Origin of the sequence: Paenibacillus sp. FSL F4-0122, from assembly GCF_038002845.1 — a bacterium.
GTDB lineage: Bacteria > Bacillota > Bacilli > Paenibacillales > Paenibacillaceae > Paenibacillus_AQ > Paenibacillus_AQ odorifer.
In genome coordinates this window covers 4,036,521-4,267,206 of record NZ_JBBODI010000001.1, presented here as the reverse complement: position 1 = coordinate 4,267,206, position 230,686 = coordinate 4,036,521, and the positions used below count along the sequence as shown (strand labels likewise).

The window sequence follows — 230,686 nt, the reverse complement described above, 5'->3', positions numbered from 1 at the left end:
GCACTTAACTCCGGTGTTCTGTCCGGTGTAATCTGGTTGCTTGGATACAAAGCGAACAAATGAGCCAAGTGTCGATGCTCAGGTTGTGCTTCCTCATAATCTTCAAGCCACTCCTGCAGCTGACCTCTTTTGCCAATCTGTAGCGGGGGTAACTTAGCGATAGCTTCCTCTAGCTTCAGCTGAAGCTCAACATCTGTATCAAGTAACACCGCAGACTTCAGGCAGAACTCGAAAAGATCCTGCACGAGCACTTGATCCATGGTCGAGCCCATAGACAGCTGCTGTGCACCCTCGCTGCTATCTGCGGGATAGAAGCTGTTCTCTGGCGAGTTCGAAGGCCCCGTCACCAGCCAGCCATATTTCGGATGAATCGTCATATAGTCGAGGAAGAATTCTGCGGCTTCTTTTAGAACAGGATATGCCTGGCGCTCTAGAAATACACGATCCTGACTATATTCATAATGCTCCATCAAATGGGTTGCAATCCATAATCCGCCTGTGACATTGAGCCCCCATGAGGTTTCCCAGCCCGGAGCTGTAAAACCCCAGACGTTAGAGAATACATGCGCCACCCATCCTTTGCTGCCATATAAATCGCGTGCAGTTGATCTTCCCGCCTGAGATAAATCTTCAATATATCGCATCAATGGAAGGTGGCTGTCCCCAAGGTTCACGACTTCTGTCGGATAATAATTCATCTGTGTATTAATATCGAGATGATAGTCGCAGCTCCAGCCCATACGACAAGCCTCACCGTCATTCCAGATTCCCTGCAAGTGCAGTGGAAGAGGTGAATCTTCCCGTGATCCGGCAATGGTCAGGTAGCGGCCATACTGGAGGAACAATGCGAACAAATGAGGGTCCTCCACCTGATCCTGTGCCAGCAACCTAATCCGCTGATCGGTAGGCAGACTTTCTTTCCCGGAGCTTCCCAATTGAATATCCACCTTTTCATATTCCTGACGGTAATCTTGAATATGATCTTCTTTTAACTGTGCATAACCTTTGGTTAAAGCCTGCCGTAGGTTGCTGTAGCTCTCCGTCTCCCAATCCTGGTTGCTCCGGCGATAATCGGTACTGACCCCAAAATAAATCCGGGCCTCATTAGCTCCGGAAACTCTTAATCGGCCATCCCCCCTGTAGATCGTACCGCCGGATAGACTTACTTTGAGCTGCCCTTTTGCCCATACCCCGCATTTACCATTACTATGCACCTTTTCTGTAGCTTGCCCCTTGAATTCAATGGTGTCGCCATCCACAACCTCAGTCGTAAACGATTCTGTCCCACCTTCGATGGCAAGCGTAAAGGATACACCTCCAGGCTTATCGCTCCAAATTCTTGAAACTAACAGATCATCGGCATGTGAAGCGAAGACCTCTCGATGGATGGTTGTTTCGCCGCTCTCATAGACCGCCCCAGCCACTGCACTTGTCAATTCCAGCTCCCGCCGAAACACACCGCCTGATTTAACATCCGCATCCTGGGCAAAATCAATAACAACCTCGCATAATCCCAGGTTCGTACCGAAATTTTGTTTTTTAGGCTGTAAATACTGTTTGGCTAAACGATCACCGCTGTCATAATCGCCGGCAAAAAAGTGACTTCGCGCCTCTTCAAGCGCAGTTCTACCTCCGGCAGGAGCAGGGTCGGGATCCTTTTGCCCAGACCAATAGGTCACCTCGCTCATGCTCCAAACCTCACGATGCGGCGCCGCCATTATAACAGCACCTATTCTTCCGTTGCCCAATGGCAAACCTTGCGACCAGCTTGTTGCAGGGGTTGAATACCACAATTTAAAACCGCTCATTAGATCGTCTCCTGTCTGTAATAGACCTCAAAGTGTTGTTAATTAATTCGCTTATTTCTTTATTAGCATTGTCTATTTATCGCATTTATCGTAACATTGTCGGTATTAATAGTCTTTGTTGACTCGTTCATTCATTTGACAATTTATCCGTTATCCCAAACATTTAACTACAGGCCAGAATTAAGAAATGCTGCTAGAAAAGGGGTATAGTATGAACAAACTATCTGAAATCACACCGTATGTTGGAGCAATCATGCCTTATCTGTACGACGGCAGTAGCAATGAGCATCTGCGCGTCGGCAATGCCTACGCTTTTCATCTATTTACCGATGGCCCCGGTGAGATGGAAATCGACGGAATTCGTTATCCGATTGAGCGTAGAACACTGGTGTTTCTCCGTCCCGGCCAGCCACATGCCTTTCATATTTCCCCTTCTCATCCACTCTCGTCCTACAATTTCTATTTTGATTTGTGGGACAAGCAGTCGCCTATATCTACTAATCTTTCTTTTATCCATGCGCCTGAACCCTTAAGGCTTGAGAAAAAGGCCACCGAAGTCCCCTGCGCCGAGCTGAACGAATTGCCTTGCGTCTTCCCGCTAGCTAAATATCCACAGCTATACGATAGTCTTGTGATGATTGCCAAAATATACAATGAAGCGATATTCTACCGGAATGAAGCGGTTCATAGCTTGTTATACGGTTGGATATTAAGCTGGTATAATGCCCTCCATCAGCATCAGCCAAGCGATTATCGGATTGTCCGCCTGTTGGAGTATTTGAACACTCATCCCGAACGTGGTAAATCTATCGAAGACTGGGCACAGCTCTGCGGACTCAAGCGAACCTATTTTCATGAGCTGTTTCTGCGAGAAACCGGAATGACGCCACGCGCTTATCATCATAATCTCGTTATGCGGCGGGCGGCAGGTCTGCTTCTGGAGAGCGAGCTAAGTGTTACTGCCATTGCTGAGAAATTAGGCTATCCTTCGATCCATCCCTTTTCCAGACATTTCAGTGCCTGCTACGGCATAAATCCCACACAATACCGCCTTAATCCGCAAAGCCGAATACAAATATAGGTTGTAAAAAAGAATACGCGCTATCCGCAAGAAGCAGAGGGCGCGTATTCTTTTGTTATTTTGCCGTCAATTTGAAGATTTTAGATTCTGCGGGTTCAAGCGTAACTTCCAGCTTTCCTGAGGTTTCCCCTTCTACACCTTCCCATAGGTCCAGCAGCTGGTAAGCAGCTTGAGCATTCAACCCTGCCCGTTCTAATGAGAGAGATTTAGGAGCAGATTTCGTGGCATCGTAATTGAAGACAGCTATATAAAAGGCATTTTCTTCTGCAGATTTGAGCACAAAAGTATCACAGGATTGCTTGCCGAGGTCCCCTTCTATCGGTCTGAAGGTTTTGCCAAGACGAGCAACATCCATAATATCCTTATTGCTCAGCCAAGCTTTAGCCCGGGCGGCGGCTTCCTCTTTTCGGAAGTCATCCCCTAACAGCAGCACCGTTCCCGCGATCACCGAAGCGGTTAGCCGGCTCCGGCCTTCATGCCAGCCCGTGGCTTCCTGGTTATGGCTTTTGTACAGTACGGAATGGTCGGGATCATTGTAACGGTACAATGAATCGCTCATCCACCAGCCATGGGTCAAAGAGTTGAGCATATATTCTGTATCCTGCAGCGTGCCAAAAACATCACAAGAGACACGTCGGCTATGTGCAAATGCATAAGGGAACAACGGTGCGATGGACAGATTAATAAAGAACGGTCGACCAATTACCTCTGGAGACAGCTTGTTCTGCAAGTAGGACATACCGTAGTGATACGCCGCAATGCCCGTCGTAATCTCCGGATTGTGATGCTGCCCTTCCAGTGCGCCATGTGCCAGGAAATCCAGTTTGATATACTCGAATCCTTCCGAGATGAATTTATTTGTATACCAATCCATTCTTTGCAGGTTCCCCGGATGTGTGGGGTCAATGGCTAGCCCTCCATCAACATCCGGCAGAATCTCTCCTTCGCTGTCCCGAAGCAGGATATCGCCATAGGTGTATTTACCGTTCGTACCTTCCACGACATCTCCGAACTGAGTAGGACTTCCCCAGAAAGCGAAAGGGGTCCAGTAAGTTCCCGGTCTATGACCATTCTTCCGCACTAGCTCAAGTGCATTTTTCATCTCTTCTGCTGTGAAATTATCCCAAAAAGCGTCAAAGTTGATGTACAGCGTATCCTCATTCTGGAATCCTAACGGCTGTACTTCTTTTTTCAAAAACTCACTGGTCGACGTATACAAATCATAATCCAGATCAGCCATTGCAGCAGACCAGCTATTCCAGCCAACTGGAACGCCACCCTCCCAAGCCAGCGGAGCTTCAATCCATGTATTGGCCCGGCCGTAAGCTTCAAGACCTTCTCTGTAATCATCATAAAAACCTACGAATACGAGCGGTGACTCCACTCTTTTGCCTTTTACATAACCGTGCGGCTGAAAGTCGCGGGTTAATTCACTCACAGCCCCACCGTAAAGATCCAGCTCCTCGATCTGGCCGCTTCGCTCGCTTTTGATACGAATACCCGTTTTCCACACCTTGTGAGTTATGGAACCCATGATAATTCCTCGCCGGCTATCCGGTGCGAACACTGCCGTTACCTCGTAGCTCTCTGTATCCATAGGTGGCTTCACCACTGTATATCTGACCCATTTATCGTTGTCGTAAGGCACACGCAGGATGCTTGGTTCATCCGGTTGACCTGACTCGCCGCCGAGGGATACCGATTTGCTCTGAATGACCGCCATGCGGTTCGCTTTGATATCCTCATCGCTTGCGATCACACTTTGCATCAACACATATGATGATGACTCATAAATATAAAAATGCTGCTCCAGCTGAGGCAGCAGGGATGTTTCATGCACAATCACTAGATGAACACCTTTGCCAAAGCCTTCACGAACAACCTCTTCCTGCAACTTCAGCACGTGGCTCTGATAGTGTTCAGTATTATATTCCCGGCCCTGCCAGCGAAAGGCGCTGCGAATCCCCTTCACATGTGCAGAAGTCCCGCCGACAACGGATGACTCACCTGTTCCGAGATCAATCTCCAGATTCACCAGGCCATTGGTTACACGGATAAGAGACGTTGTATCTGTATTCACGTTTACGGTTGTATTACTGTCAGTTAGCATAATTTGCCTCCTTGTTGCTGCATTTTGGACCTTGAAGGCCGCAGTCTCAGTAGCTGTATCCCCCAAGTATGACCTCATTATAAAGAGCGGATAAAGCGTTTTCTATACAACGATCTTCCGATCCATACCGCGATCTAACACATCTTACCTAAACTCTGCTGGTCCTGAAGCTTCATGCTACAAATGCAAAAAACAGCAGCTGGACCAAACGTTCAGGTCCTACTGCTGTTCATACGCTTATAAAACGGATTATTGCTGATCACCAATGATAAGCTTGTAGGATTGTCCCGCGGTTGTAGCGAAACTTACCCTTCCTTCGGCGGAACGTTCACATTGTATATCGTGGCTGCCACAGGTCACCTTAAGTGGAGTATCCATGCGGATCACACATTCTGTGTCCAGCAGGGAAGTGATCTGCGCTTCCACTAACTTGCCGTTGTCCCACTGAATGCTGACTTCAAAGCCACCGCGGGCACGTAAACCTGCAACGCTTCCCTCCTGCCATTCATTCGGCAATGCAGGCAGTAGTTCGAGATAGCCGCGGTGAGATTGAAGCAGCATTTCGGCAATCCCGGCGGAGGCTGCAAAGTTGCCATCAATCTGGAACGGCGGATGTGCGCCGAGCAGATTGGCATAAACTCCGCCGTGATTATACTGCTCCGACTCCCCGTCCTTCACCAGCCGCAACATGTTGGAGAGCAGACGCAAGGAACGGTTTCCATCCCGGAAGCGGCTCCATAAAGCGACTCTCCAGCCCAGACTCCAGCCTGTGCTTTCATCCCCGCGCCGCTCCAGCGAAGTTCTTGCCGCAGCAAATAGCTCAGGGGTCTCTTCTTCTGACAACTGGCGGCCCGGATAAATTCCAACCAGATGCGAGGTATGTCTGTGATACATGTCCTCATCCTCAAAATCAGAGGACCATTCCTGCAGTTGCCCGTACTTGCCAACCTGCAGTGGCAATAGACGCTCACGGGTACTTTTCAGCTCTTCACGCAAAGCTTCATCCGTTCCAAGAATCACTGATGCCTCGATACAGTTCGTGAACAACTCCCAGATCAGTGATATATCCATTGTGGCACCCGGGCTGACCGCAGCCACACCCTCCGCTGTCCGGAATTTATGCTCTGGTGAAGTGGACGGGGAGGTCACAAGATTACCCTTGCCGTCGTCAATCAGCCAATCCAATGCAAACAGAGCCGCCTCCTTCATGACAGGATAAGCCGAAGTCCGCAAGTATTCAGTATCTCCGCCAAAAGCAAAATGTTCCCAAAGATGCTGGGTCAGCCAGATGCCGCCCATTGGCCAATAGGCCCAGCTTGGATCTCCATCGCCATAATCACCTACCGGTGCAGTGTGTGCCCAAAGATCCGAGTTATGATGAGCTACCCAGCCCCGGGTGCCATAGTTGGTCCGAGCGGTATCCGCCCCTCTCTTCGCCAGATTGCCGACGAAATCCAAAAGTGGCTCATGACATTCTGCCAGATTGCAAATCTCAGCGGGCCAATAGTTCATTTCTGTATTGATATTCAGTGTATAGTTACTGCTCCAAGGCGGACGAGTAGAGGCATTCCATATTCCCTGAAGATTGGCAGCCTGCGTTCCGGGGCGCGAGCTTGCGATCAGCAAATAACGTCCGAAATGGAACAGCAGCTCAACTAGACCCGGATCTTGCGTGGAGTAAGTCGTAATCCGCTGCTCGGTTGACATTCCTTCCGGCGCCAGCGGCTTGCCCAGCCGAAGCTTCACCCGATCGAAAAGTGCCCGGTAATCGGTGATATGCGCTTGAAGCAGGCTGGTGTAAGACTTGCCTTGAGCACTTGCCAAGAAAGAGGCTGCAATGGTGGAGGCATCTTTTCCTTCAATTCCCGGGATTAGGTCATACCCGTTAAAGCCTGTAGCCGCACTGAAATAAAAGGTTGCCGCTGTCGCACCCAGCAAATGAATCCCACTGCCATCAACCGTTACTTGGCCGTCATCCGCCGTCACGGAGAGTTGTCCTTCGAAAGCCATTCCCTTGCTGCTGCCTGATTCACCGTATCGGATGGGATTGTCGCTCCCGAAATAGCTTGGATCTACATGCTCCGGTGCCGTTCCCGATAGAACATAGCTCTCACCTTGCAAATAAAGGTTGTGACGAAGTGGACTTTCCAGCGTGGCATGCACATTCAATGCGCCTGGCACACTCGCGGTCAAACGAAGTACAAGCAACTGATCAGGATGAGAAGCGAACATCTCACGGGTATAAGTAACATTGCCAATCTGATATTCAATGCGATGCAGCGCATTTTCCACATCCAGTGTACGCTGATAAGAATGATAGACGTTGCCATGCTCAAAACGAAGCAATAGATCACCAAAAGGTAAATAAGATTGAGTATACGGCCCCATCATTTCTCTGGTCAGCGTGTCCGCCTCAACATAGCGGCCTTCTTGAATCAGCTGTCGCACCTTTGGCAGAACATTCTTAGCACCGGGATTGTCACCGTCCTTTGGGTATCCTGACCAAAGCGTATCCTCGTTCAGACTAATTTTCTCCTGCTCCACACCACCGAAGATCATACCGCCCAGACGTCCATTCCCAATTGGAAGACCTTCCGTCCATACATATGCTGGCTTGTCATATTGAAGTTTCATACGCGCTCTCCTCACCATCTGTCATTTAATAAATTATCAGCAATTTCAACCTCATTGCAGGCATTTAATTCAATCGCATCATCAAGATTCGAAAGACTCGCCTCACCACTGCCTGCCGGAATTCCATTGCACTTAAAGACCAGTCCGCAGGTGCTCTTGGTACTAAGGGCCAACGCATCAATACTCTCAAACTTGGATTAGTGACATCCCGGTTCTCTTCCTCGCTGGCAGTATTCGAGATAAAATAAGGTTTCCGGATGGCCTCGTCCGGATAGAAATGATAGCAGCCCTTCGGCAATCCAGTAGTCCCGGGCCGGGAATTTCAGCGACAATCTGAATAGCCCGAACCATGGCTGGCTGCGCGTCTAAACCAGAATCCGGCAGTACTCCATAATCCGTCAGGCGGATTACACTAGGAGTAATTAAGGCATTATTCTCGGCAGAAGTGATCATCGGCACCGCCTTTCTTTTTTGTAAACGCTTAATATTTGGCAGTATAATATCTCCGCTTAAAATAATCAATTGTGCAGCAGTTTCAGAATACGCAGGCTGGTACCTTTACTCTGTTCGTCCTTCAGCCCCGTAATGCGTACTGTAACCCGCAGTTCTTGACGTTGTTCCTGGATCGGAAACATGGCGATAATAGGCCGAAAGGCAAGCGGACACCATTCATCGAATAAGTTCACAGCTTTATAAGAACTGCCATTAAGCGAATATTCAAAAATCCCGCTGTCCGGTCCGTAGAGCAGCATCAAGCCTGCGCTTTGCCCGGTTACGGTAAAAGAAAACATAGCCTCCTTGCTATGGGTATACAGATGCTCTGTTCCAAAACGCCAGTTCATCAGCGGATCTCCTGCAGACAGTTCGCGAAGTTCGTAACCGTTCACATGATCAGCCGCGCGGAAATCAAGCAAACTGCCATATTCATAATTTTGCACCGCCAAGGGTGGAATATCTAAAGAGCTTTCGCTGCTCAAATTCGTCTTGCCAGGAACAAGCGCTGTCTCCAGATACTCTCGCAAAAAAGAAGCATACAGCGCATGACCGTCATCATTGGGATGATATCCATCCGGTGCCAGCTTAGTCCACTCCATTTGTCCCGCCTCTAGCTGCGCATAGACTCTAGCTGCAAAATTAACAGAGGGAAGCTTATAATGCTCAGCTACTTCTTCATGGACAGCGATATTAAAGGGATTGCTCCCGGAGAGATTCTTCTCTGCTGCCGTATACAAAAAGCAAATATCAGTGCCCGGTGACAACCGTCTGCATTGGCGGACAATGCCCTCCATCCCTCTAATGGATTCTTCCCGGTCACTGCCGTCATTGACGCTAAATTCAACGAATAACAAATCAATTGTGCCCTGCTGCAGGACATGCTCCTGTAATCGATGAGCACCTAAAGTTGAGTTCGTTCCCCCCACTCCTGCGTTGATGAAGCGGAACTCCTGATCCGCAAACCGTTCCTGAAGATACTTACCGGTGAGCGCTCTCCAGCTATATGTGTCTGCTTCGGATGCACCTGCCCCCTCCGTAATTGAGCCGCCTAAAAAGGCAACGGTCACAGTCCCTTTTTCCGTAAGCCTGCCGCTAATTTGAGGTAGTCCACGGCGCGGAACTACAAATGAATGATTGCAATGTTTCTCGTCTGTCATAACTCAACCTCCATCCATAAAAAACCATATTTCTCCTTGAAATCAAGAAATCAGGTGCGGGGTCTATCATACAGCACCTGATTCTGATTTCAATATTTATTTTTTTGAAGTATCATAAGCCTTTTGTAAAATTTCGAGATAACGGTCAAGCTTCAAGTTCTGCAATCCCTTTACATAAGCGTCCCAGTCCTTGTTCAGATCCTTGTTGCCTGTGATGAATTGCAGCTCATTTTGTTCGATGTAATTTTTCAAATTTGTCTGCAGCAAGCTGGCTTCATCAATCTCACTTGGATCAATCCAGATCGACCAGATAGGGAACAACTCTTTAGGCTCATGACCTTCGTATAGCAGAGTCGCATCATACAATCTACGTTCGTAACCATCAGAAGCAAAGATGTCGGTACCTTGAACGTAAGTATCACGGTATTCTTTAGGCTCATAGAAGTGAGCCATACCACTCCAGCCCGCATTACGTGGTGCTGCGCCTTCTTCACCTGGAATTAATTTGATCATCGGTTTAACATCTTTACCCAACGCCACATCGCCTTCAACCGGATCGGTCCAATCGGTTCCCTTCAGGCCAGCTGCGCCATTCGTTTGGCCTTCTGGTGTGAACATATAATCCACCATCTTGATCAGTGTAATTTGCGCTTCTTCACTTGCTTTGTTTGTGATCACGAATTTTGCACCCGGGACTACGCCGCCTCCATCATGAGTCGCATAAGAAATTCCTGAAGGTCCCGAAATCGGAGGAAGCGGGTTGTAATGTGTTGAGCGGGTATTCCCCGGGTCGATGTTTACGAAGATCGCTGGGTGCATACCCGCACCGGCACCTAGAATTTCTGCATCAGCATTTTCACCGATTTTCTTAAAAGCTTCCGCGTTTTGTGTAAAGGCACCCGGATCAATCAAACCTTCGTCAAACAGAGATTTAATATAGGTCAATCCTTCTTTCCACTCCGGGGTAATGGCAGCAGATTGGACCTTTCCATCCTTCATGTTCAGGTAATTGCGATCATCATCATAAACAAATGCGTTCATCAAGAAAGGAACGATGCGTACGCCGAACTCCTCGATGGAACCGCTTAGCGGCACTTCATCCGCTTTGCCATTGCCGTTCGGGTCTTGCGTTTTAAAGGCTTTCAATACATTTTTGAATTCCTCAGTGGTCTTCGGCATCTCCAAGTTAAGCTTTTTCATCCACTCAGTATTCAGCCACATTTTGCTAGGATAGGAACAGTGGAAACATTCTGTATAAGCTACAAGTCCGTAAATGTTGCCATCAGGTGCAGTATTAAACGTTCTTAGGTCAGAGTTCTTTTCCATGGCTGCTTTAATATTAGGAGCATATTTATCAATCAGATCATTTAGCGGAATGAGTACACCTTGCTTGCCGTATTTCAGTAGATCGGCCTGTGAGAATTGATCAATATAGTGAGTAAGCAGGTAGGCATCTGGATAGTCGCCACTCGCCAGTGAGATCTGGCGTTTTTCCTGAGCACCATCCGATGGATTGATCTGCCAGTTGAATTTGAAATTAAATTTCTCTTCTACATGTTTTGTGAATTTATTGGTCGAAAGGTCGATGCCGGATTCCTGAACTGAGAACACGCTGATCTCAACCGGCTTGCCAGACGACCCCGAACCAGAGCCCTGCTGCGTGCTGGATGCGTTACCTGTATTTTTATTTGCACATCCGCTAATTACAACCGTAAATGCCATGACCAGAATTAGTAAAGTTATCAAGCTTTGCTTCTTCAAATATTATCACTCCCTTTTGTAATTTAGCAGGTGATACGATGATACCTTAAGTGTGTACTCCGGGCATACCTCCTTTCCAAAAAAAGAGATTCCTAAGATCAACCCTTGACGGAACCAACAAGCATCCCCTGTACAAAATAACGCTGTACGAAAGGATAGATAACAAGTACCGGCAAGGTGGCAATCACAATTAAGGAATACTTCAGCAGCTCGGAAAGCTGTTGTTTCTCGACCAGTTTCCCCACGTCCATAGCCCCACCAGCGCTGTTGTTCTGAATGATGATGCTTCGCAAGACAAGCTGTAAGGGGAACAAATCTGCTGATTTCAGATAAATCAACGCATCGAAATAGGCATTCCATTGACCTACCGCGTACATAAGCACCAACACTGCGAGAATCGGCTTGGATAACGGGAGCACCACGCTCCAGATGAATCTCATATCACTACAGCCGTCGATTTCACTAGCTTCCAAAAGCTCCTCCGGAATCGAGGATTGAAAGAAGGAGCGGGCAATAATGACCTGCCAGACCCAAATGGCGTTCGGAATCAGCAGCGCCCACCGAGTGTCGATCAGATGCATCTCCTTCACTACCAAATAGGTGGGAATTAGCCCCCCACTGAAGATCATGGTGAAGGTAATGATCATCATCAGTGTATTTCGTCCGAAAAAACCTTTTCGAGACAGTGGATAAGCAATCATAACCGTTAAAGTTATACTAATCAGCGTTCCCGCTGCGGTGTAGAAAATTGAGTTTCCATAACCGGTGATAATCTCAGGCGTATTCAGCAACACTTTAAAACCTTTGAAGGATATATCTACAGGCCAGAGCCAGACACGACCAGAGGTTACGGCTGCCGGACTACTGATTGAGCTGCTGATGATAAAAATAAGCGGATAAAGTACAGCGATTACCACAAGAGTGAGCACAATATAGATTGTGATCAGGAACGCTTTGTCGCCGACGGATTCTTTAATCTTTTTTTGAACTGCTGCTGCCATAGATGAGCTCCTTTCCTACCAGATGCTGTTCTTCGTGATTCTTTTCGCCAGACCGTTTACTGTAAATAAGAGAACCAGGTTGATGATGGAGTTGAACAGGCCCACCGCAGTTGCAAAGCTGTAATTGGCATTCAACAGACCGACCCGGTAGACATAAGTGGCAATGATCTCAGAATTAACGAGGTTAAGCGGGTTCTGTAGCAGGTAGACTTTTTCAAAGCCGATCGCCATTACATTCCCTACATTCAGAATCAAAATGATAACAATAGTTGGCACAATCCCTGGCAAATCGACGTGACGGATTTTTTGAAACCGCGAGGCTCCATCAACTTTGGCAGCTTCATAAAGTGTTGGATCTATCCCTGCAAGCGCTGCCAAATATACGACTGCACTGTAGCCCGCTGTCTGCCAAATATCAGACCACACATAAATCGAACGGAACATGCCGGGTTCACCTAGGAAGTTAATAGAATCCAGTCCGAAGAAGTTGAGTGCAATGTTGGCAAAACCGAGCCGTGGGGCCAGAAATAGCATAACGATTGACACCATGACAACCGTCGAGATGAAATAAGGAGCAAACGATACAAGCTGAACGAATTTCTTAAACCTTCCTCCCCGTACCTCATTAATCATGAGCGCAAGAATAATCGGGATTGGAAAACCCGCCAGCAACTGATAGCCACTAAGCATAATAGTATTCTTGAGCAGCGTCCAAAACTGCGGATTCTCAAAGAAGAGCTGGAAGTTTTTAAATCCGACCCATGGACTTCCCCATATCCCTTTTATGACGTTATAGTCCTTAAAGGCTAGGACAGTGTTCAGCATCGGATAATACTTGAAGATGATAAAAAACAGCAAAGGCGGAATCACAAGCAGATGTAACTGCCAGTGCTTTTTTATGCTTTTGCGAGCATTTTGTAAGAATGCGGGGCCTTTGCTTTTCGGCAACGACTTGCGATGTAATACTATTTCTTTCTCCAGAACAATTCCCCCTAAGCAGATGTCTGTGATTTTTGATAGCGCTTTCTACGGATTGATCATAGATGACTTTTATCTCCAAAAGAAAGGTACACTTGGGGACTTCAGCGTACAAATCGCCTTATCTGAGGAGCACAAAATAGCAGTAGAACAGCCATTTTTCCGAATTGCAGGGTTGAAATCAGAAAAAAGACTGCATCGTCCAAAGTGGACAGTGCAGCCGTATGTTATGGCATATTTTTTTATTCATCCACAGATTGTCTATAGGTACTCGGGGAGACATCCATCAACCTTTTAAATGCGCGTCTGAAGGAATGTGAACTGTTGTAGCCCACCCGCACGGCAATCTCATCCACCGTTAATCCATTCTCTTTGAGCAGGATAATGGCTTGATCCATTCTGACTTTTATCAAATGGTCGGAGAAGTTGACACCCGTTACCTCTTTAAACAGCTGGGAAATGTATTTTTCCGGCCGCTCCACCTGTTCCGCCACCCGGTAGAGGGTCAGTTCCGTATCCGAATAGTTTTTTGCTGTGTAGTCCTTAATCTGCTTGATGATTTGAATATGAATATCTTTCTTTTTATTCGCAATGAGTCCGCACAGCTCTTCCATAATGTCAAAAAATTCGTTCTGGATCGTCTCAAGCGACTCTGATGAGCCAATGTCTATGACCCGCCGTTTGACACTCTCGATATCTGAATATTCGGTAAATGCCTTTTGATCCAATAGCTTGAGAAAAGTCCCCTTCATTTCCCCGACAAGCTGGTGCTTCATTTCGATGGATAATTCTCGCTGCTCCATATTCTGGGCGATAATCGCACGCACAATCCGTTCGGCTTCTTCTAGCTCTCCGGCTCGAATCGTGCTGATTAACCGTTGCTCCGAATCCAGCGGATAATAATAAGTTGTATTCTCGATCTGAGCTTCGCTACTCCAGATAATTCCTTTCTTATTCATGTAAACTGCATATTCCAGCGCCTGCTTCGCTTGATCATACGAAAGGCTAACCTCCGTTACCTCTGTGAATAGATCCCCGAAGCCCGCCAGAATGGTAATGCGGTACTCATTAAAGACATTTTGAGCGAGCTCCTCCATCGTCTGGGTGATATTCGCTGCTTCCTGTTCCTTGTCAGCTCCTTTTTCCCTAGAAAAGAACAGCGTTACAACTTTATCAGAGCCCATATCCGTCATCAAGACATCCACGCCAAGATCAGCCAAGGTCTGTTTCAGCAGCAGCCGGGAAGCGCTCAACTCGTTCAGAATTTCAACACTGTCCATACCCGCATATCCGTTAATTTGAACAATTCCTACGTAGCCAGTATCCTGATTCATGCTGATATCCGCCTGCTTGGCTGCAGAGATAATTTCATCCCGCGTCTTGAATTCACCGGCAATCAGCCGTTTCAGGAAGGCATCTCGGACCAGAGGAAGCTGGCGGTTAAGCTCGGACTCGAGCAGCTTATTTTTGGTAATCATATCGGCAATATTTCCGCTCAAAAAGTCAAATTCATTCCTCTCCGAGGCTTCTTCTTTACCGAATTGCTCCTTCATGACGCTGAGCATACGATTGATTGGCGCGCTGTTACGGTAAGCTAATATCAGTCCGGCAATCAAACCGATAATTAGAGTGCCTCCTGTAATTTGTATGGAGATTCTTTTGATCTTGTTAGCATTCTCCATCAAAATATCTTGAGGAATCCCGGTCTGATACACCCAGCCATTGGAATCGGAACGGGTAGTAATCACCAGATCATCCTTGTAGAACTGACTGACCTTATTCTTATCAAAAGCTGGATCGTCGAGCATTTTGACCATTTTCTGCTCATCGCTTCCTTGCAAAACAATCGTATTCCCTTTAGCGTCACTAATATGCACCCAGCCCCCGTATCGCTCGGTCAGGCCTGAGAGCAAGCTGGAAATATTTTTTTCATCAATAATCACGACTGCGACAGCCGGCGAGGAATCATTAAAGCTATCCAAGGGGAGTGACTGCATATAGGTAATAACCGAGGTTTGCATCCCCCTGCTGACAAAATCACTAAGTGGCTTGATCTCGCTGCGGTGGGTTGTCTCAAGCACTTCTTTTCTCCAATCCTGTAACGAAAGATCCTTATAGTTGAAATTAGAGTAGTAATGCTCCGGACGATAGGTCGAACCTGGGGTTAGGATAAGATTATAGTTGGCGAGGTAAATATAATAGTTTTGCAAAAAATCATTAGTCTGACCGAAAGTCAAAACATTCCGCATCGTTTTCCAAATCCCATACACATTCGTCTCATTTTCACTTTCATTCATAAGAACATTTAGCTCCTGGTTGACCGCCAATTGCCTGGTAAAGCCTTCAACCTCCGCCATACGGCGCTCCAATATCTCCTGACTTTTCTGAAGCTGAGTGACTCCATTCTCAATCGAGATGGACTGTGTCACGGAGATTGAGGTTAGATAGGACATGTACCCGCCAATGCTGGGTATGACCAAAATGACCACATAAGAGATTAGAAATTTACGAAAGATATTGGAATATTTCAGCGTAGTTAGCCTCCCTCAATATGACATTTCGATAGCGCTATCATTACCATAGATTAAAACATTTTGCTTCATAGTCAAGGGTTCGAACTCTCTTCACCCTCCTGCACCTCTTCAGAAATGGAAAAAAAACAGCGATCTACGCCGTTATCACTGCCTTTTATCGGCAATTCCGATATTTTATCTATAGTGCGTTAGCTGTTTCGATGTGTGACCCTTACATGGCCCTCCTGTCATTTAGAAAAAAGGGGCCAGTAACGGCCCCCTTCATCATTGCTTTGGCTAGACAATCAGTTCTTCTTCTGATCTCTGGCCTCTGATCCAGATGTAAAGACATGATCCGTCGAAGCTTCTTCAATGTCGCCGAAGGCCCAATGTGTTGCCGGAACATCTGCCCACTGTGGATTCGTTACATTGATTAGGGGACCTCTTCCTAAAGCTCTATTCATAGCCACAACAGCTTCGGCACGAGTAAGCTTGGCATTAGGACGGAAAGTCCCGTCATTATAACCAGTGAAAATGCCAGTACCTTGGGCTTGCAAAATCGCCGCCTGTGCCCAATGTCCATTGATGTCAGAGAAACCGGAACCCTTCTGCGTCGAATCCGTTCTAAGCAGGGTCACCAGAGTGGCCATTTCTGCACGCGTCAACGTTTGATTAGGTTTAAAGGTGCCATCGCTGTAACCCTTTATTAGTCCCATCTTCGCTACTTTAGTTATGGCATCAGCACCCCAGTAACCAGAAGGCACATCACTGAACACGACACCTGCTCCAGTAGCCCCCTTCTCAGAAACATTGGCAAGAATCGTTGCCATCTCAGCACGCGTAATTTCGTGCTCCGGCTGGAAGAACCCACCCGGATAACCTTTGATATATGCGGTATGACGGATCGTATTAGACTCGCCATTCCCTGCAGATCCATCCTCGTTTCCAGTTGCCGGAGTTGGCGTCGGAGTCAAGGCAGGTGTGGAAGAAGGCTGAGCTGGAATGTACGAGCCACCCGAATCCGTTGATGTTGGTGTTGATGTTGATGTTGGTGTTGATGTTGGTGTCGGTGTAGAAGTTGATGTTGGTGTCGGACTTGGCGTTGGTGTCGGAGATACAACAGGAATCGTTGAAACTGTGAATTTCAATTGATCCGTCAGCATGAAATCACCAGATTTCTTCACAGCTTTAAGCGTGTGTATCCCGCCTTCCAATCCCGAAATACTATAAATTTCCTGACGGCTCACGCGGCTCTGACTATACGCATTCACGGTTTGGACCCGTTGTCCATCCACATAAATATCCATATCACCTTGCTCTGGACCAATAGGTGTAATCAGGCTGATTCCGGTACCCTTGAAGGTATATTCAAAGGAATCACCGTCCACTGATGTAGAGTGAACATCATTAAGATAATCTCCCCCTACAGTAAACTTAAGGTTCAGCGTGCCCACTGGCTGTGCAGCAAGATAAGATTTATTCAGTGTAACACGGTTACCTGCTACTGAATAATCAGTCCCCAGAACCAAATCATATGATCCGTTAGTAATGCCGGCAAAGCTTTCCGCTTGCTGCAATAATGTCACCTCAATATCTTCCTGAGCGGAAGCAGCTTTATCAAAGCTGGCAGCGATCGGATTAATCATATTCGGAATTTCTACCTTGAGCATATCAAGAAGCATAAATCTGCCTGATTTCTTCACAACCTTGAGCGTGTGCATACCATCCGGTAAGCCAGAAATGCTGTAAAGGTTCTGAAGTGACATTTGTCCATGATGATAGGCACTGACTGTTTCCTTAAATTGATCGTCAACATAAATATCCATATCACCCTGTGACTCATCTACCTCTGTGAACAGCTGAATCCCCGTTCCTCTGAAGGTATATTCAAAAGAATCACCATTCTGCTCCGTATATTGCACATCGTCTTTATAGTCGCCCAATCCTCTGCCACTGCTGCGGTTCCAAGTGCCATTGTACTTAACTGTCGAATCATCGTTATTAATCATCACATAACGAATGCCTGTAGAATCGCTAATTTGTATCGACAGGGTCTGTGGATCACCAGCGTTAAAAATGAAAATCAAGTCGGTTGTGCCTGCCGGCTGCTGCGCAAGGTATTGCTTATGGATGGTCAACTTGTCATTCGTCACCGTAAAATCGTCTTCCGAAAGTGCCTCGCCATTATTTTCAATACTGCTCAGTGTATTACCATTCAAATTCAGGGTGACAGTAACATCCTCTTGTTGTTCTGTTGCTTGGTCGAATCTAGCAGATGTCGGAGTAATGGTACTATTCTGTCCTCCTGCTGGAGTTTCTGTAGTCACCTTAAATGCGTCAAGCAGCATAAAATCACCTGAGCTTTTGGCCACTTTAAGCGTGTGAGAGCCGTTAGCCAGTCCCGAGACACTGTACAGATTTTGCTGTACCTCTCTTGATCCCGTTTTATAAGCACTAACGGTCTGTGCAGCCTCATGGTCCAGCGTAATAATCATATCTCCCTGAGATTCATGCTTTTCGGTCAGCAGGTCAATGCCAGTGCCCGTAAAGGTGTACTCAAAGGAATCACCGTTCTTCTCGGCATAATGCACATCGTCTTTATAATCACCCAATCCTCTAGATGAGCTTACCTGCCATGCGCCATTATATTTAATGCCGCTGTCATTATCATTAATGTATACTACATTAGTGACCGTTGCCTTGTTCGCAGCAGACGAATTCTCAGACGGGTCAGTCCCATAGTTCGTAACATCCGATTGTGAAGCCATCGACGGAGCAGACGAGGAATCCTTGATCGTAATGCTCAAATCTTGCTTTCCTTCTAGCAGCTCTTTGCCACCATTTCGCTTCCAATCCCCGCTGTAGCGCATACCTGTATCATCATCATTGACTGTAGAGGTGCCACCTAATGCTGTAACTTTAAGCATCCTCGACGCATGAGGTTCAAGTATCCCTCCGCTAAATTCCTTCTCAAAGTCTCCCAGCTCAGTGTGACTCCATAAATCGCGAACGGAAGCCGGGCCCTCAAGGCCGAGATCACTCCATTTGACTTTCACCTCCGCACTCCGACTGCCCAAATTGAACAGAGCTACGCTGTAAGTGCCATCTCCATTATTGGCATACCAAACCTGCTGCTGGGTATCCATAGATACCGGATGGCCTGGACGTCCTGCCTGATTTACGGCAATTACCTCATCATTGGTAAGCAGTTCTAGACCATAGCTGTCCAGCCTAGTCATGTCATTACCTGTATACAATGGCACGGAAGAGATTGACCAGAATGTCATCGCGGATTTCCGCTCGTCTTTGGTCAGACCATCCATTGATCCGTTGCCAACGTTCAGAGAATCAAAGTCATTCCAGCCACCAGGACCTGCATCCCTCCACCAAAGTGCTGCTTTGGGGAACAAGCGGGAAATACTCGGCCAGGCTGTCAGCCCACTGCCGTCGTAAGCTTCCACATCCCAGTCAATACGCCAACCGTTGGCATACTTTTTCCAGAAATCCACGTAATTGTGATCGAGCGCCCAGGACAGCTCAAACCAGATGTTATTTCTGTCAAAAGCCTTAGACCATGCCTCTACATCGCCGCGCGCATCACGGCTTAAGTTGTCAATCCCCGAGCCAGGAGTCACGCTGTCAAATTTGACGAAATCAATGCCCCACTCGCCAATCATATCCGCAATGGAATCCACATACTTCTGGGCACATGGATTTGTGAAATCAATTTTATAAGTGTAAGAATTCCAGTAATCCATAATGGTAAGCGGTTTGGCTGTAATGTCCTGTATACGGCATTGGCCACCCGTTCCGTAAATCTCTAGATTCTGATTATAGGCATCGATGGATACCCCCGGAATCATATAGATTCCAATTTTCTGTCCATTATTATGAACATAGTCGATGACCTCTTGAAATCCGTTAGGATATAAGGTCTCACTTGGAATCGGTCTGCCGTATTCATCCATGCTGCCATTCCAGCCCGCATCAATATTGATGTATTCATACCCATGGGCTTGCAACTTCTCATGCATAACATCCGATTGTTTTTTGATGCTTTCGGCCGAGGTCCAGTTACCTGCACCGTCATACACCTGCATGCTGTAACTGCTCCAGCCCATATAGGGCTTTTGCGCCATACTCTTCTCAGCTGCTAGTGCCACATTGCCCTGTGTTCCTGTGAAACCGAACTGCGCTGCTGCAATTATAAATACCAACAGACTCATTCCCAGCTTTTTTCCCATTCGCTTCAAATCATCCTTCCCCCTCATAAAATGTGGTTAAAATTTCTTTGATAGCGCTTTCTTTACGGGATGATCATAAAGGAAGAACGAGTTCCACGATAGGTACATTTCCGCATTTTACGTACAAATAACCCAAAAACAAGGGGACAAATGAACAACAGAACAAACATTATTCCTCCAACAATAGAAACTTAAGGAAGATAATATGGGCTGGATCTATTTTGAAAATATTAATAAAGACCCTTTTGACCTTATGTAACGTGATGGAAATCACATGATTTAATGTAAAATAAATGAATAATTTAGAAATGAAATACAATTATCTAAATCGATGCATGATATGCTCTAGAAAGGGAGATAGGATTGAAGTTGGATTTGGAAGGGTTGAATGTGGATTCCTTGATTCAGATGCTTAAGGCATCATTTTCATTTGAGAATTGGGATGCCATGATTGAAATTGCAGACAAGCTACATGAACAAATTTCCGTCATATATGAAAACAATAGTAACCTCATAAGAGGTCCTAAACTGAAACGGAGTATCCCCTATTATTTTGGATATAGCTCATGCGCAAAAGGTATAGCACTACAAAAATCCGGTAAGTTTGACGAGGCAAAAATATGTATTCAGAAGTATGCTGACCTAGGCTGGATAGTAGGTTTAGATGAAGAGGGTATTAATGAAGTCGAATATTACCGCAATATAGCAAAAGCCAATTCATACGTTATCGATCTGCTGGAAGGCAAAATGGGAGTCCTACATAAATACGTTGAGTTTATTAGAAAAAGTGATGATGAAGAATTATTGCCGGGACTCATTACAATCTTAGAATCTTCGATAATACATGATTATTCCGTTGATTGGATTCTGAAGGAATTCAAAATCAATGTTGATGACATAGGAGAACATGAGACTATTGTGAATATCAGATACCATGAGGATTACATTTATCTGCTGGCGATGTATTACTATAAACAAGAGAATATGTACGATACAATCAACACTATTCTAGAAATCTTGTTATTAAGCATCAAGCTAGACGATGATACCGGCTTCAAAAAATCAGCAGCGCTCTTTGAACTCCTTAGAGACCACGCCGATCAATCACAACTCAAAGTGCATCACAACATCATGAAAACAATAATCGAAAAAGAGTTTACTAGGTCCTTCAGCTCGCGAATCGAGTTCAGCAATTTACACAGTTAACGATCACGGAGGTCGTCGTTGATTGGATTATAAAGTTGGCTATAAAAAAGGAGTGGTTCTCCGGTTAATGGGCGGAATCACTCCTTTAAGGTGTATTGATCCGGACCGGTCCGCTCGATCCTTTGCTTTCTGCGGGATTTATGCCGTTTATTTCGCCACATTCGCTCGATCCGCTGCATTCTGCGGGATTTATCCCGTTCATTTCTCTGTATCCGCCCGATCGACTGCATTCTACGGGATTTATACCGTTCTTTTCGCCACATCCGCTCGATCGACTGCATTCTACGGGATTTATACCGCTCATTTCGCCACATCCGCTCGATCGACTGCATTCTGCGGGATTTATCCCGTTCATTTCCCCGTATTCGCCCGATCCGCTGCATTCTGCGGGATTTATACCGTTCCTTTCCCCGCATCCGCTCCATACGCTGCTTTCTGCGGGATTTATCCCGTTCATTTCGCCACATTCGCTCGATCCGCTGCATTCTGCGGGATTTATACCGTTCTTTTCGCCACATCCGCTCGATCGACTGCATTCTGCGGGATTTATCCCGTTCATTTCCCCGTATTCGCCCGATCCGTTGCATTCTACGGGATTTATACCGCTCATTTCGCCACATTCGCTCGATCAGCCGCATTCTGCGGGATTTATCCCGTTCATTTCCCCGTATTCGCTCGATCCGGTACATTCTGCGGGATTTATACCGTAGATTTCTCCGTATTCGCTCGATCCGATATATTCTGCGGGATTTATACCGCTCATTTCCCCGTATTCGCCCGATCCGGTACATTCTGCGGGATTTATCCCGTAGAATTCTCCGTATATGCTCGATCCGGTACATTCTGCGGGATTTATACCGTAGATTTCTCCGTATTCGCTCGATCCGGTACATTCTGCGGGATTTATACCGTTCTTTTCGCCACATCCGCTCGATCAGCTGCATTCTGCGGGATTTATCCTGTTCATTTCTCCACATCTGCTCCATCCGCTGCATTCTAAAGCAATTATCCCGTAGATTTCTCCGTATTCGCCCGATCAGCTGCATTCTACGGGATTTATCCCGTTCCTTTCGCCACATCCGCTCGATCCGCAACATTTTAGGGCATTAATGCCTCTATTGTCTCCGCAACCACTCCATCCGCCTCATTCTACGGTATAAATCCCGCTTCCTTTTCGCCGCTTCTACTCCAGCCGGCCTTTCTGCCCGCTCCACAACATGGTGTTGAACCCCCTCAAAATTCGTCGCTCAGTTGACGAACACCGGTTATTCGCCATGTTTTTAGTTTAACTTTCGTTCTTCTCATTTTACATAAGATTCTTTTCACACTTTGTTTGGATTTTTTAAAATCATACAAAAAAAGCCCCGATTGATTGCCTAGGGACTTTTTTTGCTTTATTTTACCCTATATTAAATCAAATCTACTTAACTGCCTAGCTTTCACTTCAAATAGTTCTCTAATGTTCTCCGTACCGCTCCTGGGCCTGCCATCATTTCCTGGAACATAACCTCAATCTTATCGCCTAGACCAATTGCGTACAACGGAACCCCAAAAAGTCGCTCATCTTCAAGAATGGGGCGCACACTTGCGGTTTGGTCTCCAAGCGAAACTCCTTGCAGGTAACCTTGCAGTGTTTCTAGTAACGGATCTGAACTCAATGTGAAGACCTCTCCAGCATCATTCACTCCTAGTAAGTAACGACACCACACCGCGATAGCCAGTGGAATCGCTGTTAGCTGCGCTGGATCGAGCTCCTCCCGTCGAATATAGGATTTAATAGTTTCACCGAACCGTATACCCACCTTCTGCGAAGTGTCTGTAGCAATCCGCTGTGGAGTATCGGGGATAAATGGATTGGCAAAACGCTCCTTAAGGACTTCGTCCAGGAACTGCTTTGGACTGAGAATCCCCGGGTCCACTACGACGGGCAGACCTTCTTTGTAACCGATTATCTCCACAAACCTCCGCAAAGTATCGTCCTTCATCTCATCCGCGATCAAGGTGTAGCCAAGCAGACAACCGGAAACAGCAAGCGCCGTATGCAGCGGATTAAGGCAGGTCGTTACTTTCATCGTCTCCACCTTGTTGACTGTCTCCCGGTCCGTAAAAATAATTCCGGCTTCCTCTAGTGGTGGACGTCCGTTCGTAAAGTTGTCCTCCACTACAAGGTATTCGCTAATCTCGGCATTTACGAAAGGAGCGGTATATGTGTTTTTGGAGGTAATGATTACATCCATATCGCCAATTCCCTGTTCCAGAAGCGCGGCCTGTACACTCTCCGAAGGACGTGGTGTGATTTTATCGATCATGGACAATGGAAAGGTTATTAATCGTTCATCTTCCAGATAGCGCACAAAGTCTTCCACAACAAGTCCTCTTTGGGCCCATTCCTTAGCGATGGACACAACACCGTTCTTCAACTTGTCGCCATTGTGTGAGCAGTTGTCCATGCTGACAAAGGTCATCGGATATTGGCCTTTCAGATATCTTCGATAAGCAAGCGAAGCTACAATGCTCATGACATGAACAGGATGCTCCGGTCCGCTCTCGATATCCTTTTTCACAATGCCAAGATATTTATCATGCGGATCCGTCAACGAGTATCCCTTCTCCGTGATGGTGAAGCTGGCCATTTGCAGGCTCGGATTCTCGAACACCTCGATCAATCGGCGGTACTCCGCTTCACGGTTTTTGTCCGCTGCGATTCCCTCCACAATACTGCTGACTACTCTTTTCTGAAAATCACCACGAGCATTCATCAGCACTAAAAGGGTCAGATTGTCGTAGGGCTTGTAGACTTTATCAATCATTTCGAAATCAAAGGTCTCCACCGCAATAATACCTGTATCCGACTTCCTGCTATCCAGCAGCTTCTGATGAGCATTTGCCACGAATCCCCTGAAAATATTACCTGCACCGAAATGAATCCATTCCGGTTTAAGCTGTGTATTGTTTGCTACCTGCTCATAGTCGAACTGTGGAAGCTCCACTCCAGCAGCTTTCCAAGCTGCTTTTTCCCCTTGGATACTGCTTCTGGTCAGATGCAGCATTTATTTTGCCTCCTTGACGTTGTCCAAGCTATCCCAGACACCAAGCAAATACATGATGCCCATAGCTCTATCATACAAACCATAACCCGGGCGGCAGTTCTTCTCTTCCCCCCACAGATGACGCCCGTGATCCGGACGTACATAACCAATGTATCCGTTCTCATGATAGGCTTTGACCACCTCGGCCACATCAACGCTTCCGTCACGCCCACGGTGCGACACCTCAATGAAATCACCGTTCTCAAATACCTTCACATTGCGGATATGTGCAAAATGAATACGGTCATGGAACTCGCGGATCATCGCTGGCAGATCGTTATCCGGATTCGTGCCGAGTGACCCTGTGCAGAACGTCAAACCGTTGTACGGGCTGTCCACCAAATCCAGAAAGCGGCGGATCATATCCCGATTGCGGATAATACGCGGCAGTCCAAAGATCGGCCAAGCCGGATCATCCGGATGAATAGCCATCTTGATGTCCACTTCCTCGCATACTGGAATAATGCGTTCCAGGAAATACTGGAGGTTGTCGAACAGTTTATCTTCCGTCACATCCGCATAAGCCGCAAACAGCTCATCTAGCTTCGCCAGCCGCTCCGGCTCCCAGCCCGGCATCGTGAACTGTCCAGCTCCCTTCAAAATCCGGTCCACCATCTCACGCGGATTATCGGTAATGGCAGCCTTTTCATAAAAGAGGGCATTCGAGCCATCAGGCAACTCTTTATACAGCTCTGTGCGGGTCCAATCGAAAACAGGCATAAAATTATAGCAGATCACCTTAACGCCAACCTTGGCGAGTTTACGAATGGTGTCGATATAAATATCGATATATTTATCACGGGTCGGCAAGCCGATTTTGATATCATCATGAACGTTGACGCTTTCTACTACAGCCGTGCTGAAACCCTTACTGGTGATTTGATCCGCCACTTCTTGGATCCGTTCCATTTCCCACACTTCTCCAGCTACTTTCTCGTGCAAAGACCAGACAATCCCCATTACACCCGGAATCTGCCGAATATGATCCAGCGTGATATTGTCATTGCCCTCGCCGTACCATCTCCACGTCATGTTCATTGATAAACCCTCCTGTGAATTCGTTTTCATCTATCTTGTATACAAGATTTACTTGATCATAGAATAAGAACAATTCTTTGTCAATCACAAATTCATCAGGAATTTTATCATAAAAACAAGGAATTTCCACCCTATTTTCATCTCGATAATTTTAATGAACGAACTTATCATGTATACTAGTACTGTATCTGTCATCAACAATTGAAAGCAGGAACAGAAATGTCAATCAAAGCTGAAATTCTAAACACATTGAAGCAAGAAATCCTCACGCTGGCGTTAAAGCCAGGTACCATTCTAAGTGAAACAGCCTTGTCTGAGCGGTTTCAGATTTCACGTACGCCGTTGCGTGATGTTCTCAAGCAGCTTGCACTGGAATCTTATACCGATATCTACCCGAAAAAAGGTAATATTGTGTCCTTTATTGATCTAGAATCTGTTGAACAAATCACATACTTGCGTTGCACACTGGAAAAGGAGATCCTCAAGGATCTTTCTGCACAGCTTTTACTACCCGGGGTGCACGAACTGAAGGAGATTCTTAAGAAACAAAAAGAGGTCATCGGGCAGGAGAATGCTGTAGATTCTTTCCTTAATTTAGACGACGAGTTTCACCGGGCCTTGTACAGGCTTGCTGGACGTGAGTATCTGTGGACTCTGATCCAGCAGTCGAATGTACATTATCTCAGGTACCGCAGACTGCACATGCTCAAGACCGACAAGCTGGAAGAAATCTGGAGCGAACACCAATCCATTCTTGAGCTTATGGTGCAAAAGGAAACCACCAATATCGGTCCGCTAATCCACCACCATCTTCGGGAAGATATTCATTCACTGGACTTTCAGGAGAACTTCTCGGAATACCTAAAAAAATAGTCGGCCAAAAAGCGGCTTGCCCATAAGTTAAGTGCCTTCCCGGATAAAACTTCGTTATAAGAAGAAACTCACAAGATTCCTATTCCTTATTAAAAAAACAAAAAAACCTTGATTTCTCAAGGTTTTCATAAAAAATGAACAAGGACTATAACACCACACTAATATCTTAAATCTGCACCGTTAGAGGTTATGACCTTTTTGTACCAGTAAAAGCTGTCCTTACGCAGACGCAGCAGCGTTCCATTGCCTGCATCATCCTGATCAACATAAATGAAGCCGTACCGCTTGCGCATCTCCGAGGTGGAAGCCGAGATCAGATCAATACAGCCCCAGCTGGTGTAGCCCATTAGCTCCACGCCATCGGCAATGGCTTCCGCCATCTGCTCAATATGCTGTGCCAGATACTCTATCCGGTATGGATCACGGATAGTGCCATCCAGTTCGAGTACATCTGCAGCACCCAGACCATTCTCTACTACGAACAAAGGAAGCTGGTAGCGGTCATGCATCTCCTTGAGCACAAACCGCAGCCCCTTTGGATCGATCTGCCAGCCCCAATCGGAAGTTTTCAGGAAGGGATTCTTCAGCCCTGAGGACAGGTTACCTTCCGTGGTGGCCGTGATGCTCTCATCCACACTGACTACTGAGGACATGTAGTAACTAAAGGAAAGAAAATCTACAAGATTGTCCCGCAGCAAAGCTTCGTCCCCCGGCAACATGGTTATTGTCACTCCATGCTGCTCCAAATGCCGGCGGATATAAGAAGGATAATAACCTCTAACCTGAACATCGGAGCAGAACATTGCCATTTGGTTCTCCGCTTGCGCTTTCAGTACATCACCGGGATGACAGGAATATGGGTAGAGCAGCTTGCGGGCCAGCATGCAGCCGATCTGGAACTGCGGATTGATCTCCCGGCCCCGCTTAATCGCAAGCGCACTGGCTACGAACTGGTGATGCAAAGCCTGAAAAGCAACCTGCTTCTCATTTGACTTGCCATCCAGAATAATCCCTGCGCCCAGAAACGGCGCTTTGAGCGTACAGTTGATTTCGTTGAAAGTCAGCCAATACTTCACCTTATCCCGGTAACGGGTGAACACAGTTTCCGCATAACGGACGAACAGTTCAACCAGTTCTCTGGATTCCCAGCCGTTGTATTTGGTGACCAAATGCACAGGCATTTCATAATGGGAAATGGTAACCAGCGGCTCGATATTATATTTGCGCAACTCATCAAAAACATCGTCGTAGAAACGCAATCCTGCCTCGTTAGGTACCTGCTCATCGCCATTCGGATAAATACGTGGCCAGGAGATGGACATACGGAATACCTTAAAACCCATCTCAGCGAACAAGGCGATATCTTCTTTGTAGCGGTGGTAGAAATCAATCCCTCTGCGTTTGGGGTAATTCCCCTGATTATCATCCTGTATGGCCTCTTCTAGCTGTGGGCCGGACATGGACAATAACAGTTCCAGGCTCTGCCGTTCCTTAGGAGGACAATATTTGACTACATCAGCAGTAGACAAACCCTTCCCGCCCTCATTATACGCGCCTTCGACCTGATTGGCGGCTACCGCACCGCCCCACAGGAAGTTTTCCGGAAATGGATAAGTCATCGGTTGAGTCTCCTTTTATTAATTGGTGGCAGCGGTTGCTGCCGCTTTAGCTTCAGCCTGCTGCTCTTGCTCCAGCGCTTCGGCATCGGCTTTTTTAAAGAATGGATAGTAGATCATGAAGCTTGCACCAATCATAACCAGCTGGAACGCACTTACGCGCCAGCCCCCGTTCATCCAGCCATTAACCAGCACCGGAATGCCCAGCGGCACCTGAATCCCGTGCAGCACAGGAAGGATACCCAGCGTCGTCAGAAGAATCGCCAGACCACTACTCACCAGCGGAGTCAGGATAAACGGAATCATAAACCGAACATTCAGCACCAATGGCATCCCGAAAATCACCGGCTCATTGACACCGATCAGACTTGGGATAATTGCCAGTTTACCAAGTGTCTTATAACGTGTAGATTTGGCGAACAACATCGCAATAATGAGACCTAACGTTGCCCCCGCACCACCGATCAGTACATAAACCGGGAAGAACGGTGAACCAATGATATGCGTACCTTCCACACCTCTTTGGTAAGCGTCCAGATTCTCTAGTCCCAAAGCCACCCAAATCGGGCCGACAACGGAATAGACTACCAAGGTGCCGTGAACTCCAAAGAACCACAGCAGGTGAATTACGAAGATGCAGATCAGCATCGCCCACCAGGTACCCCCCAGACTAGTCAGTGGCAGCTGGATAATCGAGAAGACAAACTCGTGCATATTGCCATATTTCGTTGCGGCGAAAATCGCCGTCAGCACTAGCATCAGAACCGCTACGATAAAACCAGGCGTAAGTGCGGCAAAAGATTTCTCGACCGTGGGCGGAACACCCTTCGGCATTTTGATATAGAATTTCTTTTCCAATACAAAGGTATAGATCTTACCTACCAGCAGTGCCAGGATGATTGCCACAAACAATCCCTTGGCGCCTAACCAGGAGTAACCAAATGCTTTGGTCACACCGTCATCCAGCAGACCTTTTGGTGTAACTAGCAAGAAACTCATCAGCGCCAAAATCCCTGCCGAGAAGCCTTGCTGCTTATGTTGGGTAGCGAAATTATAAGCGATGGAGAACACCGCGTAGAGTGCGATCAAATCAGTGGTTACGGTTGCCGGAATCGAAGTATAAGTTTTGAGTCCAGTGCTTTCCAGGAAATTCTGATAAGGATCAAGCTTGAGTGCATTAATCAGGGAAAAAATAGCGCCCAGAATCAATATTGGCATCAAGGCCATCAGACCGTTGGAAATAGCGCTGATATAGGTGTTTTTTTGGATTTTCGTGCTGACTTTCTGGATCTTGGCTCTCCATTCTGCGCCGCCTGCCATGACTTAAGCCCCCTTCTCCATCAGTTCAAGTGCTGTAGCCAGCACCTTGTCCCCATCCATCATGCCATAGTCCATCATATCGATCGTAGTTACTGGAATGTTCGGATATTCTGCGGCCAGATCGCCTTCGGCGTGTCCCATTTGTGGTCCAAGCATAATGATGTCAAAAGGCTTTTGATCGGCGATATCACTCTCCGCCACCGCATCAATAACCACTTCAACCCCTTGTGTCCGTGCCGATTCTTTCATCCGTTCCACCAGCATACTTGTCGAGAATCCGCCTGCACAGGCGAGCAATATTTTTTTCATCTTAGTTCACCGATCCTTTCAATTCTAGTTCGAGTGCTTTGCGTTCTTTGATTTCTTCGATCAATTCCACAGCCAGTTCTCTAACCGTCAGGGCATTCATCAAATGATCCTGCGCGTGAATCATCAGCAGCGTAATTTCTGTCTTTTCGCCCCGGCCTTCAGCCTGGATCAGCCCCGTTTGCACTTTGTGTGCTTTGGTCAGGCTGGTCTTGGCGTTCTTAATCATCTCGCCCGCTTCTTCCAGGTTTCCGGCGCGCGCGGTTCTTACCGCTTTTAGGCTAAGGCTTCTTGCCTCTCCGCTGCTGGCAATAATCTGCATAATCGTTTGTTCATAATCCATGGGTTCTCCACTCCGTATCGTCATTTTTTATAGTAGGTTCTCTATCTCATTCATAAATTGCTCATAACTATTCGTGTTTAGCAGCCGGTTACGGCTGTCTTCCTTCTCCATTAGAACCAGTAGCAGCTTGCTGATCTCTTTGTGCAGGAACAACTGCCCCGGACCCAGATTGATCAGAAAAATCAATTGGACCGGCTTCCCCTCATAGATCAGCGGTTTTTTCAACACGGTTACACTGATACAGTCGCGGATCGCGCTCATCCGCATCGGATGCGGGCCGGCCACCCCATTTTTGTAAATGGTGGTGAATTTCTGCTCTCTGAGCAGCACTTGTTCAGGGAAATCGTCAGCTGCATAATGATTGCCCACGATCTCCCGGCAGCGCTGCTTTAACAGCTCCATGTAATCTTCGTCCGAACCAGACAGATGGAACAGCTCCCTACGGAACAAATCCTTGAAATCCATCAGCTTGTAGGACGGTTCTGTACGATTAATCTGCAAAGACAATATTTCTTTGATCCGCTGAATCTCTTGATCATCCAGCAGCTGTTTGATATGGATCACCGGTTTTTCCTTAATCTCTGTTGCCAGCGGTACAGTAGAGAGAATCAGATCCACAGGCTTGCTGCTGATCTCCTCCACCTCCGTAATGGAGGCTGTGATCACCGACGCTTTGGGGAATACCGCTTCCAGCTTTAGCCGGATTAACTGGGCACTGCCCCCTCCCGTCGAGCAGATCACGGCAATCCGCTTGAACTTCTCCAGATTGCGCTGCTGCATCCGTTCCAGATGGGTGGCAAAATGCAACGCGACATACCCTGCCTCATCGCGCGACATCCGAAACCCGTACTGCTCCTCTACAATCTCAGCGAAGCGGAAGGAAATGACGAACACATTGGCATACTGGCTGTAAACATCCTCCACCAATGGGTTGCCGAGCTGAAGATTGTAATACAACCGGTTCAGCAGCGGGAACATATGCAATAGAAGCGCTTCGCGCAGCTCGTGATCTTGAGTGAATCCAGTGAGGAACTCGCGGTCCAAGCGCTCCAGAATAGCCGTAATTCCCTCCCGCAGATGCGATTTGGTCTCTTCCGACATCCGCTCCATAATGGTCTTGCCAGAAATGTGCAGCGCCAAATAATCAATTTCATCCGCCGGAAGCTTAATCCGGTAGTGAGAGGAGATAAAATCTGCGATGCTCCTAGCAATATCCTGATACAGCAGCTCAGGTGTTCCCTGCAAGGCTTGACCAGCCACAATGAAATTGTGCTTGGAAACCCGGTATAGAAGAATGAACAGATGGGTCAAGATATTATCCAGAAACACATCTGAGATCTTCAGTTCTTTTTCCTTGAGGATTTGCAGTAGAAATCCCTTAAGCTGCTCAGCATCAAAGTCCTGACTAAAAGCATGAAAATCCTCCGTATGCTGCAGCGTATGACCCGATTGCAAGATAAAGTAAGAAAAGGCTTTGCGGAAGTCTTGCTCTTCCCCCTCGATTTTCATGCCATAATGAGCCCGGCGTTTCAAGCTAAGCCGGAAAGCGGCCAGTCGCTGCTCTACCTCCTTCAGATCAGAAATAATGGTAGAACGGCTGACGCCGATTTCTTCCGCCATGTTATCCATAGACTGATAGCCATCATTCTGTAAGAGATAAAATAGCAAATACTGCTGGCGTGACTGCTTATTATCGAGATCCACCTGATCCAGCTGCAGCATTCCTTTTTCCTGGTAGCTACTGAATTTGGCTTCATCACCAATCTCCAGCAGATAACCCTGGCCGCGGATCATGCGGATACCAAAACCATTCGCCTCTCCTGTTTTGTCGAGTGCACGGATTACGTCACGGAGAGTCCGTTCAGACAACCCCACTTCGGCAATCAGCTCACTCATGCGCACAGGACTCTTGCGGGTATATAAAATATTAACAATCGTATATTCTCTCACCTTAAATTCCCTCATTTGTGATACTAGTATCGGATGAAGCACTCAGCTGGTTATGAATACATCATACGTGGAAGCGTTATCTTCTGAACAGTTTGTATTCTGCTGTTTGGAACGGCAGAAACTGACGGATAGGTAAATAACGGATTAAATTCTTAGCATACATTATTTGTGGCCACAAATCAGGAGGAAATATACAACAAAGAGGAGAGTGCCGATTAATTGTTAAAATAAACAAAAATAAATTAGTTAGGAGGACGATTCATTTTCTACAGATGGGATGTGAGGGGAATAGGATTAATATATAGAGTCAAAAATCCCAAGGTCAGTATGACCTTGGGATTTTGATTATCTTCTGCGGGAAATCCCGCATGGCTTTGCAATATTTTTTATCCACTACATGCCTACAGCTGAGGAAACTGCGGCAAAGATTGCCGCCACCAGCCAAAGAATCGGAAACAGCTTGAGAATTACCTTTAACCATTGTCCAAAATTGATCCGGGCGATGGCCAAACCTGCCAGCAGCACACCGCCTGTTGGCGAAATGAGATTCGTTAATCCATTTCCAAATTGGTATGCGGTTACTACTGCTTCGCGGTTAACACCCACAAGATCGCCTAATGGTGCAAGCACAGGCATCGTCAAGGCCGCCTCTCCTGATGAAGAAGGAACCAAGAACGTAATAATATTATGCACGACCAGCATGATGGTGGTGAACAAGTAATTCGGCAAGCCCTCAAGCATAGTAGCCAGCCCATTCAAAATGGTATCGATAATCATCCCGTTCTCTGCAACGACGAGGATCCCCCGGGCCAAACCGATAATCACGGCAGCGTAGATAAATTCTCCGCAACCTTTAACAAAATTCTCGGCAATTTCCTTCTGACTCATCCGGGTGACAATCCCCGAAAAAATCCCAAGTGCAAAGAAAAGCGCTCCGATCTCGGTCATATACCAGCCTTTGCTCAGTATTCCCCAGACAATTAGCCCCAAGGTAAAGATGAAGCCTCCAATAATTAATTTATCCCGGTTCGAGAAACTTACATCTATCCCATCGTTCTCCTTGATGAAGTGTTGGCGGTTTAGAATATCATTTTGGAATACCGCTGATTTCTCCGGATTCTTCTTCACCCGCTGCGCATACCACATCGTAAAACCAATCGATATCGCAGTAAAAACAACCCATTCAATAAATCTGAGCCATAGCTGTGGATTTCCCTGCACCCCTGCTACGCCTTGCGCAATCAATACAGAGAAAGGATTAACAGTTGATCCGACATAGCCGATCTGTGTTCCGAGAAATAGAATGAGAATCGCCGTCATGGAGTCAAAGCCCAAGGCAAACATTAACGGTATAAAAATGGCATAAAGCGGAATGATTTCTTCACTCATTCCAAAGGTTGAACCCCCCAGGCTGAAAATCACCATGGCTATCGGAATCAGTAATATCCCTTTACTTTTGAGTCTTCCGGCTAGAGCCATCAGTGCCCGGTCAATCGCCCCAGTCTGCAGAATAATTCCAAAAGCTCCCCCTACAATCAGGACGAAGGCGACGACATCAGCAGCATTGATGATTCCTTCTAACGGCGCACTGGCAATTTGGGCAAATCCTTGTCTCAAATCCCCTTGCTCACTGATTTTGGGAACGGTATGATAGGTTCCCGGGATGATGGCTGTTCTGGAGGAACCATCCACCAGCACTTCCTGACGGTCAAATTGGCCGCTCGGGACAATCCAGGTTAATCCGGCAATAGCCACGATAATCAGAAAAATCAATGTATAACTATGAGGAAGGGACCATTTTATTTTACGTTTAACCGTTTCCATTTCTACCCCTCGTTCCTGGCAGCATCATAGGTGATTTGACCGGCGGTAATTGTCAAAATCACACGTGCATCTCTAATCTCGGTTGCAGCTGTATCCAGAAGATTACGGTCAAATACAGCAATATCAGCAGCTTTTCCAACTTCCAAGGTTCCTGTACTTTCCATACCGCAATGTCTGGCCCCGTTAATCGTCCAGGCCTTTAGGACTTCTGATGCCGGCATCCCCTGCTCGGAATTCCAGCCTCCCGGAGGGGATCCATCAGGGAACAACCGAAAAGAAGCCGCATACAGCGAATCAGGAACACTGGTGAGGAAAAGCGGCAAATCTGTACCTATCGTAATCGGTACATTGGCCTCAAGCATGGACTTGTAATTATAAAACCGGCTTTCATTCTCTTTTCCGGCCACAGCAGCCATATAAGCATCCTCATAAGAAGGATTTAAGAGCAAGATCTGGGCATATACCTCGGCAAAAATCCCGTTCTCCCCCATCCTCTGAATGTCTTCGGGATGTGGATATTCCAAATCGCTGATTGAATGCCTAATCCGCTGTGCTCCCCGGTTACGATTGCAATCTTCGATCATGTCTACTGCCTTACGAATTGCTGCATCTCCCTCAGCCGTTAGACAACATTTAATTCCATGGCTGTCTGCTGCCCGAAATGCCTCTTCTAACCCTTCGTAGTCAACTGACTGCAAGTTTGTAACACCTGGCATATCCGCATAAGGCTCCAGCATATCTCCCGTATGATCAGCTACCACACCATCCAACATCAGCTTATATCCCTGAAACCGAAGAAATTCTCCTTGATAACGCTCTTTGTACTGCAAACCCGTGGAAATATCAAGCGGCTGCAATACAGGTTCAAGCGCAAAATGGACCCGCAACGGCAGCTCTCCCGTTGCTTCCAGCTCTTCAAGGACCGGCAACAAACCGCTATGCCTGTCAAAGCCTATATCTTTTATCGAAGTGACACCCCGTTTAGCAAGCATTCGGGCAAAGTCCAAAAACTCTTGTCTGACTAATTCCTGATCCTGCATCATGTCATGAAGGAGGAGGGCGCGTGATTCCGCGCTGCATTGGTCAGGGAGAAACTGATACTTATCCTGAGCAAGCTTGTTCATCCAACAATAGCTTTTCGTCAGATTAATGGCGATTACAGCCCTTTCAGTAAAAGCTTCGTCTAATAAGCTTTGCCCCGGAATCTCGCCCCAACAACCTTCACTCCACCCGTAAGCGTATACATTTTGCTTTGAGGGTATTTTTTCTGCTTCTTGTTTAAGCAACTCTAAAGCCTCTTGAATTGTAGCGACATTCGTCAGATCCACTCCACGGTGCATGGACATGTAACCGGTAAAAAAAACATGGTTATCATGTATACCAGGCATAATGAACGCATCCTTCAGATGATGAACAAATGTTGCCGGTCCTATCCATTCCTCTGCTTCTGCCGGGATTCCAACCGCGACGATTCGCTCCCCTTGCAGGGCAATAAATGCCGGTGAAGCGCCATCTTCTATTCCTGTAAATACTGCATTAGACAACAGTACCCGATCTGCAAAACCATGTTTAACTGCTTCCATGATTTCAACGCCTTTCTGCCGATTAATAATACGACTTATAACGTTATATCGAAGCTTCTGCTTCCCGCTTACCGCAAGAAGCAGAATGAATTATAAAGTAAATTGATAACGGTCACCGATAATGTACTGCTTGCCTACATGAACCGGCTGACTGTCCTGATCATAAATAATAGTGTTCATATAGAACAAAGGATCACCAATGGGAATCTCCAGTAATTTTGCTTGCTGTTCATCAGCCAAGGTGATTTGCAACACCGTTTCTCCCGGCTGATTGGGATCAATATGATAACGTTTCCGCAGCAGCTCATATACCGATCCTTCAAGCTTTTCATCCATTAAGAAAGAAAAACGGTCATACGGATAATAGTTATTTTCCAGCATTAGGGGTCTTTCGCCAGCATATCTTTTACGTTGAATATATAACACCGGTTCACCCTGCTGTATTTGCAGCCGCTCCGCGGTTTCCTGATCGGCTTTAAGTTTAGTTCTCTCCGTAACGACGCTGTGTGATGAAACACCATTGGCTTTGCAGGCCGCCGTAAAACTGATGACATGCTCAATCTTGCGGCCGATCTTTTGTGCGTTGACAAAAGTGCCCTTGCCCTGGCGTTTCGTCAGATATCCCTCATTCACCAATTCCTCTATAGCTTTCCTAACAGTAATTCGGCTGACATTATATGTTTCACTAAGCTCAATTTCAGTAGGAATTTTATCTCCTGAATTAAAGGTACCGTTCGCAATGGCGGATTGGACCGCTTTTTTCAATTGAATATATAATGGCTCTGCCTGCTCTGAATTTAACATGATTTACCCTCACTTGTTATATAACGTTATATTACTCTATTGTTAGAGTAACAAACGATCCTCTTTTTCACAAGCAAAGATAAGTACACATCCGTTGTTAATAAGAAGCCCCGAATCCAAAGGAACCTTCCACCATACAGCTCTTGGCAGCTAATCTGGAGCCTTCCCGCATAGCAGCTTGAATATCACCATCCTTAATCATACTCATTAAAAAGGCAGTAATATAAGAGTCGCCTGCTCCCATCGTATCAACAGCCTCAATAAGCTCAGGGGTCTGATAATAAAAGCTTGCTCCATCATAGGCAATGGATCTGTCTCCCCCGCGTGTTGCCACCAATACTTGGCCTTCTCTTCTGCGTTTAGTCTCAATAAAATTCTGCGTCTCTTCATCCGTCATATGGCTGCAGGAAAAGAAAGCAAAATCCGCATTGCCAATATACCGTTCTACCTGCGCATCCTCGAAGTCATCGGAGAAATCAAAAGAGAGGGGAATTCCCAGTGCATTCAGCTCCGCAAGCAAATGTCCGGTGTGACTATAAAGCCCTGTATGGATGATATCAAACCCACGGATATATTCTCTGTCGGCTTCACTCAACGCTATTGGATTCAGTCTGGTAACCCCGCCTTCGTTGCTGCCCAGAAATACCCGTTCCCCATTCTCTAAGGTTACCCGTGCACATCCATTCTCTCCGCTATGATGTCTGCAATGTGAGATATCGATTTCCAGCTGCTGCAGCGTATTTTCCACAAGACGTGCCTCGTCATCATCGCCGAAAACACCGAGGAAAGCCGCGACAGCTCCTTCACCTTTGGCGAAAACACTAAAGTTGAGTGCATTGCCGCCGGGATACATCGTACGCTGATGAACATACTTGTCTACCACATTATCGCCAATACCTAGAGCTTTCATGGTTTTATCCTCCCGATTAGTAGGCTACTTTCCCCATATAACGGCGGGTTTCTAGCGGATGATTTCTCACCTCGGCAAGAGCCTCGCGATAGACACAAATGATACTGTAGAATAATACCGGATTAAAGAATTCCACAACTTCATCAGCAATTGTACCAATTCCCAGCTCTTTAGCATCAATCACTTCGACTTTCTCTGCATACTGATTCAGGAAAGTCCGTGCTCGTTCATCCAGCTCACGGGTGCGCCCTTCATTAATCATTAGGATGAATGGGGTTTCTTTATCCGTCACTTCAAAAGGACCATGGAAGAATTCACCGGAGTGAATCGCCGCAGCATGCAGCCATTGCATTTCCATCAAAGAACAGATTGCAAATCCATAAGCATGTCCGTACGAAGCTCCACTCGTCAAGATATAATAAAGCTCCTCATTACGGTATTTGTTGGCAAACACACGGGCACGTGGAGCGACCTGCTTTTTACCCTGGTTAATAATGCCATCGATAGCTTCCAATCCTTTTTGAAAAGCTTCAACATGCGCATACCCTTCAGCCGCATCTAACAATTGAGTAGCGAGATCCAGAATGATAGCCATCGGGTTATTTTTCACATTGCTATCATCTCCCCATTCATACAAGAAAGAATAATCAGAGTAATTCAGCAGCGCAGCTTCCTTGTTATGGGTTAGGCCAATGGTGTGCGCTCCATGCTGTTTGGCTACTTGCGCCGCAGCTACCGATTCCGGTGTATTTCCGCCATGGGAACAAACGATTACTACCGATTGTGTGCCCAGACGTTTAGGCAATGCATGAACAAACTCATTCGCCGTATAGAGCCCTGCTACCAGTTTCTTCGCTTCACTATCCAAAAAATATTTCGCGGGATACATATCAACCAGTGAACCCCCACAAGCTACAAAATATACCTCTGAAATCCCCTCTGCCACTTTTTCACGGATACTTTGAACAACCTGATTTGCATTCATTTGATTCTCTCCTTTGATATAACGTTATATAACGTATTGTTTACGAGATAAATATAACCGCTTTCAAAAATGCTGTCAACTATTAATTTATTCAGGTATATTTGAGAAATCAAAGAAACCAGAAGACAAGGATAAGCCATAAGCTAAATGCCGGAGGGTAAATGTTTGTAGGGTTAGAGATCACCAAACCCAATAGATAAGAAGGATTGAGAAGCTGAGTTAGAAGACAAGGAGAAAAACCGCAATAGAGAATCCATGCAATCGCTATGTGCCTAACCTTAGAGGTGAAGATGCACGTGCACAGTTCGTAGTGTACTCACTGCAGACGGAGGGGAAAACGAAGAAGCTACAATTGCGTTTGATAGTCTCGTTCATATCAGCGATTGGAGCAACAGTCCGTTCGCGGAGCGTCTGTCAAATCAACAACTTCAACCCTACTATGAAACAAAGGGTGTCCCAGCCACCATTTGCATGGCTTTTGGGACACCCACTTTCACTTATTACTACTTATTACTACTTATGATTGTTATTCTTTTGAGGATGGTGGTGTTGGCACTGATGTATATTCATTTACTTCAAAAGTAATGATTTTATCGTAAATAATATAGTCTTTACGACTTTTAAAAGGACCTTTGTTATTGGACTGTTTGTCGATTGCAAAGGTTACAGGACCCACGCCTTTACCACGATTCTCATACCATTCCACGAAAGCATTAACTACTGCGATGGACACATCATATTCTTTCTGCTCTCCGGTATTAAGCATAATGAACAGGAGAGCTCTGTCACCATTGTCTTCACCCACATCACCCACGTTAGGCTTAGCGGAAGCTTCATTTGAATTGGCACTCTCCGTTTGTCCGTACAAAGCAGTCACTACATAATAATAGGTTGTTTCGTTCACTACATTGGTATCCAAATAGGTTAGTGTGGTTGAAGGAACAGTAACTAATTTCAAAGAATACGGCCCTCCTGCTGCTGTTCCACGTTTCACAATGTATCCAGTAGCACCATTTACAGCTTCCCACTTTAACGTTACCTGTTTGTTTCCACCTACCGCAGTGAGATTCGTCGGTACTTTCATTTCAAAATTAGGTGTAGCAGAAACCTCATTGGAGAGGCCGCTTTCGCCTGTACCTATTTTCCCTATAACAGTATAATAGTAGGTTTCACCATTTATAACATTACTATCCAAGTAGGTGTAAGTAGTGCCTGTAACGGTTTGGATATCAATGTAAGGACCACCCGCTGTGTCACTTCGTTTTACAATGTAACCTGTAGCATTAGCCACGGCAGCATCCCAATTCAAAGTAACTTTAGCATTCCCAGCAGTCGCAGTAAGATGCGGAATTGGGCTTGCCTCTCCGAAAACGTTGAATTCACGTACATACAAGTTGGCTGTAGTCGTTGATTTGATTACAACGGTATACACACCTGTTAAACGACTCGGAAGTGTTTCAATTACATCATTCGCAGCAGGAGTGTATTCACCGATTTTGATATTATTTTTGTCGTAGAATTGTACGAGTGATTTATAACTACTCGACGCGTTATTTATAATAACCGCTTCAATATCCAGTGGTGCAGAGAACGTATACCAAGCAATGTTGGTACCCATATTTTTTAATGTAGCTGCATTGTTATCTGTTAATTCTCGCACTGTATTAGCTGTCGTACCTACCGATGCGCCTACATTGATTGGCAATCTATCTAATAATCCTCCGGTATATTTCGTTGCATTGGGTTGCGCACTCATCACATTTGAATTTCCGCTTTCACCTGCTTCATTGTTACTAGTGACGACATAGTAATATGTTGTTCCATTTGTAATCGTGGAATCGCTGTAGCTTGTTCCCTTTACATCGGTAGCGATTGTTGCGAATGGTCCAGTAGCTGATGTAGACCGTTTGACGTTATACCATTTTGCTCCAGTCGAAGTCCAAACAATTTCAGTTAATTTATCCCATCCTGCAGAAAAACTAATTGTCGGTGCATAAGGTGCAGCCGTTGGATTTGAGAATAGGTTGAATTCACGTACATATAAGTTGGCAGCAGACGTTGATTTAAGCACAACCGCATATACACCTGTTACAGGACTCGAGAGTGTTTCTACTCCATCATTCGTAACAGGAGTGTACTCACCGATTTTAGTATTATTGTTATCGTAGAATTCTATCTTTGAACTATAGCTGCTCGACGCGTTATTTATAATAACTGCTTCAATATCTTGTGGTGTAGAGAACGTATACCAAGCAATGTTTGTACCCATGTTTTTAACTGTAGCGGCATTGTTATCTGTTAATTCTCGCACTGTATAAGCTGTCGTGCCTACCGATGCGCCTACATTGATTGGCAATTTATCTAATAATCCTCCGGTATATTTCGTTGCATTGGGTTGTACGGCAGCCGATACAGTGGAGTTAACACTTTCACCTGCTTCATTACTAGAGGCGACGACATAATAATATGTTGTACCATTTGCAACTGTAGTATCGCTGTAGCTTGTTCCCTTTACATCGGTAGCAATAGTAGCGAATGGTCCAGTAGCTGATGTAGAGCGTTTGACGTTGTACGCTTTCGCTCCGGTCGAAGTCCAATTAATTTCAGTTACTTTGTCCCATCCTGCAGAAAAACTAATTGTCGGGACATTAGGTACAGCTGTTGGAGTTGTGTATACGTTGAATTCACGTACATATAAGTTGGTAGCAGACGTTGATTTAAGCACAACCGTATACACACCTGTTATGGGATTCGAAAGTGTTTCTACTCCATCATTCGTAACAGGAATGTACTCACCGATTTTAGTATTATTGTTATCGTAGAATTCTATCTTTGAACTATAGCTGCTCGACACGTTATTTATAATAACTGCTTCAATATCTTGTGGTGCAGAGAAAGTATACCAAGCAATACTTGTACCCATGTTTTTAACTGTAGCGGCATTGTTATCTGTTAATTCTGAGACAGTATAGAAAGCACTACCTACACTGACTCCCACATTCATAGGAAGACCATCCAATACTCCCCCTTTGTATGTAGTTACCGCTGCCGAAGCTGATAGCGGTGGAATCAATTGAAACAGCATTGCAAAGACTACAAATAAATAACTAATTTTTTTCAAGCTTGTTTCCCCCTGTATAGTTAAATTTTGGTTATTGCGATCAACTTATATTATAATACTGCAAGGTGGAATAATTGTGAATACTTACACAAACAGTTTATCCCTTCCAAGGAATACTTTGTGAACGTTTATATCCAGTTAGATCCATTAAAGGAAATACATGATTTTATAATTGCCAAAGACTATGGGACCAACATCAATGTGCATTACTTACAAGTAGATAATTGAACCAAAATCATGTTCCATATATGATAGCTTTATCATTTTTTTCAAGAGAGGCTTCAGTTTTGTGACAATATAAATCAATGAACAGATAAGAGCATTGGAGGTGGTGTTGACTGGACTTAGTGGCGAGAAGCTCGGGGTCGCCTCCAGAGAGGAGGCGCTGGCAATGGCCCGTTCGCAAGGAGCATATTTGGTGTGCACCTCGCCGATGAGTAGCCTGCCGCCGTGCAGCCTGATGGCGAAAGACAAGGAAAAGCGGCGGCGTTCAAGGCGGATACCGGACGAATGTCCAGGTGAAACAGTAAAGAGAAGGTCAAGGAACTGCGCTTCACCGCGCATATCGAAGAACATAATGATGACACGAAGCTTTGCCAGGCAGACAAACATCTCCGCTCTGGCAAGCCGGTACAGTTGGTCGTTAGAGCATCGGGCGCAAAGGAAGCCACTGCCTCGAAGGCAGTACTGGAGCGTCTAGTGGCCGATGCGATGTACCTTAATTGAAAGAAAATGTGCGCAAAGAACAGTTAACTAAACCCCAAACTTATGATTTTCATCCCTAGCCGCGAAATATATGTTGGGTTTGTCTACTTATTTGAACCCTCAAATTTCGGAGCGTCACTGCCGGTTTCACGAATATCAACACTGGTGCGGATGTGGGTTGTGCAAATAATTTACCGCAAGGTGGAAAACAATATCTTACTAAACCGAATTCCAGCACCGCATATGGGGCTCAGGCGAGTACTTTCAGCACAATTGAATATGCGCAGATGAGTGTGGTTGACGGATAACTCCTCAAAACCCACCTACTAAGGCGGATTCTTCTAACTGCTCATATGATTCTGTTGAATCAGGGAAATGTTCACAAAGCATTGACGTGCTTGGTGTAATCAAAGATTGTATGTTCATTGAGGTTATTCGCTTTCTTCTAATTGATAAACTGTTTAATGCTCTTCCATTGTTGATAGTGCTGCCTTTAACTTTTGTTAAACGTATAACCATTAAAAAGTCTCCTTTACTGTTTAATCAGATACAGCAAAGGAGACTTATATACTTCTACGCAAATTCTGTATTCCTAAGGTTTTCACTATGATGCCGGGGACGTGGCAAGTACCGCATATTTCGAGCCATTGTTTCAAACATCAGCGACCATCGTCCGGTTTCTTCCCCTGCTCTTGGCCAGGTATAACGCTTGATCCGCCTTCTCCAGCAGCCCCTCCCGCTCCAATGCATGAATAGGATAATGGGCGATTCCTAGAGAGATCGTAACCTGTGTCGGGATTGGCCCCCTGCTTTGTTCCATTGCCCGCCGGACTCTTTCAGCTATGGTGAAGGCTTCCTCGGGTCTAGTGTGGGCTAGCAAGATGATGAACTCTTCACCGCCGTAGCGGTGGCAAACATCGTCTGGACGAAACGAGGTAACTATAACATTGGCTACATGTTTCAGCACTTCGTCGCCGATGAGATGGCCGTAGGTGTCGTTCACGAGTTTGAATTTGTCTACATCCAGCACAATGAGCGAAAACGGTTGTCCTGAGTCAATCCACTGACTCATCGTATACTCTAAGGATCTTCGGTTCATTAAACCGGTCAGAGCATCCGTCGTAGCCTCTTGGGTCAGTTGATCCGTCTGCTTCTGAATATCCGTCACGGCAAGCAACACAGCCTTGGTCAGCAGATCTGCCTCTCGGCTCCATTGCGGCTTCGCTTCTGGCAATTCAATCTTCTCCTTACCCATCCTGCTCACCAGATTTGCCAGGTACACAAAAGGCCGGGCCAGCTTGCGTGCTACGAGAATGACGCCCATCAGGAGTATAATGAACGGAAACAACGAATACCAGAGAATGGTCCGAAGGTGCCCCATCAGTTGATGATGGATGACACTAATCGGCGAAACGACCACAATTCCCCATCCGTTGGCTGGAACGCTGGAGTATCCGGCAAGCATTTCAACGTCACGGGTGTTACGCACTTGCTGTTCCCCACTCTCCCCATTCATGAGTTTCTGCACAACCTTGTTATTGCTAACATCCTCCCCAATGAGCTGCTTATCCGGGTGGTACAACAGATGCCCGCTTGAATCCACAATATAATAATAGGAGCCAGAATCGTCCACGTTATTATCGCCAAAAATCATAGACAAAATATTGTTCTCCTGCAGATAAAATGTGCCGCTCAAAATACCGCGATATATACCATTCTTGCTAAAAATCGGCTGACTCATAAAAACGATTAGTCTATTGGTGGTTTGGGTCATGTAGGGGGAGGATATGTAAGGTTTTTTTAGCGCCAAAGCTTCCAAACCGACCTTAGAAGTTATATGATTTCCTGCTGACCCCAAACTAGTCGGTACTACATTGCGGATCAGACCGTCGGCATTGAGCACGGCGATAGAATTGAAGTAATTGCTACTATTGCGCATCAGTTCCAAATTATCATTCACTTGCTTGGGCGTTAAGGTTTCGTCATCGGAGAGTGTCTCAGCACTGTATTCCAAACTGCTGCGCATGGACTGAAATAAGGAATCCATTGTTTTGGTCATTCGGTCAGCGTTGTAGTAATTCAGATGGAGCGTAGTCTCCATCAATGATTGTTTTTTGGACTCGTAAGAGCCAATCAGAAGAATGCTTGAAGTTAGTAGAACCACCAGCGTAACCAAGCCCGTAAGCAGCGATGTGAGACTGAGCTTTTTACTTTGACGCGGCTCGGCTCTTCTCAGTGTAAGCAAACTTTAACCCTCCTTGGTTCTTGAAAACTAGCTTAATCAATAATACAACAAATTAAGATGTTATTCGACAGTAATCAAAAGGCTCGGATCTCTCATACCACTGTGCTTACCGTTTGATATACGGCGGTTCATGAAATCTTCCATATTAAAAAACTCCTCTCCAGAGCTTGTGATTAGACAAGCACTGAAAAGGAGTGTTATCACCCTGATTCTGTGAGCTCGGATGTGATTCCAAGACACACAGAACCTTTAGTTTTTGACGGAAGCATTACTCAAGAAAAACAAAAAAACCTTGATTTCTCAAGGTTTTCACTGTGATGCCGAGGACGGGGGTCGAACCCGTACGGTACTCACGTACCGCAGGATTTTAAGACATGAGTTTTTATTGATATGATATGGAACTAAACTCAATAACCTAGTCATATCAAGGTCTCAACCCGTTCTTATATTGTTCTCATTTGGACTGGTTTCTACTGATTGACCTAGAGTCTGTCCCCAGTTCGTCCCCTGCGATTATTTAGAAAAACCTAGTTTTATAAAGATAAAAACACCGCTTATACTATAACCAGAGTTTTGATCCCTTGCAACAGAAATTAAAATCTGTGCAAGGGTTTTTATTAGTTTTTTTGGGATTAGTGCCTGGCCTGGTTAATATCTATCTGGTGTAATTTCTGCCGTACTTACTTTGCTCTCATTAATTTGCATATCTAATAAAATCCTAAATGTAATCTATCAATTACTTGAAACATGCTAAAATATCATTGGTTACCAGTGAAACGCAAAACCCCACCAGTATAATCACTGATGAGGCACATTTTTACAATCGTATCGGTTGGGTGTCTTATGTCTATATTGAGCTAACGTTTCCCGTTAGCGCAACGACTTACTCTGTTGGATTTCGTGTTCCTCAACATAAAGCGGTATCAGAGAAGGCGGATCGTACCTTATCGCGGCCTTTAAACGACAAAATGGTGCCGATAGCCATAGCCCCATAGCCGCAACGAAATAATGAGCCTAATCCGACAGTGCCCGCATGATGTTGGATTTCGCCTCTGCCGCAATTGCTTCATTCCCGTCATCGACCGCTTGCATTAAGATCAGTATGGGGATGTATACCGCGATTAGCCGCGCCAGCAGCTTCGTTTCCTCGTCCGCTCCTCCGTACGTTTCGAAAAACACGCCGCGAGCGTAAGGTGGTAAAAAGCTATAAGCAACGCTCAAATCGCAAGCCGGATGGCCTACGCTCAGATCGCCCCAATCAATGATGCCGGAAACGATCCCGTTCTCATTCACAAGCATATTTTTGAAATGAAGATCGCCATGTAGCAGTGCATTCACCGCCTCGACACGGTCCTTTTGCAGCCTGCTAATATACGCTTCGATCACACCGGACTCCTCCGGCGACAAGTGTTCAACCACCTTCGATAGAAATCCCTCCAATTTCACTTTGCGCGATGCTATGTCCGTCAAGTTTCGATGATCTTGCTGAACTTCGCACTTCAGCGCCGCCTGCACCGGAAACTCATGCAATCTCCGCAAAAATTTCGCCAGCGTCTCTGCCGATAAAGCCCGCCGTTCTTCCGTCAAACCGATTGGGAAATCTCCTAGCACGTAGGCATAGCCAAGAAATGGTGCCGGGTATTCGTCACTTGCTTCGCCATAAAACAACGGTTTCGGATAGGGGATGGTTATATATGCCTCCAGCTTTGGCAGCAGCTTCCCTTCCATACGAATCGAGCCAACTGCAATCTTTCTTCTTGGAAACCGGAACACGTACTCGTTACCGATGAGAAAAACCGTATTGTCCCAGCCCCAGCCCAGTCGCTTCACTTGCTTCGATGACAGCTGAGGGAATTGTCTGCCGATCAGCGTCCGCGCCTGCTCTTCGTTAACCTCCCACTCCGCATCCCATACATTCGTTCCTCCCATGAATTGTCGCCTCCTCGTTCCTTACGTTATTTAGATGTTTACATTCCCTAAAAGTTACGCATAACTGCCCGTTAGCTTAAATGAAAAAGCAGCCGGTTGTTTGAGCGGCTGCTTACATGTTTTTATTAAATTAACGTTTCCCATTAGCTTAATGATCATTTACTGATTCAGTACACAAGGGGCATTTGAAATTCCCCATATATTAGTTATCAAGTATTTTTTCCATTATCGCATTTCCATCATTGTTCTCAACTTCTTTATATTTTAGTTTTTTATATAGATTGTAGGCTGGTTCATTGAAATTAAATACACTAAGTCTGAGTTTTCTAATTCCTTTATCTTTGGCATCCTGCTCTATCAATTTCATAGTTTCAAATCCATATCCCTTATTTCTGTAATTTTGCTTAACCAAAAAATCACAAATGAATCCTGATGTATTCTCTTTTTCATACCAAATAAAACCAATTTTTTCTAAACTATGATTTATCATTACATATAAATAATTATTTTTTGTTGATAAACCCATCGGAAGTAGTTCATTGAATTCTTTTTCAGCACATTTATAAGCATCTTTATCGCTACTCATTTTAGATTTGATTAAATCTTTTGCATAGTCATTAACAGACCACTCTTTAAATTTTTCAAATTCATTTTCTGTCATATTTCGAATCTTTATCATTTATTAACCCCTATTCATTTAAATATCTCGTCCGTATTTTTTCACAAACACGAGTTGTATAAAAAGAAATTCCACTAAATAATCTTTTGCATAAGGCAACAAAATGTTGCGAATGAATTACTTTAAAAGTTTTTTGGGGCCGCTCTTTCAGATAATGTCATATTTACGAACTTCGTAAATAATTCCATATGTAGAGTATTCGCGAATTTATTGAGCCATCCTGCCCGAATCTAATTAGCTTTTCGTTCATCCTCAATTCCAAACAGTACAACAGATGCTTGCCCCACTGGATTTAACTCTATTTTTCACACTTCTTCTGTAAGGCTATTCCAAGCTATTTAACTTATTGATTACATTCTGAAGTCCCTATTTTGTTGACTTCTTGAAACAGAAAATTTCAAATTACTACTCCTAGTTTTGAGAGAATCCGATCCATTTCATCAAAATGTTCTTTGTCGCTTGAAGCAAAAATCAAATTAAAACTATCGTCATTATTCATCACCGTTATTATGCTGTCATCGTAATTCCCATAAAATTCGATGCCAATCCAATGCCGAAAGGAAATATCTTTGTTTTTAAAATTTTCACGAATAAAATCCAAGTCGGTTTGTTCAATGGAATAAAACGATTCACAGCCGTATTCAAGAGCGAATACGGTTTGCAAATAGGCCATCGCATGAAAAAAATCGGTCAATGCTTCAAATTCCATTTTCCATACCTTTTCATCGCAACTCATATAGACAGGGGGATTGGACCTGGATAAATCGTTCCTATGGATTCCCCAGACACAGGCACGCTGATTCTCGCAATAAAAAATTAAATATTCGCTATGCTTGAAGTATTGGAATTGCTCGGGTTTGATCAAACTATCTTGCGTATGATTCAGCCGCTCGTCTTTACCGAGTTCCAAATAATAATCTATAAACACCTGGGGCAATTCACCGAAATTATTTTTAATGGTTTGTATCTCATCATGACTAAACCCGTTTCGTTTCGTAATATGAAACAGCTTTTTAATCATTGTAAAATCAGTCATCCGCATCACACCTTATCCTTGTATAATTTGCTATCGATTGACTTAATTTGTCCAATATTATCATCCTTTGTTAAGGAATTTTTTCCGAAACCAATAAAAAACAAAAAAACCTTGATTTCTCAAGGTTTTCACTGTGATGCCGAGGACGGGGGTCGAACCCGTACGGTACTCACGTACCGCAGGATTTTAAGTCCCAGAAGTCATTTGGACTTTAACCCCCTGCAGAGGAATATAAGGGAACCTACAATCCGCAAAAAGCCTTGTAGAATCAAGGATTTTTACGGTTTTTCGTGTTTTCCTTAGAGCCACAAGGGTTTCCGGCAACAAGTAACAGAAAGAGCAAATTTAGCCTTTGGAGAGAACTGCGAGAGAACTCGGAGAGAAAAATGAGAGAACCAGCCCGCTCCCTACCATTGACAATATGTTCGGAGCAAACCTCCGGGGAGGTTTTTACAATGACACAAACAACCGTTATCACCATTGCCAATCAGAAAGGTGGCACAGGTAAGACTACCACCGCCTACAATCTGGCGTGCGCCTTGTCCTATGAAGATAAAAAAGTGCTGCTGGTTGATTTCGACCCACAAGGCAATCTGAGCATGTGCTTTGGAATCGAGAATCCAGATCAGCTTAAGTTTTCAATGTTCAATATTATGAACGCCCTCATGAGCGACGAACCACTGCCGGCTCCTGAAGAATACATTCATAATCATGGCAATATAGACCTCATCCCAAGCAACATAGAACTATCCGTTGCTGAGATTAATTTAAGAGATGAAATGGGTGGTGAAAAGACTCTCACCACATTATTGGAATCCATGAAGCAAAGATATGACTATATCATTATAGACACAAATCCCTCTCTTGGTCTACTAACGATAAACGCCCTTGCTGCCAGTGACAGTGTGTTAATTCCGGTAAACCCTCAACTGTGGTCAGCAACAGGCCTAACTCAGCTTCTGAAAATTATCATTAAGGTGAAGAAACGAATTAATCCGCGAATCACCATTGAGGGCATTCTAATGACTATGTGTGATCCTCGCACCAATTTATACAAGGAAGCTTACAAATTGGTTCAAGACTACTACGGAGAAATCATCCGCATCTTTACATCACAAATCCCTCTCTCAGTTAAAGTCGGAGAAGCCAACTTTTATAGTCAAGGCTTAATGACTTATTTGCCTAAATCAAAGGTAACAGCAGCTTATCAAAATCTGGCAAAGGAGCTGATGCAACATGAATATGCCCAAGCCACGAATCACTCCTAAGCTAGGAAGTATTGATGAACTCCTGAAACTCTCAGAGAAGACACCTCACGAATCAGAATCTCCTTCTTCGAAGGGAATTATTCAATCTATTCCTATCTATAAAATCAGATTTTTTAAAGACCATCCCTTCCATTTATATGAAGGTGAGCGACTGGCCGATATGGTTGACAGCATTTCAACTAACGGCCTACTTGTCCCGGTTATCATTCGAAGAATTGAACCAGATGAGTCCGGCCATGAGTACGAGATGTTGTCAGGACATAATCGTATGAACGCTGCACTCCTTGTTGGCTTAGAGCAGCTTCCTTCTATTATTAAAGAGCATTTATCTGATGAAGAAGCACTGCTATATGTTGTGGAGACTAATGTGCTTCAGCGTTCCTTTAGCGAAATGCTGCCTTCCGAAAAAGCAAAAGTATTATCTTTACGGCATTCAGAAATGTTCTCACAAGGAAAACGAAACGATATCATCGATGAGCTAAAAAGATTAGAAGACCCACAATACAACAAGGAAAATGAAACTTCTGCCCCAATGGGGCAGAGGCCAACCAGCCGGGATAAGGTTGCTCAAGAATATGGATTATCCAAAAACTCTGTCTCCAGGCTACTGCGAATTGATAAACTGATTCCCGGATTAAAACAGCGTGTCGATGCCAATGAGCTACCGTTACGCTGTGCCGTTCACCTGTCTTATTTATCAGAAGGTGAGCAATCCATAATCGAACAATCTATTGCCGACAATGGTTTTAAGTTGGATATGAAAAAGTCAGAGCTTTTGCAGGGTTACTCCGGCAGGCTCAGCACAGAGCAAACCTACAAAATATTATCAGGTGAGGCAACTCGAAAGCCGCGTAACCAAACACCACCGCCATTCAAATTGAAGCATAAAGTCTTTGCCAAATATTTTACCAGCCAAAGCAAAGCTTCTGAGATCGAGCAGATTATCGACAAGGCCCTTGAAATGTATTTTTCCCATCAACAACAATACGCTTCAGCCCAAAATGATAAGGAGGCCGATGAACATGAGCCCGAACTTTAAAGATATAGAGCATGAGCAATTCTATGAAGGCAATCTGCGAATGGTCAATATACCGCAAGATTCGTACCATAAATCTTTGTTCTACACATTGGGCCTATCACCACAAACGCGCCAGCATATTAAAGATCTTTACGACCATCAAGATAACTGTATCCGACTGGAAGGATTGCAAGAGGGCTGGCAAACCGGCACAACCTTGAAAATCACCCGACTGGCCTTTAATTTGTTCAACGGCTTTACCGGTGATAGCGAATTGAATCCTGACCGTCCTCGGAATTACAGCCCATACTTTTTGTTTGATACAAACCTGATGCCTTACTTTTTTGAATCCATTAAGTTGCGGTATTCAGAGTATACTCACTCCTTTGATCAGTCATCCCTCCCGTTCTCCCTGCTGGATGCTAAAGACATGCTGGGCTTTTATGAACAGGAAATCTAACTCTACTCCTCCCTATCCCAGTTCCAAAGAAAGGAGAGCCAGTCATGAGCCGTATGGATCAACTGCGAGATCTTTACTCATCTGCTATTGCAAACATTACTCACAGCGCAGAAGCTTGGCGTGACTACTTAGAATTTGCAGCATCAATCTACAAGTATTCCTTTGATAACACTTTGCTTATCTATACGCAACGCCCGGACGCCTCCATGCTGGCTCCCTTATCTCTGTGGAATCAACTGGGGAGGTACGTTCGCAAAGGTGAAAAGAGTGTCGCAGTTTGCGACTTCACATCGGAAAATAGCCCTTCTTTGACCTACCTGTTTGACGTATCACAGACGACAGGTAAGAACACTCCACAGCTTTGGAATTTGAATCAGGTGGACACAGATGAGCTTGCCGGAAGACTTACTTCTTACGATTCACTGAATTTACCTGAGGCTATTTCTCAGATGACGCATTCAGCTGTTCTTACTTCGTTAGACGATTGGCTACAGGATATCGAACTTGATATCAAGGATCATTTCTTAGGAACAGTCCCACTTCAAGGTCTGGAACAACACATCGGAGATTTAGTTAAGGACAGTCTTCGCTATCTTATTCATCAGCGCTGCCAGTTATCTGAACCCGACAATGTAGACTTTACCACCATAACTCATTTTCATACGCTCCCATTGGCGGCGAGGTTAGGCAACCAAATCAATGTTCTAGCCCGCAGCCTGCTAGGAGATATTGCTCGATACATTAAAATTATGGAAGCAGAAAGGAGTTTGCAAAATGAACAATCCGAACAGCCCGAACCTGACGTATCGCGAAATCGACGGTCTGCTGTATCCCAACTTGAACATTTCGAACGAAGCCAAGGTAGACCAGCAGCCTTTGGGCAGGTACGGCCGGATGGCAATGAGTTATCTTCGGGACAATCATCCACAGCGTTTCCAGATTCTCATGATGCAAGGCATCCTCATGGAGACGATACACAACGTCGAGCAGGAAGCGCTGGAACGGATGGAGCAACTGACCGAGCAGCTACTCCACCTTCGACCGATGCCAAAGACCGACGATACGCTGGAACGGACACGACACCTCAATCAGATCAAATCGACAGCAGAAGAATTGGTCTTGAACGACATCTTGCTGAAACCGAGATAACCGAATCCATCGTCACTTCCACCAGATCAGAACCGCCACATAGCGGTTCTTTTTTTATGCCCAGTACTTCTTCTGATTTGTCTCACGGCCAAACTGGAGAAGAAATGCTCATCTTTCTGTTATCCAGCGGAAAAGGTGTTGAATCCAGAAAGCAGCACATCTATCAGTTTGTGGTTGAGCATCATCCAGTAAAGTCTGCCGATCTGATTGCATATCTAAAACCGTTATATGGCATAAGTGGTGCTAGAGGCGAATTCGAGTATGGATTGATCGGTTATATGTACGATGGAAAAGGCGTTACGATTGATTGGAATGACTCAAGAGGATCTCATAACGAGCACTTTAAATGGAAGAAAATCAGTGACACTCTTCTTCAGTTAATTGCTGAAGGAAATTACGATGCAGTGTTGCCTCCCCTTCCTTCAACTGAGCCTGAATTGACATTATTTGATTTTGCCGAACAATCTTCTATGGAAGATGCAACTCCAAACGATGAAATACCAAACAGCCCTCTAGCCTTAAATAAGGATAGCAGTATTCCTCTGGATGAAGAATCAAAGAGTGAAGCTCAGCCTATCTCCTTGCCAATCCCTGCAATAAATTATCGTTTTTATGCTGATCACTCCCCTTATGTATCAGGCCCTAAGAGCAAATATAAGCGCAACGTAGAAGCCATACAGTTACTTAAGCAGTTGGAAAGTGAACAGCAGCAGGCAAACCCGAAACAACAACATATTTTAGCCGGTTACGTGGGCTGGGGTGGCCTAGCGAATGCTTTCCACCCTTCAGCCAAAGGCTGGGAAAATGAATATGCTGAGCTGAAGCAATTACTGGATGAAGAAGAGTATGCAGCTGCCCGCAATTCAACAATTACCGCCTTCTATACAGAACAAGCGATTATCCAAACTATCCATGCTACCTTTCAGCGTTTCGGTTTATCGGAAGGAACAGGGCGACGCATATTGGATCCTGCGATGGGCAGCGGTAACTTTTTCTCCGTACTCCCCACGGATTGGGAGAACGCGGAGTTGCACGGCGTGGAATTAGACTCAGTTACCGGCCGAATTGCTCGTCAGCTTTACCCTACTGCATCTATACACCTACAAGGCTTCGAGAGCGTAGATTGGCGCGAAATGCGCTTTGATGCTATGTTTTCGAACATTCCGTTTCATAATATCCGTATTCATGATCGCCGCTTTACCAGTAGTCATCTTATCCATGATTACTTTTTTCTCCGCTCTTTGGAATTACTCAAGCCAGGTGGCATGCTAGCCTATATCGTTAGTAAGGGAACCATGGATAAACAGGATTCAACAGTTCGCCAGCTCATTGCTCAACAAGCCGAATTGATTGGTATGGTGCGATTGCCAAACACCACCTTTCAATCCCTTGCGGGTACTACAGTTACAACGGATATCGTGTTTCTGCAGAAACGTGAAGCCTCCCTTCTCTTCTCCCAAGAAGAACTGCCTGAATGGGTTAATATTGGTGAGACCTCCGACGGTATTCCTGTTAATCGCTATTATCTTTCCCATCCCGATATGATGCTCGGAAAGATGCAGTGGGATCGAGGTATGTACGGCGCAGAAAAATCTAGCGCATGTATCCCAGATGAAGAACAAATTCTGCTTCCTACTCTACAGCAAGCGCTTGGATCCCTGCAGGCTAACTTCCCTAAATTGGTTGGTCATTCAACTGAACAGTCTCTAAACAGGCTCTCTCCTCTTTGGGAAGAGGACGAAGAACCAGCCAGCAGAAAAGTTCCACCGGGAACCAAAAATTACACGTTCATCGAAGACCAAGGTCAGCTCTTCTACTGCGAGAATGGATTACTTCTGCCGCAAAATATTCAGGGAAAAAAGGCAGACCGTATAAAAGGATTATGCAGTATACGCCAAGCTCTGATTGATGTTATTAATATTCAATCCCGAGAGTATGGATATGAACTCCCAGAACTACAACAAGCCCAATCTCATCTTAATAATGTTTATGACCGCTTCGTTCAGCAACACGGTTATATTAATGATCGGGCGAATACCTCTGCTTTTGCCGATGATGATCAACTGCCACTTCTTCGATCCATTGAGGATCTTACACCAGAGAAAACCTGGAGCAAAGCCGCGATATTCACCCGGCCAACCATTAGAATTAATGCACTGCCTGAGCATACTGACAATCCATTGGAAGCAATGCAAATATGCTTGAATCACCGTTTACGAATCGACCTCGCCTACATTGCCCATCTGTGTAACCAGAGTATTACTGAAGTAAAAGAAGCCCTTGGGGAACGAATTTATCTGAATCCTCAAAAGTATAGTGGCGATGAAGAAGAAGGTTGGGAACTTGATGAGGAATACTTATCCGGTAATGTCCGGGATAAGTTGTCTTATGCAACACTAAAGGCACAAGAGCATCCCGACTTGTTTCAACGAAATGTAGAGGCTCTAGCCCGTGTGCAGCCGGCCCCCTTGTTGCCCGGCGACATTGATTTTCGTATCGGTAGTCCATGGATTCCAGTTCGTTACTACCGGGAATTCATATATGAGACTTTTGAGACCTCCCAAGTGCTGCGAAATTCGCAGACTGTAGATGTAAATTATTTAGAATTCACTAACACATGGCGTGTCTCCGGGAAAAACATCGAACCGGGCTCCATCAAGATCAATCAAACCTTTGGTACGAGACGAGCAAATGCTTATGAGATTTATGAAAGCAGCTTGAATCTTCAAAGCATTACAATACGCGACCCCGTTACCTATTTAGATGCAAGCGGTAACGAGCAAGTTAAGTATGTTGTTAATGCCAAAGAAACGATGATTGCCCGTGCCAAACAGCAGCAGATGAAAGAGGCCTTTGCTTCCTGGCTATTTCGAGATAAGACTAGAGCAGATACTCTACTCTCGATCTATAACGAAAAGTTTAATACAATTCGCCCGCGAGCTTATAGTGGTGATCATCTCGTTTTCCAGGCGATGAATGAAGAAATGAGTCTACGAAAACACCAAAAGGATGTAGCAGCTCGAATTATTTATTCAGGGACTGCACTCATGGCGCATGAAGTTGGTGCTGGAAAAACAGCTGCAATGATTGCCTCCGGGATGTATCTCAAACGAATGGGAGCGATTCACAAGCCGCTATATTGTGTTCCTAACCACCTTACCGAACAATGGGCAAACGAATTCTTACGCTTTTTCCCCAGCGCTAACATTCTGGTAACTACCAAAAAGGATTTTGCGCTATCCAATCGCCAGCGTTTTGTATCCCGCATTGCTATGGGCGAGTACGATGCAATTATCATTGGTCACAGCCAATTTGAGAAGATCCCGATCTCCCGGGAGCGACAGGAAAAGCTCTTACAGAACGAAATCAGCAATGTTTCCCAAACGATTAACCAAATCAAAAAAGAAAAAGGCGACAACTGGAGTATCAAGCAAATGGTTGTTTTTGAGAACAACCTCAAATCTCGATTAGAACGCTTAACCAACGAAAGTAAAAAAGATGATCTACTTACCTTCGAACAGCTTGGTGTAGATATGCTTTTTGTCGATGAAGCTCATGCTTACAAAAACTGCTTCACTTTTACGAAGATGCGTAACGTTGCCGGCATTGGTAAATCTAGTAGTCAACGGGCAACCGATATGCTGCTCAAATGCCAGTATCTGCAGGAAATGAACCAAGGCCGGGGCGTTGTGTTCGCCACCGGTACACCAATAAGCAACAGTATGTCCGAGATGTACGTTATGCAGCGTTATCTTCAGCCCCGCCTTTTGCAAAGGCTAGGTTTGGACTTTTTTGACAACTGGGCAGCAACATTTGGTGAGGTTGTCTCCTCTCTCGAAATCACCCCAGAAGGCAGCGGTTATCGGATGAAGTCTCGGTTTGCCAAGTTTCACAATTTACCGGAACTCATGAGCATATTTCGACTCGTTGCTGACATTCAAACTGCTGATATGCTCAGTCTGCCCACACCAAAATTAGTCGGTGATAAGGCAACCATCTTCGTCAGTGAATGCTCTCCTTTTCAGCAGAAAATGATGGATGAATTCGTAGAGCGTGCCGAGAAAATCCGCAATAACGATGTGGATGCTAGCGAAGACAATATGCTAAAGCTTACACATGAAGCAAAGCTGATGTCTATCGACCCTCGTTTAGTCCATGAAGATGCTCCGACCGAAATTGAATCTAAGCTGAACCGATGCATCGAGAATGTCTTTGATATCTGGAATGAAACACAAGCTGAGCAATCAACTCAAGTCATTTTTAGTGATAGTGGTACACCAAAGCCCGGACGATTTAACGTTTATGATGAAATCAAAACACAATTGCTCCAGCGTGGCATACCGAAACATGAAATAGCGTTTATCCATGATGCTAATACCGATGCGGCAAGGGAAGCCTTATTTGAACAGGTCCGCCGCGGCGAAGTACGTGTGTTGCTAGGCTCTACGCAAAAAATGGGTACTGGCACCAATGTACAAAGTCGGCTTGTCGCTGCACATCATTTGGATTGCCCTTGGCGTCCTTCGGACATTACCCAACGCGACGGCCGAATCTTACGGCAAGGCAATATGAACGAGGTAGTACAGATTTTCCGCTATGTTACCAAGGGCACATTCGACTCTTATCTGTGGCAAATTCAAGAGCAAAAACTGAGCTACATCTCCCAGGTAATGACCGGCAAGAGCATTTCCCGCTCCTGCCAGGATGCTGATGAGACCGTACTATCTGCCGCAGAAGTAAAAGCCATCGCCGTTGGTAATCCTATGCTGGCTGAGAAAATGGAGGTCGATAATGAAGTGATGCGGCTAAAGATGCTGAAGACGAACTGGCAGAATGAGCAGGCGATGTTGGAACAACGTATACACAATCAGTATCCTATCATGCTCGAGAAGTATGAGGAGAAAATTCAGAAACTCCAAGCAGATATCAAAGTAGTAGAACAAAATAATCAACCGAATTTTATGATTCAGCTGGATGGAAAGCATTATGAGGAACGAACACAAGCCGGGGAAATACTTCTTCTTTTAGCCAAATTAACTGAGAGTGATCAGCCTACTAAAGTTATTGGTCAGTTTCGGGGTCTTCCACTCTCCCTGTTCCGTTCAATTTATGATAACGTCCATATAAGAGTCCAAGGGGTAGAAACACACTCTGCAGAGCTTGGAGGATCAACACTTGGGAATATCTCTCGCCTCGAAAACATGATCGAGAGGTTGCCTTCTTTGCTTCAAGACAAAATACAGCATAAGAATGAGACGCTAGAGCAGCTTACTGCAGCACAAAAGGAATTTGGTAAGCCGTTTGAGCTGGAATACCAACTTCAGCAACTTGTCGCTCGACAATCGGAGATAAATTCAAAACTGGAATTTAAAGAACTGCAAGGACAGGAATTAATATCTGAAGAATCTAATATGGATAATGCACCTGACGATCTTAATCTCGAAGAACCAGAAGTATAGCATATAATTAAATATTATTTTTAACTATATGAGTTAGTTTATAAAATTAATGTCCTAGTAAAAGTCTCCGGTATTTGAGTATTGTTTCTTTTGTTTTTTTCTTCAAGCTCTTCACAAGCTTACTTTCACGCCTGTTCTTTTTAATAATCATTTCCTTAAACATCATCATAAATCCAAAAAATGCAATACTAATGATAACTAATGTTATTGAATAATAAATATTCCACCAAACAGGAAACCATTCAACTGGGGAAATTAATTGTGCCACAGTAAAATAAAGAATAATAATACTACTCCAAAAAGCAAAAACTGATAAATGATATATAACTCTGAACAAATTTGCAAATATCACAAAAAAAGGATTAGTGAAGGTATCACTAATAAATTGCTTATGATCTTCATAGATAGTATCGTGAGCATTCCAGTATTCATCTTCTATCATTGAAAAGAGTTCTGTTACCATTTTAAATAGTTCATGCTCGTTAATACGATTCTCTTCTTGTTTATACTTTAAATGAATTTTTAAAAAGTTGTAAAAGTATTCAAGCAAATATGATGAAGCAAGTAACCGGATTTTTGAATTTTTCCCCGAGTACTCTTGAACAAAATTATCAATAAGCCTTATCTTTTCTTCCTTCCCTTCCGTCGCTTCAATCAGAGATAATTCCACATACATCAGTGAATAAACCTCGTTATAACTTACACTTAACTCTTTTAAAAATGTTTCTCTTTTTTTGGCCCGATGATTAAACTGATACCCTATATAAGCTGTGACTAAGGCCACAATTATTACCGATATATCTAATCCCCATATTTTCATCTCTTAGCCTCCATGCGATCTAAAATCTTGTTCTTAAAGTGGTACTATTTTGTACATCTCTTTAGGCAAAATCACCACTATTTTCAAATGTTTATTAGTCTCACATTGATAGAGTTAAGCTACAAAAGCAAAACTTTACATTCAAAATGAAAAAAATATTAAGTAGTGGATTATCGTATTCGTCACTTAAGAAGTTTTCTAAAAATAATAATTTTTTGTTAATGGAATTTCATTTGGTTAAAATGAAAAGACAATTAAAACAAAGGCAGCACTGACCCTAACTGGGGCAAGATGCTGCCAAAGATTACTCAGATAGATATAATAATGTAGGTTATACCGCAATTATTCCAAACAGATCAAATAAGGACTGAAATTAAAAAACAGATTCTTTGTGACACTCCGATTGTATTTTTATGCTATCTTTACTATACGATTCCAACCATATCTCTGCTATTTGATGATTTTCGAGGCTACTTTTATACCTGATAAGATTTGCAAATTTATCATCATGTGTACTAATAATAACTTGTTTATCTAAAAGGATTCTACTTAAAACATCTAGAAAAGAGTATACATTTATGTCATCTAGATTTTGGAATGGATCATCAATTCCGATTGTTTTTAACGGAGTCCATTCTTGAGATAAACTTAGTGCAAGAAAAATACAAACCGCTAATACGTTAGATTGAGCTGAACTAAATGTCAGACTAGCATTAAATTTCTTTTCCAGCTCCTCTGGAGATAATTTGGATAAACCTGCTTCCTTTTTATCACTTACCACCACAAATAATTCCCCTTTTTTAGGCACAAGATGTACATGCCGATAGAATGCATGAGGGCTTATTTGCATAAATAAATCATCAATTCTTTCACTGTATTGCTGCAAATATTCGTCCAACAACTCACTTTGAATGTTACCATGGCCGATATCCAATTTTTTAAGTTGCTCTAGTATAGCATTGTAATAATCTACTTTCTTTCGCTGACTTCCTAAATCACGTGTAAGTTCAGCCAATTCAGATTTCATTGTCATGACTTGGTTATGAGACAAGAAAGCCTCAATTCGAGACGATATCTCAGCTAAATCTTTATCCCAATTTTTTAGGCGTTCTATACGATTTGCAACCTCCTGTTTAAACATTTGTCTTTGTTCCACATTAAAATTCGAATCATATTTTTGAATTTCGATTAATTTAGAAGCTCTTTCGTTTTGCTGCAATTCTAGCATGGAATATTGAATCTTTAATTCATCATTTGAAGCCTTGAGTCGCTCCGTTAATGCTTTGTGCAACAATAGGTATAGATCTATGCGTCTTGAGCGACGATTAAAAGATATTTCTGTAGTCTCAAGCATTTTGACATTTTTGTTGGCTAAATTCCGCAAATCCTTTAAGGTATTTTTATGTAATAGCTCTTCTGCTTCTAATGGTCTTATTGCGTCATCCAGTTCTTTCAATACATTACTGAGCCTTTCAGCTACTTCATATTTTTTTAAATACTCTTCTACTGTTCTCTTTTCTGCTTTGGCTTGTTCTTCGTTCATTTTTTTTATTTCCAATGAAATTTTTGCTTTATCTCCGGAAATAGTGGTTTCTTCTTTAGAAATTCGCGAAAGAAGTTCAGTATGTTGCCGGGACATATCTGTTACTGAATTAATTAACAGAAGTTCATCGTTCTTAAAAACATTTAACTCAGTATGCAAATCTCGAAGTGCAATTTCACTCTCATTTAACTGTTTGTTGCTTATTTCAAGCTGAAGTTTAATTGCTGTATGTAGAGTATCTGGATTTTGAAAATCAGTGCCACAAATAGGGCATGGCGTATGCTCATCAGATTGTTCTAATAAGTGACATTGGACAGTATGAATCATCTGTGCAATAGTATTATTTTTATACCCTTCAAGCAATTGCTCTCGATGCTTGATGTTTTCACTAAGATTGTTAATTGCCTCCTTCTTTTTTCCTAGCAGAGTATGCTTTGCATTAATATCTTGAATAAACTGATCGGCTGTCTGTTGTTTTATTGTGATATTTTTTTCAAGCTCTAGCACATGTAAATACTCATAAAGCCATTTATTCTTATTTAAGTGAGCGCTATAAGATTCTTTAAATTTATCCAAGCCCTCGTGTAATTGAATAGCTTCCACTATCATCGGTTCTTTTAAGACATTCTCACGAGATTTAAAATATTCTTCTTGTTGTGTCTGAATGTTATTAATGATAGAAATTGTTTCTTGATATTTGGTTCTATAGCCTTTTAAAAGTTTAAAATCATTCTGTTTATTTATAAATTTTTGCCTTCCTGTTTCATTTTCACTTAACTTTATTGATAGATTATTCAAATCAGTATTTATTTTGTTTAATCTTTGTTCGTAGTCCGATACTGATGATGAGAATAAAGACTCTGCTTCGTCTAATAACCGTAACATTCTCTCACAGTCATCCTTACGTGCATCAAGTTCTTTTCTTGATCCGACAATTTCAAATTGTAATTCTTCAGTTATTGATGTTGATTGCAATTTGGTCAATCCTTGTTCCAACTCATTAATTTGTTGCAAAAGGTTCTCGACTTTTTGATGCAAAGTCTTTTCTGTTTCCTCGCCAATCTTCCCCAGTAATTCTTCCTTTGTATCAACAACGCTCTTTTTGAGCCTAGCTTGCTCATCTATCACAGAAAAGCTACTGGTTGAACTGTCCCTTCTAGACTCCACAACCTCTTTAACTTGCTTTAGATATTGTTGGAATTCCGAACCGTACTTTTGAACTCCTAGAACTTTTTCAAGAACTAGATAACGATCTTGAGGCTTCTTTGCAGAGATAAAATCTTGGAGTTGATCCTGGGACAAAAATTGAGTTGATGAAAATAGAGTTGAAAATTCAGACTTTAGAGATTCCTTTAGTCCTTCTTTTCCATCCGTTAAAAGAAATTTATTCATTAACATCTCAGAAATTTTTTGATTACCTTGCTTAATTGCATAGGCTTTCCCATCAATTTCGACCGGTTTTGAAATTGTTTTTTTAGCATTGTATGTACGCTTTATCCGTACTTCTTCATTTCCCTCTTTTTTGAATACTATCTCTACTTTCGCTTCATTTCTCGAACTGTTGATTGCACTGTCAGGATCATTTACTGATTGATGAACAATATAGTTGAATTTTTGACGCTCTGCAGAACCGACATACCGTTGTATATCTCCTGTCAGACACCACTCAATAGCATCAAAGAAACTACTCTTTCCATGGCCATTTAATCCTCGAATTATGATTAACTTTTTATTATCAAAGAGGAATTTGTGGTTACCAGAATAGACGCGAAAATTTTCAATTGATAGTTGGTAAATCTGCATTATTTTCTTCTTCCCCCAATCTTTCTTCAATTAATACCCTTAGCGCCACTTTATCATTTAGAGCAGAACGAATTTCGGGTTCAAAATATTTATGAATCACTTGAATAACATTTGGAGATAACCCGTGTGTTTCCATAACCAGTTTATCGATAAACTTTTTTTCGTAAGAAAAACTTTCTTCTATTGGAGCCTCTAAATTAAAAAAGAAAGGAATTCTCTCAAGGTCAATATCATCCTGAATAAGATACTTACGACAATATTTCGCGTTTTTTTCTGCTCTGTTTTTTTCAATTATTAACTTATTATCAAGTTCATTGCTCGGATCGAATTCAAGTATAATTAAAAAGTACAAATTATTTTTATATTTTAAATGAAGGTAATTTAATAAATCTGATATGATAATTTGATCTTGTCTCCAAGACTGCTCAAAATATGTATAACTCTTATATGCCTTGGTTACTGCAACTCTCTGTGGACTAATCCAAACTTCAAGACCCGAATTCCAGAAGTTCTTTCTCAGCAACTCCAATTCTTGCTGAATCAACTTATTGTCTTCAGTTTCAAAAACAAGCGATTTTTCCTCACTCTCATGAAATAATGGACTGAACCCCGCTTTATCTTGAAGTAAATTGCGAACCACTTCAATTTTCATTGCGCACCTTCCTTTGCTGTGATAATCCATTTTGATTTAAAAAATCATGCCAGGTTTCAACTGCACCATCCTCTATTAATGAAAATTGGTCTTGGAGGTTATAAAAATGATCTTTAACATCTTCCAAAAAATCATGGTTATAATATTTTATTAAAGAAGGTTTCTCAGTAATGGTGACTTGTTCTGATTCAGTATAGTTATCTGTTATTGAAGTAACCCCATGCGGTTTGCTCCTTAATAAGGTACTCCTTTTTTTCGAGCCCAAAATAAAACAATAAAATTCTTCATGCATTTGATTAAGAACAGTGCAGTTTTCAGCAGTGTCATTAATTTTTTTGCAAACAATATCAAAATATTCGTATTCCTGGGCATGAAATAGCGTAAATGTTCTTGTTTGTGTCTGTGAAGTTTTTCCTTGTTGAGTCAATAATTGGGCATCTGATAATAAAAAATCTTTTTCGACATAAAAAGTCAAGCACAATGTCATCATTTCAATCGATTTTCTTAGTGCACTTAACTCATTAGAATTTTCTAAATCTCTTTCCGCATCGCTGCTTGTCATATCAAATAACAAATGAAGAAAACGAGCATATACAAAGACATTTTGATTTGATTTTGCTGTAAATTGTTCTTGGATCCAAGTTAGTGTTTTAATTAGCTCAAATTTTACAGGAGAGGTTATTCGTTGTAAATCGATCCTAATTTCATTGATACATTGAACAAACTTTGATTGAATGTCATGACTTTGCAAATAATTATGTGTATCCCTCATAGCAGCAATTTTGTAGGTTCCGATGAGTGTCTGTATCTCTTCTTTAGAAAATACGTACTTATTAACATCATGAACAGAATCACTATGTGTTCTATGGAGAACATGATAAAATATATGTTTTAAAATTCGTTCTGATACATCTAAAGAATCTATTTCACTTAGATCTTTAATGATCCCAATGATTTGATTTTTTAAAACTATAAACCGATCCATATGGTTCAGGTGGAAGCGAGCCAGGCACCATTCAACTTCCTTCCCCACCGCATCCTTCAAAAGCACCTTTGTTTTCTTACATGCGACGTCAAACTTAGGTGATAGTTCTTTTAATTTTGTTGGGTCCGAAATTAAAAAATCACTATTATTAGAATAATTCTTTAAATCTTTATTGAAGTTATTATTCGTTGCTATTTCAAATTCTATAATCGGATCATTTCCAATTAAGGGAGTAGTTCCAGATAGATTTTTTGAATTGAACTTGGGGTAATTTAAAAAAAGCTTATCTAACCAACTATTCAGCTCTCCTTTTTCTCGTTTACTTAAATCACCCAAAGTAAATATTTTTGCTTGTCCTTCTTCTTTTATCGTTTTAACTTGAACAAATCTAATCTGATTTTCCCCCACTAAAGCAATGTCATCCATTAATTCAAATACAACGCAATCCCACCATGCATCTTTCGAATGCAACATCTGGAGCATGTAGTAAATAGATACGTAGTATTGATAAACAAATCCTCTGATTGCAACCAGACCACCCAAATCAGTAGAATATCCTTTAAGTAATATTTCAATATCTCTATCGTAATCCAAATCAATTTCGCTATGATCAGGATTATCTTTAAGTTGTCCCTTTATTTTATTTTTCAATGCATTACTATCTATAGTTAATCCCTCTGAAGAAATTGCCACAACGTATCACCTAGCCTTTATGTAGTATTTGAATCATTGTTGATGTATATAAACTTTTACTTAAACTGTTTTTGATAACCAAATTAAAGAATCTAATTTTCCCCTATGACAATTCCCATATGTCTCTCCACTTCCACAAAAACAATGTGTATTAATTCCCCCCCTGTTATAAATATAGCTGCATAAATCTATGCTGAACGACTCCAGATTGCTATATATTAATGCCTCATTTCGGCTAAGTGTGTATTCATTACTAAATGCACGAGAACCTTTGTTTCTAAGTTTAAATAAAGCTTTTTGAATATCTATAAAATCCTTCACCAATGAATTATCTGTGTTATTTATACGAATATTATCGATCTGTGCACCTTTGTATACGTCTCTATCATCTTGAACAAATAAAATAGTATCAACATGAGGATTTTTTAGGCGTTATATCTACTAACTCCCCCGCATCAGATTTCCAAACAGCATGGAATTCTGCTTCGCATATTAGATTAGTACTCCAAACCTGCCATCCATATATGATATTCCCACCATCTCTCTTTATTTTTCTTTCTACATTTGGAAAACATTCACTAACTACCGCGTAGGGCTCCGTAACAACCGGAATAAAGATTGGGTTATGGCGCGAATTAATCTTTTTCAGTAATCTTATAAATTTTATGTCTGTTAAATTAGGTAGCAAGCGAACCCCTCCTAGTCCAGGATTAACTTTCTATATATGTAATGATGATACCAATATTCATCATAGTTCTATGATACTATCAAATCGTCCCGAATACCCAATATTATCCTACAAATTATTGACATATTCTCGGATAGCACAGGATTTTGTCGTTTATTCTTAATATTCGAAAGGAAAAAAGTAATGACTACTAATGACCTATTTAATCTAATTGAGCTTATGTTTCTTCACACTCCAAGAGGCCCGCCTCTAACCTCTTAGGAGTGAACTAAAGGCAGGAATAGCCAAATGTCATTTGGCGAAGAAACCGCGTGGAAGCAGAGCTTCCACCGACATTTCTTATTGTTTTCCCCCGGCTATCGAATGTCGTCCAAGGAAGCTCAAAGCGAGGTGCCCGTATTGGCTCAAACTGAAAAAACGGTACAGATTACCGTCAAGCTTCCCAAAAAGCAGTATGACGCTTTGAAAAAATATGCAGCCTCCAAACATCTCAGCATGGCCGATATTGTGCGGGCGTTCATTCAGAAAGGCATGTCTATCGAGTCCTACACGCAGGAGATTGATTTTATCACTGAAATTATCCGCCAAGAAATCAACATTGCCATAGGCGGACTCAGTAACCGTTTAGCCGGCCTTGCCAGTAAAGACCTCATTATGTCTGCCGCAGCGTACTATTCCACCATCGCCATTATTGCCGACCTCATCGACACGAACCGCTACACAACCTTCCGAGAGATTGAGAAGAAGGCTCGTCAGTTAGCAGTGGAGTATACGAAAATGAAACTGACGGATGCCGAACAGCTATTCCTTTCTGGCGATGCGTTTGAGCAGAATCTTGCCAAACTACACGGAGGTGCAGAAGATTTCAGCCCTGATCTATAAGCAGCGTTTTTTCCATCCAAACCGTCCTAAAACTGCAGTAAGCAACTATGTACACATCGGCTATATTGCCACCCGCCCTGGAACCGTTCGTCATGAGAATTCGCCTCACGGACTCTTTGGCAAAATGAAACCTGGAAGTATAGATGTCTTCCAGTCTTGGCAAGAAGTTGCCCGAATCGCTAGAGAAATTTCCAAACAAGGTAAGAACATGTACCGTAGCGTCATTTCACTTCGCACAGAAACGGCAATGGAGCTGGGACTTAATGATTTTGAAGCTTGGCAGCAATATGTTGAGCAGCATATCGCTACACTCGCCGCGCACAACCGGATCAAAACAGAAAACCTCTGTTGGGCCGCCGCCTTCCATAACGAAAAGGATCATCCCCATCTTCATATTGTGTTCTGGGATAAAGAACAGACGATCATGAAGAACTTCACTCACCCTGAAATCCCCAATCGTATCCGCAAACAGCTTATTAAGGATACCTTCGCTTTCAAGATCAAGGAGTTTTGTGCCGAACGAGACTTAGCCAAAACAGGCATCACAAACATCACTGATGATGTACTGGAACAATTTGAAGCTCACATGAAATCCTTAAATCCACAATCTTTTCGAGCACTTCAACAACGGTTTGAGCATGCAGATGAAGATTCATTGCTTCGTCTCCCCAAACATAATCTGACCAACTCCCAATCTGTGGATCAGCTTGCGTCTCACCTACTGCAACTCCGCCAAGCATTGTCCAAAAATGGACGCTTAGCTTACCAGCTGCTGACCCCTGAAGCAAAGTCGCTCGTAGATGAATTCGTCCAGGATCTGCTGCAACAAAATCCGTATTTAGCTGAGATGGTGGAGACGTATGTCAAAGCTAAGCTGGAGGTTGCCAAGCTCTATACTTCAGACCCTGCTGTCCTCACCCAACAAAGAAGCAAGTATCAAGCAGAGGCCGAGAAACGCATTGCCAATCGTATACTCTCCACCGTTCGCACAATCATCCAGCTTGAACAAGCTTCAGATGTTGGTATTCGCCAAATCGAACGCTACAAGGCCTGGACGGAGCAGTTGATCTTGGAGTTGCTGTCGGTCATGGAACAACTCTCCATGCAGGCGCAGCTCGATTACGATGATAAAGCCAAGGTTATCTTCGGCGGAGAATGGTCCAAACAGGCGAAAAAAGAATGGCTTCTCCGACAAAAGGACAAAGGAGTAGATCGTTAATCATCACTCTTGCAAATACGCTCCTGAAGCGTATTTTTTTGTACCCAATCAGTGGACAACCTGTGAATAATCTATGGATAACTTATATATTGAAAGGAGCCTTTTATGTTATTTACTAATGGACGATTACAATCCTTCGAGAAACTAATGAAAAAAACACCCCATTGTCCTGCAAGGCCCATGAAGAGTTCAGAACCGATGAAACCATCGACTGAACCTAAAGATTCTCCACAGAAGGAAAAACCTGATGGAAATCAATGATCGCTTACTTGATGTCTTGCGCTATGAATTAAGAAAAGTGGGACTCCACACAACTCCCCCTGTTCTAGATGAGGTTTTGCTTGTCGTAAAAGACGATACACCTGTCGCGTATGTTCAGGAAGATGGATTTATTATCTACTCCACTCTTTGCGATAAGGAAGACGCCCTACCTGTTCCAACGATTGTTAACCAAGTCTGGGAAATGGAACGTGCTTATCAAGAAGCTCCTGTTATGCATATTGATTCTGTCAGTAAATACCGGAAATTGATTGAGTATAACGGCATCGTTCTCACGGCTCGCTACGACGGAGATGGTCAATTCACTTTTGCTAGCTGGCAGTACATGTACGACAATAATGCTGTTTCGTTCGGTCATTATTTTCATGAAAATCATTACTCAGCTGCCAAAGCTGACTTTTTGTATCGCAGCGGGCTTGCCGACCGTGCCATTCTTTTTCAATTGGACGAACTAGCAGTAATTCGAGATACTCTTTTGTTTCGAGGAATGCAAGACTCTGCACTCCAATTAAAAGAACAGGAGAGTTTAGATAATCTGCTGCATCGAGTGGATTGTATGCTTACACCAAGAGAAGAGTTGATGTCGGAAGCTGAGCTTGAAATGGAGCAGGAAACCTAATGATATCTATCTCTTTAAGGAGTGAGACTCATTGAAAAGCAAGAACGAATTCTACAAGGCTTACTTCGCTGCCCTTATGGAACAAGGAATCGAAGTCCGTCGCTCCACTTCTGCAGACTATCTTGCTGATTTTTACCAAAAGGACCAGCTCATTGCGTTCTATACTCGCGCCGACCAAATTGAACGTAATCCCTTCGTTACCGTACCGGATCGCCTGATGAGCAGCATTCACGACTTGGCGCGAAAAACCGCCTTGCAACTTGGCATTTGCACGGAGAAGCCCTATACCGACAAAAGTGAGAAAATTGTTAACGGCGTCTATAAGCTCTGTGAGCATGGCGATGTCGTGCTGGCCTGCAAGCACCACCCTTTGTTTGACTATGTATTCTCTACCTATCGCTTATCACCGGACAATCAAACACCCGTTCAGCGGCAGTATTTTTATAACCGCGATGAAGCCACTGAAAGCTTCGCTAAACGCAGCGGCCTGGTGGATGCCCGTAAGCTGTTCAGTGAAACGGAATTAACACTTATTCACGATGAAATGGTCAAATTTTTGATTACGCCAAATGACAAAAATATGGAACAGTTTGAACAAGTACAGATCCTGATTGACCGGCTCGAAGACCTGATTCCCACGCTTAAAGAACGGGATATTCACCTAGACTACGATGCTGAATTTGCTCATGATCTGGACGGTGATCCAGAGTCATTAGATGCCGCTGAACTATCCCGTTAATTAGCTACCAAAAAAGGAGATGACTCTTGATGCCCCAACCACAAACCTCTATTTGGGGAACGATCCTGACTTGTGTGGAGATTGGCTTGCATATCTACGCGCTGCAAGCCGAACGCGACCAAGGGATTGTCCTTGATGCTGACTATGCAAAAAAAGCGCTCAGCGAAAACGCGTTACAATTGGGAAAAGAACGTGATGGCCATGTGTATTTTGATGATGTAAAAAGTATTGTCCCTACGTATGAGCTAGCCAAACAAGGTGCCATTACACATCCGGAATTACACGCTGTAGCTGAAAATCCAGAACAACTCGTCACAGAAGGCCATTACTTTGCTCCCGAATATTTTGGTGATTTTCCTCCGCCACAAGACGGTCAGGGTCAAGCATACCCTCAGCAACAAACCTGGGATAACGGAGTTTTTCTGGTGGAACGGCCACAAGGGATGCAGCTTGCCGTCCATCAGACGATCGCTGAACAGGTTTTGTCCGATATGGCCCTCATGCATGCTGCCGGTCACGAATCCTATTGGTTTTATCCCCTAAACGACTGCGCCATCCCCATTTATGAATTGTCCGCCTCTCATCCCGGCGTCTTAGCCAAAGTCATAAATGAGGATAGCTTACTGCACACCCTCTGTGATGATTATCCTTCCTATGTTGGAATTCATAACCTGCACACTGAGGAATGGAGGCATATCTTTGACCGCCCTGCTCCCAGTTCTCTTTTCCTGCAGGCTCAGTTAGATGAAGCGGCTGAGCGAAACAACGAAGACCTTCCCCCTTTACCTTCCAGCTATCCGGCGCAGGGACAGGAGTTCCACACCATGCAGACTCATGAATCTACAGATGCCTTCTATGAGCCTAGCGATGGGATGGAGTGGTGAGAACAAGGCCTAGGCTTGGACTGGCACTTCAAATTGTTCTACTCGGATCAATCTGCAATCTGTTTATTAGCACCGCCTTGCACAACCTTCTATCGGGCTTTACTTCCTCCCTAGCTTTCCCTTCTGTGAGCCACAGTCTCCACAGCTTGATGAGTAGCAAACCTCACCTGCTCTTATTCATCTGTTTTCAAGGCCTGGTTATAGTACTGGCTACCTTATTTTTTGTTTTCAACAACCAGCCCTATCAAAGTGAGTTGAAGCAAGTGGCACCGGGAATTGAAACGCCCGTGCCTACTGGACAACATCAACACGGTTCTGCACGCTGGATGCGAGATGAGGAACTCCTGCGTCTGTTCGACAATGAGATGCTGGATCTGCAGCATCCTTTCCTGGAGAAGTTAATCGCGACTGGGTATGAGGATTTGACCTTTCTAGATCAACTGAAGAAAGAAGGGGATGCAAATGAACCTCCTTCATCCTAAAGGGATTCCCAGAATAACGGGAAGGAATGATACCTCTTCTTCTCCACCTATATCTTCTGGTGGGATTGTACTAGGCATGCAGCGTGAAGGTAACCGGGAGCGTCTCTACTATATCTGAGATGATGTGCATTCCCTGTGCGTAGGAGCTACTCGGAGCGGGAAATCGCGTACAGTGGTGTTGCAATCCATCGGCCTCTTAGGACTGGCTGGAGAATCCATGGTCATCAGTGACCCGAAAGCGGAATTATTTCATTTTAGCCATGTGCTGCTAGAGAAACTGGGATACACCGTATGGACGCTGGATTTCCGGCACCCCGAAAAAAGCCATCACTATAACCTGCTGCAACCTATTATCAACGCTGCACTGGCTGATGACCAGGAACAGGCCGAAATGCTGGCTTGGGATATGACACAGGTATTGGTCGGCAAATCACAGGGAGAGAAAATCTGGACGAACGGAGAAATGTCGGTTATTGCTTCTTCCATTCTTAGTGTAGTTTGGGATAACATCAAACGCCCGGAATATCAGAACCTCACCAATGTATACTGGTTTTTGGCAGAGATGAACCGGCAGATCGGCAACAAGACTCCGATGCAGGAGTACCTTAAACGCCTACCTCAGAATCATCCGGCCCGTGCCCTGCTCAGCATTTCCGACATTGCACCTTCTCGCACCAAGGGTAGCTTTTATACTTCGGCACTTACGACTCTAAGACTTTTCACATCCAAATCTATTTATGCCATTACCCATAAAAGCGACTTTTCCCTGGCTGACTTCGGCCAGAAGAAACAGGCGCTTTTTATCATTCTTCCGGATGAAAAGACCACCTTCTACCCTGTCGCTTCCCTGATGGTTTCGCAGCTCTATGAACTCCTAACCACTCAGGCCGATGTCCGCGGCGGGAGATTGGAACGGCGTGTCAACTTCATTTTAGATGAATTTGGTAACTTTACACCTATTGCAGATTTCACCAACAAACTGACGGTAGGCGGCGGACGTGGGATGCGCTTCAACTTATTTGTACAAAGCTTTGAACAGCTCAAAGAGAAATACGACGATCATGTAGCCGGTACGATCAAGAGTAACTGTCAAACCTGGATTTATCTACAGGCTGATGATCTGGAGACCTTACGTGAAATCAGTGAGAAATTGGGGACATACACCACCTCCAGCTATCAGCTTTCGGCTTCGCATGGCAAATACTCTACTCCCAGTACTTCGCACAGCCTTAATTTATTGGAGCGCAAGCTTCTGACCGTTGACGAAGTACGCCGTGTGTCCCGGCCTTATCAAATCGTCTTATCACGTTCGCACCCCGCCATGATGTATTCTCCGGATCTCAGTGAGTGGGCATTTAACGCCATGATGGGTCTGGGCGACAAGGAACATAACCGACGAGTCCGCGAGGAACGAGAGCAGCGACGCCCCATTCTGACTAACACGAGAGAGGAGGTGAAGCTGTGGAACATCTGGATTTATTATCAAAAGGACATCGCAAGACAATTGGCCGAACAACGTCAGCAGGCTACAACCTCCTCCGGCGGATTCATGCCTCCGCCCTTCGACGATTAGAATTGACCAAGAGATTCATCTATCGTCTTACGCTCAATATGAGCATCCTTTTCAGTTGTTTGCTGATAAATTCCCAATCTGCTTATGCATCAGGGGACATCAAAGGTAGCAAGCTTGTAACAGGTACGGAGAAGTTGATCGGAGATGTCACGACTTGGTTGATGATCCTCGCCCCCGTAGTCGCTGGCTTGCTTATCATTTACTTCTGCATCCGGCGCTCTGCTGCGGACGAGATGGACACGAAGAAGTGGAACAATCGGATTATCGTGGCCATCGTTTCTTGTATTGGAGCCGTGCTTGGTTCAGCCACTCTCAATGTCATTATCGGCTATTACAAGTAATTCGGGCGTGTCCCCTGGACAGGCTCTTTTTGTTTTCCCTACCACACTATATTTCTGGAGGTTATGAATAATGAAAAAATGGTTGAAGGCAGCAAAGGAAAAAAGCATAGATACTGCAGCGCTGGCAAAACAAACTCTGCGTAATCGTCGCGGAGAAGGTTACGTAGATACCGGGATCAAAATTCTGATTGCCGTTGTCATCGGAGCCTTGCTGCTGGCCGGCCTGTATGTGCTATTTAATGGCACGATTCTTCCAACCCTGACACAACGCATCAAGGATATGTTCAACTACAAAGGCTAATCCCACTACCTTTTGCGGGAGCGGCCTTAGCGCCGTTTCCTGCAGGAAGGAGGCATGAAGCTTGGAAAAAATCATTTTGCTGCTCATCATTGCGCTTTTGAATGGTTCCTTGGTCTATATCGACTCTCTGCTGAAAGACATCATCCCAATTTCACTGTACGCCGAGAAATACATGACGTTAACCACCGGTGCGAATCTGCTTGAAAATCTTTACGACATTGTGTTCTCTTTCGGTGTAGCCTTAATGATCCTCAAATTCCTGAAAAAAGGCTTCGAAATTTACGTGTTATGGACCGATGGCGACCCCGATGAAGATCCTCTTTTTCTACTCACCAACTTTTTTCGCTCCATGGCTGTTGCGATCTGCTTCCCCACTATCTATACCTGGCTCGGTCAAATTGTCGAAGACTTATCAAACCAACTGCTGGGGGTAATCGGTCAATCTACTAATTACGATTGGCAGATGTGGGTCAATGCCTTAGAGTCTGCCGGATTGGTTACCGCTGTCTTTGGTCTTATCTTCGTGGTGTGTTTCTTCATTCTGTACTTCCAGTTCTTGATGCGAGGACTCGAAATGTTTATCTTGCGTGTTGGCATCCCGCTGGCCTGCGTCGGTTTACTGGACAACGACAAAGGCGTGTTCCGTGCATATGCTCAAAAATTCATGCAATCCATGCTGGCAGTTGTCATTCAGATTGCCCTAGCAAAGCTGGGCGTCGGATTAATGCTACAGAATCACGTGTTTTGGGGGATGGCCTGCATGATGCTGGCGATCCGGACCCCTCGCTTCCTCTCCGACTTCTTGATTACAACCGGAGGCAATGGAGGCGTGGTTAACAATGTCTATCACAGTATCAAGCTCGTTGGCATGGCGCGCAAACTGGGCAAGGCAGGTTAGGCGATGGTAACCCTAGAGGAATTAGCCCAAGCCTGTATCTTGCTCATACGTGCGGGCTGTGTATTTCGCTTCATCTATACCATGGTCCGGCTTTCCGGAGCAGATGAGGAAGTAAGCAAGTATAAGAAGCGCGCTCGAAATGTAGTCATCTTCTATGTACTCGCGGAAAGTATCTGGCAGATCAAGGAGATCATGCTGCATTACTATCAGTAGGAACCTTGATAGCTTATACGCACAAAGAAAGGAGCATCCACCTTGAATGAAGAATCGCAAACGTTATATATCCCTATGGGTGTCAAACCGCAAAGCGAATGGTTTCCAGGCTTCGGTAAATCGCAACTGATTCAAACCTTCGTTGGCTCCTTCGGAGCTTTTTTTCTTGCCCTTATGATCTGGCTCCTGAAAGGCAGTGTCCCCTTTGCCGTCGTCACCTTCCTCAGTGGTGTTGCTGCCTCTGTGATGATGACAACCAAAGATCGGCATAATCTCTCTGTATTGGATCAACTACGCTTTATGGTTGCATTCAAGAAAAGCCAGAAGTATTACCCTTACCGTGCTCTGCCAGAATGGGATAACACTTCGATATGAGCAGCATTTCCCTTCATATATGGTTGCTCTTTCCTCTTTTGCTCTGGGCAAGTATTTGCGACCTGAAAACGAAACAAATCCCGAATGCTATCCCCCTTGCCATCTTCCTCGTAGGTTTACTCCACTTCTCCCTGTTCTTCTCCATCCTTGGGATACTTGTTACCGGACTTCCCTATTGGATTGGTGCCATAGGTTCAAATGGTAAGCTTGGCGGCGGCGATATCAAACTGATGGCAGCTTGCGGCTTTGTATTCGGCCCTCTATATGGGACGCTACAAAGCCTATTCGGCTTGGGATTTGTGCTAATTTTCGCGACTGCTATTGCCCTTCGTCATGGATTCCACATCGCCAAATATACGGCCTTACCGCTTGCTCCCTTTTTATCTGCTGGCGGTGTGGTGGTCGTTATACTGGCTCATCTCGCTCAGTAACTGTTCATTTCTAGGAGGTCACTCAATTGAAAAACCTTTTTCGAAAACGTTCGACTGTAGGCTTTCTTTGTATTATCCTCTCGCTCATTTTGACATTGGGGATTGCACCTCTGTTGAACCAAAAAAGCAGTGAACAAACCAGTATTGTTCGTTTGGTTAAAAATGTGGCCAAAGGAATCGCAATTGCCCCGGAAGATATAGAGACGGTACAAGTTGGGGCATATCATTTGCCGGCCGATGTACTGTCATCACCGGACAATGTAATCGGCCATTACGCAACTGTCGATTTGCTCAAAGGGGATTACCTTCTTCCCGGGAAATTGTCTTCGGTGCCGCTGGACGCCTATGTAAGCCGATTGAATGGAACCAAACAAGCCATTTCGATTTCAATCAAAAGCTTAGCTGCCGGTTTATCCGGCAAACTGCAATCCGGTGACATTGTAACTCTGATTGCTTCCGACTATGGTGAACTGCGTACCACGACTTCCCCGCCGGAATTGCAATATGTAGAGGTACTGGGAGTTACAACGAGCAGCGGTGCTGAGGCCCAATCCCCTGAGAATGCATCAACGGATTCGGATGGAGAAGAACAAGAACTGCCGTCAACCTTAACATTGCTAGTTCTTCCGCAGCAAGCATCCCTCTTGGCAGACCTGGAAAACAAGAGCAAACTTCATGTAGCTTTGGTCTATCGCGGAGATGCAGCTACTGCCAAAACTTTCACTGATAAACAGGATGCTTATTTCGCAGCAAGTTCTGCTCCGAAGGAGGAGAGCAGTCATGAATAACAAAACGTTGATTGCCGTATGGGGCAGCCCAAGCAGCGGAAAGACGGTGACAGCGGTAAAGCTGGCTCAAGCCTTTGCCAATCGAAAGCAGAATGTACTCTTACTTTGCAGTGATGCACTTTGCCCCTCTGCGGCCACAATTGCGCCAAAGGGTAGCGCAAACCATGCTTCTCTGGGAGAACTACTTAGCTTGCCAGCTTTAAGCCAAGACGATATTTTACACTATGCTCTGCCACTGGACGTCTCCCCGCATATTGCACTTCTGGGATACAAAAAAGGAGATAGCTCCTTCAGCTATGCAACCTACAGCCGTGAGCGTGTCGTAGATCTGCTGACCCTTGCTCGTCATTTGGCAGATGTGGTCATTGTCGATTGCTCGAGTTATCTTTCAGCCGATCTTTTATCCGTTATTGCGCTGGAGTTGGCCGATCATCAGGTACGCATCCACAGTTGTGATCTGAAGAGCCTGATGTTTTTCGCTTCCTATATGCCTCTTCTGACCGACCACCGCTTTCGCCGTTCCAGTGTTGTTTCAGTGTTATCCAAGGTAAAACCCGAGCAGGACAGCAACGAATACACTCAGATCTTTGGTGGTATTGACATCACACTGCCCTACCTTCTGCAGATTGAACAGCAAGTAGCTGCGGCTCAATTATTGGAGGATTGTTCTGGCAAAGAGGCTGTTGCCTACCTCCAAGGCATTCATTCATTAATCGACCACCTATTGCCGGCCAAATCAGCAGCCCCACCACCTAAACGAACAGATTCTTCCGGCCACCCCCTTTCCTATTTCAAAAAAGTGTTGAATCGTTTCTCACGAATGAAACGAGGTGACCGTTCATGAATCATGCTGCTCATTTTTTCTCTACCGAGTCCAAATCGTTTACCGATGTGCTGCAAGAGGTTCAGAGCTATCTTTCCGGAAAATACGCAACGTTGATTAGCCGAAAACCTGAAGAGCAGAAACAGCAGCTTATCGCCTATATGAGTCAATATCTAACCGACCATCGCCTACACGTGCCAGGACTATCCTTTGATGAGCTGGTCAACCGTCTGTATGCCGAAATGGTTGAGTACTCCTTCCTCACCCGCTACCTGTACTCCAAAGACGTTGAAGAGATCAACATCAATGGCTATAACGATGTCAAAATCAGCTACACTGATGGCCGAATCATTCCGGCTGAGGAACAGTTCTCATCGCCAGAACATGCCATTGATATCGTCCGGCGGCTACTGCATCAATCTGGAATGATTTTAGATTATTCACAACCGATAGTACGCGGACATCTTGCCAATAATATCCGTATCACGGTATTCGGACCACCGATTACGGATAAAGAAAAAGGCATTGCCGCCTCGATTCGGATCATCAATCCACAGAAGCTAGCCCGGGAAGATTTCGTCGTCAATGGCACGGCGACTGCCGAAATGCTCGATTTTCTAAGTCTTTGCTTGCGTTACGGCTTGTCTATGTGTGTGACGGGCGCTACAGGCAGCGGCAAAACCACCTTGATGAGCTGGCTTCTCTCCACGATCCCCTTTGAGAAGCGGATATTCACAATTGAAAATGAGACTCGTGAATTTGATTTAGTCGTCCAGGATGAACAAGGACTGGTCCTCAATAATGTTGTACACACTGTAACCCGCTCCAGCGAAGATCCACGGCAGCATATTGACCAGGAAAGACTACTGGAGTTTGCCTTAACTGCCAATCCGGATGTGATTTGTGTGGGTGAAATGAAATCAGCAGAGGCGTTCGCTGCTCAGGAAGCAGCCCGAACTGGGCATACCGTCATTACGACTACCCATGCTAATTCTTGTTTATCCACCTATTACCGTATGGTCACACTTTGCACCCAGAAGTACGAAATGAACGACGCTACGCTGTACAACTTGGTGACAGAGGCGTTTCCGCTGGTGTTATTCGTCAAGAAGCTGGAAGATAATTCTCGGCGGATCATGGAGATTACGGAATGCCGCATCCTGCCAAATGGACAACGGGAAATCGCTCCCCTATTTCGATATGCCGTTCATTCCATCAGGGAAATTAGCGGAAAAATTGTGGTGGAGGGCGGATATGAAAAGGTCCGTGATATTTCTCCTGAACTGCAAAAGAGGCTTTTAGAAAACGGAATGCCCCTGTCTCGGCTTACTACACTTCTGGAAGGAGGAGCAGCATGATTTTGTTTTTAGTTTCCTTCGTCGTTTTATCTGCAGGCTGCCTATTGCTACTGGATCTATCTCCGCGGGTGTTACGAGAGGAATTATCGAGCACACTCACACATTTATCCTCGCGACAGCTTGCCCTCGGTAAACGCGTCCGATTAGCTCAGCATCCAAAAAAGCTAAAGGGGTGGCGCGCTGCTGTTCATGAAGCGAAGGCTATTCTTCAGCAAACCGGGCAAGTAAATAAAATTGGACTTATGGCCGCAAGCTCTTTGGCCTTAGCTATTCTAGGGGCCATACTGGGAATGATGCTTCACAACGGCTGGCTGGCCCCGGTACTAGCTGGAGGGCTCGCCCTCTGTCCGGTATGGATGGTCATCTTCACCTCCACCTTCTATAAGAAACGGCTTCATGCCGAGCTAGAAACCTCCCTCTCTATTATCACTACCTCATATCTGCGTAGTGAGAACATACTGGCAGCGGTCGAAGAGAATCTGCCGTACCTTAATCCGCCGGTATCCGATGTCTTTCAGGCATTCCTAGCCGAATCGAAACTGATCCACTCCAATTTACGCTTAGCGCTACTTCAGCTGCAGGACCGAATTAATGACAGCGTCTTTCAAGAGTGGTGCGCTGCGCTGATCGCTTGCCAGGATGATCGCACACTCAAGTCCACGCTAATGCCAATTGTCGCCAAGCATTCGGATATGCGCGTGGTTTCTGCTGAGCTAGATTATCAACTGTACGAGCCATTGAAAGAATTTTTAACGATGGCGCTGCTCATGCTGGGAAACATCCCTTTGCTCTACTTTCTCAATCGGGATTGGTTCCATAGCCTAACTGGTAGCTTGCCGGGACAAATGGTGCTGGCTCTTTGTGGCGTGACGCTCTTTATTGGGTTTGCGGCAGTCATCCGATTAACAAGGCCTTTGGAGTATAAGCGATGAAGGACGGAGCCATCGAAACTGCCTATTGGTTGAGTGAATTGCTGGAAACAACTCCTCAGGAGCAGGAGGCGATTGCTCACCTACTCAATCAGCATGGGACGAGCGAATTCTGGGTGCGGCTGAAAGAGTGGAAATTCTCTGATGAACTTTATACCAAATTACATTTTGTCAGCGAGGTATTGAAGAACCTAAAGGAGCCAACCTGATGGCCTTAAATCCATTGGATGATCAATTAATTACGGATTATATCCAATCGCTCTCACGTTTGACCGGCATTCCGCTTGATAAATTACAGCAATATGGATCTGCAAACAACTTGCTGAACGCTTTGGAGCATCCGTACTCTTTGGAATTAACAAGCGCGCAAATTCGCAAGGTTGAGCTCCTGAACGCTTTCCTTCGTTCTCATCGTTTTTTGCAGTGGGAAGAAGAAAACGCCAAACAAGTGATCTCGTCACCTGAAATAGCAAATCGCTATTTCTCCATCCATCTGGCCGGCATAAAAGATCGGGAGCGTTTTATGGTGGCTTTTTTGGACCGCAAAAATCAAATCATAGAAACAAAGGTGATTTCCGAAGGAAGTGTAGGCGAAGCACAAGTCTATCCCCGGAACATCCTGAAGGCCGCTTTAAATGCTGACTGTTCTTCGATCATTCTGGCCCATAATCATCCAAGTGGAATTTCTACACCTTCTCCCGAAGATATCATGCTCACCAAGAATCTAGTCTCGATTTTCTCTCCCCTTCATATCCAGGTTCTTGATCATATTATCATTGCAGGAACAACCTTCGCCTCGCTTGCCAATCTTGGACAAATGCCGCGTGTTGCAGAAAATACACCGAGTTATAGGGGTCAAAGGCATCAGGCTCGGGAATTAAATACTCCCTATTCTGTCGAGTTCCTTCCTTGTTCTGCGCTCGAGAAGCAGGCTGATGACGAATGGGAAAGATAAAGGAGGTCCCTCTCACTTATGACCGGCATACTGATTGGTTTCCAACTCCTTATGGCAGTTGGGTCTTATTTTATTGTCGCAGAATGGATAAAACTTCCCACTTTAGCTTCTACTCGGGCAACCCTTCTGGTTGCCAGAATCGGGAAGGCTAAAGGCTCCATTTTACAAAGCGTCATTTTTCGTTTATCTATTTGGCTAGCCAGCAAATTAAAACTCGGCGATTACTACAAGCGAAAAACGGCGGCGACCTTGCGTTCAGCGGGGATATCCATCACCCCTGAGGCTTATTTAGCTGGGGCAATTGTAAAGGCTGGATTAATCTTCTGTGCAGGATTCTTCATTCTTCCACTGCTTCCCCTATTGTTTCCGGTATTTCTATTTCTCGCAATTGCGATTTTTTTCAAGGAATCACGGCTGGCAGACGAAGTCGTGCGCAAGAAACGGGAGCAAATCGAAGTGGAGCTTCCCCGTTTTGTCGCCACCATTGCCCAGGAGCTTAAGGCATCCCGCGATGTACTCCGCTTACTGGAGGTTTACAGTAAACATGCTGGCGGCAGCTTAGAACACGAACTGAATATGACCGTAGCAGACATGAAGAGTGGCAATCAGGAAACAGCTCTTTTACGGCTGGAGGCACGATTGGGAAGCTCCATGCTGTCTGATGTAGTGCGCGGGTTACTTGCCGTTATGCGCGGTGATCAAGGTTCAGTTTACTTCGATATGCTTGCTCATGATTTCAAACTCATGGAAATCCAACGCCTTAAACTCACAGCCATGAAACGACCTGGAAAAATCCGAAAATATTCTCTTTGGATGCTTGTCTGCTTCATGTTGATGTATGTAGTCATTTTGGGCATGGAAATTATGAAGGCTGTCGGCACTCTTTTTTAGTCATTCGCTCACCTTATGAGAAAGGAAGCTGGCCATGAAGCACCTCATCAATAAACGTGGCGAGGGATATGTGGATGTTGTCGTATTGGTCATGGCCGTCATGCTCTGTGTCGCGCTGGTAGTAAAAGTTATCCCCGTCTTTGTAACAAAATATCAATTAGATACTTTTGCGGCAGAGTTAGCGCGCGAGGCTGAGATTTCAGGTAGAGTCGGACAGGAAACTACGCAGAGGGCCGCAGAACTACAGGCGCAAACGGGGCTGCACCCTACGATCTCCTGGAGCAAAACCGGTCAGATTCAGATCAATCAGGAGTTCACGGTGACGCTGAATACCACTGTTAATATCGGGTTGTTCGGCGATTTCGGTTCCTTTCCAATTGAGCTCACGGCGAAAGGCCCCGGCAAAAGCGAGGTGTACTGGAAATGAAGATCCTTCTGAAAAATCGGTCTGGTAGCGGATTCCCCCTAATTGTAGCTGTTGTATTAGCCCTGTTGATTCTCTCTTGCGCCGTGTACGAATTCTTGAGACTCAGCATTATAGCCTCCGGAGTACGCGATGCAGTTCAAAGTGCCATTATTTCCGTTGCAACAGAAAACTACAGCAATGTCTATCCAAGTCTTCGACAAAGCTACTCAGGAGGATACATTCGTTCCTCGGCTGGATGGGCAATAAAGGTTTCTACAGGTGACATCTACACACGGCTTGTAAAAGCTCTAGGATTAGTCCAAGAGGGAAATCAATATGAAAAGCGGACAGGGGGAGAGGTCGAATACACTATTTCCAATCTAAAGGTCACGATACAAAACCCTTCCTTTGCACCTGCCTCCACTGAGAGTATCCAGCAATTCACTGTGCAGGCCGTTATTCATCTAGAGGTTCCACTTTCTTTTGGCTGGGAGCGTTTGCCCTCTATGAAAGCAGACTTGCCGATTCAAGCCGTTTACCGTCCTAAGTTCAGTAAGTAAAGTATTATTTCATAAAAAAATAAAAACCGTTACGCTGTTTCTATTGGAATTTACATTTTTATACAGTAATATAGAGATAGTATCTCCCCCCCAAATTAATTTTTTTTATAAAGGAGATGTAGAATTTTGAAGAAGAAAAGAGTTTTATTGATAGCCAGCGGCCTGGTTATTGTAGCCATCGGAGTATACTTGTGGAGTGACTCTTCCCATCCAGATGATAATAAGAATGTAGCTACTCTTAGTAATACGGTTTCCGTTGCTTCACCCTCTCCTGCAATAGAAGCACCCGACGTAACAAAGGCCCCCGTCCTCTCTTCGGAACAACCAAGTTCATCACCGGTTGCTGTACCCGAAATTAGCACCCAACCCTCGCCTTCTGAAGCTCCTATCCTGCAGCCTGAAAAAGAAGTAACTAAGGTTGAAGTTCCCATCTCCCAGCCTAAAGTAACCTCTAAACCTACAGAACCACCAAAACCTAAAGTTAAGGAGCTTGAAAAAGTAAAGTCCTCTGCGGCCCCTCCTAAGTATGACGAGAAGCAAACTGAACCAAATAAGGAAACGGCAACTACTCCTAAAGCAGGAGATAAGAACAACAAAGGACAAGTTTATGTTCCTGGGTTTGGTTGGGTCAAGGACCAAGGTGGCGGGAGTCAAGGAACAAGCGTAGGCAGTGAAGGCGATGAACTAACCGGCAACAAAGTTGGCTCGATGGACTAAACACTATACACATTAATTTGGGCGTAGCAAATTGCTACGCTCGTTTTATTTTGGAGGAGGTTTATTCTTTGAGAAAAATAAAATCAGTTCTCCTCATCATCGCAGTTCTTCTGTGCATATTTCCATACTCCGGTTACGCTGACGGAACAGGAGATGGCAACATTGATCATGGCGGAGGAGGCATGGGCAGCGGCAGTGACCAGAATTTTTGGAATACTCATGATGAAGGAGTGCGAGTAACAATCATTCGAGACAGTGACCAAACCACGGTCGCTTCACCGGTTGATTTCACAAATCGAACACCACCGAATGCAATTCTGCATTTTGGCAAAGTCAGCAAATTACAGTATACTCACGGAGCGCATTTAACACCAAACACCGGTGTCTATACCTATGTTCACCCCCAGAAAGGGCTTCCCTTCATTATTAAGTCGAAAAGCGGGCAGACCAGCATTGAAGAAATTAAAAGTTATTTTACCGACGAGCTGGTTGTTCAATATATTGCGGAAGCCAGTCATGTCGATTACGACACTCTGACTAATGGTAACTATAAACTACTTCTTGAACCTGTTGCCTACATCACCTTTCAAGGTGTACAAATGGCCATGACCGCTCATGAAGCCGCCTTGTACGATCAACTCCTTAGTGGTGGATTACGCTCAAAGATGGTCAGCCTAACCCACCAGAATCTTCCTCTATCTTTGTTTTTGGAAACAACTGATCTTGGCTTTCCAGCCTGGGACGGTCCTACGGACAATCGCGTGAGCAACGATCAAATCATAAGTTCTCTTGGACTTGGGATAGTGCGCTTTAAAGACGCTTCGACCACTCCCCCTCCCACCGAAACCAGCTTGCAGTACCGCACTGACACTGATGTCATCACTTCCGTACACCTTTCCACAAGCACTCAGATTAACCCCAAAGCTCCTGCCAGCGTTACTTTCTATATTATGGGCAGCAGTTACACAGTAACGAATATCGTTATTCCAGATGGGGATAGCCAGGTCGTTTGGGTAAAATGGAGAACCCCAAGTAAAGCGCAAACTACTACCATCCATATTACATCCTCTAATGGCTGCCTTAGCGAAAGTACAATTACGGCCTCCATTGTCGATATAAATCAAAATCCACCACCTGACCCCAAAGCAACCGATCAAAATACCAGCTATGTTCCACCCAGTGTTCCATCTTACTCCAATCGAACATCAGCATCTTGGGGAGTATGGTCCGCCAGCTGGCATGAGTATTGGGTATGGATATCCAACTGGCATTGGTACACCACGGGAAAAGATACCGGCTACTGGCAAGATAATGGGCATTGGCGGGACGACGGATGGTGGGATTATACACGCGCAAGCTATATGGCCACCCTCTCCGCAACTCAATCCCTCTTGCCTGATCCAAAGTCTCCTTCTCTCTTATCGAATCAAATGAAATCAGGATACGGAATTGAAATCAACACTACTACCGCTCTATCTTCTAATGCTCCAAGCAGTCACATTACAGGAGCACAACATGCCGTTTCCTATTTCCCCGAATTTGCTTACCAAAACTACTGGCGGTTGCATGATATAAAGACTTCAGGATACAGCGCCAGCTTCTGGCTTAAGCCTAACGAGTATTCCACTTATCAAAGCCGCGTACATTTTACCCCCATCTGGTTCCCTAACGGGTCCTATTCGCCAATCACTCGAATTCTGGACGCATGGACGCCCGAAGGAATGCTTACGATCCAACTGCAAAATTCCATCACTATCTCCGGAAATTTGTTCTCGGATTGGCATATTGCTCCGGAAGATCCTAAATAGAAAGATGGTGCCGCTCTAATGCTGCTCCCTATCGTCATGTTGCTCCTCTGCCTAATCGGTGGAGGAGTTGTTTTATTTTACTTAAAAACAAACAAGCCTGGTTCTAAAACTCCCCTCAACTCAAACGATCAGACAGCCCATCAATTCGTAAACGTCCAAGATATCCGAGAAAACTTTCTGTATACCCAAGATGGTTGGCTGCTCTGCTATCTTCGCATTTTCCCTATCAGCCTAGATTTACTCAGTAGCTCTGAGAAAAAGCTCCTTATCAATAAACTAACAGCCGAATTATCCTCCATCCGCTTTCCCTTCAAGTTTTTGGCGGTTAGTCGTCCAGTAGATATTTCCCCACTTATTTCTGAACTTGTCACGGCAATCCCCACTGCAGACTCCAAACAAAAAGAGCTTTTGCGGCAAGAAATTGCAGAAATGAACACCTTGGCTTTGTCCGGAGAAGTGGTGGAACGGCAATTTTATTTGATTTTATGGCAGCAGCAAGAAAACGGAGAACGGGATTTATTGGAGAAGGCTAAACGGCTTGTTCAGCATTTTGAAGATGGACAAGTACAAGCTCATGTATTAAAGCAGCATGAAATTGTTCAACTGTGCAATTTAGTCAATAATCCTTCTTTCATTCATTTAGAAGACTCAAACTTCAGCGCGAACATTCCAGTGTTAAAGGAGGTTTAAATTTTGGATCCGGCTACAGCTAAACTATTACTTAAACTTTCGACGAGAATTGCTGCCGATAAAGAATCACGTAAACGAATAGTCCTGCTCATCGTCGCTCCCATCATTGCCTTTCTACTCCTCGTATCTTTGGTACTCCAGATTCTCACCTCACCTATTGAGTCACTCAAACTCATGCTGAACACGAAAGAAACTCCGGTGGTTGATGAACTAAGAGTGGACTACGGCTTCACTCAAGCACTTCAGGCCTCTGACGATGGATATGTAGAAAGCCACGGACAGCAATATGAAGGCGTCACTTTTCAAGATGGAAGCCGAGAAGTTGTTTATTTCAATCAACTCGATACACGCTGGGCGAATCTGCCCTATGGTCCTCATGACACCATTGGCGTTGCTGGCTGCGGGCCAACTTCATTGTCTATCGTAGTTTCTACTTTGACCGGGGACACCGTCGATCCCGTGACGATGTCGAAATGGGCTTACGAAAATGGCTACTTGGCTGAAGGAGTTGGCAGCTATCATAGTTTGATTCCCGATGGTGCCAAACATTTTGGCCTCTATGTAACTGGTTCCTCTATCAACGAAGCACAAAAGGTCATAGATGCCTTAGCCCAAGGAAAGCTTGTAGTCGCCATTATGAGCAAAGGTCACTTTACATCATCAGGTCATTTCATGGTGCTGCGAGGTGTCACCTCAGATGGAAAAATATTGGTTGCTGATCCTGCCAGCCGTAAACGTAGCCTACAAGCATGGGATTTCTCGCTCATCTTGAATGAAGCCCGAAAGAACGCTTCCGCAGGTGGCCCGTTCTGGATTATCAGTTGAAGGAGGACAGCAAATGCGGCATGAACAAAAAGATGCGAGCGTGAACAGTTCGCTACTTAATGTAATAACACCTATGGGGTTGGAATTTTCGCGTACCAGCTTGATCATTGGCGAGCAAGCTGCGAAGCTGTACGGTGTCATTCAATACCCGCCAAAGGCTAATGTAGGTTGGCTATCCGCTCTCACTAATTTACCATCCACCATGGTTTCCATTGGATTTCAACCCATCGACAATAGCGCACTCATCTCATCTATTTCCAAATCCATTACTCAAAACCGCAGCACAGCGGATAACGCCAAAGACGCGCTGACCCGACAACGAGCGGAAAAAGCTGCAATAGATGGAGAAAGCATTATGCTTCAAATTGACCAAAACGGAGAAACCGTCGGGCTCATGAATGTACTGGTCATGCCCTTTGCTAATGATGACAAGCTATTTGCTCGAACCTGCCGGCGAGTAGAGAATACCTTCAGCCTAATGCGCTGTAAGATTCGAACTCTGGCTCACTTGCAGAAAGAGAGTTTGCAGCAGCTATCCCCCATGTATCCGGCACAGGATACCATTGAAAACATCTTGAACAAAATCATGCCCATGAGCACCTTCGTTGGGGGATTTCCGTTCGCCAGTAGTGGTTTTAATGATGGCACTGGCTATTATCTGGCTAAAGACTCCCGTGGTGGCCTTATTATTATTGATCCCTGGAAACGCGGTGGAGATCGTACCAATTCCAATATAGTTGTTATGGGTGTGGCCGGAGTCGGTAAGTCCACAGCGGTAAAGCATATTGCACTGAGCGAATATATGAAAGGCACCAAAGTTATCTTTATCGATCCAGAATCGGAGTACAAGGAGCTTTGTCAACAGCTAGGCGGGGACTGGATTAACGCCGGAGGCGGTTCCCTCGGCAAAATTAATCCGCTACAGATTCGGCCAGCTCCGCGAGATGAGGAAGGAGAAGAACATCCCCTCTACAAAGATGAAGGAAACGGAATGTCTGACATGGCCCTGCATCTTAAAAACCTGGAGATTTTCTTCAATCTATATCTTCCTGATTTGAATATGATGCAGCTTGCTGTGCTCAAGCAATGCCTAATCGAACTATATAACCAATTCCACATCACCTGGACAACCGATATTTCGACACTTCAGAGCACCGATTTCCCTACCTTCAGTGATTTGTACACTCTCGTCCAGTTGAAAGAGCAAGCTTTAGGTGATCAGATTTACAAAGAGTTAGTGCTTCTACTCTTTGATATCGCTAATGGTGGAGACTCTTTCCTCTGGAATGGTCACAGTACTATTCAGACCCGGAGCCGCTGCATTTGCTTAGATACGCATTCCCTACAAAACACCAGCGAAAACATCAAACGAACCCAATACTTCAACCTGCTTTCCTGGTGCTGGGAACAGATGTCGCAGGATCGGATGGAACGAGTTCTACTGATTTGCGACGAAACCTATTTGATGATCGACCCGAAGGTTCCTCAAAGCTTGGTATTCCTTCGCAACGTCGAAAAGCGTGCCCGGAAATATGAGGCTGCTTTAGCCATCGTTTCGCACAGTGTCGTTGATTTTCTCGCTCCAGAAATTAAGATGTATGGGCAAGCCCTACTGGACATCCCCTGCATTAAGATATTGATGGGGACTGATGGCAAGAACCTTCAGGAAACTAAAGAACTCTACAATCTGACGGATGCAGAAGAAGAATTATTGGCTAGCAAGAAGCGCGAACACGCTCTGCTTATGATTGGCTCCAAGCGTATCCATGCCCATTTTGAGATCCCCGATTATAAGTTTACTTACATGGGTTCGGCGGGAGGACGTTAACGATGAATAAACACAAACAAATTATTGAGCTATTCTTTTACATCGGTCTGGTGATCGTTGGAGTCATTCTCTTACTGATGAAATGAGGGGTAACGTATGATCTTATATTTAACAAGCGAGGCTCGTATCAATTTACTTGATTTCTTGGAGCAGGAGTTTCCCATTAAGAAGCTAACCGGAAGTTTTAGTCTTCTGTCCTTCGTCGTAAAGGACATGCGGAATTTCTCTCATGCCCAATTTGTTGTACTGGATCGGATGGCAATAAGTGAATCTGACGAGGATCTGATTCAAGCACTTCTCTCGTATCAAACTATTTATGGGATGCGTGTAATCATCATAGCTGAAGGGTTGTCTATTGGCAGCCCTCTGGTTCAGCAATTGCTTCAAATCGGTATTTCTGAAATTGTGACGTCCACTGAGATTGAAAAACTCCAAAGTGAATTGAAAGAGTGCCTTTCAGATGATGGCATGCTGCGGTTCAAATCCGCAGCACCACCTCAGGTTGATCCAGAAGAGCAGCCCACTTCACTTATTCCTGAGCAAATAAAGTATCAATTTAAATGTAACAATTTAAGGGTTGCCATTGCTGGCTCCGATCGACGTGTCGGAACTACGATAACTGCAATGAATTTAGTTTGTTGGATCAACGCTCATGGGGGATCTGCCTGTTATGTAGAGGCAAACGCAAACTACCATTTGGCTCATATTATTCATTTATTCGAACCCGAAAAGTTAGGTAATGCATACAACTTGGAGGGTAATGATCTCTATATAACTGAAGAGTTGAACCAGAAATACAATGTTATTGTGTTGGATTGCGGTGTGTTAAGTGAGCCTCGAATCCAAGAAAACTTTATCGCGGCAGATATTAGACTCTTGTGCGGATCAGCAATGCCTTATGATTTGGCACGATTTTATCGAGCTATAGAACGGTGTAAGAATTTATCTGTACAGTCGCTTGGATTATTTGTTCCTCATGATCTAAAGTCGTATATGCTTGAAACGATTGACTCTCGTATTATCTTTAGCGAATCTTCTCATAACTTATTTGATCCGTTTGCAAACGCTACATTTTATCAAAAGCTTTTTGAAGCTCTCATCACTATATCGTAAAGATACTTTTTGATCCTAAGAAATCTTATAAACAACAAAGAAGGTTGAGCAAGTATTTTTGCTTAACCTTCTTTCAATCAAGTTTTGGCATGAAAAATATTAAAAATGTTTAAAATGAATTATTTTTCTAGTTCGGTTACTTCCCAATATGCAGTTACAATAATTCAATTAATTTCCAAACTTTAATTATCAAAAGGCAACCCCGTCATCTCGACCTTTATATCATCTGCGAGTATGGGGTCACTATGATGAATCGCATTTTCATAAGCAGTCTTTGCTTCTATTTTTAGACCAAGTCCATATAATATTTGAGCTTGTTGGCGTAAAAATGTCGCTTGATACTTTTCTTCCCGAATTCCAGAAATCGCCTGTTCAATAATACATAATGCTTCATCGAACTGATTCTTTCCATATAAAGCTTGGGAATAACGATAAAGCCAATGAATGCCCCGATTATTGGGAGCTGCAATATTTAGTATTTCTAATGCCTGATCGTATTCCTCTATAAGGATGTAACATTCTGCAATCATTGTGCAATAATATCCGTTAGTACTTGATATTCCCTGAAAATATGTTTTTGCAAGAAGGAGTGCAGATAAATATTCTTCAGATTGCTTTTTATAGCATTTACCCAGCTCCTTATAAACTTGCCCCAAATAAAAAAGCTCTGTTTCGCTTTTCCGATCTTTAGGTTCCTCTGGAAGCAATTTAACTAGTTCAATATATCTTTCAGGTTGGCGATAAGTTATCGTTTTACCTACCTCAGTCAAAACCTTAAAGGGTTGATAATATCCCCATACCGCCGAATACTGGATAGCCGTTTCAAAAAGTTCTCCTTGCATAAGGTACTTCTCCCTCAGGTCCGAGAATACCGATTTCTTAAATTCATTAAATGCTGCGAGAACGATAGAAATGCTGATCGATGAAGGAGCTTTCTTAAATGTAATAAATATATCCTCCAAATATAATTTAGCCTGTTCTATTTCTACGACGCTCGCCAACTTAGCTAATTGTAACTTACTATGATATGCATCATCCGTATTATCAATTACCTCTTCGAAACAAGCCCTAGCTAATGCATCTGCTTTTATAAAAGTATAGAATTTACCTAGATGATGCTTGATCTCGTAATGTAAATCAAGACAGGATCTGCTATTATCGACAAGTGTTTTTAAATTATTAATAACTTGATTGGCAAAAGGTTCGGCTTCTCTATCCCCACTTTGTTTATAGTTTCGGTGCATTAATTCCGCGCATTCCAAATATGCCGTTATTCGAGGTTGATGCTCCTTAATTAGAGTTTGGCATAGCAATAAGTTATCAATGTTAGTTCGACTCATTATCTCCTTTATTTCGTTTGTTTGAATGTTTTCAAACATCAGATAAGTAGGTATCAAATCAAAACGATCTGGTGATTTACTAATGACCTGGATCAGGAAATTACGATGAATGTAAAGTGCATTATAAAATTGATAATCCTTAATATGCTGCGCTTCCAGGAAAAAAGCGATAAACTTATTCTCTATTTCACTCGAAACTTGAGGTAATTTTTCCATTTTAATACTATTGAAAATAAGGTCATGCATCCTTAATGTGAAATTTTCATAGTTTATTAAAAAACCGCGTTTTAGCAAATCCATAACACTCATGGAGGAAATTAACCTCTGCAATAAACTTCGATTAAAAACCTGCCCCCCTAACCAAAGGAGAACTGACAATTCAGTGGCAATCGCTTCAGAGTGTTTTTCTAATAGACGTTTAAAAAAAACTTTTCCGTTGTCGTCAGCAAATTTCGGCAACTCTGAAGCCTCTCTACTAACTTCCTTCCAAGATATTTTGTCGGTAACAACCCATCTATTCGTTAGTGTAAGTAACAAGGGGTGTCCACCGATTACTTGCTTGATATCCTTGTAAATTGATTGAGGGCAATGTGTCACCAATTCAAAGTTTAAGATTTGAAGGGCTGTAGAATCATTTAGGAATGAAAGATTCATTTTTTCCATTCTGTCTTTGACTTGTTCGTCCCTCTGCGAAGTAATTATAATCTTTGAATTATTCTGATTTATCTCACTCAAAAACGAAAGTATCTTATGTATATCCCGATCCAAATTGTCGATTATCAGTAAAATCTTTCTACGTTTTAATAAACCAGCGACATTTTGTCTTTGTTGCACCCTCTCAATATTAATTGATGTTAAAGAGTGTAGAGAATCTATTTGTTTCCCATCAATCCACACGATTACCTCAAATATTTCCTTTACCCTAAGTTGATTAGCAATAGAAATCGCAAATTCCGTCTTTCCGATCCCACTGATTCCATGCACGTAAAGTAGTTGATTTCGCTCTAATTGTTCAAGTGCCTCTTCTTCTTCTCCCCGCCGAACATACTCCTTCCGAATCATTGGTAACATATTCGTCATACTAAATTCGTCTAAGTATTTTTCCAATGCAGAAAAATGTGTAAGGAATGGATCTGAGTAATCAATATCTTTCAGTATAGATACTAGATGTTCTGCTATTTTTCTGGCATCAAAGATCTGGATCTCAATATGGTTTCGACCAACTTTACTCACATGATCATTTATTGCTTTAGTCAATTCAAGCATCTCTGTATTGGTAGCGTCTTGATTGCTTAATAAGTACAGTTTTTCTAAAGAAGGTAGTAAACTCAACGCATGCTTGACATCATCCAATGGTTTATCGAAAGGCTTGGAAAAATAGCGATGTTTTGTACCGTATTCCCCAACTATCTTTGCATTGGAACTGTATGAATCAACAGTATATCCTGATGCTGCCCCCTTCATAGTTGACCCTCTATAAATTAGCGGAAAACCTTCAGCCTTCTCCAGTAGTGCGTGAGAAAATCTTTCGAAATCGATAGCGTCCATACTTCCTAATTCTTCATGTATACGTAGAGTTAGTCTTGTGTTTTGAGATTGTTCCATAAATATTCTCCTCCTTCTAAAAACTATAAGTAGAATTTATTGGGAACTTTAGAGAGAATACGTCCCTTCAATCCTCACAGAATAAAAAATACATTTTTTAAAATAATCAAAAGCAAATAATATCTCTCCTCTTCAAAAAAGTCTCTTCCTATTCGTTATCTACTCTTTATTGTTTCAATATCTTATTTTTAATTTCTTGCATCATATTTTTTGTGGGATATATTTCTTTATCAGGAAAATCATCGAGCCTAGTACTCCATTGGTAAGCGTAAAACTTTGGGGATTGTTTAATAATTTCCGTGAGCATATGATCTATATAATCAACAGTGGGACCAATGAAGGCTTGAATATGCATAACCTCTTTATTAAATATTTGCAATAAAGCAACTCCATGCTTTCTTGCATATTCTGTAGCTCCACTCTGAAAACCAGATGTGGAAATTAATATTCCTTTATGTGCACCTAAGCTTCGCACCTTGTCAGCTAAAACGACAATCTTCTCACGTTCTACTGGTCGGGTATACCGCTTGCATTCCACAATTACTTTAAATTTAACAGACAGGGCCATAAATTCTGCAATAATATCAATTTGGTACTCTCCGTCGTTAGTCTGAATTTTTTGGTTATGAAGTATGGAGAATTCTTTAAGTGCTTCGGATTCAGCGTAAGCATTTAATACTTCTAAACAAAACACTTCAAATTCTGTAGCAGAAATACTAGCGACAAATTCACGATATGGATTCATTTTCCACCTCACAATCTTCTATTCACATTGCCCAACGAAGTCAAATGTGACTGTTAAAAAATCTTCGACGAATCAGTCTAAAGTCCAAATTTCTTTAGAAGTCACAGCTTGAATAATTATGTTATTCGACAGAATCAATTTGCGAGTCTACTTTTGGCAATTGACGTTTAAACTTTTCAATAATTTTTTCTAACCTCGTAATAAGGTCGTCATACGTAACGATATCCATCACATTTTTATATTTTCTTTTAATGATTTCCAAGTCTCGAATTTGTTTACTACTCATCCCCTCTTCTCTTCCAAGGATTAAAATAGCGCTAGGATTTGTTATATTAATCTCAAAACCTTCTGGAAGAAAATCTTTATATTTTTTTGTAAGATTTATTTCACCTTGTTTACCTGACTTATTCAAATGAAAAAGATATTTTTCAACTTGCATAATAGTACCTGAAAGTTCTTTAACAGGAACATAATTATCTCTATATGTTCTCGTTGAAATTAAAGCAGTAGAATTAGGTTTTTTAATTTCAACAACATCAATATTTCCGTTTGAGTCTACTAACATGTAATCTAATCTTCTTTTCTTTAAATCGTAATCGTCATTTATACTCACTTCTTTAAATGCTGTGATATATTTTGGATAGATCAAAATTATGACTTCAATAATTTCTTTCTGCCAATCCGACTCAGAATAACCCATTTCATTTTTTAGCATATCTTTAAGACGCTCCAGTATTACCTGATACTTAAAAATTTCGTACTCTGCGAATGAAGAAGTTAAGCTTGACTTAGTAGTTCTTATTAATGACTTATTTGACATATACGAATTATATTCTTCCACAAAATCTTGTTTTACATTTATATATTCTTTTATTATATGGCTAATCCTTGCATTAGAATATTTCCTGAGTTCAGAAGAGTTGGGGAATATTGCTAGTAGTTTATGAAATTCTTCAATTGGCAAATCTGATTCTTTTGGCCCTATAGACAAATCCCCTTCTACCACCTCAAAAATTCTTCTGAATATTGAAATATTGTTCCATGTTTTGAACATATTTAATTGAAATTTTATGCTCTTATGAATTAATAACTCATGATCTATTCCAATCGTGTTTTTCTTCACTCTATAATAATCACCTTCTAACTTCGCAAAAGAAAAAGATACCTCATCTAACATGGTAAATTCCACTGGTTTAATTTCCTCATACAAGTCTTTTTCTTCAAAATAAAAAGTTTTACCTATATTGATACTCCTTTTAGCTTGGAAACGATTTATTATCCAGCTTACTCCATTCAATGGTGTATATTTAAATATGATTTCCTCAGCAATTTCTTCAAATTTAATCATATTCTCTCCCCAACAATTTTTTCAGCATCATAAAGCAATATACTATTATCAAATAACGACTTGCATTCACGAGTCAGACGATATCAATTGCAGCCCGCTGCCCCCGCTTTTTATTTCCCTTTGCTGGACCAAAAGTGATTATTTTAACGCGTACTTCTATTATTATCTGAAGAGACAACTCCCTAAATAACTTCAATCAATTTAAAAGGTCTTATTCCATTCTGGTTTATATTTCTTAATTAAAGTCACTTCAAGTTCAACAATTTGCTTCTCGTCGCAAAGTTCTAAAATGTAAAATTTTATCTTCTCTTTATTTTCAGTTATCAGACTATTTAAGTGACAGTTTGTTGATTGTCCGTCTATGTAGCAATTTTTCGGTTGAACCTTGCCGTATCCCTGATTGATTCGCTTACCAAATGAATCCTTACATCTACCGATATACTTGACTTCTTTATCAACACAATATAGATAAATACCTTTACTGCTCTGAACAGGTTTGTCAGAAATATAAAATTGGGAGTAGATTTTATCACCGTTCTTATTTAAAAATTCTTTATAAAAAATATCCCCCTTATCTTTCAAAATAGCAACAAAAGAACCCAATCCAATATCTAAATAGGCCTTATAATTACTTATAACAATATTTTTAAATATATTATACTTTTTGTGCTCGATAGTTTCTCTAAGGGTCTTATTATTCTTGGTGGCAAAAACATCCGAATATAATGAAGTCATAAATACTAGAGGAATTTCTCTAAAGGTTAAATCATAACTATTAATCATAAACTTCATTGATTTCCCTCCAGAATTTTTACTTTTAAAATAGTTTTCTCCATTTATATCTTATACAAGTCGTCACTGGCTCCTAGAAAGCCTTTTGATGGCAGTAATACACGCTTTAAGCGTGAAAATAATGTTTCTATGTGATGTTATCTACTTCACTGAGAAATCTTTCGAAAGCTTCTCTTGGAGAAATAAACCTCCTTTCTATAACTTCCTCTTCCAATGCTTGACTCCAAAATACATTTGCTTCTTCAGCAGAAATCAGTTTGCAATCAACCATTCTGAGCACAAAATGACTAATTAGACCGCCAATAAGAGCGTAGTACATTGCAATCACATGGGGTGGAACCATCAATCTGTGCTCATCTCTCCCCTCATATATCAATCTCCCACCACTTCCTAGCAAATACGAATATGCTAACGACCTATAAGTTCTGTGATTTATCTTAGACAATTGCGAATAATATTTTTTTAGTTTTCCCCACTCTTCCTCATCATTTTCTTTTATGTAATCTCTGTAGACTCTATTTTGTATTACTTTATCGTTATACCAATCTCTCAAGTGCTTATCTTTCTTTGCGTCATTAGAATAAAAATAAGAGGCTGTATCCATCGCTTCTACAGCATCCCGAAACAGCCTACCTGCAATCCTATGTTTTTTATCCTGTAATAGATCTAGACAGTCAATTAAAGATTCTAAAGAATCAAGAAAAAGCATCCAAATAGCCTTCTCAGCACTTTGTTCATCACGTGTATATGCACCCGATTTTATTGTCAGATAATTAAATAATAACCCTAACAAATTACTTGCTTCTCGATAAAATTGATCTTGAGCTTCATATTCGTAAGGATTTTGATAAGCTTCTTGAGGATCTCTTCCCCAGATAAAACTTGTCATCTTTTATCTCCTAATCTTAATTAAAGTTTTTGCAGACTGCTTTTATAAACACAAATCTCCTTTTGTTAATAGACGCAGCCCCAGTTAATAGACTTATCCAGTGCATAATTGTTAAATGCCTGCCACCCAGAAATTCTCTAAAGATTAAAGCTTCGCCAGGACCTCAGTGAGAATACTATTAATATGCTATGCAACTCTCTTTTCATATTACTTACCATTATTGTTTGTTATAGTCTTAGTAAATTCTATGAGATGCTTTATTAATTCCGGATCAAAATCTTTTGAAGACTGAGAAATAAATGATGAACCATTATCAATATTCCAATGCTGAAATGCTTCCTTAATTTCTTTCCAATCCGCTTTATCACCATATGCTTTTAAATAAAATTCCCCAAAAGATATTGCATGAATCCGGTCCGCATTTCGTAATGATTCTACCATAAATGATTTTGCCAATATGAATGTAAATCTAGTTAATGCAATTATTAGGCTAATAATTACTATGTTAAGTAAAGAAAATTCGATGTACTTATAAACCTTGGTATCATTATCAAAGCCTAATAAAGTATTACCGCGGGTTAGAACGAGTACAATACATACCGCCAAACTAATAAAAGAAATTAGATAGCAGGCATATGCAATCCATTTATATTTGTCTTCTCTTCCCCGTAGTTCTTGAAGTGAATTTTGAATATATTGTTCAGCAGATTTTTCGACTTTATAGATTGATTCTTTCTTTTCGTCGGCTTTTGCTTTTAATTCTCCTGTTATTTGTCCGATTGACTCTTTTATTCTTCTCATCGTGATATCAAGTCTATCACGATCTGCACGTAATACCAATAAATGCATTAATGGTTCAGGAATTGGAACATCATCAAAAATAATAGGTAAAATTCTCGGTTTTCCACGTTCTTTCATATATCCTAATGAAGCATAAATTTCGGATAAGACATTATTACTTTGTATAGAATTTTCTGTAATGAGTACTACTACTGCATCAGCATTTTTCAACCCGTTAGATAGAACATCACTCCAGTTGTCTCCAATTTTAAGACTGAGCGCATCTACGAATATATCAACATTAAAATCTCTTAATTTATTAGCAAATTCACTAGCTAAATCCTTATCCTTGTTTGAATATGAGAGGAAAATATTTGTCATGCCTTGTCTCTCCTTCATAATTTATAGAGTTTGTTTGGAGAACATTCCTCGTATTCCCGAACTCAACCACCTTAAGACCCTAAGCGACGCGGCTAGTGATGCGGGGTGTCACCTGAATTTCTATCTAGAAATGCGCCGGGCGACCGATGAGCAGCGGAGCCAATCAGATATGTTATGAGATACTACCTTTATAGCAAATATGTATTAGTCATTATTGACTCTTCTTTGTGTTGCGTTTGCATCATAAATAAGTCGAATCAATTGGTCCTTGCCACCAACAAAGCGATAAATAGTAATATCCGATAAATAATTTTCTTTCACATTCCAAGCTCTTCGCAATGCTCTTTCCTCATCTCCAAAAATCCAATAGCCAAGTGTTTGCGGTAAACCAAAACTTAATGAATATGCTTGCTGGTCATTAACAGGATGTATGATCCATTGCCGTTCCATGTTGTTCCGTCGGGTCCACGTAATTGTAACTTTATGTACTGGATTCTCACTGACATATCTAATGAAAGCTTCCGGATTATCAGATTTAAAAATAAGTAAAAATGGCCCGTTTGCCATCCCTACAAAAAACTCTCTATACCTTTCCATCTGATTTAAGATTACTTCGGAAATTGACCTTAATGAGGGCAATTTATTTTCAATATATTCGTATTCTATATAGCTCAATGGGCCAGTTACATTCGTTGGCCAAGTATTTAATATTTCTCGCATGTATAATCTAAATAAGAGGGGTAAACTTTTCTTCGGATTTTTTTGATTTTGAAGTTCATTTGTATTTATAAATGCACTTTCTGTATCTTCATCTTCGTCAATATGTTGAATCCTTAGATCGTTTAATAACATCTCGGCCACTTCATCAACCAGATTCTTTAGATCTTCAAAATCTGGACCACTTAAATCAATCAAAGATATTTGATGTGCTAATGCCATATCCGAAGCAGTTGAAGTAAACCCAGAAGTTGAAAATAAAGCATAACGATAAGAAAATCGTTGCATTAAAGGTTTTCCTTCTCTTACTGGAGAATAGTTCTGATTGATATCATCCAAAACACCTACAGCATTACGAACTTCTGGAATCCCCGTTTTCATCTTTCTACATTTTGCTTCTACGAATAATCTTAATGGAAAAGTAAACGCAGGAATCCAGACTAATTGACCTAATACATCAGCTTGATGAACTGCTCCTCTTCCTTTAACGACAAGTCCGTTTCCCTTCCTTGCCAGTTCCCTTTCATCTTGAATAGGATCGACTAGCAAATTGTATCCGGTATTACGAATAAGATAAGCAATTATTTCTTCAAGGATATATCCTTTTAAACTTTCTTTGCCAATCAATTCCCACTCCTCCTCTTAGTATTCTGATAGACATCATTGTTTTGCCTAATAATTATTTGCAACTTTGTAAATAAAGACTAACTCGTGATTTCATTAACTATCATTAGGCTAATACTTTCGACAATCAGGAGCCCTAAATTCAAACCGTTGCTGAATAAACCTCGCCCCACTAATCTTAATTGACTCAGGCGTATATCCCTCCACAATGCCACCACGGTCCTTATTTGCCCAACAGGATCCGGATCTCTCTTATACCAGACAGACACTTCAGATTGCGTCAAAGCAGCCATTAAGAAATCATTGTCTGTGAGGAGGACTTTGTATGTATTCTTCTTCATTTGATTTCTCCTCAAGCTGGTAAAGGATATTATCAAGCGTATCAATCAATGCCTCTCTTTTTGGGCCGTCTCTATTTCTCACAAATCCCAATACTTCTATAATCGCATCCTTTAGCCTATTCCACCTTGCAACAGTGGCCACAATCAATATAGAAAAAATGAATATTACTACGAACAGAGAAAAGTTAAGGTTAATAGAGTAATTTCCTTTTTGCTTCATGAAATTCGGTTTATTTTCTTCTGAATTATAGTAAGCATAAACTCGAGTTATTAGTTGCGTAATATTGGGTAATGTAATTGCTAATAATAATCCCGGAGCTATCAACGGTGGTAGTTTTTTCTTTTTTTCATCCTCACGATAGTTATCTATTAATTTTTCTATCTTCCATTTTGAATAAATTCCATTTTCAATTAAGTATTCGGTTATTAAATGGATTTGTATTTCTGACACAGTTACTTGCCATTGTTTTGGTTTTATATTTATGGAATATTGCTTTTTTATGATTTTCATTGCTTTGTGTGCCAAAACTCGATTCAATCCGAATAAGGAGGCTATGAGAATCACAGTAGCTGGCAATGAAATTAATAACCACTTAGAAATTGAGGTAATAAATAAAATGGATATCCCCGTTGATATTGCTCCCACCATCGATAAACTCACCACAAAGAAATAAAACTTGTGAAAAATCGGCATATATTTGTAAATTAAAACTTTGCTAGTGCCCCATCAGAGATCATAGTTGGGAAAACGGGTAATTATACGTAAATCCAACTCTCTCGAGGTGAGCAGCATGACTATTTTTGTTCGTGACTTAACTCAGGAAGAAGGTAATCGCCTCCTGCGGATTGCCCGTAAGGGGGCAGATCCGGTTCAGGTCCGTCGGGCCTTGCTCATTCTGGCCTCCGCCCAAAAAATGAAAGTACCTGAAATCAGCCGGCTTTATCATATCTCAGGCGAACATATCCGGCATACGATTCATCGATTCAATCAGGAAGGATTGCCTTCCCTGAAACCGAAATACTGCGGGGGACGTCCGCCCACCTTCACTCCAGAAGAACGCAGCAAGATCATTGAACTTGCCCAAATTCCTCCCAAAGTAGCGGGCTATCCGTTTACCAATTGGTCACTCTCGAAATTGAAACAAGCCGTGGAGGAACGTAAGATTGTGTCTTCCATCTCCATCGAAACACTTCGAGTGATCCTGGGCGAAGCCAAGATTACCTACCAAAATACGAAAACGTGGAAGGATTCAAACGATCCCGAATTCGAGTCTAAAAAAAACGAATCGAAGACCTCTACCGGAACCCTCCAACGGATGGGCGTGTAATTTGTATGGATGAATTTGGGCCGCTCTCGCTTCAACCTTACCGTGGGAAAGGCTGGTTTCAAAAACGTAGGCCGATTCGACTTCGGGCGACCTACACCCGACCTCATGGCGTAAAGCATTTGCTTGCTGCACTGGATTTAAAATCAGATCAGTTGTATGGCCATGCTTCAAAAACGAAGAAGCATCAGGATATTCTTCGTTTCTTCCATGTGCTTCGGCGCCGGTTTCATCGGTCAGAGCGCTTGTACATCATTCTGGATAATTTTTCTCCGCATTTGCACCACAAAGTGAAGGAATGGGCTGCAGCGAACAATGTAGAATTAGTCTATACTCCAACGTACGCATCGTGGCTTAACCGAATCGAATGTCATTTTGGGCCCCTACGAAAATTTGTCCTCGAAGGTAGTGATTTTGCCAAACACCAAGATTTAGGGTTGGCCATTCAAGCGTATCTTCGCTGGCGAAACAAGAATAAACGTAAGGTCCTTATTCTACGCGAGCAAAATAAGATCAAGGTTGTCTGATGGGGCACTAGAAGCAGAGGCCTTAAAATACTTAAAAAGTTTATTTTTCAATTCACACCTCAAAAAATGAAAAATTTTGTCTAGTTTAGTATATTTCATTTGGCACAATATGTATGTGAATTCTTTATTACTTGTAAGGAAATATTCCTATAAAACCCGGACTAATCACCTACCTTCCTTTTAAGCCATATAGAAATAGAAATTACACGTATGTCTAACGGAATTTCCACATTAACTTACCAGCAAACTTTGTCAGATTCACGAAATTAAAAGGCTAGGATTCTGTACCCAAACCAGCAACAGCTTTTATCCACGGCATATCTCTAATATGAGCGCCGGTATATCACTACAGTTTCAAAATCATATGATATGCTCTATTTATTACACACAAAAAAACCGAGGCCATGGGCTTCGGAAAGCAGCTTTATCAATATTAGTTTATTCAGAACTCTTCATTTAACTCATCAGTTTATAGTGTTATGAGATAATAAAGTATTAGACTAAAGTCGTTGATTTATCAACGTATATTAATTGAAGAATCGTCAGCTTTTGAAAAATAAGTTATAGACTGTTTTATAAAATGAAGCAGCGGCGGAACAAGACAAGATAAATAAAGTCTTAGACTGCCGCTGTTGTTGTTAAACTAACATTTTCAGTTAGCACAATGCATATATAGCCGCTGCTCCTTACAGCTTATAACATCTTCCTAGGAATTCTACTCGAATAGGAGCAATCCTGAATGCACTTCTCCAATCGCTCAGCGAGACCTGCGATGGAACGTTCAAAAACTGCCTTATCATTGATTTAAGCAATTTCAAAATAATATTTCTATTCGTTACTCCATTCCCCTGAAACTCTATAATAAATCCAATATCTTAGCCTTGAATGCAGATAATCTAGTTGGCTCTTGAAATGTATAAAATCAATCCCAAAACTTTCTTTACCATCTCCATAAGTAAACTCATCAAGCCGTTTGTCAAATGGATACCTGAAAGTCATTGAGCTATCATCTGTATTATGTAATTCGATAATTAATCCGCCTATAGTTTTCAGTTCATTCTTTTCGTTTTGGTCTGCACCAAAATTATATTTACTTCGAATTTCATTATTAACTTTTGCCCATAAACTCTCAAGGCCGTGTCCCTCTAGTTTCTCCTTAATCTTATTATCATCCAAACCGGATGTTATGTATATCCGATGCAGAATAGCTTTCAGGGATAACTCAACAGAGTGTCTATACAGAAATAGTGCCGGGTTGATTATATTATCAGCAATATGCCCCCGGTTAGCTCCAATGGAATCAATTAACTTGTCTGCAGCCTCTTTAAAATATTCAGAATATAAATCAAAAAAACCGTTGTAATCCCTGAAAGTTTTTTGCCAATTAGGGTAAGCATTTTTATAAATATCTGGGTTTGAAGTAAATAGCACCATTTGATCATTCCTTCCAACAAAATCACTACTCTATTTGATTCGCCGTTTATTTAGAAGTATCCTGCCCTATAACTGAATAGCAGCACTTTCAGTTGCTGCTTGTTTTGTTGAACGAAAGTTTCCAGATAGCCAATTAATCCTAATAAAAACTGTTAAGGCGGATCGGACTGCTGAATCAGCGCTCGGCGAAAATAACCTGCCTTGGTCCATGATTATTGTCCCATTTCATTGTGTTAGATATAAATTTAGCAGTGATTACTTTACCGCCGCCGATCTGGATATCGTAGTTGCTCCTTTTGAACGATACGTCCATGTTTGCGATGAAAAGTATGGTTCCTTCTATCTTAATGTCCTTTTTGACAGCGCCTTTTTAGTCGTCACATCTTTCTGGACAACTTTGCCCGGCTTATAGTCCATTACTTTAATGTCGGCGGTTGAATCCGTGGTTAAAAGAATGGTCGCTTTAAACATATTTTACCTTCCAATTTACTACTATGTGGATTCATTATAAATCAAACATAAAAGGCGGAAAAACTGAAGCTAGTCCGCCTACATTTACGTTATTGTGTCGTCCACGCAGCTTGACGGTGAACGTGGAAATGTCAGTATCGTAGCCCCGGAAGTAGTAATTCGATGCCAGAAGCAACTGTCATCATAACCGACACACGGAGAGCTCACTTCACATACAGGATTCCTCTTCAATGTGACGAATTGTATCAATTGGAAATGTAATATTAGAACCCCTCGAAATTTCGAGGGGTTCTTGTAACGGAGTTAGTATTACTAACCACCCGTTTTCACGCTATCCCGTCCGTTAGCTTAATGAGCATCCGTCAGTCGGATATTTCATTATCTTTGAGCGTTAAATTAATGTGTTTTCGTTTTGGCATTTCATAACTTAAAATCCACAAAAAAACAGCGTATAATTAATCTTAGGCGCTGTTTCTTATAGAAATCTAATTACAAGTGTAATACAACACTCTTTACAAATTGATTAAAGTACTAAATCAAAGGATTTTCGGCTAATTGTCTTACTTTTCCGAAAGCTCCTTAATGTGCAGAAAGATCGCCGCTACGTCTAAATCTCCCTTTCCCCGGGCTATGGCCGATGTATATGTAGCTGCTGCATTTGCAGCCAAAGGCAGGCTACTCTCCAGTGCTTTTGCCGTTTCCATCGCCAGATTCAAGTCCTTCTCCATCCACTTCAAGGCAAACGCAGGAGGAAACGATTCATCCATTAAAGCATTTGTTTAGGCTCCCAGCATCGGTTTGTTTACAGCAGATTCAGTCATCATCTTGATCACCAGTTCGCGATCCAACCCCATCTTCTCGGCGAGAACCAGTGACTCCGCAATACCCTGCATTGTGATTCCCAAGAGCAGGTTAACTACCAGTTTGGCTTGGCTTCCCGAGCCGGTTTTTGCCAAAATGCAAAGTTTCTTTACCTAACACATCAAAGATTGGCCTACAGATATTAACAACCCCTGTTTCCCCTCCAGCCAAAATGACCAATTGGCCGGCTTCCGCCGGTTTCACTGAGCCGGAAACGGGTGCATCAACGAATCGCACCTGCTTGCTGGATAATTGACCCGCTAGATTCAGCGCAGCTTCGTGGCCGATCGTGCTCATATCGATTACAATTTTACTACTGTCCACACCGGACAGCAGACCTGCGTCTCCATGGTAGAAATCTTGCAAGGCAGAGGCATTCGATAGTATGGTAATGATAATATCGCTTTTTTCAGCAACGACTTTGGACGTTTCGGCGTATTGGGCGCCTTGTTCCACCAGGAAGTTCGCTTTTTCGGCTGTGCGATTATGAACCCAAGGCTGATACCCTGCATTTACAAGATTTTGAGCCATAGGTTTGCCCATATTCCCTAAACCAATCCATCCAATTGTAGGTTTCATTTGCAATACTCCTTATTCTGATTTTATATCACGGTGCCCTTATGATATATTTCCCTGTGCTTCCCATTTCATCTCCCGGATACAGGAGAATTTCGCCCGGAAGCGGATAGCTTGTGGGGTGTTCGAAGACAACGCCTTGGCCGATGCCGTGGAGGTCAGCAAAGACGGCTCTGCCGCTCCATGCCCCCTGAATCATTGTGACCGTAAGTGGCAGCTGCTCAAGCAGCCAGCGGCTGGATTCTGGTTTCTTCTCCTCCTCAAGCCTTGCCAGAAAAGTAAACTCTCCGGAAGTCATTTTAATTGTTGTCATATTCAGCTCTCCTTTAGTGGTTGGATTTAGATATTGGATGATGGCGCTGCAACCGGCACCCGTAAAAGCTGCAGGCCCTAGGAATGGTTAGATAATGTTAAGTTGTAACAGAATAGCACCTCTTTTGCTTCCCACCGAATGTTTCCGGATTGAGCATAAGAGGTGCTAATGTTTTTGTGTACGTAACCTGGATCTTACGAAATCATGAAATAAAGTGCCCAATCCTGATCGTTAGCCCAAGGATCATCGTATTTACCTGGCTTATCGTTCACCTTGAAAGGAAACAATCTAGCACAGGAGGCTTGACCATCTGCTCTGAAAAGACTGAGTACACCGCGTAGGGAAGCTTCCCCCATTGTCTCATACTGCTCCTCGCCAGTCAGCTTAGCATACTCCAGATAGACTCTCCCAGACAATCCGCTCCAGTAGTGCGGAAACGTATCGCCTAACAGTCTTCTTTTACCGAACCAATATCCGTCCCAGTGACGAATCGCCACTTCATGCAGGTTGTAGTCGGGTTGCCTTCCATTGAAGAGCTCCAATATGTGCAGATGCTCACGGAATGCGGTCAAATATTTCTCATTCTTGGTCAGAAGGTACATCTGAATCAGCACATTCGCAGCAGGAGCCACAATACTCTGCTCATAATTCACTTCGCTCGGAGGATAGGAGATTCCGCATTCAAAGATAGTCTCTGCATGCTTACTGAAATGCGCGTACAGGGAATCAGCTTCCAGTATCAGCTCATTGCCTCTCAGCAGGCCGATCATATCATTCATCGGCAGTTCAATCGGATAGAATTTGTAGCCGCCATTATTATAGAATCCGTGCATAATCTTCGACATCTTGACTAGATAGGCCTTGTTCTTATATAGGTTAAACAATTCCATATACAAAATGGCCAGCCACGAATAATTATAGAGCCTATGGATGTCATTGTTGCGGCCGATATCATTAAATACAGTACCACTCACCTCATCGAATAACTCACTTTCAATATAATCCACATATTTTAGCAGGCTTGCTTCCAATTCATCTGAAGCAGTGGTCTGTAAGTATCTGGCGATGAGCACCCCCATGCCGAATCGTTCTCTTCCGCCGTTATGATCATGGTAATGGGAATAATATCTGCTCTGCTCTTCATTATCATAGACGAGGAATGCACCATCCAAGCGGCTTCCCTTGTCACGACATTGCTGTTTTCGTGCAATAAAGTGGCATCTGGCCTCGATGAGTTGATTAAGCGGAGGCAGCACGAGAATATTGCAGATTGTACTGATACCGTTGATATCAATTGAATAGCTATACTCACCTGATGTTTCGTATACCGCTTCTACGATAATACAATTACCCGTAACGGAATAAGGGACCTCTTCACCCTTGCAGATAATATCAACTAGATCCAGTTGTGGGAAGGCATGCGATATCTTCAGCCGGCACTTTTCCCCAGCAAACAGCACGTACTTGTCCGCTTCGACGTGAATGTATCGTGGGTAAGCTTGTAGTTGCTGGTAAAAGTCTTCTTTCCCTTCATGCCAGAACAGTTCCCAAGTCAGTGAGATGGATGCCCCGGGTATAAGAACAAAGGGGGCAGGATGGAGGATAATCAAGCCACGGTTATTGCTGCTCTGAGCGGCATCCCTTTCAATGCTATATTCAGTGATACTTCCGTTCGTTAGTACTAGACCCAGATGGGGGGCAATTCCTCCCATGCGCAGCCCCATAATATAACTGGCCTCCCCACCGCACCATATGTGTGCATGGCTTCTTTGCGTCATACATATATCCGCTGAATCGTATTGATCAGGGAAGGTAGCGTGGATTCCAATCTCGCCCTTCTGTGTGTAAATGTCATAAGGGGTATTATTGGTGAATATATAGGTTTCCTGCAGTCTGCCACTGGGAAGCACCTGTCTCTCTACAGTCAGATCAACACCAGGCTTCAGACATACTTCCCCCCATCTTCCGGATTCTCCAGCCCAGTTCATTCCGTGAGGATCGTCCGGGTGACTTAAATGGGATATATGATTTTTATCCGAAATTTCAATGTTATACTTACTCAAATTGCTTGTTAAACGAATTATTTGTTTTTCTGTATAATCCATCTTCTCTCTCATAAGTCGCTCCGCTCCCGTTTAAATATTCTTGTCATTCTTGTACTAGCCTTTCAGAGCACCGTTCATAACACCGCCGATAATATACTTTTGCATAAACAGATAAAAAATTAATAGCGGCAATACACCCAGAACCATCATCGGGAACATGCTGTTCCAATCCGTAGAGAACTGGCCGACATTGCGGTATACTTCTTGTAAAATTACGTTTTTCTCTCTGGATTGAAGGAAATATAGCGGCCCCATGAAGTCGTTCCAAATCGTAAGTGAATTCAGAATAGCGACTGTAGCAATAATTGGCTTCATCAGTGGAAAGGTAATTACCCAGAATACCCTATAGAATCCTGCCCCATCAATCTTAGCGGCTTCTTCCAGTTCACCGGGAATCGTAGTGATGAAAGAGCGGAACATAAAGGTAGCAAATGGAATGTTCACAGCGATATTAATAAAAATCACAGCCCATAATGTATTCATTAGATGCAGGCTTTGCACAACTTTATACAAGCCTAAGACTGACATTTGATAAGGGAACATAATTCCTGCCAGAATCAGAACAAACACGATTTTGGCAGCTTTACTATCACCCTTACGGTTCAACACATATCCTCCCATGGATGCACAGAGAATTACACCGATGACCGAAAGCGCCGTAATGATAAAGGTATTCATAAAGGCCCGAGGGTACTGCATCTTCTGAAAAGCATTAATATAAGATTCAAAGCTGAGCGAGCTTGGCAAGGCCAGAGGATGAACTCCCGCTTCATAGGAGCTTTTAAAGGTAGTGACCACCAGATAGTATAATGGAACCGCCACGATTAAGGCCAGAATGAACATCAGCAGGAATGACAACATATGCAGAAGTCTGTTTTGTGCAGATTCACTTTTCAATTGATTCGGTCCTCCCATACTTTGAAGCTTCGCAGCAGAACGCCGGCCAGCAGGATGCTTACCACAAGGAAGACGATCCCAAAGGATGCCGCATACCCGTAATTCCCTTCAGAGAATTTGGAGAACATCAAGGTTAGGATGGTTTCCGTGGAATAACCCGGTCCGCCCTTAGTAAGCGACACTACAATATCAAAGACTTTAAGTCCGGAAATCATCCCGGTAATCAGATTAATTTTGATTGCAGGTGCTAAGCCCGGCAGTGTAATATGGAAAAATTGTTTCCAGCGATTGGCACCGTCAATACGTCCAGCTTCATATAAGTCCTCACTGATGCTCTGCAGGTTAGCCAGATAAATAACCATTGACCATCCAAACCACTGCCATACCTGAGTAAGAATAATCGCAGCTAGTGCCGTCTTCGGATTACCCAGCCAATTAATCGGTTCCATACCGACAGCACCGATCAGCTTGTTCAGCATTCCATAATCCGAGGAAGACAGAATATAGCTCCACAGAAAACCCACAACAAGTGTACTAAGCACTGCAGGACTGAAGAATAAAGCCCGGAATCCGTTTCGGAATTTCAGTTTGGTGTTCAGGAGTACTGCGACCGGCAACGAGATGACATTTGCAAGCAGCACATTAACAACTGCATAGATGAGTGAATTTTTGATACCTATACCTAAAGTGTTATCTTCAAATATCCGCCGGTAATTATCGAGTCCCGTAAAGGATATGGAACTGGAATAATTGCTCCAGCTTGTGAAACTGTATGCTGCTGTGTAGATCAAAGGAACAATATAAAAAATTGCGTAGATCACCAGCAGAGGAAGCAGCATCAGCACATAAGGTGAATAGACTCTGATTTTGTTTTTCACGTGTGTCCTTCCTTTCAAGGTGACTAGAGAGAGGGACCTGCTAGAGGTCCCCGGCCATTAATCTTGATACCTGATTAGGTTTGCTTTATCATCCATCGCCTTGAGGAACTGCTCTGTGGTCGTTACTCCAGCTACCATTCCTTGTAACTGTTTGACACCTTCATCAATCAAAGATTGTGCAGGCATATTGGTGCCCCAACGATCCCAAGCAACACCGACTCTTCCTGCAGCAAGAATATCTTTGACTTCACTGTACTCCTCAGGAAGTTCACTATTCAGATCCTTATAGTAGCTAAAACCTCCGACGTTACTCGCCAGGATAGTCTTCTGCACATCCTCGGAAGCAAGTAAGGCCAGCACTTTTTTAGCGCCTTCCTGGTTTTTACTATTCTTGTTGACACCGAAATTTGCAGCGGGCCCGCCTACCAGCCATTTTTCAGCACCATTTGTACCTACATGCGAGAACAAACCGAAATTCACTGAGCCCTCTTTCAACTTTTCATAGTTCCAAGGCCCGCCGTAGAACATCGCAGTTTTGCCTTCAAGGAATCCCGGGATAACTTGCTCACCGGAAATACCCAACATGTTATCATTGATATATCCCTGTTTGATCATTTGCGCCCATTCATCGACTGCAGTATTCAGATTGCCGGAAAGAGTCACTTCACCTTGGGCGAATTTTGTATCAAAAGCTGGTGTTTCATTACCATTATTATAGTAAGAATTCTCAAGGTATCCGACCAGTGAATGCCAAGCTGTATCGCTGTCGGATAGGCCGAAACCAAATGGCTGTACGCCGTTGTCTGATAGCGTCTTGCAGATCGCAAGCAGGTCCTCAAAAGTTTCTGGTGGCGTCAGGCCATACTGTGCAAAAATATCTTTGTTATACCAAATCCCTGAATACCAGCCATAGGAAGGGATACCATATACCTTGTCTTCTGTAGTGGACAGAGCCAGCCCTGCTTCATTGAAGTTGCCGACGAAATCTTCACCGGTAATATCCAGCAGATTATCAGCTTTTATACGAGCCGGGAATGATGCCCCGTCCATAACAATGTCAGGCCCTTCTCCGGCCGCAAGCTGTGTGCTCAAGACATTGTTGTATTGCTTCAAGTTAATAAATGTATATTCTAGTTTATATCCTTCATCCAGATTCTCATTAATCTTATTAATGGTGTCAGTCATTATATTGTCTTCGTACCATCCGATCATCGAAATCGTTGTAGAGGATTTCCCGCTCTCTGCTGTATTGTTTTCTCCGCCGGAATTTGAAGAACAACCACCTATAACTAAGAGTACGAGTGCCGCTGCTGTGATTAGTCTTTTTCTTACTTTCATGGAATACTTCCCCCCGATTTTATAATGTAGCTCTTGCAAGTTAGCTTACTTAAATTATAGGCTTATTAAGAAAGCGCTTAAATGCAAGAAATTATAGATTCATATCGTTTTTTTCGTTTCAGCTCCCGCCGCATAGCCTATATTAGTTAAACAGGATACAATATAACTTGTTCAAGTGATGTAACCACGTCATCTTAATTCTAATAAGGAGGAAGCTAACTTGTACAACATACTTATTGTAGATGATGAAAAAAATGAACGTGACGGTATTGAAACGCTCCTCCGCAAAGGCAGCTTTGGACTGAACGTTTTGAAAGCGGGTAATGGCGAGGAAGCACTGTCCGTACTATCTAAGCAGTCTGTAGACATTCTATTAACGGATATCAAAATGCCATTCATGGATGGAATCAGCCTAATACGGAAGATTGAGTATCGCAAAGAGCTGTTTCTGATTCTCTACAGCGCCTATGCCGATTTCGAATATGCACAGAATGCTATTTCGCTTGGAGTCAGCAAATACTTACTCAAACCGATTAATGTTGGAGATTTCAATCAGGTTATAACTGAAGCGATCACCTGGTGCAATGAGAAGGAACTGCAGCGCTCAGAGGCGGTACAGCTCCAGAAAATAATCGAGTATTCTAAATTCTACACTTTAGAGAAGCAACTGCAGCTATTGCTTACTTCCACTGCCACAAGTGACAAAGCAGTGCACACCATCCGGGAGCTAGTACCAGCGTTTGAATCCACCCCGTTTATTCCACTACTTGTAACCTGTGAAGCGGGAGAATTCATAGAAGTCATCGAAGCAATAGGCAATCACGATACCCAGCCGTTTGAGTTCGTCTATGGACTCATGGATGCTAATACGTTTCTCATTATTCTGTTTACCAGAGCAAACACACAACATGTAAGCGCTTTTTGTGATCTTCTATTACTGACAATCCGACAGAAATTTCAGTCTGTGGTATTTGTAATCGCCGGAAGAGAGTTGCACAAGCTATCAGGCTTAAAAGCTGAATACGATCACATGAGTAAATATACCGATTATTATTATTTTATTTCTTCCAGCACCGTAGTGTATGTACAGAAGGATAATCATATCCAGTCCAGTTATGACGTTACACAAATTTCCACTGATAAAATCACAACCTGTATAAAAGCCGGTAATTATTCTGAAGCTTATTCGGAGTTGCAGCGGCTGCAGTCCCAAATCCATAATAACAGGTCATATAGCCCAATGTTCATTAAATACGTGCTGACCGAAATGATTAAGAAAATCTCCAAAAATACAACTCTGCAGTTAAAACCAACCGATCTTGTCAATGAAATCTATGCGACGGATAATCTCAATCAGACAATGGAAGTCATTGTGAATATTCTAAAGCGGATCGAACAAAAAGAGTATACTAATCATGATCAGAACTGGCTTATCCGAAGTGTTAAGGACCTAATTTCCCGTGACTACAACAGCAATGAGATGGGACTAGCCTATCTGGCGGGACAGGTGCAAGTTACCTCTGCCTATCTCAGCACATTATTCAAAAAAGAAACAGGACATAACATCAGCAAATTCATAGCTGAATATCGGATTGAACAGGCTAAACATCTATTGAAAACGACCCATCTTAAAATAGCTGAAATCGGTGAGCAAGTGGGATTTCAGACACCATCCTACTTTATTTCTATTTTCAGGAGCAGGGAAAATGTCAGTCCGGCACAGTACCGGGAGAGAGAGGGGATTTAAGTACTCATGCAACGTTATTGGAGGGATTTATCTTTTACACACAAGCTAAGATTATCCTACGTGCTTGTATTCATGATCCCTCTACTGCTGCTTGGAGGGTATTCTTATCAGTCTTCGCTTTCATTTGTACATTCCCAGCTCAAACAAGAGACTGATACTGCGGTAGAACGTGTAGGCAAGGAGATTGAGACGAAGTTATACCAAGCCGAGTCCTCACTATCCCTGGTGGCTAACAACTACAGCTTCCAGGAGTTTCTCCTGCCGTCACAGCAGTTATCGGCACTGGAAACCAACCGGATTGCAGATATGTATATCGGTCCCTTCCTATACAATGCAATGCTGTCCAACCTATATATCGACAAACTGGAAATCTATACAGTGAACGATGTATTTGTATTGAAAGATTTAATACGCTCCACTAAAATGATTCAAAATGCTGACTGGTTTCAGAAGATTTCCTCATCAAGTTCTTTTTACTGGTGGCCGGAAGAAGATCATCTGTATGTAGGCAAGGCAATTAAGAATTCAATTACCGGCAGGTTTCTCGGTGTGGCCCGGATGCGTGTCAAGGAGGATTTGTTTACCCGCAGCTTCGAATCCTTCGTTATTGCTCCGGCAAATATCACGATCTCCGACAGTACAGAAGTCATCTATATTTCTAATCCTGAGTCCAGGCTTGTTCACGCATATAACATTACTAGAACATTAACACCGCTGGATTGGCAGATCTCCTATGACTTCAACCGCCAGAATATCTCTTCATTTTCAAACCGCCAGCTGCTACTCAATCTTGTGATCATTTTGATTTGTCTGGTGCTCGTTGGCCTGATTATAGGCATTCTCTCCCGTTCCATGATTAAAAGAATCTTTATCCTTACCCATCAAATGCAGCAAGTACGCGAAGGGGATTTAAGCATCCGTGTGGACACCTCTTATAAAGATGAAATCGGAAGTCTGGCCTTGTCATTCAAGCTGATGCTCACCCGGCTAAACCACCTAATCGAGGAAAAATATGCTGCAGAACTGCGTCAGAAAGAGCTGGAACTGCGGCTACTGCAAGAGAAAATCAATCCCCATTTCCTATACAACATCTTGTCTACCATCAACTGGATTGCAATCGAGAATGATCAGCTGAAAATTTCTCAAATCACTAACGATTTGGCTACCTTCTACAGGACTGCCCTGAATCAAGGCAAGGAGTACAGTACTCTGCAAACGGAACTCGCAAATATAAAGTCTTATATTGCTCTGCAGCAGACGGCCCGCGATGAGCCTTTCGATGTCATTTACGATATATCGCCACAATTACTTGAGCTCCAGGTCCCTAACTTCATCTTCCAGCCGCTTGTCGAAAATGCCATTGAACATGGAATCAATACCCTGCGTAGAGACAAAGGAAGTATAACTATCCGCAGTCAAACCGAAGCAAGACATTTTCTAATTTTCATTGAAGATAATGGAAAAGAGATGTACAACAAGTACGGGGAAGGCCTGTTCGACCAGCAATTATACGGCTACGGATTACGCAATGTTCATGAACGGATTCAATTGAAGGCTGGCTACCAGTATGGTATTCGTTTATTCAGCAATTCTGCAGGTACACATACAGTTGTTACTTTACCTTTATTAGAATAAATAAGCGATTTCCCTCATTCCAACATTACTAATGCAGTATTACAGATAGTTCTAATAAAAGTTGGCAACGTATAAATGATCTTCGTGCATTCCGAAAATTAGCCACTGTTCTATGATTGCTATACTTCCATTTACAATGTACTCATAAGTGAACTGAAGCTGTTTATTGGTAGCTTTTGGATATTGTTCTCTCCAATTTGAAAGAACACATTTGTCTCTAGCTATGGACCTAAAGTATTTTTTCTTCTTTGCGTCATTTTTATATATCTACTAACGTTCGGTTATGCATTAATATTGGTTTCCATTCCTATGACAGGACTGTTTCACCCTGAATTTATGTTCCCTATACTGAAGAAAGATCTTAAGCCAGTTTGGGACTCTGCAATTCCGAAAATTGATTTTTTTCCATTTGGATAAGTCGTCCTTTTTCTGTGTTCTTTAAATATGCACTAAAAGGTAAGAAGCTTGGTAAAAGTAGCATCTCCACTTACATCGTTGTATCACTAATGTTGACCCTACTGAATCAGACGGTAATCCTTGTCTTGAATCCTGAAGTTGCTGGTCTCACCACCTATCCGTTGCTTACCGTTGTTCAAATGATATATGCAGCCCAAATTTTCGAGCGGGCCGATGCGTTCTTTACACTTATTTTGTTTATTGGTTTAGATGTGAACCATGTGCATCTTTTTTATAGGCTACCATCGGGATGCAAAGACTCACTACAATTAGATATAAAATATGGCTAATCCCTTTGGCTCTAAGTGTTCTTGTCCTCTCTTTTTTATCACCGACGTATACAAAATTTATGTGAGAAGGTCATCATTATGCAATAGTTAGGATATTTCCTATTTTCTGAGTTGCCCTCCCTGCTATACTGCTCATCACCATATTGATACGAAAAAAAAGACAAAACATCAAAGATAGTTAGTGATCAGGCATTAGCTTGATTGCGAATGAGTATTTTCTATCGCAAAGTGGTCCTTGTGCCCGATTAATTCCCATACTTTATTTACAGCTTCTCGCCCGGCAGACAGTTCCATGGCCTTCGCCAATTGTTCAGAGAAAATATAGTATTAGACTAGCAGGCTTTCTAAGCTAAAGAGCAGGATAGTTTGAACAGTGAGACTAATTATTCTCACAAAGGTAATTATATACAGACAATCTGGAAGAAAGAGGTGTCTGAATCCGAATCCATATCATTGGCGGCGATGGAAGCGAAAAATCCTATATTGCAGCGTTATTGAGCCATAAACTCCTGATTATGATTTAGATGATAAATTTTTGGGATCCACAATCGAATGAATATGGCGTAAAGGCACCGGAAGATGAGCGCGACCGCCGGCTCAGAGAAATTATCGGTCTCGATTCGTGGATAGCAGAAAGCGTATACAGGTCGTGGGTAGAGCCAAGTTTTGCCGCTGCAGATAAAATCGTCGTACTGATAACGCCGTTGTCCGTTCAGGAGGAACCAATCTGGAAGAAAATGAAGAGCGTATTGCCGGTAACGGCCCAAACAAGAAGCGCGAGACACTCGAAGGCATCCACAACATGTTAGCCTAGAATAAAGACTACAATCTAACGAAACTGCCTAACATAATTGACCATTGGACTATTTGTATGTTAACGGGAAACATTAGTTTAATAACAGCGGCAGTCTAAAACTTATTTTTCAAAAAGGATTCACTTCATGTTACGGCCTGCTGCTTTCCTAGTTCCCCTCTCAGGGCTACTTTGTCACAGGGCTTCAACCTTAGAATCTCTCCACCAGTTGCCTGTTAGCTACGAGGCGACTTGGCTCATAACTCGACCGGAGTTTCACCGGTTAGCTGTGCCTAGCTTGGCTAGGCGCGCAACGAATAAAAAAAGACTCTTTCGTCTTCAAAAACGAAAGAGTCTTTTTTTGTTTTGTTCTATAAAGATCCATTCAAGAGTAACGTTTGATCACCTAAACTGATGTCTTTTTCGTTACCTCTGACTTACGAGAATTTATTTTAACTTTATTTTTAAAATAAAGTCAAAAGATTTTCACTATTTTGTATTCTCAACCATAATACTCAACACATGTTTGAATGTCTCAAGATCGTCCTTGGAAATACCTGCGATTGTATCGTTTTTGAACTTTTCGGCAATTGGCATTAAGTCGAGACATACCTTTACACCCTTATCAGATAATTCTAACTGCTTGACTCGTTTATCTGAATTCGTAGCGGAGCGATATATAAGCCCATCGTATTCCAGTTTTTGAAGCAAACGGACCACGCTCGGTTCTTTAATCGACATTTCTTCTGCTAGTTCTCGCTGGGTAATGGATTCTTGAATATAGATGTAATACATAGCGATCCATTGGCTCCTGGTGATGTGGTAGGGACGAAACTCTTTCTCCAATGCTTCTGCAAAGATTTTCCCACTACGGTTTGTGACAAAAGCAAGGCAATCCTCTAAATTAAACAATAGACACACCAACCAATCCCAACAGTTTTATCTCCGTGTATTTCTCCTCTATTCGTAATATAATAACAAACATTTTACTTTTTGTGAAATGATATGACTACATCATCGTGTTTTATGCCTGATGGAGCGCCCCGATGCTAAAGCCGAATGCAGCTTCATGAATCACTTCTCCCGTAGTCGGGTGAGCAAAAACAGTGTGCATGATTTGTTTCTCCGTAAGCTCATTGGCAATCGCAAGCGTTAATGTACTGATCAGGGATGACGCATCAGGACCAATAATCGCCCCTCCAACTATTTTTTGTGAGCGATTATCCTTAATCAATTTAATAAAACCATCCGGTTCATTCATTGTTAACGCCTTACCATTGCTGGTAAAGGAAACCTTGCTCACGCTGTAATCCATACCCTGCTGTTTACATTCATCCTCTAATAGACCTACACTGGCTATTTCAGGTGAAGTGAAAATCACGTTCGGGATTGCCGTATAATGCATGCCTCCCGATTCGCCTAATATCCCATCGATAGCTGTAGTACCTTGATGTGAAGCGACATGGGCAAGCTGCATTATATTTGTAACATCGCCTATCGCATAGATATGTTCGACGTTTGTACGCATGTGTTCGTTCACGGTAATGCCTCGTCCACGTTCATTGAGTTGAATTCCAGCTCGTTCAACTTCCAAACCATCCAAGTTAGGCTCCCGTCCAATAGCCACCAGCACTTTTTCACTAACAAGCAGATGCTCACCTTGGGAATCCTCATAATTTACAATCGCTTGTCCTTCGTCAGCACGCTGGATTTTGACTACCTTCGAGTTCGTATGGATATGAATTCCTGCTTGCTCCGCCGAATGTTTAATTTCTTCAGAAATGTCGCTATCGATCATGGTCAACAGTCGGCTCATAAATTCGACTACATGGACTTCAACACCCAGATAACGATAGATGAAGGCAAACTCCATACCAATGACGCCCCCGCCGATAATCGTGATGCTCTTCGGCAGCTCAGTGCATGCAAGCGCATCAGTGCTGTTCATCACAAAAGGAAGATCGATGCCTGGGATATTCACCTTGGAAATTTTGGAGCCTGTAGCTACGATGATGTCGTTCGCGGAAATATGGTAGTGGTTCTGTCCTTTCACACTCACTTCATGTGCGGATAAGAAAGAAGCTTCCCCGCGGATAACTTCTATATTATTCTTCTCCATCAAGTAGTCAATCCCGGAAATTAATTTATCCTTGATTTCATCTTTACGACGAATAATCTGCTTCATATCGACCTGAAGGTCCATTGCTGTGTGGATACCAAATAAAGACGATTGTTTGACATAGTGACAGACTTCAGAAGATTTAACCAGTGATTTGGTTGGAATACAACCTACATTTAAACATGTTCCGCCCAATTCTTCCTTTTCAACTAATGTAACTTTTATCCCCTTTTTAGCGGCATAAATGGCGGCTACATACCCACCTGGTCCTGCACCAATAATCAATAGTTCAACTTTCTTAGCCATGACAGGCTGTTCCATTGCAGCAGCCTGCGGTTCAGATAATGCAACGGTGTCTTCTTCAGCGGTTTCCAATGTAAACAAAACTTGGTTGGAGGAAATTTCTCCACCTTCTTCAAAAAGAATCTCACTGATGATCCCCGCTGCGGTCGCTGTAATTTCTCGATTGCCTTTTCCCGTCTCAACCTCGACGAGTATGTCTCCGATAGAAACCTTCTCCCCTAGCTGCACATTGATTATTCCTGCCTTTCCTTTTTTCCCTCCAGCAATCATTGACATTTTAATTTCCATGATGTTTATACTCCTTCACAACTAAAAAGCGTAAAGCCGCGCCGCTTTTATCGATTTGTTTAATGTCTCACTACACCTGATTGTACCAATTTAACCCCATTCGCCAAGCAGTCTCCAACCGGGCAGGTCTTCTCAATGAATGCCGCAAAAGCTTCTGCTTTTTCCTGGCTTTCGGTCGTTTTAAAGTGCATCACAAAACGAATTTCCTGGAAACCGCTTCTCACATCTGCCAGCCCCATAAACCCATCCGGGTCCAAATCCCCTTCAAGCTCAACGTACAACTCTTCATACGAGAATCCATACCCATCCGCAAAAGCAGCAGCAACAATGGACTGGCATGCTCCCAACGCACACAGAAGCGCTTCAACCGGATTCATCCCTTTATCTGTTCCACCTAATTCTTCAGGTTCATCCATCAAGATTTTAAAACCTCTGGATTGAGCCTCAACCTGCAAACCTCCTGGCAATTTTGTGGCAGTAGCTTTAAACGTAGTTAACATAATATAGCCTCCTTTTATTTTGTGAAAAAAATAACTTACTCTCGTGAAAATAGTAACAATCTTTTAGTGCAAAGTCAATAGTTAGCTAAGTAAGTATATTTATTCTTTTCAAGACGCTTAAATGAATGACATTTCAGGAGTGAGACCAGCACACTTTTGTGGATCCGCTTCAACTAGACAGTCTTTCGTCTGCTTAAATATCAACCGCTGACTCTAGGTAGGGCGTTTGCCAAAAGGAGTCACCTGCCTTATCGATGGAAACCACCTGTGGGTTACCCATCTCGCAATATTCAGCTATCAATATAGCTGACAAGGGGACGGGCCCCTAATCCTAAAGAAAGTAGACATTATGCTATGTGTTCCTCGCATAATGTCTACGCTTCTAGCAAAACAATCAAGTATTCCTGGTATTAATGGATAATTGTATACGTCGAGTTCACTTTAACGTTTCTTTCAATTGTGTTTCTCACCGGTGATAGTTTCATGGCTTGTGCCACTAACTCATTTCCCTGTGTTTCATTTGCGTTACTGTCCACATTAAAACGAACGTTTATTTCATCAAACCAGAATCCCCTTCTCTTAAGCCTAAGAAAACGTTCTGATCTATTTCGCCAGTAACATCAACTTCTACCGAATATACTTTAATACCCATACCACTAGCTGTTGCAATGAATCCAACACCTACACAAGCGCCAAGTGCACTTAACAAAAGCTCAACCAGATTAGGCCCTTTTCCAGTTCTGGATAGCCACTCTGGTTCATCAACGGATACCGGCTTATAGTCTCCAACCTCGGCCTCCGAATAAAACCCATCTTTCCATTTTACTGTAGAAGCAAAACTTGTAATCTCAGGGTTTTTCTTATATTTTTCTGCCAAGCTTCCGAGCATATTTACATCTACCCGTCAGAATAAGTGGGCGGTTTTCTGAACGTCTTCTAGTTTTCACCACGAATGTCCAGGTTTTTCAGTGGCAGCCTTTAGTATAAGATGGACTTTATTAAAAATCGGAGTTGAGCGATATTCCTTCAATTATTCCATACCTGCAATCATGCTTGTAAATTTATGCCTTGCTGCTTGATATGCATTTTTACCAAGAAGCAATTGAAGTGGCGGTTTGGATGTCTCAACTACTTTAATTACGGCAGCAGTTGCCTTCATTGGATCACTAGACTCTTGTCCACTATTTAACAGAATACCTTTTAACATCTGTCCTACCACTGATTCCTTAAATTCAGGTATTTGAGTATCTGTTTATTTACGCTTATTATTTTCCTTGGCCACATGACCTAGCTTTTCTTGGAGTTCTAGAACTTTTTCTTTGGAGGTCATTAGCCGATTGGCATTCACTCACTAGTACCTCCTCCAAAAGCATAAACAAAACAGGGCTCCTTCCCTAAGCTTATGGTGTCCTAAGCATCCTAGCTACAAAGGTGGCTCGGCCCTCCCTTGGTTGGACTTTCACCAACTAGATAATGCATGCCTATGGACACACTGCACGCAAAAAAGATGGCTTCGACAGCCATCTTTGAGCTCTTTGAAGCAACTTCATTATTGTGTAACCTTCGCATCCGCCAGCCATTGCTGCAGCAAGGTGAAATCGTCGATTTCGCCCAGTCTAATCTTTGCGATCTCTCCCTCTTCATTAATAATGAAGGTAGAGGGAAGTGCAGTAACTCCAAAGGCCGTCGAGATTTTACCGGTAACGTCAATAGCCACAGGGAACGAAAACTGGAGTTCTTTCATATATTCAGATACCGTACCCTTAGATTCTCCAACATTTATAAACAAGGTTTCTATTTGGGAATTGGAGGACTGATGGATTTCATTCAGCAGCGGCATTTCCTGCATGCATGGCTTACACCAGGAAGCCCAGAAATTGAGCAGCACTACTTTCCCACGGTGTTCTGTCAAGCTAACCTCCTCGCCAGACAACGTCATAACCTTAAAATCTGGAGCATAAGCTCCTTCTTCAATCCCCTCAACCCTAGCCTGACTGGAATGATTAATAAATACCCAGACGATTGCCGCGGCAATGACGGCAACAAGCAGCAAAGCAACAATTCTGCGCAGTCTCATGACAGCCCCAGACTATGATTAAAGGCAGCATACAAAGAACCATACTCTGCGCGGAATGCTTCGGCTTTGCCCGAACCAGCATTTCTTCCTCCGTTCAGAAAAACAATCTGATCGGCAGCCTTATCTGCAATTTCCAGCTGATGTGTTGAGAAAATCACGGTGTGCCCTTCTTCCCGGATTTTTTGAAGTAGGTTTACAAATTCATTCATCCAGAAAGGGTCAAGACCATTTGTCGGCTCATCCATAATCAGGAGCGGCGGCTTAGCCAGCAGCGCTTGGGCAAATAAGACTCGCTGCCGCATGCCTTTAGAGAACGTGCTTACCAGACGGTTGTGTTTGTCCTCAAGGCCCACCAAGGCAAGGACTTCTTCGACTCTTGCTCTCCGTTTAGGAACCTTGCGAAGCGCTGCCCAGAACGTCAGTGTTTCTTCTGCGGACAAACCTTGTGTAAATTGATAGTCGTCCGGCATATATCCAATTTGTGTGGAGAATTTCTTACGAGACTCCCGCCAGTGAAGACCATTGACGGAAATCTTGCCTGCTGTCGGTTGTAGAATACCAGCAATCATACGCAGAACCGTGCTTTTGCCTGCCCCGTTCCCGCCACATAAGGCAAGGATGCTGCCAGAAGGGATTTGAAAGCTGATCTCCTCCACTAAGGTCTGCTTCTTGATGACCTTGGATATTCCACTGACGTTTACTAAAGCGTTATCCACGGGAACGCCCCCTTTCCCATATCCAATAAACCAACAAAATAGAGATAAGTATCCAAATGAGACATACACCTATAAACAGCAGTGAGCCGCCCGATTTCCCAATCCATTCTATCCACTGGTAATACTCTGGCCCCAGTACTGAACCTCCGCCCAGCTTAATGACAACGAATAGACGGACAAGCTCTGCCGGGTTAAGAAGAGTGAAGGCCACAAGCAAAGGCTTAACCCAGAGATAGGGCACCAAGCCCAGACCGGCGATCAGAAAGCTCGGCCAGCCGATAACTGTAAAAAACCATATGGCTACGGAGATCGTCAGGGCTTGCCAACGGTTGCGGGACAATGATCCGATAAACAAAGCAATTGTCAGAAACAATAATACAAGTCCCACGGAAAATGCCAAAAACAGAAAATAGGTAGCGGAATCAAAAGCCATGCCGAGAAGCCCGCTGATCAACCCCATGAGCCCATACCCAAAAGCAACTATGATGAGCAGCACCGCGGCAAGTCCCATATATTTACCCAGAACAAATGACATCGTCCCCATAGGATAGGTTGACAACAGCTGCCAGCTCCCCTCTTCTTTTTCCGAGGTTAACGAGAATGAACCCAGGAACAAGGTCATGAGCGGTAGCAGGTACAGAATAAGGCTAAGCATGGAACTCGTGACAGCTGTATAGCCTTCAACCACATTCTGTGAATTAATCAGCAGTAAGCTTAAGCTGAATGTGCAGAACAGACCCAAAAACGAATAAGACCAGGGATTACGAAATCCCATTTTTAGTTCTCGGCGGGCTACTTGCAGCATGTCTGCTATCATTACATATCCGTCTCTTTGTCTGTATTCATGCCTTCCTGATCCTCAGACATATGCTCGTCCATATGACCCCCCCCGCTGTTCATATCCATATTCATCATATCCGTATTTTGCTTCCATTCATGGGAAGCTAAATCTGAGGCAGTCAAAACCGTTCCCACACCTTGTTCTTTTACAAAGGCTTCGGCAGCCTTCTCGTCCTTAAAGCTGATAACCCCATAGGCCATAGGTGTGCGCAGAGACTCATCATATACATATCTCGCTTTGCTGAATTCAACCCATTCCTTGTCGTTGTAGTCTCGGACGTAATCCATTCCGATATCTTCGGTTCCATTCTTTTCCTTCCATTCATTCATGCAGCCGATATCGTCAAACTTATAATTTTTCCCGTCTTTTGTAGTTAACTGTGTGGCAAACGCATCGTCCTTAACCTGCATGTTGCAAATGACGCAAATATCAACGGCTTCATCTATTGCCAAAGGTTCATATTTCTTCCCACCACCACAAGCTGAAAGGACCATCAAACCCAGCATTACTATTAAAATCGCACTCCATTTTTTCATATCCTCAATACCCCCATATAAATGATTGAAATTACCGATAAAAACAGCAGCAGCCAGCCCACTACCATAACCGTACCCTGACCGTCGCCTGTTTGCCCCTCTGTAGCCGCACCTGCCGCCAATTGCATTAACGGCGCCGTATCAGTCGACCACTGGCTTTTGCCGTTTGTGTACATATCGCTTAAAAATGTCATACCCGGTGACTGAAAAAAAAGCTGATAGGCTGCATTCTTGGAAATCAATTGCTGGTAGAACGGATTGATGGCATATGGAAGATCACTTACACCGTCGCCTGTAAGATCGAGCCCCTCAAATGAGTCCCAATAGTTCCCGTTCATCTCGTTGTCTCTGCTCCCGGTCGCCTGTGCCTCAATGACATTGGCTACAAACCCGTTCCGCTGAAAACGATTGCCTTCCGCATCCTCAAACTGAATCCCGATATAATTCCTGAGCACAAGGTTGTTCTGAAGAATGTTGTTTGAGGATTGCTGTATATAGATCCCCACTCGGTTCCCCTCTACCACATTGTTGACAATACTTGAGGTACGCACATCATAGAGTAAGATTCCTTGAGAATGGACATTCTGGCTCTGCTTGCGAAAAGAGTTGCCAGACACCACAACATCGGTCACGCCCATCACCATCGCGCCGGTGATGTTATATTCCCCCACATTGTTGATGATCTTAGATCCATTGATATACATGCAGTGTACACCATACCGCAAATAGGAGAGCTCATTCTGATCTACTACCGTATTGCGGCTGTTCTCCAGATAGATGCCATCCCGCAGATAAGCGATTTTGTTCTCTTTAATCTCAGTGCCATGAGAGTTGTAGAGATCAATACCATTGCCTCTTGTCCCTGATGCAGCTCCTTTCGGAATAAACCAGCGGATCTTATTCTTCGTAATCACTCCACTGTTCGCTTCACGGAGTACAATGCCAAAGCCAGTAGTATGAACCGCCAGACCCGATAAAGTAACCCTGTCGGCTTCAACTTGCACAGCAGCCGATTCTCCGTCATTATTTTGCTGAATATTCATATTCGTCAACTGTATACCATCTGCACGGATCAGCACTGCAATCTGTCCCTCCGCAGACGTGTTCAGCAGAGTGGCCCTGTTGTTGTTTCCGTTAATTGTAAGCCTCTTGTCAATGTGAACCGGTCCTGAGTAAGTTCCTGGAGCCAGCATGATAACCTCTCCGCTGCGAGCCGCATCGATAATAGGCTGCAGCGGAATCGCATCTGCAGTTGTCTCTGCAGTTGTCTCTGCACTGATAGTACTGCAATGGTACAAGCTTATGAATAACAAGCCCGCCATCATTAAAAGTAGAACTTTAATTACACTTAAAAGATGATTCCTTTTGTTTATAAACATTATTCACCCCCACTGTACCGCGAAATTTCTATAGCATAAGATACGTTAGGTCGAGCAGGATCTACCATCGCGAGCCTCTTTATGAATACGCTTTTAGTGTAAATAAAAGGTAGATCATTGCCTATAGCTCAATGTAGCTATACACGAAAATATTTGTGTCTTATTTGTGATTTATGTCATACCCAAACGCCGATGATCAGAAATTTTATTTGCTACAGCATGTCATGTTCCCTCTATCATTTGTAGCTCAATTTGTTTCATTTCATAGAAATAGCCCTTTTGCTTCATTAAATCTGAATAACTGCCTGCTTCAATAACTTGTCCACGGTCCATGACCAAGATCTGGTCCATCGCCTCCAGACCGGTCAGCCGGTGGCTGATCAGAATAAGCGTATCGTCTGTCGCCTGGTCCAGCAAGTGCCTGAGCACCCGCTGCTCGGTAATGTAATCCAGCGAAGAGGTTGGTTCGTCCAGAAGCCATAACCTTCCTGTCCTTAGCATCACACGGGCCAGGGCCAGGCGTTGCTTTTCCCCCTCCGACAGGTTCTTTCCTTTCTCATAAACCATGTCATCCAGGAGCTTGTCCGGCAACTGCACTTTATTCAGCATCTCCGATAACGCTTCATCGGAATGAGCTTCCTCTTTCAGCAGCAGATTATCACGCAGGGTACCCCGGAAGAAATGGCTGTGCTGGAGTACCACATTGGCAGCTTGCCATAGGCCTGCTTCATCCAGCTCTTGAATCGAAGTTGTATTGAACCGGATCTGTCCTTCCGCCGGTGCACGCAGCTTAAGCAGCAGTTCGAGAATGGTTGTTTTGCCTGAACCGCTCGGCCCGACAATGGCAGTCTTAGATCCTGACGGAATATGGAGGGACACATCCTTGAGTGCCGGACGCCATTCATCTTCATATTGAAAAGATACACCGCTCAGCTCAATGGACACGGCCTGATCGGCAGGAAGTTTGCCGATTGGCTGCTCTGCCAGTAGATCAGCTGCCCTAACGGTTTCCTCAAGCCGTTTGGCGGCATGCTCACTATCCTGCTTATATGCTGGCAGTGTCGCCATTGCCGCAGCTTCCTCAAACACAGTCTGAGATGTCATGACCAGCATCGCAAGGAACACCCCGGCAAGCGAACCCTCCACAATCAGCAAGGCGCCAAGGGTCAGCACGCTCCAGGATATCAGAAAAGTTACAAATACATGCAGCGATTGCCCGCGCAGCAAATGCCGTGCTGCTGCCTGCTGTTCAGCCGTCAATGCCGCAGAGGCAGACTCCAACTGCTCTCCGCGTTGCTCCAATTGCCCGTATACTTTTAAATCGCGGAAACCGTAAAGTAATTCCGTCACCTCCGTGGAAAGCGCCGAGCGTTGCTCCCGAACACGTCCCTGGTTCTTCCTCTGTCCCAGCATTACCATGGCCGGAACCACAAATGCCGCTGCCAGCATCCCCAGTATAAACAAACAGGCGATCCAGATGGAGAAGGCAGAAGTGAACAGAACCGTGGCCAAAAATACCATAACGACAATGACCGGAGGATAGGCGACTCGCAGAAAATAGTGCTGCAAGCTTTCTATATCGCCTACGATACGTGAGAGGAGATCTCCGCTCCGCTTTTGGTTTAGTACTCCCGGAGTCAAAGGAACCAGCTTGGCAAAAAAAGCTGTCCGCAGACGGCTGAGCATCGAAAACGTCGCCCGATGGGTATACAAGCGTTCAGCATATCGCGCGGCCGCCCGCACCAGACCAAGTATTTTGACGAGAGACGTCAGCACAATCAAGGTATATAGCGGAGGGGCAAATACTGTCTGGGAGATCAGATATCCGCTGGTTGCAAAGAGGCATACCCCCGCTATTCCCGCAATGAATCCCCCAAGGATGGCCATAACAATATCTTTCCGTTCCTGTAACATGGCCTTGGTCAAAATAGCCAGCTCATTCATGCTGCTCCCCCTTTCCCGCCTTCACCATTTCAGCATACTGGGGCAACCGCTCAAGAAGCTCATCATGGCTTCCGCAGTCCAGTATTTCTCCCTTGTCCATAAACAATATGCGGTCGGCTTGGCGGATCGTATACAGGCGGTGAGCCACGGTAATCACCGTGGCTTGACCGGCAAGTTCAGCTATAGACCGCTGCAATACGCGTTCGGTATGCAGATCCAATCCCACCGTGGGCTCATCAAATAGAATCACCGCCGGATGCTTCAGGAAGGCACGTGCCAGAGCAAGCCTTTGCTTCTCGCCGCCTGACAATCCCCGGCCTCCTTCACCTACCAGGGTATCGTAGCCCTGTTCCAGCTCAGCCACCACAGAAGCAAGTCCCGCGGCTTCCGCCGCCTGAACGACTTCGGCCCTGGAGACGTTCCTGCCAGCGCCCAGCGCAATATTATCAGCCAACGTACCGGCAAAAATATACGGGTGCTGAGTAATATAACTGACGTGTTCAAACCAAGAAGTCTCCTCTATTTGCGTCAGCAGGCGTCCGTTCACCAGTACTTCTCCCGCCGTCGGCTTAAGCAGTCCTGCAATGAGATGCAGCAGCGTGGTTTTGCCGGACCCGCTTTTGCCGGCAATGGCGATTTGCTCACCCGGCTGTATGGATATTGAATCCACTGACAGCCCGAACATACCCGGGGCATATTGAAACCGGATATCCCTCAGCTCAATAGTAGGGGGCATCCGGTGCAAGTCACCTTCGTATGCTACCAGTTGATCCCCTGCCGCGCTCTCTTCTTTTGCTTCTGCAAGCATCTCTTCCACTTTACGAAGGGCTCCCATGCTGGTGCGGCCGCTGTGAAAAGCAGTTCCCGTGTTTTTCAGCAGATTGAAGAACTCAGGCACCAGCAGCAGGATCAGAAACGCGGTATGAAAGGAAAGAGATTTAAAGACAAGAAGCTGAAGCGCCAGCTCAAGCGCAATAATCCCAATACCCAGCATAACGATCGACTCCAGCATGAAGGTATTGGTAAAGGCAATCCGCAGAATACCCATTGTCGCATCCCGGTACCCCAAACTGCTGCGTTCGATCTCCTGCTGCTGGCGGCGGGCAAGGCCGAACAGCTTCAACGAGACCAGCCCCTGAAGAGAGTCGAGGAAGGTCCCGGAGAACCCGGCGAGCTGTGCGAATTTCTCCTCTGCCTTGTTCTTGGTCTGCAGCCCTACAAGAATCATGAATACCGGAATAAAGGGTGCGGTACACAGCAGGATCCATCCGGAATTGCTGTGCTGGGTAAAGATTACGATTAATATCAGCACGGGTATGACCGCAGCTTCCATCATTCTTGGCATGTACTGGCTGAAATAACTGTCCGCCTCATCCACCGCATCCAGTGCTACACTTACCTTACCGCCCGTTTGCCCGCGAAGTGACGAGGGTACAGAAGCTTGAGTCATCTTCCGCAGCACTCTGGCCCTCATCGTTGCCATAGCATCAGCAGCCATGTGCAAGCCAATTAACCCGTTGCCATAAGATAGCAGCGTACGCGCAGCCATGACAGCAAGTAACAGGCCAAGGATAACCGCCGCCGATGACACAGATACCCGTTCTACAAAAATCTTATTAACGGCTTCCGCGAGCAGCACGGCCTGGCATGTTATGGCTACACCGAGTGCAAGCGAGAAGCCTGCTAATAGTGCACGACGTTTCCTTTGTGTAGACATATACTCTGAGATCAGTCCGGTTCTCCTCTTCATGATAACTCCCCTCCTTTATTTTTTGCCTTTTACATACTCCGCATCAAACAGGAATAATCTGAAGACCAGAATGAGCGACGGGACCAGCAGACACAGACCGCCGATAAAGGCTACCACCAGCGCAATCCCCATGGATTCGTTCGTGGCTCCACTTTGAATGGTGATATAGGGGTCCAGGATATAAGGATACTGCCCTATGCCGTACGCAAAAAAGGCACAGAGAAACTGAAGCATGACAAAGATAAAGGCCAATCCGTAGCGGCGGCCGTAGTACAGCAGCCATGTAGCAATCATGAAAAAGGCAACGGATGAGCCCAGCAGCCACCACAAATCCATCATGTTTTGAAAATGACGCTCATTGTGCTGGGAAAGAAAAACAAATGCCGTAAATGCAGCAATGATCGTGGGTATGCTCCAAAACAGGGCGTAGGTTCGCATCAGCTTGAGCGCGGGCTGATCCTCCGCCTTCGAAGCGTAGTAGGCCAAGAACGAGCTGCTGATGAACAGCACCGACACGATGGCGAGGGCTACAATGCTCCATGACAACGGACTGGTCAAAAGCGTCCAATAGGCTAAGGTGACCGTTCCGCTATTCTCTATAATAAAACCGCCCTCAGACAGCGTCAGTGCCACCGATAAAGAAGCCGGAATCAGTAAACCTGTGGCCCCGTATAAAAACAGATAGATAATGTTCTGCTTCGAGCCATAGTTCTGAAAAGCATAGAAGGAGCCGCGTATAGCCAGCAGAATCACGGCGATGCTTCCGGGAACAAGCAGCGCCGAGCCATAATAGTATGCCGTGTCGGGGAAAAATCCGATGATGCCCACAAAGAAGAAAACAAAGAATACATTAGTAATCTCCCAGACTGGCGACAGGTAGCGGGAGATCAGCCGGTTAATCAGGTGATCCTGTTTCGTCAAGCGGGCATATAAGGCAAAGAATCCGGCCCCGAAATCAATAGACGCGACAATTAAATAGCCGTACAAAAAAATCCAAAGCACTGAAATACCGGCCAGCTCATAGCTGATCATAGTTGCTCACCTTTTTCTATAGATGCTTGTGCCAGCTTGTTCAGCTCGGCCTCTGGAGGATTATTGTGGAACAACCGTCTAAGTACGATGACACACATCGTCCCCATTACAACATACAGAAGGAGGAAGAGGAAAAAGAGAATCCTCACATTCGGCGATGTTGTGGCTGCTTCCTCTACACGCATATATCCACGGACAATCCAAGGCTGCCTGCCAAGCTCTGCATAGAACCAGCCGAATTCAATGCCCAGGAAGGCCAGAAATGTGCTAAAGACAATGGATCTGAGCAGCCACTTGTTAAGCTCATTTCGTCTCTTCCAGAACAGGAAGAGGAAATACAGCAGTCCAATCCCCAAGATAACCATTCCGCTCAGGACCATAAAATCAAACAAATAGTGGACAATAAGCGGCGGGCGTTCGTCAAGCGGGAACTCTTCAAGACCCGTGACCTCAGCGTTAAAGTCTCCAAACGCCAGGAAGCTTAGCGCTTTCGGAAGGTGAATTCCCCCCAGAATCTCGTTCTCTGCATTAAGCCAGCCCAGCAGAACCAAGTCTGCGCTGCGTTCGGTTTCGAAGTGCCATTCCGCTGCCGCCAGCTTCTCCGGCTGATGCTCCGCCAGAAACTTGGCTGACATGTCTCCGGCCAGGCTTGTCAGCAGACTGAACGCCACAACAACGGTCATCATCAGCTTCAAGGCTTTCTTGGAGTAGGCCGAGACTCCCCTTCTCAGGATAGTGCAAGCCGCAATTCCCGCAAGCAAAGCAGCGCCCGTCAAGTAGGCAGAAGTTAAGACATGAAATACCTTTGAAGGTGTTGCCGTATTAAGCATTACCTCCAGCGGATTCACTGCCGTGAATTGTCCGGCTTCCATTACAAAGCCTCCAGGCTGATTCATGAATCCGTTCACTGTTGTGATGAATACTGCGGACATGCCTGCCCCGGCGACAATGGGAATCGTCAGCAGTAAGTGAATATACGGGTTGCGAAACCGCCCCCAGGTGTACAAATAAATCCCTAGGAAAATGGCTTCAAAAAAGAAGGCGAAAACCTCCATAAATAAGGGAAGGGCGATTACGTTCCCGCCGATCTGCATGAACTTCGGCCAGACAAGCGCAAGCTGCAAGGCAATCGCTGTTCCGGTCACTACGCCAACAGCTACTGAAATAATAAATCCGCGTGACCATCTTTTGGCCATCAGAGTGTAATGCTGGTCTTTCTTTCGTATCCCGACGAATTCGGCAATAGCTATCATCAATGGGACACCGACACCAATCGTAGAAAAAATGGTGTGAAATGCTAACGTCATTCCTGTTAACCATTTACTCCACATCACTGTATCAATCATCACGAATACATCCCCCCTCAATCTTGCGAATGAAGCCCAGCAAATTTTAGAAGCGCTTTGCTATTCCTTCCACTTTGCTGTGCTTTAATTCACAAGTATAATGAGTTTAGGGAAACTCCGTATGGCCCAAACGAGGGGGGCAATGTGTCTAACTTTCTTCTATAGTGCGTCTTTTTTGTGAAAACGCGCTGTTATATGAATGAATCGTGACATATGTCACTTCATAATTTTTTATACCTATCGAAGTTTCTGTTAAAACCAATAAAAAGGACTTACTACAAACGATTGTAATCGTCCGAAATAAGCCCTCTTTCCAGCGCATATCTTGTAAGCTGAACGCGATTCTGTACCTGCAGCTTTTGCAGAATATTCTTAAGGTGGTTCTTCACCGTATATTCCGAAATTCCATAATTCTCAGCAATTTCTTTGTTCGTCCAACCCGTGGCTACCCCATTCAAAATATCCTGCTCTCTGGCCGTTAAGTTTACCTGCGGCTCCTTGACAGCAGATAAGGATACATCCTTCAAAATTTGATACGCGACCTCCCGGCTTAAAGGCGCTTCTTCATGGACTATAGAGTGCAAATATTCAATCCAGGTTGAAGGTGCAAGATTCTTCAAGAGATACCCTTGGGCACCCCGCTTTAAAGCTTCCAGCAAATGAATCAGGTCATCTGACACTGTTATCATTACAATTTTCACATAGGGGAACATCAGTTTGATTTTCTGTGTAGCCTCAAGCCCGTTCATTCCGGGCATCTGGATATCCATCAGGATCAAATCCGGCAGCCACTCTGCAGTGAATTCTATGGCTTCCTGCCCATTAGTCACCACTCCAACTACTTCAAAGCTCGGGTCAAGGGACAAAATATCACAGATAGCCTCCCTTGCATGTATGTGATCATCGACAACCAGTACACGCGTGTGCCTCATTTGCCCTCACCCTCTTTCATTAATTCTACTGCAGTGTACAAATGATCCCGACGAAATTCCATTTTCCAATTCATCTCCTCCGCCCTTTCCTTCATGATATTCAATCCGAAACGGTCCTTAAACATAAATGGGTTGTCTACAAATCCCCGTCCATCATCTTTAATCGTAACCTTGAACCGGTGCGGGTCTCCTTCTCCCACAATCCAACCGTGTGTAGCCCCTGAATGCTTCTCTATATTGACGACAGCCTCCCGAACACAGGCAAGCAGTTCAACTTTTTCTTTCGGGGACAACATACTGTCCGGTATCGACCAATTCACACTAAATTGCACAGGAGTGTCCATTACCATCTTTTTCAACTTAGACTCCATAGATTCATGAGATAAAATTGTTTTATCTTCCATAGGCTCATATTTTAAATCAGCTATGGCCTGGCGCACATAACGATTCACCTCGTGGACTGTTTTACGGATCTGTTGCACGTTCTGGAGGTGCCGATCATTATCCACTACATGTTCTTCCAGACGGTCTACTTTGACGGAGAGCAGAAATAACGATTGTGCAATTCCGTCATGTAGTTTCTTGGCCAGCTGTTCTCTGGCTTCAAGCACGGTTGTTGCGTTACGTTCCACCTCAAGCTCCTTCTGAATGTGATCCAGCATACGAAACATCTTATTAAGCAGGGTCATACTTACCAGATAAACTATCAACGGTGTGAGCCAGTTTCCTAATTCCATAGAAATATAAGGTAATAAAAATTGATGCCTGATATATTCCCATACCCCGACCGTAAACGTTGGAATTAAAAGAATCATCCATTTAATCTGTTTATAGGTCATTTGCATATTCCCCTCCTCAATGATATGTTCACATCGATTTAAAGCTCAGCATGTATCCATAACCCCATACGGTTTGAATGAGTCCGTTTCGTTCAGTGAATGCACTCGACAGCTTATGTCTTACCCGTTTAATGTGAGTATCTACTGTACGATGATCCGCGAATCTCTTATGATCTCCACCCCATACCTTTAACAGTAAATTCTCTCTGGAAAAGACCTCACCCTCATGCTTGACCAGAAAATAGAAAAGCTCATATTCCTTTAGAGTGAAATGAATTTCTTTCCCTTTCACGGTGACTCTTCTTGCTCTGGGATTAATAGTAATGGAGGATATCGTTATCTCTTCATGCGACTGAGCTCCCTGGGGCACCACAACTCCTGTAACCCGCCCAATCATTGCCTTGGCTCGTCCAACAACCTCCCTAGGACTGAACGGCCTGTCAATAAAATCATCTGCACCGGCCATAAATCCCTGTATCCGTTCGTTCTCATCCGCTCTGCCTATAAACATGATTAGCGGGGCGGTTCCTATCAGCTTGAAATGCCTGCATAGCTCTTCCCCACTGGTATCGGATAACTGCCAGTTTAATATAACCATAATATAGCGAGTTCTCAGCGCTTTATATAACGCCTCTGCTCCCTGCTCGGCTTCCTCGATATTATATTTCTCAAGTTCAAAATAAACACGCAGCAACTTACGGACTTGCCTGTCGCCATCCACGATGAGTATATTATTGTTTGAATTTACATTCTCCATTTGCGGTACTCCTCCTTCCTAGCCTTCTTTATATCTAAAATTAAGCATACGTGTTTTTTAAATACTCAACATGACTCAATGGAGCTATGAATATAATGATCCCAAATCAAAATATATCTAATCTATGAACAAACTCGAGTTCGTTAACGTAATTAAGCTGTTTGTTTGGCACTCTTTCTTGGTAAGGATGCCCGACTAATGTCTTGTCATATAGTCCGTCTACGAAGCCTGCTAATGCTGCTTTGCATGAAGGCAACAAAAAGTAATTCTTTGAACTATAGCAGCGGCTCTCATTAAGAGAGTCCCGATCCATTTTGTAGCTCTCTGCCATCCATGCGCCAGTTCCAATCGCTTTGATGAATTCACACGTGATATCCTCGGTGGGTACCACAGCAGAGGAGCATATTAGCCTTGCTGCTTGGTGACCTCAAAGAGGACTTCATTTATAAGTTCTATAAGCGGGATACGACGAATAGGAGTGACCTCTCTTAGATAAGAAAGGTCACTCCTATTCTTGATAAATATAAGCTCTTTGATTAATTATGAGACACAGTTTCTCTCTTTGCTGAGTTCATATACGATACTGATCTGAACAATCTCCACGCAGAACGATCAAGTATCATACATTATTTAATCTTCTCTGCAATATACTTGTGTCTCTCATCAATTTTCTTGTCCTAGATTCTCACACAATATAAAGATCTTTAATTTTATAGAATTTATCAAAAAGGCTGTAACTCTATAGCATGTTGAATCCGGCTGTTATCCAGAATCAAGGTAATTTTATGTCAGAGTGAAACAATTAATTCAAGTTTTCTTCGGGAAAGATGATCTATCATGAGTAAAAAGGTTCTAATTATCGAAGGGGGTGGTGGAGGAGCTTCAGTCGCCGCACGCCTGCGCCGTTTGGATGAGGAAGCACACATTGTGATGTTTGAGCGCGATGAACACATTTCTTTTGCCAACTTCGGGTTACCCTACTATATCGGCGATTTAATTAAAGACCGCTCCAAACTGATTGTGCAGACACTAGAAGCCATATACATCCATCATATTATCCAGGTGCTACCTCTTTTACCATTAAGCTGCTTTTTGACACTACAGGTACTGTACTGGGCGCCCACGCTGTAGAATCTGACGGAGCGGTTAAGAGAATTGATGATATAGCAACCGTTATTCACTTCCGTAGAACAGAAGCTTTTTTAAGAAAAGGAACCCCTGATACTAATCGTCCCGCTGCAACGGAAACGACACCTTCTCGCCTGGATTGCAGCTCTATGGTTGTGTTCAGTGGGCATGTTTGGGGCCATGATGCCTCGTGGCAGTCAAAATTTGACTATATTAAAGATGAACATGCTGGGTCTTGGCACCAAAATGATCCGAATTGTCATGAAAGATAAAAATATTTCGTCTTTGGAAGAATTAATTCAATCTGCGATTCAACAGGGTGGTGAAGTGGTTGCTTGTTCAATGTCAATGGATGTGATGGGAATAACTGAAGAAGAACTTATAGCCGGCGTGAAAATTAGTGATGTTGGCTACTATCTCGGTCAGGCAGATCAATCAAGTACCTTGACCGATTTTAATTCAGCACATCGGCGTCAGTCGTGGCGGAAAGACAACCAAACTTCACACCGTCGTCAATGGATTAGGAAATCCCATCGCTTTTCTTCTGACGGGTGGTCAAGTCTACATTTCTGTTCCAGCGATCGATTTACTTCAGCAGCTTGATATTACAGAAAGTCATATTCTTGACGACAAAGCCTATAGCTCCGAAGCGATTCGGAATTGGATTACAGCTAAGCATTCATCCTACACCATCCCGCCTAAAGCGAATAGTCTAAACCCATGGAACGTCGATTGGTATCGGTATAAAGAACACCACTTAGTGGAGTGCTTTTTCAATAAAATCAAACACTTTCGCCGTGTGGCTACTCGTTACGACAAGTTGGCTAAGTCATTCTTGGCGTTTGTATACGTAGCTGCCATTTTAAATTGACTCAATGAAGAGTTTTCAGACACGACCTAGTACTCTAATTTCTCCCCATCTTCCGGAACTGATAACTTTGCGTCAAACCCGTGCTCTCTTGCAAAGTCTTTTAACTCTTTACGTGTTAGATAAGCATGATTAACTGCCTCCATATGGGTTGCAAACAATTCAGCTTCTGGAAGAGTTTGATGTACTTTTAACACACCTTCTGCCCCCATAATTAACGGCCCACCAATTTCAAATTGATTGTTACCTGCGTTAATAATTACAACATCCGGCTGATATTTTTGCAGATTTTTCTCCACTTCGTCATACCAAACGGTATCACCTAATAAATATACAGTCTTCTCACTTTCATGCTTAAAGACAACACCGCAAACAGGACCTGATATTGCTAGCATCTCGTCAACACTTGCGTGTTTTCCATTGGTATGAGTTAAAGAAACTCCCTCAAAATGTGTCTTATCACCTATTACATAAACATTCTTAAACCCTTGCTCACGAAGTGTAGTTGCATCATCTTCATTTTGCGAAAATAAAGGAATTTGTTTATCTATTTGTTCACTTGCCGCAGGATCCCAGTGATCTAAGTGCAAATGCGTTACAATCAATGCATCCACGCCTTCTAGAATTTCATTAACTGACATTGGCAATTCAGTTAGAGGATTACTCTCCAAATTTCCAGACATAGGCATCGGTGCATGTGGTGGTGCAAATGGAGGAATTCCACCTTTTTTAGAGAGCATAGGATCTACTAAAAAGATTTTTTTACCATACTTTATTTTTAACGTTGCATTCCTGATTTGTGTAATATACATCGAAAATCCTCCTTTAAATTTATCAAGTTATTTGAGCTCTGTAACTTCCCGATTTGAATCAAAGTACCACTTGCTCATTCTTAATAACCTAATCGGTTTATATTATAATTTTATCGTGTAATAAAAAATCATTACATTATTAAAAAAGGAAAACAGCCAAATTACTTTACTTTCTAAAGAAAGTAGGATCGATATAATAGATTCATATAAGATAATTCTTTAAATATTTTCCAGTAACACTAGATGTTGTTCTGCAAATTTGTTCTACAGAACCATTTGCCATTAATTGACCTCCATAGCGTCCCCCGTTTGGCCCCATATCAACAATGTAGTCAGCATTTGCGATCACATCTAAGTCATGCTCAATTACAATTACTGTTGCTTTACTTTGCACCAATTTATCTAATACACCCACTAATGTAGCAACATCTCGAGGATGCAATCCAATACTTGGTTCATCAAAGATAAATAAGTAGTTTGCTTGTTTTTTCTCTAAATAGTAAGTCAGCTTTAATCGTTGTGCTTCTCCACCAGAAAGTGCTGGCGTGCTTTCGCCTAGATGTAGATAACCAAGACCTAATTCATTTAAAACTTTCAATGTTTTAGAGATACTGGATTGATTTTCAAAGAAAGATTGTGCTTCTGCAACCGTCAATTCCAGTACTTCCGCAATATTTTTTCCTTGCAAAGTAACATCTAATATCTCATCTCTATATCGTTTGCCATGACATTGTGGACAGACTTCAACAATATCTGGCAAGTACTGAATATCTAGATTTACACTTCCTGTACCCTCACAATAAGTACAGGCTCCTGAATTGTTATTATAGGAAAAATCAGTTGCCTTGAATCCATGTGTCTGATCCGCTTCCGTTTCAAAAAGTTTACGCAGCTTGTCCATAATTTTTGAGTAAGTGGCTACTGTAGAACGAATATTTTTGCCAATCGGATTTGAGTCGATTTCTACGACTTGCTTGATCTTTCCTTCGCCTACTAACGTAACATGGTCGGGAAGTTTTCCCTTTGCCAATCTGGCTTTCATAGCGGGGACGAGACTATCTAATACTAATGTGGTCTTCCCTGATCCTGAAATCCCTGTCACAACATTGAGACCATTCAACACAAACTCCGCACCAACCTCATGAATGTTGTTTTTACCTTGAACTGTAACTATCATCTTATCCAGCTGATTAGCATCTTGAATGTTACGAACAACAAGCTCTGCTGATTTATTTAAATAAGCAGCAATAACTGACTGATCATTAGTAGATAGTTCACCTGGAGTTCCTGCACCGATAACTTCTCCACCATTTTCACCAGATAAAGGCCCTATTTCAATCAAATAGTCCGCTGCCTCTAAGATGGCCACATCATGATCAACGACGAGAACCGAATTACCTTGTCTAATAATCTGCCGAATAATCTGTATTAAAGCTTGCACATTTTCTGGATGGAGACCAACACTTGGTTCATCCAAAACATATAGAATCCCTGTCATTTGATTGCGAATTGTACGAGCTAGTTGAATTCTCTGCAATTCTCCTGTTGAGAGGCCGTTCCCTGCTCTATCTAAAGTTAAATAATCCAGACCTAGCGCGACAATTGGTTCTATTAGTTCTTTCAACTCTTTTGAAAGTTGTGCAGCCATATTTTTCATTTCGGCAGGTACCCAGTAAACTAATTTATCTGAAAACTCTTCTAGCTGTAATAAATCATAATGGCTGACTTCTGCAATGTTTTTGCCCATAATAAGCGTCGAAAATAGTTCGGGATTATAGCGAGTTCCATGACATCTGGAACAACACCCTACATCATAAAACCGATTTAATCGCTCGATTGTATTTTCATTTTTGGCAGTATTAAAGCTGTTTTCTACTGCTACAAAAGCGTTTTCGTACTTAGCATTAAGTTCGAAAGATTTCCCAGTTGAAGTTGGAACCACAATGACTCGTTTTACTTCTGGTCCATGAAGTACAATTTCTTTCTCTTTATCCGTTAGTTCTTTAAAGGGAAGATTTAAGCGAACACCTTGCTGTTCCGCTAGTAAATGCATATGCGTTCTGCCCGGTAAACGCCAGGATGCCACGGCACCTTCTTTAATAGTTAAATCAGGATTTGGAATAATCTTTTTTAACTGGATTTCTCTTGCTTCTCCCGTCCCTTGACAAGTTGAACAAGCTCCATCTGAATTGAATGCAAAGCTTTCCGCACCATAGACCATGAAAGGGACTTCGCACGTAGGGCAGTTAATAATCCCCATTCTTTCATCTGTCCCCATGAAATCCATGACTTCTGCTACTCGCAGTGTCGGCTCTAGACGGTGCCCATTTGGACAAACATGAGAACCTAAGCGTGAAAAAATCAACCGTAAAATGTTCAAGGTTTCGGTCAGCGTTCCCACTGTTGAGCGAATGCCGGGTGTGTCTGGTCGTTGGCGTAAAGCAATCGTTGAAGGGAGATTCTTAATTGCTTTCACATCTGAACGTCCCACCTGCTTAATACGACGCCGTGTGTACGTGGCCAAGGCATTTAAGTATCGTCTTGTTCCTTCAGCATAGATGGTGTCCATCGCCAAAGATGATTTGCCTGAGCCTGATACTCCAGTAATCGCAACTAAACGATTCAAAGGAATATCAATATTAATATTTTTCAAGTTATTCGCATTGGCTCCCTGTACATTGATATGCGTTGGAATATAGTTGATTTCATCCTCCATTGTTATAACCTCTTATCCGCTTTTTTATTGTCAATTATAGTCTATCACATCTAATTCGTTGTCAAATCGGTTTAAATTAGCTCAGAGATAATGTGTAGGACTTTGTAATTCGCATATTCGTTTAATAGTTCCAAAAAGTTATTCAGCTCTTCATTAGAAGGAAATCCACCTTGGATCATATAATTCATTTGTCCAGAAATTCTATAATGGTGGAGAATAAATTGTTGTTTGGATTGAATAAACTCTAAATATCTTTTATGACTAAGATGCGTCATTTCAGTCTCGATAAACACCTGATGAGTATACCCAAGCTTAGACGGATCAACTTCAATTGTATATTTTTTTATAACGTTTTTATCCTCCAGTTGTTTAATTCTTGCAGAAACCGATGGTGGTGTCATATGAATCAATTGGGCTAACTTATTTTCGCGAATTCTGGAATTTTTTTTTAGCTGTTTTAATATTTCAATATCGGTATTGTCCATTAAGTTATACACTCCTTATTATTTAAAAGAAAAGATGGGATATACCTAATTTTTAAAATTACTATATACAAATTTACGAGTAAAGTATACATATACCATGTTAGCAGATGGTAAACTATATTTTTTTAAATAAAGGAGATTATGATATGGACAAACCACAATTTAATCGCGTTGCCTGGTTCGAAATTGGAGCAAACCAACCCGAAGAGGCAAAAGATTTTTACAGCGAAATGTTTGGTTGGAAGTTTAAAGCAAACAATGATCTGCCTGGTGTGAATTATGATGCAGTGCTTCAAGGAGATGGGGAAATGCCAACAGGCGGTATTCTGCACACTGCAAACAAGCTTGAAGAATACTCAACATTTTATGTGATAGTAGAAGATGTTGCGGCAATGATTGAAAAAGCCAAGACAAAGGGTGGGAAAGTTATCTGGGGACCGGTTACGGATGCGTCCAATGTTACATTTGCACGATTAAGTGACAATACTGGACACCAATTTGGCATTTTCTCGATGTAACTGAATAGTCGTTCAAGAATTTTGATTTATATAATCTGGAACTCCTGCTCCTCTGAAGTGAATAAGCCAGTGGACGTTTACCGCGAGTAAAAATCCGCTGGCTTTCAGTGTTTTTTCGTATAAAAAAGATTATCTTTTTTAAAATTAAGTCTTATTTGTTTTTTTAGTCACATCTTCTTGCAGGGCTTAGTAAGAACAATTCATCCTCAAACTTGATTTTTTCACTTTCCACCTACTTTTTGAGCAGAGCAAACGTAAGGCATTCTAAGATAATATGCTTGGGCTTCTTCATCAGCCTTAGTATGCGTTTAAGTATCCTCGTGAACAGACTCACATCGTTAAACTGGTCTTCGGAAGGACCTTTAAAATATATAAATGCGTGAGTGGGTAAAAATTATTAGCAATAGATCTATCGATCTATTATTACCTTCTTCCTTACTTGATATACAGAAGGACTATTTCACTCTGTTGTCAGTAGTGTTTTATTATAATAAACATATGAGCGAGAATAATGGATATAGTGATGTTTTACACATCATTCTTGAAGGAAGGTTGATACAGACTAAGTAGACAAAGGGAGAATGCAAGATGCAGCCTGAGGAAATATTTATTTTGTCCAAAAATATTCTGAGCCCTGCAAAAGGGCAAATCGATGTAGGATTTACACATTCCTTAAATCCTTACAGTGGATGCGCATTTTCTTGCCTATTTTGTTATGTCCGTGAAATGCCTATTCAAAAGTATAGAGAGCTTTCTTGGGGCTCATGGATTGATATAAAAACAAATGCGGCAGAGAATTATAGAAAAGAGGTGAGACGCTTACGCAGCAAGGGTGCTATAGTCAATATTTTCATGTCTACGGTGACTGACCCTTATCAGCCAATTGAAAGAAAGATAAACCTAACGAGAAGCCTGCTTGAAGAAATGATCGAAAGTCCACCTGATTTGCTTCAAATCCAAACCAGAAGTCCACTTATCACAAGAGATTTGGATTTGTTAGTTGTGCTTAAGGAAGCATGCAAGTTGCTAGTATCTATGATAATCGAAACCGATCGTGAAGATGTTAAACAAATATTTGCTCCATATGCTCCAGGGATAAGGGTTCGTCTTAAAACACTAAAAACTTTAAAAGAAAGTGGAATTACGACTCAAGCTTCGGTTTCTCCTGTGCTACCTTTTACTCCTGAATTTCCTGAATTGTTAATAGGGATTGTGGATACTGTCTGGATAGATCCCTTGAATACTTAAATAAAACGGTATGGCGACCTTCATTCAGGCTTACGGACTTTGTTCAATCAAAACAATCTTTCAAAATGGTATGAAAATGATATCCATCTCAAGGCGAAGAAATATTTCGAGAAATTCTTTTCGAAAGAGATGATCCATGTATCCAAAAACGAGGGATTTCCAGATTGGATATAACAATGAATGACTGAGAAGAATAGAAACGAACTAGGTCGTGTCTGAAAACTATTCATTGAGTCAGTTTAAAATGGAAGCTATGTATACAAACGCCAAAAATGACTTGGTCTGGTCAAAGTACTAGTCTTAATCTGTTTATTTAATCTTGCTTGCTTAAATTCATGTGTTAAAAATTCAAAAGCCGGAAGCACAACTTCCGGCACAAAATATCCTCGATTAAGATCAAAACAACCGCAAACAAGTGACTTCAACTCTGCTCACATAAAGATGCGAAATGTCTTCTTCATTGGTAAAATATGAATGGATCTTCTTCATAAGCCCAGCATTATCGCCCAAGCTTGGTGTAAATACAGCGTTTATATCCGGACGAGACGATAATTGGAGGTTTGGTATAGTCTCCCCAGGAGAGCTCCGGATAATTGAACTCGCTGTTGATCAGAAACCGGGTATCTCCGATCTCATTTCCATCCATCACAAGAAAATGATCAATATTCACGTAGCTGTTGTTTGAGCCAGCTGCCTTTTCGCCTGTCACCTCAATGCGAAGGGTGTGCTTGCCCATAGGCAAGTCCTGAATGGAGTATACCAATTGACGGTAATATTTTGTGTAGCCGCGGGCGTTTTTACCGGCGCGACTAACCCCTAAATCAATATGGGGGTCTTTGAGCTCGCCATCAATATACACACTGGCTATGCCGCAAATCCGGTCCAGACTGGAAATCCAGGCAATTCCGGTTCCCGTAAACGTATATTCGCATCTATCCCCCGCTGTTTTGGACCACATCTCGGTTCCTCCCAGACTGCGGTGTCGGGTGTCCTGCCTGAACCATGTGCCTTTGTATACGATAGCTGAATGCTGGTCTGATATGATATGCTCCGGCTTGAAGCCCACCTCCATCCGTACAGAATCACTCCCGTCAGAAAGCGCGGTAAATGCCGCGCTGTCATTCCCGATAGTGGAATAGACAATAGATGGCTTCATGCTTGCAAAATCGCGGGTGCCCCGGCGGCCTATATCATATTTGCCGAAAAGAGCTGTGTCTTTCTCATCCATCCGCCAGTCCCAGCCAGGAGGACTGGCGATGTGGTTCAACCCTTCTGGATTGAACTTGGCCGTAGTCCCCTCCAGACGGGCCAGGTGCGAGTCTGGATAAACATTCCACAAGCCCATTTTCCTCCAGCTCAAGGTATTCAAATCCCCAGATACAGTAAACGAGACTCCAATCTCGTCATACCCGCCGGAATGGGACGTAATACCGCTGCCAATAGCAATTTCCCGGGGACTTGCATAAGGCATATCCTTAACTTCATAGACGGTTTCCATAAGTCCGGATGCATCCACAGATATTACAAAGCATACCTGTACTTCTCCATAAGATCCATTCAATGTAATCCTGGCATTGCCTTCAGCCGGACAGACATCCATAGATTCTAGCTTCCACGGGCGAAGTTCCAATCCAGTCAAGGTCAGGAATGGTCCTCCGGTGAGCAACAGCGTATTCCCATGGTATCCTTCGGTGATTAATCCGGTCTCAACCGAAAATGACAAAGAGAAGTTCAGTCCGCTAATCCGCACAAACTTCTCTCTCCATTCAATGGTGGGTTCTCCCCCACTTAGACAGGGCAACTGGACCGGCTGCGCTTCCAGCAAATACATGGCTTCGTCCACCTGATATCCGAAAGGATCGGTAAAGGTCAGTTCCAGCTTCGCCCCCGGCCGGAAAGGGGATGGGATAACCAGCAAGCCTTCGCCCCGGGGGGAGATGGCCGGTCCTTGGATTTCTCCATACTCTCCTTCCAGTTTCCAGCCGATGCGAATTTCACTTAGACAGGTATGATTGAACCGGTTCTGAACCGTTTGGACGATATGCCCGTTCTGACTCTCAGGTTCACCTAACAGAACAATCGGAGAATATCCTTTGCGGGTATGCCAATATTCCGGTTTTGTTCGCCGCCAGCCGTCAATAATTCCCCAGGGAAAAGTGAATGAATTCTCGTCCTTCACCCAAATATCATCAATCCCTGCCCAAATTGCACACCCCAAAGCCCCGTCTGTCTTCCACAGTCTGTCCCAAAACCGGTAAATGGTCTCCCCCCAGAAATCGCGGGCTCCCGGGTCCCGCTGAAGCTCTCTTCGGTTATAGCAAGGAATATGAGTCGATTCATCGTGAAGCACTGGCCAGGCGCCTGGCTCACGGTGACTCCGGCGGAAGCAATCCGTTAAATCGGCAAGATCTCTGTCCCATTTATCATAATGCACACTCCAGATATCCACCTGAAGGTCATCTTCCATTTGCGTAAGGGGATAACTGAAGATAGTTAAGCGCCCTGGGTCTTCCTTGTGGGCATACGCGTTCATCAGTGCCAGATTGTCTCCCCAATAACTCTCGTTGGCCAGTGACCAGATGATTACACTGGGGTGAGAGCGGTCCCGTTCAATCATTTCCGCAAACTGTCCCATAAAACAAGAGGTAAACTCTGGGTCACTCTGGCTATACCAAGTGCCATAGCCCAGGAAAGACACCGCAATTTCATCTTCTACATACATGCCATATTGATCGCACAAATCTAAAAAATAGGGACTGGGCGGATAATGGCTTGTACGGATAAAGTTAATATTGGCTTCCTTAAACAGACGCACATCTTCCTCCATCAGCACTCGGGGAAGTGCTCTGCCCGTTACAGGATGAATGTCGTGACGATTGATGCCTCGAAGCTTAAGCAGTTGCCCGTTAACAAACACTTCGTTTCCTCTGCGTTCAATCTGACGGAAACCTATTTTCTTGACAACGACTTCAACGCAACCCTCTTCTGTGATTACCAAAGCCGTAAGGGTATACAGATAAGGATGCTCACTGTCCCATTTCAGTGGATCTGTGATGGGATAAGAGCCGGACAAGTCAATTCCAGCGTTCCCGGCAAGAGGCGGAAGCGGCAGTTCCTCGCCGTCTGGAGAAGTCAGCATTAGCTCCACTGTACCGTTTCCTCCTGCAATCATAGTTGAGACGGTAAGAGTTGCATCTGAATAGTTTCCGTCAAACACAGTCTCGACGTGTAGGCGGGCAAGATAGGTCTGAGGCACGGTGTAGAGGGTCACTTCACGGATCAGCCCTCCCCGATGAAAAGGATTCACCTCAGATGACTTATCGGTAATCCCTACCACCAGCCGGTGTGCCTGTCCGGGAACGATGTAATCGGTAATATCACAATCCCAGGTGACAAAACCTCCATAATGATCGCGAACAAAACTGCCGTTGATGAACACACGCGCATAACAGTTAGCTCCGTCAAAACGCAGAAAAACTCTGTTCTGCTCCCATTCCGCAGGAATGTATAGCTCGCGTGCATATGCGTACTCCTCTTCACCCGCATCAATTTGCAGTGGAACAGTGGTATTTGACCAACCGGAAAGGTCTGTGGCAGGATCAAAAAAGTCTTTCGCAGGGGATAAGTTTAATTTCCAGTCTCCCCCGCAAAGGCTTACCAGGGAATTTCCCGTGTTACTTACCCGATGCGGCAGAGGGTTGAGGCAGGGCCGGGGCCAATTGATTTCGTTATTCATGCTGCTCGCTCCTTGACATTTAAATTGAACATTCAGCCGATGCTTCATTCATTTCCTTCTCCCCAAAATGATCCTTCAAACGCAAGCCCAGATCATCATCTGACAGCGGCTCACGGTGCGTATTCTCGAGATAAATATACTTCTCCGTTTCCGGCATCAGATAAGCTTTATACCACAGGAAGAAATCCGGGCTGTCGCCGTGCATGCGGAGATAACGCCTTAGAGTATCCACATTGTAGATTGTGTTCTCCATATTAGTCAGCCAGTCCGCCCGGTAGAAATGCTTCCACGTGCCGTGCTCGGACTGGCGCAGAACATCAAGCCCTTTCTGGTAAGACCACAGCGATTCCGAAGCATGGACAAAAGCCTGCGGATACTGTTCCTTGCGGTAGGCATTGTAAGAACAGCACAGCCAGTAAAAGCCCTCACAGCCTGACAGATGAATGGCTCCGTGAAAGCGCAAATGATCCTGCGCTCTTTGTTTGTCTTCCGGACCAAGCTTGCTGATGGTTTCATCACAGTGGTCAAGCCATGTTCTCCAGGTCTTGACCCCGGATGCGAGTTTCTCCCCGAACCTGCTTACCTGCTCTGAGAATGGCACTTCCCCCACCGCCCATTCCAATTGCGATAGCGGCTGATCGCCTTTTCCAGTCAGCCAGTGTCCGATGATTTTGCGTGCCGGGTGATGATAATATTCATCGCCAGCCAGGTCGTCGTTATGTGTACCGTACACAATGGCCACATCAGCATAACTACGATACAGTGCTGCCAAATCCTCATGGTGATCTGAATAATAATAGGCAACGAATTGCCGCAAATGTCCATTAACATTGATGCTTCCAGCGCTCCATAGTTCCCGAATAATATCTAGCGTATAAACATGCGGCCTGATGTTTCCGCAATTCAGCAGCACATACTCGTCTGCACCGGACTCGAACGCTGCTTCCACCTCTTGTTTCAGGAAGGCAGCAGGACCCGGATACATTGTAAGATGGTTGGAAGCCTGCAGATCATGAAACGTCACGTGATAATAAATCCCGTGTGGCCCCAGGTCATGCGCTTCCGGGAGAGAAGACACACGCTGATTCAGATTACCGTGCCTGCGCGAGACCATTTTGCCATATCCGTTATCCGCCCATACCTTGATGACATCATCAGGAAGTTTAATATATCCGCCTTTATACAGTTCGGCAATTTCTCCGTACAAAGCTACGCTGCACACCGGATTCTGGACGGCGTTTCTGATCATATCATATTGTTTCCGGATCACCTGCGCGATCATTGCGCCGCGTTTCTCGGCCGTGTCGAAGTAGGGGTCCAGTTCCCAGAAAGGCTGATCTCCTTGTCCTCTGAAGGAAAGTACCCAGACGACCTTCTTATCTTTTTGCTGCTCAATCGCCTCTGCCCATAACGCTTCGAACAACTCCGGATGCTTCAGGTAGCTGGCCTGTTTCCCGGGATAAGCCCGCAGGAACATTTCCGCGCCGAGCGGCTCGGCATGATGATGCGTTAACCACAAGCCCATCTCAGCTGCAACCTCGTAGTGAACGCCTCCCCGCGGCAGATCCGTACCCGGAATGACCATATTGCCTCCGCAGCGCAGCAGCGCTTCGAATACCGGCTCCCACACCCCACGCCCAGGCGGATAAGACTCCTTCCAGCCGATCAGACAGACCTCATCGTTGACGAACCAGCCGCGGAAGCGTACCTTGGGAGTCGGTGAATGATAAGCTTCGCAAGGAATCTCAATCTCTTCCCGCCGGGCAATCGGCTGATCTGCCCAGAACCAGAAGGGCTCGATGCCCAAGAACCTGCGGCTGAATTCCAGGATGCCATAGACAAGCCCAAGGTCATCATAACCGGCAATGCTCATCCGCCCCTTGCTATCCTCCGGGTGAAAATAAAACGCATAGGATTCCTGACGCTGTACTCCCTCATCCAGAGCTGTGGCATAGCGAATCTGAAGGTCCGACCGTTCCTTGGTCCCTGTGACGAGTAGAGGGCTGTCGCCCAATACTGCTTCCACATCCCGGACCAGCATGCGAAGCGCGTGCCGGACCGGCGCAGAAGGCTCCCCGGGAATCTGAATCCGCAGTTGTCCCTTTAACCGCAGTACATCTGCAGAACCGTTCATCTTCATGTTCCTGTTCTCCTTCATTCAAAGTTTCTTCTGCATTCCTGTTACCCGTAGTTATCCGCATTCGGATTGGCGGCAACCTTGGACATTTCTGTGCTGACGAACAAGCTGTCCGTGAACACCTCCGTCCATTCCACTGCGGGAGCGAAACGGTCCGAAGCGCAATAGTTCAGCAATGAACGCATAAACTGCCTGGCTTCCGGCCGGTCTTGCTGACTCCAAAGGTCGATGGAACAAATCAGCAGCTGTCCGTTTCCCACCTTTGCTTCGAAAACAACACCGAGCTTATGCTGTCTCGCCACATTATCGATCACCTGAACGATGGGCCGGTAGTCCGTTGAAGTATCGTCCAGCACCATGGCCCGGGAATGCCTCATCAAGTGCCACCATTGCCACTCTGCATGCGAAGACGTCGGAAATTCCGCCAGCGCCGGATGATCGGCAGCACAATAGATGCCTAACGTTCCGGGAGGATCGTACTTCTTGAACATGGGATAACACCAGAAGTCGGGAATGAACGTTCCAACAGGACCGTTACCAAACGACCCGCCCGCCGGAGGAATCAGTAGCACATTCCTGCCGCTCTGCAGTTCACGCCGCGTATCCGCGTCAAAAGCATCCGATACCACAACCGAGGAGGGAATCTGTAACCCGGCGTCATCCGGGTATACCCACAGCCTATATTCGTTGCTGTAGGGCGTTCCGGCAATGTTGATTTGAAGTGTCAAGTTGTCCGCTTGTGTCATTGCGGGAATCCGATATTCAAGCTCCCCGGCGAGCCACAGCTTGCCTTGGGGAATATTGGCTGCCGGATAACTCCCTTCTCCGATCGTACGGCCACAGCCATCGGTGATCGACCAGACTACTTCGACATCTGTAAGCGGGCCCGGCCCATAATTTGCAATCTCTATCTGCCCCAGAATACTTTCGCCTTCGCTCCACACATACCGATGAAGCCGGGCGAGAGGAACCACTTCGCAGCAGAAACGCCGCCATTCCTCAGGAACAACAATCCCCTTGGATTCCATAAAAGCATCCAACATGCCGACCAAGGCTCCACCCTGGCCGGGGAAATCCTGCAAATCCAGCAGTTGAAAACCGGCCATCCCCGGGGTCCGCAGAGCCGCCTCAATCTCCTCGCGGTAGCATAGAGCGGCAAGCTGTCCAGAAGCGGCATGAAGCTCATCTGCCTGCTGGAGCAGTCCAGAAGCAGCCGCCAGATTGCGGAATCCTATAAGATGTCCCGGCTCCAGCACCCCCAGGTATTTGTCAATCTCCCTGAAATCGGGGTAAACCTGAAATTGTCCGACTTCATGCCCGATCACCGGGATCGGTACACCCTGGATTTCTTCGTGGTAATCCTTCCGGCCAGAAGGGGGACTGTTGTTAATAAACCCGCGTGTCGGATGCGGTGTCGCTCCGCGGACATGCTTCCCTCCGTATCCTGCCTTCTTCACATTCCAGACCCCTTCGGTCCAGAAGGTGGTCCAGTAATCCGAGTTGCCAGGCAACCCCGCCTGGAGGAAAAAATTATTGGAGCCGATAGCATATAGTTTGCCTGGGTCCCAATTGCGGGCCTTCTCTACGAGCGCCTCCATCCGTTCCATCGAACCCGACAGCTCATTCCCCCAGGCAAACATGACAAATGACGGATGGTTGCCATATGCTTCAATAATCCGGAAGGCCTCACCCGAGAAATAGCCCCACTCCTCATCATTCTGAAACGCGGTCCCGGGGTCCCAGAACGGAAGCTCCGGCTGCAAATAAGTGCCTGTCTCGTCGGCTGCTTCAAAAGCGGCCTGCGGCGGACACCAGGAATGAAAGCGATAATGGTTAATACCGTAAGCCTTTGCCGTCCGAAAAACCTGAAGCCAGGACTCCTTATCCATAGGGGCATATCCCGTTAACGGGAATACACAGCCATCATGTTTGCCACGCAGGAACGTCTTGTTGCCATTCACTATAAATTGGGTTCCTGATACACCAAAAGTCCGAATTCCCAGAGGAGCGGTGAATTCATCTTCATTTGATCGGTCCTGGTACTTTCCCTCCAGCACAGCATGTACCGTGTACATGTTAGGGTTAAATTCATCCCATAACTGTAAAGCATCGGTTGCAGGGATCAGAAACGGAATTTCTCCACCTGAGGATTCCGTTTCAAGCTGGAAAGGAATTCTCCCGCTATCGTACAGCTTCTGACCGGCAGAATCCTGGACCTGGATGGACACATATCCGTCCGCAAAGCCCTGGTCCGGTTTGCTTACCGTAACTCTGCCTTTAACCGTTCCTCCCTGTTGAGGATACAGGCGAAGCTGCCCGATCCGCAGCGGATCGGTTGCGGTAAGCTGGATGGCTCCAAGGATACCGTTCCAGTTCGTCTGGGTATGATCCGTCGCCATATGCGAGTTGCGGATACTTCTCCAGCCCATAATTCCGGAGCTGTTATCCACGATGACCGAGAGAACATGTGGTCCCGGCTCAAGATAACCGCTCACATTATACAGCTGAGGTGTGGACAACGTGTTGCTGCGTCCTACCTGTACCCCGTCGATCCAAAGCTCCGTTTCCCGCGTCCGCTCCATTCCGAAGAAAAGCACTTTGTCCCGCCATTCCTCTGGAATCATCACCCGGCGTTCGTAACGGGCACGCCCTTCATACGCATGCTTACGGGTCAGATGCTCAGAGGAAGTGTCCGGTACAGGCCCCAGCCCATGCTCATCAAGCGTTCCTGGTAATGTAATTTCCCTGGATATGGTCTTTCCCGGTTCATTCCAGTCTTCCAGCGTAGCGCTCCAGCTGCCGTTCAAACCTATTATTTGCCTGCTATTCATCATCCACTCATCCTTTCAATCCCGTCGTGCTGATACCTTCTACGATATAACGCTGGAATACAAAGAAGATAAGGATAGGCGGAATAAGCGATAATGTAGCCATTGCAAACATGGCTGACCAATCCGTACCGGAGCTCGGATCTGCGAACAGACGGAGTGCAACACTGATCGTATACAACTGCGGTTTGCCTAAATAAATCAGCGCGCCGAAGAAATTGTCCCAGGACCAATAAAATTCGAAGATGGCGGTTGTCACCAAAGCCGGCTTAATCAGCGGAAGAATGACCCGTGAGAATATGCCGAACCGGCTGCAGCCGTCGATTTTGGCCGCTTCATCCAGCTCATAAGGAATGGTGCGGATGAACTGCAAGAGCAGGAAGATAAAGAAGGCAGATCCGAAAAATGACGGGACAATCAAGGGCAGGAACGTATTGACCCAACCCATTTTATGAAAAATAATATACTGCGGAATTTGCACAATCTGTCCCGGCAGCAGCAGAGTCAGCATCACGGTTCCGAACCAGAAGCCTTTCAGCTTAAACGGTATTCTCGCGAATCCGTAAGCAATCAACGAACAGGAGACAAGGGTTCCCACTACCACTGAACATACGATAATGATTGTATTTTTGAAGAATGTCCCGAAGGTAATTCCCGCAAACCCCTGCCATCCGGTTGTATAATTGCTGAAGTCCCAGCTTCTAGGGATCAGAGATTGCGCACTCACAAAAACTTGGGAGCTCTCCTTAAACGAGCTGGCGACCATCCAGACCAGCGGGTATAGCGAGACGATCCCGATGATGAGACACACTAGCTGGATCGTCAGCTTACCCACACTAAACTTTGAAATTTGTATCATAATGACTATCCTTTCGACTCGTAATGTACCCATGAGGACGACGATTTAAAGACAAGCGCGGTCAGAACCGCAACAATTACCAGCAAGAAGCAGGACAGCGCCGCAGCATATCCCATATCCAGGAATTCAAAGCCCTGGCGGTACACATAGAGCTGATAGAACAAGGTCCGGTCCAGCGGTCCGCCTGACGTAATGATAAGTCCCTGGGTAAACGTCATAAATCCGCCGATGATTTGCATTACAAGATTGAACAGGATGACCGGAGTCAGCAAAGGAAGCGTGATTTTTACAAACCGGTGAAACGCATTCGCGCCGTCAACAACCGCCGCTTCATAATAGGAATCCGGAATGTTCTTCAGCCCGGCAAGAAAAATAATCATGGGGGAACCGAACTGCCAAATGGCCATCAGGATGAGCGTCCACAGCGCCGTATCGGGATTGGCAATCCATGATGTGTTCGGGCTGGTGCCGGTTAAAACTCCAATGATTCCGTTGACAGCCCCGTTAAGTCCAAACAGCTGGCCCCACATAACCGCCACAGCTACACTGCCTCCGATAATGGATGGTACGTAGAAGGCGGTTCGGTATAGTCCCACAAGCTTAATCTTCATATTCAGTAGCATGGCAATGAACAAAGCGAAGATGAGACGAAGCGGGATCGCTGTCAGAACATAGAAGAACGTGACTTTAAGACTGGTTACGAATTTCTCGTCCACGGTGAACATGCGGATAAAATTATCCAGCCCGATCCACTTGGGTGTCGATATGAGGTCATAATTCGTAAAGGAAAAGTAGAACAATGCCACGAACGGAATGGCCGTAAACGCGATAAAGCCAATAATCCAAGGTAAAATAAATAGATAGCCGACTCTGTTCTCATAACCGCCTGCTTTTGCGACTTTCTGTGCCATTATCTTCACCACACCTATCTACGGCCGGCTGCTTAATCGTAATCAAGAGCCGGCCGCTTTGTTTGTCACTGCTTATGCTTGGCCACTATAGCTGCGGCATCCTTCTGCAGCTTCTCATATGCATCCTGGATCGAAATCTGATCGTACATAATCTGCTGTTCCAGATCAACCATGAGCGTATCGATTTCCGTAGCCCCGGCCGGAGCTGGCAGGTCGAGCGGGCTGCTATGCTCAGCTACAGTTTCCATATAATCGGCTACATCCTTCATTTCAGGCTCGAACTGTTCCATTAAGGCAGCGCGTACGGTACTTGAAATCGGCATCCCTCGGTTCGCATTCAGCACTTTGTTCGCTTCAACATCGTTAATGAAGTAACTGATAAACTTTGCCGCTGTTTCTTTGTTGGCGGAATTGGCAGCGATGGAGAAATGCAGACCCGGCCGTACATCCATTGCCTTCTCAGAATTCGGTCCAGGCATAAGAATCATCTTAAGCGGACGTGCTGCCGCTTTTACAATTCCGGGATACTGGTTTGTATAACCAACCATCACAGCAGATTGGCCCTTCACGAGGAACGACTCCTCCGGATTTTTTACTGACATGGAGGCGTCCATCTTCGGAATAAGGCCTTCCTTAGCCCATTCCTGACGGTAAGTAAAGAAATCAGTGTATAATTTTTCATCAAAACCGATTCCTGTATCCTCAGCATTTACGGTCTGATCAAACTGTCGGGCATAATAAGGCAAAGTGAAGGCGATGTTGAATAGGTCGTCTGCCCCATATGCACCGGTGATCTCCTTCAGCTTTTTCAAATCTTCATACAGCGCTTCCCAGTTCGCGTAACCGTTTTCAGGAACGGTCAGGCCCGCTTTTTCATAAGCAGCAGGGTCAACGATCATGACTCTGGCATTGACACCGAGAGGAATCCCATACATCTTGCCGTCCGAGCCTATACCGCCGGACAGCGTGCTCTCCCCAATCTCCGAAACATCAATCAGACCTTTCTCGATATAAGCGTCCAATGGCTCAACCAGCCCTTTATCAACAAACTGATTCGCATCGCTGGCGCCTACATAAAACTGAAAAATATCAGGCATATTGTTGGAAGCGGCAAGGAGCGTGAGCTTTTGGTAATACCCGTCGAATCCCTGATATTCCGGCGTGAAGGTTACTCCAGGATTGGCTTTGGAGTAGAGGTCGAGAACCTCGGACGTTAAATTATGCCGATCCTGATTTCCCCACCAGATCACACGGAGATTGCCTCCTGCTTCCTGCGTACCGCTGCTGCCGGTTTCTTGTGCAGGTTGTGTTGTTCCGCTTGGCTCAGCCGAGTTGCCTCCTGAACATCCGGCAAGAGCAAGGATACAGGCCATTGCCAGGATCATCGTCATGGAAAAGCGTCTCTTCATTAGTTAGCGCCCCTCTAATTGTTGTATTGGTGAACGTATTTGTGTTGTCCGGGCCCGGATAGGTACAAACCGTCTCTATATTTAAAATACATCTCTTTGCTAATCTCCAACATGGAAAAAACAGAGGTTCTTCTTGAAATAAATCGAGGTTTTGCAGATCACCGTTCCTGTGCCTCCCTGCTGCGAATATACTCTGTTGGCGTCATGCCAGCGTATCTCTTGAACAATTTGGAAAAGTATTGGGCATCCTCAGGATACCCCATCATCACGGCAATATCGTAAATTCTCAGATCCTTGTCCTGCTCCATCAGCCTTTTGGCCGATTCCATCCGCAGCCTAACCAAATAATTTGAGAATTTGCTGCCCATTTTCTTGGTGAACATTTTCCCAAGATAATCTACATTCACATACAGCAGCTCATTTCCGATCCACTTTAACGATAAATCAGGATTACCCAGATTATTTTCTATAATCCGAAGCACCGAGTCGATTAGATCATTTTGCCGTTTGGCCGCCCAACCGGAATTCCGTGCAGCCAGCTCCAGTGCCGTTTCCTCCAGCAGCTGAAAAGCCCCGCGAAGGGAGGGCATATTGTACAGCTGCGGAATAACGGTCACATATTCGTCCAGTCCCCCGTCGCTCTGGCGGATCACGGTCAGGAACAGATCGAGGCATAATTTCCTGGCTGCAGCCGCATCGAATAAGCCGTTCTCGAGCCATCTGCCCGCTTCAATAATGGTTTCCCTCACCTCTGCGGGATTGCCTGTACGGACTGCCAGCGCCAGCCGATCCGATACATTTGCCGTGTCCGCAGGAAGCTCCCGTTCGGCATCCAGCACATCCTGCGGAGTCACGATATATCCTTCTTGAAAGGCTATGCCGAAGCTCAGACAGCGTCTCACCGTTTCGTACATCGACCGGATGGCGGTGAATCCCCCTTCGTTGCTAATGGCAACAAATATTTCAAACTTATAGTACGCTTTGTAAATCCGCTGAACCTGCTTGACCTTCTCTGATAGCCGTGTGAAATCAACCGCCTTTACAAGTAGCAGAACCTGGTCCCGCACCACTGTCGTTAAATAGGCTCCCTCATCTTTGAACATTTCTTCCGCAATGTTTCTAAGCGCGAATTTGTGAATATACTCCGTTTCTTCATGGAGCGTAAATAACACCAGCTTGAACATTTGCTGCTCAATCATGAACAGGTCCATGAAATAGTCACAATCCTGCTTTTTGTACATTCCAGTGAGCACAATATCCCGTAACAGCTGCTCTTTTACGTGAGGCAACACTTTCTTGAAATCATTCTGCAGCCGTTCCACAAAATGCGCATGCTCCGCCCGCCCTCTCAGTTCAGCGGCCACTTTATGAAGCACTTCTAGAATCTTAGTCTCATTGGACGGCTTCAGCAGATAATGCTTCACTCCCTGAGCCATTGCCTCGCTCGTATAGTCATATTCGCCGTAACCGGACAAGACAATATACTCAGTGTGCGGCGACTCCTCCTTAAGCTCCCTGATTAATGACAGTCCGTCCATGAGAGGCATGCGGATATCCGTAATCACAATGTCGGCAGGCTCACGGCGGAACCGCTCCAAGGCCTCCACCCCGTTGTATGCGGGCTCAAGCAGCTGAAACCCGTTATTCTCCCATGGGATCAGACTGGAGATTCCCTGCACTACCAGTTCCTCATCATCGACAAGCAGTACTTTATACATATGTGTTTCCTCCCCTTGGTATCCTGATCCAGACACTGGTTCCTTTGCCAATCTCACTTTCAATGCCGATGCCATACCCCTCTCCAAAAGTCAGTTGCAGTCTCTCGTGGATGTTCCGTAGTCCGATCCCTGTTCCTTTCGCTTCATAATCCAGACTTCTAAGGCTCTCCAGATAAATCTTGTCCATACCGGGACCGTCATCACTAACCACAAACACAAGCTCTTCCCCATTTTCAGTGATTTCGGAGTGAATCATAATATGGCATACCCCGGCCATCTGGTCTACGGCATGATACACCGCATTCTCCACGATCGGCTGCAGCGCAAACTTCGGGATCTGGCTGCCCTGCGCATCGCTTGGTATATCCACACTGAAATCGATCCGCTTGCCATAGCGTACCTTCTGGATATACATATAGCTGTTAATCAGCTCAATTTCCTCGCGTACGGTCACCATGGTCCGTTTGTTATCCATGGCCCCGCGGAGGAGCAGGCTCAAGGATTCCACCATAGTTGAGATGACCTCATCGCTGCGCATGCGGGCCATCCAATTGATCGAATTCAGCGTATTGTAGAGGAAATGAGGGTTGATTTGCGCCTGCAGCGCCCTATATTCCGTATCTTTAATCACGATTTGCTTCTTGTAATTCTCATCAATCAGCTGCTCGATATTGCGGATCATGCTGTTAAATCTTTTATGCAGATAGCCGATCTCGTCCATTTGAGAGGCCGCGGGGATATCCAGCAGGGAAGCGCTGAAATCGCCTTTTTCTGCGCTGCGCATCTGCCTGGCCAGCTGATTAATCGGCCGGGTGAACCTCTTGGCGAATAAATAGCTGATGGAGCAGGCGATTACAATTAACAATGCGGCAATGAGCAAAATCGTGTTGCGCAGCGCTTTTTTCTCCTGAAACACATCGTCATAGGAAATAAGGCTGATATATTTCCACCCCGTCGCCTGAGACTGCTTGTACGCGAGAAAATAAGATTTGCCGGCGATTTGCTGAACAAAAGAGCCGTAATTGCCTGTCAGTGCAATTGCTCCCACATCAAAGCTTTGGAAGCTTTCTGCCGCAGGCCGGTACAACACACCATAATCGGAAATAACGAACAGCTCTGTCGCTGTACTTGATGCCGGCCGGAAATGGCGCTCCACCAGCTTTTGAAAATCAATCTGAAAAATCAGCGTTCCCAGCGGATCCAGAATCGGTTCGAAAATAGAACGGACTTCTCTTGCCAGAGTCAGTCCTTCATTTTTATTCTCCGGTTCGATCCAGACGCCGGAGCCTTCCCGTTCGTGTGCAGTACGGACAATCCCTGCAATTTGTTCCTCCTGATTGGTCACTCTGTTCTGCCCGACAAAAAATTCGTATCCGCTCGTATTCAGGAACCTGATGGAGGCAATACTCTCTTCCGAAAACATATACTGCATGATCTTATTCTTGAAATCTATCGTTCTGACCGAACGCTCGTACGAGGAAATCCCTCCCTGTATGCTGATCAGCTGCTCCTGAATTCTGGAGTCAAGCGCCATATTCATTGACAGCTTCTCGATATTGCCGATCTCATTTTCAATGCCGGAGACCGACAGATTCATGGCGCGGGAAGCCTGCTCGTACAGCATCTCATCATAGGTTTTAAAAGAGAGGGTTGTGACCACCAGAAATCCGGCGCACACGAGCGAGATCAGCAACAGCATAAAAAATACCAGTCGGTGGAAGATTTTCATTCGTTTGATCATGCTATACATGGAAGTATCTCCTTTGCAGTTGTCTTTTGAAATAGCGCTTTCACAAAAGTGAAACTGAATCTCTTTAATGTTAATTAAGAGTATGTGAAGCGACAAAGACTTTGTCAATAATCTCATTATAAATTTGCATCCTTATTATCCAACGCCTTTTATAAAGGGGGCACTTTACGAATGTCCCAGCGGCTTTTAGTCAAGAAGAAGAAAATCTTAAAAAAGTTTCGGTTTAAGGGAAGATATTCTCCCCGATTAAACCGATAAATCATGTGCCTAATATATTCGCCCGAGATAATAAATTCATGTCATAAAAGTTCATTAAAATGTACAAAAAAATCTCCACAACCAAGCCACAGAGAGATTGTCCAATCCCTAGGAGGTTGCGGAGATATATGGAGTCCATGCTACTGTATAAGAGTTCTTTAAAATGCCAATCAAAAATCCAGATCTTCACCGTTAGTAGCAATAACCTTCTTATACCATTCAAATGATTTCTTTTTGGTTCGTTTAAAGGAACCCTGGCCACGGTCATCCCGATCAACATAGATAAACCCGTACCTTTTTTTCATCTCACCTGTACTTGCACTTACAATATCAATAGGTCCCCAAACAGTATAGCCCAGCAGATCTACGCCGTCGTATTCTACCGCATCCCTCATCGCGCGAATATGCTCGCTTAAGTAGGATATTCGATAATCATCTTCAACATAACCGTTCTCGTCAGGAATATCCACTGCACCTAGGCCATTTTCCACAATAAACAACGGCTTTTGATAGCGATCATAGATGTTGTTCAGCGTAATCCGTAGTCCAAGCGGATCGATCTGCCAGCCCCAATCACTAGCTTTCAGATATGGGTTAGGCAAGCTTGGAAACAGATTTCCTCCAATTGTATCTGTTAATTCAGGATCTGCACTTACGACGCTTGATGAATAATACGAGAAGCCGATAAAATCTACAGTATACTGTTTTAGTAATTCCTTGTCCCCTTCTTCGAACGGAAGCACAATATTTTTGCGTTCCAAGTCTTTGAGCGTATAAGCCGGGTACTCCCCTCTTACTTGAACGTCTATGAAGAAATAACTCTGGTTCTCTACCTGCTTGGCTTTCCAGATATCTTTCGGATCACATGTTCTCGGATATGGAGCGTTGGCTGCCAGCATACACCCCACTTTATTCTCTGGATCTACTTCGTGGGCAATTTTGGTCGCCAGAGCACTGGCCACCAGTTCATGATGACTTGCTGCATATTTTACAGCTTCTGCGTTCTCATTTTCCTCAATAAATAGTCCAGCTGCCAAAAATGGAGCTTCCAGAACCATATTAATCTCATTGAAGGTAATCCAGTATTTAACCAAACCTTTATAACGATTAAAAATGACTGTGCATAATCTTTCATAAAAAGAGACTAGCTTTCTATTTCTCCAAGAACCATACTCTTTAACCAGGTGCATTGGAACATCAAAGTGCGTAATCGTTACGAGAGGCTCTATTTCATACTTGCGGCATTCCTTAAACAACTCCTCGTAGAATTGAAGTCCGGCTTCATTCGGTTCAGTTTCATCACCTTTAGGGAAAATTCTGCTCCATGCAATCGATAACCGATAGACCTTGAAGCCCATTTCGGCAAACAGGGCAATATCTTCTTTAAAGTGATGGTACATATCAATGCCTTCTTTAGCCGGATAATAGTAGTTATGATCATAATCAAACATTTTTATTTTCCCCATCAGAACGCGCTCCCGATCTTGGCCTGTAGGGCTCAAATCCACGTTTGCAAGTCCTCTGCCATCCACATTATAAGCACCTTCAGACTGATTGGCCGAGGTAGCACCGCCCCATAAAAAACCTTCTTTAAAACCCATATAAATCGTCTCCCTCAAACATGTGTAATTGTAGACCGCCTCTTAGAGCAAGCCTGTCAGCAGAACTTCGCCTGCATTCACACTGGATTCTTGTGTCTCGATAATTTCCAGATAACTATCTGTATTCGTAACGATCATTGGTGTCTCAACCGAAAAACCTGCTTTTTCGATTTCTTCAATGTTGAAAGTAACCAGTCTCTGACCTTTTTGAACTGTATCACCTTCCTGTACAAACGCTTCAAAATGTTTTCCTTTTAATCGTACAGTGTTAAAACCAATATGAATCAGTACTTCCATTCCCTCATCGGATACCAGTCCAACAGCATGCTTCGTAGGAAAGAGTGTGACAACCTTGCCATCAAATGGGGCAACCAGTTCACCTGTTGAAGGACGAATTCCAATCCCTCTGCCTAAAACTTCTTGTGAGAATGCTTCATCTTTTACTTCTTTAATAGAAATAACCTCACCGCTCATCGGACTGGACATGACATGTCTTTTGTTCAGTCCGGATTTTGGAGTCTCGACTTCTGCTGTTTCATCTTTGAACATTACAAATGTTAGAATAAATGAAATGATCATGGCAAAAACAACCCCAATAATGGCAATTATAAGGTTGGCTGTTCCAGGATCATTAGGATCAATCATTGTAAAAAATTCAAATATTCCTAATCCTCCGAAAGTAAACTCCCTCAGGTTGTATAGCCCGTAGAATCCTCCTGCAACCCCGGAAACAATACAGCTCATGATAAAGAGTTTTTTTCGCGGAAGCGTAATTCCGTAAACTACCGGCTCGGTTATGCCAAATAGTGCTGAAATAGCCGCAGGTATCCCTAATGCTTTCAAATTTTTATCCTTGGTTTTGATGATAATCGCAAGTACAATGGCCATTTGGGAAAAAGAGGTCGCAAAGACAGAGGCCATAATAGTGTCATAACCTAGCGTCGTAATATTATTTATATAAAGAGGAATTAGTCCCCAGTGGAGTCCGAAAACAAGAATGACTTGCCATAGAAACCCTAATAGAAAACCTGCAAGTAATGGACTTGCGTCCCGTGCAACAAGTATTCCTTGCGCAATCAATTCAGAGGCATAGCTTGCTACAGGGCCTATTATTAAAAATCCCAGAGATAAAGATACCAATACCGTAACCATCGGTACCATAAAAAACTTGACTACATCCGGAACAATTTTATCAAGCACGCGTTGTACTTTAGAAGCAAAGTAGACAACGATGATGACCGGAAGCACGGTGGACGTATAGTTCATGCTGATTAGCGGAATACCAAACAGATCCAGATATACAGGGGAGCTTAATGCTGTACCACTGAACAAGGTATATAGTGGCTCTTTGGAGCCAGCCAAAGCATCCAACTGGATCGCAGGATAACACATGGCCAAGCCAATTAATATACCAATAAAGGGCTGAACTTTAAATTTATTGGCGGAAGTATAGCCCAAAAATACAGGAAGGAACATAAATAAAGCGTCTCCCATAGCATTGATGAGCGTATAAGTTCCACTATCTAAAGAGTATACGCCCAAAACGTTTAACAACGTATTGAGGCCTTTAAGCATTCCGGCTGCTAATAAAATACCAAGAATTGGCTGAAACAAACCGGATATGATATCAATGAGGGCATCTAGCGGCTTTTTCTTTTTGACTACCGTCTCTGCCAAAGGATCCGATTGACCATGATTAAGTTTAGCGAACGATGTAACCTCGGAATACACCTCTGTGACATGATTACCAATAACGACTTGATACTGACCACCGGAGCGTATGACAGTAACTACACCCTCTATTTTTTTCAAAACTTCATCATTTGGCAGTGAGTCATCTTTCAGATGAAATCTTAATCGCGTAACGCAATGTGTCAGATCACTAATGTTTTCTGATCCCCCTACATGGTTCACGATCTCTTCAGCTAACTTTTGATATTTACCCATAGTTTATTCTCCTCCATAACTATTATATAAATAGATCCTGAAGGGTCTGGCCAACTTAATGTCACCATCCTGTCTTGCGTGTAACATCTCACCCCCTTAAAGGAATTATTTTATGAATTTGTTTTGTAAACTACTCTTTGGATATGGACTGTTAGATACAGTTTCTCTTCATTTGTAAGATTGTAACTATAATTAGCTTCGATGTACTTTTCTATTTTTTCAACGCACAAGAAAGCGTTCTTATACTTTGATTTAATTACATCTAGCAGATCCTGATCACTTTCATTTTCATGCATGTTCCCGCTAACTAATCTTTGGGCAAAAAATTTCAGATGTGAAATAAAGCGATAAAAATAAACTGATTTTTCATCAAAATTAATCTGAAAATAAAGCCTTATAATATTGCTTATTTCTTGAATAATTTTAGTTACACGATAGATATCTTGGCTCTCTTCTCTTTCTTCAGCATTCACTATATGCAGAGCAAGGAACCCAGCCTCATCGTCAGGGAATTGAATATCTAGATCTTGACTGATATATTGTAGAGCCTTAACACCAACCTCATATTCTTCAGGATAAAAGCGCTTAATATCCCAAAGTAGTGCATTTTTTAAAATAATGCCATCCCGAAACCGATTCACAGCTGTAAATATATGATCACTTAAAGAGATGTACATACTATCATTCAATTTTTTCCCTAGAGTCAACTTTGCGTAATTTATTATTTGGTCGCTTACATTAAAATATTCAATCGGAATCTCTGTTAAAAGATCCTGTAGTTTAATAAATGATTCCTTAGTTGACAATGAGTAAATCTTTTCAACGACTTGCTCATCAATCAGATCCCCAATTTTTTTTTGATATGCTATTCCTTTGCCCATCACAATAACTTCTTGGTCGAATTTATCCCGTATTACCGCCACGTTATTGTTAAGAATTTTACGTATGATCATGTTCTGCCCTCCTTTATACAAATAAAGACCCGCCCGCACATAATGAAATTAACGTTCCGAAGAAACGTCAATCAAAATGTGCAAGCAGGTCTAGCTTGTAATTAAACAATCACTATCCTTAACTCGCACTTTAATTATATCTATGAATAGTTAATTATTCAATATTTTTTTATTGAGAGAAGATTTCCATAAGGTTGATGCACTCATCATTATTTCCGATATTCCTTTTATTAATCATCCAGTGTCTGGCCTACGGCACCAACAAGTGTTTTCACTTATGGAAAGTGGTTCCATCCGAATGCTGCAGGTAATTCGGATGTATTCTTTCGAACAGAATACAAAACGAGCCAGAGAGTCAACTGCCCGGGCTCGTTCTTGTAAAATCCACATAAAGGGAAAGCTCAGCCGTACCGCTTTGGCGATAGCACAACCGGCTATCTAACTCCAAAAATATGGGCCGTCCCAGCCATTTCATAACTTATGGGAAGCCCCTTCGTAATGAATATATATTTAAAACATACTCACTTATAGAATTGAGGAAGGTATTCGCGATGGGCCTCCAACATCTCATCCAGAACAATTTTTGCGGCATCTCCGCTCGTTACAAGAGGATTCAATGTGAAAGCCTGCAGGGCGGTCGCATAATCTCCCGTAACCGCGGCTTCGACTGTGAGCTCTTCCATCGACTTCATTAACTGCAGCAGCCCCCGCTGGGCTGGCGGGAACGCTCCGAAGTGGACCGGCTCCGCCCCATGCGCCGTGATAATACTCGTTACTTCGATGGCACTCTCGTAAGGAAGATCGCTGATCGTGCCTCGATTCCGGGTATTGACCACCATTCTTGTGCCTTTATTGTTGTAAATCGAATTGATGATTTCACAGGCCGCATCGCTGTAATAAGCCCCTCCGCGTTTCTCCAGCTCCTTGGGCTTATAGTCGAGGTTTGGATCTTTGTACAGTTCAAACAAACTCTCCTCCAGGCGCTTGACGACCTGCCCACGGGTTCCTTCTCCGTTTGCCTCTTCCAGTTCCTCTTTCAGCATACTGTCGGTCATGTAGTAGTAACGGTGATAAGGACAAGGCAGCATCTCCAGATGGGCAATTTGTTCAGACAAGAACCGCATTTCTTTAATGTTCTCAACCAATTTTTCCGGCTTGGCGTCCGGCCCGTACAATTTATCTATAACCTCGGCCGTAAGCTCTTCGCCGTTTTGGCCATAAACTTTATGCCAATGAAGATGGTTGATGCCGGCAAATTTGAAGAAGAGGTCCTCTTCCTCCTTCTCGATTACAGCTGCCTCGTTCTTGACCGCCATGATCGGAACATTGCATAACCCGATAACTTTCTCCCACTTCCCGTACCGAAGCACAGCTTCCGTAACCATACCTGCAGGATTAGTGAAGTTGATTAGCCAGGCCTCTGGACACAGCTCTTTCATATCTTCGACGATCTCAAGAACGATCGGAATGGTACGGAACGCCTTCAGCATGCCACCCGCTCCGTTGGTTTCCTGTCCGATCATGCCGTGTTTAAGAGGAATCATCTCGTCTTTAATTCGCGCTTCCAGCAGCCCTACCCGGAATTGGGTTGTCACGAAGTCAGCATTCTCAAGCGCCAGTCTCCGATCAAGGGTCAGGTGAATGTCGCATTCGATCCCCGCAGCCTTTATCATCCGTTTTGCCATGGCACCTACAATTTCAAGCTTATCTTTACCAGCCTCTATGTCCACCAGCCATAGTTCGCTGACCGGGAGTTCATGATGCCGTTTAATAAATCCTTCGATCAATTCCGGTGTGTAGCTGGAACCGCCGCCGATGGTCACAATCTTCAATTTTTTATTCAATGAGAACGCCTCCTGTATGTGTTAATTCTACTACTCCTCCACATTAATTTATGGAATGCATTACAGGTCAAGCCCACTTTCCTTACATATTGAAGCGGTAAGAAAATTCGATTCTTATCCACTGAATATGCTATCCTTTGATGAAGAGGTGAGAATCCATGACCAATATTCAGGAAATCGCGCGTCTTGCTGGCGTGTCCACAACAACCGTCTCTCGTGTCATCAATCAACACCCTTATGTAAGTGAAACCAAACGTCAAAAAATTCTCGAAATCATTGAACATCTGGATTATGTACCCAACTCCAGTGCCAAGTCCCTTAAAAAAGGAATGACCCGGATTATTGGTGTTTTGACTGGGACGTATACGACCTTATCCACATCATTCATTCAAGCTTTTAACACCATCGCTCAAAAGCATGGGTTCAATGTGATGTTGTTTATTACAAACGGAGATCCTCAGCAAGAACTCGTAGCGCTTGAAATGCTACGCAGTAAGCAGTTGGATGCCTTGGTTTGTCTATTTCGAACCAATGAATGGAATGTAATCGAATCTTATGCCAAGTACGGTCCGATTGTGACTTGGCAGCGGCTTGTGAGCGATACGATTCCCTCAGTCTTCATGGATCAATATCAGGGTTATATGCTAGGACTTGAGTACCTTTACTCCAAAGGATACCGCAGAATCGCGAACGTATTTTCATCAAAAGGATTAAACACTCCGGAACGGATCAGAGCCTATAATGATTTTGCAGCTAAGTATCAAATAAAATCCAATGACTTTCCAGACTTCCACTATAAGCTCAGCATTTTTGATGGAGAAGAGGTTGCAAGATGGTGGATAGAACAGACGAACAGACCGGATGCTATCGCCTGTTCGAACGACAATGTGGCTGCCGGACTTCTCACCGAGCTTCGGCGTGCCGGCTTCACCGCTCCGGTTGACGTCGGCATATTGGGATTCGACAATTCCGAGCTTGCTCATCTGTTAGACCTGACAACTATCCACTATCCTGCAAATGACCAGGCAGAGAATGCCTTTTTGATCATTCTGGATATGCTGGGTCAGCCTGCTCCTAAACCCCGCCTTTTAGAATTTGAATTGATTGAGCGAAAGTCCACCTGAGTCCAATAAACCATAGGCAAAAAATCGGCGTCCTGTCCCCAGCAGAATACGTAGGGGAGCTGACCGCCGATTAATTATCTAACACTCCTTTTTTAATAACCATCGACACTTTGTAGTTCGCATATTCACTCACCTCTCCCAAGAATTCATCTACATGTTTATTAGATGGAAATCTGCACTCCAGAAGATAACACCCATCCCCGCCAATTTTATAATTGTTCAACACAAAGGGCTCTTTCATTTTAATAAAGGCCAACAGCGGTTGGTGATTATGCGTATTTGTATAGAGTGTAATAAAAGCGTGAATAAAACACCCTAATTTGGAATGATTAACTTTTATCGTATACCCTTCAAGCACTCCATTATCCTCCAGTTTCGCAACACGGATTGCGGCTGCTTGCCCGGTCATATGCACTTTCTCCCCTAATTCTTTCATGGTGATACGGCTATTTTTAGATAATTCAGACAGAATAAGAAAATCGGTTTGATCCATGGTAATCCCTCCATTGAAATACGTGAAAATCAAAGCAAGCGTATTTGATATCATTTTCTTTCAAAATTAAAGTTAAATCATCCAAAGACTTGATTTTATATATGTAAGTTAAATGGTCTCCTAGGTACAATAATAATATAACAAAAGAAAAGGAGCTAATTTTATGAAAGTTAGATTGATAAGAAATGCAACTTTGGTTGTTGAATATGCAGGCAAGAAATTTTTGGTTGATCCATTCCTGGCAGAGAAGGGAACTCTTCCGCCATTTCCTGCTTTCACTAAAAATGAACAATATAACCCTTTAGTTCAGTTACCGATATCGCTTGAAGATTTAATTAAGGATGTAGATGCGGTCATTGTTACTCATTTACACTATGACCACTTCGATGAAGCTGCCAAAGAAGTGCTGCCCAAAAACGTGAAAATGTTTGTACAAAATGAAGAAGATGCAACAGAAATCAAAAAAGCCGGCTTCCAGGACATTGAAGTTTTATCGGAGAGCACATCCTTCGAAGGGATCCAATTAGTGAAAACGAAAGGCGAACATGGAAGAGGAGAGATCTTAACCCTGGCGGGAGTAGTTTGTGGTGTTGTTTTTAAACATCCGGATGAGAAAACGTTATATGTCGCCGGAGACACCGTATGGTACGAAGATGTTCAGGAAGAAATCGAAACACACCAGCCGGAAGTCATTGTGGTTAATGGAGGAGATGTCCAGCTCACAGAAGGCGGCTCTTTGATTATGGGAAAAGACGATATTTATGAAGTGCATAAGGCTGCACCTAACGCGGTGATTGTTTCAGTTCACATGGAAACAGTAAATCACTGGACCTTGTCAAGAGCAGAGTTAAAAATCTTCCTAAATGAAAAAGGGATTACTTCTAATGTATTCGTGCCGGATGACGGCGAATCTTATACACTATAATATATAGGGATTACTGTTCATTATAAATTCAAATAACAGCAGCCGGAGGTTCCGGCTGCTGTTATTCTTTTGCCATAGCCCCCACCGTATTCAAAAAACGACTCAGCCTTGGCTGAAGCGCCACCATTAGTGAACTATTCATTATAAATCTGATAAATATAGTCCAGCTTTTCCTTCAACAGTGATAAACGAACAAATCGATCTTCTCTCAAATACTCTTTTTGTTCGATGAACAAGAGCATCATCGGAGCACTCAGAATAAGAAACTTTCCTGCTACCTCTTCTACTTTGCTGGCATCAATATGCCCGAGACGGATAATTGGATAATGGGACAGGAGTTCTTTGAGTTTGGGCAACAGTGCATGACAGATGCTGCAATCGGGCTTAGAAATATATAAAAAGCTCAGTTCGTAATCCTTAAGAAAATTCTCGATTTCCCGTAGCGTAGTTAATTCATATACTTCTTTCATTATGAAACCTCATTTCAGTTAACCAAATAGTTTTTTTCTTAACGGATTCTGGATATATATTTTTCCATTATTTCATAGCTGATCGCCCCTTGAAATTTTTCCAGGATGACTCCTTCGGTGTCCAGTAAATATGTTGTGGGGTAAGCAACAACTTGATAAGTTTGCACAACCTCATTCTTCTCGTCCGTAACAATTGGAAAGGTGAGTTGTTGTTCATTAACGAAGGTCTGAACGACTTCCAAATTCTCTTCTGTAAGCGTCATGTTGACCCCCAGAATGACAACATCTTTTGCCTTGAAATCCTGAAAAATATTCTGCATATGAGGCATTTCCACCTGACATGGCGGACACCAGGTAGCCCAAAAATTAATCAATACGATCTTGCCCTTAAAATCAGACAACTGAACTGTAGTCCCCTTTAAGTCCGTAAGCGCAAAGTCCGGCGCCAGCTGTCCCTTCAGGATCCCCGTCCTCAACTGCTTGTTTTCTGACTTCGTTATTTGTATTGTTTCAGGGGGTGATTTTTTGAAATAATCGTAACCGCCATAAACGACAAGTCCTATCAAAACAAGGATTGCAATCAGGTTTTTTCTCAACTGATTCATCACCATCCACTAAAAGTTGATATCCAAAAGTGTGTATTGGGCCAGCCAGGCACTAATTCTCTGCAGTTGTCCGTTAAACAACAAAAATCCCAGACCTATCACTAACCAGCCGTTCAATTTGGACAGAAAAGGAACCCATTTGTTGATTTTTTTCATTAATTGCAGAGAATAAGTCAGTAACCATGAAATCAGCAGGAACGGTACTCCCATTCCAAGGGAATAGACGGTAAGAAGCCCAACGCCATTCCACAGCGTGTCGCTGGACCCAGCCAGAAGTAAGATAGCTGACAATGCCAAGCCCACACAAGGGCTAAAGCCCGCACCAAAGGCCACACCAGTAAGCAGTGAACGCACTGCACCATGTCTTCTTTTCGTCTTGAATTCTCTTGTCTTACCGGACATCAGTAACCGGAGATTTAGAATCCCCGCCATTTGCATGCCAAAGATAATAATCAATAAGCCGCTTATTTTTTGAATTACATCGCGTTCCCGGGCAAAGAAATAGCCTATAAAACTTGCCGACGCTCCCAGCGTAATAAAAACAAGGCTGAAACCTACTATGAAAAAAAAGGATAGAAAAATCATCTTCCCCCTATTTACAACCAGTTTGCCATCTTGAACGGATGAACCGGTCAAATGAGAAATGAAACCGGGGAGTAACGGAAAAACACAAGGAGATAAAAAGGATAGTACACCTGCGGCAAAGGCCGAGAAAACATTAATATTATTCATCTAACCCTCTCTTTTGCTTGTTATCGGTCAGCCCGCCCATTCCGGCAAGACCCGCAGCGGTTATAAGGAAGAATACCTGTTGCTTGTTGAATGATAAAAACCACGTTTGACGTTCGGAAATAAAAAACCAAAGTACAATATGTCCGATACAGAACCAGACAACGTAAACGAACCTTCTGGCGGCAGGCAAATTTGCTGCTCTTGTAGTCTGTAGAAGTATAAGAAGTACAAGAGCTAGTACTAAGCTTGTCAAATGAAACCATATGTGTTCCACTCCGGTAAGTAGCAATAATATCCTTGAAGCTAAGTAACCCGCCAGCATATATATAATCAAGCCGTCGACCAAAGCCATAAATATGATATTCCGCTTTGAGGCTGCCCTCCAGATATAGACCACTGCTGCCAAAGCTGCCAGCCATGCCCCGCGTTCCCCGCCATCATAATACAGGAGAGAGATCGGACGTCGAATAACCTCTACGGGATAAAACAGCAAATAACTTGCTTTCCAGATAACCATCCATAACCAGAACGCGTTAGTAAGGAGGGGCAACACTTCCTCTTGTACCCTTTGATTCCGATTTCGGTAATGCAGCATCAACCAGCCCGCTGTCCCAAACCAAAAATAGAATATCAGTTGTCCATTTAAGACTAAAGAGCCAACTTGAATATTATGCAATTAGCCACCCCTTTGTTTACAAGCGATATCAGGATAACAAACATTAATTATTAAAAAGGAACCACTGAGTGGCTCCTTTATCTAAAAATGCTCCGTTAGTTTGTTTAAAAATTATTTTCCTGCCGCATTTAGAATTTTATCCTTCAGTACAGATTTCGGATTTATACCGACCATTTGTTCTACCAGCTTACCTTCATTAAACAGCAACAAAGTCGGAATGCTTCGAACGCCAAATTGTATAGCTAACTCCTGCTCATCATCAACATTAACTATAGCGATATTAGCTTGATCCTTTAGCTCATTTGCCAATTCTTCAACAATGGGGAGTTGAACTCGGCATGGCCCACACCAAGGTGCCCAAAAATCAACCAGTGTAACTCCTGATTTAATATGATTTTGAAACGTATCTTTCGTTAAAGCTGTTGCACTCATATGACTTCCTCCTCAAAATGGATAAGTGATTAATGAAGGCTATTAAGCATTTATTGATAATGAGACATCACCGGTAATGGAGATTTGAACTCCGGCTTTTTTAAGCATATTTCCAACCTCGCAGTTTCGGTCGGCCGCTGCAAAGGTTCGATCAACAGATTGAATTTCCTCTTCAGTCCCACCCGCAGGCAGCACAATTACTGGGTAATGGGTGATCTTGAACCCTTCTTCTTTGGAGACACTTGCTTCCGAATGCATTTCCAGACTTTCTACAGCAAGATTTCTTGCCTCTAGCATGCTTACAAGGGTCAACATAAAGCATGTTGCAGCGGAAGTGACTAGCAGTTCCTTCGGCTCAGTACCTTCACCAGTACCGCCGAAAGATTGGGGAACAGCAATTTCTGTTTTTAGATAGCCTGCTTCGACTTTCCCACTCCCACTTTTATTCCCGTTCCATTCCATTTTGAGTGTCGTTTTTGTCTGATCCATAACTCACTTCTCCTCATTTTCAGTTAACTAGTTAAATAGTTAATTAGTTATTTATTATTAAAGTAAATCTTTCTCTGTGATTTGTCAAGCCTTCTCCACCAACTAGTAATCCAGAGCTTGAATGCTTGATTTTTATCATTTTCTTCATTAAGCTGTAAATATCCAAATCCATAGACAACCAACCAAGAAAGCGGGTCGTATAAAGATGGAAAACTCAGGCTTGCTTTTTAATATCGATCCCGATTCTCCCTTGCCGATTCAAATACAGATCAAAGAACAGATCAAATGGCTTATTGGGAAGGGCCTACTCCATTCGGGAGATGTGCTTCCTTCCACCAATCAATTGGCCGAGCAGTTGTCGATTAACCGGAACACTATTCAAAGTGTATATACACAATTGAAAGAAGAGGGACTTCTGCTGATGCAAAAGGGGCGGGGAACGCAAGTTGCCGACGAAGAACACATCCAGCGCTTTAAAGCTAATAATCTTCATTTTTCCTTTGTGGAGCAAATGATTGACGAAGCCCACAAAATGAATTTTTCAATAGACGACCTGCTGCTGTCCGGATTCGCTTATGTACATTTGTTTGGCCAGCATCAAAAAAGGAAGCGGCGTTTTCTTTTCATTGAATGCAAGGCAAGCTCCTGCATCTTTTATCTGGATGAAATCAAGAGATTAACTTCTGCCGAAATTCACACGATCGATATTTCATCGGTCCCGAACGAGGACCTGATTCAGGCTGTTCAACAAGCGGATGTGATCATTACAAGAAGCGACCTGGCTGAACAAATGAGAACCTTTATTGATGATGCCCAAAAAACAGTCATTTCCGTCGGCTCTACCAATGACGTCTCATTACTGCTTAACATGATAAGACAGCCGTGACCAGATCTGCATTAATTGACAAAATTCAGCCAAATCACAAATAACCACTACTCTCGTAGTGGTTATTGTTACGCTATAGCTCACTTGCTGATCTCGGCGATCGTCTGTCTCCCCTCCCGGTATAGACAGAACTTGCTTTTCTCTGCAAATGGATTGCCCTCGAATCCTATGTTGTTATTGTGCGAAAAATCCATTCTGCACAGCTTGTTTCACCCACTCTTGGAGCGGAGTGCCCGGTGTAGCAGAACGCAACTCGTCGCTGACTTGGTCTGGCTTGGGAAGTAATTGAAAATGAGAATTTAATCCAAGCCATTTGTAGGAGTCGGCGAGGCCTTTTGCTGTTTCCTTGCCTAGCATTGGAGATAATGCTTCTTCGAACGCTTCCACAGGGAGCGAGTAAAACTGTATTTTTCGATTTAATGTGGCACTAAATTGCTCTGCCAGCTGATTTCCAGTTAGCGCCTCAGGTCCTACGATAGGCAATGTCTTCCCCGCCAGTTCTGGGTGGTTAAGTGCATATACGCTGTAAGCGGCTGCATCCTCCATACTAATCCATGCGACTGCAGAATCAGCAGGTACAGGGTAAGCCAGTGTTTGGTTGTCTACAACGCCGGGGATAAGGAAGTTTTCCATATAAAATGTAGGTTGAAGGATGATAGTCGGAATGCCACTTTGCTTCACATAAGCGATCAATTCCTTCTTAATATCATAAGCAGCAACACCTGTAACATCATCTGTAAAGAAACCGCTGGTATTAAAAACAAGGAGTTTAACATTGGCTTCTTTGGCAGCATCGACGGTATTACGGATGAATTGTCGATTACGCTCCAAGTCGTAGTCCACCGGCAGCACCAGGAATACTTTGTTGACACCGTGATGAGCAGGAGTTAGGCTGCTAGCATCTGTTAGATCGCCAACAAAGGCAGTAATGCCCTGCTCTTGAAGCTGAGCGGCCTTGTCCGAATTTCTTACGATTGTATGAACGGCGTGTCCTTCTTTCAGAAGCTTGCTGGCGACAGCCCCTCCTTGTACGCCGCCTGCTCCATATACTAATATCTTATCCTTAGTTGTCATTTTTTCATCATCCTTCCGTTTACTAAAAGTAATTTAGTGACTATAGTTAAATAATATAGGTTTAAATTCAATAATGTAAGTACGCACATGAAGGATATATAGTATCCTTAAGGATACCTAAAAAAGGAGATAATCAGAGTGGATAATCAAGACTCACATTGCTCACAATGTCCGGTTGAATTTACAGTCAATATGATTGGGGGCAAGTATAAGCTGCTCATTCTGCACAAGCTTTCGCTTCTCGGCGTGCGACGGTTTAATGAATTAAGAAAAGAATTCCCCAATATTACGCAGCGCACACTCACTCGCCAGCTGCGTGAGCTCGAAAACGATGGGCTGATTAACCGGCAGGTGTATTCTGAAATTCCACCCAAGGTAGAGTATTCTTTGTCAGAGACCGGGAAGAGCCTTCATTCTATACTGTATCAGATAGAGGAATGGGGCTTGAACTATATGGCAAATAATCCAAAAGAATCATAGGCCATGGCAAGAATGTCTCAGTGCTCATCTTATCCATGGTCTGCGTCTCCTTTAAAAAAATAGAGAATTTGAGTCTGATTGCATTTTCCGGTCCCTGAACTGTCCCGGAGTTTCATCATTAAATTTGCGAAACACTTTATAAAAAGTCCGCTGGTTCTCATACCCTACCATTCTGGCTATCGTATCCAGCGACAAATTCTTCATGCTAGCCATCATAACCTTAGCCTTACCTATCCTTACCTGGTTTATATATTGCACGAAAGTATTTCCGGTTTCCCGCTTAAACATCTGTCCAAGGTACACTGGGTGCAAATTCAGGTATGCCGCCGCATCAGATAAAGAAATATCCTTCATGTAACTTTGCTCTATATAGGCTTTTAGCAATTTAATATGTTCGTTCTGCGAGGTGCCCATTTCTTCAAGAGGATTTCCAGATACCGCTATAATTTCACGTTCTTGAATCAGTTCACATGCTGTTCTTCTTAGAATCTCAGCTAATTCCACCTGTTTAATTGGCTTAAGTAAGTACTCTATTACCTGCAATTTAACAGCTTTGCGTGCATAGTCGAATACATCGTGCCCAGTCAGGATAATGAAGCGCTTTATATTCTTTTGCTGCGCTCGCCGAATTAGCTCCAGACCGTCTATTTCTGGCATATGGATATCTGTAATGATTAAATCCGGACGGGCAAGTTCTATTCGTTCCAGCGCTTCGATGCTATCACGAGCCGTTATAATTTGCCTGAACGCTGTCTTTTCTTCCTCAATCATATCTCGCAAACCTTCCAGAATGATTGGCTCATCATCCACAATCAGTAGTTTGAGCATTGAAGTATTCCTCCTTCAGCAGCAGTTTAAGGCAACAAACCGTCTCTTTGCCGGGAGTACTTATTATTCCAAGCGATGATTCTTTACCGTAATACGCCTTGACCCGTTCAGCCACATTACTAAGCCCGATGCCTGTCGTCTTATGCTTCGCTTCATGCTTGGTGATACTGCCCTCCAGCAACCGCTGAAGAGACTTCAACTGCTGCTCCGATATCCCGGAACCGTTGTCGGCTACCTCAATCCACACATATCCATGTTTTCTTGCTAGCCGCAACGCAATCCGCTTACTTCCCCTGTTCTTGGACAAGCCATGGATCATACTGTTCTCGACAAGCGGCTGCAGGATAAATCTGGGACAAGGCAACGATAATAGCGTCTCCTCTACCTGGAACTCCACCTCAAGGTCACTCATACGGATTTGATGTATTGCGATATAGGTGCTTACATGATCCAACTCATCTCGAAGCGTCGTATGTTCCGACTTTGACAGACTGTAGCGGAACAAATTGCCGAGAGAAAGCGCCATCTCAGCTACTTTATAATCCTTATTCGACCTGGCAAGCATTCGCATCGTTTCCAGGGTATTATATAGAAAATGAGGTTGAATTTGTGCCTGCAGCATTTTGAAATCTGCTTCTTTCTTGAGCATCTCCACCTTTTGAACATGGTTTACTAATTCATCCATGCGGCTGATCATTTCATTATAGTTCGTGATCAGGAAGCCTATTTCGTCTTTCCCGGCTTTCCCCTTAACGGGGTTGTTCAGGAACTCTGGCTCCACTCTGCGCATATGACGTGAGAGCCGGACGATTCGCTTGGTTAGCGAAGAGACGATCCAAAAGTACAGAGCGGACAACAACGCCAGCAGCGCCAAACCGCAAGCTACCCATAACTGTTTTACCCTCAGAAATTCGAATAAAGCTGCCCGTTTATTCACCTCGATAATCGTCAGCCCCAGCTTTGGAATATGAACGGAATTAATCAAAAGTCGATCATGGTCGGCAAGAAATCCTCCCAAGGATTCATTTCCAAACGGCTGGACAATGGAGCGTATTTGCTCATCTGACAGCTTCGTATTCATGACATAGCTAATCATCTTTCCTTGACGATCAAGCACCATTATTGCATTATTCGGATGTACTTGAGTCAAGGCCGACACGAATTGATCTAACATTGCAGGGTCGACACTTATCTGAATAATACCTAGATCAGTAATATAGGAATTACTGTACAGCTTCTGGAAATAACTCAGTGTCGGGGCGGCAGGATCGAAAGAATGCTTCCATAGTCCCTGGGCCGGACGCAATTCTTCTACTTCATCAGGAGTTAGAAATCCCCCTATATCACGATAGTTCTGAAAACCGGGAGCCCCGAGTAGCCGTTTCTGAGATTTGGGATAGACGGTAAGATTTTGTACTAAAGGATCTGCCAGATAAGCAAACGAAAATGCCGGATTAATTTCTTTTAAATACGAGTAGATCAAATCACGGTCATCCACAAACTCTCCTTGCAAAAAATCAATTAAAGCTGCATTGTTTTGATAAATCGAAGTAAGTGATTCCAGCTTAGCCAGGCTTGAATCCAGATTGGATGCAGTTTGCTCCAAATTTTGCTGGTTTACAAGTTGATATTGGGTGAGCATTTTGTCATACAGCTGAACATAGGAGAAAAGAGCAAAGAACAGAAATGGAAGCACAATGAGGAGAATGTAACCTAAGTACATTTTTGTACGTATACGCATATCACATACCTCCCCGCTGTCTATTATGATATTTTAACGCAATGAGCTCATACAGGATTAGCACGGCACCTTGAGCCTGCATCCTGTATGAGCGGTATAGTGACTGTATGTTACTAATTACTTCGTTAACTGATCATACTTCTGCTTAAGAGGACCGTACTGCGCAGTTGCCCATTCTTCAAGCTTGCTCATTCCGATTTTTTCGGCTTTTTTGATCAGCTCGTCGAAGGCAGCCTGAGCTTCAGCTTCTGTAGCAGCCAGATAGATCTTAGTGACCTCCGTTTTCACCATATTATCAATATTCGTGCGGATAATCTGTTCAGGTGAATCCGTGTCAGGATTAATCATACCTATCGCCGGATTAAACTTAATTATTGGTGAGTACTTCTCTCCCTGCCGTGTCGTTTCCGAGCCTTCTTTATAAGATGTCAATGCCATTCCTACACCAGTCTCAGTAGGCACCCCCCACCAGTACACCCCTTTTTTCTTCAGTAGCTCGAGGTCGTTAATATCATAATTGAATTCCGGATACCCGGCTGCGTTCCAGCTCCAATCCTTGCCCTCTACGCCCCACTCTGCTGTTCTCCAACCTTCCTCTGAGAATAGATATTTCAAAAATTTGACGGTCGCTTCCACATTTTTATTACTCTTGGTGACATACATTCCCAGCCCGCCGGTTCCTGAGCTTAGAATGGAAGCCTCTGGTCTAAGCGGTTCGGCCAATTGAACAAAGCTGATACCGTTGTCTTTGTTATCCGCATTGAGGCGTTCTGCCCCGGAATAGGTCCAGGTATAGGCGAAGCCCTTCCCGGCCGCCATCATTTGCTCTGTCTCCGTCTCATTCTTATAGGCAAAATTCTCGGATGTTATATATCCGTTCCGATATAGGCTATTCATATACAGCATCGACTTGCGTACAGCATCTTGTCTCAGGTAGTAAACAATCTTCCCATTCTCGTCCACAAAACCTCCATAAGCACCGAATTGTGCATCGAAATATGGCCTTTGCCAGTTAGGATTAAGAATTAAAGGCGTCATCTCAGGGTATTTCTCTTTGACAGTTGCAAACACATTATCAAGATCTTCCAGCGACTTAATGGACGGATTACCCATTTCCTCCAGAACATCCTTGCGCATAGCTAACCCGGGAACCATCATATGGGCATAAGGGTTAGCCTTCCACTCTGATTCAGGAGAAAAGTCATTGCGAATGGCGTAATAATTCCCGTCACTCACAGTATTCACAAGTTCCTTTACTGGATCGAACTTCACATCAGGAGCATATTTAGGAAATATTTCATTATACGGCCAGCTTAGATTACCATCGGACATTAGCTTGAAGTTAAAAGAAACAATGATATCCGGGAGATCCCCTGAAGCTACCATCAGTGCCAATTGCTTATCGTCCGTGGCAACCGTAATTTTCGGCTTCACTCCAATAGCTTTAGTGATCATTTCCGGGATTTCCCCGGACCAGTCCTGAAAAGGATACCATGTTGCATCAACGAACATAGTCAGCTCCACCGGCTGATGGTCGCGCCCTTTGTCAGTACTGGAATTTGTTGAGTTCTGATCACCTGCTTCTCCGCTATTCTGTCCATTGTCGGTCGATGATGCAACACCACTCAGATCCCCATTTTGGCTGCATGCTGAAAGTACGCCCGCTACCAAAAGTACCGCCAGTATCAGCTTAAATAGCATACGTGAGCTTTTCTCCATCTTTCTTTCCCCCATTCATGTAATTTTGGAAATTACCGGATGTTTAACCTTTTACCGAGCCGAGCATCATCCCCGAAACAAAGTACTTTTGCAGAAACGGATAGACCCCGAGAATTGGAATAATAGACACCACCATTGCCGTCGCCTGAATAGAGAAGGGAGTAACCTTAGCTCTGGACATCGAAGCCGCTGCGGCATCCCCCGTGGGTACCATGGACTGATTGATCACCTGCATCATCCGATAAGTAAGCGTTCTCAAGTTCTCGTTCTGAACGAAATATGCAGAGTCGAGCCAGGAGTTCCACTGTCCGGAGCCAATGAATAAGCTCATCGTTGCCATCAGCGGCATGGAGACAGGTACAACGATGCTGATGAATATCCTCAGTTCGCTTGCTCCGTCAATCCGTGCAGATTCTCCTAGTTCATCTGGAATTTCACGAAAGAAAGAGATGGCTATCAGCAGGAAGAACAAATTCAGCATGCTGGGAATCACGTATACCCCGAATGTGTTAATCAGCCCGAGGCTTTTGAGCACAATGTAGAAAGCAATCAGTCCGCCCGAGAAATTCATCGCTACTACCACGATAAAAAAATACGTTTTTCTAAACATCAAATCGCGCTTCGCAAGCCCATATGCAACCATACTGGTGAAAAACACTGCGAGCACCGTTCCCACTATCGTCCGTAGGATCGAAACCAGAAAAGCATTTACCCATTTTGGATCTTCAATAAAGTAGATGTAATTCCCCAGGGTGAACTCCCTCGGCCATAAATACATTCCTCCTAGATTAGAATCAGATCCTGAATTAAACGTAATGATAAGAATGTAATAGAAGGGGTACAGCGTAATAAACACAATGATTAATAAAATGGCCGTAATCAGAATGTCCAGTATCCAATCCTCCATCGTTCTTTTCCTGCGCATGGCTTCACTGCCTTTTCTGTTTGAGTAATGACTCTAGGCTAGAACAAACCGGTTCCCGAGAACCGCTTGGCGATAAAGTTGCTGGTGAAGATCAGGAATACCGAGATTACCGACTGCATAAGGTCAATCGCTGTGGCAAAAGAGAACCGTCCCTGGGCTAGACCAACCGAAAATGCATAGGTCTGGATAATCTGCGACTTCTCATTGTTGAGCGGATTCCCCAGCAGCATTGACTGTTCGAAATTTGACCCTACCAATCCGCCTCCCAGAATACTGCCGATGGTCAGAATGAGCACTACTATGCTGGCACTTTTAAGCCCCGGCAAGGTAATGTACAGAATTCGTTTAAGTCTGCCAGCCCCGTCAATCTCCGCTGCCTCATACAATGCTGGATCAATGCCAGCCAAAGCTGCCAGAAAAATAATGGTCCACCAGCCTGCCTCCTTCCAGATCGCAGTCATAACCGCCAAGCCATAGAACGAATCAGGATCGGTCAGGATTTGTACAGGTTCCTTGATAATATGCAGCGATAGCATCAACTCATTAAAAATTCCAAAACCGGATGAAAAGAAAGCGTATGCAATGCCAGTTACTACAACCCAGGAAATGAAATGTGGCAGGTAACTTACGGTCTGTACAAACCTTTTAAAAAATACGTGTTTGACCTCGCTAAGCATAATCGCAAACAGAATCGGAATCGGATACGAAAAAATCACTTTCAGTACACTGAGTATTAACGTATTGCGCACCAGGCTTGGAAAGTTGTAATCGTTAATCAACTCTCTGAAATGCGATAATCCTGCCCAGGAACTGGTGAAGATACCTTCAATACCAGTAGAAATTTTGTAATTCTTGAAGGCGATGATAATGCCGAACATCGGAATGTAACTGAAGACCAGCAGAAACAGAATCCCAAGTCCTACGAACAAATGAAAGGGTAGCTGTTTGTGTAAACGTTTTAGAAATAGCTCTTCTTGAATGATGTCCACCTCCTTGACGGCTAATAGATTAACTCGCTTTCTAGGTTAAATTATAGGTTCCTCATGCCGTCATGAACACAGTTCATTTCCAATAAAGAGATGTCCATTTTCAAGGTGGTCACAGTTGGACTGGTCCTACAATTGAAATGCCACTGTAACCTCGGTACCTTCACTAAGTGTTAACTGAATATATTTCCCGCGTAAGTCCTGTTGTACATCCGCTTTACTTCCGTCGATCTTGGCCTCAGTCCAAGATAGTCCCACCCTTATTCGGATGGTATTTTCATTCTTGCTGGAACGCAGTAATACATGCACCGTTTTGGCGGAAAGATTCCAGGATAATGCCTTGACTTCGACCCAGGTTCTTGCCATAAGCCCATCTATAGAACCCTTTGTCCAATCGGATGGCAATGCCGGAAGAACCTCTATTTCACCCGTATTCGAGAATAACAGCGCTTCATTAATGGCTCCCACAGTACCGAAAGAGGTATCTGTGCAATAACAATTGCATCTTCTGTTTGAATCATGATCTGTCATTAAGGAGCTGTAATAACCCGCATCCCTCATCATGGGAAGAAATGCCGAGAGCACTCCGTCACCATTTTTCAGCCTAGCTTGAACTAGCGCCTTATGCATCCAACCATGCCCGGCGGTATCGTCGACAGTATTAAATCGGTCTCTATTGTCAATCGCTATCTTTGCTGCCCGCTTTAACTCCGGATCGGTTTGTGTTTCATAGGCTGGCCATGCCACATAAAGATGGCTCAAATGCCGATGATTGTTATTTTCCGTGTACTCACTCATAGCCCATTCGCGCAAAGCACCATCATAGTCATATTTATAATTTGGCAGCAACTCAAGCAATGCTGTCCACTTAGCTATGGCTGTTTCATAACCATCGCGCTTGACTGCCTTTTCCATGGAGATAACCATAGATAGACCATCCCGTGCAGCTGAAATGTCCATGGTGGCATTCGCCGTGATTGTACTGTTATATCCGATGGGGTGATTCTCTGGAGAATATGTGGGAATAATTAGGTATTTCTCTCCTGAATTCAAAGTCTTTTTGTCACACTGGTAGCATGCCTTGCCGTTGACATCCATGTAATATTCCGGTGTACAGATCTGCTGCCAAAAGTTTGCCTGCTTGGTAAGCAAGGGAAGCAGGATATCTTCCGCAAGATCCAGATAGCCTTTGTCTAACAGCTGTGTGAACTCCTCATCGCTCATGCCTCCATCTTGTACACTCAGAATAGTCTGCAGTTCATGAATCCGCATATTCTCATGAAGCGGTATCTTTTGGTTGCCGTAACACTGCCAGTATTCATAAATGGGCAGAAGGCACCAGCTTGCCCCCGCGTTCCAGTATTCAAACGGATAATCATTGTCATATTCCACATGCATCCCGCGATCGCCGTCAGAGTTAACTGAAACCTGCAGTGCATCGTGCATTCCGTACGCCATCCGCGCATTGTATTCAAAGTCGGGAGTATTTCTCAGGAAAAAAGTAATATATCCGAGCTGTGCTTGAGTTAAATGGCCTGTATTCATGGAGGCAACCTGCAGATTCACATTAGCATCAAGCGTATAAATCCCCCGCCAGCCAGGATTCCACTCCCCGGTCCACATTCCATATAAGCGTGGTGCACTGGTACCGCTGCAACAGATCATGGCATACCGTCCCTGGTTATACACCTGCTCCATAAAAGCATGATTGACTCTTCCCGGAGTTGATTTCTGCGTAGTGATTAAGGTCTGGTTATCTGAATTTTTGTAGTGGTCGTCGCCATTAATACTGAAGCTCACTGCATTAAACTCTACTGAATGCTTCCTCGTATGGGCAGCTAGAGCTGCATCATAATTGAATTGACCGTCTGAGGCCAAATATTTTTGCACAACCGCATTTATATCTTGATAGAGTTGGTCTACGATATTGTATTGTGTCATTTCAGCAAATTCTTCGATTCTCCCCATAGAATGAGTTCTGCTTGAGCGCGTAATTAAATATACGGCATCAGCGTCCTTAATCTGAATGACCGGATTTGGTTCTCGCCCAACATTGATCCGTTCATGACTGCCAGCCATCAGCATTCTCTTCTTGGTTCCGTTTACAACAACAACCTGAGTCAAGCCAGCGTATCCGCCGTAAGCTAGTTCACTTCCCTGATACACGGGATAATGAGCAACCTGGGCGAGATAATTCGCAACGGAGTCCACCAGCTTCTTATACTGCAGCTCTCTCAGCTCGATGTGGCCTTCGTTCGCTCCGCTTATTGTGGAGATGTCATCAATGGAGAGGGTTATATTAATTTTTGTGCCTGTAGAAGATGCTGTGATCTTGGTAAAAGTTACATTATCCTCACGGGACGTAAAGGAGGTGCGGACCCATTCCCCATTCTCATCGCTGTATCGTACCCCAGTCTCTGCTGTTTCATAATTCGTCCATCTCTCATAACCACCCAGATTTCCTTGGGAAGGTATACTGAATCGGAGTTGGTGTCCAGGATGGTAGCTATAATAAAAGGTTCTGATCCTTGTGGAACCGGTTTTATTCGTAATCTTCCATTTATCGTTCTGCTTAAAAACATTTTGTCTGGCATCAGTCAGCTGCTCCGTCAATTCTTCGGGAATCACTCTTGGATCTTTGGAAGGATAGTTAAAGGACATATTCTGAAAAATAAAACTGTCCGCATACGGCGAACCTGAAGTAATATATCCGTTCTCCCCGTTTCCGCTAACCATACCCTCCCGCCATGCATTTCCGGGATTAACAGCGGGAACTTCCGTGTAGGTGTTTGCATAATTTCCTTTCTTATACAAACGTATTGTTTCCGGTAAACTGGTCATAAGATCTCCTCCTGATCTGTTTGGGCTGCAGTTATTAACATTGCGTCGAATTTTAGTAATAATTATATCAATGTAGACTGGGATTCGTTATCCTGGGAGATGACAAGGAAGAGGGAAGCATGTCGCATTTTTACAAGGGGAGAGTTAGATCGCATGAAATTACCTAATATTAACATCGGAAATCTAGATATCAAGCTGACTCTTGGCGAGGTAGTATTGAACGTATTGTATGTTAAGTTCGGGTATTTCCACATTCCTATGCCTGAACACAGCCATAGCCAGGGAAGCTACGAGCTGCATTTTATTCCAACCGGCCAAGGTATTCTGAATGCACAAGGAAACCGTTACGCAATCACGCCCGGCACGTTATTTGTAACCGGTCCAGATGTCGTTCACGAGCAGATTCCGGATCTGGAAGACCCGATGGCTGAATACTGCATTTTCTTTGAGATTTTGCCCGGCAATTCTATATCTCCCAATGTCAAACGTTCCTTCGTAAGAGAGCCGTCTCTCCCCGAATTGCTGGTATCCACCCCCTTCTGGATTGGGCAGGAGGATGGGAAAATGCTCGAATTGTTCCAAATGCTTGCTGAAGAGCTTTCCCTTCAACAAATCGGCGTCCATCATATGGCGACCAACATTCTTGAGATGATTGTGATCTGTTTGTTAAGACATTACAGAGAGAATCATACCACCGTACCGTCCCTTCCCCTGAAGACTCTTGATGATAGCAGACTGCTTATGATTGAGAATAGCTTTTTATACCATTACAGCTCCATTAGCCTGCAACAGCTTGCTAACGAATTGGGGCTAAGCACAAGACAGACGGAACGAATGGTTCATAAGCAATACGGTATGTCCTTCAAAGATAAGAAGCTGCACGCACGAATGGCTGCAGCTTCAAGGCTTCTACTCACAACGGAAACTTCCATCGGCCTAATCGCAGCACAAGTGGGTTTCGCAACACCGGAACAATTCAGTAATGTATTCAAAAAATATTTCGGGATGACAGCCACTAAATACAAAAAGAAGTGTTGAAACGAAGCTAAAACCATTTAGAATAAAGCCTCCTTTGTTTACACTGGAGAAATCCGGATGGAGCAACGAAGGCACTATGTGCTTCATGTTACATTTTAGATTGTTCATTATCGTATAAACAGTAGTTTTCCACTAGTGGAGACAGACCACGTTCATTCTCAAAACCGTAGAATTCAACAGAGCAGCAATTCTCCTGTTATTGGAGGATCGCTGCTCTGCATTTTTGGTCATTTGCAGCTTGCTTCAGTAGATTATGAGCAAGTGAAAGAATTACTTCGCAGGATTTCCTGAGCCTACTTCTGGTAACACAGCCATTCCAGACTTACAATCACTTCCAGGTTTCCGGCTGCCTTCGTACAGTGTTCTGTTAGTGGACAGCCTTCGCAGCTCTGGCTCGGTAATGACGTTTGTGAATTTTATATCCACTTTGTAGAGTCTCCTTGCTCTCTTGTGCAAATGCAGCGTTTCTACGTATAGCTAATTCTTATTTTGATAGTATGTACTTTAAAGGGGTGGCTGAGCAATTAAATATGGCGAGTACACCGTCCAAAGGCAGCCGAATAATAACCACGAATGAAGATTGCACAGATCGGTAACTTAATTTAAACTTACAAAAAACGCCAAGGAGGTTCAGACACGGTTCAACTGACAATTCTAAACATTATGTAACAAATTTCAACAATATAGTTCGACTTCAATTCCATAGGAGCCAAGTTGTGCACTCAAAGAAAGTCCAATTCTATTGAACACGTTCTAACCTTACTTCTTTGTTGACAAAGATTAAGTTAACGCGAGCGACTTATATGTTGATACGAACAGTTGAGCAGGAACAATAAACAAGATTACGTATACGTAAAGTTGTTTATCACCAAAAATCAACAAAAAAACTGATTATTATTTACAATATTATGTCAATAGTTGTTTTTTGGGATCTTTTTCCCTATTTGAGAATGAGGAGATGATCATGATGAACAATCGACGAAATATTCATTCTGATGTTGAAAAAGGATTTAGCCGTTACATTCAAATATGCCTCTATCACTCCAGTCGTGATTTTTTCAGAAAATTAGATTTTGAATACCGTTATACTGAGCCATTAAATGAAAATATTGAAAATGTACAGCTTACAATAAATTTTTTCTCTGCTCCTATAGGACAGATAGAGGTTCAGGAATACTTGAGTTCTGTCATCAAAGCATTAAATCCGATGGAGAAAAAACTATTGGCTTATAAATTTTACGATGAAAAGACAGATTCAGAAATCGCTAATTTATTGGGATTAACTCAACAAGCTGTGAGTAAGGCCAAAAGATTATTATTGGAGAAACTTAAGCAACAACTGGAGGTGTAGAATTAAGCTTTTCACCCGCATTCGTTCCCCTCCTTTTCTACAAAATGTGTATCCCAGTAGAAAGGAGGTTTCTTATGCGGGAAGTAATGGAACTTATCGAATTAGCTCAAGGTGGGGATAGACTTGCTGAAGAAGAGTTGATCTCTCGATATGAACGATTAATCTTTAAACATTCATGGCACAACGGCCACTATAGCGAAGACTGTAAACAACAACTAATTATCACTTTTATCTTGGCTGTCCGCCGATTTGATATCAACCGTTATCTCTCTTAGTTGATCTAATTTAGTATGCTCTTTTATGGCTATTTAATTGCCACCTATAGATTGAAACATAACTTTTTTTTGTATTTAAGTTGTATTTCAAATGATAAAGCCCATTTTAATACAGAGGATTAATATAATGTCTTTAAGAATTAATTCTCCGGTTTTTTCGTTAGGCTTGTAGCTTTGGATGTCCTTTGACAATAACATACGTCTAGTATCAAGTACGTTCTTATTTGCTCTGTATAAACACAGAAGCGACGAAGCGGAGACGCCAAGATGAGCTCTAGCGATCTAGATCTATATAGAACCTAGAGTTCGGAGCGACAATCTTCTGGCTAAAATCAATCTATGGTAGATTGAATCGCCACAACCAGCAAAAAGATCCTGATACTTCTGCCCGGCCAACGTCACTGTATTGGGGGTAGCTCGCTCTGATGAGGGGGAACTTTGGTATTAACAAAGTTATGATGCTGCAAACCAGCAGCAGCTTGATACGGACACTTATCTTTATTATGAATATTTGAATTATTCTATAGTTTATTGGCTCCTTGTTGGTAATTATGTTTATAAAGGAGGTCCTTTTAATGACTACTGACTTTTGGCTGCCCACAGGTTTTCAAGATATGTATGGTATCATATATCAAGAATATCCGGATATTGTAACTGTTATGCAGATGTGTGAAATGCTTGGAGGTATTAGTAGCAAAACCGCTTATAAGTTACTCCAAGATAATAAAATCTGTCATTTCAAAATTGGCAGAGTTTATAAAATTCCAAAAATAAACATCCTACTTTATCTTAATATGTTTGCATTTACCTTCGACCTTCCTCACTGTGACGCTTTAGTGCATTGAATCAATACTTATATACGTGTTATAATAAAAGCGTCAATGGTAGGGTCAAGCGGGCTGCTATGAAGGAGGTTTTTTCATGGTAGCAGGCCACCTGCAAGAAAAAAAAGGTCTTTTTTATATGGTCTTGAATTGCAAGGATGAAGAAGGTAAGAGAAAACCAAAGTGGATTCCTACTGGTCTTACGGTAAAGGGAAACAAAAAAAGAGCAGAAGCATTGCTATTAGAGACAAGGAGGGAATTTACACTTCTTTTAAATGTTACTGAGGAAGAACCGGTAGTTGAAGAAATTATCGAAGAAATGCCAGCCGAAGAGCCAGTCGATCAAGGACCACTATTTTCAGTCTTCATGCTTCAGTGGCTAGCAATGATGAAACACAAGGTTGAATTTATCACTTACGCATCTTACCACAATGTCATAACTAATCATGTAGCACCTTATTTTGAAGAAAAAGGCCTCCGTCTCAAAGAATTATTACCAATTCATATTCAGGATTATTATCAGTATGAGTTAGAGGAAAATGGAGTAACAACCAACACGGTTCTCCATTATCACGCTAATATTCGCAAAGCGCTAAAACATGCTCTCAAAAATGATTTAATTAACACTAATCCTGCAGATAAGATTGAAAGACCAAAGAAAAATGATTTTGTAGGCAGTTTTTACAACAAGCAGGAGACAAATATTCTGTTTGAAAAAGTTAAGGGCGAGCTGATAGAGCTAGCAGTCATTCTTGCTGCTTTTTATGGATTGCGCCGAAGTGAAGTAGTTGGGTTGAAATGGACAGCTATAAATTTTGAAAACAAAACGATTAGTATTAGGCACACTGTAACTCCGGTTTATTTTGAAGGTAAGGAACACATCATTGAAAAGGACCGGGCTAAAAACAAGCCGAGTCGCCGCACCTTACCTCTTGTGCCAGCCTTTGAGGATCTACTGCTGCGTATTCGTGAGCTTCAAGCTCTTAATAAACTCATATGTGCTAACTCTTACTGCACTGATTATGAGGAGTATGTATATCTAGATAAGTTGGGACAACGTATTAAACCCGGCTATATCACACAGAACTTCACTAGAACTCTTAAAAAAAATGGTCTTCGCCATATTCGCTATCACGACCTGCGTCATAGTTGTGCAAGCCTCTTACTCGCCAACGGAGTCAGTATGAAAGAAATTCAGGAATGGCTGGGACACAGCAACTATTCTACAACAGCCAACATTTATTCTCACTTGGAATACAGTTCCAAAGTATCTTCAGCATCAACAATGAGTGGTGTTTTGGTCTTTTAATAAAAAAGATCGCACTGCCCTCAATACTACATGAGAGTCATGCGATCTTCTCCTCGTTCTCTCCTCCGGAAAAAGGAGAGAACTGCAGGAGAGAACTCGATAAAAAGTTCTCTCCCAAGCTGTTTCAAAAACCAAGGTTTTTCGGAAAAAACCCTTATAAATCAAGGATGCCGAGGACGGGGGTCGAACCCGTACGGTACTCACGTACCGCAGGATTTTAAGTCCTGTGCGTCTGCCTGTTCCGCCACCCCGGCATATTATGTGTTGAAGCTTCATACGTTGTTCACATATAACGCGACAAGAAATATAATATCATGAATATCGATAACGCGCAATCCTTTTTCGAAAAAAATTTATTTACAATAAAAATAACCCGTTCAGCCTAAACCGACACGGGTTATTATAGACGGGGATTATCTACGCTCGTCACTTCTGCTTCTCATTCCGGCAAGACCCAAAAGTCCAAGCAGACCGAGCCAGCCCCAGTTAGATCCTTTGTTAGTCGCAGCATTCGTTGTTGTACTAGTTGCACGGTATTTGCCGGTCTGTGTAGTGTTGGTTGCCGGGTTAACAGTGCTGTTGGTTCTGTAGTTATTGCGGGTGTCATTGTAGTTATTGGTGTTGTAGTTGTTAGGTCTGTAATTATCATCGATGCGGATCTTATCTTTCATAATGCTCTCATGCTGATTCATTGTTCCCGTGGTGCCATTCATTAGATTGCCTTCCGTATTCATCATCCGAGTGTGTTCCGCAGTGCCATCCATTCCGGTATTCGCGGCTGGGATACCGCCCAATGCTGCTGATCCAACGGCATTTGATGCATAGCTAGCTCCCATTAGACTCATTGACAGTACAGTACCGCATGCAAGGCTTGTTATCAGCTTGTTCACAGTGTTATGCCTCCCTTTAAGGTTAGTTATCACTGATAATTTCCCCTTGGACGGCACTGTCTATGCATGATGATTTTACTCTTTTACTACATTAACTGTCTTGGTCACAGCATCATAAGTTACCTTTGCTCCAAGCGCCTCAGCCAGCGCACGTATGGGCACATAGGTTATTCCGGTATCGAGAACGCCATCGGTAAGCTTGCGGCCGTTTAGGTTAATGGTCACTGTAACGTCTTTGTTCACCTGATCATCCCCTCCGGTAATCTTTTTTAAAGCCTCTTTGGCTTGGTCCGTCGTTGGACGTTTACCTGCCCGAAGTTGATCTATAGTTAAACCGAAAGTCATTTGCAGATGTGAATAATCTTTAAAAGAGGTCCAGTCCCCGCCCCATTCTAATCCAAGCCGCTTAGCCTCCTGTACAACCTCTTGCCAATCCGCAGTCTTATCTTTATCACCATCACGATTGATATCCCAAGAAAGGCTAGTGCCATTCGGCAGCAAAAGCGCAAAATCAAACGCAAGACCATAATTATGATAGCTGGTACCGCCTTTAGCGTTGGTAACTATCGGCCCCGGTTTGCTTCTACCCTGCGCATACAAAGCATTTTGCTCAGCGATGGTCCGTAGACCCTGAGTAATAACGATAGGGACTCCTCTCGCATGGCTTTGCTGAATCAAAACATTCGCACCTGCCGCCAAGACAGGATGAAGCCCGACCAGACGCGCCGCGGATTTTTCCCTCAATTGCTCCAAAGTCAGCATAGAATCACCCCTTTGGTATATTCAATGATGCCGCTGTCCTATTTGCCTGTACCCCTGTCCCCTTAGGATGATTTCCACAAAAAAGGACAACATATTTAACGAAAGGTGGGAGACATATGGATATTCATAGCGATAGCTATAAAGTTGCAGCCCTTAGTGAACAGGAAGAAGCACTGGAAATTATTCGGAATGCTGAAGCTTCCATTGCACATCTGACCGGTAACCCTACCGTTACCTTAATCGCTTATGAGAAAAGCGAAGGCAACGGTTCTCAGCATTAAACGATGTAGACCTCGACAATATCATCCACATCGATCCACTTCCATTCCTCCGCCCACTGCAGCTTAAACTCACGCGAGTGGGTGTGAATGGAAGTCACAAAGCCACTTAACATCGTATTTTCAAAAGGATCAAACAGAACAACTGTCACTCGTACATGACTCCGCAACGACAAAGCCAGTGTACATTCGATCTCCTCCAGCTTTTGCTCATCCAGAATAGGCTTGATGCGGCGCAGCGTCTCCCGTTCATCTCTTATAATTCTTGTCTTATGCTCCGGCAGCATCATGCGGCTGCTTTCCCACAGCCCGTTTTTTTCCAGCTTTTTGCCCATGGTAACCCCTCCCTTATAATATATCTATTCTTCTGAACACGAACGTATGTTTGTATTATATCCGCATCTTCGCATATTAATCAATAATCAGGAAAAAGATACCTTTTTGAAGGAGCGCTTTTTATCCAAAAGATGTATATCAATGTATATCCATGTAAGCGCAGCAAAAAGACGCTGACAGATAAACTGTGCAGCGCCTGATTTGATTTATTCTTGAACAACATCTCCAGATACTGAGGTAGCTTCACCTTCGGAATCTATAAGTCCAGTTGCTTCTCTTGCCTCATTAAGCTTGGAGATACCGAACAACATCGCTATATCAGCTTTTTGATTCAATTCATTAAATTGCTCAGCCGTAACATTTGCGGAATCTGCGCCCTGAGAAGCCTCTTTTTTTAAAGAATAAGCACTTTCAAAGGAAATTTTAGACTCTTCAAGCAACTTACGAATGTCTTCAGGCAAGCTGGAGGAAATTTTTACTTTCTCGGCTTGATTCGATAAATCAGTTGCGGTACTCTGGAATTGCTTAATTTTCTTCTCCAACTGCTTGTCCGTGAGTTCTCCTGCTGAATAACCCGCAATGGCTTCATTGAACTCCGCTAAAGAAGATTTTCCCGACTCTTCAAGTTTAGACATTTCATTGTAGAAGTTTTGCACAGTCTCCTGCACTTCTTCTTCCGTGGCAGGTGCCGATGAAGTTGAATTATTGCTGCAGGCGCTAAGGATGACAGTCATCATCAGCATTCCTATTAGTAAAGCTTTTTTCATTATTTATCCCTCCACTTAACAGGATAATGTCGGTTTGTGTAAAGCGCAAATGAAATATATGTAAAATGACTGTTATGTTATAATTATTTTAATTGTGATCAGAAAAGGAGGGTATTTATGCCTTATTGCACCACCTGCGGAGCGGAATACAAGCAGGGCGCTAAATTTTGTGGAGAATGTGGAACCAGCCTTAACGGTACCGCTCCAGTGACCGCCCATCGACCAGCAGAAGATAATCATGTCAATCAAGAAGTTGTGCTCTGGAAAGGCAAACCTGCCGGCATCTCAGATCGACTTAAAGGAATTATAGCTCTTAACACAACTTCATATACCATTACAAGTCAGCGCATTATGTTAAAGACCGGACTTATCGGTAAAAATGTTGAAGAAATCGAATTGCTGCGCGTACGCGATTTATCCGTGAAACAGTCAATAATGGACCGGATGCTTGGCATCGGGTCATTAACTGTATTTTCTGATGATGCCTCAGCGCCTCAGCTTCTTTTTCGAAAAATCCATGATGCCCAAACCGTCAAAGATGTTCTGCGCAAAGCCGTTCGTGACGAGAAGATCGCCAACAACATTAGCTACCGCGAACAAATTTAAGACGCTCATACGTAAAAAGGCCCCGGAAAACCGGGGCTTTTTGCTTGCGCTTGTACACTTGAAGTACTCTTTTTTAAGGAAGATAAAATGCCCCCGCTGGGATAACCCCCTTGATCTGGCTAGGACTCTCCCACTGCAAAACAACCCGGGCGTCGCCCGCATTCTCATAATACTCCACCTTTATTTCATACGGCTTACCTGCAATCAGACTTATGCTTCCTTTTCGTTCCTGGCCGCTCTGATTTACCCAACTATCAATGACTAGCCCGCCATCAATCCATACCCGTATCCCATCATCAGAGTAGGAATAAATCGTATAAATCTCGCTAAAAGCAGCCGTCAGCTTCCCACTCCACCGCACAGAAAACGCATCTACACGAATGGCAGGATCAGGCGAACCTTGTCTCCATGAAAAGTTAATATTGGCATCCGTACGCAAAAGTGCAGGTGTGCCGCTAAGCGTCATGTTATTGTAGTATTGCCCACAGAGTCCACTCTCCAGCACACTATCCCCGATAGCAGCGAAAGCGGCGGCCTCAGCAGCATACTCCTCTCGTGTGAATACCATTTTGTCGTTCATAAAAGCTTTTATCACAGCATCGGTATTCTTCTCATAGAGGAGTTTCCCCCAGGTCAGCTGATAAGACCATTTGGGCTGCGTTTTGGACAACAGTTCAGCAGACGGAAGCTCTCCATTCTCACCAATCGCAATCAGCTTGCCACGACCCAGATCCCATAAATTATCATAATGGCTAATCTTGAAATCCGCGTCATAAATGTCGAGCGCCAGCACATCTACCTTATCACTGCCCGGATAGTATTCTGCCGGCTCATCACACCACTGATTTTTTGCATTTGGACTCCAAACCCACAATAAATTATGCAGCTTATGATAATTGGTAAAACGATCGAACATAAGGTTCCACAATGCAGCGTAATTGCTCTTTTGCCCCCACCAAAACCATCCACCATTCATTTCATGATACGGCCGCCAAAGTACAGGAATCCCTGCGTCATTAAGCTTTTTCAGCGACTGGGCTATCTTATCCAGATCAGCTAACAGCGCATTATACTGGGTGGTACCTGAGGTTATATATTTATCAAAATCAGCATTGCTTAGGCTCGTATTTACATTCCCCCAAGTTGGCGCTGTCCCCGGTAATGCAGCGTGATAACACATCGTTACGATCCCGCCGGCTCTAGACCAGCGTATCGCACTGTTGACGACCCAATTCCGCTGATTGTCAATTAGAGCCTGGGACTGATTATTGATTGCGCCCAGCTCGTAGCCATGAAGCGCAGCATATTGCCCACTGGTATTTTTAAGCTTCTCCATAAGCTCGTCTGCACTTTCCAAATAATCATGTTGGCCGCTTATCACACCCTTTCCCTGCAAGTAATAGAGGGTATTCAGCAATAGCTGAGCCGAGGACGACAGTCCCGAATCCGCCGGAGCCATTTGTAATCTGCGAAAAGCCATCTGCCACTGCACATCGCCCACGAACCTTGATGCTGAATCAACCATCTGACGAATAATCCGCTGCTCCATCTATTCTCACCATCCTTTTAAATCTTTTTAAGTTATAGTATGGGGACAATAGTGACATGAACTCAGCGAATGGACATGAAGTTGTAAAATAAGTTGGGACGATATAAGGAACTGCTGAATAATTTCACGGCTCAACAAAAAAAGGAGCTCAGCGGCTCCTCATTACTTTTTTTCTTATCTCGTGTACCTTAAAGGCAATAGCTCAGTGATTTCATATTTAGCTAATCGGTCATCCTCCGATACAATTATCTTGCAGTCTATTCCGTAATCCGCAATTAACTCTCGGCACATGCCGCAGGGAGAGACTACTTTAATCTCTTTTTCCTCGCTGTCTGGATCAGAATGCCTTACCGCAACAATCGTATCAAATTCCTTATAACCTTCGGATATCGCTTTGCCAATCACCATCGCTTCTGCACAGACTGTAATCCTCCCCATGCTGGCTTCCACATGTACCGCTGTAAAAATCTCTCCTGTTTTAGTACGAAGCGCTGCACCCACATGATGACGCCCCCATTCATAACGTCTGGTAATTATATCTTCGGCAGCCGTAATAAGCGTCTGATCCTCAATGGTAATTATGTACTCCATATCCAGTTACGTCCTCCTTTATTTTACCTAATTATATTAAATCGCACTGAATTATGATATAAGATATACTATTTTAAGTGCCAAAAAAGGAGGAGCAGAATTGAAAGTGAAAAAATGGATCTCCAGTCTCATCATTGTTGCATTACTTGCTTTGGCTAGTTACTGGTTTGAACAAAACGGAGAGCCTACAGACCCCTCGTCTCCATCCAATTCGAGTGTTGTTCAGCTAACCTTCCCATCAGACCGCTATCCTGAGACCGCCAAGCATATTCAGGATGCCATTGCGAAAGGTGAATCCGCCACATGTACGATTAACCGAGAGCAGGCTGAAGAGAACCGCAAAGAGTCCTTAAAAGGGATCCCTACTAAAAAGGGATATGACCGGGATGAATGGCCAATGGCTATGTGTGAGGAAGGCGGCGTTGGTGCCGACATTGAATACATAACGCCAAGCGATAACCGCGGGGCAGGAAGCTGGGTTGGCAATCAGCTGGAGAATTATGCAGACGGAACCCGGGTGGAATTTATGTTTAAATAACGATCTGTCTGACCATCCCCAGGCAACAGAATAGCCCCACCTGGCATTCGCCAGACGGGGCTACACTTCACATCAGCTAACTTAGAATAAGCAAGCTTTAGTGATGATAACCAGCAAGATGAAAAGTACCAGGATTGCTCCTGTAGAAGTCCAAGGACTACACACCGGACCTACTGATGCTGGACTTACTACCGGACCTACGTTACAACCACAACCATGTTCCATACCCATTTTCAATTCCTCCTAATGATTAATGACTACAGCACAAGATATGTAAAAAGGAGATAAGCCGTTTGGGCGAATTGGCAAACAAATGCCAAACACCTAATGAATTGAAGGCGGACAGTCGATAAACAGGATATACACAAAGGAGGTGCAATATGGATATAGCTGCATTATCAATGGCAATGAGCCAAGCATCCTTAGCTCAAAATGTTGGGATACAGGTCATGAATATTGCCAAGAATCAGGCTGAAACCCAGAGCCAAACTATGGTGGAAATGCTGGGCAAAAGCGTTGCTCCGAATTTGGGAAAAACACTTGATATTAGTGTGTAATTGCTTTATGCTAAGGGTACATGAGAACTAACGTTCCTATGTATCCTTAGACTTTTTTTACTCTACATAGCCCTTCGGGCTTTTCTTTTGCGCATTTATGCGAACATACGATCCCATTAGTGATTTATTAGTGATTTTAAACGAGGTGAATAAGTTGGAGAACATGAAATCATATTATCAAATGACTGTGCTTGAGAAATGGACGGAGGATTTATACAAGCGATTAAATCTTCATCAGCCTTCGCAAATTTCAATATCGTATATTGCAGAGCGGCTTAATATCTGGGTTCATTATTTAGATGTGAGAAGCAAGAGCATTGAAGCGTCTGCAGGGATGTACAGCCTGTTTATCGACAACCGCCTTCCAGCCAATCTTCAACGGCTAGAGTTTCTTCATGAACTGTGTCATCTACTTCGCCATGGCAGCGATAATCAGACCTTGATGCCAGAGCATTTCACGCGGGCACAGGAGGACGAATCCGAGCGTTTTATCTTGTATGCGGCGATGCCTTACACCATGATCTCCCGCATGACATTGCCTGAGCAACGGGAAGATGCCATCTCCTATCTTGCAGCAGAATTCCAAGTACCTGCCGAGCTGGCCTTACAGCGGATTGATCAGATCCAAAGACGTGTGTTCCAAGGGCAATTATTGGCCGTGATGGGAAGAAACGAAGAACGACTGACACATATTCGCAACGGATCACGGAGATAATAAGCTTAGTTGCAATAGTTCTCTGCATATTCATTTATGGTGGAATTTCTCGTGAGGGGGAACGACATGGAAGCCATTAAAGTAATTGAATTATTACTGACTCATCCGGATTATAATGTAGATGCAGTACACCCCGAAATCCCGGATTTTGTGGGCATTGAGACGATTGAGGTGGATCACGAAACAGGGACCTTCTCCATTTTATTGCAAGAACCCAAAGAAGACTAAAAGAGAATCATTATTCTTCATAAGTTAAAAGGCAGCAAATATAGTATGTCCCGGCAATTCTTCGTTCGCCTACGCCTGGATTACTATCGGTATTTGCTGCCTTTTTGTATTACACAACCCCAAATTAAAAACCATAAAATTTTCATCCCCGGCAGTCTCGGCCTTGCCTGGTTTTCCAGCACCTTAATTCGCTGCTCCAGCTCCAGTATTTTCTCTTCTTCCTGCGTCATATTCTTACCTCCTTTCTTATTTGTACATTTACAAGATATCTATGAATGACATAATAGTCTCTGTATATTATCTTATACTATATACAAATTATCTATATGGAGGGAATTAATGAAGAAAAATACAAAACTAATCTTCATCGTTCTAATCCTTTTAATCTGTGGAATAACATCCTTAGCCCTCCACTCCTTCCGAAATCATATGAACAGAGAAGTCATTCATTATCTAATAGAGACGAGAAATTATAAGAAGGAAGATTTTTATAAAGTATACACCCAGATCGCCAAAGCTCCCCTCGTAAGTACCACGGTGATTTTCGCAGACGAACCCTACGCAAGATACTTTTATCGAAAAGAAAATGGAAGGATCTATCAATACAGCAGGGCTCCCGTTAAAGGTAATGATCCTAGCTATACATATAAACATATCGAAGAGGATCTCCAGTGAAGGAGTCACTCTATTAAAAAGACGCGTTTGTCCAGCAGTCAGCACTTGGTGCTTGGGCAAATGCGTTTTTTTTGATCTCCCCTGTTCTAAATAAGTAACCATCGTTTGCGTAGACAATATTGGCGTGCTGCTTAGCAGCTATCGGACACAGTTGAGCTTATGCGTAGCATAACCCTCCATTTCGAAGTGTAACGGACCCCCTCGCCTTTATTGGCATGAGAAACACCTTACAAGGCCCACTTTTTAAGGAATAGCGTCACTGGGGTCCGCGAACTTGCTCAAAAGTCTATTTATATGCAAATAACGACTTCTGAGTCCATAACCCTCTGGCGATAATTTATGAATAGGCATTCTCTACTCTCAAACACAAAGAAATTTTCTCAGGAACAAAATGTGACCTAATGCCGTCCTAAATGGTGTTATAGGTAAAGGGGGGCACAGTATCATGCAGCGATCCATGACCCGGCCGGGAAATCATGTGATGAAGAGTTACGAAATTTACGCAGATATGCTGTTCCGGATCGCTTTGGTCCATCTAGGCAGCCGGCAAGATGCCGAAGAAGCCACTCAGGATACCTTCATCAAGCTAATAGAAAAAGCGCCAAAGTTCAAAGATGCCGAACATCAGAAGGCATGGCTGATCCGGGTAATCACCAATCATTGTAAAACACTACTGGGCAGAGGCTGGCGCAAGCGCGAGGTTAAGCTGGAGAGCGCTGAGCCAATTGCGGCAGACAGCCCCGAGGATTGGGCTCTGCTGCAGTTAGTTATGGCGATGCCCATGAAGTATAAAACCGTAATCCATCTTTATTATTACGAGGACTATCCCATCCAGGAGATCAGCAAGATTCTGCAGATTAGTCAGTCTGCCGTGAAAATGAGACTTCAGCGGGGACGGCAACGGTTAAAACTGGAGCTGGAAGGAGCGGAACCACAGTGAAGGAAGATCAGTTTCGAACATCATATAAGAAAGCGGTGGATTCGATGAAGCCAGGTGAAGAAATGAAAAAAGAATTGTTCGACAAAATGGAGCAGCGGCAGGAGCGGAAACGTCCGCACAAGACAGTTTATATCGCGGCAAGTGTCGTGCTCGCCGCAGGAATCGGTCTGGCTGGGCCTAGTATATGGCAGCAGTTGAACAGTCAGAGCTCCCCGGGGCAGGTTGCCCAGGTAACTCCGGGTGTAAGCAATGCTGGCAATTCGGGCACAGCTACATCGGGCAGCATTGTCATTCCCAAGCTGAAACTGCCAGATAAGGAATCTGGCGTGAAGGCAGATATGATCGCCTTGGTCGTGTATAAAAATAATATTTACACACAGTCAGCGACTCGCATCGACGCTGCCGATGCTGCCGCTCTGCGCGGTGACAAGTTAGGACGCACTACAGGCGGCATCAACGAATGGAGCGGTAACGACGAATATATTGAGTTAGCCTCGAACATCGGCGAAACGGATCTCTATTCCGTGAAGGGCTATGACTCCAGCTTCCTGATTATGTCCTATTCGGAAATCAACGGCGAGGTATTCGCTGAACTGTATGAGCACACGAACGGCATCACCATAAACAGCGGCGCCGACCTATTCGGCAAGCTGAATCTTGAAGGCCGAGTTACTTCAGCTCAGTGGGAAAGCTTCAACAGCTGGAACAACGGCCTCCAGCAGCAGGCGCCAATCGCCAATGGCGAGGCGCTTGATGGCTTCCTGACAGCACTCCAAGCGGCTAAACCGCTGACAGCAGAGCCGCTGATCGAGCAAGGCATCTACGACAGCGAAGACCGCAAGATCATCTATCTGCAGCTGGAAGACAACGCCCGAGTAGAGCTGACGCTGTTCGGTCAAGGACTTGTACGCTACGGTCAGGCACCGGTATTCTTCGAGGTCGAATCCGGGGCATTCCAGCAACTGTGGGACAGCATGAAACTTTAGGGATGTTGGTGGATACCCAGGGCCTGCGGTTGGGATTGCGATCGGGATTGCGATCGGGACTGCGATCGGGACTGCGACTAGGGCTGCGGTTGGGATCGAGATTGCGATCGGGACTGCGATTGAGATTGCGATTGGGACTGCGATCGGGACTGCGACTAGGGCTGCGGTTGGGATCGCGATTGCGATCGGGACTGCGATTGAGATTGCGATTGGGACTGCGATCGGGACTGCGATCGGGACTGCGATCGGGACTGCGATCGAGATTGAGATTGGGACTGCGGTCGGAAGCAATTGGGTACATCGTTTCGGTCGCCTTGCTCTCCATTGGAGGAATTTAGCTGACTGCTAACAAAACCGGCGCTGCTTCCAAACCATTTCATGGTTTGGAGCAGTGCCGTTTTGTGCTTTACTGTATGGTTTATGAGCCCGCATACTAGATATGCTGGTTGTAGAGGTGAAACTACTGACTGTTCCTTTATAGGCTACTTCTCATTGTAATTTCTGCAACTACATCTGCGAGGAGCATGGCACTAACGAGCTAACGAGCTAACCTCCTTCACCTCGAGCTATCGGACCTAGATGCCGCTATTTGCTGATTTTCAGCCTTTGGAGCATGGTTTCGGACTCCATGGACGCTAATGCCTAGAAAGAGACTCAAATGCGGTACTTTTTATGCCAATAGCGACTATGGAGTCCGTTAGAATTGCAAATGTGGAGAAAAACCTCTTTAAGGATCAGCTGGGTCCGATAGGAGCCTCATACCAAAAATGCTCCCTAATCAAACGAAGTTTGGTGTTTAGTATAAGTAAGTTTGCAGCAAGAAAGAGTGCCCCAACAGCTATTTTATCGGATACTGAACTGCACCCCGTCAAGTAGACAGCACAAAAAATAAAAGTAGTTTAAGCGGCCTTAGTCCTAAATTCAATGGGACTGAGGCCGTTTAGTTTTGCCTGTAACCGTTCGTTATTATAAAAGTGAATGTAGGTATCAATATCTGTTTGGAGTTCTTCAAAGGTCTGGTAGGTATGTAAGTAGTACTTCTCACATTTCAATGTTCCCCAGAAGGATTCCATCGGCGAATTGTCAATGCAGCAGCCTACTCGGGACATGCTTTGCTTCAGTTCTGCATCGTCCAGCATCTTCTTAAAATGCAGAGAGGTATACTGGAAACCACGGTCGCTATGGAGTAAGGTTCGGCTCTCCGGTGCTGCCTGCAAAGCTAATTCCAGTGTGTTAAAAACTAGCGAATTATTATTGGAATGACCCAGAACGTAAGCAACAATGGACTTGTCATACAGATCTTTTATTGCACTTAAATACGCCTTCTTGCCGTTGCCGTATTTGAATTCCGTTACATCCGTTACCCATTTTTGGTTTGGAGCTTCAGCCTCAAAATTACGGTTCAGCACATTCTCTGCAACCTGCTGAGGCGTGGAGCCTACATACTTCTTTCTCTTTCTGCGGATGACTGACTGGATACCTTGGCATCTCATCAGCCGGTACACTCGCTTTGCGTTAATAGATTTATCCATTTGTCTGCGCAAATGCAGGGTCAATTGGCGATACCCAAAGGTTCGTTCCACCTTCTCATACAAGAGGAGCATGGCCTCTGTCAGTTTCTCGTTGTCAGCCTCTCGAAAACTGGGTTTGCGATTCAACCATTTGTAATAACTTGACCGTGAAATCCCTGCGATGTCACACAAAAGCCGAATGGAGCAAGACTGTTCCTGCTGAACAGCCTGAATGGCCAGGTAGATATTCACCTGGCGAATGGTTCTTAACGCCTCCTCTTTTCGAGTTCCTCTAACTTTTTTAGAAAAGCATTCTCCGCACGCAGGCGTGCATTCTCGTATTCCAGCTTTTGCATCGCGAGTTTGTGGCGATCTGCTTCCGTAAGTTCTTCAGGCGCTTTGGTGCGTCCTCTACCGTCTCGTAATGCCTCTTCACCACCTGCTTCGTACTTCTTTACCCAGCTATATACTTGTTGGTAAGACACGTGAAAATGGCTTGCCGCCTTCGCATAGTCTTCTCCGTTCGAAAGGCAGTACAGCACGATATTTATCCGTTCCTGCCAAGTGGTTACGCGTCCTTTGGTCATAGCTTTAGTTCCTCCTGAATGAGCTGTTAAGCTGTTGCTATGACCATTATACTTCCTAATCCAGTTGGCGAGTTGGGTTGCACTTGCAATCTTATACTTGCAGATGATTTGGTTTTGCGACAATCCTCCCTCGAGATAATCCTTAACGGCATAGAGTTTAAGTTCTGCAGAATACGTACGATTGTAGCTTCGGACTTCCAGCCCTTCGTATCCATACAATTGATAACGTTGCCGCCACTTCACTATAGAGTTTTTGGATATTCCATACTTCCGGGCCGCAGCTTTCAAACCAATGTCGCCCCGTTCAATTTCTTGGAGAATCGTTAACTTTTCCAGTGCTGTATACTTCTTTTGTTCCATAAAAATGCTCCCCATACAGCGACAGGTTTTTATTATTTCACCTGTCTACTATATGGGGAGCATATCATACCGGATAACTCTTTCTTTTTTTCTGTCCATAACAAATCTTTCATACTCCAGAGTCCTTATGTTACTAATCCTCAGTCAAATACAATTCAAATTTCCTCACTATTAAACTATTTCACATGGTAAAATAAACCTGATTTAAATAAAAGGAGAGTACATAATATGGGATTTTTCAAAGGAGTATTACAGGGTCTTCTTACAATAATAGAAGATAGAGAATATCAGAAACTTTCGGAATCAAATACTATAAAAATCGATAATAAATTAACTTATACTCCAACAGTAAACAGACAATTCGCCATCATTGAAATTAAAGGTAATAATTATCTGCATAAAGATAGCATATTGAGCATGAAATTGAGTTCAGGATTTTTATCCATTGAAAACGTTATGATAAGTCGTTCATTAGTGTCAGGAAATCTTGATATGCTTAATTTATCGCAAGATGACTTTAACAATGGCGTTAACCTATATGGAATGATTTCCGATGAACGACAGAATGTAACAGAGATAGTATGTTGCTTGAAAAATGATATTTCCTTAATTCAAGGGTACGTTCAAGAAGCACTCGCTATTAAAAAGATTGAAGCTGAAAGAAAATTCATAATTCAACAAAATGAACAACTTAGGAAAGAAGAGGAAGAAAAACGAAAAAAATCACAAAAAGAATACTTCCAAACGCATATCAAAGAAAAACAAATTATGAAATATGGAATACGTCACACTAAATGCTGGAGATGTCATGCTCCTTTAGGCACTGAGACACACCCTATTCATTATTCTTGTGGTTGGCTCCAGTGTGACTGCGGTGCATGTAAATGCAATTATCACAGATAGTAAAAGAGTATTTTCGTTTTCATCGGTTACTTCTCCTTAGTGGGTACTTGTAAACTCAACCGCGGTGACCGGGGGCTAGAGTTATTGCTGGATTAATTCTTTACGAAGCAATTTGCCCCAAAGGCAAATCAAAAGTACGCAGTATTTAGAGCATGCTTCTACATTGTGCGTTCAGTCATTCGCGAGCATCTCCTGTTGAGCATTATAGTTCGACTACTACGACATAAAAAAGGAACGCCCACCATGGACGCTCCTTTTTTTCTTATTCGTCTACAAAATTCTAGCTAGTTACGCATTTACACTTTCCGATTTTCGATCCTGTCTTGCGTGTAATGTTTTCATTGCAAATCTTGCTATCGGCTGCGCAACCAACAGTTCAATCCAAAATGCTATACCAAAGTTTCTTGGCCAGATGTGAAGGAAATTTTTAAGTGGATCCAGGCTTATTTGTTTCGTCCCAACCCATGTGCCGATAATTGATAGTAAAATAGATAACACCGTGACATTCAATAAAGTATTCAACAGAATCCTTGCATTAAATCCATCTGTTTGTCCCATGAATTTCGGCATCACTTTCCCAACAATCGGTCCTGCAACTAATCTTACAGATAAAACTACGATCATCCACATAAACGGAATAACCTTTAGTGTATCTATATACACTTCCTTACTGAAGCCACGTTCCAACCCCACAATAATAGGGGCAATAGTGTTTACTGAAATGATTGAAATAATGAGTAAAAATAGTATACCTTCTTTTCCGTTTCTGGGCAGTCTTTTGTCTCCATGCATGTTTGTCATCTCCGTGAATAATATTTCAGATGGCAGACGTATCATGAGACATATATTTTTGGCCCAACAAAAAAGACCAATATCTCTACACACTGATTTAATAATTATAACATTTATTTAAAATGAATGTCAGACCTTCTACTAAAATTTATTAAATCGCCCTACTAACAAAGAACAGTTACCTGCATGCGCCTTACCAAGAGCGGCAGTGGCAGAGAAGTAAACTGCCGTACTCTACAAACGACACTAGAAATATTCTAGATTGGCTACAATGATAACCAGTGGTACTTTGCAAGGTTTTTCAGAATATTATTGATGGTCTTAGGGAACGCTATACGCAAATCGGGGCTAAAAAAAGAATACGAGGACTCATACAAGGAAATTGACTTAGTATGTTGCTACTCTGGTCGGAGCTATATAAAGCTAAAGGTAGCTGCTGAACGACTGGGTATGACTCCAGCGATGTTCAACGAATAATACTCACACCTACTCCCAATCATGCAAGAAGAGGCCGTTGATAAAATTGAAGCAGAACTGAATAAATACGCTGAAAAACAGCTCGAAACTGCAGAAAAATAATTCCCGTTAGCAAATCCGTTAGCAAACTCAAAATTCTGTTATTTATCCATTCTACTTTCTTATATTGCTAAGCTTATAGACAGCAAAAAACCCTTACAAAGTAAGGGTTTTTGATAAGTGGGCCCTGAGGGACTCGAACCCCCGACCAATCGGTTATGAGCCGACCGCTCTAACCAACTGAGCTAAGGGCCCGGATCTAAAAATATCCGAATGTACAATTGCTGTTGTAATAAAATTGGTTGCGGGGGCAGGATTTGAACCTGCGACCTTCGGGTTATGAGCCCGACGAGCTACCGGGCTGCTCCACCCCGCGTCAGAAATAATATTCAAACAGCGACAATAAATAATATACAGTACAAAATGGGTCTACGTCAAGGATGAATTTGTAAAAGTTCTCAAGGCAAAAATCTAACCCCATATCTTCCTTTGCGGGATCGATAAATTTCCACAAAACTTGGGTCATGATAGCCATAAATCCAGCCATCTTGCTCCAACCTTTTTGCTAAACAACCTGCTTGAAATCTCGTTCTGAACAGTTTCGCGAAGTATATCCAATTCATGATGCCCTCTTCTCCTTTTCGCAAATTAATCTCACGCTGCTCTGAACTTATCATGCCCAAGTTCCACAAAATAAGCCACCGGAAATCCGGTGGCCGCTACATATTCCAAAACTTAATCCCCTATAGAGTCGAAATAATATGTGGGATCTTTTTCGAGCGTACCCAGCATGGTATTCCCTTGCTTCTCCCAAGCTTTGAGGGCACTCTCCACCGTTCTTTTGCCCTGATAAACTTCTGTGAATAGTTGGCGCCCAACATCGTTAATACGGCTAATTCCAGGCTTCTGTGTTTGTAGGACGTTCATCAAAGGATCATTGGCTGGTAATGGTTTGAGCGTATAGAAGGATTCCAGATTTACTGAAGGTACCTTCGTGGTAATGTAATCCTTACGGGAAGTTAGTTCCCCGCGAGTATGAGCTTTAATTTTGGCTACCTCATTACTGTTGACGAACTTGATCAAATCCCAAGCATCTTCCTTATTAGCAGCCATAGTGTTGATAGCCATCATATTACCTACCCAAGTACCTACAGCCACTCCTGGTTTCTCCTTAAAAGTAGGTACGGTAACGAAACCCCAATCGACGGGACTGTAATTTTTAATTTTTGCTGCATTGCGGCTCACACCTGCAAGCTCATTAAGATAATCGTATTCTCCAATTACCATTGCAGCTTTTCCGGTAAGGAATAGATCCCCTTGGACAGGACTATACGTGCTCCGTTCTGTTTCTATAAAATCCATACCGTTTAACCCAGGTGTAATTTGCTTTTTCACCAATTGGCTGTAGGTCGTCCAAGCTTGACTCCACTGTGTTTGGTTTACCTCCATCTTATGTCCCTTGTTGTCATACATAGCAAGCTCAAGCGGTGAGACATAGGTCTGCATATCCCAGAAAGGATCGCTCATATAACGGTTCATCGAAAATCCATATATACGCTTATCTTTATTTGTCGATTTCTTGGTCACCTTTTCGGCCAGCGCGAACACTTCATCCCAAGTCATTCCGTCCGTCGGATAACCTACACCAGCAGCATCAAAAATACCTTTGTTAAAATATAACGCACTCGACATAAAGGTCGGTGCTAACGCGTAAAGACTTCCTCCACCCAGCTCACGTACTCCATTTAACATTGTAGGTGCCATATTGCTTAAATCATATTGATCTCGTGCGATAAGCGGCTCCAGCGATTGCACCAGATTATGCTTCACCAAACTCTTCACCAATGTACTATCACCGACGATTACATCAACTGGCTGTGCACCGCCCATAATTGTTCGGATATTCTCCAGATTATCTGGGTTAACCTCTGGATAGGTGCTGTCAAAACGAAGCTCATTCATATTGATGGCTGGAATAATCTCAAGTTTGATTTCAGGATGCTGCAATTCATACATATCTGTAAACTGCTGACGAAAAGAAGAATCGTCTTCTCCAGACCAGAGGCTGCCAATACGTAACACGCGCTGTTCTGTAGATGGCTTAGAAGCCTCTGCCCAGGCTGTATGCCTGCTTTCAGAAATTAAAGGCAATAGCAGTGCAGCACATACTCCAAAGCTTAACCAGCGCCGCCATAGCCTTCTATTATTTATATGATTCATTCTTGAACCCTCCCATAAAATACTCAATCCATCCACCTTATGAATAATTACCCATAATTCTAGTAACAGTATATAGCTTTATTCAGGAGGGGAAGTTACAGGCTGTTTAAAGTTATGCTACGATTTCTTCATATTATTTCTATAAAAAACATTCCGGGAGTTTTCTGAGGATCCTGATATGCCTTTCTACGGTAAGATAATTGCACTTTGTGCAACTATTACAGCTGTGTGTGTTGCGCTTCTCCTTTTAATTGCACTATGTGCAGTTAAAAAATGTTATTAGGTGCTTTCGGCGGATTTCTGGTGGATATAATTGCACAAAGTGCAACTATATCGCCAGATCCTCTAATGAATGTTAGTTTAAGTGCACGAACTGCAACTATTCGGCGTTTGTGACGACAGTGCGATGAAATCACCAGGTGTCAGAGCGCAATATACCAGAGCGACAGAGCGTAATACCAGAGTGACAGAGCGCAATAAACCAGAGTGACAGAGCACAATATACCAGAGCGACAGTGCGCAGGTCAGCCAAATGTCAGAATGTGAATGTGAATGCAAACACCAAAACCCTACTCTCCACTCCACTCTACTTTTCCTTTTACCAATACAGCATTTGCCTTCCCTACTAACTAACCTACTAACTAACCTGCTGCCTTTCCTATGACCGGCACAAATCGCCCCTTCTACGCAGGATAATTGCACTTTGTACAACTATTAAAGCCGAATGTATTATGCTTCTTCCTTTTAATTGCACTATGTGCAGTTAAAAAACGTTATTAGGTGCTTTCGGCGGATTTCTGGCGGATATAATTGCACAAAGTGCAACTATATCCGCCAGATCCTCTAAGGAAGGTTAGTTTAAGTGCACGAACTGCAACTATTCTGCGTGTGTGACGACATTGCGATGGCATCACCGGGGCAGAATATAGTATTCCAGAGTGTCAGAGCACCTTTTCCTTTTAATTGCACTCGGTGCAGTTAAAAAGAAAAGCCTCCCACCAAAATGTGAGAGGCCCGTCCAATCTATACACAGGTATTTATTTTAAACGCCAAATGCGGACGGATCTTTTCTCCAAGATTTCAGCAGTTCCACATCCGTAGCTGCGATCTCGCCTTGTGTAAGAGCCACATCAATCAATGTGCTGTAGTTGGACAAGCTTTGTAATGGCATTTCAGCGGCAGCAAAAGCATCGACCGCACGATCCAGCTCGTAGCTGAAGATTGCCAATACAGCCAACGCTTCTGCGCCTGCTTCTTGCACAGCTTGAGCTGCTTTGATGGAGCTTCCACCAGTAGAGATCAGGTCTTCGATAACGACTACCTTTTGCCCCGGCTTAATTAGGCCTTCGATCTGATTCTGCTTGCCGTGACCTTTAGCTTTATCGCGGATATAAGCCATTGGCAGATTGAGTTTATCAGCTACCCAAGCTGCGTGAGGAATGCCTGCGGTTGCTGTACCTGCGATCACCTCTGCATCTGGATACTGGCTTTTAATAAGCTCAGCGAAGGCATCAGCAATATAGTTACGTACCTCTGGGTAAGCCATAGTCAGACGGTTATCGCAATAGATCGGGGACTTAATACCAGAGGTCCAGGTAAAAGGCTCCTGCGGTCGCAGTGCCACCGCTCCTATCGTAAGTAGATAACTTGCTACTTGTTCACTTCTATTTAATGTACTCATGCTAGGGTCATCTCCTCAATAATATTTAGTGCTGCTTGACGTGGATCAGCTGCAGTTGTAACAGGACGTCCCACCACCAGGAAGTGGCTGCCTTGCTGAATGGCTTTGCCCGGCGTCATCACCCGGGACTGGTCACCTAAGGATGCACCTGCTGGGCGGATACCAGGTGTAACTGTGCAGAATGCGGGTCCACAAGCCTCTGCGATCGCTGAGGACTCTTGTGGTGAAGCCACTACCCCATCCAGACCTGCAGCGGCTACCAGCTTAGCGTATCTGACTACAGTATCTGCTACGTCTCCTGCGATTCCAATTTCGTTATTCATCACTTCTTGGCTCGTGCTGGTTAGCTGTGTAACTGCGATAATCAAAGGCATTTTAAGCGCAGCATTCCCATTAACTACTGAAGCAGCGCCTTCACGGGCTGCAGCCATCATTGCCGAGCCTCCAGCGGCATGTACGTTAAACATATCTACACCGAGGTTCGTAAGGCTTTCTGCCCCGCCTTTTACCGTGTTAGGAATATCATGCATTTTGACATCTGCAAATACAGAATACCCCCGAGATTTCAGTTCATTAATGAATTCCGGTCCTGCTGCATAGAAGAGCTGCATTCCCACTTTCATATAACAAGGAATCCCTTCCAGCTTGTCAATCAAGGTTCTTGCCCCAGCAACATCAGGGTAATCCAAGGCGATCATCAAGCGATTCGCCATTTCATTCCACTTTGCATCTCCCTGTCCCATAACCGTTCTCCCATCCAGTGCAGACTTAAATCCACACTCTTCATTTATTAGCCCCTAGGCATAGCGGAACGGTCTGCGTAAACGCAAACCGCCCTATGCATCTTTATGAGATTAGTTTAATTGTCCGACAAAAGCAGGCATGGACTGTGACGAGAAGTTGATCGTTTGCAGCATTCTGAGCAGTGCCGTTACTGTATCGAGTGATGTCATACATACGACGCCATTCTCAACCGCTTCACGACGGATACGGAATCCATCACGCTCTGGTGTTTTCCCTTTAGTCAGTGTATTAAAGACGAAGTTGGCTTGCCCACCACGAATCAAGTCGAGAATGTTCGGTGCACCTTCATCCAGCTTGTTCACGTTCATTACGTTGAGACCTGCTTCTTCAAGCGCTTGAGCGGTTCCTCCGGTAGCAATGATCTTGTAACCCAGCGAGTGGAAGCCTTTCATAAGCTCCACAGCTTCTGCTTTATCTTTATCTGCCACTGTAACGATGATAGCGCCGGTTGCTGGAATTTTCATTCCTGCTCCGATTAGACCTTTATACAAAGCTTTTGCATACAATTTATCGCGGCCCATAACCTCACCCGTCGATTTCATTTCAGGTCCGAGCGTTGGTTCTACTCTACGCAGCTTGGCAAAAGAGAACACCGGCACTTTAACCGATACATAATCACTTTCCGGCCATAGACCTTCTGTATAACCGTCATCTTTCAGCTTGCCGCCGAGAATGATTTTGGTTGCCAGATGCGCCATTGGAATTCCAGTTACTTTACTCAAGAATGGAACCGTACGCGATGAACGTGGATTTACTTCAATGACGTACACTTCATTCTGATAGATGACGAACTGGATGTTGACCAGACCAATCGTTTTCAGTTCCTTAGCAATCTTGATTGTGATCTCTGCAATTTTTGCTTTCAGACCTTCATCCAGATATTGCGGAGGATATACAGCGATGGAGTCACCGGAGTGAACGCCTGCACGCTCAACATGCTCCATAATCCCTGGAATAACTACCGTCTCACCGTCACAAATTGCGTCTACCTCAACCTCTTTACCAAGCATGTAACGGTCAATCAATACCGGATGCTCCGGATTCACCTTAACCGCTTCTACCATGTAGCTAAGCAATTCCGCATCATTATATACAATTTCCATTGCGCGTCCACCAAGTACATAGGAAGGACGTACCAGCACCGGATATCCAAGCGATTGTGCAGTTTCTACTGCTTGATCTACGTTGATAACCGTCTTCCCTTTTGGTTGGGCAATATCCAGACGAGCCAGCAAAGCTTCGAATTTCTTCCGGTCTTCAGCTTCGTCAATACTGTCTAGGCTAGTTCCGAGAATCTTAACGCCAGCCGCACTTAATGGTGCAGCAAGGTTAATGGCTGTTTGGCCTCCGAATTGTACGATAACTCCAATCGGATTCTCTTGCGCAATTACGTTCATTACATCTTCAAAGAATAAGGGTTCAAAATACAACCGGTCCGAAGTATTAAAGTCCGTAGATACAGTCTCAGGGTTATTATTGATAATAACCGCTTCATAACCTGCCTTCTGAATCGCCCACACTGCATGCACAGTGGAGTAATCGAACTCAATCCCTTGACCGATCCGGATTGGACCCGATCCAAGTACGATAACCTTTTGTTTATCGGAATGAATGACTTCATTTTCAGTCTCATAAGTAGAGTAGTAGTAAGGTGTAGAAGCTTCGAACTCAGCCGCACAGGTATCTACCATTTTGAATACAGGCGTTAATCCTCGCTCTAAACGAAGCGCGCGTACATCAGCTTCTTTGATGAATTTAACGTTCGCTTGTCCTTCTGCACGAATCTCAGCAATCGCACGGTCTGTAAAACCTCTGCGTTTAGCTTGATACAGGGTTTCTGCTGATAAGCTTTCATCCCCACGGATAACCTCTTCAAAGTTGATCAATCCCTCGATCTTGGACAGGAACCACCAGTCCACGTTAGTGATATCTTGAATCTCTTGCAAGCCAAATCCGCGGCGGAAGGCTTCCGCGATCAAGAACAACCGCTCATCATCAGGTTTTGCCAGACGTTCACGCAGGACGCTTTCTTCCAAATCTTCAGCGCCCGGCAGGCGGAAACGGTGTACACCGATTTCCAGGGAACGAATTGCTTTATGAATGGACTCTTCGAAGGTACGACCGATGGCCATAACTTCTCCAGTTGCTTTCATTTGTGTGCCCAGCTTACGGTTCGCATGAATGAACTTGTCGAACGGCCAGCGTGGGATTTTGCTTACGATATAGTCAAGTGTAGGCTCGAAGCAAGCATAGGTCTGTCCAGTAACTGGATTGACGATTTCATCAAGTGTGTAACCAAGCGCGATTTTGGCAGCCATTTTGGCAATCGGATAACCGGTTGCTTTCGAAGCCAAAGCCGAAGAGCGGCTGACACGTGGATTTACTTCGATTACATAATATTGATAGCTTTGCGGATCCAGTGCGAACTGCACGTTGCAGCCACCCTCGATATTCAGCGCACGAATGATTTTGAGTGAAGCGCTGCGCAGCATTTGATATTCACGATCGGATAACGTTTGGCTAGGTGCCACAACGATACTGTCACCTGTATGCACACCTACCGGGTCGAAGTTCTCCATGTTGCAGACAACGATACAGTTGTCGTTCGCATCACGCATAACCTCGTATTCAACTTCCTTCATGCCGGCAATACTTTTCTCCACCAAACATTGTCCGATCGGGCTATAACGAATACCTGCTTTGACAGTCTCAAGCAGCTCTTCTTCGTTGTCGCAGATCCCGCCGCCGGTGCCGCCAAGCGTATAGGCCGGGCGTACAATTAGAGGGAAACCAATTTCCTCAGCGAATTTCATCGCTTCATCTACTGTGGTAATAATAGTGCTCTCTGGTACAGGCTGTTCCAGTTCGCGCATCAGATCACGGAACAAATCGCGATCCTCTGCTTTTTCGATGGACTCAAGCTGGGTACCTAGAAGCTTAACATTCTCTTGCTCTAGTACTCCTGCACGAGCCAATTCTACAGCCATATTAAGACCTGTCTGTCCTCCCAAAGTTGGCAACAAGCCATCTGGGCGCTCCTGACGGATGATGCCAGTTACGAATTCAAGGGTAATCGGCTCGATATAAACTTTATCAGCCATATTGGTGTCAGTCATGATAGTCGCTGGGTTACTGTTGATCAGCACAACTTCGACGCCTTCTTCTTTCAGGGCCTGACAGGCCTGCGTTCCGGCATAGTCAAATTCTGCGGCTTGCCCGATAACAATCGGTCCAGAACCGATTACTAATATTTTTTTAAGCTTTTCATTCTTAGGCATGTTATAGAGCTCCTTTCACGGCTTCAAGCTGTTTTACTGTAGGTTTTGGCGCCGTGATTCTGGCGTTTGCCGCAAGCTGCGCCTGGCGCGAGCTTACAGGTGTGTTAGCTTTATGATCAGCGATCATCTGTAAGAAACGATCGAATAAGTAGCTGCTGTCATGAGGTCCCGGTGCTGCTTCTGGATGGTACTGTACTGAAAACGCAGGATAACGGGTATGTTTAAGTCCTTCAACGGTCTTATCATTATTATTAATGTGAGTAACCTCTAGATCCGTGCTCTTCACAGAGTCTTCATTCACTGTGTAGCCATGGTTCTGAGAAGTAATGAAGCAACGTCCGCTCTCCAATTCTTTAACCGGATGGTTACCGCCACGGTGTCCGAATTTCAGCTTCTCTGTATCCGCGCCACAAGCCAGTGCAAACAGCTGGTGACCTAAGCAGATACCGAAGATTGGGTATTCGCCAAGCAATTCTGAGATCGTCTTCACTGCGTGTGGAACGTCTTTCGGGTCCCCAGGGCCGTTGGACAGCTGGATACCATCTGGATTGAGGCGACGAATCTCATCAGCAGTTACGTCATGAGGTACAACTACAACATCACAACCGCGATTGTTCAACTCGCGTAAGATACCAGCCTTCGCTCCGTAATCTACCAGCACGATGCGTTCTTTAGTTCCTGGGCTATTGTACATGCTTGGAGTAGATGTGCGTGCTACCTGATTGCGCAGTTCTTCAATTGAAGTGTCGCCCATCATTTCCATCAATTCCTCTACCCGTTTGTTAGAGGTAGTCAGGATCGCCTTCATTGTTCCGTAGTGGCGAATAATCCGCGTCAACATCCGGGTATCAATCTCGCTGATTCCAGGAATATCGTATTCTTTCAGCAGGTCGTCCACACTGTATTCTGCGCGCCAGTTACTTGGAACTTCTTCATGACGACGCACTACAAAACCGTGTACGAAAGGTCGAACAGATTCGAAATCATCCCGCGTAATCCCGTAGTTCCCGATCAATGGGTACGTCATGGTAACGATTTGTCCGCAATATGAAGGGTCAGACAGCACCTCTTGATATCCTGTAATTCCTGTGTTAAAAACAACCTCGCCTGTCTTTTCACCTTCAGCGCCAAATGCGGTACCTGTAAATAAAGTTCCGTCTTGAAGCAGCAATCTCGCCTGCATTCCCTTCCACTCCTTCATGTTCTGTAGTCTGATACGTATGCCTTGCATGCCTTCCGGAGTGTACGCGCTCAAATTGCTGATCTGTAAAGATCAGCAATTTCGCCTCACCAGTCCGCTAGTTTTTCTCAGTCCATACGGCTTTGCCGTCCACCCAAGTTTTTACTGGCCAACCCTTAAGCTTCCAGCCGCCAAAAGGTGTGTTGCGTCCTTTGCTTGCGAAGGAACCTGGGTCTACTTCTTTTTCCTGCTCCAGATCGATGAGTGTCAAATCTGCAGGAGCTCCGATCTCCATAACCCCGGTGTTCAATCTGAATACCCGTGCAGGATCGGCAGTCATTCTTTGTACTAGTAAGGATAAATCCCATTTTCCGGTTTCTACAAACGCCGTGTATAAGAGTGGGAAAGCTGTCTCGAATCCAACGATACCAAAAGGTGCCAGCTGCATTCCTTTCGCTTTCTCTTCCTCACTATGTGGCGCATGATCTGTAACAATCATATCTAGTGTGCCATCAAGCAACCCTTCGATACACGCCTCAACATCGCGGCGGGAGCGCAGCGGCGGGTTCATTTTCCAATTGGCGTCAAGGCCTGGAATATCGTCTTCAGCAAGAAGCAAGTGATGCGGACATACCTCAGCAGTTACTTTAATGCCGATCTCTTTTGCTTGGCGAATCAGCCGCACCGACTGTTCAGTACTGACATGGCATACATGGTAATGAACGCCTGTCGCTTCTGCCAGCAAAATATCGCGTCCAACATGGATCGCCTCTGACTCATTCGGAATTCCTTTGAGGCCATGCTTCTTAGCGAACTCACCTTCAGCTACACAGCAGCCCTCAACCAGCGAGTTATCTTCGCAGTGAGCAATGACTGGCATATCGAGCGATGCTGCGATGTTCATTGCATCTTTCATCATTTGAGCACTTTGTACGCCCACACCGTCGTCTGTATAACCAATAGCTCCAGCTTCTTTGAGCGCCGCAAAATCCGTCAACTCACGTCCGAGCTCATTTTTCGTAATGGCTGCATAAGGAAGCACTTTAACTAGTCCTGCTTCACGCGCCTTGTCTTTCACAAATTGCACGATCTCCGGGCTATCTGTCACCGGACGAGTATTTGGCATACATGCAATGGTTGTAAATCCGCCTTTAGCAGCTGAGCGACTTCCGGTTTCCACTGTTTCCTTGTGTTCAAATCCCGGTTCACGCAAGTGCACATGCATATCAATGAGTCCCGGAATAAGCAGCTTACCTTCAGCATCAATGATCTCCGTGGCTTCTCCGATAGCTTCATTTCCGTCGATTATAGCCGAGATTACACCATCCTGTAGTTCGATGTGTTTGCGCTCAAGCAAGCCTTCCTTATTCAATACGCTGGCGTTTCTAATAATCACTGTCATGATTCTACCTTTACCCTCAGATCACAGCTGCGGGCCCTCTCGTTATTATATAATAAAAATTCATCTTTGTGTATATTTATTAGTCTCTATACGTTAGCATTCTGTAAGCTTATAGTAAAGCTCTTTCGAGAACCGCCATCCGAACCGGTACGCCATTAGACATTTGCGGGAAAATCCGCGATTGACTGCACTCTACTACTGCATCATCAATCTCTAGATTCCGGTTAACCGGAGCTGGATGCATAATGATTGTGTCTTTGGCGAGCTTAGCTGCCCGCTCTTCTGTTAGACCATAGTGGCTACGGTAATCTTCAGCAGACAGCTTAATGCCGGAAGTATGGCGCTCAAGCTGTACTCGAAGCATCATTACTACATCCGCTTTAAGAGCTTCTTCCATAGTTACGTAAGGCGCATACTCCATAAGCTCAGGAGCCTTCATATTATCCGGTGCGCAGAACTGCACCTTCGCTCCCATTTTCGTAAGCCCCCAGAGATTAGAGCGCGCTACGCGGCTATGCATAATGTCCCCAATGATGGAGACTGTCAGGCCCTTTAGTTCCCCAAAGGTTTTGGTCATGGTGTATAAATCAAGCAGCGCCTGCGTTGGATGTTCATTGTTGCCGTCGCCCGCATTGATAAGCGGTATGGACACCTTCTCAGCTAACTGCTGCAGCACACCTGCAGGCTTCAAACGCACAACTCCGGCATCGATCCCCATCGATTCCAGTGTGCGCACTGTATCGTAGATCGACTCCCCTTTTTCTACACTAGAAGCTGCAGCCGTAAAATTAAGTACTTGCGCACCTAGTCGTTTCTCTGCCATCTCGAAAGAGAAGCGTGTGCGTGTGCTGTTCTCAAAAAACATGTTAGAAATAAAATGGGAGTTCAAGATGGGCGTTAGCTTTTCACTTTGATTGTCCCAAAATGCTGTTCTGTCAAGCAGTTGGATAATTTCCGACCGGTCAAGCTCTTTGATTCCCAGCAGACTACGTTCCTTTACCTTGGTAAGTGTCATGATGTTATCGTTCCTCCCGGTTTGAAATAATGTAGACCTCATCTTTGCCGTCGTATTCCTTCAGCGCCACTTCAATCTGCTCGTGCTTTGAGGTAGGTACATTCTTACCGATGTAGTCCGGCCGGATCGGCAGCTCGCGGTGTCCGCGGTCAGCCAGTACTGCCAGTTGAATCATTCGTGGGCGTCCGCAATCCATCAAAGCGTCCATCGCCGCGCGGATGGTGCGTCCGGTGTAAAGTACATCATCGAACAAAATGACTTTCTGATCATGGATGCCAGCACTTCCTGAAGTAATAACGACGTTACTCTTCACTACTGCTTCACTGCCTTCCACTTCACGGTCATCCCGGTAATGTGTGATATCCAGCTCACCGTATGGAATCTCGACGCCTTCAATCTCCTTGATGCGCTCAGCGATACGCTGTGCCAGATACACACCTCGTGTCCGAATGCCGACCAGCAGACAATTTTCGATACCTTTGTTCTTCTCCAAAATCTCATGAGCAATACGCGATAAGGCCCGGCGGATCGCCGTTTCATCCATAATGACATTTTTCTCAGTAACCATAATCTTGTCACCCTCCAGCTTGTTCGCCTATTCAAGTTCCCGGAAATCAAAAAACTCCTTGCCTATAACAGGCAAGGAGTGAAATCCGCAGATGAGGAAGATGACGGCCGCGCGCATAAAAAGACAGTTCCGTATTTACACACGGATACCTTTCTAAGAGTCGCGAACCTCGATTCACGTTACCTTGCCAGCCTCACAGGACTGAATTAAAGGCGCTATTCATTTAACAAGAATTATGACAGAACAACCCCCTCATGTCAACTTTCTCTGCCTAAACTTTTGCACTTCTCTTCCTTACTTCTATTAACAACAAGGGGAAAGCGGTACTCAGTATATCTGCATAAAAAACGAGGCTGAACCCAAATAGCCGTTTCATGGCTTTTGGGACAACCTCGTTTATGTTCTTAACACTACTTGATGTCCAAATGGTTCAAGAGGCGCACCTAGTAATGCTGAAAATGATGCAATTGGTGAGGTTCTTATATAGTAATTAGGGAATTTCTCCCTGAAAGTCAGTGATTTCTGTTCATCAGACTTGTAATTAGGGAAAACTTCCCTAATTGTTGGCCGATTCAGTGATTAATATAGAAAACCCCCTGATTATTAGGGAGTTTTTCCCTGGTTTCGTAAATTCAGAGCGAATATCGGCTAATTTCAGGGAGTTTTTCCCTAATTAGTTTATAACCCACTCTTTACTTCGCACAAACACAGAACGCATATAGCTCACCACACAAGTCCACCACACAAGTCCGCCACACAAGTCCACCGCACAAAGTCCACCGTCACAGCTACCACAAATCATCTACTGCAAGCTGTACGAAAATCACACACAGCCATTCATCCACCACCCACCCCAATAGTACAGAACACGACACGCGGCTTATAGTCATAAGGCACAGCAACATCTACAACATTTCCTATTCCATAAAAAAGAAGCTGCCCCAAAGTAGAATTCACTACTTTTGAGACAGCCTCATTAATTTCAATAACAATGCTTAAAATTCAAATTCCACATCGCTAAGACGTCTTTGAATTTCAGAGATGACACGTCTCTCTTCCTCTTCACCTTTAGCAATAAAGGTAACGGAGAAACGAACAAACGGGCCTGCATCATCCCAAGGCACAGTGGAGATCAGCTTCTCACGAATCAGGAATTGGGAGAAATCTTCACCGGATTCAAAGCGACGGCCGTCTTTGATTCCCTTAGGTGCAGCGACATACAGGAAGAAGGAACCTTTTGGCTTCTCAGCTTTAAAGCCGAGGCTGTTCAGTGCATCAACCAGCAGGTTGTGACGACGGGAGTATTTATCCGCAATCGCTTCAGTAATCTCCGGATGAGCAAGACCATAAGCCGCTGCTTTTTGAATCGCGATAAATTGGCCGGAATCGTTATTATCCTTCACATCGCTGAAAGCTTTAACCACTAGCGGATTACCAGCCACAAAACCAATTCTCCAGCCCGTCATATTGTAAGACTTAGAAAGAGAATGCAGCTCTACACCCACATCCTTTGCACCTGGAACGGAGAGGAAGCTAAGTGGCTTCAAACCGTCATAAGTCAAGGCAGCATAAGGTGCGTCATGGATAACCACTACATCGTATTTTTTCGCCCATGCAACGACCTCAGCAAAAAACTCAGGAGTGGCACTAGCGCCCGTTGGATTGTTTGGATAGTTTAGATAAAGAAGCTTAGCTTTACGAGCAATGTCTTCTGGAATTTCGTTCAAATCTGGAAGGAATTTATTCTCCTTCTTCAGCTCCACTGTAAATACTTGTCCACCCAAATATTTAGTATGTGTACCCAAGACTGGATAACCCGGCACGGTCATAATCGTGATATCACCTGGATTGATAAAACAAGATGGCAACATAGCCAGCGCAGGCTTCGATCCGATGGAGTGAACTACTTCCGTTTCTGGATCAATTCCTTCCACCCGGAAAACTTCCCGCAAATATTCAGCAGCAGCAGTCTTGAATTCGGCAATTCCGTTGTCCGCATATCCGCGGTTTTCTTCCTTCGCTGCTTCTTCAGCAAGCTTAGCTACGATACCCGCATCCGCCATCTCATCCGGCTCGCCTACGCCCATATCAATTAGTTCAATGTTAGGAAAATCCTGTTTTGCGGATGCTTTAGCACGTTTGATTTTCTCGAATTTATAAATCGAAGTGTCTTTGCCATAATTGGCACCGCCGATGCGGTCTGCAAAATTAGTCTGAATGAAGCTATCTTGGTATTGTTCAATACTCATACTGTCATCTCATCTCCTGAATATCTATTCTACTTTTAAAAGAAACGGCTTCGCCGTCCCTTGGATGGCGTATGTTTCCGGATATCCGTTTCATTATAAAAATAAGGATAAAGAATAAGGCATTACCCTTTCTTTATCCTTATGTTTTTAAATATGCCGTAAAGTAGTGTTCAATACCATAGACTAATTATCACTTCATTTGTACTTATCTGCTGCGTAGTGTGAACAGGACTTCTTCCATGTCCTCCGGAATAGGTCTGCTGAATTCTTTATATTCACCTGTGGTAGGATGAATAAATCCGAGCACCGCCGCATGCAACGCTTGTCCATTCATCGTAGTGCCCTTGCTGCGTCCATATATCGGATCGCCTACAAGTGGATGGCCAATGAACTTCATATGTACCCTGATCTGATGCGTGCGGCCAGTCTCCAGCTGCAGCTCCAGCAGTGTACAATCTCCGAAGCGTTCCATTACTGTAAAATGGGTCACGGATTTTTTGCTGTTCTTTTCGGTTACTGTGTATAGCTTGCGATCATGTGGATCTCTGCCAATCGGAGCGTCAACAGTGCCCTTATCATGCGACAAGTTGCCGTGTACGACTGCAATATATCGGCGCGTAACACTATGCTCTTTAAGCTGTGCGGCAAGTGAGGCATGACTGGCATCATTCTTAGCCACCATGATAAGACCAGAGGTATCCTTATCGATCCGATGTACAATGCCTGGACGAATCTCACCGTTAATGCCGGACAGATCCTTACAGTGATACATCAGCGCATTTACTAAGGTGCCTGACGGATGTCCCGCAGCTGGATGCACAACCATGCCCCGGGGTTTATTAATCACAATGACATCGCTGTCTTCATATACAACTTCAAGAGGAATGTTCTCCGCGATCAAATCCGTTACTTCTGCTTCAGGGACAACAACGCTAACCACGTCGCCTTCCGATAGCTTATAGTTGGCTTTCACTGGCTTGCCATTAACCGTAACGTTACCGCCGCTGATCCACAGCTGCACCTGAGAACGGGAAATTTCTTCTTCCCATGATTCCGTAATATATTTATCGATTCGCTCCCGCGCGTTCTCTGCCGAAACGGTCCATTCCGTGACGTCCCTCTCTTCTTCGCTCGTAGATGCCGCTTGGTGATTGACGTCTTTATTCAAATCATTCATTCCCTTCTCTTACTTCCTTTGCTTCTTTTACTTCTTTTATTTCTGTAATTTCTTCGCCGTTTTTAAGGTCACGAAAAGAATCCAGAAGAATCAATCCAACCCCAATGACGATACAAGAATCCGCCACATTAAAAATCGGGAAGCTATAGCTCCCAAAATTGAACAGAAGGAAATCAACAACCTCACCATTGATTATCCGGTCCAGGAAGTTACCGATAGCTCCACCCAGTACAAGCCCTAGGGCAACAGATAACAGCTTCCGCGAGTGTCTAGTCTTGTTCAAATACCAAACGATACCACTAACCACTACAACCGTAACTAGAAAGAAGAACCATTGCTGACCTTCGAGAATCCCAAAAGCAGCCCCGCGATTGCGATGAGAGGTAATCAGGAAAAAATCTCCGATAACAGAAATCTGTTCTCCGATCTCCAGACGTGTAGCAATGAGATACTTTGTCCCTTGATCCACCAAAAATACAATAAGAGCAATCAAATAGTACACCACAGAAGTTGTCACTCCGTTCTTATTTTTCCCGCTAAATGCGGTACGAATACTGTTTAAAGACTTGTATATTGTAGCACAGCCCTTAAAGAATCGTCTATTGCGGGACATCCGCTAAGTTCAATCTTGGGGACTATTTTCCAGCGGTAAAATCCCTGCTCTCCGGTCAACCTAACAGAAGAACCATCCGGTGTTATCCGGCAAGTCGGAATGATTCTTATAAAAGGTACAGAAAGGAGCTTTCTCATTATGACGCACCTGACAGTACAGCAGCTCTCAGAGCTACGTGCACGATTGGAAAAAGATCGGGATACGATTCAGCGCAGGCTTCAGAATAATGAGCATTACGGCTTAGATGAATCCATGCGGGATGGTTCCGGAGAACTTTCCGAGAATGACAACCATCCAGGAGATGCAGCCACCGATTTGTATAATCGCTCCATGGACATTTCACTGTTAGAACGGGACGAGCATGAGCTGGACGATATTGAAGCTGCTTTATCCGCTATGGATAATGGCACTTATGGGATATGCAAGGCTAGTGGTGAGCCGATCCCTTTTGAACGTTTATCTGCCATCCCTTCCACACTTTATTGTAAAGAGCACAACCCGCGGCAAAACGCACCTTTCACTCGTCCAGTGGAAGAGGAGCTGTTATCTCCACCTTTTGGACGCACCAGTCTGGATGAGCGCGACGATCAAAACGGTTTTGACGGCGAGGATGCCTGGCAGATTGTTGAAAGCTGGGGTACCTCGAATTCTCCCGCCATGGCGGAGGGCAACAATATTGATTCTTATAATGATATGGAGATTGAAGCCGATGAGCTGGAAGGCTGCGTAGAGCCTTGGGAGAACTTTATCGCCACTGATATCACGGGCAACAATCTGATTGTAGTGCCGGGACGGAGCTACCAGCGTTATTTGGACAGTGACGAGGCAACCCATAGTCTTGATCCTCTCGAGGAAGACTAAACACAGATGTCCCATACACAAAATCATTTAAACGGCGTACTGTTCCAGTTTTAAGGAATGGTTCGCTGTTTTTAATCTTAACGTTTCGATGGCTATTTGAATTCTAGCTGACGCTGTACGATCCGCACAATATCCGCAATATAATCCCCAATGATCGGTAGATTGAGCGCGCCTAGTCCCTGAAGGATATAAATAATCGTTGCTGCAAAAAAAGTAAAACCCAGTGCAATCCCAACTCCCCGAGCTGCTCCAAATAAAATATTTCTCCAAATCAACCGCCAAGGTGAATATAGCAGATCCGTATATTGATAAATTCGGGATTTTTCCAAAATATGAGCCCACTCAAAGGTCAATCGGTACATTGTATTCATTTTTTCTTCCAGCGGAATATCCTCGGGATTACGTGGATCTGCTGTTAGATACTCAGGATTAACTTCAGGAAAAGCCTTATTCTCCTTTTCCTTGTCTGGGTTATTCTTATTGCCGGATGTCTTAATGGAGATTCTCCTCTTGTTTCCCTCCACAGCTACGGCTCCTCTCATATGTCTTTCCTTCGCTACAAAGTAAACGAGCCCGGCCAAAGAGAATTCATCTCCTTAAGCTCGGGACTCGTTAGTTTTGCGCCGAAATATAAAGACTATATTTCCCGCATAAACGGAAGATCTCCGTTTACACTTATGCCGCTAGTATATGCTGTTTTGGGACAGGTAATGCAGAATTATGCTTCGATATGGATACCGATGGATTTATCACCGACTTCTACCGTCTCAAAAGCATGTTCTCCATCAAAATCAACCGTAGTCACAAGTACATTGTCTCGCAGTACATTGTCAAATGCTGTAACAGCTGCTTTTAGCTCATCGTCTAACTTCAAAGTGAGTGCGATCCGTTTCTCGATCGGCAGATCCAGACGTTTACGGTAATCTTGAACCGCACGAATGATCTCACGAACCCAGCCTTCTTGTTCAAGCTCAGGCGTGATTTCGGTATTGAGCGCAACCGTAACTCCATATCCGGAAGCTGCGGCGAAACCTGCTTTGGCTTGTTTTTCAACAAGCAGCTCTTCAGAAGTGATTACAAGCTCTTCACCTTCAGGTGTCGCAATCGCGATTGAGCCGTCTTGCACCGCTTTACGGGTAGAGTCACTATCCATAGCTTTCAGAAAGCCTTGCAGGAAGCCTACGTTTTTACCGTATTTTTTACCGGCAACCTTAAGATTCAGCTTGAGTGTGAAATCAACAAATCCGCTGTCACTGTTCTCCAGCACGATGTTCTTGATGTTGATCTCGTCTTTGATGATCTCTTCATACTCAGACAAATGGAAGTCACGGTTCATCGAAACGATCAGCTCGGACAGCGGTTGACGATTCTTAATGCCTGTTTCGTTACGTACGTTACGCGCCAGCTCAACGATCTGTCTTGCACTTTCCATATCCTCTTCCAGCTCTTTATCGATCAAGTTCTCGTCAGCAACCGGGTAGTCTGCCAAATGCACACTTTCTCCGCCGCCAAGGTTCGTGAAGATATCTTCGGACAACATCGGTGTAAATGGAGCCATCAAAGTCGCTGTCGCCAAAAGCACATGAGTCAACGTACGGTAAGCATCCAATTTATCTTCACCTAGACCACTACCCCAGAAGCGGTCACGGGAACGACGGATATACCAGTTGCTCAGCTCATCCACAAAGTTCTCAATCGCTCTAGACGTATTTACGAAGTCATTTACCGCAAGTCCTTTATCCACCAAAAGAATCAAGCTGTTCAGACGGGACAGGATCCAGCGGTCCAACTTATGTTTTGATACCTTAAAAGGATGATCGGCTGGGTCGTATCCATCGATGCCCGCATAAAGCGTTAAGAAGGCATGTGTATTCACCAGCGTATCCACTACTTTAGATTTTGTCTCACCTACAAGACCACGCGAGAAACGTTTATTATTCCACGGTGCACTGTCGGACAAAATAGCCCAACGGAATGCATCCGTGCCGTAATCGTTCATGATTTCCCAAGGATCAATAACATTGCCTTTGGATTTGGACATTTTTTGACCATTCTCATCGAGGATATGACCGTGAGCGATAACTGCTTTATATGGAGCTTTACCCTTAAACAAGGTGGATACTGCAAGCAAGCTGTAGAACCATCCGCGGGTCTGGTCGATCCCTTCACAGATCATATCTGCCGGATACTGATCATTCAGCTTATCCTCGTTCTCAAATGGATAATGGCTTTGTGCAAAAGGCATTGAACCACTGTCGAACCATACGTCGATCACTTCCGATGTACGAACCATCTCTGCATCTTCGCTAAACGGACTGCGCAGCTTGATCTTATCCACGAAAGGTTTATGCAGCTCGATATCTTCCGGAACATCACCAATCGCCATCGCTCTTAGCTCTTCAATGCTGTGTGGTGCAAACTCTTTGCCCGTTTCTTGACATACCCAAACGTTGAGGGGTGTACCCCAATAACGGTTACGGCTGATATTCCAGTCAACCAGTTCATCCAAGAACTTCCCGAAACGACCTTCACGTACATGCTCAGGGTACCAAGCCACACTGTTGTTGTTAGCAATCAGCTGATCTTTGATCGCTGTAGTGTTGATGAACCAGCTGTCTGTTGCGTAATACAAAAGTGGTGTATCACAACGCCAGCAGAACGGATAGCTATGCTCGTATTTCTCTTTACCGTAAAGCAATCCTTTTTCAGACAAAACCTTAATGATATCCAGATCGCAATCCTTAACAAAACGTCCCGCAAAATCAGAAACTACATCCGTATACTTACCGGAATTATCAACCACATTTACGAAGCTGATGCCATTCTCACGGCAAGTCTTGTAGTCATCTTCACCATGTGCTGGTGCCATGTGTACGATCCCTGTACCACTGGAATCTGTAACGAAAGAAGCACCTACGATAACATTGCTTTTCTCTGCCTTAATATATCCGAATGGAGGTGCGTAAGTTTTACCGATAAACTCGGAACCTTTATGTGTAGAAAGGACTGTGTGCTCGCCTTTCATTACTTCTTCGACCAAGTTTTTAGCAACGATGTACACACCATCTTCTTGTTGCACACGTACATAATCCATGTCCGGGTTCATAGCTAGCGCCATATGGGCTGGCAAGGTCCAAGGTGTTGTCGTCCAAGCCAATACGTAGTCTCCGCTGTCATCCAGCTTGAACTTCGCAGTTGCACTGAGATCCTTAACGGTTTTGTAGCCTTGAGCAACTTCATGTGAGCTTAGTGTAGTCTGGCAGCTCGGGCAATACGGGCTAACACGGTGTCCGCGGTAAAGCAACCCGTTCTCATGCACTGTAGCCAAGATGTTCCATACACTTTCGATATAGGTGTTATCCAAGGTTACGTAAGGATTATCTAAATCCGTCCAGTATCCGATTGCTTCTGTAAATTCACGCCATTGCTTCTCATAACCGAAGACGCTGTCTTTACATTCCTGGATGAATTTTTCTACGCCATATTCCTCAATCTCTTGTTTACCGGAGATGCCAAGCTTCTTTTGTACGCCTAGTTCTACTGGCAGACCGTGTGTATCCCAGCCGGCTTTACGTACTACGCGGTAACCTTTCATTGTCTGGTAACGACCGATGAAATCCTTGATTACCCGTCCCAGCACGTGTCCGATATGCGGCGCACCGTTTGCTGTTGGCGGACCTTCATAGAATACATAGTTTGGACGTCCCTCACGGTTCTCCATGGACTTGCGGAACGTATTCTCTTCGTTCCATTTCTTCAATATGCGGACATCTCTTGCCCGCGCCTTTTCTCTGACATCTACTTTTTGCATGTGATGGTCAATCCTTTCATGGATTAGTCTATAAAGCTCTTTTCGATCCTTGGGCGATCCTGCGCAGCAGCTGCCCCTTCTTTCCGGGCACCCGAGCTGCGATCCCGTAGGGCAGCAATCGCTCGGGGGCTTCGGCGGCATTGCGCAGCAACCGCCCCTTCTTTCCGGGCACCCGAGCCGCGATCCCGTTAGGGCAGCAATTGCTCGGGGCGCCATTTCGCGACCTTGCGCAGCTGGTCGCGCACCGCTCTTACCCTGGCACCCGAGCCGCGATCCCGCAGGGCAGCAATCGCTCGGGGTGCCAATGAGCGACCTTGCGCAGCTGGTCGCACACCGCTCTTGCCCTGGCTCCCGAGCCGCGATCCCGCAGGGCAGCAATTGCTCGGGGCGCCAATGAGCGACCTTGCGCAGCTGGTCGCGCACCGCTCTTGCCCTGGCTCCCGAGCCGCGTTCCCGCAGGGCAGCAATCGCTCGGGGCGCCATTTCGCGACCTTGCGCAGCTGGTCGCGCACCGCTCTTGCCGTTAAGGCCCCGCAGGCGAACCCGCCAGGGGAGCCTAAGAAGGGCCACTCGTTCAGCCACATGAGTCCGTTCGTTTCCACCACCGTACCTATTTGCACGAGGCTTTACTTTGCGGGTGTCCAGAGGGCGGCAGCCCTTGGGGTCCCCCTTAGAAAGGGGGATTTAGGGGGATGGCCGCCCCGGAACAACAAAATAAGCGTCATCCCACCCCCAAAGGGGCGAGACGACGCTCGCGATACCACCCTAATTCTGCGCATGAGCACATCCTTAAGGGGAGTGTATTCAGCACAATCTCAGTCCTGCGCGTAAATCTTGTGCACAGGTCCGGTGTAACGTCCGGCAGACGGTTAAGCTTACGCACGATCAACGCTTCAGCTTAACTTCTAGGGGAAGATCTTCCGGCAGGGCTCGAACAATCGGCTCTCAGCAATCGCCGACTCTCTGGAGAACGTTACCTTGTCGTACTTGTCCCGTCATCGAATACATATAAACATTATACAGATATGTTCTATTTATAGACTTTTTGAATCTAAATGTCAACAGCCATTCGCCCAATCTAGCTATTAAGGACGTACTTGCGCATGGAGTTCACTTTATTATGGTCTATTTTATCGGAAAATAAAAATAGAGGGAATAGCTCCCTCTATTTAGCCAATTATCGTCTGAAACCTTTAGATGCGATGAAGAACATCATCCTTGAAGGCTACGTTCTCGCTCGCCTCACGACTCTCTAAGGCATTCCAGTCATCCTGTGATAACAGCTCCAGCTGAGCTTCCACTAATGTCCGGAAACGAGTGCGATAGATCGAAGCTTGCTTACGCAATTCTTCAGTCTCAATAGCAACCTTACGGGATTTGGATAACGCTTCGTTAATAATCCGATCGGCGTTTTTCTCCGCTTCCTTGATAATGAGCTGGGATTCCTTCTTGGAGTTGTTCTTCACATCATCCGCCGCTTCCTGAGCGACTAAGATCGTCTTTGATAAACTTTCTTCAATATTCACAAAATGATCCAGACGCTCTTGAATAGACAAAAGCTGATTCTGCAGTTCCTTGTTCTCACGGATGACGCTTTCGTAATCCTTGATCACTTGATCTAGAAATTCGTTGACCTCGTCCTCATCATAACCGCGAAGTCTCCGAGAAAACTCCTTGTTATGTATATCGAGCGGTGTTAATGGCATGCTGTGCACCTCCTAGAAATTTCGGACCTTCTTTATCTCTAAATCGCAACTAAGCGGCAGACAAAGAAGAAAGACTGTACTTCAAGTAAAGGCAGAAGGTGTTTCTGTGTTCCGCCTGCCATTTATGGTCCGCCTCTTCTTTAAAGTATCGGCGTCCAGCTTTAAAAATGTTTGATTCCCTCGAAATAATCAATTTCGACAAGTAAGACCGTATTCCTGCAAGGGATTCACACAAATTTACCAATCTGAACACGGTATCGGCCCTTTTTCGTCAAACTGCCGACCTCTAGCACCTTGAAGCGACCGAAGCCTTGAATAGATACCATGTCACCATCCTTAAGACTGCAGGATGGGTCTTCCTCCACTTTCCAGTTTACCCGAACGCGTCCAGCCTTGATGGGAGCAAGAATTTTGCTTCGGCTAAGCCGTGTTACATCTGCGGCAATGCCATCCAATCGCAGGGACGCTACAGTCAAATCCATCACTTCCAGCTTAACCTCACTATTACGCAAGGCGGAAAGGGGTAATACTTCCGTACTTACCTGTATCCGGTGCACTCCAGTTAAATTCATAGCTAAATAATCTGCAATATCAGCAGCGACTACAACATGACAACCATCGTCCAGAACATGAATATCACCGATTTTGCCTCGTTTAACGCCCAGCCCCAGAATAGAACCCATGTAGTCCCCGTGCTCCAAGGCCAGAAACTTCTGCTCCCCTGAGGTTATCGCAAGCACCTTCAGCTCCATGTCTTCCTGATCCAGATCACGATAATCAGGGGCGACAAGCGCTCGCTTCCGCTCTGCCTCAGCATGTCCACCCTCCCATTTAACAATCACGTCAGGATGGCGGTTAACTAAAGTTTGCAGAATAAAACCTTGGCGGGGATCGAGAAATTCAGTTAATTTAGTCTCATGATATTCTCCAGCATTGGTAACCCATTCGAAGGCCTTGTCCACAAATTGACGTTCATCGGGATGAAAATGCCCGTAAACTTCGTTCTTCATCACAGATGCCTAAAAAATCAAATGCAGGATAGATTTAAGTCCGCCTGCTGCGAATTCCAAGACAAGTAATGCAATGATTGGAGAGATATCAAGTGTACCGAAGAGCGGTGGAATAAACCGTCTGAAAGGTGTTAAATACGGCTCTACGAGTTTGCTTAGCAGTTCTCCAATGAAGTTATCACGAACGTTGGGTAACCAGGACATTAGCACATAGAAAATAATCATGTAAAAATAGATATTAAACAAAATATCGATAATGTAATCAATTTGAAGCAAAGCCCATTCACCTCATTCTGTTATAGTCTTGATCGTCACCTAGGATTTCTGTAATGGAGCCTTGAATTTCAACAGTATCTGGAGTGCACATAAATATATTGCCCCCAATTTTAGAGATTCCTCCCCCAAGGGCATAAACAGTTCCACTGAGAAAATCAATAATTCTCATTGCTTGATCATTGCGAACACGCTGCAGGTTAATTACTACCGTCCGATGCGAACGGAGATGATCAGCAATCTCCTGTGCCTCATCATATGAACGTGGTTCATATAATACAACCTTGACATTTTTTTGCGAATGGATACTGACAACGTTGCCCCTTTGATTTTTGCGGGTTTCTACAGGGGCCGGCTCATACTCATCCTCTTCGTGGATTTGCTCCCGCTCCACAACTTCCTCTTCCTCCTGCAAGCCCAAAAAACTCATAAATCGGTTCATAACGCTCATCACGATCCCTCCTAATGGCCTACTAACACCGTACCCAGGCGTACCCAGGTAGCTCCTTCCTGTATCGCCACTTCAAAATCATTCGACATTCCCATGGACAGCTCCGTAATCGGCTCAGGTGTCAAAGCAAGTTGATTAAGCTCATCGCGCAGCTCACGAAGTCCGCGAAATACAGGACGGGTAAGCTCTGGATCACCTTCTAAAGGTGCCATCGTCATAAGTCCAATTACCTTAACGCGGTCCAAACTAGCGATTTCACGTAAAAATCCAGGTACTGCCTCAGGTGACAGACCGAACTTCGTATCTTCGCCAGAGATATTCACTTGAAGAAACACATTCACTTCCTGATCGGCGGCAAGCGCCTTTTTGTGTAATTCTTGCGCCAGAGACATCCGGTCCAAAGAGTGTATATATTGAAATTTTCCAATAACGTCTTTAACCTTATTGGTTTGCAAATGCCCGATAAAATGCCATGTCCCTTTGTCCCCTAAAACCTTCCATTTGTGCTCAGCATCCTGCCAGCGACTCTCGGCAATATGCTCTAGTCCTGCCTCCAATACGGAGGATACCATTTCCAGAGAAACATATTTCGTCACTGCAATTACCTTGACGTCATTACGATCCCGGCCGCTTGCCGCGCAGGCACGTGCTACACGTTCCTCTACCTCAGCAATTCTCTCCTGCAGTGTTAAAGACAACTTTCAACTCTCCTTTATTCCGATCCAGCTCGTCATTCTGCCTGTAATACCGTTTTCTTTGCGATATGAAAAAAACAAATCACGATTACAGCTTGTACACCATGTTGTACATTCGATATGAGTCGGCAATATTCCTGCTTTTATCATAATGCGTCGATTCATTTCTTTCAAGTTTAGCAAGTATTTACTCTGATCAGTCTCGGAGGCTCTGTAAAGCTCCACAGCATCGAAAGTTTCTATACCCTCATTCAAGCTGCCCTCCAACTGGCGAACATGCTCCATCACATAATCATCCACCTCATAACAGCAGTCGCCAATGGATGGACCGATCGCTGCCACAATATCATGTGGATTGCTGCCGTATACCGTTTGCAGCTTATTCACCATGGCTGCGGCAATCTGAGCCACCGTCCCTTTCCAGCCTGCATGCGCAAGACCGACGACTCTACGCACGGGATCATAAAAATAAAGGGGCACACAATCCGCATAAAAAGAAGTCAACAAAACCCCGGGCACATCCGTCAGCAGACCGTCCGTGGCTTGAAATGCCGATGCTCTGTCCTGTTGTCCCCGCCCACGGTCTACTTCCCTTACCACAGCTATCTCTGCCCCATGGGTTTGTTCTCCACAGGTCCATGCTTCCGGTTTGAAATCAAGAGCTTCGGCAATCGCTCTCCGATTGCTCAGGACAGCTTCAGGAGCATCCCCAACGTGAAACGCACAATTCAGGCTGTCATAGGGCGCCTTGCTAGCCCCTCCCTGTCTACCAGTAAACCCCGCTGTAATTTCATTATGCTCCACTCGCCACGGCTCCAGATGGAGCAGCATAAGCATTTCTTTCCCCTGCACAAACGGTTCCATTTCCTCACCTCCGCCTTAGTGTACCACATGTAAATACCCGTACAAAGTGACGCTTAAGCCAGATCGCCTAAATTCTTAAATAAAAAAACAAAAAACGCACCTAATTAATAAGTGCGCCGTTCGCTGCGATCTCCCCGCTCCAGATACATCGTTTCCCGCTCTTCCTGTCCCGGAGACATCCGTGACTCTTCAATCTTCACGAGCACTACATCGGACCCGATCTTGACTATATTCCGCCATGGAATAATCAGATCTGTCCCGCCTCCGAACAATCCCATAAACCGAGTGTATCCGGGTATAACGATGGCATCTATGACACCACGGCGCAAATCAAGCTCCAGATCACTAATCTGCCCCAGCCGCTTGCCATCTACAATGTTGATAACATCCTTCGTCTGAAAATCAGAGATTTTCATTTTTTTGGCAGACCCTTGATAATCCTCATTCATCTCACCACCCCTGTACAATCCGACCTATAGTCCAATATATGATACGGAAGCTTGTCTACATTCATTAAAAAGAGGAGATCGCCCAAAATCCTTAACCCGGATTCTGGAATATCTCCTCATGGCTACTGCTCTAAGATTTCACGTGTTTTTGCATTTGCTGAATCGCAGATTTCTCCAAACGTGAGACCTGTGCCTGTGAAATGCCAATCTCGTCTGCGACCTCCATCTGTGTTTTCCCTTCGAAAAACCGCATGGATAAAATTCGTTTCTCCCTTTGTCCTAACTTACGCATCGCTTCACGTAATGCAATTTCTTCGATCCACGACACATCCTTATTCTTATCGTCGCTAATCTGGTCCATTACATAAATAGGATCGCCGCCGTCATGATAGATCGGCTCGAATAAGGACACTGGATCCTGAATGGCATCAAGAGCAAATACAACATCTTCCTTCGGCACACCCAGCGCTTCTGATATTTCGAATATCGTCGGTTCCCGCGAGTTCTGATTGGTCAGACTATCACGTACCTGGAGCGCCTTGTAGGCGATATCTCTGAGAGAACGTGATACCCGAATCGGGTTGTTATCACGCAGGTAACGCCGAATCTCACCGATAATCATCGGAACTGCATATGTGGAGAATTTAACGTTTTGTGATAAATCGAAATTATCAATGGCTTTCATCAGACCGATGCAACCCACCTGGAACAAATCGTCAACAAATTCTCCCCTATTATTGAACCTCTGGATAACGCTTAGAACAAGTCTAAGATTACCGTTTACCAATTTCTCTCTGGCGGATCGCTCGCCCTGCTGCTGCAGCGAAGTGAACAGTTGCCGCATTTCCACATTCGTTAGAACAGGCAGCTTAGCAGTATCCACACCGCAAATCTCGACTTTATTACGGGTCATGATGATTTACCTCCCAAGGAGAAACATTACTGTACATTATCTCCCGGGCTCGCCATTTTATTCCTTGCTAATTTCACCTTACACCATCTTGTTAAACTCCTTGCGCAGCCGCTTGATAATTCTTTTCTCCAGCCGCGAAATATAAGATTGGGAGATGCCAAGCAGATCGGCCACATCTTTTTGTGTCTTTTCTTCGCCTCCGCGCAGGCCAAATCTCAGCTCCATAATGAGTCTTTCCCGGTCACTCAGCTTTTCCAGTGCCTTTTGCAGCAGCTTGCGATCAACCTGTTCTTCTATGTTCCGATAAATGGTATCATTTTCCGTTCCTAATACGTCAGAAAGCAATAATTCATTGCCATCCCAATCAATATTAAGCGGCTCATCAAAAGAAACCTCACTCCGTGTCTTGCTGTTCCGCCGCAGATACATCAAGATTTCATTCTCTATGCAGCGGGATGCATAAGTAGCCAGTTTTATTTTTTTCTCAGGATCAAAAGTGTTCACAGCCTTAATTAAGCCAATAGCGCCAATCGAAACCAGATCCTCGATATTGATGCCGGTATTCTCAAATTTACGAGCGATATATACTACCAAGCGAAGATTGCGCTCAATCAACATCGCACGAACAGCTGCATCGCCGCTAGACAGCCGCTGAAGCAGATATTCTTCTTCTTCCCGTGTCAGCGGTGGAGGAAGTGCCTCACTCCCGCCAATATAATAGATTTCCTGACTCTTCAGCCCTAGTAGAAACAGCATGCGGTAATATTGCAGCTGCAGAGCAATTTTCCATTTGACCATTATTTGTTCCTCCTCCAAGAAGTGCACGGTTCGCGTGTGAAGCTTTCAAATCCCGCTTTCAGCCATCAGAAGTTTGGTTCAGCTAGCTTTAAAGATTAGGAAGGCAGTGCTGCATCAATAGCGCTCTCTTTTTGAGTCAAATCAGGATGTATTACAGCCCGATAGGCTCCATCCCCCGACAATGTCCCACCATCCAGCCCGATCAAGACTCTTTTACAATAAAAGATATCTTCACCAAGCTTTATCGTCACCTGATCAGGCTTCAGTGCAAGCATAAATGATGCCCCCCGGTTAACTCCCCTGTAAGGCACCAGACGCATCCTGTCCTGCCAAGCAAACGACTGCCCGTCCGTTTCTAGTAAAAGTTTGTCCGCTCCGTCCTGAGTGAGTCTACCTTTCCATGTTTCAGGCAGATGTCCCTCCCAGAGCGAAGATTCCATAACCATCACCGGTATGCGGGTCAAAGGATCACAAAGCCGGTTACCTGTGTCTAGCAGGCCGGGACAGGAAACAGTCACTCCATCAATTTCTACTACCACCTCACCGATATAGGTTTCAAGCTGCTCCCTTCTGATTCGTGAGGAGTGCACTGCCTTGAAGCAGATTAACACCAGGGGAAATACTGCAATTACAAACCAAAAACCAATCTTTAGGCGGTAAGCATGCCCTCCTGAAGCAGTGAACATAATACCATTCCAAATATCACCGGAGCTCTGCAGCAAATAGTGAATACCTACAATCCCACCAGCAGCTGCGAAGTTGATAATATAAAAAGCTCCCATAGTGCGAAGGTAGCTTTGCAGACTCCCAAAACCAAAGGCAATCCATAGCATAACCACCGACAATCCAAACTTAATGAGGAAGGTATACATGAAAGACAACTCCGGCACAAACATCATCACCACATAGAGCGCACCAACCAGAGCTGAGAGGACTAGCCGCCACCATGATATCCTCAGCTTGACCATCCAGCCTGTCAGCCACAATAGAATTCCGTCGATCACTAGATTGGCGGCGAATATCAAGTCAATATAAACAACCAGTGCATTCACCTGCCTACTATGGCGGAATCTATCCTGTAGCCAAAATGGATCAGGCTCTGTTTTTTGGACGATATGATTAGTATAAAAAGTCTCGCTTTCAAAGTCTGTCTAAACTTGGGGGGCATTCTTGAGGTTTTTTTGTCGAGTTATAGCGTGGGAGGGTTTTATTCCTTCTGAACAGCATTTCACATAAAAAAAGCACCGCAGTACCCTAGCTCTATTAGCTGGATAATACGGTGCTTTCATATCTTCTTGATAAAAATATTTAACTAGTCGTTGTTGCTACGATTACGGTTACGCAGGAACGTCGGAATATCCAACTGATCTGACGTGTTCTGATTCCCGAACGGACGCAGATTAGCAGCGTTCTTATCCGGTGCTGCCGCTGGCTCGTTATTCGTCGAGACCGGACGACGTCCTGGAGCTTCAGGCGATGGTTTATGTTCAAAGCCAGTAGCAATTACTGTTACTTTGATATCATCCTTCAGGCCTTCATCAATTATCGCACCAAAGATCATATTCACTTCAGGATCAGAGGCGGATGTAACGATCTCAGCCGCTTCATTGACTTCGTATAGGGAGAGGTTAGATCCTCCCGTAATATTCATGATTACGCCGCGGGCGCCTTCAATAGACGTTTCCAAGAGTGGGCTCATGATGGCTTTACGTGCTGCTTCAGACGCACGGTTCTCACCATTTGCTATACCAATTCCCATAAGCGCTGAACCGCGCTCTGTCATGATCGTCTTTACATCCGCAAAGTCAAGGTTAATCAGACCAGGAACCTTAATTAGGTCAGAGATACCTTGAACAGCCTGCCGGAGAACATTATCTGCTTCACGGAAAGCTTCCAACATCGGTGTTTTCTTATCAACGATCTCAAGCAAACGGTCATTTGGAATGACAATTAGCGTGTCGACTTTTTCTTTCAAAGCTTCGATTCCAAGCATTGCCTGGTTATAACGTTTTCTTCCTTCAAAAGTGAACGGGCGAGTAACTACACCCACAGTCAGGGCTCCACATTCTCTAGCAATTTCAGCTATAACTGGCGCCGCCCCTGTACCTGTACCGCCACCCATTCCTGCAGTAACAAATACCATATCTGCACCTTTAAGGGTATTCGAAATCAGATCACGGGATTCCTCCGCTGCTTTCTTACCGACTTCAGGGTTGGCGCCTGCACCCAAACCGCGGGTCAGCTTGTCCCCAATCTGCAGCTTGTGCTCCGATTTGGCCATATGCAACGCTTGGGCGTCTGTATTAACCGTAATAAATTCTACACCCTGAACGCCGTTTTCAATCATCCGGTTGACAGCATTACTACCTCCGCCGCCCACGCCGATGACTTTTATTTGCGCCAAGCTCTCCATTTCAAAATCAAATTCTAACATATTGTTCCATCTCCCCCTCAATGTGCTTGGATGGCCGGTCCAAGTATATCTGGACTTACACTTATATAAACTCGCTAAACATATTTTTTAGACGCTCCACAAATCCGGGCTTCTGAACAGTTTCCTGACTCGGAGTGGCGTTCTGCTTGCTCCGGTTGACCGTCTTTTTGTTGCTGCTTCCACCACTGTTTCTTGCTCGGAAACTACGGACAACATTATGCAGAATACCGACACCGCCGGTAAACCCAGGGTCCCGTACACCGATATAATCCGGCACGGCGATGCGTACAGATGCAGCCAGCTCGGTCTGAGCAGCCTTCAATACACCCGGCATCGAGACAGTCCCACCTGTAAGTATATAACCTCCAGGCAGTTCACTGTAACCAAGCCGTTTAACTTCTTGACGAATCAGGTGGAATATTTCTTGCACCCTTGGCTCGATAATTGCCGCCAGATCCTCTTGGTTAAATTCCTTCTCCACATTACTGCCAATGCGCAATACCTTGAAGACAACGTCTGAGGCTGCATCGTCAATCCATGCGCAACCATATTTAAGTTTTACCTTCTCCGCTTGATCAGTAAGCGTCCGAAGTCCGTAGGCAATATCATTGGTTACGAATTCTCCTCCGATCGGAATCGTGGAGGTTGCACTAAGAGAACCCTCTTCGTATATGGCTATTGTTGTTGAGCCCGCACCAATATCAACCAGAACAGATCCCATCGATTTCTCGTCCTTGGACAGCGCCAATCCACCAGCTCCAAGAGACATCAGCACAAGATCCTTTACCTTCAGCCCTGATTTCTCAACACAGCGTAGTAGATTATGTATTGGCGTCTTAGCACCCGTAATGATTGTTGCCTCAACTTCCAGACGAACACCGATCATTCCGCGCGGGTCTTGAATTCCTTCAAGACCATCGACGATAAATTGTTTGGGAACAACATCAATCACTTCACGCTCCGGAGGCATAGCAATGACTTCCGCAGCTTTAATTACGCGATCGATATCATCATCGCCGATTTCACGATCCTCATTCTGAACGGCCACAACACCGTGGCTGGATTGCAGGCCAATATGATTACCGGAAATGCCTACATAAACCTCTGATATTTGAATACCCACCATCTGCTCTGCATGATCTATAGCACTTTTGATCGATTGCACAGTTTGGTCGATATCTACAATCGCGCCTTTACGTATTCCTTCCGAATCAGCAGATCCAACGCCAATAATATTAAAGGTTCCATTGGTAACTTCCCCAATTATTGCCCGAACTTTGGATGTACCGATGTCCAAACTAACAATGATGTCATTGTTGCTCAAGTCCTATGGCACCTCCTGTTATAATCATAATTAATTGCATTACCTTATCCCGGTCCCGGGAAACTTCTCTGTACATATTCAACATACCTAATCCTTTCCCTCTTTTTTCTACAAATTTTTTGAACGGAATAATATTCCAACATCCCCAAATGTGAATAGTTACTCATATGTTATTGTAAAAATAGCAATTATCACAGGAAATATCGGCCTAATTGGTCATTTCAACCAAATATAGTACTATATCTCAAAAAAATCGAAGAAAAAAGAGGGATATAGCTTCTTGCCCGTAACTCCGATTGTAGCATTTTTTTAACTCTATTAGTAGGGACTATTTACCTCCACACTACTCTTGCGCAACATCTTCTTCATCGCTTTCCACCTGAAAAGGAACATATGAATCGGCTTCTAGCATTTTAATGAGTCCAGGCTGTTCAGTCTCTATAATCTGATTCAAATAGGACACCTTGCTCTTTAGCAAAGAGATGGCTGTAATCACCTCAAAACGGGATCTAGTATAGAGCTTGATCCGGTCTGGAAAAGACAAGGTTGGCGAGGGAACAATCTCAGAGATATCACTTGTCAATTCATTAGGAATGCTTGCTAATGCTTGACATAGCTTAGCCTTATTCGGATCATCCGGGTCCCAGTTCGTTAATATAGGTTTCTCAACAGCAATTCCAGTCTCATTAACAGGCACTGCAGCTCCACTGGACAGAATCGCCTTTAAGAGGCCTCCCTGTTCCAGTTCATAAGCTACCGCAGGGAATTCCTCAATCTTTACTGTGATCACCCCGGGGAAATCCTTCTGCACGCTGACGTCTTTAATCGTCTTAAGCTTCAGCAGAGATTCTTCCACAGCTTTAGTTGATACAGCAAAGAATTGCCCACCTATTTTAATTCCACTTTGTGAGAGTAACTCTTCACTAGTAGAATACTTGCTACCTTGAAAATCTATCACTGTAATATGGCTAATAGACGATCTGAAAAAAATCACAGCAAGAAGCGCAGTGAACAGCAGCAGCAGGATCGCCGTAATCTTACGGCTCATTTTTTTCTTAGGCTTGTCCTCTTTAAGTAGAGGTAATCGGGTTGTAGTCATTCTCATATCTCCGTAATAAGGCCCTGTCTCCTTCTCTGAGAGATCTGGAAGGAGACAGGGAGCTTTAATTGGCCAAATCAAGTGGATCCGTTACAGGCACCTTACGGCTTATACGCGCGCCAAGCTTCTGAAACAGCTTCTCTATTCCATCATAACCACGGTCAATGTGATGCGCTTGCTCAACGACCGTAGTCCCTTGTGCAGCAAGCCCGGCAATGACCAGAGCTGCACCCGCCCGCAAATCAGTAGCTTCCACAGTAGCACCATACAATCTCTGAACGCCGCGAATAAACGCACGATTCAAATCGATAGAGATGTCAGCACCCATCCGGGCCATTTCTTCCACATGTTTGAACCGTCCCTCAAACACCGTCTCCTTGATCACACTAAAACCATCGGCGAGCGACAGCAGCACCATGACCTGAGATTGCAGATCCGTCGGGAAAGAAGGATAAGGAGAGGTTACAATTCTCTCAACCGCACGCGGACGCCCCATGCAGCTGACATTAATTATATCATTGCATACTGTGATTTGAACACCAGCCCGCTTAAGCACATGAATAAGCGAAGTCAGATGCCCGGCGTTCGTATGTGTCAAGGTCACATTCCCACGTGTAGCTGCCGCAGCAATCATTACAGTTCCAGCCACTATCCGGTCTGGGATTACCTCGTACGTACAGGGATATAAGTTTTTGACACCCTGGATCGTAATGGTATCGGTGCCTGCACCGATAATCTGAGCACCCATACTATTCAAAAATTGCTGTAGATCCTGTATTTCCGGCTCTCTTGCTGCTCCCGATATCGTCGTTGTCCCCTCTGCCTTGGCGGCAGCCATCATAATATTCTCCGTGGCTCCAACACTTGGATAGTCGAGATGAATATCACTCCCTACAAGCTTTGAGCCCCGACAGGATATTCGTCCGTTGCTTTCCTCGATCTCCGCCCCCAGTGCTTTAAGACCCTGCAAATGAAGATCGATTTTACGCTCCCCGATCGCACAGCCACCAGGCTGATAGATCGTTACCTCACCAAATCTGGATAACAGCGGTCCCATTAAAAAAATGGAAGATCTCATCTGCCGCATCAAATCCTCAGGTACATGAGATGTCCCCACGGCTGACGTATCTATCGTCACCGTATCCTCTTGATGCACGCACCTGCAGCCCAGCCGATCCAAGATGTCTAGCATAGTCTCGATGTCCAGCAGCTTCGGCACATTATGCAGTGAGTGAACTCCTTCGGCCAGCAGGCTTGCCGCTAGAATCGGCAGCGCCGCATTTTTTGCTCCATGGATACGAATGGTGCCTGACAGGGGACTTCCACCCTCAATCACCAATTTGTCCAATGTATCACCTCCGAGATTACCGCTCACCCACCACAAACACTTCCGATACAA

The 230,686-nt window shown here is 44.1% G+C and carries 198 protein-coding genes, 4 tRNA genes, 4 pseudogenes and 1 other annotated feature (1 of these 207 running past the window's edge); of the genes and pseudogenes, 67 read left to right on the top strand and 139 right to left on the bottom strand.

What is annotated here, in order from left to right:
• A protein-coding gene (locus MHH49_RS18400; RefSeq protein ID WP_038572704.1) for a glycoside hydrolase family 95 protein crosses the window boundary here: on the bottom strand, nt 1-1,808 show its 5' portion. Its footprint begins 514 nt before the window's first position; 1,808 of the gene's 2,322 nt are visible here — the first part of the coding sequence; the start codon lies at nt 1,806-1,808; its stop codon lies off the left edge, out of view.
• Between the two features lie 211 nt (nt 1,809-2,019).
• Here MHH49_RS18400 and MHH49_RS18395 point away from each other — a divergent pair, with 211 nt between their 5' ends.
• On the top strand, nt 2,020-2,889 hold the full coding sequence (locus MHH49_RS18395) for a helix-turn-helix domain-containing protein (RefSeq protein WP_341138383.1): 870 nt from the start codon (nt 2,020-2,022) through the stop codon (nt 2,887-2,889).
• A gap of 55 nt (nt 2,890-2,944) precedes the next feature.
• On the opposite strand, the gene MHH49_RS18390 is transcribed toward MHH49_RS18395, so the two are convergent.
• From MHH49_RS18390 to MHH49_RS18345, 10 genes are all read right to left on the bottom strand, one after another.
• Entirely contained in the window at nt 2,945-4,999 is a 2,055-nt protein-coding gene (locus tag MHH49_RS18390) for an alpha-galactosidase (RefSeq protein ID WP_341138382.1), read from the bottom strand.
• Nucleotides 5,000-5,248: 249 nt separating this feature from the next.
• On the bottom strand, nt 5,249-7,633 hold the full coding sequence (locus MHH49_RS18385) for a glycoside hydrolase family 95 protein (RefSeq protein WP_341138381.1): 2,385 nt from the start codon (nt 7,631-7,633) through the stop codon (nt 5,249-5,251).
• Nucleotides 7,634-7,644: 11 nt separating this feature from the next.
• Entirely contained in the window at nt 7,645-7,806 is a 162-nt protein-coding gene (locus tag MHH49_RS18380; RefSeq protein ID WP_178420309.1) for a hypothetical protein, read from the bottom strand.
• Nucleotides 7,807-7,819: 13 nt separating this feature from the next.
• Nucleotides 7,820-8,086: a hypothetical protein gene (locus tag MHH49_RS18375; RefSeq protein WP_076099831.1), complete on the bottom strand. Its 267-nt coding sequence runs from the start codon at nt 8,084-8,086 to the stop codon at nt 7,820-7,822.
• A gap of 65 nt (nt 8,087-8,151) precedes the next feature.
• Nucleotides 8,152-9,285 (bottom strand): SGNH/GDSL hydrolase family protein, encoded by a 1,134-nt coding sequence (locus MHH49_RS18370; RefSeq protein ID WP_076099832.1) that lies wholly within the window; start codon nt 9,283-9,285, stop codon nt 8,152-8,154.
• A 96-nt stretch (nt 9,286-9,381) separates the two neighbouring features.
• Nucleotides 9,382-11,007: an extracellular solute-binding protein gene (locus MHH49_RS18365; RefSeq protein ID WP_076099855.1), complete on the bottom strand. Its 1,626-nt coding sequence runs from the start codon at nt 11,005-11,007 to the stop codon at nt 9,382-9,384.
• A gap of 137 nt (nt 11,008-11,144) precedes the next feature.
• Nucleotides 11,145-12,047: a carbohydrate ABC transporter permease gene (locus MHH49_RS18360; protein WP_036683268.1), complete on the bottom strand. Its 903-nt coding sequence runs from the start codon at nt 12,045-12,047 to the stop codon at nt 11,145-11,147.
• 15 nt (nt 12,048-12,062) lie between these two features.
• Entirely contained in the window at nt 12,063-12,917 is an 855-nt protein-coding gene (locus MHH49_RS18355) for an ABC transporter permease (protein ID WP_038574727.1), read from the bottom strand.
• A 350-nt stretch (nt 12,918-13,267) separates the two neighbouring features.
• Nucleotides 13,268-15,478, bottom strand: coding sequence for a helix-turn-helix domain-containing protein (locus MHH49_RS18350; RefSeq protein WP_341138380.1), 2,211 nt, complete (start codon nt 15,476-15,478; stop codon nt 13,268-13,270).
• Between the two features lie 365 nt (nt 15,479-15,843).
• Nucleotides 15,844-19,782 carry a X2-like carbohydrate binding domain-containing protein gene (locus MHH49_RS18345; protein WP_256717870.1) on the bottom strand — a complete coding sequence of 1,313 codons (3,939 nt, stop codon included), beginning with the start codon at nt 19,780-19,782 and terminating at the stop codon, nt 15,844-15,846.
• Nucleotides 19,783-20,145: 363 nt separating this feature from the next.
• On the opposite strand from MHH49_RS18345, the gene MHH49_RS18340 reads away from it, so the two are divergent.
• A complete protein-coding gene (locus MHH49_RS18340; protein ID WP_141118619.1) occupies nt 20,146-20,988 on the top strand; it encodes a DNA-binding protein in 843 nt (280 codons plus the stop codon).
• 77 nt (nt 20,989-21,065) lie between these two features.
• Here the strand turns inward: MHH49_RS18340 and MHH49_RS18335 are convergent, their stop codons facing one another.
• From MHH49_RS18335 to uxuA, 3 genes are all read right to left on the bottom strand, one after another.
• Nucleotides 21,066-22,067, bottom strand: coding sequence for a hypothetical protein (locus MHH49_RS18335; protein ID WP_341138379.1), 1,002 nt, complete (start codon nt 22,065-22,067; stop codon nt 21,066-21,068).
• A gap of 360 nt (nt 22,068-22,427) precedes the next feature.
• A complete protein-coding gene (locus MHH49_RS18330; protein ID WP_076099839.1) occupies nt 22,428-24,038 on the bottom strand; it encodes a mannitol dehydrogenase family protein in 1,611 nt (536 codons plus the stop codon).
• Entirely contained in the window at nt 24,039-25,115 is a 1,077-nt protein-coding gene (gene uxuA, locus MHH49_RS18325) for a mannonate dehydratase (RefSeq protein WP_038572722.1), read from the bottom strand.
• Nucleotides 25,116-25,334: 219 nt separating this feature from the next.
• On the opposite strand from uxuA, the gene MHH49_RS18320 reads away from it, so the two are divergent.
• Nucleotides 25,335-25,988, top strand: a complete 654-nt coding sequence (locus tag MHH49_RS18320; protein ID WP_036683283.1) for a GntR family transcriptional regulator — start codon at nt 25,335-25,337, stop codon at nt 25,986-25,988.
• Between the two features lie 158 nt (nt 25,989-26,146).
• Here the strand turns inward: MHH49_RS18320 and MHH49_RS18315 are convergent, their stop codons facing one another.
• From MHH49_RS18315 to MHH49_RS18265, 11 genes are all read right to left on the bottom strand, one after another.
• The gene (locus tag MHH49_RS18315; RefSeq protein ID WP_076099841.1) at nt 26,147-27,607 is read right to left on the bottom strand and encodes a glycoside hydrolase family 1 protein; all 1,461 of its coding nucleotides are present in this window, start codon (nt 27,605-27,607) and stop codon (nt 26,147-26,149) included.
• A gap of 18 nt (nt 27,608-27,625) precedes the next feature.
• Entirely contained in the window at nt 27,626-28,924 is a 1,299-nt protein-coding gene (locus tag MHH49_RS18310; protein ID WP_036683289.1) for a PTS sugar transporter subunit IIC, read from the bottom strand.
• 3 nt (nt 28,925-28,927) lie between these two features.
• Nucleotides 28,928-29,233, bottom strand: a complete 306-nt coding sequence (locus MHH49_RS18305; protein ID WP_036683292.1) for a PTS sugar transporter subunit IIB — start codon at nt 29,231-29,233, stop codon at nt 28,928-28,930.
• Nucleotide 29,234: 1 nt separating this feature from the next.
• Nucleotides 29,235-29,573 (bottom strand): PTS lactose/cellobiose transporter subunit IIA, encoded by a 339-nt coding sequence (locus MHH49_RS18300; protein WP_038572728.1) that lies wholly within the window; start codon nt 29,571-29,573, stop codon nt 29,235-29,237.
• Nucleotides 29,574-29,600: 27 nt separating this feature from the next.
• Nucleotides 29,601-31,523 (bottom strand): BglG family transcription antiterminator, encoded by a 1,923-nt coding sequence (locus MHH49_RS18295; RefSeq protein WP_076275155.1) that lies wholly within the window; start codon nt 31,521-31,523, stop codon nt 29,601-29,603.
• Nucleotides 31,524-31,916: 393 nt separating this feature from the next.
• Nucleotides 31,917-33,347 (bottom strand): YfcC family protein, encoded by a 1,431-nt coding sequence (locus MHH49_RS18290; protein WP_076099844.1) that lies wholly within the window; start codon nt 33,345-33,347, stop codon nt 31,917-31,919.
• 2 nt (nt 33,348-33,349) lie between these two features.
• Entirely contained in the window at nt 33,350-34,930 is a 1,581-nt protein-coding gene (locus MHH49_RS18285) for an amidohydrolase (RefSeq protein WP_341138378.1), read from the bottom strand.
• Nucleotides 34,931-35,020: 90 nt separating this feature from the next.
• Complete coding sequence (locus MHH49_RS18280; RefSeq protein WP_339210471.1) at nt 35,021-35,734, bottom strand: GntR family transcriptional regulator; 714 nt, start codon at nt 35,732-35,734, stop codon at nt 35,021-35,023.
• Between the two features lie 97 nt (nt 35,735-35,831).
• Nucleotides 35,832-36,644 carry a fructoselysine 6-kinase gene (locus MHH49_RS18275; protein WP_341138377.1) on the bottom strand — a complete coding sequence of 271 codons (813 nt, stop codon included), beginning with the start codon at nt 36,642-36,644 and terminating at the stop codon, nt 35,832-35,834.
• A gap of 16 nt (nt 36,645-36,660) precedes the next feature.
• Nucleotides 36,661-37,629: an SIS domain-containing protein gene (locus MHH49_RS18270; protein WP_339809543.1), complete on the bottom strand. Its 969-nt coding sequence runs from the start codon at nt 37,627-37,629 to the stop codon at nt 36,661-36,663.
• A gap of 526 nt (nt 37,630-38,155) precedes the next feature.
• On the bottom strand, nt 38,156-40,750 hold the full coding sequence (locus tag MHH49_RS18265; protein WP_341138376.1) for a fibronectin type III domain-containing protein: 2,595 nt from the start codon (nt 40,748-40,750) through the stop codon (nt 38,156-38,158).
• A 301-nt stretch (nt 40,751-41,051) separates the two neighbouring features.
• Here MHH49_RS18265 and infC point away from each other — a divergent pair.
• Nucleotides 41,052-41,458, top strand: a pseudogene (gene infC / locus MHH49_RS18260) (translation initiation factor IF-3); the annotation flags it as partial.
• 649 nt (nt 41,459-42,107) lie between these two features.
• Here infC and MHH49_RS18255 read toward each other — a convergent pair.
• From MHH49_RS18255 to MHH49_RS18235, 5 genes are all read right to left on the bottom strand, one after another.
• Nucleotides 42,108-43,700 (bottom strand): sensor domain-containing diguanylate cyclase, encoded by a 1,593-nt coding sequence (locus tag MHH49_RS18255; protein ID WP_076297430.1) that lies wholly within the window; start codon nt 43,698-43,700, stop codon nt 42,108-42,110.
• A 1,014-nt stretch (nt 43,701-44,714) separates the two neighbouring features.
• Nucleotides 44,715-45,629, bottom strand: a complete 915-nt coding sequence (locus MHH49_RS18250) for a phosphotransferase (protein ID WP_341138374.1) — start codon at nt 45,627-45,629, stop codon at nt 44,715-44,717.
• 202 nt (nt 45,630-45,831) lie between these two features.
• The gene (locus MHH49_RS18245) at nt 45,832-46,308 is read right to left on the bottom strand and encodes a GNAT family N-acetyltransferase (RefSeq protein WP_038572782.1); all 477 of its coding nucleotides are present in this window, start codon (nt 46,306-46,308) and stop codon (nt 45,832-45,834) included.
• A gap of 397 nt (nt 46,309-46,705) precedes the next feature.
• The gene (locus tag MHH49_RS18240; protein ID WP_076297431.1) at nt 46,706-47,344 is read right to left on the bottom strand and encodes a hypothetical protein; all 639 of its coding nucleotides are present in this window, start codon (nt 47,342-47,344) and stop codon (nt 46,706-46,708) included.
• A gap of 137 nt (nt 47,345-47,481) precedes the next feature.
• A tRNA-Leu gene (locus MHH49_RS18235) sits at nt 47,482-47,567 on the bottom strand.
• Nucleotides 47,568-47,799: 232 nt separating this feature from the next.
• Here MHH49_RS18235 and MHH49_RS18230 point away from each other — a divergent pair.
• The 4 genes from MHH49_RS18230 to MHH49_RS18210 are packed head-to-tail and all read left to right on the top strand — an operon-like array spanning nt 47,800 to nt 56,698.
• On the top strand, nt 47,800-48,612 hold the full coding sequence (locus MHH49_RS18230; protein ID WP_094901638.1) for a ParA family protein: 813 nt from the start codon (nt 47,800-47,802) through the stop codon (nt 48,610-48,612).
• Nucleotides 48,581-49,651, top strand: coding sequence for a ParB N-terminal domain-containing protein (locus tag MHH49_RS18225; RefSeq protein WP_341138373.1), 1,071 nt, complete (start codon nt 48,581-48,583; stop codon nt 49,649-49,651). The genes MHH49_RS18230 and MHH49_RS18225 overlap by 32 nt, the downstream gene beginning before the upstream one ends.
• Nucleotides 49,635-50,090 carry a DUF6075 family protein gene (locus MHH49_RS18220; RefSeq protein ID WP_341138372.1) on the top strand — a complete coding sequence of 152 codons (456 nt, stop codon included), beginning with the start codon at nt 49,635-49,637 and terminating at the stop codon, nt 50,088-50,090. The genes MHH49_RS18225 and MHH49_RS18220 overlap by 17 nt, the downstream gene beginning before the upstream one ends.
• A gap of 44 nt (nt 50,091-50,134) precedes the next feature.
• Nucleotides 50,135-56,698 carry an N-6 DNA methylase gene (locus MHH49_RS18210; RefSeq protein WP_445667557.1) on the top strand — a complete coding sequence of 2,188 codons (6,564 nt, stop codon included), beginning with the start codon at nt 50,135-50,137 and terminating at the stop codon, nt 56,696-56,698.
• Between the two features lie 46 nt (nt 56,699-56,744).
• Here MHH49_RS18210 and MHH49_RS18205 read toward each other — a convergent pair whose 3' ends face one another.
• The 4 genes from MHH49_RS18205 to MHH49_RS18190 form a co-directional block, all read right to left on the bottom strand.
• Nucleotides 56,745-57,518, bottom strand: coding sequence for a hypothetical protein (locus MHH49_RS18205; RefSeq protein ID WP_341138369.1), 774 nt, complete (start codon nt 57,516-57,518; stop codon nt 56,745-56,747).
• Nucleotides 57,519-57,891: 373 nt separating this feature from the next.
• Nucleotides 57,892-60,894: an SMC family ATPase gene (locus tag MHH49_RS18200; protein ID WP_341138368.1), complete on the bottom strand. Its 3,003-nt coding sequence runs from the start codon at nt 60,892-60,894 to the stop codon at nt 57,892-57,894.
• Nucleotides 60,839-61,516 (bottom strand): ABC-three component system middle component 1, encoded by a 678-nt coding sequence (locus tag MHH49_RS18195; protein ID WP_341138367.1) that lies wholly within the window; start codon nt 61,514-61,516, stop codon nt 60,839-60,841. The genes MHH49_RS18200 and MHH49_RS18195 overlap by 56 nt, the downstream gene beginning before the upstream one ends.
• A complete protein-coding gene (locus tag MHH49_RS18190) occupies nt 61,506-63,194 on the bottom strand; it encodes a dsDNA nuclease domain-containing protein (protein WP_341138366.1) in 1,689 nt (562 codons plus the stop codon). The genes MHH49_RS18195 and MHH49_RS18190 overlap by 11 nt, the downstream gene beginning before the upstream one ends.
• Before the next feature lie 976 nt (nt 63,195-64,170).
• Between MHH49_RS18190 and MHH49_RS18185 the strand changes: the two genes are divergently transcribed.
• From MHH49_RS18185 to MHH49_RS18050, 28 genes are all read left to right on the top strand, one after another.
• On the top strand, nt 64,171-64,764 hold the full coding sequence (locus tag MHH49_RS18185) for a hypothetical protein (protein WP_341138365.1): 594 nt from the start codon (nt 64,171-64,173) through the stop codon (nt 64,762-64,764).
• Nucleotides 64,718-65,983: a MobP3 family relaxase gene (gene mobP3 / locus MHH49_RS18180; RefSeq protein ID WP_341138364.1), complete on the top strand. Its 1,266-nt coding sequence runs from the start codon at nt 64,718-64,720 to the stop codon at nt 65,981-65,983. The genes MHH49_RS18185 and mobP3 overlap by 47 nt, the downstream gene beginning before the upstream one ends.
• Nucleotides 65,984-66,230: 247 nt before the next feature.
• Nucleotides 66,231-66,881 carry a hypothetical protein gene (locus MHH49_RS18175; protein ID WP_341138363.1) on the top strand — a complete coding sequence of 217 codons (651 nt, stop codon included), beginning with the start codon at nt 66,231-66,233 and terminating at the stop codon, nt 66,879-66,881.
• A 31-nt stretch (nt 66,882-66,912) separates the two neighbouring features.
• Complete coding sequence (locus MHH49_RS18170; RefSeq protein WP_341138362.1) at nt 66,913-67,620, top strand: hypothetical protein; 708 nt, start codon at nt 66,913-66,915, stop codon at nt 67,618-67,620.
• Between the two features lie 29 nt (nt 67,621-67,649).
• Nucleotides 67,650-68,504 carry a hypothetical protein gene (locus tag MHH49_RS18165; RefSeq protein ID WP_341138361.1) on the top strand — a complete coding sequence of 285 codons (855 nt, stop codon included), beginning with the start codon at nt 67,650-67,652 and terminating at the stop codon, nt 68,502-68,504.
• Nucleotides 68,501-68,986: a hypothetical protein gene (locus MHH49_RS18160; protein ID WP_341138360.1), complete on the top strand. Its 486-nt coding sequence runs from the start codon at nt 68,501-68,503 to the stop codon at nt 68,984-68,986. The genes MHH49_RS18165 and MHH49_RS18160 overlap by 4 nt, the downstream gene beginning before the upstream one ends.
• 124 nt (nt 68,987-69,110) lie before the next feature.
• Nucleotides 69,111-70,559 (top strand): VirD4-like conjugal transfer protein, CD1115 family, encoded by a 1,449-nt coding sequence (locus MHH49_RS18155; protein WP_341138359.1) that lies wholly within the window; start codon nt 69,111-69,113, stop codon nt 70,557-70,559.
• 59 nt (nt 70,560-70,618) lie between these two features.
• Nucleotides 70,619-70,900, top strand: coding sequence for an Mbov_0395 family pilin-like conjugal transfer protein (locus tag MHH49_RS18150; RefSeq protein WP_341138358.1), 282 nt, complete (start codon nt 70,619-70,621; stop codon nt 70,898-70,900).
• A 70-nt stretch (nt 70,901-70,970) separates the two neighbouring features.
• Entirely contained in the window at nt 70,971-71,201 is a 231-nt protein-coding gene (locus tag MHH49_RS18145) for a DUF6133 family protein (RefSeq protein WP_094901599.1), read from the top strand.
• A 61-nt stretch (nt 71,202-71,262) separates the two neighbouring features.
• On the top strand, nt 71,263-72,099 hold the full coding sequence (locus MHH49_RS18140) for a conjugal transfer protein TrbL family protein (protein WP_341138357.1): 837 nt from the start codon (nt 71,263-71,265) through the stop codon (nt 72,097-72,099).
• A 3-nt stretch (nt 72,100-72,102) separates the two neighbouring features.
• Nucleotides 72,103-72,312, top strand: coding sequence for a hypothetical protein (locus MHH49_RS18135; protein ID WP_025705847.1), 210 nt, complete (start codon nt 72,103-72,105; stop codon nt 72,310-72,312).
• 42 nt (nt 72,313-72,354) lie between these two features.
• Entirely contained in the window at nt 72,355-72,687 is a 333-nt protein-coding gene (locus MHH49_RS18130; protein ID WP_341138356.1) for a hypothetical protein, read from the top strand.
• Nucleotides 72,684-73,118, top strand: coding sequence for a prepilin peptidase (locus tag MHH49_RS18125; protein WP_341138355.1), 435 nt, complete (start codon nt 72,684-72,686; stop codon nt 73,116-73,118). Before MHH49_RS18130 ends, MHH49_RS18125 begins: the two co-directional genes overlap by 4 nt.
• A gap of 26 nt (nt 73,119-73,144) precedes the next feature.
• Nucleotides 73,145-73,906, top strand: a complete 762-nt coding sequence (gene cpaB, locus MHH49_RS18120) for a Flp pilus assembly protein CpaB (protein WP_341138354.1) — start codon at nt 73,145-73,147, stop codon at nt 73,904-73,906.
• The gene (locus MHH49_RS18115) at nt 73,899-74,750 is read left to right on the top strand and encodes a MinD/ParA family ATP-binding protein (protein WP_341138353.1); all 852 of its coding nucleotides are present in this window, start codon (nt 73,899-73,901) and stop codon (nt 74,748-74,750) included. The genes cpaB and MHH49_RS18115 overlap by 8 nt, the downstream gene beginning before the upstream one ends.
• Entirely contained in the window at nt 74,747-76,087 is a 1,341-nt protein-coding gene (locus tag MHH49_RS18110; protein ID WP_341138352.1) for a CpaF/VirB11 family protein, read from the top strand. The genes MHH49_RS18115 and MHH49_RS18110 overlap by 4 nt, the downstream gene beginning before the upstream one ends.
• Complete coding sequence (locus tag MHH49_RS18105; RefSeq protein WP_341138351.1) at nt 76,084-77,019, top strand: type II secretion system F family protein; 936 nt, start codon at nt 76,084-76,086, stop codon at nt 77,017-77,019. The genes MHH49_RS18110 and MHH49_RS18105 overlap by 4 nt, the downstream gene beginning before the upstream one ends.
• Nucleotides 77,016-77,225, top strand: a complete 210-nt coding sequence (locus tag MHH49_RS18100) for a hypothetical protein (protein ID WP_341138350.1) — start codon at nt 77,016-77,018, stop codon at nt 77,223-77,225. The genes MHH49_RS18105 and MHH49_RS18100 overlap by 4 nt, the downstream gene beginning before the upstream one ends.
• Nucleotides 77,225-77,971: a JAB domain-containing protein gene (locus MHH49_RS18095; RefSeq protein WP_341138349.1), complete on the top strand. Its 747-nt coding sequence runs from the start codon at nt 77,225-77,227 to the stop codon at nt 77,969-77,971. Before MHH49_RS18100 ends, MHH49_RS18095 begins: the two co-directional genes overlap by 1 nt.
• 18 nt (nt 77,972-77,989) lie before the next feature.
• Entirely contained in the window at nt 77,990-78,862 is an 873-nt protein-coding gene (locus MHH49_RS18090) for a secretion protein F (protein WP_341138348.1), read from the top strand.
• A 34-nt stretch (nt 78,863-78,896) separates the two neighbouring features.
• A complete protein-coding gene (locus tag MHH49_RS18085) occupies nt 78,897-79,289 on the top strand; it encodes a DUF4320 family protein (protein WP_025705857.1) in 393 nt (130 codons plus the stop codon).
• On the top strand, nt 79,286-79,828 hold the full coding sequence (locus MHH49_RS18080) for a hypothetical protein (RefSeq protein WP_341138347.1): 543 nt from the start codon (nt 79,286-79,288) through the stop codon (nt 79,826-79,828). The genes MHH49_RS18085 and MHH49_RS18080 overlap by 4 nt, the downstream gene beginning before the upstream one ends.
• A gap of 126 nt (nt 79,829-79,954) precedes the next feature.
• The gene (locus MHH49_RS18075) at nt 79,955-80,545 is read left to right on the top strand and encodes a DUF6550 family protein (protein WP_341138346.1); all 591 of its coding nucleotides are present in this window, start codon (nt 79,955-79,957) and stop codon (nt 80,543-80,545) included.
• A 68-nt stretch (nt 80,546-80,613) separates the two neighbouring features.
• Nucleotides 80,614-82,353, top strand: coding sequence for a hypothetical protein (locus tag MHH49_RS18070; RefSeq protein ID WP_341138345.1), 1,740 nt, complete (start codon nt 80,614-80,616; stop codon nt 82,351-82,353).
• An 18-nt stretch (nt 82,354-82,371) separates the two neighbouring features.
• Nucleotides 82,372-83,043 (top strand): hypothetical protein, encoded by a 672-nt coding sequence (locus MHH49_RS18065; protein WP_341138344.1) that lies wholly within the window; start codon nt 82,372-82,374, stop codon nt 83,041-83,043.
• Nucleotides 83,044-83,046: 3 nt separating this feature from the next.
• Nucleotides 83,047-83,868 carry a C39 family peptidase gene (locus MHH49_RS18060; protein WP_341138343.1) on the top strand — a complete coding sequence of 274 codons (822 nt, stop codon included), beginning with the start codon at nt 83,047-83,049 and terminating at the stop codon, nt 83,866-83,868.
• A 13-nt stretch (nt 83,869-83,881) separates the two neighbouring features.
• Entirely contained in the window at nt 83,882-85,696 is a 1,815-nt protein-coding gene (locus tag MHH49_RS18055; RefSeq protein ID WP_341138342.1) for a VirB4 family type IV secretion system protein, read from the top strand.
• Between the two features lie 96 nt (nt 85,697-85,792).
• Complete coding sequence (locus MHH49_RS18050) at nt 85,793-86,809, top strand: hypothetical protein (RefSeq protein ID WP_341138341.1); 1,017 nt, start codon at nt 85,793-85,795, stop codon at nt 86,807-86,809.
• A gap of 182 nt (nt 86,810-86,991) precedes the next feature.
• On the opposite strand, the gene MHH49_RS18045 is transcribed toward MHH49_RS18050, so the two are convergent.
• From MHH49_RS18045 to MHH49_RS18010, 8 genes are all read right to left on the bottom strand, one after another.
• Complete coding sequence (locus MHH49_RS18045; RefSeq protein WP_341138340.1) at nt 86,992-89,754, bottom strand: NB-ARC domain-containing protein; 2,763 nt, start codon at nt 89,752-89,754, stop codon at nt 86,992-86,994.
• 166 nt (nt 89,755-89,920) lie between these two features.
• Entirely contained in the window at nt 89,921-90,499 is a 579-nt protein-coding gene (locus MHH49_RS18040; RefSeq protein ID WP_341138339.1) for a restriction endonuclease, read from the bottom strand.
• A gap of 121 nt (nt 90,500-90,620) precedes the next feature.
• Nucleotides 90,621-91,847: a Shedu immune nuclease family protein gene (locus tag MHH49_RS18035; RefSeq protein WP_341138338.1), complete on the bottom strand. Its 1,227-nt coding sequence runs from the start codon at nt 91,845-91,847 to the stop codon at nt 90,621-90,623.
• Between the two features lie 201 nt (nt 91,848-92,048).
• Nucleotides 92,049-92,639: a hypothetical protein gene (locus MHH49_RS18030; RefSeq protein WP_341138337.1), complete on the bottom strand. Its 591-nt coding sequence runs from the start codon at nt 92,637-92,639 to the stop codon at nt 92,049-92,051.
• A 127-nt stretch (nt 92,640-92,766) separates the two neighbouring features.
• Nucleotides 92,767-93,528 (bottom strand): hypothetical protein, encoded by a 762-nt coding sequence (locus MHH49_RS18025; protein WP_341138336.1) that lies wholly within the window; start codon nt 93,526-93,528, stop codon nt 92,767-92,769.
• A 207-nt stretch (nt 93,529-93,735) separates the two neighbouring features.
• On the bottom strand, nt 93,736-94,689 hold the full coding sequence (locus MHH49_RS18020) for a toll/interleukin-1 receptor domain-containing protein (RefSeq protein ID WP_341138335.1): 954 nt from the start codon (nt 94,687-94,689) through the stop codon (nt 93,736-93,738).
• A gap of 204 nt (nt 94,690-94,893) precedes the next feature.
• A complete protein-coding gene (locus tag MHH49_RS18015; protein ID WP_341138334.1) occupies nt 94,894-96,033 on the bottom strand; it encodes a hypothetical protein in 1,140 nt (379 codons plus the stop codon).
• A gap of 297 nt (nt 96,034-96,330) precedes the next feature.
• Nucleotides 96,331-97,020, bottom strand: coding sequence for a hypothetical protein (locus MHH49_RS18010; RefSeq protein ID WP_341138333.1), 690 nt, complete (start codon nt 97,018-97,020; stop codon nt 96,331-96,333).
• A 91-nt stretch (nt 97,021-97,111) separates the two neighbouring features.
• On the opposite strand from MHH49_RS18010, the gene MHH49_RS18005 reads away from it, so the two are divergent.
• Nucleotides 97,112-97,699 (top strand): helix-turn-helix domain-containing protein, encoded by a 588-nt coding sequence (locus MHH49_RS18005; protein WP_341138332.1) that lies wholly within the window; start codon nt 97,112-97,114, stop codon nt 97,697-97,699.
• 5 nt (nt 97,700-97,704) lie between these two features.
• Nucleotides 97,705-98,223, top strand: coding sequence for a transposase (locus MHH49_RS18000; RefSeq protein ID WP_341138331.1), 519 nt, complete (start codon nt 97,705-97,707; stop codon nt 98,221-98,223).
• 828 nt (nt 98,224-99,051) lie between these two features.
• On the opposite strand, the gene MHH49_RS17995 is transcribed toward MHH49_RS18000, so the two are convergent.
• The 8 genes and pseudogenes from MHH49_RS17995 to MHH49_RS17960 all read right to left on the bottom strand — a co-directional run bounded on the left by MHH49_RS17995 (nt 99,052) and on the right by MHH49_RS17960 (nt 107,096).
• Entirely contained in the window at nt 99,052-99,657 is a 606-nt protein-coding gene (locus MHH49_RS17995; RefSeq protein ID WP_341138330.1) for a hypothetical protein, read from the bottom strand.
• 1,031 nt (nt 99,658-100,688) lie between these two features.
• A pseudogene (locus tag MHH49_RS17990) lies at nt 100,689-101,021 on the bottom strand (NAD-binding protein).
• A 19-nt stretch (nt 101,022-101,040) separates the two neighbouring features.
• On the bottom strand, nt 101,041-101,568 hold the full coding sequence (locus MHH49_RS17985; protein WP_341138329.1) for an NAD(P)-dependent oxidoreductase: 528 nt from the start codon (nt 101,566-101,568) through the stop codon (nt 101,041-101,043).
• A 28-nt stretch (nt 101,569-101,596) separates the two neighbouring features.
• On the bottom strand, nt 101,597-101,878 hold the full coding sequence (locus MHH49_RS17980; protein ID WP_341138328.1) for a DUF3830 family protein: 282 nt from the start codon (nt 101,876-101,878) through the stop codon (nt 101,597-101,599).
• 194 nt (nt 101,879-102,072) lie between these two features.
• Complete coding sequence (locus tag MHH49_RS17975; RefSeq protein ID WP_341138327.1) at nt 102,073-103,995, bottom strand: hypothetical protein; 1,923 nt, start codon at nt 103,993-103,995, stop codon at nt 102,073-102,075.
• A gap of 42 nt (nt 103,996-104,037) precedes the next feature.
• Nucleotides 104,038-104,880, bottom strand: coding sequence for a carbohydrate ABC transporter permease (locus MHH49_RS17970; protein ID WP_254924530.1), 843 nt, complete (start codon nt 104,878-104,880; stop codon nt 104,038-104,040).
• Complete coding sequence (locus MHH49_RS17965) at nt 104,877-105,758, bottom strand: carbohydrate ABC transporter permease (RefSeq protein ID WP_254924529.1); 882 nt, start codon at nt 105,756-105,758, stop codon at nt 104,877-104,879. Before MHH49_RS17965 ends, MHH49_RS17970 begins: the two co-directional genes overlap by 4 nt.
• A gap of 57 nt (nt 105,759-105,815) precedes the next feature.
• Nucleotides 105,816-107,096, bottom strand: a complete 1,281-nt coding sequence (locus MHH49_RS17960; protein ID WP_076222792.1) for an ABC transporter substrate-binding protein — start codon at nt 107,094-107,096, stop codon at nt 105,816-105,818.
• 220 nt (nt 107,097-107,316) lie between these two features.
• Between MHH49_RS17960 and MHH49_RS17955 the strand changes: the two genes are divergently transcribed.
• On the top strand, nt 107,317-108,843 hold the full coding sequence (locus MHH49_RS17955; RefSeq protein ID WP_341138326.1) for a response regulator: 1,527 nt from the start codon (nt 107,317-107,319) through the stop codon (nt 108,841-108,843).
• A gap of 6 nt (nt 108,844-108,849) precedes the next feature.
• Nucleotides 108,850-110,478, top strand: a complete 1,629-nt coding sequence (locus tag MHH49_RS17950; RefSeq protein WP_341138325.1) for a sensor histidine kinase — start codon at nt 108,850-108,852, stop codon at nt 110,476-110,478.
• A 51-nt stretch (nt 110,479-110,529) separates the two neighbouring features.
• On the opposite strand, the gene MHH49_RS31235 is transcribed toward MHH49_RS17950, so the two are convergent.
• A complete protein-coding gene (locus MHH49_RS31235; protein WP_445667571.1) occupies nt 110,530-110,745 on the bottom strand; it encodes a TetR/AcrR family transcriptional regulator C-terminal domain-containing protein in 216 nt (71 codons plus the stop codon).
• Nucleotides 110,746-110,909: 164 nt separating this feature from the next.
• Here MHH49_RS31235 and MHH49_RS31230 point away from each other — a divergent pair, with 164 nt between their 5' ends.
• Both MHH49_RS31230 and MHH49_RS17945 read left to right on the top strand, forming a co-directional pair.
• Complete coding sequence (locus tag MHH49_RS31230; protein ID WP_445667556.1) at nt 110,910-111,224, top strand: GerAB/ArcD/ProY family transporter; 315 nt, start codon at nt 110,910-110,912, stop codon at nt 111,222-111,224.
• 524 nt (nt 111,225-111,748) lie between these two features.
• Nucleotides 111,749-112,033 (top strand): hypothetical protein, encoded by a 285-nt coding sequence (locus tag MHH49_RS17945; protein WP_341138324.1) that lies wholly within the window; start codon nt 111,749-111,751, stop codon nt 112,031-112,033.
• Between the two features lie 473 nt (nt 112,034-112,506).
• Here the strand turns inward: MHH49_RS17945 and MHH49_RS17940 are convergent, their stop codons facing one another.
• The 18 genes from MHH49_RS17940 to MHH49_RS17860 form a co-directional block, all read right to left on the bottom strand.
• Complete coding sequence (locus tag MHH49_RS17940) at nt 112,507-112,938, bottom strand: MarR family winged helix-turn-helix transcriptional regulator (protein ID WP_229696339.1); 432 nt, start codon at nt 112,936-112,938, stop codon at nt 112,507-112,509.
• 103 nt (nt 112,939-113,041) lie between these two features.
• Nucleotides 113,042-114,727, bottom strand: coding sequence for a dihydrolipoyl dehydrogenase (gene lpdA, locus MHH49_RS17935; RefSeq protein WP_341138323.1), 1,686 nt, complete (start codon nt 114,725-114,727; stop codon nt 113,042-113,044).
• A gap of 59 nt (nt 114,728-114,786) precedes the next feature.
• The gene (locus MHH49_RS17930; RefSeq protein WP_094901547.1) at nt 114,787-115,227 is read right to left on the bottom strand and encodes an OsmC family protein; all 441 of its coding nucleotides are present in this window, start codon (nt 115,225-115,227) and stop codon (nt 114,787-114,789) included.
• A gap of 410 nt (nt 115,228-115,637) precedes the next feature.
• Nucleotides 115,638-115,763, bottom strand: a complete 126-nt coding sequence (locus MHH49_RS31225) for a hypothetical protein (RefSeq protein WP_438269117.1) — start codon at nt 115,761-115,763, stop codon at nt 115,638-115,640.
• Nucleotides 115,764-115,777: 14 nt separating this feature from the next.
• Entirely contained in the window at nt 115,778-116,116 is a 339-nt protein-coding gene (locus MHH49_RS17925) for an OsmC family protein (protein WP_094901543.1), read from the bottom strand.
• A 141-nt stretch (nt 116,117-116,257) separates the two neighbouring features.
• Nucleotides 116,258-116,434, bottom strand: coding sequence for a hypothetical protein (locus MHH49_RS17920; RefSeq protein ID WP_176462559.1), 177 nt, complete (start codon nt 116,432-116,434; stop codon nt 116,258-116,260).
• Nucleotides 116,435-116,776: 342 nt separating this feature from the next.
• Nucleotides 116,777-117,304, bottom strand: coding sequence for a TlpA family protein disulfide reductase (locus MHH49_RS17915; protein ID WP_341138322.1), 528 nt, complete (start codon nt 117,302-117,304; stop codon nt 116,777-116,779).
• A complete protein-coding gene (locus MHH49_RS17910; RefSeq protein ID WP_341138321.1) occupies nt 117,301-118,020 on the bottom strand; it encodes an ABC transporter ATP-binding protein in 720 nt (239 codons plus the stop codon). Before MHH49_RS17910 ends, MHH49_RS17915 begins: the two co-directional genes overlap by 4 nt.
• Entirely contained in the window at nt 118,013-118,834 is an 822-nt protein-coding gene (locus MHH49_RS17905; protein WP_341138793.1) for an ABC transporter permease, read from the bottom strand. The genes MHH49_RS17910 and MHH49_RS17905 overlap by 8 nt, the downstream gene beginning before the upstream one ends.
• A 2-nt stretch (nt 118,835-118,836) precedes the next feature.
• Nucleotides 118,837-119,397, bottom strand: coding sequence for a nitrous oxide reductase accessory protein NosL (locus MHH49_RS17900; protein ID WP_341138320.1), 561 nt, complete (start codon nt 119,395-119,397; stop codon nt 118,837-118,839).
• Entirely contained in the window at nt 119,394-120,776 is a 1,383-nt protein-coding gene (locus MHH49_RS17895) for a right-handed parallel beta-helix repeat-containing protein (protein ID WP_341138319.1), read from the bottom strand. The genes MHH49_RS17900 and MHH49_RS17895 overlap by 4 nt, the downstream gene beginning before the upstream one ends.
• A gap of 222 nt (nt 120,777-120,998) precedes the next feature.
• Nucleotides 120,999-122,720, bottom strand: coding sequence for a thiol reductant ABC exporter subunit CydC (gene cydC / locus MHH49_RS17890; protein ID WP_341138318.1), 1,722 nt, complete (start codon nt 122,718-122,720; stop codon nt 120,999-121,001).
• Nucleotides 122,713-124,470, bottom strand: a complete 1,758-nt coding sequence (gene cydD, locus MHH49_RS17885; protein ID WP_341138317.1) for a thiol reductant ABC exporter subunit CydD — start codon at nt 124,468-124,470, stop codon at nt 122,713-122,715. The genes cydC and cydD overlap by 8 nt, the downstream gene beginning before the upstream one ends.
• 15 nt (nt 124,471-124,485) lie before the next feature.
• A complete protein-coding gene (locus tag MHH49_RS17880) occupies nt 124,486-125,502 on the bottom strand; it encodes a cytochrome d ubiquinol oxidase subunit II (RefSeq protein ID WP_094901529.1) in 1,017 nt (338 codons plus the stop codon).
• Nucleotides 125,499-126,851, bottom strand: a complete 1,353-nt coding sequence (locus MHH49_RS17875) for a cytochrome ubiquinol oxidase subunit I (RefSeq protein WP_094901527.1) — start codon at nt 126,849-126,851, stop codon at nt 125,499-125,501. Before MHH49_RS17875 ends, MHH49_RS17880 begins: the two co-directional genes overlap by 4 nt.
• Nucleotides 126,852-127,123: 272 nt before the next feature.
• Entirely contained in the window at nt 127,124-127,780 is a 657-nt protein-coding gene (locus MHH49_RS17870; protein ID WP_341138316.1) for a response regulator transcription factor, read from the bottom strand.
• Nucleotides 127,777-128,619 (bottom strand): sensor histidine kinase, encoded by an 843-nt coding sequence (locus tag MHH49_RS17865; protein WP_341138315.1) that lies wholly within the window; start codon nt 128,617-128,619, stop codon nt 127,777-127,779. Before MHH49_RS17865 ends, MHH49_RS17870 begins: the two co-directional genes overlap by 4 nt.
• A gap of 28 nt (nt 128,620-128,647) precedes the next feature.
• A complete protein-coding gene (locus tag MHH49_RS17860) occupies nt 128,648-129,376 on the bottom strand; it encodes a response regulator transcription factor (RefSeq protein WP_341138314.1) in 729 nt (242 codons plus the stop codon).
• 837 nt (nt 129,377-130,213) lie between these two features.
• Here MHH49_RS17860 and MHH49_RS17855 point away from each other — a divergent pair.
• The 3 genes and pseudogenes from MHH49_RS17855 to MHH49_RS31215 form a co-directional block, all read left to right on the top strand.
• A pseudogene (locus MHH49_RS17855) lies at nt 130,214-130,417 on the top strand (CoA-disulfide reductase); the annotation flags it as partial.
• A 255-nt stretch (nt 130,418-130,672) separates the two neighbouring features.
• Nucleotides 130,673-130,933: pseudogene (locus MHH49_RS31220) on the top strand (DsrE/DsrF/DrsH-like family protein); the annotation flags it as partial.
• 22 nt (nt 130,934-130,955) lie between these two features.
• Nucleotides 130,956-131,375, top strand: a complete 420-nt coding sequence (locus MHH49_RS31215) for an IS5 family transposase (RefSeq protein ID WP_094901519.1) — start codon at nt 130,956-130,958, stop codon at nt 131,373-131,375.
• A gap of 26 nt (nt 131,376-131,401) precedes the next feature.
• On the opposite strand, the gene MHH49_RS17845 is transcribed toward MHH49_RS31215, so the two are convergent.
• From MHH49_RS17845 to MHH49_RS17835, 3 genes are all read right to left on the bottom strand, one after another.
• The gene (locus MHH49_RS17845; RefSeq protein WP_341138313.1) at nt 131,402-132,184 is read right to left on the bottom strand and encodes an MBL fold metallo-hydrolase; all 783 of its coding nucleotides are present in this window, start codon (nt 132,182-132,184) and stop codon (nt 131,402-131,404) included.
• 202 nt (nt 132,185-132,386) lie between these two features.
• Entirely contained in the window at nt 132,387-134,900 is a 2,514-nt protein-coding gene (locus MHH49_RS17840) for an excinuclease ABC subunit UvrA (RefSeq protein WP_094901515.1), read from the bottom strand.
• A 71-nt stretch (nt 134,901-134,971) separates the two neighbouring features.
• A complete protein-coding gene (locus MHH49_RS17835) occupies nt 134,972-135,385 on the bottom strand; it encodes an Lrp/AsnC family transcriptional regulator (RefSeq protein ID WP_076222824.1) in 414 nt (137 codons plus the stop codon).
• 146 nt (nt 135,386-135,531) lie between these two features.
• On the opposite strand from MHH49_RS17835, the gene MHH49_RS17830 reads away from it, so the two are divergent.
• Nucleotides 135,532-135,903: a VOC family protein gene (locus MHH49_RS17830; protein ID WP_094901513.1), complete on the top strand. Its 372-nt coding sequence runs from the start codon at nt 135,532-135,534 to the stop codon at nt 135,901-135,903.
• Between the two features lie 588 nt (nt 135,904-136,491).
• Nucleotides 136,492-137,151 carry an SPL family radical SAM protein gene (locus tag MHH49_RS17825; RefSeq protein ID WP_341138312.1) on the top strand — a complete coding sequence of 220 codons (660 nt, stop codon included), beginning with the start codon at nt 136,492-136,494 and terminating at the stop codon, nt 137,149-137,151.
• A gap of 499 nt (nt 137,152-137,650) precedes the next feature.
• Here the strand turns inward: MHH49_RS17825 and MHH49_RS17820 are convergent, their stop codons facing one another.
• The 12 genes from MHH49_RS17820 to MHH49_RS17765 form a co-directional block, all read right to left on the bottom strand.
• Nucleotides 137,651-140,887 carry a glycoside hydrolase family 2 protein gene (locus MHH49_RS17820; RefSeq protein ID WP_341138311.1) on the bottom strand — a complete coding sequence of 1,079 codons (3,237 nt, stop codon included), beginning with the start codon at nt 140,885-140,887 and terminating at the stop codon, nt 137,651-137,653.
• Nucleotides 140,888-140,906: 19 nt separating this feature from the next.
• On the bottom strand, nt 140,907-143,027 hold the full coding sequence (locus MHH49_RS17815; protein ID WP_341138310.1) for a glycosyl hydrolase 115 family protein: 2,121 nt from the start codon (nt 143,025-143,027) through the stop codon (nt 140,907-140,909).
• 41 nt (nt 143,028-143,068) lie between these two features.
• The gene (locus tag MHH49_RS17810) at nt 143,069-145,858 is read right to left on the bottom strand and encodes a hypothetical protein (protein ID WP_341138309.1); all 2,790 of its coding nucleotides are present in this window, start codon (nt 145,856-145,858) and stop codon (nt 143,069-143,071) included.
• A 4-nt stretch (nt 145,859-145,862) separates the two neighbouring features.
• Entirely contained in the window at nt 145,863-146,711 is an 849-nt protein-coding gene (locus MHH49_RS17805) for a carbohydrate ABC transporter permease (RefSeq protein ID WP_341138308.1), read from the bottom strand.
• Between the two features lie 5 nt (nt 146,712-146,716).
• On the bottom strand, nt 146,717-147,622 hold the full coding sequence (locus MHH49_RS17800; RefSeq protein WP_094901505.1) for a carbohydrate ABC transporter permease: 906 nt from the start codon (nt 147,620-147,622) through the stop codon (nt 146,717-146,719).
• A 65-nt stretch (nt 147,623-147,687) separates the two neighbouring features.
• Nucleotides 147,688-149,031 carry an ABC transporter substrate-binding protein gene (locus MHH49_RS17795; protein WP_341138307.1) on the bottom strand — a complete coding sequence of 448 codons (1,344 nt, stop codon included), beginning with the start codon at nt 149,029-149,031 and terminating at the stop codon, nt 147,688-147,690.
• 158 nt (nt 149,032-149,189) lie between these two features.
• Nucleotides 149,190-150,749, bottom strand: coding sequence for a response regulator transcription factor (locus MHH49_RS17790; RefSeq protein ID WP_176462555.1), 1,560 nt, complete (start codon nt 150,747-150,749; stop codon nt 149,190-149,192).
• Nucleotides 150,742-152,499 (bottom strand): sensor histidine kinase, encoded by a 1,758-nt coding sequence (locus MHH49_RS17785; protein WP_176462554.1) that lies wholly within the window; start codon nt 152,497-152,499, stop codon nt 150,742-150,744. Before MHH49_RS17785 ends, MHH49_RS17790 begins: the two co-directional genes overlap by 8 nt.
• A 428-nt stretch (nt 152,500-152,927) precedes the next feature.
• Entirely contained in the window at nt 152,928-154,358 is a 1,431-nt protein-coding gene (locus MHH49_RS17780) for a 6-phospho-beta-glucosidase (protein ID WP_094901497.1), read from the bottom strand.
• A gap of 42 nt (nt 154,359-154,400) precedes the next feature.
• On the bottom strand, nt 154,401-156,305 hold the full coding sequence (locus MHH49_RS17775) for a beta-glucoside-specific PTS transporter subunit IIABC (RefSeq protein WP_341138306.1): 1,905 nt from the start codon (nt 156,303-156,305) through the stop codon (nt 154,401-154,403).
• A 110-nt stretch (nt 156,306-156,415) separates the two neighbouring features.
• A complete protein-coding gene (gene licT / locus MHH49_RS17770; protein WP_076222849.1) occupies nt 156,416-157,258 on the bottom strand; it encodes a BglG family transcription antiterminator LicT in 843 nt (280 codons plus the stop codon).
• Nucleotides 157,259-157,779: 521 nt separating this feature from the next.
• Nucleotides 157,780-159,102 (bottom strand): 6-phospho-beta-glucosidase, encoded by a 1,323-nt coding sequence (locus tag MHH49_RS17765; protein ID WP_341138305.1) that lies wholly within the window; start codon nt 159,100-159,102, stop codon nt 157,780-157,782.
• 158 nt (nt 159,103-159,260) lie between these two features.
• On the opposite strand from MHH49_RS17765, the gene MHH49_RS17760 reads away from it, so the two are divergent.
• A complete protein-coding gene (locus MHH49_RS17760) occupies nt 159,261-160,226 on the top strand; it encodes a LacI family DNA-binding transcriptional regulator (RefSeq protein WP_076222854.1) in 966 nt (321 codons plus the stop codon).
• 70 nt (nt 160,227-160,296) lie between these two features.
• Here the strand turns inward: MHH49_RS17760 and MHH49_RS17755 are convergent, their stop codons facing one another.
• Nucleotides 160,297-160,719: an Lrp/AsnC family transcriptional regulator gene (locus tag MHH49_RS17755; RefSeq protein WP_076222857.1), complete on the bottom strand. Its 423-nt coding sequence runs from the start codon at nt 160,717-160,719 to the stop codon at nt 160,297-160,299.
• A gap of 163 nt (nt 160,720-160,882) precedes the next feature.
• Here MHH49_RS17755 and MHH49_RS17750 point away from each other — a divergent pair, with 163 nt between their 5' ends.
• Nucleotides 160,883-161,644, top strand: a complete 762-nt coding sequence (locus MHH49_RS17750; protein ID WP_341138304.1) for an MBL fold metallo-hydrolase — start codon at nt 160,883-160,885, stop codon at nt 161,642-161,644.
• A 134-nt stretch (nt 161,645-161,778) separates the two neighbouring features.
• Here the strand turns inward: MHH49_RS17750 and MHH49_RS17745 are convergent, their stop codons facing one another.
• The 6 genes from MHH49_RS17745 to MHH49_RS17720 form a co-directional block, all read right to left on the bottom strand.
• Nucleotides 161,779-162,114 carry a thioredoxin family protein gene (locus MHH49_RS17745; protein WP_076222861.1) on the bottom strand — a complete coding sequence of 112 codons (336 nt, stop codon included), beginning with the start codon at nt 162,112-162,114 and terminating at the stop codon, nt 161,779-161,781.
• Nucleotides 162,115-162,152: 38 nt separating this feature from the next.
• The gene (locus MHH49_RS17740) at nt 162,153-162,719 is read right to left on the bottom strand and encodes a TlpA family protein disulfide reductase (protein ID WP_254924526.1); all 567 of its coding nucleotides are present in this window, start codon (nt 162,717-162,719) and stop codon (nt 162,153-162,155) included.
• 9 nt (nt 162,720-162,728) lie between these two features.
• Nucleotides 162,729-163,451, bottom strand: a complete 723-nt coding sequence (locus MHH49_RS17735; RefSeq protein WP_094901491.1) for a cytochrome c biogenesis CcdA family protein — start codon at nt 163,449-163,451, stop codon at nt 162,729-162,731.
• Complete coding sequence (locus MHH49_RS17730) at nt 163,444-164,127, bottom strand: hypothetical protein (RefSeq protein ID WP_341138303.1); 684 nt, start codon at nt 164,125-164,127, stop codon at nt 163,444-163,446. Before MHH49_RS17730 ends, MHH49_RS17735 begins: the two co-directional genes overlap by 8 nt.
• Nucleotides 164,128-164,238: 111 nt before the next feature.
• Complete coding sequence (trxA, locus tag MHH49_RS17725) at nt 164,239-164,559, bottom strand: thioredoxin (protein ID WP_076222866.1); 321 nt, start codon at nt 164,557-164,559, stop codon at nt 164,239-164,241.
• A gap of 42 nt (nt 164,560-164,601) precedes the next feature.
• Nucleotides 164,602-165,048: an OsmC family protein gene (locus tag MHH49_RS17720; protein WP_076222868.1), complete on the bottom strand. Its 447-nt coding sequence runs from the start codon at nt 165,046-165,048 to the stop codon at nt 164,602-164,604.
• 205 nt (nt 165,049-165,253) lie between these two features.
• Between MHH49_RS17720 and MHH49_RS17715 the strand changes: the two genes are divergently transcribed.
• Complete coding sequence (locus MHH49_RS17715) at nt 165,254-165,934, top strand: GntR family transcriptional regulator (RefSeq protein WP_094901487.1); 681 nt, start codon at nt 165,254-165,256, stop codon at nt 165,932-165,934.
• A gap of 174 nt (nt 165,935-166,108) precedes the next feature.
• On the opposite strand, the gene MHH49_RS17710 is transcribed toward MHH49_RS17715, so the two are convergent.
• Nucleotides 166,109-167,008 carry an SDR family oxidoreductase gene (locus tag MHH49_RS17710; protein ID WP_076222873.1) on the bottom strand — a complete coding sequence of 300 codons (900 nt, stop codon included), beginning with the start codon at nt 167,006-167,008 and terminating at the stop codon, nt 166,109-166,111.
• Between the two features lie 192 nt (nt 167,009-167,200).
• On the opposite strand from MHH49_RS17710, the gene MHH49_RS17705 reads away from it, so the two are divergent.
• On the top strand, nt 167,201-167,488 hold the full coding sequence (locus MHH49_RS17705; RefSeq protein ID WP_076222989.1) for a winged helix-turn-helix transcriptional regulator: 288 nt from the start codon (nt 167,201-167,203) through the stop codon (nt 167,486-167,488).
• Between the two features lie 51 nt (nt 167,489-167,539).
• On the opposite strand, the gene MHH49_RS17700 is transcribed toward MHH49_RS17705, so the two are convergent.
• From MHH49_RS17700 to MHH49_RS17675, 6 genes are all read right to left on the bottom strand, one after another.
• Nucleotides 167,540-168,316, bottom strand: coding sequence for a response regulator (locus MHH49_RS17700; protein ID WP_076222875.1), 777 nt, complete (start codon nt 168,314-168,316; stop codon nt 167,540-167,542).
• Nucleotides 168,291-170,057, bottom strand: a complete 1,767-nt coding sequence (locus MHH49_RS17695) for a cache domain-containing sensor histidine kinase (protein WP_076222878.1) — start codon at nt 170,055-170,057, stop codon at nt 168,291-168,293. Before MHH49_RS17695 ends, MHH49_RS17700 begins: the two co-directional genes overlap by 26 nt.
• Before the next feature lie 117 nt (nt 170,058-170,174).
• A complete protein-coding gene (locus MHH49_RS17690) occupies nt 170,175-171,776 on the bottom strand; it encodes an extracellular solute-binding protein (RefSeq protein WP_179087729.1) in 1,602 nt (533 codons plus the stop codon).
• A gap of 43 nt (nt 171,777-171,819) precedes the next feature.
• On the bottom strand, nt 171,820-172,683 hold the full coding sequence (locus MHH49_RS17685) for a carbohydrate ABC transporter permease (RefSeq protein ID WP_445259915.1): 864 nt from the start codon (nt 172,681-172,683) through the stop codon (nt 171,820-171,822).
• Between the two features lie 56 nt (nt 172,684-172,739).
• Entirely contained in the window at nt 172,740-173,690 is a 951-nt protein-coding gene (locus tag MHH49_RS17680) for an ABC transporter permease (protein ID WP_076222886.1), read from the bottom strand.
• 126 nt (nt 173,691-173,816) lie between these two features.
• Complete coding sequence (locus MHH49_RS17675) at nt 173,817-176,528, bottom strand: glycosyl hydrolase family 95 catalytic domain-containing protein (RefSeq protein WP_341138302.1); 2,712 nt, start codon at nt 176,526-176,528, stop codon at nt 173,817-173,819.
• 153 nt (nt 176,529-176,681) lie between these two features.
• Here MHH49_RS17675 and MHH49_RS17670 point away from each other — a divergent pair, with 153 nt between their 5' ends.
• On the top strand, nt 176,682-177,566 hold the full coding sequence (locus MHH49_RS17670; protein WP_256716998.1) for an AraC family transcriptional regulator: 885 nt from the start codon (nt 176,682-176,684) through the stop codon (nt 177,564-177,566).
• A gap of 270 nt (nt 177,567-177,836) precedes the next feature.
• On the opposite strand, the gene MHH49_RS17665 is transcribed toward MHH49_RS17670, so the two are convergent.
• Nucleotides 177,837-177,992, bottom strand: coding sequence for a hypothetical protein (locus MHH49_RS17665; protein ID WP_179087730.1), 156 nt, complete (start codon nt 177,990-177,992; stop codon nt 177,837-177,839).
• 538 nt (nt 177,993-178,530) lie between these two features.
• On the opposite strand from MHH49_RS17665, the gene MHH49_RS17660 reads away from it, so the two are divergent.
• The 4 genes from MHH49_RS17660 (at nt 178,531) to MHH49_RS17645 (ending at nt 181,325) form a co-directional block, all read left to right on the top strand.
• Nucleotides 178,531-178,917 (top strand): sigma-70 family RNA polymerase sigma factor, encoded by a 387-nt coding sequence (locus tag MHH49_RS17660; RefSeq protein ID WP_176462551.1) that lies wholly within the window; start codon nt 178,531-178,533, stop codon nt 178,915-178,917.
• Nucleotides 178,918-178,991: 74 nt separating this feature from the next.
• Entirely contained in the window at nt 178,992-179,192 is a 201-nt protein-coding gene (locus MHH49_RS17655; protein ID WP_076222895.1) for a helix-turn-helix domain-containing protein, read from the top strand.
• A 575-nt stretch (nt 179,193-179,767) separates the two neighbouring features.
• Nucleotides 179,768-180,037: a helix-turn-helix domain-containing protein gene (locus tag MHH49_RS17650; protein ID WP_179087731.1), complete on the top strand. Its 270-nt coding sequence runs from the start codon at nt 179,768-179,770 to the stop codon at nt 180,035-180,037.
• Between the two features lie 76 nt (nt 180,038-180,113).
• Nucleotides 180,114-181,325, top strand: coding sequence for a tyrosine-type recombinase/integrase (locus tag MHH49_RS17645; protein ID WP_076222898.1), 1,212 nt, complete (start codon nt 180,114-180,116; stop codon nt 181,323-181,325).
• A gap of 168 nt (nt 181,326-181,493) precedes the next feature.
• Here the strand turns inward: MHH49_RS17645 and MHH49_RS17640 are convergent.
• The 3 genes from MHH49_RS17640 to MHH49_RS17630 all read right to left on the bottom strand — a co-directional run bounded on the left by MHH49_RS17640 (nt 181,494) and on the right by MHH49_RS17630 (nt 182,977).
• Nucleotides 181,494-181,579 (bottom strand) — tRNA-Leu (locus MHH49_RS17640).
• Between the two features lie 159 nt (nt 181,580-181,738).
• Entirely contained in the window at nt 181,739-182,215 is a 477-nt protein-coding gene (locus MHH49_RS17635; protein WP_052097266.1) for a WGxxGxxG-CTERM domain-containing protein, read from the bottom strand.
• A gap of 75 nt (nt 182,216-182,290) precedes the next feature.
• Nucleotides 182,291-182,977, bottom strand: coding sequence for a M15 family metallopeptidase (locus MHH49_RS17630; protein ID WP_036683338.1), 687 nt, complete (start codon nt 182,975-182,977; stop codon nt 182,291-182,293).
• 116 nt (nt 182,978-183,093) lie between these two features.
• Between MHH49_RS17630 and MHH49_RS17625 the strand changes: the two genes are divergently transcribed.
• Nucleotides 183,094-183,258, top strand: coding sequence for a hypothetical protein (locus MHH49_RS17625; protein WP_169744799.1), 165 nt, complete (start codon nt 183,094-183,096; stop codon nt 183,256-183,258).
• On the opposite strand, the gene MHH49_RS17620 is transcribed toward MHH49_RS17625, so the two are convergent.
• Nucleotides 183,255-183,590: a YolD-like family protein gene (locus MHH49_RS17620; RefSeq protein WP_076272239.1), complete on the bottom strand. Its 336-nt coding sequence runs from the start codon at nt 183,588-183,590 to the stop codon at nt 183,255-183,257. The two genes, MHH49_RS17625 and MHH49_RS17620, sit on opposite strands and share 4 nt — an antisense overlap.
• A gap of 207 nt (nt 183,591-183,797) precedes the next feature.
• Complete coding sequence (locus MHH49_RS17615; RefSeq protein WP_076098564.1) at nt 183,798-184,358, bottom strand: hypothetical protein; 561 nt, start codon at nt 184,356-184,358, stop codon at nt 183,798-183,800.
• A gap of 117 nt (nt 184,359-184,475) precedes the next feature.
• Between MHH49_RS17615 and MHH49_RS17610 the strand changes: the two genes are divergently transcribed.
• Nucleotides 184,476-184,964: a PH domain-containing protein gene (locus tag MHH49_RS17610; RefSeq protein WP_036683346.1), complete on the top strand. Its 489-nt coding sequence runs from the start codon at nt 184,476-184,478 to the stop codon at nt 184,962-184,964.
• Between the two features lie 73 nt (nt 184,965-185,037).
• On the opposite strand, the gene MHH49_RS17605 is transcribed toward MHH49_RS17610, so the two are convergent.
• Together MHH49_RS17605 and MHH49_RS17600 are read right to left on the bottom strand one after the other, a co-directional pair.
• On the bottom strand, nt 185,038-186,513 hold the full coding sequence (locus MHH49_RS17605) for a glycosyl hydrolase (protein WP_038572819.1): 1,476 nt from the start codon (nt 186,511-186,513) through the stop codon (nt 185,038-185,040).
• 174 nt (nt 186,514-186,687) lie between these two features.
• Nucleotides 186,688-187,104, bottom strand: coding sequence for a cytidine deaminase (locus MHH49_RS17600; RefSeq protein ID WP_038572821.1), 417 nt, complete (start codon nt 187,102-187,104; stop codon nt 186,688-186,690).
• Nucleotides 187,105-187,210: 106 nt separating this feature from the next.
• Between MHH49_RS17600 and MHH49_RS17595 the strand changes: the two genes are divergently transcribed.
• Nucleotides 187,211-187,642 carry a NucA/NucB deoxyribonuclease domain-containing protein gene (locus MHH49_RS17595; RefSeq protein WP_341138791.1) on the top strand — a complete coding sequence of 144 codons (432 nt, stop codon included), beginning with the start codon at nt 187,211-187,213 and terminating at the stop codon, nt 187,640-187,642.
• Nucleotides 187,643-187,723: 81 nt separating this feature from the next.
• Here MHH49_RS17595 and MHH49_RS17590 read toward each other — a convergent pair whose 3' ends face one another.
• The gene (locus MHH49_RS17590) at nt 187,724-187,873 is read right to left on the bottom strand and encodes a hypothetical protein (RefSeq protein WP_155288175.1); all 150 of its coding nucleotides are present in this window, start codon (nt 187,871-187,873) and stop codon (nt 187,724-187,726) included.
• 149 nt (nt 187,874-188,022) lie between these two features.
• Here MHH49_RS17590 and MHH49_RS17585 point away from each other — a divergent pair, with 149 nt between their 5' ends.
• From MHH49_RS17585 to MHH49_RS17575, 3 genes are all read left to right on the top strand, one after another.
• A complete protein-coding gene (locus MHH49_RS17585; RefSeq protein WP_076098563.1) occupies nt 188,023-188,199 on the top strand; it encodes a YjfB family protein in 177 nt (58 codons plus the stop codon).
• A gap of 163 nt (nt 188,200-188,362) precedes the next feature.
• The gene (locus MHH49_RS17580; RefSeq protein WP_340952066.1) at nt 188,363-188,914 is read left to right on the top strand and encodes an ImmA/IrrE family metallo-endopeptidase; all 552 of its coding nucleotides are present in this window, start codon (nt 188,363-188,365) and stop codon (nt 188,912-188,914) included.
• A 66-nt stretch (nt 188,915-188,980) separates the two neighbouring features.
• Nucleotides 188,981-189,142 carry a hypothetical protein gene (locus tag MHH49_RS17575; RefSeq protein WP_155288176.1) on the top strand — a complete coding sequence of 54 codons (162 nt, stop codon included), beginning with the start codon at nt 188,981-188,983 and terminating at the stop codon, nt 189,140-189,142.
• An 83-nt stretch (nt 189,143-189,225) separates the two neighbouring features.
• Here the strand turns inward: MHH49_RS17575 and MHH49_RS17570 are convergent, their stop codons facing one another.
• Nucleotides 189,226-189,372 (bottom strand): hypothetical protein, encoded by a 147-nt coding sequence (locus tag MHH49_RS17570; protein WP_170914301.1) that lies wholly within the window; start codon nt 189,370-189,372, stop codon nt 189,226-189,228.
• A 109-nt stretch (nt 189,373-189,481) separates the two neighbouring features.
• Between MHH49_RS17570 and MHH49_RS17565 the strand changes: the two genes are divergently transcribed.
• The 3 genes from MHH49_RS17565 to MHH49_RS17555 all read left to right on the top strand — a co-directional run bounded on the left by MHH49_RS17565 (nt 189,482) and on the right by MHH49_RS17555 (nt 191,743).
• The gene (locus MHH49_RS17565; RefSeq protein ID WP_036683354.1) at nt 189,482-189,817 is read left to right on the top strand and encodes a hypothetical protein; all 336 of its coding nucleotides are present in this window, start codon (nt 189,482-189,484) and stop codon (nt 189,815-189,817) included.
• A gap of 445 nt (nt 189,818-190,262) precedes the next feature.
• Complete coding sequence (locus MHH49_RS17560) at nt 190,263-190,757, top strand: RNA polymerase sigma factor (RefSeq protein ID WP_036683356.1); 495 nt, start codon at nt 190,263-190,265, stop codon at nt 190,755-190,757.
• A complete protein-coding gene (locus MHH49_RS17555; RefSeq protein ID WP_341138301.1) occupies nt 190,754-191,743 on the top strand; it encodes a hypothetical protein in 990 nt (329 codons plus the stop codon). Before MHH49_RS17560 ends, MHH49_RS17555 begins: the two co-directional genes overlap by 4 nt.
• Before the next feature lie 899 nt (nt 191,744-192,642).
• Here the strand turns inward: MHH49_RS17555 and MHH49_RS17550 are convergent.
• Nucleotides 192,643-194,201, bottom strand: a protein-coding gene (locus MHH49_RS17550; protein ID WP_094903917.1) for an IS3 family transposase whose coding sequence is annotated in 2 segments (ribosomal slippage) — nt 192,643-193,568 and nt 193,568-194,201 — 1,560 coding nt in all. Because the reading frame shifts where the segments join, the coding sequence is not laid out codon by codon here.
• Nucleotides 194,202-194,429: 228 nt separating this feature from the next.
• Here MHH49_RS17550 and MHH49_RS17545 point away from each other — a divergent pair.
• Nucleotides 194,430-195,104 carry a hypothetical protein gene (locus tag MHH49_RS17545; RefSeq protein WP_341138300.1) on the top strand — a complete coding sequence of 225 codons (675 nt, stop codon included), beginning with the start codon at nt 194,430-194,432 and terminating at the stop codon, nt 195,102-195,104.
• A 288-nt stretch (nt 195,105-195,392) separates the two neighbouring features.
• On the opposite strand, the gene MHH49_RS17540 is transcribed toward MHH49_RS17545, so the two are convergent.
• The 14 genes from MHH49_RS17540 to lspA form a co-directional block, all read right to left on the bottom strand.
• The gene (locus MHH49_RS17540) at nt 195,393-195,896 is read right to left on the bottom strand and encodes a hypothetical protein (RefSeq protein ID WP_038572831.1); all 504 of its coding nucleotides are present in this window, start codon (nt 195,894-195,896) and stop codon (nt 195,393-195,395) included.
• 697 nt (nt 195,897-196,593) lie between these two features.
• A tRNA-Ile gene (locus MHH49_RS17535) sits at nt 196,594-196,667 on the bottom strand.
• Nucleotides 196,668-196,711: 44 nt separating this feature from the next.
• Nucleotides 196,712-196,788, bottom strand: a tRNA-Met gene (locus MHH49_RS17530).
• Nucleotides 196,789-197,147: 359 nt separating this feature from the next.
• Nucleotides 197,148-198,632, bottom strand: coding sequence for an ABC transporter substrate-binding protein (locus tag MHH49_RS17525; RefSeq protein WP_076098559.1), 1,485 nt, complete (start codon nt 198,630-198,632; stop codon nt 197,148-197,150).
• A 1,042-nt stretch (nt 198,633-199,674) separates the two neighbouring features.
• Nucleotides 199,675-200,313: an orotate phosphoribosyltransferase gene (pyrE, locus tag MHH49_RS17520; protein WP_036683370.1), complete on the bottom strand. Its 639-nt coding sequence runs from the start codon at nt 200,311-200,313 to the stop codon at nt 199,675-199,677.
• The gene (pyrF, locus tag MHH49_RS17515) at nt 200,310-201,056 is read right to left on the bottom strand and encodes an orotidine-5'-phosphate decarboxylase (protein ID WP_094903789.1); all 747 of its coding nucleotides are present in this window, start codon (nt 201,054-201,056) and stop codon (nt 200,310-200,312) included. Before pyrF ends, pyrE begins: the two co-directional genes overlap by 4 nt.
• Nucleotides 201,057-201,167: 111 nt before the next feature.
• Nucleotides 201,168-204,395 (bottom strand): carbamoyl-phosphate synthase large subunit, encoded by a 3,228-nt coding sequence (carB, locus tag MHH49_RS17510; protein WP_036683372.1) that lies wholly within the window; start codon nt 204,393-204,395, stop codon nt 201,168-201,170.
• Nucleotide 204,396: 1 nt separating this feature from the next.
• Nucleotides 204,397-205,578: a glutamine-hydrolyzing carbamoyl-phosphate synthase small subunit gene (gene carA / locus MHH49_RS17505; RefSeq protein WP_051491286.1), complete on the bottom strand. Its 1,182-nt coding sequence runs from the start codon at nt 205,576-205,578 to the stop codon at nt 204,397-204,399.
• A gap of 115 nt (nt 205,579-205,693) precedes the next feature.
• On the bottom strand, nt 205,694-206,977 hold the full coding sequence (locus MHH49_RS17500) for a dihydroorotase (protein ID WP_038572839.1): 1,284 nt from the start codon (nt 206,975-206,977) through the stop codon (nt 205,694-205,696).
• A 109-nt stretch (nt 206,978-207,086) separates the two neighbouring features.
• Entirely contained in the window at nt 207,087-207,992 is a 906-nt protein-coding gene (locus tag MHH49_RS17495) for an aspartate carbamoyltransferase catalytic subunit (RefSeq protein ID WP_036683376.1), read from the bottom strand.
• Nucleotides 207,993-207,996: 4 nt separating this feature from the next.
• Nucleotides 207,997-208,560, bottom strand: coding sequence for a bifunctional pyr operon transcriptional regulator/uracil phosphoribosyltransferase PyrR (pyrR, locus tag MHH49_RS17490; protein WP_036683379.1), 564 nt, complete (start codon nt 208,558-208,560; stop codon nt 207,997-207,999).
• 995 nt (nt 208,561-209,555) lie between these two features.
• Nucleotides 209,556-210,809: an LL-diaminopimelate aminotransferase gene (locus MHH49_RS17485; protein ID WP_076141842.1), complete on the bottom strand. Its 1,254-nt coding sequence runs from the start codon at nt 210,807-210,809 to the stop codon at nt 209,556-209,558.
• A 205-nt stretch (nt 210,810-211,014) separates the two neighbouring features.
• Nucleotides 211,015-211,986, bottom strand: coding sequence for an RluA family pseudouridine synthase (locus MHH49_RS17480; protein WP_038572843.1), 972 nt, complete (start codon nt 211,984-211,986; stop codon nt 211,015-211,017).
• On the bottom strand, nt 211,979-212,491 hold the full coding sequence (gene lspA, locus MHH49_RS17475; RefSeq protein ID WP_036683603.1) for a signal peptidase II: 513 nt from the start codon (nt 212,489-212,491) through the stop codon (nt 211,979-211,981). The genes MHH49_RS17480 and lspA overlap by 8 nt, the downstream gene beginning before the upstream one ends.
• Nucleotides 212,492-212,737: 246 nt before the next feature.
• Between lspA and MHH49_RS17470 the strand changes: the two genes are divergently transcribed.
• Nucleotides 212,738-213,460, top strand: a complete 723-nt coding sequence (locus MHH49_RS17470; protein WP_036683605.1) for a TraR/DksA C4-type zinc finger protein — start codon at nt 212,738-212,740, stop codon at nt 213,458-213,460.
• Between the two features lie 92 nt (nt 213,461-213,552).
• Here the strand turns inward: MHH49_RS17470 and MHH49_RS17465 are convergent, their stop codons facing one another.
• From MHH49_RS17465 to murA, 16 genes are all read right to left on the bottom strand, one after another.
• Nucleotides 213,553-213,843 carry a DUF5665 domain-containing protein gene (locus MHH49_RS17465; protein ID WP_282579970.1) on the bottom strand — a complete coding sequence of 97 codons (291 nt, stop codon included), beginning with the start codon at nt 213,841-213,843 and terminating at the stop codon, nt 213,553-213,555.
• Between the two features lie 335 nt (nt 213,844-214,178).
• On the bottom strand, nt 214,179-217,271 hold the full coding sequence (gene ileS / locus MHH49_RS17460; RefSeq protein WP_341138299.1) for an isoleucine--tRNA ligase: 3,093 nt from the start codon (nt 217,269-217,271) through the stop codon (nt 214,179-214,181).
• Nucleotides 217,272-218,004: 733 nt separating this feature from the next.
• Nucleotides 218,005-218,279, bottom strand: a binding site (T-box leader).
• Nucleotides 218,280-218,464: 185 nt separating this feature from the next.
• The gene (locus MHH49_RS17455; protein ID WP_051491297.1) at nt 218,465-218,977 is read right to left on the bottom strand and encodes a DivIVA domain-containing protein; all 513 of its coding nucleotides are present in this window, start codon (nt 218,975-218,977) and stop codon (nt 218,465-218,467) included.
• A gap of 227 nt (nt 218,978-219,204) precedes the next feature.
• On the bottom strand, nt 219,205-219,987 hold the full coding sequence (locus tag MHH49_RS17450; RefSeq protein WP_038572849.1) for a YlmH family RNA-binding protein: 783 nt from the start codon (nt 219,985-219,987) through the stop codon (nt 219,205-219,207).
• A gap of 9 nt (nt 219,988-219,996) precedes the next feature.
• Nucleotides 219,997-220,263, bottom strand: a complete 267-nt coding sequence (locus MHH49_RS17445; RefSeq protein ID WP_036683616.1) for a YggT family protein — start codon at nt 220,261-220,263, stop codon at nt 219,997-219,999.
• 7 nt (nt 220,264-220,270) lie between these two features.
• Nucleotides 220,271-220,711, bottom strand: a complete 441-nt coding sequence (locus tag MHH49_RS17440) for a cell division protein SepF (RefSeq protein ID WP_036683619.1) — start codon at nt 220,709-220,711, stop codon at nt 220,271-220,273.
• Nucleotides 220,712-220,722: 11 nt separating this feature from the next.
• Nucleotides 220,723-221,409 carry a YggS family pyridoxal phosphate-dependent enzyme gene (locus tag MHH49_RS17435; protein WP_038572851.1) on the bottom strand — a complete coding sequence of 229 codons (687 nt, stop codon included), beginning with the start codon at nt 221,407-221,409 and terminating at the stop codon, nt 220,723-220,725.
• Between the two features lie 3 nt (nt 221,410-221,412).
• Entirely contained in the window at nt 221,413-222,270 is an 858-nt protein-coding gene (gene pgeF / locus MHH49_RS17430) for a peptidoglycan editing factor PgeF (RefSeq protein WP_341138298.1), read from the bottom strand.
• Between the two features lie 104 nt (nt 222,271-222,374).
• A complete protein-coding gene (locus MHH49_RS17425) occupies nt 222,375-222,719 on the bottom strand; it encodes a YlmC/YmxH family sporulation protein (RefSeq protein ID WP_036683628.1) in 345 nt (114 codons plus the stop codon).
• A gap of 130 nt (nt 222,720-222,849) precedes the next feature.
• The gene (sigG, locus tag MHH49_RS17420) at nt 222,850-223,632 is read right to left on the bottom strand and encodes an RNA polymerase sporulation sigma factor SigG (RefSeq protein WP_036683631.1); all 783 of its coding nucleotides are present in this window, start codon (nt 223,630-223,632) and stop codon (nt 222,850-222,852) included.
• Between the two features lie 78 nt (nt 223,633-223,710).
• Nucleotides 223,711-224,433 (bottom strand): RNA polymerase sporulation sigma factor SigE, encoded by a 723-nt coding sequence (gene sigE, locus MHH49_RS17415; RefSeq protein WP_036683937.1) that lies wholly within the window; start codon nt 224,431-224,433, stop codon nt 223,711-223,713.
• A gap of 92 nt (nt 224,434-224,525) precedes the next feature.
• Nucleotides 224,526-225,473: a sigma-E processing peptidase SpoIIGA gene (spoIIGA, locus tag MHH49_RS17410; protein ID WP_036683940.1), complete on the bottom strand. Its 948-nt coding sequence runs from the start codon at nt 225,471-225,473 to the stop codon at nt 224,526-224,528.
• Between the two features lie 269 nt (nt 225,474-225,742).
• Nucleotides 225,743-226,864: a cell division protein FtsZ gene (gene ftsZ / locus MHH49_RS17405; RefSeq protein ID WP_036683633.1), complete on the bottom strand. Its 1,122-nt coding sequence runs from the start codon at nt 226,862-226,864 to the stop codon at nt 225,743-225,745.
• Nucleotides 226,865-226,925: 61 nt separating this feature from the next.
• The gene (gene ftsA, locus MHH49_RS17400) at nt 226,926-228,188 is read right to left on the bottom strand and encodes a cell division protein FtsA (protein ID WP_036683637.1); all 1,263 of its coding nucleotides are present in this window, start codon (nt 228,186-228,188) and stop codon (nt 226,926-226,928) included.
• Between the two features lie 343 nt (nt 228,189-228,531).
• Nucleotides 228,532-229,287, bottom strand: a complete 756-nt coding sequence (locus tag MHH49_RS17395; protein ID WP_076098550.1) for a cell division protein FtsQ/DivIB — start codon at nt 229,285-229,287, stop codon at nt 228,532-228,534.
• A 64-nt stretch (nt 229,288-229,351) separates the two neighbouring features.
• A complete protein-coding gene (murA, locus tag MHH49_RS17390; protein WP_036683642.1) occupies nt 229,352-230,635 on the bottom strand; it encodes a UDP-N-acetylglucosamine 1-carboxyvinyltransferase in 1,284 nt (427 codons plus the stop codon).
• Between the last annotated feature and the right edge of the window lie 51 nt (nt 230,636-230,686).

Bases quoted from the DNA above. Each gene is read 5' to 3' on its own strand.
- MHH49_RS18395 (WP_341138383.1), top strand. From the start codon at position 2,020: ATGAACAAACTATCTGAAATCACACCGTATGTTGGAGCAATCATGCCT.
- MHH49_RS18390 (WP_341138382.1), bottom strand. From the start codon at position 4,999: ATGCTAACTGACAGTAATACAACCGTAAACGTGAATACAGATACAACG.
- MHH49_RS18385 (WP_341138381.1), bottom strand. From the start codon at position 7,633: ATGAAACTTCAATATGACAAGCCAGCATATGTATGGACGGAAGGTCTT.
- MHH49_RS18375 (WP_076099831.1), bottom strand. From the start codon at position 8,086: ATGATCACTTCTGCCGAGAATAATGCCTTAATTACTCCTAGTGTAATC.
- MHH49_RS18370 (WP_076099832.1), bottom strand. From the start codon at position 9,285: ATGACAGACGAGAAACATTGCAATCATTCATTTGTAGTTCCGCGCCGT.
- MHH49_RS18365 (WP_076099855.1), bottom strand. From the start codon at position 11,007: ATGGCATTTACGGTTGTAATTAGCGGATGTGCAAATAAAAATACAGGT.
- MHH49_RS18360 (WP_036683268.1), bottom strand. From the start codon at position 12,047: ATGGCAGCAGCAGTTCAAAAAAAGATTAAAGAATCCGTCGGCGACAAA.
- MHH49_RS18350 (WP_341138380.1), bottom strand. From the start codon at position 15,478: ATGTCCTATCTAACCTCAATCTCCGTGACACAGTCCATCTCGATTGAG.
- MHH49_RS18345 (WP_256717870.1), bottom strand. From the start codon at position 19,782: ATGGGAAAAAAGCTGGGAATGAGTCTGTTGGTATTTATAATTGCAGCA.
- MHH49_RS18335 (WP_341138379.1), bottom strand. From the start codon at position 22,067: ATGTGGCGAAAGGAACGGGATAAATCCCGTAGAATGCAGCTGATCGGG.
- MHH49_RS18330 (WP_076099839.1), bottom strand. From the start codon at position 24,038: ATGCTGCATCTGACCAGAAGCAGTATCCAAGGGGAAAAAGCAGCTTGG.
- uxuA (WP_038572722.1), bottom strand. From the start codon at position 25,115: ATGAACATGACGTGGAGATGGTACGGCGAGGGCAATGACAATATCACG.
- MHH49_RS18320 (WP_036683283.1), top strand. From the start codon at position 25,335: ATGTCAATCAAAGCTGAAATTCTAAACACATTGAAGCAAGAAATCCTC.
- MHH49_RS18315 (WP_076099841.1), bottom strand. From the start codon at position 27,607: ATGACTTATCCATTTCCGGAAAACTTCCTGTGGGGCGGTGCGGTAGCC.
- MHH49_RS18310 (WP_036683289.1), bottom strand. From the start codon at position 28,924: ATGGCAGGCGGCGCAGAATGGAGAGCCAAGATCCAGAAAGTCAGCACG.
- MHH49_RS18305 (WP_036683292.1), bottom strand. From the start codon at position 29,233: ATGAAAAAAATATTGCTCGCCTGTGCAGGCGGATTCTCGACAAGTATG.
- MHH49_RS18300 (WP_038572728.1), bottom strand. From the start codon at position 29,573: ATGGATTATGAACAAACGATTATGCAGATTATTGCCAGCAGCGGAGAG.
- MHH49_RS18290 (WP_076099844.1), bottom strand. From the start codon at position 33,347: ATGGAAACGGTTAAACGTAAAATAAAATGGTCCCTTCCTCATAGTTAT.
- MHH49_RS18285 (WP_341138378.1), bottom strand. From the start codon at position 34,930: ATGGAAGCAGTTAAACATGGTTTTGCAGATCGGGTACTGTTGTCTAAT.
- MHH49_RS18280 (WP_339210471.1), bottom strand. From the start codon at position 35,734: ATGTTAAATTCAGAGCAGGCAGAGCCATTATATATTCAATTGAAAAAA.
- MHH49_RS18275 (WP_341138377.1), bottom strand. From the start codon at position 36,644: ATGAAAGCTCTAGGTATTGGCGATAATGTGGTAGACAAGTATGTTCAT.
- MHH49_RS18270 (WP_339809543.1), bottom strand. From the start codon at position 37,629: ATGAATGCAAATCAGGTTGTTCAAAGTATCCGTGAAAAAGTGGCAGAG.
- MHH49_RS18250 (WP_341138374.1), bottom strand. From the start codon at position 45,629: ATGGGAGGAACGAATGTATGGGATGCGGAGTGGGAGGTTAACGAAGAG.
- MHH49_RS18245 (WP_038572782.1), bottom strand. From the start codon at position 46,308: ATGATAAAGATTCGAAATATGACAGAAAATGAATTTGAAAAATTTAAA.
- MHH49_RS18240 (WP_076297431.1), bottom strand. From the start codon at position 47,344: ATGACTGATTTTACAATGATTAAAAAGCTGTTTCATATTACGAAACGA.
- MHH49_RS18230 (WP_094901638.1), top strand. From the start codon at position 47,800: ATGACACAAACAACCGTTATCACCATTGCCAATCAGAAAGGTGGCACA.
- MHH49_RS18225 (WP_341138373.1), top strand. From the start codon at position 48,581: ATGAATATGCCCAAGCCACGAATCACTCCTAAGCTAGGAAGTATTGAT.
- MHH49_RS18220 (WP_341138372.1), top strand. From the start codon at position 49,635: ATGAGCCCGAACTTTAAAGATATAGAGCATGAGCAATTCTATGAAGGC.
- MHH49_RS18210 (WP_445667557.1), top strand. From the start codon at position 50,135: ATGAGCCGTATGGATCAACTGCGAGATCTTTACTCATCTGCTATTGCA.
- MHH49_RS18205 (WP_341138369.1), bottom strand. From the start codon at position 57,518: ATGAAAATATGGGGATTAGATATATCGGTAATAATTGTGGCCTTAGTC.
- MHH49_RS18195 (WP_341138367.1), bottom strand. From the start codon at position 61,516: ATGAAAATTGAAGTGGTTCGCAATTTACTTCAAGATAAAGCGGGGTTC.
- MHH49_RS18185 (WP_341138365.1), top strand. From the start codon at position 64,171: ATGTCATTTGGCGAAGAAACCGCGTGGAAGCAGAGCTTCCACCGACAT.
- MHH49_RS18175 (WP_341138363.1), top strand. From the start codon at position 66,231: ATGGAAATCAATGATCGCTTACTTGATGTCTTGCGCTATGAATTAAGA.
- MHH49_RS18165 (WP_341138361.1), top strand. From the start codon at position 67,650: ATGCCCCAACCACAAACCTCTATTTGGGGAACGATCCTGACTTGTGTG.
- MHH49_RS18145 (WP_094901599.1), top strand. From the start codon at position 70,971: ATGAAAAAATGGTTGAAGGCAGCAAAGGAAAAAAGCATAGATACTGCA.
- MHH49_RS18135 (WP_025705847.1), top strand. From the start codon at position 72,103: ATGGTAACCCTAGAGGAATTAGCCCAAGCCTGTATCTTGCTCATACGT.
- MHH49_RS18125 (WP_341138355.1), top strand. From the start codon at position 72,684: ATGAGCAGCATTTCCCTTCATATATGGTTGCTCTTTCCTCTTTTGCTC.
- MHH49_RS18115 (WP_341138353.1), top strand. From the start codon at position 73,899: ATGAATAACAAAACGTTGATTGCCGTATGGGGCAGCCCAAGCAGCGGA.
- MHH49_RS18110 (WP_341138352.1), top strand. From the start codon at position 74,747: ATGAATCATGCTGCTCATTTTTTCTCTACCGAGTCCAAATCGTTTACC.
- MHH49_RS18105 (WP_341138351.1), top strand. From the start codon at position 76,084: ATGATTTTGTTTTTAGTTTCCTTCGTCGTTTTATCTGCAGGCTGCCTA.
- MHH49_RS18100 (WP_341138350.1), top strand. From the start codon at position 77,016: ATGAAGGACGGAGCCATCGAAACTGCCTATTGGTTGAGTGAATTGCTG.
- MHH49_RS18095 (WP_341138349.1), top strand. From the start codon at position 77,225: ATGGCCTTAAATCCATTGGATGATCAATTAATTACGGATTATATCCAA.
- MHH49_RS18090 (WP_341138348.1), top strand. From the start codon at position 77,990: ATGACCGGCATACTGATTGGTTTCCAACTCCTTATGGCAGTTGGGTCT.
- MHH49_RS18085 (WP_025705857.1), top strand. From the start codon at position 78,897: ATGAAGCACCTCATCAATAAACGTGGCGAGGGATATGTGGATGTTGTC.
- MHH49_RS18080 (WP_341138347.1), top strand. From the start codon at position 79,286: ATGAAGATCCTTCTGAAAAATCGGTCTGGTAGCGGATTCCCCCTAATT.
- MHH49_RS18065 (WP_341138344.1), top strand. From the start codon at position 82,372: ATGCTGCTCCCTATCGTCATGTTGCTCCTCTGCCTAATCGGTGGAGGA.
- MHH49_RS18055 (WP_341138342.1), top strand. From the start codon at position 83,882: ATGCGGCATGAACAAAAAGATGCGAGCGTGAACAGTTCGCTACTTAAT.
- MHH49_RS18050 (WP_341138341.1), top strand. From the start codon at position 85,793: ATGATCTTATATTTAACAAGCGAGGCTCGTATCAATTTACTTGATTTC.
- MHH49_RS18045 (WP_341138340.1), bottom strand. From the start codon at position 89,754: ATGGAACAATCTCAAAACACAAGACTAACTCTACGTATACATGAAGAA.
- MHH49_RS18040 (WP_341138339.1), bottom strand. From the start codon at position 90,499: ATGAATCCATATCGTGAATTTGTCGCTAGTATTTCTGCTACAGAATTT.
- MHH49_RS18035 (WP_341138338.1), bottom strand. From the start codon at position 91,847: ATGATTAAATTTGAAGAAATTGCTGAGGAAATCATATTTAAATATACA.
- MHH49_RS18030 (WP_341138337.1), bottom strand. From the start codon at position 92,639: ATGAAGTTTATGATTAATAGTTATGATTTAACCTTTAGAGAAATTCCT.
- MHH49_RS18025 (WP_341138336.1), bottom strand. From the start codon at position 93,528: ATGACAAGTTTTATCTGGGGAAGAGATCCTCAAGAAGCTTATCAAAAT.
- MHH49_RS18020 (WP_341138335.1), bottom strand. From the start codon at position 94,689: ATGACAAATATTTTCCTCTCATATTCAAACAAGGATAAGGATTTAGCT.
- MHH49_RS18010 (WP_341138333.1), bottom strand. From the start codon at position 97,020: ATGGTGGGAGCAATATCAACGGGGATATCCATTTTATTTATTACCTCA.
- MHH49_RS18000 (WP_341138331.1), top strand. From the start codon at position 97,705: ATGGATGAATTTGGGCCGCTCTCGCTTCAACCTTACCGTGGGAAAGGC.
- MHH49_RS17995 (WP_341138330.1), bottom strand. From the start codon at position 99,657: ATGGTGCTATTTACTTCAAACCCAGATATTTATAAAAATGCTTACCCT.
- MHH49_RS17985 (WP_341138329.1), bottom strand. From the start codon at position 101,568: ATGAAACCTACAATTGGATGGATTGGTTTAGGGAATATGGGCAAACCT.
- MHH49_RS17980 (WP_341138328.1), bottom strand. From the start codon at position 101,878: ATGACAACAATTAAAATGACTTCCGGAGAGTTTACTTTTCTGGCAAGG.
- MHH49_RS17975 (WP_341138327.1), bottom strand. From the start codon at position 103,995: ATGAGAGAGAAGATGGATTATACAGAAAAACAAATAATTCGTTTAACA.
- MHH49_RS17960 (WP_076222792.1), bottom strand. From the start codon at position 107,096: ATGAAAGTAAGAAAAAGACTAATCACAGCAGCGGCACTCGTACTCTTA.
- MHH49_RS17950 (WP_341138325.1), top strand. From the start codon at position 108,850: ATGCAACGTTATTGGAGGGATTTATCTTTTACACACAAGCTAAGATTA.
- MHH49_RS17945 (WP_341138324.1), top strand. From the start codon at position 111,749: ATGATAAATTTTTGGGATCCACAATCGAATGAATATGGCGTAAAGGCA.
- lpdA (WP_341138323.1), bottom strand. From the start codon at position 114,727: ATGGAAATTAAAATGTCAATGATTGCTGGAGGGAAAAAAGGAAAGGCA.
- MHH49_RS17930 (WP_094901547.1), bottom strand. From the start codon at position 115,227: ATGTTAACTACGTTTAAAGCTACTGCCACAAAATTGCCAGGAGGTTTG.
- MHH49_RS17925 (WP_094901543.1), bottom strand. From the start codon at position 116,116: ATGCTCGGAAGCTTGGCAGAAAAATATAAGAAAAACCCTGAGATTACA.
- MHH49_RS17920 (WP_176462559.1), bottom strand. From the start codon at position 116,434: ATGTTAAAAGGTATTCTGTTAAATAGTGGACAAGAGTCTAGTGATCCA.
- MHH49_RS17915 (WP_341138322.1), bottom strand. From the start codon at position 117,304: ATGAGACTGCGCAGAATTGTTGCTTTGCTGCTTGTTGCCGTCATTGCC.
- MHH49_RS17900 (WP_341138320.1), bottom strand. From the start codon at position 119,397: ATGAAAAAATGGAGTGCGATTTTAATAGTAATGCTGGGTTTGATGGTC.
- MHH49_RS17895 (WP_341138319.1), bottom strand. From the start codon at position 120,776: ATGTTTATAAACAAAAGGAATCATCTTTTAAGTGTAATTAAAGTTCTA.
- cydC (WP_341138318.1), bottom strand. From the start codon at position 122,720: ATGAATGAGCTGGCTATTTTGACCAAGGCCATGTTACAGGAACGGAAA.
- cydD (WP_341138317.1), bottom strand. From the start codon at position 124,470: ATGAAGAGGAGAACCGGACTGATCTCAGAGTATATGTCTACACAAAGG.
- MHH49_RS17880 (WP_094901529.1), bottom strand. From the start codon at position 125,502: ATGATCAGCTATGAGCTGGCCGGTATTTCAGTGCTTTGGATTTTTTTG.
- MHH49_RS17870 (WP_341138316.1), bottom strand. From the start codon at position 127,780: ATGAGGCACACGCGTGTACTGGTTGTCGATGATCACATACATGCAAGG.
- MHH49_RS17865 (WP_341138315.1), bottom strand. From the start codon at position 128,619: ATGACCTATAAACAGATTAAATGGATGATTCTTTTAATTCCAACGTTT.
- MHH49_RS17860 (WP_341138314.1), bottom strand. From the start codon at position 129,376: ATGGAGAATGTAAATTCAAACAATAATATACTCATCGTGGATGGCGAC.
- MHH49_RS17845 (WP_341138313.1), bottom strand. From the start codon at position 132,184: ATGTATATTACACAAATCAGGAATGCAACGTTAAAAATAAAGTATGGT.
- MHH49_RS17840 (WP_094901515.1), bottom strand. From the start codon at position 134,900: ATGGAGGATGAAATCAACTATATTCCAACGCATATCAATGTACAGGGA.
- MHH49_RS17835 (WP_076222824.1), bottom strand. From the start codon at position 135,385: ATGGACAATACCGATATTGAAATATTAAAACAGCTAAAAAAAAATTCC.
- MHH49_RS17830 (WP_094901513.1), top strand. From the start codon at position 135,532: ATGGACAAACCACAATTTAATCGCGTTGCCTGGTTCGAAATTGGAGCA.
- MHH49_RS17825 (WP_341138312.1), top strand. From the start codon at position 136,492: ATGCAGCCTGAGGAAATATTTATTTTGTCCAAAAATATTCTGAGCCCT.
- MHH49_RS17820 (WP_341138311.1), bottom strand. From the start codon at position 140,887: ATGAATAACGAAATCAATTGGCCCCGGCCCTGCCTCAACCCTCTGCCG.
- MHH49_RS17815 (WP_341138310.1), bottom strand. From the start codon at position 143,027: ATGAAGATGAACGGTTCTGCAGATGTACTGCGGTTAAAGGGACAACTG.
- MHH49_RS17810 (WP_341138309.1), bottom strand. From the start codon at position 145,858: ATGATGAATAGCAGGCAAATAATAGGTTTGAACGGCAGCTGGAGCGCT.
- MHH49_RS17805 (WP_341138308.1), bottom strand. From the start codon at position 146,711: ATGATACAAATTTCAAAGTTTAGTGTGGGTAAGCTGACGATCCAGCTA.
- MHH49_RS17800 (WP_094901505.1), bottom strand. From the start codon at position 147,622: ATGGCACAGAAAGTCGCAAAAGCAGGCGGTTATGAGAACAGAGTCGGC.
- MHH49_RS17795 (WP_341138307.1), bottom strand. From the start codon at position 149,031: ATGAAGAGACGCTTTTCCATGACGATGATCCTGGCAATGGCCTGTATC.
- MHH49_RS17790 (WP_176462555.1), bottom strand. From the start codon at position 150,749: ATGTATAAAGTACTGCTTGTCGATGATGAGGAACTGGTAGTGCAGGGA.
- MHH49_RS17785 (WP_176462554.1), bottom strand. From the start codon at position 152,499: ATGTATAGCATGATCAAACGAATGAAAATCTTCCACCGACTGGTATTT.
- MHH49_RS17780 (WP_094901497.1), bottom strand. From the start codon at position 154,358: ATGGGTTTTAAAGAAGGTTTTTTATGGGGCGGTGCTACCTCGGCCAAT.
- MHH49_RS17775 (WP_341138306.1), bottom strand. From the start codon at position 156,305: ATGGGTAAATATCAAAAGTTAGCTGAAGAGATCGTGAACCATGTAGGG.
- licT (WP_076222849.1), bottom strand. From the start codon at position 157,258: ATGATCATACGTAAAATTCTTAACAATAACGTGGCGGTAATACGGGAT.
- MHH49_RS17760 (WP_076222854.1), top strand. From the start codon at position 159,261: ATGACCAATATTCAGGAAATCGCGCGTCTTGCTGGCGTGTCCACAACA.
- MHH49_RS17755 (WP_076222857.1), bottom strand. From the start codon at position 160,719: ATGGATCAAACCGATTTTCTTATTCTGTCTGAATTATCTAAAAATAGC.
- MHH49_RS17750 (WP_341138304.1), top strand. From the start codon at position 160,883: ATGAAAGTTAGATTGATAAGAAATGCAACTTTGGTTGTTGAATATGCA.
- MHH49_RS17745 (WP_076222861.1), bottom strand. From the start codon at position 162,114: ATGAAAGAAGTATATGAATTAACTACGCTACGGGAAATCGAGAATTTT.
- MHH49_RS17740 (WP_254924526.1), bottom strand. From the start codon at position 162,719: ATGAATCAGTTGAGAAAAAACCTGATTGCAATCCTTGTTTTGATAGGA.
- MHH49_RS17735 (WP_094901491.1), bottom strand. From the start codon at position 163,451: ATGAATAATATTAATGTTTTCTCGGCCTTTGCCGCAGGTGTACTATCC.
- trxA (WP_076222866.1), bottom strand. From the start codon at position 164,559: ATGAGTGCAACAGCTTTAACGAAAGATACGTTTCAAAATCATATTAAA.
- MHH49_RS17720 (WP_076222868.1), bottom strand. From the start codon at position 165,048: ATGGATCAGACAAAAACGACACTCAAAATGGAATGGAACGGGAATAAA.
- MHH49_RS17715 (WP_094901487.1), top strand. From the start codon at position 165,254: ATGGAAAACTCAGGCTTGCTTTTTAATATCGATCCCGATTCTCCCTTG.
- MHH49_RS17710 (WP_076222873.1), bottom strand. From the start codon at position 167,008: ATGACAACTAAGGATAAGATATTAGTATATGGAGCAGGCGGCGTACAA.
- MHH49_RS17705 (WP_076222989.1), top strand. From the start codon at position 167,201: ATGATTGGGGGCAAGTATAAGCTGCTCATTCTGCACAAGCTTTCGCTT.
- MHH49_RS17700 (WP_076222875.1), bottom strand. From the start codon at position 168,316: ATGCTCAAACTACTGATTGTGGATGATGAGCCAATCATTCTGGAAGGT.
- MHH49_RS17695 (WP_076222878.1), bottom strand. From the start codon at position 170,057: ATGCGTATACGTACAAAAATGTACTTAGGTTACATTCTCCTCATTGTG.
- MHH49_RS17690 (WP_179087729.1), bottom strand. From the start codon at position 171,776: ATGGAGAAAAGCTCACGTATGCTATTTAAGCTGATACTGGCGGTACTT.
- MHH49_RS17685 (WP_445259915.1), bottom strand. From the start codon at position 172,683: ATGGAGGATTGGATACTGGACATTCTGATTACGGCCATTTTATTAATC.
- MHH49_RS17675 (WP_341138302.1), bottom strand. From the start codon at position 176,528: ATGACCAGTTTACCGGAAACAATACGTTTGTATAAGAAAGGAAATTAT.
- MHH49_RS17670 (WP_256716998.1), top strand. From the start codon at position 176,682: ATGAAATTACCTAATATTAACATCGGAAATCTAGATATCAAGCTGACT.
- MHH49_RS17660 (WP_176462551.1), top strand. From the start codon at position 178,531: ATGATGAACAATCGACGAAATATTCATTCTGATGTTGAAAAAGGATTT.
- MHH49_RS17655 (WP_076222895.1), top strand. From the start codon at position 178,992: ATGCGGGAAGTAATGGAACTTATCGAATTAGCTCAAGGTGGGGATAGA.
- MHH49_RS17650 (WP_179087731.1), top strand. From the start codon at position 179,768: ATGACTACTGACTTTTGGCTGCCCACAGGTTTTCAAGATATGTATGGT.
- MHH49_RS17645 (WP_076222898.1), top strand. From the start codon at position 180,114: ATGGTAGCAGGCCACCTGCAAGAAAAAAAAGGTCTTTTTTATATGGTC.
- MHH49_RS17630 (WP_036683338.1), bottom strand. From the start codon at position 182,977: ATGCTGACTTTGGAGCAATTGAGGGAAAAATCCGCGGCGCGTCTGGTC.
- MHH49_RS17625 (WP_169744799.1), top strand. From the start codon at position 183,094: ATGGATATTCATAGCGATAGCTATAAAGTTGCAGCCCTTAGTGAACAG.
- MHH49_RS17620 (WP_076272239.1), bottom strand. From the start codon at position 183,590: ATGGGCAAAAAGCTGGAAAAAAACGGGCTGTGGGAAAGCAGCCGCATG.
- MHH49_RS17615 (WP_076098564.1), bottom strand. From the start codon at position 184,358: ATGAAAAAAGCTTTACTAATAGGAATGCTGATGATGACTGTCATCCTT.
- MHH49_RS17610 (WP_036683346.1), top strand. From the start codon at position 184,476: ATGCCTTATTGCACCACCTGCGGAGCGGAATACAAGCAGGGCGCTAAA.
- MHH49_RS17605 (WP_038572819.1), bottom strand. From the start codon at position 186,513: ATGGAGCAGCGGATTATTCGTCAGATGGTTGATTCAGCATCAAGGTTC.
- MHH49_RS17600 (WP_038572821.1), bottom strand. From the start codon at position 187,104: ATGGAGTACATAATTACCATTGAGGATCAGACGCTTATTACGGCTGCC.
- MHH49_RS17590 (WP_155288175.1), bottom strand. From the start codon at position 187,873: ATGGGTATGGAACATGGTTGTGGTTGTAACGTAGGTCCGGTAGTAAGT.
- MHH49_RS17585 (WP_076098563.1), top strand. From the start codon at position 188,023: ATGGATATAGCTGCATTATCAATGGCAATGAGCCAAGCATCCTTAGCT.
- MHH49_RS17580 (WP_340952066.1), top strand. From the start codon at position 188,363: ATGAAATCATATTATCAAATGACTGTGCTTGAGAAATGGACGGAGGAT.
- MHH49_RS17575 (WP_155288176.1), top strand. From the start codon at position 188,981: ATGGAAGCCATTAAAGTAATTGAATTATTACTGACTCATCCGGATTAT.
- MHH49_RS17570 (WP_170914301.1), bottom strand. From the start codon at position 189,372: ATGACGCAGGAAGAAGAGAAAATACTGGAGCTGGAGCAGCGAATTAAG.
- MHH49_RS17565 (WP_036683354.1), top strand. From the start codon at position 189,482: ATGAAGAAAAATACAAAACTAATCTTCATCGTTCTAATCCTTTTAATC.
- MHH49_RS17560 (WP_036683356.1), top strand. From the start codon at position 190,263: ATGCAGCGATCCATGACCCGGCCGGGAAATCATGTGATGAAGAGTTAC.
- MHH49_RS17545 (WP_341138300.1), top strand. From the start codon at position 194,430: ATGGGATTTTTCAAAGGAGTATTACAGGGTCTTCTTACAATAATAGAA.
- MHH49_RS17540 (WP_038572831.1), bottom strand. From the start codon at position 195,896: ATGCATGGAGACAAAAGACTGCCCAGAAACGGAAAAGAAGGTATACTA.
- MHH49_RS17525 (WP_076098559.1), bottom strand. From the start codon at position 198,632: ATGAATCATATAAATAATAGAAGGCTATGGCGGCGCTGGTTAAGCTTT.
- pyrE (WP_036683370.1), bottom strand. From the start codon at position 200,313: ATGAGTACATTAAATAGAAGTGAACAAGTAGCAAGTTATCTACTTACG.
- pyrF (WP_094903789.1), bottom strand. From the start codon at position 201,056: ATGGGACAGGGAGATGCAAAGTGGAATGAAATGGCGAATCGCTTGATG.
- carB (WP_036683372.1), bottom strand. From the start codon at position 204,395: ATGCCTAAGAATGAAAAGCTTAAAAAAATATTAGTAATCGGTTCTGGA.
- carA (WP_051491286.1), bottom strand. From the start codon at position 205,578: ATGCAGGCGAGATTGCTGCTTCAAGACGGAACTTTATTTACAGGTACC.
- MHH49_RS17500 (WP_038572839.1), bottom strand. From the start codon at position 206,977: ATGACAGTGATTATTAGAAACGCCAGCGTATTGAATAAGGAAGGCTTG.
- MHH49_RS17495 (WP_036683376.1), bottom strand. From the start codon at position 207,992: ATGACACTTACCAAGGTAAAGGAACGTAGTCTGCTGGGAATCAAAGAG.
- pyrR (WP_036683379.1), bottom strand. From the start codon at position 208,560: ATGGTTACTGAGAAAAATGTCATTATGGATGAAACGGCGATCCGCCGG.
- MHH49_RS17485 (WP_076141842.1), bottom strand. From the start codon at position 210,809: ATGAGTATTGAACAATACCAAGATAGCTTCATTCAGACTAATTTTGCA.
- MHH49_RS17480 (WP_038572843.1), bottom strand. From the start codon at position 211,986: ATGAATGATTTGAATAAAGACGTCAATCACCAAGCGGCATCTACGAGC.
- MHH49_RS17470 (WP_036683605.1), top strand. From the start codon at position 212,738: ATGACGCACCTGACAGTACAGCAGCTCTCAGAGCTACGTGCACGATTG.
- ileS (WP_341138299.1), bottom strand. From the start codon at position 217,271: ATGCAAAAAGTAGATGTCAGAGAAAAGGCGCGGGCAAGAGATGTCCGC.
- MHH49_RS17455 (WP_051491297.1), bottom strand. From the start codon at position 218,977: ATGCCATTAACACCGCTCGATATACATAACAAGGAGTTTTCTCGGAGA.
- MHH49_RS17450 (WP_038572849.1), bottom strand. From the start codon at position 219,987: ATGAAGAACGAAGTTTACGGGCATTTTCATCCCGATGAACGTCAATTT.
- MHH49_RS17440 (WP_036683619.1), bottom strand. From the start codon at position 220,711: ATGAGCGTTATGAACCGATTTATGAGTTTTTTGGGCTTGCAGGAGGAA.
- pgeF (WP_341138298.1), bottom strand. From the start codon at position 222,270: ATGGAACCGTTTGTGCAGGGGAAAGAAATGCTTATGCTGCTCCATCTG.
- MHH49_RS17425 (WP_036683628.1), bottom strand. From the start codon at position 222,719: ATGAATGAGGATTATCAAGGGTCTGCCAAAAAAATGAAAATCTCTGAT.
- sigG (WP_036683631.1), bottom strand. From the start codon at position 223,632: ATGACCCGTAATAAAGTCGAGATTTGCGGTGTGGATACTGCTAAGCTG.
- ftsZ (WP_036683633.1), bottom strand. From the start codon at position 226,864: ATGTTAGAATTTGATTTTGAAATGGAGAGCTTGGCGCAAATAAAAGTC.
- MHH49_RS17395 (WP_076098550.1), bottom strand. From the start codon at position 229,287: ATGACTACAACCCGATTACCTCTACTTAAAGAGGACAAGCCTAAGAAA.